Below are 230,686 nucleotides of genomic sequence, written 5' to 3'. Positions count from 1 at the left end.
AAAGATTCGTATTATCGTGTTCGTGAATTTTAGATATTAAGTTTTGACGCAAAGCTAAAATAGCTCTTCTTCCTAAATCAATCAATTTAACTTCTTCAGAAACTTCTTCACCAATTTCAAAATCCGCTTCAATCAATCTTGCTTCAGTCAAGGTAATTTCTTCGTTCTCAAAATCAAGATCTTCGTCAGCAACGATCACTCTTCTTCTCCATATCTCCATATCTCCTTTATCAGGATTTATAATAATGTCAAAGTTATCATCAGAACCGTATTTTTTCTTCAATGCATTTCTAAACACGTCCTCCAAAATTGCCATAAGCGTTACACGATCAATAAGTTTATTATCTTTAAACTCTGAGAATGAATCGATTAATGCTAAATTTTCCATGCGAATTCTTTAATTAAAATGTTACTGTAACAATTGCCTCTTTAATTTCTGTATAAGGTATTTGTTGCTCTTTTTGAACTGTTTCTTTTCCTTTTCCTACTTTTTTCGGTTCTCTTGCTTCCCAAGACAAAATTATAAAAACATCGTTAGCTTCTACCAATTCTGCTTCAATTTTTTCAGTATTTGTAGTAACAATCAACGTTCTACCAATATTTTTCTTGTATTGCCTTATCATTTTCAACGGCGAACCTACTCCAACCGAAGCAACTTCAAGCGAAAAATCCTGCTCTTCACGGTCAAGATTATTCTCAATAGCACGGCTAATATCAATACAATCCTGCAATGCCACACCATTATCTCCGTCTAAACCAACACTAATCTTATAAGAATCTGAAACCGCTAAATCAATCAGAAAGATCGATGGCTTTTCCAGAAGAGCTTCTTCAATTAATCCGTTTACTTTTTCTTTAAATGTCATAATTTTATAAAAAGAGGGGACACTTAGTCCCCTCATTATTTAGATTTTAATAAATAACGGTGCAAATATAGTGATTTTTTTATAAACCAAATAAATAGATTGCTCTAAAAATATTTCTTATCTTTATATAGCATTAAAATAATAGATTATTCAAATAATTTAACCCAAAAAATTATGAAACGAATTCTAGTACCTACTGACTTCTCAGAACACGCAGAAGACGCTCTAAAAGTTGCTGCGCAAATTGCTAAAAAAAATGATTCCGAAATTATCATTTTACACATGCTTGAACTTCCAAACCAAACAAACGATGCTATTTTGGGTGGCGCAAGCATTCCTGAAACAATGCTTTTCATGAAAAAAGCAAACGAAATGTTAGACCAAGTATCTTCAAAACCCTATTTAGACGGAATTTCAGTGACCGAAATTGTAAAAATGGACAAACCAATACACGGAATTACACAAGTAAGCACTGACTACGAGGTCGATTTAATCATTATGGGCTCACATGGCTCTTCAGGCATAGAAGAATTATTAATTGGCTCCAATACTGAAAAAGTAGTACGCAATTCTGAAATTCCCGTTTTAGTCATTAAAAAAGAAATCCCAAATTTTAATGCAGCCAATATTGTCTTCGCTTCTGATTTTTCAGAAGAAACGAAAAAACCATTTGAAAAACTATTAAACTTCACCCGTTTTTTTGATTCAAAAATCCATCTTGTCACTATTTGCACACCAAACAGTTTCAAACCAACACATGTTGCCGAAAAAGCGATGAAGAATTTCATAACGACATTCAACCTTACAAATTATACTACACAAATTTACAATGACACCAATATAGAAAAAGGAATTCTGAATTTCTCCAATAGTATAAATGCCGATACAATTGGAATGTGCACACACGGAAGAACTGGTTTCGCACACTTTTTTAACGGAAGCATCAGTGAAGGACTCGTAAATCACTCTATTAAACCTGTTATCACTTTCAAAATATAAGTAAAACCTCCGTATCTAATACCTGACTTAAATATGACGCATAAAAAAAAGCTCCTCAATTGAGGAGCTTTTATGTTGGTCTACTAGGACTCGAACCTAGAAAGACGGCACCAAAAACCGTAGTGTTACCATTACACCATAGACCAGCAGTGCGGTTAAGCGGGTGCAAAATTAGAACTTTATTTTATTTATCCAAATTTTAAATAAAACTTTTTTACATAAAAAAAAGCCTCTCATTTCTGAGAGGCTTTTTATGTTGGTCTACTAGGACTCGAACCTAGAAAGACGGCACCAAAAACCGTAGTGTTACCATTACACCATAGACCAGCAGTGCGATTAAGCGAGTGCAAATTTAAGGTTTTATTTAGTTTGCACAAACTTTTTAACTAAAAAAATATTTTTTTTTAGTTTTTTTTCACTTTAAAATCACCCACTACTTTGGAAGATTCTTATAACCAACACATTACTCCTTAAAGATAGTTTTATAGAATTTTTTGTTAATGCTCGTTTCTTTACGTAAAAAAACATTTTCTTTGTAGGGCATAAAAACATACAAAATTTTAACACCTAAATATGGCACAATTCAATTTCAATAAATGGAATACAATTATTGGTTGGTTTGCATTTGCAATCGCTTTAATTACCTACACACTAACAGTTGAACCTACAATGAGCTTTTGGGATTGTGGCGAGTATATTGCCACAGCAGCTAAACTAGAAGTTGGCCACCCACCAGGAGCACCTTTATTCCAAATGATGGGAGCCTTTTTTGCCATGTTTGCTATAGATGCGCAACATGTAGCCTTAATGGTTAATATGATGTCTGTTTTTTCAAGCGCATTTACAATCCTATTTATGTTCTGGTCTTCGTCGATGATCTTAAAAAAGATTGTTGCTCGTTTTGCTGAAATTGATCAAAACAATTCAATTGTTATTTTAGGAAGTTCTTTTGTTGGAGCTTTAGCCTATACTTTCTCAGATAGCTTTTGGTTTAATGCAGTTGAAGCAGAAGTTTATGCAATGGCTTCTTTATTAATTGCTTTGCTTTTTTGGCTTGGTCTTCGCTGGGAACAAGACATGGACAAACCAAAAGGCAACAAATGGCTATTGATTATTTCTTTGGTTATTGGACTTTCATTTGGAGTTCACTTTATGGCTTTATTAACGATTCCTTCAATAGGATTCCTTTACTATTTCAAACATTATGAAAAAGTAACCATCAAAAACTTCCTTATTGCAAATGTTGTAGTAATTGGTATTTTGTTATTTATCTTCAAATTACTTCTTCCTTTAACAATGGCTTTCTTTGGAAAAACTGAAATTTTCATGGTAAACAGCATGGGATTGCCATTTAATTCAGGAACTCTTTTTGTTGCATTAGTCTTTATTGCTTTCTTCTACTTCGGATTGAAATACACCAAACAAAAAGGTTTGATTTTTTACAATACTATTATATTATGTATTTTATTTATTCTAATTGGTTTCTCTACCTGGATGATGTTGCCAGTTCGTGCTAATGCTAATACAGTAATCAATGAAAATAAACCATCTGATGCTATTGAGGTTTTAGCGTATTACAACCGTGAACAATATGGTGTAAATCCTTTGTTTTACGGCCCTCAGTATACTGAAGTTTTCTCCGGACTTGATGAAAAAACACCATATTTAGACAAAAAACCAAACTACGAAAGAGATTATAAAACTGGTAAATACATTATTACCAACAACTATAAAAATGCAGAGCAAAATTCTGATGACAATCAAAAAACGATTTTGCCAAGAATGTGGAGTACTGAAACTGGTCATATTCAAAATTACATTAGTTTTACAAATCCTCCGAAATTCAGAATTAATCCGAATTACAACTATGAAGACGATTTGGCAAAATACGGAATTGATGCTAGTCAATTAAGTGAAGACGAATACAACAAAGCTACTGCACAATTAAGAAATGAGGTTGAAAAAACTGTTTCTGAATTCAGAAAAGCATATGCTCAAAAACAAATTGACAACGAAGGTTATATTAAATTCTTAAAAAGCTACGGAGAATATTTAATTATTGAAAAACCAACAACTACAGATAACTTCAGCTTTATGTTCGAATATCAATTTGGATACATGTACTGGAGATATTTAATGTGGAATTTTGTTGGACGCCAAAGTGATGTTCAAGGAAAATACGACAATTTAGATGGAAACTGGATCAGTGGTATCAAAGCGCTTGACTCGCTCCATTTAGGATCTCAGGACAAACTTCCATCTGATGTTTTAAACAACAAAGGTCGTAATGCTTATTTCTTTTTACCTTTTATTTTGGGTCTTATTGGAATAATGTATCATGCCAATAAAGATTTAAAAAGTTTTTATGTCCTTCTGGCTCTATTCCTATTTACCGGAATTGCATTAAAAATTTATTTGAATGAAAGACCATTCGAACCACGAGAAAGAGATTATGCACTTGTAGGATCCTTTTATGTATTTGCCATCTGGATCGGTTTTGGTGTTTATTCACTTTATGAAAGCATTCAAAAATATCTTGCACCAAAAATTGCCGGACCGGTTATCATTGGAGCAAGTTTATTAGCTGCCCCTATTTTAATGGCGTCTCAAAACTGGGATGATCACGACAGATCAAATAGATATACTGCAGTTGCAATGGCAAAAGCATACTTAAGCTCTTGTGATAAAAACGCTATTTTATTTACCATTGGCGATAATGACACATTCCCTCTATGGTATGCTCAGGAAATCGAACATTTTAGAACAGATGTAAAAATTGTAAACACTAGTTTATTTATGACAGACTGGTATATTGATCAAATGAAAGCCAAAGCTTATGAATCTGATCCTTTGCCAATATCATTTTCACACGAAGATTATGTAGGAGACAAACTGGATTATGTAGCATATATTCAGAAAGTTGATACTCGCTGGGATATAAAAGGTTTTATTGATTTTATCAAAAATCCTAAATCAACTGTTGGTTTGCAAAACGGACAAACGATTCATTATTACCCAACTAACAAAATCAGAATTACTGTTGACAAAAATACAATCATCAAAAACAAAGTTGTAAACCCGAAATATAACGACTCAATTGTTCCTTTTATGGACATTGACATCAAAGGAAGTGCAATTTACAAGAATCGCCTGATGATGCTTGATATATTAGCCAATAACAACTGGAAACGACCAATTTATTTTAGCGGTGGTGCTTTTGACGATGAAGACTATTTGTGGTTAAAAAACTATTTGCAATTAGATGGTATGGTCTACAAATTAGTTCCTGTAAGAAATGTCCCTTCAAAAGATGGCGGACCAATGGATATGGGGCAAATTGACGCAGACAAAACATATGATATTGTAATGAAGTGGGATTGGGGAAATAGCGAAAGCGATAAAATCTATCATGATCCTGAGACAAGAAGAAACAGCATCACGTACCGCACCAACTTATCTCGTTTAATGAATCAACTTATTGCTGAAGGTAAAATTGACAAGGCTAAAAACGTTATTAATTTAGCTATGACTAAAATGCCTGTGGATAAATTTGGTTATTATTCATTAGTTGAACCGTTTGCCGATGGCTACTACAAAGTTGGAGAAACTGCAAAAGCTCATGATTTACTTAACAAACTAGTAAAAAAATACAACGAAAATTTAAATTACTACGCAACGTTGCCTCCGGGAGATCAAACTGATTTAGCAATGGATATTATTACAGATATTGAGCGCTACAGAAGTTTATTGCAGGTTATGGACCATAATAACGACAAAGCTTTCTATGAACAACACAAGAAAACTTTCAATACGTATGTAAATGTTTTCGAACGTTTTGGACGCGAAAAAGAATAATATACGAAAAATATACTAATTAAAAAAATGCAGCGCTTTGAGATAAATAGCGCTGCATTTTTTATTTTTACATAACTCTTAAATCATTTCAAAATGAGCTTTTATTGGGTCAAAACAAATTCATTTATAAAAAGGGTATTTTCGAAGTACTGTTGGGATATTCCCAATAAGGAAAAGAAGATATACCTAACCTTTGATGATGGGCCAACTCCCGAAGTTACTGACTGGGTTTTATCTGAGCTGAAGAAATTTGATGCAAAGGCAACGTTCTTTTGTATTGGCAAAAATATAAATGCTAATTCTTCCTTATTTGAAAGATTGATTACCGAAGGACATGCCATTGGAAACCACACCATGAACCACATTAATGGTTGGAAGTGCCAGACAAATGATTATATAGAAAATGTGAAAAATTGCGCTTCGATTCTAGCCAATGAAAAAAAATTAAATGGTTTATTATTTCGCCCTCCATATGGCAAAATAAAAAAAGCACAATCTAAAGTTTTAAGAAGTCTTGGTTATAAAATTGTAATGTGGGATGTTTTGAGCGCCGATTTTGACCAGTCTATTTCTCCGGAAAAATGTCTTGAAAACGTTACTAAAAATGTAACATCAGGAAGTGTGATTGTTTTTCATGACAGTATAAAAGCATCGCAAAACTTAAAATTTGCGTTACCTAAAGCATTACATTTTTTAAAAGAAAATGGCTATGCCTTTGATGTTATTCACTAATTTTTAATTAGTAAAAGTAATTATTGATTGAATTGTTCCTGAACAATTCCTATAATGGTATTAGCATCAAGTTCGCCTGATTGCCTCCAGATCATCTGACCTTCTTTGTAAATCATAAGAGTTGGAAGCCCTTTAATACGAAGCGCTTCAGCCAATTCCTGATTTTTATCTACATCAATTTTGATTACTTTGGCTTTATCACCAAGCGCAGCTGCAACATCCTTAATTACTGGATGCATAGAAACTGAAGATTCATTCCAATCTGTGTAAAAGTCAATTAACACAGGGACTTGAGCATTTATTAGTTCTCCAAATTTTGACATAAAACCAAAAATTTAAATTTATTAATCTACTTAAAAGAGATAAATATTCTACAAATGTAGCATTTTTAACGAATTAAGCCACATTGTTGCCCTTTTTTAGTTCGATCACTGTTATTTCGGGCATAATACCAACTCTACCAGGATAAGCATGAAAACCAAATCCACGGTTAACATAAACGTATCTTCCGGCAGTTTCGTACAAACCAGCCCATTGTTTATAAATATATTGTGCAAGACTCCATTTAAAATAACCCGGAATTTCAATTCCAAACTGCATACCGTGAGTATGGCCTGCAAACGTTAAATGAAAATTTTTAGGATGATCTTTAATCTCTGCGTCCCAATGACTCGGATCGTGGCTCATTAGTATTTTAAAATCGTCTTGAGCTAAATTTTGAGAGGCTTTATTTAAATCTCCGGCTTTCTTAAAATTAACCCCCCAATTCTCTACTCCAACCAAAGCAATTTTATCTTCTCCTTTTTGAATATATCTATGTTCGTTCAATAATAGCTCAAAACCAATTTTACCATAAAGCTCCTTGATTTCTTTAAAATTCTCTTCTTTTTGTTGCTGCGAAGGCCATGTTACATACTCGCCATAATCATGATTTCCTAAAACCGAGAATTTACCATATTTATAATTTTTGATTCTGTTAAAAGTCTCCAGCCATGGATGCATTTCTTTCGCATGCGTATTTACAATATCACCTGTAAACAAGATTAAATCTGATTCCTGCTCATTGATTAAATCAATTGCATAATTTATCTTTTCCGGATTATCAAAACTACCGCTATGAACATCTGAGATCTGAGTAATTCTGAAACCATCAAAAGCATCTGGAAGATCTGGAAAAAAGACCGTTTGCTTGATTACTTTAAAGTTATATTTCCCTTCAAATATTCCATAAATTAAAGATAAAAAAGGTATTGCGGCCAAACCAAGAGCAATTTGACTTACGAACTTTCGCCTGTCGGGCATCATTTCTTTTCTTGGAGCATTGTAAATAAAATAATTCATAATGCTTGCTCCTATTCTAAAAATATCTTCTCCAAATAGAACGAGAGTCATTACAATTTTAGGAACATAAATAAGCAGCATCAAACCTGTTGTAAACATAAACTGCTTGGTTTGTCCAACTGATCGATCAACCTGAGAAAAAGAATATAAGATAAACGCTAAAAGCAAAAAACTGATAATCTGGTAACTTATTAAAACCCATCTTAACTTAACAAGAGTGCGAAAAGCTTGATAGGAATAAAATTCAAGAAGCAGAAAAAGGGCGCAAAGAATTATAAATTTAAGGATCATTAATTATAGTTTTAAGCAAAGTAACAAAGAATGAAAATTTTATTGCTTTTTATTATCAAAAATTTAACTCAAAATAAAGAACAAAAAGCTGGCAGATTTCTCTACCAGCTTTTCTCTACCAAATTTTTTAAAACCTTTTATAATCCACAACAAAGTTTGACCCAGCAAACTTAAAGTTGTATTATTTTTGAGCTTTTGCAGCTTCTGGCTTAGCTGCCTCCGCTTTTTTGGCTTTTTTATCTGCTTTTTTGTCTTTTTTTGGAGCTTTCGCTTCTTTCACCGGAGTGGTTTGAGCTGGAGTTGTTTGAGCGTTTACCATTGCCACTGTTCCTAGAACAGCTACTGCTAACATTATTACTTTTTTCATGATTTAATTTTTTTTTGCTGATTAATATTTCATTATTATACCTCAAAGATAGAATCACAAAATGAAGATTAAATGAAGTTTTAATGCATCTAAAAAAATTAACTTTTAATTATGTTTTGAGACTTCAGGAAGCAATAAAGTAAAGGTTGTTCCTTCATTAATTACAGAAACAACTTTGATTTCTATATGATGAAAAGAAGCAATACTTTCAGCAATAGCGAGGCCTAAACCTTGACCATCCTGATCCGAACTTATTCTGGCAAACCTTTTGAATATTTTTTCAAGATGCGCTTCACTCATTCCAAGACCAGAATCTGCAATTGAAACAAAATAACGACCTTTTTCAAAACCGTCTTCAACACTTATATTTCCTTTTGGGCGATTGTATTTGATTGCATTAGTTACCAAATTATAAACTAGAATATGAATCAGTGTTTTATTTCCGATAAAATCGTAATTATATTTCATGAGATTTTCAAAATGAATTTCTCGGTCTTCCATACGATCTTGAAAATCTGATTGTAGATCGTCTATAATTTCATAAAAATTTATTTGTTCATTAGCTTCATATTGGTTGTTTTCAATACGAGAAATCAGCAATAAATTATTTATGATTTTTTTCAGCATGTCAAGCGTCTTCAAAGAGCCTGCAATTTTATCTACAGCATTATCATCTAAAGATTCATTCTGCAATAAATTTTCAAACTTATTTTTCAGCAATGCAATAGGTGTCAGCAATTCGTGAGAAACATTCGAAATAAATTGTTTTTCTTTTTTAAAAAGTTCCGCAATGCGATCCATCATTTGGTTCAACACCAAATCCAACTCTCTAAAATCTCTTGATTTTGCGTTTATTGGCGTATGATCAAAAGCTTCGGGTTCATTCACACGCCTAATTTTTGTGTCGATAATTTTATAAAAGGGTTTCAGCAAGTATTCAATATAAACAGTATCTGCCAAAAAAGTGATAATTAAAATAACAACAAAGACCACGAGTATAAAGAAACGAATCACAAAAGTCAAATCATTAACTTCGCTCAAACTACTTCCAATTTCGAGCTGATAACCTTCGCCTTCATAAGAAAAATAATACCGTAAAATCCGATATTCATTTTCTTCACCTTCAATTTTTCGGTAATCGTTACTAAAAACGATATTCTTATGACGTTCTTTTATTGGTGAACGAGACAAAACTAAAAATTCGCTATGAAGAGTTGAAAATTCAGAAAATGTTTCCGTGGAGTCTCCGGGATTATCTAGAAAATCATTTATTTCTTTCTGATTTAAATGTTCAATAAATTTCTTCTTCTTTTCCAGAAGACTATTATTGATGTGATGATAAACCACATTTTCGACTAAAATAGGCAACATCAGCCATAAAATCAAAATCACCAACAAACGTGTCAGTGCATTAAAAATAGCTAATTGGTGTTTTATCTTCACAAGTTCCTTTTTTTATTCATTGATGCGATAACCCACATTTCGAACTGTTTCAAACCAATCTATGGATCTATGTTTATCTAACTTTTTGCGAAGATTTCGAACATGAACATCAATAAAATTGGAGTCAGAATTAACTTCAAGAATATCGCCCCAAATATGTTCTGTTAATTGAAGTCTTGTAATAACACGATTTTTATTCAAAACCAAATATTGAAAAATATCAAACTCTTTTTTAGTCAAACTTAGCGGCACATCTTTATAACTGACTTTATAGTCCTGAAGCTGTAGCAAAAAACCGTGAATACTCAAATTATTGAGTGTAAAGCCATGCATTCTGCGAATAACTGCAAATAATCTCGCGCTAAGTTCAGTGAGCGCAAAAGGCTTCGTCAAATAATCATCGGCGCCTAAATGAAGACCATTTATTCTGTCATCCAACTCGCCACGAGCTGTGAGAACAATTACAGCCATTTTGGATTTTGTTTTTCGAACCGCACTCAAAACCTCAAAACCATCTCCGTCAGGCAAACCCAAATCAAGCAGCATCGCATCATAATCATTACTGGCAACTTCTTCAAGAGCATCATTACAAGTATGCACAATTTTACAGATATAACCCGTATTGCACAAAAAGTCAAAAACTTCTGTGGCAAGCTCTTTATTATCTTCAACAATCAAAATATTCATAAATACAGCTATTAAGCGCAATTAAATTTAAGCAATTTTAAAAAATCCTGTTGCGCATTATTAAAAAATTAACGAATAAAAAAAAGCTGACAAATTTCTTCATCAGCCTTTTCCAACCGCATTCTCCATAAACCATTATTTCTGTTTTGTTTTCTTACAATGCATTGTAAACAAATCAAAAACAATCTTTATTTTTTCATAGTTGCATCTGCTTTTGGAGCTTCAGTTTTTGCTGATTTTTCTTTTTTATCAGACTTGTGATTATGATGTTTTGTTGCTTTCACCTCTTTTGCCGGTGCAGCCTGAGTTGGTGCAGTTTGCGCATTTACCATTACACTTGTTCCTAAAACCATTGCTGCTGCTAATAATAAATTTTTCATGATTTCTAATTTTTTAAATTAATATTTTTTATTCTCTTAAGTTCTTTTTCTTATTTTTTTACTTTTGTTGCTTCTGCTTTTGGAGCTTCCGTTTTTACTGATTTTGTTTTTTTATCAGCTTTATTTTTAGACTGTTTTGTTGCTTTAACTTCTTTGGCAGGAGTCGTTTTACCATCTTTTGCAGGAAACGCATGAACCATTGCACCTGTTCCTAAAACTGCCACTAATAACATCAATAAATTTCTCATGATTTCTAAGATTTTAAATTAATTACCTTTTATTTTACAGATCAAAATTACCCTCGCAAAATGAAGAGAAAATGAAGAAATCTTACAAACTAAATATTTTAACTAGACATTAACTTTTGCTGTTTTTTTCACCATATAAGTTATATAAGTTCATTTAAATTCCTGCATCATTAATATTCATCACAACGATTAGACGCACTGCAGTGCATCTCTACAGTGTGCCCCCTGGTAAAATCAACTTATATAACTTATATGGTGGAAAAAAAATCTTGAGAGTCTAATTTTTAAAATCCCAATTGTTTATTTTTACAGACTAATATTTTTTATATGTCAACTCAAAAACGCCTTTTTCTTCTAGATGCTTATGCATTAATTTTTCGTGGTTATTATGCCTTTATAAAAAACCCGAGAATCAACTCAAAAGGAATGGATACATCTGCAATTATGGGTTTTATGAACTCCCTTTTGGATGTCATTAAAAGAGAAAAACCGGATCATCTTGCAGTTGCTTTTGACAAAGGCGGAAGTCATTTGCGTAATGAAATGTTTCCGGAATATAAAGCAAATCGCGACGTTACGCCCGAAGCTATTAAAATTGCCGTACCTTATATATGCGAATTATTAAAAGCAATGCATATTCCGATTATTGAAGTTGAAGGCTTTGAAGCCGATGACTTAATTGGAACAATCGCAAAACAAGCCGAAAAAGAAAACTATAAAGTTTTTATGGTTACGCCTGATAAGGATTTTGCACAATTAGTTTCAGAAAACATCTTTATGTACAAACCGGCTCGTATGGGCAACGGAATTGAAATTTGGGGCGTTCCTGAAGTATTAGAAAAATTTGAAATTGACCGCCCAGAGCAAGTAATTGATTTTCTAGGAATGATGGGCGATGCAGCCGATAATATTCCGGGACTTCCTGGAGTTGGTGAAGTTACAGCCAAAAAACTTTTGAAAGAATTTGGCACAATGGAAAACCTTTTAGAAAATACAGATAAGCTAAAAGGAAAAATGAAAGAGAATATCGAGGCTAATAAAGAAAAAGGATTATTGTCTAAAAAACTGGCTACTATTTTATTAGACTGTCCTGTAACTTTTGATGAAAATGATTACGAATTAACACGCCCTGATATTGAAAAAACGGACGCTATTTTTCAGGAATTAGAGTTTAGAAGAATGGCCGAACAGTTTGATAATTTGTTTAAAACTGACGGAACTCAAACAACTGCTCCCGCAGAACCAGATGCCAAATTATACAAAAAACCACAGCCTAAAAACGAAGATCAATTTGATTTGTTTGGAAGCGCTTCCGCAGATGAAGATACTGAAACTGCAAGAACTTCATTTTATAATACTTTAGAAAACACACCTCACTCCTACCAAACCATTCAGGGTGATTTAGGAATAAAACTTCTTCTACAGAATTTGCAAAACCAGACTTCGGTTTGTTTTGATACTGAGACAACTGGAATTGATGCCTTGCACGCCGAACTTGTTGGAATGTCGTTTTCATACGAAAAAGGAAAAGCATTTTACGTTCCGTTTCCGGAAAGTCAGGAAGAAGCAAAAGCTTTAGTAGAAAAATTTGTTCCGTTTTTTGAAAATGAAAATATCGAAAAAATTGGACAGAATTTAAAATACGATTTAAAAATCCTTGCAAATTATGGCGTTACTGTAAAAGGAAAGCTTTTTGATACAATGATCGCGCATTATTTGATCAACCCGGATATGCGTCATAACATGGATATTTTAGCGGAAACGTATTTGAAATATTCTCCAAAATCAATTGAAACTTTAATTGGCAAAAAAGGAAAAAATCAAATTTCGATGCGCGATGTTCCTTTAGAAGATATTAAAGAATACGCTGCTGAAGATGCTGATGTTACTTTACAACTAAAAGAAATCTTTACAACTGAATTAGATAAAACAGAAACTAAAAAGTTGTTTGATGAAATCGAAATTCCGTTAGTAAGTGTTTTAGCGGCAATGGAAACCGAAGGAATTCGTCTTGATGTTGATTTCTTAAAAACAATGTCTAAAGAAATGGATGTCGAAATCAAATCTTTAGAACAGCAAATTTATGAAACCGCTGGAGAGAAATTCAATTTGGCTTCTCCAAAACAGTTGGGAGATATTTTATTTGACAAAATGAAGATTGGCGGTGCAAAACAAAAGAAAACCAAAACGGGTCAATATGCAACCGGCGAAGAAGTTTTAACTTATTTAGCCAATGACAATCCAATCGTTAAACAAATTTTGGATTGGCGTCAAATGGTGAAATTACAAAGCACTTATATTTTGGCTTTGCCAGAACAAGTTGATAAAAAAACACAACGTGTTCATACTGATTATATGCAAACCGTTGCTGCTACGGGGCGTTTGAGTTCGAATAATCCGAACTTACAGAACATTCCGATTCGCACGGAAAGAGGACGTCAAATTCGTAAAGCTTTTGTGGCACGCGATGAAAACCATACTTTAATCTCTGCCGATTACTCACAAATTGAATTGAGAATTATTGCCGCTTTGAGCGGAGAAGAAAATATGATTAAAGCGTTTCAGGATGGAGAAGACATTCATAAAGCAACGGCTGCAAAAGTCTTTAATGTTGCTTTAGAAGAAGTTTCGCGTGAACAAAGAAGCAACGCCAAAACAGTAAACTTCGGAATTATATACGGCGTTTCTGCTTTCGGATTAAGTAATCAGACTTCTTTATCAAGAAGCGAAAGTGCCGCTTTAATTGATGCTTATTACAAAACGTATCCGCGATTAAAATCTTTTATTCAGGAGCAAATTGAATTTGCAAGAGAAAAAGGTTACGTACAAACTATTTTAGGTCGCCGCCGTTATTTAAAAGATATCAATTCGGCAAATGCTGTGGTTAGAAGTGCTGCTGAACGAAATGCCGTAAATGCACCAATTCAAGGAAGCGCTGCCGATGTGATTAAAATTGCGATGATTAACATTCACAAAAAATTACAAGACGAAAACTGGAAATCTAAAATGTTGCTTCAGGTTCATGATGAGCTTGTGTTCGATGTTCATAATGACGAACTCGAAAAAATCCAGCCAATGATTAAACACGAAATGGAAAATGCTTTTAAAATGGCGGTTCCATTGGAAGTTGAACTTGGTTTGGGTAAAGATTGGTTAGAAGCACATTAATCTGAATTTTAGATTTTAGATTGCAGACTTTAGATTTCTGTGCAATCTTGTCATTTCGACGAAGGAGAAATCACACTAGAAACTCCGCAATCAAAATCGCCAATCTTTGTCGAATCCTGAGTGTGATTTCTCCTCCGTCGAAATGACAAAAAACATACAAAAAAAAAGGACCGTTCTTTCAAACGGTCCTTTTTTTATTACTTATACTTTTTTTATTTAACTTTTCTAGTCGATTCTCTTTCTTTCAAAACCGTCTTAATTACGATTGTTTCATAATCAGAAGTTTCTTCTTCGCTTTCTTCTAATCTTTTGATTAATCTTTTTGCGGCAACTTCACCAATTTCAATTCCGTGTTGGCTCACTGTTGTCAAACTTGGAGACAAACGTCTTGAAGCTAAAATTCCGTCAGCAAAACCAATGATTGAAATATCTTCTGGAACTCTGTATCCTTTTTTCAAACTCACTCTTAAAGCTGCAACCGAATCATTTTCATCCAAAGCAAAAATAGCATCCACTTTATTGTCAAAAATGGCATCAATCTTAGCTTTCATATCATCTTCAGAATCGGTACGAAGAATGATCTTTTCGTTTACCGGAATATTATTGTCTTTTAAAGCTTTTAAATAACCATCAGCTCTTAATTTCCCAACACTTAAATTATCTACAGAAGAAATAAGCGCGATATTTTTACATCCCAAATTAATTAAATGCTGTGTTGAGTTTAAAGCTGAATCGAAATCATCAACCACAACTTTATCGCAATCAACTTCATCTGCAATTCTATCAAACATTACAATCGGCGTTCCGTCGTTTATAATTTCAGAGAAATGATTGTAATCTTGTAGTTTTTGAGCTTCTTCAGAAACCGAAAGAATAAATCCGTCAATCGTTCCGTTGCTCAACATTTCTAATGTATGAATTTCTTTTTCTAAAGATTCGTTCGAAATACACGTAATTACATTATATCCCTTCTTGTCGGCTACTTTTTCTATACCGCTAAAAACTTTAGCAAAAAAAGAGTTTAATATATTAGGTATAATTACACCAATAGTTTTGGTTTTTCTGTTCTTTAAATTCAGACCAATAACATTTGGTTTATAATTTTTGAGTTTGGCATACTCCTTAATCTTCACCTTCGTTTGCTCACTAATTTCCGGGCTGTCATTCAATGCCTTAGACACTGTAGACACAGAAACACCTAGTTCTTTCGCAATTTGCTTTAGAGTTGCTTTAGCTTTCATCTAATTAAATTTTATGTAATTAATACAAATATAGTAGAATTACCTAAAATAAAACAAAAAAGCCCTACCACTATTTGAAATTATAAGACCTTTTTTTAATTAATCATAAAAAACGGCAATTTGTAAAACCGCACTGCATAAAATTTCGTTAATAACCTAATACATGTTATTAACCTTAATAAAAACCTTTGATTATGAAAAACGAAGTTAAAATCCATGAAGTAGACCCTTCACTGGATAGCAGAAGGAGCTTTCTTAAGCTCAGTGGACTAACATTAGTTACCGCAGGTTTGGTTTTAGCTGGTTGCAGCGACAATGATAATAATGACGAAATGCCCGATAATACTTTACCGGGAATAAAAAACGGAATATTTGATTTAGGTTCAGGAGATTTTGGCGTACTTACCTATGCTTACGCCTTAGAACAACTTGAAGCCGATTTTTATACGAAAGTTGTAAACGCCGCAAATTTCAACACTACATTTAATGATATCGAACGCCAGGTTTTGACCGATTTATATCACCATGAAGTAGTGCACAGAGATTTCTTCAAAGCAGCTTTGACGGGAGCACTCCCAGATCCGTCTTCACAATTACTTCCTTCTTTAGCTTTTAGCTATGGCTCTCTTAATTTTAATAGCCGAAACGAAGTTCTTGCAACCGCAAAGGCGCTGGAAGACACTGGAGTTGCAGCATATAATGGTGCAGGAAAACTAATTAAAAGTGCCGACTACCTATTATTAGCCGGAAAAATAGTTTCTGTAGAAGCCAGACACGCTTCCGCAATAAGAAGCTTGATTAATCCAAATTCTAAAGATTTTGCGGGTGACGATGTAGTTAGTGCTTCGACAGGTTTAGACGTTGCTCAGGATCCTTCTAAAATTTTACCAATTGCTGGAGGTTTTATTACAACAAAATTCACAGCCAAATATTTACCTTAATCTTAACCAGCTAAAACTTAGAAATTATGAACATTTTAAAATTTATAGAATCCTTCACTGATGATAACTTAATGAAAAGCACCAGCTCAAGAAGAGACAGTTTTTCACAATTTGGAAATATCGGTAAAAATTTAGCATTGGCATCAATCCCATTCGGATTATCCGCAATGGCAAACAAGGCAATGGCAAACGACATCACACCAACTCCTGCAACTCCAATAGGAGCTTTACAATTTGCACTGACCTTAGAGTATCTGGAAAACGAATTTTATGCTATGGCATTAGATTCCGGAGTAATCCCAGCATCAGAAAATGCAGGAAGAGACCTAAAAGTATTTCAGCAAATTGCCGATCATGAAGCTGATCACGTAAAATTTCTGATAGCAGGACTTGGAGGCACAATGAGCCCAAATTTTGTTCCAAAACCTACTTTTGACTTTACAGTTGGAGGTGCTTTTGATCCTTTTAATGATTATCCAACATTTCTAGCACTGGCGCAAGCCTTTGAAGATACAGGCGTAAGAGCTTACAAAGGTCAGGCAGCAAACTTGATTACAACACCAGATTTATTGACAGCGGCATTACAAATTCATTCTGTCGAAGCACGCCACGCATCTGAAGTACGACGCTTACGCGGATTAAAAGGATGGATTTCAAATGAAGAAAGAGGAGCCGGAATGCCAGCCGCAACTCAAGCAGTTTACGCTGGTGAAGGTGTTACCATGCAGGCAGGCTACAATACTGCCAGTTTATTTGGAGCAGCCGCAGGATCAGAAGCTTATGACGAGCCACTAACAACACAACAAGTTGTAGATATAGCAAATATCTTTATTGTTTAATACAAAAAAATCGAAATTTTGAACCATCTTCGCGTTATTGTGAGGGTGGTTTTTTTTTATTGTTTTAAAAGTAAAACTGACAGCCTGATTTTCAGGATATAAAATATTCTTTTCAGGTATTTGGTTTTAAAATAATTAATTGTACTTTTGCATCCCCTTTATTGGGGATGGAATGTTTAATTAAAATAATATTATGGACGCATTAAGCTACAAGACAATTTCAGCTAGCAAAGCCACTGTAACAAAAGAGTGGATTGTTGTTGATGCAGAAGGTCATAACTTAGGACGTCTTGCTTCAAAGGTTGCGATGATCTTAAGAGGTAAGTACAAGCCAAGTTACACACCGCACGTTGACTGTGGAGATAACGTAATTGTTATCAACTCAGAAAAAATTAACCTTACAGGTACAAAAATGAATGACAAAATTTACATGCGTCATACAGGTTACCCAGGAGGACAAAGAACTTTAACTGCTAAAGTATTGCAATCTAAAAACCCTGCATTATTAGTAGAAAAAGCTGTAAAAGGTATGTTACCTAAAAATAAATTAGGCGCTGAACTTTTTAGAAATCTAAATGTTGTTGTAGGATCTGAGCACACTCACGGAGCTCAAAAACCTAGAACTGTTAACCTAAATGATCTTAAGTAATGGGAGTTATTCACAAAATCGGTAGAAGAAAAACCGCTGTTGCACGTGTATACGTTTCTGAAGGAACAGGAACTATCACTGTAAACAAAAAAGAATTCGCAACTTACTTTCCAACTGCAACTTTACAATACAAAGTTTTACAACCATTGTCTATGACAGAAAATGTAAACAACTTTGATGTAAAAGTAAACGTTTACGGAGGTGGTACAACTGGTCAGGCAGAAGCTGTAAGAATGGCATTAGCTCGCGTAATGTGTGAAGTTAACGCTGAAAACAGAGGAATCCTTAAACCAGAAGGTTTATTAACAAGAGACCCAAGAATGGTTGAACGTAAGAAATTCGGTCAGAAGAAAGCTCGTAAGAGATTCCAGTTCTCTAAACGTTAATATTACCTGTCTTGTTCAGATGGGACAAGACATTATCAATTATTTATTGAAATTAAAAAACACAGTTATTGTTGCTCTCCTATCGAGGTAGGATATAGTTTAGCATCTAAATGTATAAAGCCAGAGAAATCGCCATTTATACATTGCTAATCAACAGAACGTAAACTAGTACAAAAATGGCAAACAAAATAGAAGTAAAAGAATTACTAGAAGCAGGTGTTCACTTCGGACACATGACTAGAAAATGGGATCCAAACATGGCTCCTTACATTTATATGGAGCGTAATGGTATTCACATTATCAATCTATATAAAACTGCAGCTAAAATTGAAGAAGCTAACGAAGCTTTGAAAAAAATCGCTGCATCAGGTAGAAAAATCTTATTCGTAGCTACCAAAAAACAAGCAAAAGACATCGTTGCTGATAAAGCAAAAGCTGCAAACATGCCTTACATCACTGAAAGATGGCCAGGTGGAATGTTGACTAACTTCGTAACTATCAGAAAGGCAGTTAAAAAAATGTCTTCTATCGATAAAATGAAGAAAGATGGTACTTTCAACACTTTATCTAAAAAAGAGCGTTTACAAGTTGATCGTCTACGTGCTAAATTAGAGAAAAACTTAGGTTCAATTGCTGATATGTCTAGACTGCCTGCAGCATTGTTCGTAGTAGATATCAAAGCTGAACACATCGCAATAAAAGAAGCTCAAAAATTAAACATTCCAGTTTTCGCAATGGTTGATACGAATTCTGACCCAAGAGAGGTTGATTACGTGATTCCTGCAAATGATGACGCTTCTAAATCAATTGACAAAATTTTATCTTTAGTGACTACTGCAGTAATCGAAGGTCTTTCTGACAGAGGTACTGAAAAAGAAGTTGAAGCTACTGAAGAAGCTGCTCCTGCTGTTGAAGCTGAAGCTGCTCCTGCAAGTGAAGAATAAATCAAACTTTAAATTCCAAATTTTAAATTCCAAATTCCAAATACAAAATTAAAAACGTTATGTTGATAATTTAATAAAATTGGAGTTTGGGATTTAGAAGATGGAATTTTTACTTTTAACATTAAAATTCAAAATATTATGGCAACAATTACTGCTGCAGACGTAAATAAATTAAGACAATCTACAGGTGCCGGAATGATGGACTGTAAAAAAGCTTTAGTTGAAGCTGAAGGAGATTTCGATAAAGCTATACAAATCCTTAGAGAAAAAGGACAAAAAGTTGCTGCTAACCGTTCTGACCGTGAGTCTTCTGAAGGAGCTGCTGTTTCTTTTATCAATGCTGACAACACTAAAGGAGCTATCCTTACTTTAAACTGCGAAACTGACTTCGTAGGTAAAAATGAGGCTTTTGTTACTTTAGCTAAAGATTTAGTAGAAAGAGCTATCAACTTCTCTTCTAAAGAAGAATTTTTAGCTTCTGATTTCAACGGAATTACAGTTGCTGAGAAATTAATCGAGCAAACTGGAGTTATCGGTGAGAAAATCGAAATCGGTGGTTTCGAAATTTTAGAAGGTGCTTTCGTTGGATCTTATGTTCACGTTAACAAAATTGCTGCTTTAACTGCAATTTCTGCTCCAATCGCTAATGCTGAGACTTTGACAAAAGACGTTTCTATGCAAGTTGCTTCTATGGGAGCTGACACATTATCTTACAAAGATTTTGATCCTGCTTTCGTTGAATCTGAACTTGCTGCTCGTATTGCTGTAATTGAAAAAGACAATGAAGAAGCTGCACGTTTAGGAAAAACTTTAAAAAATGTTCCTAAATACATCTCTTTCTCTCAATTAACTCCTGAAGTTATCAAACAAGCAGAAGAAGATGCTAAAGCGGAATTAAAAGCTGAAGGTAAACCAGAACAAATTTGGGATAAAATTCTTCCAGGAAAAGTACAACGTTTCATTTCTGACAACACTACTTTAGATCAAGAAAAAGCTTTGTTAGATCAAAACTTTATCAAAGACGATAGTAAAAAAGTTGGTGATTACGTTAAAGGATTCAACGTTGAAATCACAGGTTTCAAAAGAGTTACTTTAGGTTAATATATTATTTCAATATAAAAAGCCCGAATATTTATTTATTCGGGCTTTTTTGTTTTTACTAATTTATATTACTTTTCAACAGGAAAATTTCTTGCACGCATCAACGCGTCAGATTTTGGCGAATGACCTCTAAAATCTTCATACATTTCCTCATTATCTACGGTGTTTCCAACGCTTAAAACGATATCATAAAGACGTTTGGCAACTTTTTTATCATAAGGCCCATCTGCTTCTAAAAAAGCTTCATAAGCATCGGCGTTTATAACATCTGCCCATAAATAACTGTAATATCCTGCCGCATATCCATCACTTGAAAAGATATGTGCAAACTGCGGAATTCTATGACGCATTACAATTTCTGAAGGCATATTAATCTCTTTTAAAATTCTGCTTTCAAATTCATGAGGATTTATTGTTTCTGTAGTCAAATGCAATTTCATATCAACAAAAGAACTGGATATGGTTTCTACAGTAGCAAAACCTTCGTTGAAATTTGCTGCTAGTCCTATTCGTTCTACCAAAGACTGAGATAATGGCTGGTTTGTTTTGTAATGAAGAGCAAATTTATTCAACACTTCTGGAGTAGCTAACCAATGTTCCAGCAATTGTGAAGGAAACTCTACATAATCTCTCGCAACTGAAGTTCCCGATAAACTCGGATAAGTTACGTTAGAACATAATCCGTGAAGCGCATGTCCAAATTCATGAAATAAAGTTGTAGCATCATCCCATGAAATTAGCACCGGCTCATCACTATTCCCTTTAATAAAATTACAATTGTTCGACACAATTGGAAGTACATTTTCTTTTATTTTCTGCTGATCACGATGCGAATTCATCCACGCACCTGATCGTTTACCTACTCGCGCGTATGGATCAAAATACCACAAACCAATTGGATGTCCAGTGCTTTTATTATTTACTTCCCAAACACGAACATCTGCGTGATAAACCGGAATATCAAATAATTGCTTAAACCCAAGATCAAACAATTCGCCTGCAACCCAAAACATTCCTTCACGCAGGTTTTCTAATTGCAAATATTGCTTGATTTCATTCTGATCTAAATCATATTTTGCTTTTCGAACTTTTTCGGCATAAAAACGATAATCCCAAGGTTCTATTTTAAAATCTCCGCCTTCATTATCAACCATTTCCTGCATTGCAGCAACATCATTTTTTACTTTTTTTACAGCTGGCTTCCAAACAGACTCCATTAAATCTAAAGTTTTCTGAGGATCCTTAGCCATTTTATTTGACAAACTCCATTCTGCAAAGTTTTCAAAACCTAATATCTTTGCTTTCTTAGCTCGCAATTCTAAAACTGAAACAAGCGTCGAATTTGTATTATTTGAATTATCATTATCACCACGTTTAACAAAAATATCAAACGCTTTTTCTCTTAAATCTCTTTGATTGGAGAATGTTAAAAAAGGTTCTATTGAAGATCTTGTGTTACCAATACAACCCAAAACAGCTAAATTTCTTTCTTCAGCTTCGGCAATTGCGGCATTTTTAAATGCATCAGGCAAACCGTCAAAATCACTTTCAGATTTTAGTTCAACGAACTGATTATTTTCTTCTGCCAATAATTTTTGACTAAAGCTTGTAAAAAGCACAGCCAGTTCTTGATTAATCTTAGCTACTTCTGCTTTATCAGTTTCGTTTAACTCCGCTCCTTCACGAACAAAATTTGTATAATACAACCAAACTAGCCTTTGTTGTTCTTTGTTTAATTTTTTACTTTCTTCCGATTTGTAAACTGCTTCAATTCTTCTAAACAACTTCTCATTTTGATATAGCTTATCTTCAATCTCAGCCAACTTTGGAGACATCTCAGTATCAACTGCATTAAACTCGGGAGTACTTAAATTAGATCTATAAATTCCGTAAACAGAATGAATTTTGTCTAAAGTTTTACCTGAAAGTTCCAGCGCTACAATTGTATTATCAAATGAAGCTGCCTCGGGATTCTCCGCTATATGGTCAATTTCTTGCAATTTCTCCTGAATTGCATATTCAATTGCCGGTTTAAAATCTGATATTTTATATTCTGCGAAATTTGGAACTCCGCCATAAGGGCCGGTCCATTTTCTTAAGAAAGGGTTCTCCGCAATATTTCCAGTTTCACCCAAAAAAGTAGTATCCATAATAATTATTACCTAAAGTACCCTTTTCCAATTACTGGATTAAAAAGGCTTGTTATAACTTCAAAAATACCGAAAAATTAAACATAAAACCTTAATCAGTTTTCATCAAAAATCAAAAAATATATGCTCGATTTGCAATGTTAAAATCTCATAACATTCTTTAGGAAAATCCTTTATAATAAAACAAAGAAAGCTTACTTTAACAGAATAATTAAAAGGAATCTATTATATATTTGTTTATCAAATTCTTAAAACTTTAACATTGAAAAAACTGCTATATATCTCATTGTTATTAAGTACACTTATTCAGGCTCAAAACAAAAGTTTGTTTTGGGAAATTTCAGGCAATGGCTTAACTAAAAGTTCCTATTTGTACGGAACAATGCATGTTAACGAAAAAGTCTCTTTTCATTTGTCCGACTCTTTTTTTAAAAACCTTTTAGGATCTGATATTATTGCCAATGAAAGCAATCCTGAAACTTGGGGCGAACTTGATGATCTTATGAAAAATAACGACTATAATTTCTATACTAAGTTTTACAACGAATTTTATTTAATCCCGGCAAGCAAAGAAACAATCAAGACGATTTTTAATAACCACAATAGCAAATATTTCAAAAATATGTTGTCTGGCGCTGAAGGTGAGCAGGCCGACTTTCAGGAAAACACCGTTTTGGATATGTTCATTTTTCAGACAGGAAAAAAATACAAAAAAAGAATTGCCGGTCTGGAAAACGCAAAAGAATCAATGCTTTCTATTCTTCAGTCTATGGATGACAATGCTAAACCAAAAGATGAGAATAAAACTGCTTTGATGAAAATCCTTAAAAACAGAAACTTAACTGAGGTTCTAAAAGAATACTACAGAGAGAAAGATATCGTAATGCTGGATTCTATCTACAAGCTAATGTTCTCTAAAAAAACTCATGATGCACTTATTGTAAACCGCAATAAAATTATGACCAAAAGTATTGATTCTATAGCGAAAACCGGAAGCTTATTTTCTGCCGTTGGAGCGGCTCATCTTGGAGGAAACGAAGGCATTATCGAGTTATTAAGACAAAAAGGATATAATGTAAAACCTATTATTGACAACTTTACCGAAAAAGGGAAAAACCAAAAAAAATCAATCGAAGCCTATTTTCCAAATCCTAATTTTACCCCAAACAGCACAAAAGACAAAATGCTTCAGTTGCCTTTGTACAAAACAACAATTGAAGACAATGAAAGCTTAGGATCGCCAGATTTTACAAACGGAGGCGCTATTACAATTAAAAGGATTCCGTTAAATTATTTCTTAAAAAAGAACAATAAACCTTATGAAGCTAAGTCGCTGGATAGCTTATTTTTTGAAAAAATTGCCGGTGAAATCCTAGAAAAAAAATACTTCGAGCAAGCCAATTATTCTGGTTATGACATAAAAAACATCACGAAAACCGGAAACAGTCAACATTCAAAATTTTTCATTACACCACTCGAAATTATTTCTGTGACCATGACAGGGCCGGCAAATTATGTACGTCAATATGAAAATGAAGTTTTTGAAAACATAAAAATAAAATCATTTAAAAATGAATGGGAAAGAATTAAACCATTAAAAGGCGGTTTTGAAACAGAATTGCCATCGTTTAATTTTGTTTTTGGAAATAGTGCCGAAAAAGGAACTGATATAAATATTCAGGCGTATGATAATCAGGAAAAAAGCTATTATTTCTTACAGGAAAAAACATTAAATGATACTGAAATTCTGGAAGATTCAGAGTATGAACACAAGCAAATTCATTATCAATTTTATCTGCAACAGGATCAGGATTCAACTGCCGTTAATTACAACAAAACCGAAAATTCGCTTACTTCTTCTTCTATTATTGGTAATCGTAATATGAAGTTAAAAACAATTATTTCCGGCAACAAATACTATCTTTTAGGAACCGTAAATGCTTCAGAAGCCAATACAAATCGTTTTTTCAAATCTTTTATTATTAGTCCATTCCTGTACAAATCAAAAACTAAAGTGTATACGGACTCAATTGCAAATTATAAAATAGAAATTCCTGAAAAAGAAAATGAATCGTTGTTTTTAAAGTTAAATTCCAATCAATACCAATCAAAAAACACATTTGCGGCAACCAGCAGATTTCAGGTTTTCAATTCTGAGAATGCTCAAAAATTCAATTTACGATATTATAAATATTCAAAATACGAATACAATCACTCTATTGATTCTATTCAAAACAACCTAAACAAACAGTTTTTAAATCAACACGAGACAGATTTAGATGAAAGTTTTGAGGAAGGAGATGAAAATTTTGAAACCCCAACTTCGTTGCTTAATCCGGAATTGTTTACCAAAAAAGGCTTTTCTAAATCAAATTGGAACAAAATAATAACAACTAAAAAAGATGATTATGTGTTTTTAAGCAACACAACAACATTCAATAAAGAAAAAAACAACTATATCATAACTGCAGTAGTTTCAAGACCAAACGCGACGCAGGCAATTAAGTACAAGGCAATTTACAAAGACAACGCCTATTATATTCTCAATACTTTGGTAAACAAAAACTATCAAAATGAAGATCCGCTCATTGAGAAAACTTTTGGATCTTTTGACTTGGCAGAAAATACAAAACCCAAAGACAATGAAAATAAAGTCCTGTTGTTTATTGAAGATGCCAAAAACGAAAAAGATACTATTCGGTATTCTGCTTTGAATTCTGTACAAAATCTTGAAATCACAAAAAATGATCTTGATGTTGTAACCCAATTTTTAAATTCATTTCACTTTAAGGAAAATGAAACTGCTGCCCTTACTGCACTTTTGGAAAAAATTGGCCAAATAAACGATGAAAAGGTGGTGCCGTTTCTTGAAAATTATTATAAAAAAGAATCGGTTAAAACGGCCGTTCAGGTAAGTATTCTGAAAAGTCTCGCTTTTCAAAAATCAAAAGAAGGATACAAAAAAATTATTGAATTAATGGATTATGATTTGCCAATTCCGGACAATCAGTATGAAACTGAAAGTCTTTTTTATGCCTTTCAAAACGATTCGGAAAACAGTAAAGAATTGTTTCCTGAAATTTTTCAATATTACAGCATTAAAGAATACCACAATCCCATTATAGAATTCTCTAATTCACTTTTGGAGCAGAAATTAATTTCAGTCAAAAAAATAAAAGCTTTCAAAAAAATGATACTTACCAATACAAAATTGGAGTACAAAAGAGTGGCAAGCTGGAATCAAAAAAACAGAATAAAAAATGATCCGACAGAAAATATGGAGGAAATAGCTATTTTTACAGATACCTCATTAGCGTTGGATGACTTAATTAATTATACCACTTTAATTTATAATTATGCTGATGATAAAGCTGTAAAAGATATATTATCTAAAATAAAAAATCTTGATCTTCCCGAAGTAAATACGGAACTCGTTAGGCTGGGAATTACACATAACAATTTGACAACGACAGAGATTACTGGTTTTTTGAACGATCCTAAAACACGATTTGCAACTGTAAATTTGCTTTATAACCAAAACAAAAAAGATGCAGTTAAGCTTACTGATGACGAAATCTCACAAGCCGCCGCAATCAATTTTCAAAATCTGACTCAAAAAGACTCTATTTCTTTGCTTGAAAAGAAAATTATTAAAAAAGATGAGCACGATATTTCGATCTATTTTTATACAATCAAAAGAAAAAACAAGGAACTTGATTCGGATCAAAATCAATTGTATACGATCGCTTTTGTAAATAAAAATGAAAAAATAGATCCTCTTGCCTATAAAGTACTCAGCTTAAAAAGAATATCTGAAGAAGAAGATTTGGAGAAAAAATGCAACTTAATAGTTTCTGAATTCTTTAACAGCGAACATCTAAGAGCCACTTTTGGAAAAGAAAAAGAAGATGATGAAACAATTCTTGAAGAATATTAAATTCATTATTAGGTTAAAATAATTAACTTTGAATACACAGATTTTGTAATATGTTTAAAACCAAAAAAGAAATTGTCTTTGTAATTCTTGCAGGTATTTTTATAACCAATGCAGTTGTAGCCGAATTAATCGGAGGAAAACTAATTCAGATTGGGCCTTTTGTAATGAGTATTGGAATTTTACCATGGCCAGTTGTATTTTTAACAACCGATTTGATTAATGAATATTTCGGCGAAAAAGGAGTGAAAAAACTTTCCTTTATAACCGCTTGCCTGATTGCATATGCTTTTTTGATTTTATTTATGGCAATTGTAATTCCGGCAGCAAAAGGAATAAGTCCTGTAAACGACGAACAATTTCAGGCTGTTTTTGGCCAAAGTATGTGGATTATTGTTGGAAGTTTGATTGCTTTTATGGCATCGCAATTAATCGACGTCTGGATTTTCTGGTTTTTTAAAAGACGAACAGGAGAAAAAAAAATATGGCTCAGAACTACCGGATCAACGGTAATTTCGCAATTATTCGATTCTTTTATTGTTCTCGGAATTGCCTTTTGGTTACCAGGGAAAATTGATTTTGACACTTTTTTGTCATCTGCTTTAATTGGTTATACTTTTAAGTTATCTATAGCTATTTTATTAACACCTTTAATATACGCCGGACATCATTTAATCAAGAAATATTTAGACGAAGATTCTCATAAAGATTAAAAACTTTTGGGTCATGAAAAAAATTAATATACTTATTTTATTCTCGATTACCTGTTTCCTTTTTAGCTGTGGCGATGAAATCAAAAAGCAGCCTAAAAAAGCCATTCAGCCTGTTAACGCGCTGACGCCGGCTCCTGCCAAAATTAAATTTTCTAAGAAGAAAATAACTGCTTCTAAAGACGTTACATCAAACAAAATAACCGAAAAAGAGGATGCTTTTGTAGTCAAAAAGGAAATTGACATTGCATCGCAACTTTCAAATCCGGTGAAAAATTCAGAAAGTGCAGCTGTTGACATCAGAAAAGAAGTCAATGAAAAACTATTGAGTTTTGTTAATATCAGAAAAATTCTCGACAACTGTAAAATGGGTCAAACAATGACACAAGAACAGCTCACACAAAAATTTGAAATTCCTGAAGATGCCGTTAAACTAGTAAAAAGCGTTACTAAAACTGCTGAAAACGAATTATCAGTGAAATGGAAATCTACCTGGCTTGTCGAAAAAGTATCAGACGCCGAGCTTGAAGACGGCAAAATGAAAGTAAAATTCAGAGCAAATAAAATGTATATGTCCGGCAATGCTATCGGCATTAAATACAATAGAAAAATATACAACGACTTAATAATAATTGGCCGTTCGGCATATATTCCAACCGTGAAAGGATATAGCTGGCAAATTGGGAAATAAACCATGAACCTGATCATTCCCTCAAAATGAGAGTATTTTCTTTCTTAAAGACTTACTCTCTTCTCCATTAAAAAAAATAATAACCAGAAAATTTATTCTTCCAATTCTTTTACTCGTAAAAGAATTATTTTTACAAAAAAATAAACCAAAAAACGCCCCAAAAATACCTTAAATAATGAAAAAAATAAGCATTCTGTTCTTATCAGTTTTAGCCTTAAGTTTAGCCGTTGTTTCTTGCAACGATAATGATGATGAAATACAATCAATAGAGGGAAAATGGGTGCCAGTAAAACTCGGAAAAATTGTAGATGGAAAAGAAGTTCTTAGTGACTATCCTAATGAACATAACTGTGAAAGTGACGTTATGGAATTTACTAACGACTCGAAATTTACTGACCTTATGCATTTATTCGCTGATAACAATTGTATGGCAGTAACTGCTAAAGGAACTTGGTTATTAAACGAGAAGCATTTAACACTCACTTATGAAGATCAGCAAATAAACAATATAGAAATTCTGGAATTGACAAAATCGGTTTTAAAGATAAAATATACCGGAAAAAGTGACGAAGCACATATGTTTGTCATTACAATTTTTGAAAGAAAACAGTAATTTTAAAAAACATTTAAGCCTTGAACATAAAAGTTTGAGGCTTTTTTATACATTTAAAATAAAAAAATGGAACCGATAAGATGCAGTTGGTGCAATTCCAGCGATTTATATAAAAAATATCATGACGAAGAATGGGGCGTGCCGGTTTACGACGATCCAACGCTATTCGAATTTTTAATTCTGGAAACCTTTCAGGCGGGACTAAGCTGGATTACGATTTTAAATAAACGAGAAAATTTCAGAGCTGCTTTTGATCATTTCGATTATAAAAAAATAGCCCATTATTCTGAAGATAAAGTCGAAGAATTAATGCAGAATACCGGCATTATCCGGAACAAACTAAAAATTAAAGCTGCAGTTTCAAACGCTCAGGCTTTCATGAAAGTGCAGGAAGAATTCGGCAGTTTCTCTGATTATATCTGGAAATATACAGACGGAAAGCCTATTATAAACAATTTGAAAAATTCAAAAGATGCTCCAGCCACTACTCCTCTTTCTGATGAAATCAGCAAAGATCTAAAAAAAAGAGGTTTCAAATTTGTAGGTTCAACCGTTATCTACGCACACATGCAAGCCACCGGAATGGTCAATGATCATACGGAAGATTGCTTTATTCGCAGTGGAAAATAGTCGCAGTTTTCAGTCCCAGTCCCAGTCGTAGTCGCACTCTTAGTTTTCATATTTACAAAACTTGATAGCTTAAGTTAAAGACTGAAAACTGAGACCGAGACTGAAAACTAAAAAAAATTACATATATTTGCTTCACACTTTAGGGGTGTCTACAACATTGTAGGCTGAGATTTTACCCTCTGAACCTGATCTAGTTCATACTAGCGTAGGGAAAAGTAAGATGACTTCTGCACGCGTTTCTATGCGTAATTGTAGCCATTCCTATTGTGTAACTATACACTAAACTTAAAAGGAATGGAACTAAAAATCAATCAACAAACTAAACATTTCAATGCTGAATCGCTAAGCGTTCAATCATTGCTCGATCTCGAAATTCCGTACAAACAAAACGGAATCGCCGTTGCTATTAACAACACTGTTGTTCCAAAAACCAAATGGAACGAATTCCTCGTACAAGAAACTGACGAAATTCTCATTATTTCTGCTACGCAGGGAGGTTAAATTCCAATTTGCCAACCACACATAGACGCATTGAAATGCGTCTCTACAATTCACATTTTACATTTTACAATATGCAAGCTATGACAAACGAAGAACAAATATCCAGAACGCCATTTCCGAATTCTAAAAAAGTATATATCGACGGAGAAATTCATTCAATAAAAGTGGCCATGCGCGAGATTCATCTTAGCGACACTAAACTTTCAAATGGCGGAATTGAGAAAAACCCACCCGTTACAGTTTACGACACTTCTGGACCATACACCGATCCGAATGTTGAAATTGACATTAGAAAAGGGTTGCCACGCTTACGCGAAAGCTGGATTCTAAATCGAAATGATGTTGATATTCTAAGTGAAATAACTTCAGATTACGGTCAAAGCCGATTGAAAGATGAAAGCCTAAATCATCTTCGTTTTGAGTATTTACATCAGCCAAAACGTGCCAAAAAAGGTGCAAACGTAACACAATTATACTACGCCAAACAAGGAATTATAACTCCCGAAATGGAATACATTGCGATTCGCGAAAACCAAAGAATCGAACTTTTAAACGAGCAGACAAAAGCAATGCAATGTCAGCACGGCGGTCATAGTTTTGGAGCTAATACACCTAAAAGTAAAATTACTCCAGAATTTGTTCGTTCAGAAGTTGCTTGCGGAAGAGCCATTATTCCAAACAACATCAATCATCCTGAAAGCGAACCGATGATCGTAGGACGTAATTTCTTAGTAAAAATTAATGCCAATATCGGAAACAGTGCTGTGACTTCAAGCATTGAAGAAGAAGTCGAAAAAGCCGTTTGGGCCTGTCGCTGGGGCGCGGACACAATTATGGATTTATCTACAGGGAAAAACATTCACGAAACCAGAGAATGGATTATTCGAAATTCTCCTGTTCCAATTGGCACGGTTCCAATTTATCAGGCTTTAGAAAAAGTAAAAGGAATCGCCGAAGATTTAACTTGGGAAATTTTCCGCGATACGTTAATCGAACAGGCAGAACAAGGCGTTTCGTACTTTACAATTCATGCCGGAGTTTTGTTACGTTACATTCATTTAACCGCAAATCGTGTTACGGGAATTGTTTCCCGCGGTGGTTCAATTATGGCAAAATGGTGTTTATTTCATCATAAAGAAAACTTCTTGTACACTCATTTTGAAGAAATCTGCGAAATCATGAAACAATATGATGTTGCTTTTTCTCTTGGAGATGGCTTACGTCCGGGTTCGATTGCAGATGCCAATGATGCTGCACAATTTGCCGAATTAGAAACTTTGGGAGAATTGACAAAAATTGCCTGGAAACATGATGTTCAGGTTTTTATTGAAGGCCCAGGACACGTGCCAATGCACATGATTAAAGAAAATATGGACAAACAATTAGAACATTGTCATGAAGCTCCATTTTATACTTTAGGCCCTTTGACTACTGATATTGCGCCAGGATACGATCACATTACATCTGCCATTGGAGCAGCTATGATTGGGTGGTACGGATGTGCAATGTTATGTTATGTAACACCAAAAGAACATCTTGGTTTACCCAATAAAAAAGACGTAAAAGACGGTGTGATTACCTATAAAATTTCAGCTCACGCTGCCGACTTGGCAAAAGGTCATCCGGGAGCACAATATCGCGATAATGCGTTGAGTAAAGCGCGTTTTGAATTCCGTTGGGAAGATCAGTTTAATTTGGCTTTAGATCCAGATACAGCAAGAGAATTTCACGATGAAACACTTCCTGCTGATGGCGCAAAAGTGGCTCATTTCTGTTCGATGTGTGGACCAAAATTTTGCTCTATGAAAATATCTCAGGAAATCAGGGATGTCGCTGCAGCAGAAAAAGGAATGCAGGAGAAATCAGAAGAATTTATTGAGCAAGGAAAAGAGATCTATATTTAAGTGAAAAGATAAAAGAATCAAGAAGAAAGATATGATTTTGATTACGAATCCTTTTTATGTCGAAGATGAAATAAATATTCTTCATTCTTTATTTGAAGAAGGATTGTCTTTACTTCATATCAGAAAACCTGATTTTTCTGAATTGGAAATGGCACAGTTTATTCAGCAAATAAAACCTGAATATCGAAAGAAACTTGTCTTGCACAATCATCATTCCTTAGCAGAAGATTTCGTAATTACGAGAATTCATTTTTCTAAAAAAGAAAGAAAAACCGATCATAACTTTCCTGCAAGGTTTTCAAAACCTTGTAGGTATAAATACGAATCAATTTCAACATCAACCCATTCTATTGAAGACTTTAATTCTTTAGAAAATGATTTTGATTATGCCTTTCTAAGTCCTGTTTTTAAAAGTATTTCGAAAGAAAATTATCATCCGGAAATAGATCTTTTTGAAGAGATAAAAAAACGTTCAAATTATAAAACAAAACTAGTAGCCTTAGGCGGAATTGATTCTGAAAACATACAGGAAACGCTTAAAAAAGGTTTTGACGATATCGCGCTTTTAGGAAGTATCTGGAAAAATGAAAATCCATTAAAACAATTTAAACTATGTCAGCAGATCGCCCAATTGTTCTCTCTGTAGCCGGTCTTGATCCTTGTGGAGGCGCTGGTGTTTTAGCCGACATCAAAACCTTTGAACAGCATCAGGTAACCGGATTTGCAATTTCGACAGCCAATACTATTCAGACCGAAAACAAATTCTATGAAATCGAATGGACAAACCTGAGTTTTGTTATCCGATCGATCGAAACTATGTTTTTAAGCTATAAAATCAGTGTGGTGAAAATTGGGATTGTTCCTTCTGTGCATTATTTAAACCGAATTCTTTCGACCATAAAACTCTTATCTCCGTCAACAAAAGTGGTTTGGGATCCTGTTTTAAAATCGACTAGTGAATTTGAATTTATAAAAATTGAAGATTATCCGGTATTAGATAAAATCCTTTCAAAAATTGACTTAATTACGCCCAATTATAATGAAATAGAAATTTTGTTCCCTTGCTTTTTTATAAACAAACTTTGGCAACAAAATAAAATCCCAACATCCATTTTATTGAAAGGCGGGCATAATATTTCAGAGTCAGGCACCGATCGTCTGTTCCTGAAAAACGAAGTAATCGACTTATTGCCTTCTGAAAAAAATTGCTTCGAAAAACACGGTTCCGGTTGTGTTTTATCTTCGGCAATAGCCTCAAATCTTGCATTAGATCAAACTTTGCATGAAGCTTGTCTAAATGCAAAAACCTACATAGAAAAATACCTAAGTTCAACTTCAACCTTAATAGGATATCATTATGTACAATAAATTGCAATACATTTCTCAAGGAAATACAATCGAAAAACAATTGTATAATATTCAGCAAGCGCTCGATGCCGGATGTGATTGGATACAAATGCGATTTAAAAATCAGAGTGCTAAAGATACTTTTGCTTTAGCGGAAGCTGTAAAGTTTTTATGTGAAGAATATCTGGCGAATTTTATTGTAAATGATGATTTGCACCTCGCTGAATTGATTTCTGCAGACGGAGTTCATCTTGGTTTAACCGATATGAAAATCGAGGAAGCCAGAACCATTTTGGGCAATACTAAAATTATTGGAGGAACTGCAAATACTTTTGAAGACATTCAGAATCATATAAAAAATGGTGCTGATTACATTGGTTTAGGCCCTTTCAGATTTACTGACACGAAGGGAAAATTAAGTCCAATTCTAGGTTTATCAGGATATTTTGAGATTCTTCAAAAAATGAAAAAGAACAACATCACAATTCCGGTTTTTGCCATTGGCGGTATTACCGTAAAAGATGTAAATCCTTTAATGGAAACGGGAATTTATGGCATTGCTGTTTCCGGACTTATTACAGAAAGCGATGAAAAAGAAAAACTAATTCAGCAACTCAACGAAAAATTATATGCAAACATCATTGTTTAAAATAGGAAACAAAACCTTAACATCCCGTTTGTTTTTAGGAACAGGGAAATTTGGTTCGAACGAAGAAATGGAACAGGCGATTTTGGCTTCAGAAAGCGAATTGGTGACAGTTGCACTAAAACGCATCGATCTGGAAACCGATACTGATGCTATTTTATCCCATTTAAAACATCCAAATATTAATTTATTGCCAAATACTTCGGGTGCAAGAAATGCGAAGGAAGCCGTTTTTGCAGCGCAATTGGCACGTGAAGCTTTAGAAACCAATTGGGTAAAACTCGAAATACATCCAGATCCAAAATATTTAATGCCGGATCCTATTGAGACATTAAAAGCAACCGAAGAATTGGCTAAACTTGGTTTTATTGTACTTCCATACATTCACGCTGATCCTGTTTTGTGTAAACATTTGGAAAGTGCCGGAACTTCAGCCGTAATGCCTCTGGGCTCGCCAATTGGTAGCAATAAAGGTTTAAAAACGATCGGTTTTTTAGAAATCATAATTGAACAAAGTACTGTTCCGGTTATTGTCGACGCTGGAATTGGCGCTCCTTCTGATGCTGCAAAAGCAATGGAAATTGGTGCCGATGCTGTTTTGGTGAACACTGCAATTGCCGTTGCCGGAAATCCAAAATTAATGGCTGAGGCTTTTAAGGAAGCTGTAATTGCCGGAAGAAAAGCTTTTGAAGCTAAAGTTGGCAATCAACATAATTATGCTGTCGCTTCTAGCCCGCTGACATCATTTTTATATGAATAATTTTTAATCTCTCGCAGATTTTGCAGATTGAACAGATTTATTTGAATTAAAATACGCAAAAAAATTGTTCAATCTGCTAAATCCGCGAAACAATACTTTATAAAAAAGTAGGAATTTTCATTAAATTTGATTTAAAATTAAAATCAATATTATGTCAGAAAATGAAATTTCATATAAAGTTAGAGGAGCAATTTTTAAAGTTTATAATAATCTAGGTCCTGGATTATTAGAATCTGTCTATGAAAGTGCCCTATTTTATCAATTAAAAAAAGATGGATTAGCAGTAATTAAGCAAATTGATTTACCCGTGAGATACGATGACATTTATTTAGATATAACTTTCAGACTAGATATTTTAGTGGAAGACAAAGTAATTATTGAATTAAAATCAGTAGAAGAAATAAAATCTATTCACTTTAAACAATTAAATACTTATTTAAAATTGACTAATAAAAAACTTGGATTGTTGGTGAATTTCAACTGTTCTAATATTCTTGAAAATATCCATCGCGTAGTTAATAAAATTTAATCTGTATGATCTGCAAAATCTGCGGGAAACAAATAAAAAATGAACACATTCAAATCTGTTTTTGAGCAATATAATTGGGATGATATCCAGTCCAAAATATATCAAACAACTTCAAAAGATGTCGAACGAACTTTGGCTAAAGCCAAATACAATCTCGAAGATTTTCTGATTTTGATTTCTCCTGTTGCTCAAAATTATCTGGAAGAAATGGCGCAGAAATGCCATGAAATCACAAAAAAGCGTTTCGGGAAAACCATCCAAATGTATGCGCCACTTTATTTAAGCAACGAATGTCAAAATATCTGTACCTATTGCGGATTTAGTTTGGACAATAAAATCAAACGAAAAACCCTTTCTGATGCCGAAATAAAACTCGAAGTCGAAGCTTTAAAAAAAACAGGTTTTGACCACGTTTTACTGGTTACAGGTGAAGCCAATTACACTGTAAACATCAATTATTTTCTAAATGCAATCTCTTTAATACGGAAAGAATTTTCAATTATTTCTGTTGAAGTGCAACCACTTTCTACAGAAGATTATGAGCGTTTGCATGAAGCTGGAGTATATTCTGTTTTGGTTTATCAGGAAACTTATCATCAGGAAGTTTACAAAAAATACCATACGAAAGGCAAAAAATCAAATTTTGATTACAGATTAGAAACTCCGGACAGAATAGGAACAGCAGGAATTCACAAAATTGGTTTAGGTGTTTTATTAGGTTTGGAAGACTGGCGAACCGATAGTTTTTTCAATGCTTTGCATTTAGATTATCTTCAGAAAAAATACTGGCAAACCAAATATTCGGTTTCTTTTCCGCGCCTGCGCCCAGCTGAAGGCATTATCGAACCAAATTTTATTATGGATGATAAAGATTTGACACAATTAATTTGTGCTTATCGTTTATGGAATGAAGATTTGGAAATCTCGATTTCAACAAGAGAAAACGAAAAATTCAGAAACAATATCATCCCGATTGGCGTCACGAGTATGAGCGCAGGCTCAAAAACAAATCCGGGCGGTTATGTTGTCGATCCACAATCTTTGGAACAATTCGAAATCAGCGATGAACGCTCAGCAGAAGAAATTTCAAAAATTATAAAAAATGCAGGTTATGAACCTGTTTGGAAAGATTGGGATAAAAGTTTTATCTAAAAATTCCAATATTTAAAATACCAAATTCCAACAATCTAAAATCCAAAAATCAGCAATCTAAAATTTCAAAATGAGTATTATTCAAGAATTTCTGCGTTACAACAGACAAACCATTCTTCCTGAAATTGGTGATGAAGGTCAGGAAAAATTAAAAAAAGCACGCGTTTTAGTAATTGGCGCCGGTGGTTTAGGTTGCCCTATTTTACAATATATTGCAACGGCCGGTGTTGGTTTTATCGGAATTATGGATTTTGATACCATTGAGATTCACAATCTTCATCGACAGATTTTATATACCGAAAATGAAATTGGCGAGCAAAAAGCTATTGTTGCACAAAGAGTAGTTTCTAAGTTAAATCCGCTAATTGAAGCTATTGCGATTAATGAAAAATTAACCGCAGAAAATGCATCAAAAATTATAGAACAGTTTGATATTATTGTAGATGGCTCAGATAATTTTTCAACGCGCTATTTGGTAAATGATACTTGTGTTCTGCTAAAAAAGACTTTAGTTTATGGAAGCATTCTAAGATTTGAAGGGCAAATTGCAGTTTTCAATCATAAAGGAAGTAAAAATCTTCGTGATTTATTTCCGGAAATGCCCGATCCAAAAGAGGTTCCGAATTGTAATTTAAATGGTGTGTTAGGAACGTTGCCAGGAATTATAGGAAATATGATGGCACACGAAACGCTTAAACTGATTCTGGAATTGCCTGCTTTAAACAATGAATTGGTAATTTTTAATACTTTGAACTGGAATTTTACAAAACTGAATTTCTAAAAAACAACCTCATCGCCAACACTAATAATTCCTGAATTTAAACTCACTAAATTAGTCCCGAATAAAACAGAATTATCTACATTTCTGTATTTACTCAACGTTTTAAGAGGTTCTTTCTTTACAATTCCTCTCTGCGGATCATTATTAACCATAATACATCTTCCGCAGGGTTTTATATTTTTAAACTGAACTTCTCCAATTGTAAAGGTTTTGAAGTCGTCTTCTTCGTGAGCGTTTTTTGTACTTACAACAATATTTGGGCGAAATCTTTTAATCGTGATTTTTTCTTCTAATTTTCCATTCAAAAAATCAAGACTTTCTGTTCCAATTAACAAATACGGATAACCGTCAGCAAGACTGACATTGAAGGTTTCTTTCAATCTGGAACTTTCATGTTTTCTGTCACCATTTTTTAGAATTTTCACCAAAGTACATTCAAAACCTAATTTATCACTAAACCATTTTGATGTTGCTTTATTTACTTCAAAAACCTCGCTTTTGTCGTCCCATACTTGTGAATCTATAGCAATCTCGAGATGTTCGTTTATAAGGAATTCATGAACTTCATTTTCAAAAGTAATCTTAATTTTATCTCCGGAAATTTCAGGATAAAACTGACTCATAATTGGATATTCTCTTTGTGTAACATGAACCTTTTCAGTGTTAATCAACATCCAACGGCGGTCGTTTTCAAAGCCCATTTCTTCAGCATTGGCACTTTTTAAACTAATTCCAGCCAAGCTTTTTATCGGATAAATATAAATTTCTTTTACACTGTAAACTGCACTCATTTTTACTTACTTTTTAAAATGGACATAAACGCTTCACGCTCAATTTCACGACAACCTAAACTCTCCAAATGAGGATTATAAACCTGACAATCCAAAAGTTTATAATTTTCTTTTTGCAAATATAAAGCTAAAGCAATGAAAGCAACCTTTGAAGCATTTGAAACTTTAGAAAACATACTTTCTCCACAGAAAATATTTCCCATATCGATTCCGTACAAACCACCAACTAATTTTTCATCCTGCCAAACCTCAACAGATTTCGCAATTCCTTCTTCATTTAATTTACAATACGCATCAATCATTTCGTTAGAAATCCAGGTTCCACTTTGTCCATCGCGTTTTATCTGCTGGCAATTCGAAATTACTTCTTTGAAATTTTTATTGTAAGTCACCTTAAACATTTTGCGATTCAGGATATTTCGCATGCTTTTCGAAATAACTAATTCATCAAAAAAAAGCACCATTCTAGGATCCGGCGCCCACCACAGAATCGGTTCTCCTTCATTAAACCAAGGAAAAATTCCGCTTTTATAAGCCAATTGCAAACGTTCTGAACTTAAATCGCCTCCAATTGCCAAAACACCTTCTTCATCGGCTTCGGTAACTGGTGGAAAAAATAAATCTTCAAATAAATAATACATCTAGATTTCAATAATTAAATTTCAAATCTCAAATTCCAAATTTTCACAAACTTTTCATTTCAACGAAAGTAGAAAGCGACTCAAAAACAAAATTCCAAACCCCAAATTCAAGCGAATGAATTGGAATTTGGAATTTATTTTTTTTAGAATTTAACCTTTCTTAGAACGGTAAATCGTCTGGTTCGTCTTCGCTTACATTTGTTGCTGGAGCAAAAGTCTGTGCTGTTGGCATTGGTGGCGCTTGTGTTGGCGCTTCGTTACCTACTCTTTCGATTCTCCAACCTTGAATACTATTGAAATATCTAGTTTCTCCTTGTGGATTAACCCATTCTCTTCCTCTTAAATTGATAGAAACTTTCACCGGCTCTCCTTGCTTATAGCTGCTTAATAAATCGCATTTATCTTGTGTAAATTCGATTAAAATATGCTGTGGATACTGCTCATCTGTAGTTACAACCAATTCTCTTTTTTTGAATGAAGCACTAACTTGTTGCTCAGGATTTACCACTTTTACTTTTCCTATAACTTCCATCTTCGTCTATAATTAATTATTGTTTCTATTCTTTTTTATTTTTTCGCTAAAAGCACTTTCCAAGCCGATTCTGCATCGCCTTTATCCAAGTACTTTTTAGCTTCTAAGTGCACTTTTTGCTGGTCATCGGAGCTTAAAACTCCTTTTACAGAAAAATTTTCCTTCACAAATATACTAACTTCTTCTCTTGTGGGCAACACTTCCACATTACCTAATTTACCTAAATCATTTCCATCAAAAACAGCGCTTTCTTTTACAAAATCCGGAATCGCATCTACGCCTACTCCCAGTGTTGTCAAGGGTTTTGCCACTTCAAAAAGTCCCTGATTAGATCTTGAATACCAATTTGCACCAAGTCTTGAAACCAAATCTATTTTATGCTGATCGATTGCTCCATTTTCATCTAAAATTGATTCTTGAATATGAATCTTCACTACTTCGCACAAAATCAGATTACCTGCTCCGCCTTCAGTTCCTAACGGAATAATTTGCGTTATCTTGCATTCAAATTGTACCGGAGACTCCTTAACACGATAAGGTTTTACAATATCAGACGGAATCTGCGTTAAACCCGCTTTTATAAATTCATTTACACCATCTCCATATTCTGTACTTGCCAGAGAAGTTTGTTGTACCAAATCATAATTCACTACATTAATTACCACTTCACGCGTTGCCTCGGCATTTATTAAAGTGTGTTTTATCGTATTGTCGCGAACACGTCTTGAAGGTGAAAAAACTAAAATTGGAGGATTAGCGCTAAATACATTAAAAAAACTAAAAGGCGACAAATTCGGAATTCCTTTTTCACTAATTGTACTTGCAAAAGCAATTGGCCTTGGACCTACAGCACTTTGTAAATAACCTTGCAACTTTACTGTTGGTATCTCCTTTGGATCGATGCTAATCATAATTTTTTGTTTTAACCAAACCTCATTTTGGTGAATACAAAAGTATAGAAATGGTTTAATTCGAAAAAATACTTTAAGACATAAAAACAAAAATCTTTCAGGAATCGCAAAATATAAAATGCGTATATTTCGTTATATTTATACCTCAAAAATTAGTTTATGCACTTTTCTGAACGCAGAAATACAACTCGCTGGGTTATAATTAGTATTTCCTTTCTAATCATCACTTTGATTCTCTGGAATACTTATACTTTTTTCCAAATATTTAAAAATGAAGAACGTGTAAAAATGAATCTTGTGGCTCATGCGCAAAAAACACTCGTAAGTGCAGATGAAAATACTGATCTAGACATTCCGCTGGAGATCTTAAACAACAATCATTCTGTTCCCGTTATGCTTACTATGTATGGTGATAAGATTATCAGTTCTGTGAATGTTCCTGAAAAAATACTTGAAGACAAAGAAAAATCGCTTTCTTATTTAAATAATTTGAAGCGTGAAAATGATCCAATTGTGATTGAATATGCACCTGGAAAATTTCAGACGTTGTATTATGGAAATTCAGAATTACTCAACAAACTTAAATATTATCCAATTGCCTTAGTCTTAATTATCTTTTTGTTTAGTGCTTTGATTTACAATTTTTACAAGAGTACAAAAATGGCTACTCAAAATAAACTTTGGGCAGGAATGGCGAAAGAAACTGCGCATCAAATTGGAACTCCGCTTTCTTCTTTAATTGGTTGGGTTGAAATTTTAAAAACAGAAAACATAGACCCAACAATAAGTGAAGAAATACAGAAAGATATTGAAAGATTACAAACCATTACAGATCGTTTTTCGAAAATTGGTTCAGTTCCTATCTTAGAAACCCACGACATCATTTCTGAAACTTTAAGTGCTTTTGAGTATTTGCAATCGCGATTTTCTAAACAAGTAAGTTTTTCTTATAACACTCCAAAAGATCCTGTTTTGGTTCAATTAAATCCAACACTTTATAGCTGGACAATTGAAAATTTAGTAAAAAATGCAATCGATGCCATGAAAGGAAAAGGAACTTTGGAACTGCAAATTGAACAAGATTCACAGCATGTAAAAATAAACGTAAAAGATTCGGGTTCCGGTATACCTAAAAAACAATTCAAAACCGTTTTTGAAACCGGTTTCACCACCAAAAAAAGAGGCTGGGGATTAGGACTTTCTTTAACCAAAAGAATTGTCGAAGAATACCATAGCGGTAAAATCAAAGTTTTACATTCTGAAATTGGAAAAGGAACTACATTTCAAATTTTATTAAATAAAAAAATGCAGTAATTTTAGTTACTGCATTTTTTTATTCTTTTGTCAGGTTGAGCGGAGTCGAAACCTTTATTTTTGTAACGCTTTACAAATTCGCTTTAATACTTTCGGCTAAAGCTTCAAACTCTTCTTTAGAAAGTGTTACTTTATTATGAAAACGCATTTCATCCATATGATTTAGCGGAATCAAATGCACATGCGCATGAGGAACTTCTAAGCCCACAACTGCCATTCCCACTCTTTTGCAAGGAACTGTTTTTTCTAAAGCAATTGCTACTTTTTTAGAAAACTTCATTAAACCTAAATACAGTTCATCATCCATATCAAAAATCTTATCGATTTCTTGTTTCGGAATACAAAGTGTATGTCCTTTTGCATTTGGATTGACATCTAAAAAAGCTAAATAATTTTCATCTTCAGCAATTTTATATGCAGGAATTTCTCCGTTTACTATTTTCGTGAATATTGAGCTCATTTTTTCTGGTTAATCGTTTAACTGTTTATTCGTTTAACCGATTAAACAGTTAAACGATTAAACTAAAAATATTTAGTCTCTTGAAATTTCTAGAATTTCAAATTTCAAAACGCCATTTGGAACTGTAATTTCAGCTACTTCTCCAACAGACTTACCAAGCAAACCTTTTCCAATAGGAGAAGTTACCGAGATTTTTCCGGTTTTCAAATCTGCTTCACTTTCAGCAACAAGCGTATATTTCATTTCAATTCCGTTGCTTTGGTTTTTAATTTTCACATTAGAAAGCACCAAAACTTTAGAAACATCAAGTTGTGACTCATCGATTAATCTCGCATTCGAATACACTTCTTCCAGTTTAGCAATTCTCATTTCTAATAAACCTTGTGCTTCTTTTGCTGCATCGTATTCGGCGTTTTCAGATAAATCGCCTTTGTCTCTTGCTTCTGCTATATCTTGAGATGCCTTTGGACGCATTACACTCTTTAAATGCTCCAATTCATCTTTTAATTTTTTTAATCCTTCAGCTGTATAATAAGATACTTTACTCATAACTTCATCGTTTATATAAATACAAAAAATCCCATCGGGACGGGATTTTGTATTACAAATATACTATTATTTTTAATAGTACATAATTATATGTTAATCATATAAAAATCAAATCTAAATAAATTATTTTTGTTTCACTAATTCTTATTAAAATAATGAAAAAAATCTGGCTGTTAATCGTCTTAATATGTATACTTTCTGCTTGTAGCGAAAATGAACGCAGCAATAACAATCCTTATATTCCGAATTACACTGTGAATTTATCTGCAGATATGAATTTGCCAACTTATTCCAATCTGAAATTTCCAAGTAATGGAGTTATAGTTCCGAATTATGGCGCAAAAGGAGTTATAATTTTTAACGCCGGAGGCACCTATAAAGCCTACGACGCTGCGTGTCCAAATCAAGAACTTAGCTCATGTGTCGCTATGACAATTAATGGCATCAACTCCCTTTGTTCCTGCGATAAAACGGAGTATAGTTTATATACCGGACTTGGAGGAAAACAGTATCCGTTGAAAGAATATAAAGTAGAAGTTGTTGGTTCAATAATTCACGTTTATAATTAATATAAAAAAAGCCTGAAATTTAATTTCAGGCTTTTTTGTTTTTAGAATTTCAAAGTTAGTCCGGCTAAGAAGTTAATTCCTGCCTGCGGATAATAGTAAGGATAAATGTCCCACATATAACCGTTTGAAACATATTTTTTGTCTAAAATATTATTTACCATTCCGGTTATCATAATAGATTTGAATATCGATTTTGGTTTGATTTCGTAAGATACATTTAAATCATTTACAAAATAATCTGCCAATTTTGCTGAAGGCAATTCGATATTGTTCATGTATTGTTCTCCAACATATTTTTGCAATAATGAAATATGCAAACTCTTTATTGGAGTATATACTATAATATTTCCCGCAATGACTTCTGGTGAATACGCAATATCAGTAGTTCCGTAATATTGACCTTCAACAGCCAAATCAACATTTTTATTACTACTTAAAGTGAAATTTGGTCTCAAAATAAATTTATCAGAAAGGGCAATTGTCGCATCCAATTCAAATCCTAAACGGTAACTTTTTTCAGTATTTGCTCGAATTGGCGCTCCAACATCATCTAGTCTTCCAGTCAAAATCAGCTGATCTTTATAACCCATATAATAGAAATTAGAATTCAACTGGAATTTTTCTGAGTTGAATCTCCATCCTAATTCAAAATCATTTAGTTTTTCCGGTTTTACATTTCCGCCTTCATAATCGGTTCTGTTTGGTTCGCGATTTGCTCTTGCATAAGAAAAATAAAGCGTGCTTTTGTCGCTAAAAGCATAATTCAAACCTGCTTTCGGATTAAAGAAATTAAAATTATCATTAACTAAACCAGTTTCTGCACTATTGGCTTTATATTTTACATTTCTGTATTGCAAATCGCCATAGAAACTTAATTTTTCCGTGAATTGATAATTTGCTTTTGCGAAAATATTACCATCCGTTTTGGTCGAAAAATCATCATAGTAATGATCACCTAATTCTGTTGGCCCCATATTTCTTGCCCAAATTACTTTACCAAAATGATCGCCTTCGTATTTATTCCAACCTCCGCCAAAAATAACATCTAGTTTTTCTTCTTTATATTTTACAGAAAAAGTGGTTCCGTAGAAATCATTGTCCAACCATTTTTGACGAATCAAATCTGTTCCGGGAACTAATTCTCCCAAATCATTCTCGACCTCTTTTGTTGGCTGAATATCGCCATAACCGGCAATTGGTGTATCATATTTGTAATTTTCGTAATAACCACGTCCTTTTGTGTAGTGCAAAGCAAAATTAGTGCTCCATTTATCCGTAAATGATTCACTCCAATGTAATTGATAATGATCTTGTTTGTAATTATCGGTTTCGTTGTCATAAAAATGAACATTTCCCTGCTCATCTTTATATTTTCCAGCCGAATTATAAGTACGATTGCTTACCAGCGTTTCAGCATCTATACCATTCCATGCCTGATAGGTTTCTTCGGTTCCGCCAAAGACCAATGCTTTTATTAATGTTGTTTTTCCAACGTAAGTTCCCTGAAGAAAATACGATTTCAAATCAGAACTCGCGCGATCTATATAACCATCTGATTTTATTGTAGACAAACGTCCGGCTAACTCAAAATGATCATTTAATAATCCAGTGCTAAATTTTACAGTATTTTTATTTGAATTGTAACTTCCGAATGAACTCGAAATTTCACCATTCGCCTTAGAAGCATAATTATCCGTCAGCATATTTAAACTCGCACCGAAAGCTCCAGAACCATTTGTAGAAGTTCCGACACCGCGCTGTAACTGCAAGCTTTCTACAGAAGAAGCAAAATCGGGCATATTTACCCAAAAAGTTCCCTGGCTTTCAGCATCGTTGTATGGAATTCCGTTAATCGTAACATTTACACGAGTTGCGTCGCTTCCGCGGACTCTGATTCCGCTGTAACCAATTCCGTTTCCTGCATCAGAAGTTGTCACCACTGAAGGAAGGTAATTCATTAAAGTTGGAATATCCTGACCCAGATTTCTGTATTTAATTTCTTTTTTGTCCATATTACTAAAACTCACCGGAGTTTTTGAAGTAACACGAACCGCCGAAACCAATACATCGTCAAGCTGATTTACTTTGGTTGAATCTTGTTCTTGCGCAATAGAGAATAGTGTGAAGAAAAAAGAAGAAAGAAGAAAGAAATTGGATTTGTTGCTCAGCTTTGCAACTTTGTACCTTTGTACCTTTGTACCTTGAAAAGCACCTTGAAAAATAGTTTTCATTCGTAAAGAATTACGAATAAAAGGGGGAATTATTCTTTGTTAAATTAATAAAATTGTTTCACGACAAAATAAAGTGTGCACGCTCAATAGTGTCGTTTTTTCCCTTAGCAACATTACTCGCTCAGGTTCTTTGGGTATGATCTCAGCTCGTTATTTAGAGCACCCCTTTGAGACAATGCAAAGGTAATGTTAAAATATTTAAAACTCCAAAAAAGAAATTCCAAATTCCAAAACAGACTTATTTTGATTCTTTTGGAATTTGGAATTTTAAAACTTGAAATTTATTCTAAGTTTGGCTTTCTTCTCGATTGTTTTAAATCAGAAATATTCTTCTTGTCTTTAATTCTTTTCTTAATTACTGATTTAGGAATTTTTGTTGCCTTACGAACTTTCGGAACGTATAAACCTTTTTTAATAATTTCGAGAAAACGTTTTATAACAATATCTTTATTTTTAAGCTGACTTCTATCTTCATCACAATTTAAAATCAGAATGTTTTCGGTTGTTAAACGGTGTGCAATATTAGATTGTAAAAGTAATTTCTCATCATCAGATAAAGCCTGCGAAGCATTCAAATCAAAAGATAAAAAGATTTTTGATGAAACTTTGTTCACATTCTGTCCGCCTGCTCCACTGCTGCGAACCGCTTTAAAACTTAATTCTGATATGATTTTCTCTGTTTCCATTATTGTGGCTGATGCGCTGCTTTTAATAAGTCATTTACCGTTTTCACCGGATTAAAAGTTATCAGGGGCACAGCAACAAACACGGTAAGCCAGTTTGCCATCGAACCATTCCATAATCCCGGCAATTCGTAACTTCTCACTGTTTTACCTTCTATGCTTTTCTCTACAATAAATCCTGCCTTCTGATCTACAAATTGCAATAAATCAAAATTTTCTTTTTTGTAATTTTTGATTCCGCAAACTAAATCTACCGGATTAAAATGAGTGGCTTGCGCCAAAATTTCACCTTGCTTTTTATCAGTTAAATCAACTTGCGAAGTTTCTACAATTTGTAGCGATTTAATACCTTTATCATTTACTACCCAAAATGGTCCTCCGCCAGGTTCTCCTTCATTTTTTACCATTCCGCAAACACGAATAGGTCTGTTTAAAAGTTCTTTAACTTTATTAATCTTATTCTCAGTAGTAAATTTATTAAAATCACCATTGATAAAAACATTCAGTTTTTCTTCTAAAAAAACAACGATTTCTTCTAAATCAGTTTCCTTGATTTCGCAATTTTCAATAGCATTTAGGTAACCAAAAACTTTCTGTTGCACCTTAATTAAAACTCCCGCTAAAGCCTTTTTATAAAGCGTAATTTGCTCTATATGATTTTGAATTACGTTATCAATGTTTTTTATAAAAATAACATCAGCATCAAGATCATTCAAATTTTCAATTAAAGCTCCATGACCACCCGGTCTAAAAATCAAACGATCGTTTTTGTCTTTTACAAGTTTATTTTCGGAATCAACAGTAATAGAATCCGTACTTTTATTTTGATATGAATATCCAATATTGATTTTTACTCCTGAAGGCTTTTCAATCTTTTCTCTGTCCTGAGCAACGGCATTTTCAAACAGATCCTGATGAATTTCTGAAACTGTAAAATGCAAATTAGATTCATTTTTTGAGGTTGCATAATGCACACATTCATTCAAATGTTCCTCAATTGGATTTGCAATATGCTTTTCGTACTGATGAAATGGCAAAACTGCTTTAGGTTTATTTGCGAAATTAAAATCGTCTGAAGACAACAGTAATTTTATAAAATAGTAATTCTTATAGTCTCTTTCTAAACTCTCAAAATCAGGATAAATTTCTCTCAGTTTTTTATCAACCGATTTAAAAAATGGGAATTTTTCCATTCCAACAATAAAAATAGCAAGCTCTTTATCTTTCTTTCTATTTATATAGGCATTTATTGTTTCTTTTTGAATATCAAAATCATTTAGAAAAGCTATCAAAAACTTAAACATTCTTGTAGCCGCGCCAGAAGCAGGAACAAATTTTTTGATTTTCAGGTTTTCTTTTTGATTGTCAAAAAAAGAGGCTTTTTCTTCAAAATCACTTTCCGACAAACTTAATATACCATTGCTGATTGTTGCAGGACTTAAAAGATTACTCTTTGCAATACCGTTTTTAAAAATCTCCAATTGCTTTAAAATACTTTCAAAAGGAATTCCCTGATTATATATCTGGACAAAATCAGCAGATGACAAACCATTAGCTTTTGCAATAGTCAAATCGTTAATTATTTTAGTAGCTTTTGCTAATCGGCATTCCTTATTTCCTGAAATCGTTATGAAAGGTTTTTTGGTATCTATCAATGTTTGTTTAAAAACAGAGAAGACAGTTTCTCTTCCTTCGGGTGTATCTCGAATATCATCTTTTTCCCAAGGAACATCAATGTCAGTAAGGAAGAATAAATCATATTCATGTTTAAGTGCCGCTTCATTTAAAAGCGGATCACAGAAACCATAATACATTTCAGAAAAGACTTTGGTTACCATTAAATTGGTATCACAAAACAAATATTTTTTTGCTGTTGTTAACTTTTCATTTTCTAACAAAGTTTGCCCATAAGCAATTGGCATCATATCATCAGCAACACAAATGTGTTGATTCTCCTCCCACTTTTCCTGCAAATAATCACGTGCAAACTCCGGCACCCATTCGGTTTCGTAATAGTCTGCAAGCTGTTTTGCTAATGTGGTTTTCCCTGTACTTTCAGGACCAAATAAAGCAATTTTTATGATTGTTGTTTTTTGCTGTCTAAGATTTTTCTCCATTCTAAATAAGCTGAAATAGCCAAAATTGTAAAAATTAAATACTGTAATGACAACATCCCTAAGCCACGATAAGCATAAAGAGGCACTACAATAATGTCACCAATAATCCAAAGTGTCCAGTTTTCGATTTTTTTCCTGGCCATATACCACATTCCTGCAAAAAATATTCCTGACGAAATCATATCGATATAATTATCTTTATGTATTTCATAATCGAAATATTTATAAATCCCGAAAACTACAAAAACAGTAACAATAAACAGTACGATTCCGATTATTTTTTCATTAAAATTTGTACGAGTAATCGGCAAATTGTCTTCTACTGAACCGCCTTTTGCCCAAACATACCAACCATAAATACTCATAATTGAGAAATATCCGTTGATAATCATATCACCAATATAGCCCGCAATATATAAAAGATACACTGAAATCACCGTAGCAATTAAACCTGTAGGATACACCCAGATATTTTCTTTCTTAGCAAACCAAACGCTTAAAATTCCGCAAACAAAAACCAAAAACTCCAAGGCAATATGCCATAAAGGAGCATTTCTGTAACTTTCAAGAAAAAAATCTATCATTTTGTAAAGGTTATTTTGCTATCGATTTATGATTCAAAAAAATGGCTATCGTTCTCAAAAGCAGTACCAATAACCACCAAATCGGCACCGGCATTATATGCATTTTGAATTGCGTGCAAATCTACAATTCCTCCGCCAACAATAATAGGAATTTCTATATTTTGCGAAATTAACTGTATCATTTTCAACGGAACGGCATTTTTAGCTCCGCTTCCGGCTTCCAAATACATTAATTTATTACCTAACATCTCTCCGGCTTGCGCTGTTGCTAAAGCCAAATCAAAATTTTCACGATTAAGAGGTTTGGTTTTACTTACACGTGCCACAGCTGTTTCATTGCCACTTTCTATCAAAATATAACCTGTAGAAATAACCTCAATCTTCATTTTCTTTAAAACTGGCGCCGCCTGAACCTGATATTCTATTAGATAATCCGGATTTCGACCAGACAACAAAGACAAAAACAGAATCGCATCGGCCTGAGGAGAAATTTGCGAAGGATCACCAGGAAAAATAATAACGGGAAGATTTGTTTTTTGTTTTAATACTGAGATCAAATCCTCTAAAATAGTATTTTGAACAATACTCCCGCCAACAAAAATATGAGTTGCCGGTGATTCATTAATTTTAAGTATTAAATGATCTATATTTTCCAACACAATTTTGTCAGGATCTAAAAGTATGGCCAATAATTTTTGTCCATTTTTTTTAGCGTCTAAAATTTGTTGATGAATAGTGCGTAGTTTTTGCTCCATAATGGCTGTAAAAGTAAAAAGTTTTTAACGTAGAAGAACTATTTTAAATCAATTAAATTTGTATATTTCCTATCCACAAGCAAGTAAAAATGATCTCTTCCGAATTATTAGAAAAATATGGCGCCCTAAAAAAGTCCTTCCAAAAAAACGAACCAATTTTTGAAGAAGGCAATCTTCCTACACATTACTATCAGATTATTTCGGGCGAAATTAAAATGAGTAATTATAATGATGATGGTCGTGAATTTATACAAGGAATATTTTATAAAAATCAGTCTTTTGGTGAACCTCCTTTATTTCTAAATCAAAGGTATCCGGCCAATGCCATTGCCGTTGAAGAAAGCACAATTCTTGCTTTGAATAAACCAAGCTTTACGAAACTTCTGGAAGAGAATCCAGCTATTAGCATACAAATAATAGAAAATCTTGCACAACGTTTATATTACAAATCTATAATGTCAGCAGAAATCTCAACTCACGATCCTGAACATCGTGTCTTGAAATTAATCGATTACGGAATACTTTACTTCAATTTTCCAAAAGACAATAATGGTTATCTCATTCATTTTACGAGACAGCAAATTGGCGATTTGACCGGATTGCGTGTTGAAACTGTTATCAGAGCAATAAAAAACTTAGAAAAAAAAGGCGAATTGAAGATTATAAACCGAAAAGTATATAGATAAAAAAAGTTCTCGTTTTATGATTTAAGTCATAAAATGTAGTGGTATTGTGCATGTAACTTTGTTGATATAAAACAATATATCATGACACTATATCAATCAACATTCGACATTTTTAATAGAAATTATATGGGTTCTGCTGCAATGGCAGTAATTGCACAAAGCTGTTTAGGCGGTGCTGCAGCCATGTACGTTTTAGCAAACGGAACGTCTATCCCGCAAATGATTCAACTTGCCATTATTGTATTAGCTTGTGTATTTGCAAACACTTCAATATTGGCGCAAATGAAGCATAAAACGGTTTTTAACTTTATTATTTTAAGTGGAGTATTAAGTGTATTCTTTATACTTTTGAATAGTTTTATTCTATGAAAAAACAAATAGAAAACAGAGCTGACGTTTCTTTCTTAGTACATCAGTTTTATACTAAAATAAGAGCCGACAAAGAAATCGGCTTTTATTTTAATGAAATGATTACCGACTGGGATGCACATCTTGAAAAACTGACGGATTTTTGGGAAACTAATTTGTTTGGCGTTCGCAAATACAAAGGAAATCCGCATGCAGTTCACAATGAAGTTGATGCTCATTTCGACGAAAAAATCACACCAAATGAATTCGGAATCTGGCTGAATCACTGGTCTCAGACTTTAGACGAACATTTTGAGGGCGAAAATGTGGAAACCTTAAAAAGGCGTGCTCGAAAAATGAGTACTTTTTTGTATGTAAGTATGTTTCAGCATCGACAAAAAGAAAGCGAGGTTTAAAACTCTAAATTTTGGCATTTGGAATTTTCATATTGAAAAACTACTTCTCAAAAGCATAAACCAAAGTAAAACTCCCTTCAAATTTATTCGATTTCACTTCCTGATAATACACGTTAAAATCTTTTACCAAATCGTCAAAATGAAGGCTTGCCTGAGTTTTTTCTTTTTCTAAAGAGAAATCCTCAACCTGAATATGATCTTTAAAACTGATTCCTTTTTCATTTCTGATTTTAAAGATGGCTTCTTTGGCACCCCAGATTACCGTAAGTTTTTTAATGTATTCCTCTGTAAATTCCGGTTTTAAATAACCACATTCATAATCAGTAAACTTATCTGCAATTCGCTGAATTTTTTCGCGCTGTAATTCCATATCAATTCCAACAGTTTCGTGGCTGATAATAATTGCCGCAAAATGGTATGAATGTGTGATTGAAATATAATTATGGCAATCAAAATAGGGTTTCCCGAATTCGTCATAATGTAAATCTTTATCCGTAAAACCCATTTCCTGAATCAGCATTCGAACACTCAAAAAAGCACGCTGATGCAGTTGCGATTTCATTCCGTCCAATCTCTTTTGTGTTTTTTCTTTCAAAATAACTCGACTATACAATTCATCAAAAGATTCGGTTATCTCCCAAATTAAGATTTTAGTAGTTTCATTGAATTGTATGGTCTGAAATAGAGGCATTTTTTAATGATGAATTATGAGTTGTAAATTATGAGTTTTTAAACCATATAAGTCATTTAAGAAAACATAACTGTTGGCTTAAAAAAGCATTAGTAAATATAAGCAATTCACGACAAAGGTAATAGTTTCAGAATCTTTTTAAATGAACTTATATCACTTGCATGATTTCAAAAAGCATAATTAAGAATCCTTTTTTAAATGTACTTATACCACTTATATGGTTAAAATCGTTTTTCAAACTAATGTTCTAAAGATTAAGAATTTAAAGATTTCACAAATCTTAGAGAAAGTAGTAAAAATAAAAAGCTATTCCTTAAATTTGCAAAAATTTTACAATTATACAAATATAATATAAATGAGTACATCGACTACGCCTTATGTGGCTTTCAAAGTAAAAGACATTTCTCTAGCGGCTTGGGGAAGAAAAGAAATTGAACTAGCTGAAGCTGAAATGCCAGGTTTAATGGCGCTTCGTGCTGAATATAAAGACGAACAACCTCTTAAAGGTGCTCGTATCGCTGGATGTTTGCACATGACGATTCAAACTGCTGTTTTGATCGAGACTTTAATTGCTCTTGGTGCAGAAGTTACTTGGTCTTCTTGTAACATTTTCTCTACTCAGGATCAGGCTGCTGCTGCTATTGCTGCTGCTGGAATTTCAGTTTATGCTTGGAAAGGTCTTGACGAAGAATCATTTGACTGGTGTATTGAGCAGACTTTATTCTTTGGTGAAGACAGAAAACCATTGAACATGATTCTTGATGACGGTGGAGATTTGACTAACATGGTTATTGATCGTTACCCAGAATTAGTTGCTGGAATTAAAGGTCTTTCTGAAGAAACTACAACTGGTGTTCACAGACTTTACGAAAGAGTAAAAGCTGGAACTTTACCAATGCCTGCTATCAACATTAACGATTCTGTTACTAAATCTAAATTTGATAACAAATACGGATGTAAAGAATCTGCTGTAGATGCTGTACGTCGTGCAACTGACTTAATGTTAGCTGGAAAAAGAGTTGTTGTTTGCGGATACGGTGACGTTGGAAAAGGAACTGCTGCTTCTTTCAGAGGTGCTGGTTCCATTGTAACAGTTACTGAAATCGATCCAATTTGTGCTTTACAAGCTGCAATGGACGGTTACGAAGTTAAAAAATTAAACACTGTAATTGCTAATGCTGACATCATCATTACAACTACAGGAAATAAAGATATCGTTCTTGGAGAGCACTTCGAGCAAATGAAAGACAAAACTGTTGTTTGTAACATTGGTCACTTCGACAACGAAATCGACATGGCTTGGTTAAACAAAAACCACGGTGCTTCTAAAATCGAAATCAAACCTCAGGTTGACAAATATAACATCAACGGAAAAGACATCATCATCTTGGCTGAAGGTCGTTTAGTAAACCTTGGTTGTGCTACAGGTCACCCAAGTTTTGTAATGAGTAACTCATTTACAAACCAAACTTTGGCGCAAATCGAATTATGGAACAACAGTGCTGCTTACAACAATGACGTTTATATGTTACCAAAACATTTAGATGAAAAAGTTGCTGCTTTACACTTAGCAAAATTAGGCGTTGAACTTGAAGTTTTAAGAGAAGATCAAGCTGCTTATATTGGTGTTGAAGTTCAAGGTCCATTCAAACCAGAATACTACAGATACTAAATTGATTTTAGTCCCGATAGCTATCGGGATTAGATTTCTTTAATTACATATTTCAAACCCGGCAGGTTTTAAAAACCTGTCGGGTTTTCTATTTTTAGATAAGAAATAAAATGTCTTTTTCTATACAGAATAAAGATTTCTTTCAAAAAAACACATTTTTTAAGAATAACTGCTTAATTTTAAGAATTAAAATAAGTCACTATTTCTCAACTACATAAACATTGTACACTTGAAAAAAACATCTTATTTACTCGTCTTCTTTTTTTTATTGTGTATTCCGCACATTCTTTTTTCTCAGGAAAAAAAACCTAAAGTTGTTCTAGTTCTAAGCGGTGGTGGCGCAAAAGGAATTGCACATATTCCGCTTTTACAAAAACTGGATTCTTTACACATTGTTCCAGATCTTATTGTTGGAAACAGTATGGGAAGCATCATTGGCGGTTTATATGCTATGGGATATTCTGGCGACAGTATCGAAAAAATCACTAAAAATATTTATTGGGATAAACTTCTCGGCGGAGGCCAATCCTTACGATCTGTAAGTGCCGAAGAAAAAAGAGAATTTCAAAGATATTTGGTTGGAATTGGAGTAAAAGACGGAAAACTTAATAGTATTGGTTCTCTTTTAAATGATCAAAATCTAAGAGAATATCTTTCTGAATTAACCTTTCCTGTATATAATGTTAGAGATTTTGACAGTCTCCCAATACCTTTTAGAGCGATGGCTACAGACTTGGTTGAGGGAAAAGAAGTTATTCTAAGCAAAGGTAGTTTAGCTTATGCTATGCGAGCCAGTATGTCTTTACCAGCTATCTTCAAACCCATGCCTTATGAGAAATCGGTTTTAGTAGATGGCGGAGTTCTAAATAATTTCCCGACTGATGTTGCCCAACAAATGGGTGCCGATATTATTATTGGAAGTGACGTTGGTGGCGGATTGGAACCAATTGACAAACTGAACAATGTTATGACAATATTGATGCAAACCAGTATGTTTCCAAGTAATATTAAGAATCCTGCAAATCGTGATCGTTGTACAATATTAGTCGATCATTTACCCAACTTACGTTTCTCAACAGCCGATTTTGCGGATAGTGACGAAATCTACAAAGACGGTAAAATAGCCACAAATCAGAATCTTCCGGCTTTAATTGCTTTATCCGAAAAACTAAAAGGGTTTCCGCAACGAACTCACGCGCTGCCAGATATGCCAAAGGAATTTGTTCTTGACACCATCGTTTATAAAAAAATAAGTCCTGAGAATATGCCGTTAGTGGTTGGTAGAGCAAATCTAAAAACCCATGTAAAATATACTACCAAAGATTTAATAGCGGGTATTAACAGAGCAATGGGAACCAATCTTTTTGATGAAATTACATACAGCTATTTTGTTAAAGACGGAAACAAACTCGGAATTACATTATTTGGATTTGAACGTGCCAAAAACCAATTAAATACCTCCGTACATTATGACACTTACAGAGGTGTAGGAATAATTTTTAATTACACCGGAAGAAATGTCCTTGCCGATGCCTCTCGACTTCTGGTAACATTGGATATCGCTGAACAGCCAAAAGCCAGAATCAATTATCAGAAAAATTTTGGGCAACACAGAGAATGGTGGTGGTCATCTGAAGCTTATGGAGCTTTTCTTCGTCAAGAAATTTACATAAACGGAAAAGCATCAGACAATATACTTTATAATGCTTTTGAGTTGAACAATGAAGTAAACCGAAATTTAAATTCGCTCAAAAGCTATTTAGGTTTTGGCTTAAACTATCACTACACCAATCTAGAACCAAAATACGATCGGGAATACAATCCTAATGCAGTCAGTATCAACAACTATAGCTTTAACAATATCGAATTCAACATGCATTATTCTTATAATGATATGGATAAAGTTTTCTTTGCCACAAACGGAACAATTATGAAGGCAAATATTGCACGATCTTTCCTTACTGATCTCGATGCATCATTTTCTGATCCCGATTTAACAAGCATATCCGGCAAAACAAATGGTTACACAAAATTTGGTTTCACTTACGAAAAAAGAGCGCTCTTAAAAAAGAAAATCACAGGAATCATCGGGTTTGATTCTTATTTTATATTTCAGGACAAACTTAAAGAAGACCAAATTGACTTCTCAGGATTTGGTTATGCTTCAAAATATTTCCTAGGCGGCATTATTCCGAGTTCTGGTAGTAATCGTTTTTCATTTGCAGGTCTTCACGAAGACGAACTCAATGTTACACAATACATGGGATTAAGACTCGGCTCTCAAATAAACATCATTGGAAAAATTTATCTGACACCTCATTTCAATATTGCAACCGTAGGTTTTGATACTTTTGACGAATATATCGACCATGCATTTAATCCAAAAGGAAATTGGGATGACAATATTGATACCAGTCTAGTAATTTCAGGAGGAACTGCAATTTCTTATCAATCCATTTTAGGTCCAATTCATTTTGACGCATCGTGGATCAATAATATTGACAAAGTCCGATTATTTTTCAGTGTAGGATTATCGCTAAATCCATAATTGGTTTCAAAAACATTTTTTAATCTAAAATCAGAAATCTACAATTTAAAATTATCTGGGCGTGCCATTATTTAAAAAAAGGCCCAAATATGCTCTGCGCGCATTAGGCCTTTTCTTAAATAATGTCGGGCTATCCGCGCTACTTCGGTAGCCTGCTCCTATCCCTTACGCACACGTAGACCAAGAACTTTAAATATTCTATTTTTATTAATTACTCCTGAAATTTTAAGCTTAAATTTGAAATCTCACAACATCAAAAAATATTATCGAAAAAGTTTTATGTGAAACACATGGTTTAAAAGAAATGACTTTTAGTTGTATTCACATTGCTATGGCAACAGATTCAAAAGAAAAAGTAGGCTTTTACTATTCAGAGGCCGAAGAAGATCTTCCGCAAATTGCCTGGTGCGGAGAATGCGAACAATGGCTTCTTGATAATGGAGAAGAATGGACCAACGTTTTTCAAGCCAAAGCCGATTTTAAAATGCTATGCATCGATTGTTTTGATGAAGTAAAAAATAACGAAACAGAAATTCATCTACGATAATAAATCAACAAACTTAACAGGTTTTAAAAACAGATTTAACTTTGTAAAAAACGAAAATCATGAAGAATTTTTTATTTCTATTTATTGCCATTATCTTCGAAATCATTGCTACTTCAGCATTAAAAAAATCTGAAGAATTCACGAAACTTATTCCAAGTATCATTACCATTATTGGATATTGCGGTGCATTTTATTTTTTAAGTTTTGCCATTAGAACTATTCCTGTTGGTTTTGCTTATGCTATTTGGTCTGGTGTTGGAATTGTTTTAATTACGGCAATTGGTGCTATTTTTTTTAAAGAAATTCCAGATTTGCCAGCTATTATTGGTTTGAGTTTAATTGTAATTGGCGTTATTATAATTAATGTTTTTTCTAAAACTGTGGCGCATTAATTCAAAAAGAAAATGAACTTCAGAAAAGCTACAATCTCAGATCTTGCCGAAATGAAGGAATTGTTTGTTCAAACTATTCAATCTGTCTGCAAAAACGATTATAATCCTGATCAGATTAATGTATGGATTTCTGGAGCAGAAAACACACAACGCTGGATTGACGTTATCGAAAAGCAATTTGTTTTACTTGCAATAATCGAAAACAAAATTGTTGGTTTCGGAACTTTAAAAGACGGAAATTATATTGATTTCTTTTTCATTCACAAAGATTTTCAAAGACAAGGAATTGCCAACAAAATCTTTGTAGAATTAGAAATTGAAGCTCAAAAATATCATTCAAAAATTATAACTTCAGATGTAAGCATAACGGCAAAACCATTTTTTTTAAAGAAAGGATTTATTGTAAAAGCAGAGCAAAAAAACATATTAAAAGGCATCGAAATAATTAATTATAAGATGGAAAAAGAATTATAATATAATCTCGCAAAGATGCAGAGTCGCAAAGTTTTACTTTTTAAGTTCGCTAATCTTTGTAGAATTACTTTGCGGTCCTTCGACTTCGCTCAGGATGACAATATTAAAAAAATCTCTACGCCTTTGCGAGATTAAAAACTTTGCGATCTTTGCGTAAACCTTTGTGCACTTTGTGGTTAAAAAAAACTCAGCAAGTTTCAGATTTTATACCAGCAAAAACCAATCGATCTTTGCCTTATAAAATGGAAGAAAAATGAATACACAAGAAACCATTAATTATAATCGCATTGCCGAAGCAATCGATTATATAAAAGCAAATTTTAAAGATCAGCCCAATCTTGATGAGGTTGCGGAGAAAGTGCATTTAAGTCCGTTTCACTTTCAGAGACTTTTTAGCGATTGGGCAGGCACAAGTCCGAAGAAGTTTTTGCAGTATACAAGTTTGGAACACGCAAAGAAATTACTCAAAGAAAATCAGGCAACCATTTCTGAAACAGCTTTCGAAACAGGCCTTTCAGGAACGAGTCGACTTCATGATTTATTTGTAAATATCGAAGGAATGACTCCGGCAGAATACAAAAATGGCGGAAAAAATCTCGAAATAAATTACAGTTTTGCCGAAAGTCCGTTTGGGAATATTATTGTTGCATCAACCCAAAAAGGTGTTTGTTTTATGGCTTTCGCCGAAGAAGAAGAAACTGGATTTGATTATCTAAAAAACAAATTTCCGAATGCTCAATTCTCTAAAAAACTAGATTTGGCTCAGCAAAATGCTCTTTTTATTTTCCAAAATGACTGGAGCAAATTATCTGAAATAAAACTTCATTTAAAAGGAACTGATTTCCAATTAAAAGTCTGGGAAACCTTGCTTAAAATTCCGATGGGCCAACTTTCGACTTACGGAACTATTGCACATCAAATTCAAAAACCAAATGCTTCACGAGCGGTTGGAACAGCGATTGGAAGCAATCCTGTTGCGTTCCTAATTCCTTGTCATCGCGTAATTCAATCTTCCGGAATTTTCGGTGGTTATATGTGGGGAAATACTAGAAAAACCGCAATAATTGGTTGGGAAGGCGCGCAGATAAATCCTTAAAACAGTTTTAGTCATCAATTGATTATTGATTAAAATATTTCTACACAAATAAGGGTAGAGACGCAATTCATTGCGTCTAAAATACAATCAATTGCGTCTAAAATACAATCAATTGCGTCTAAACAAAATTGTCGACAAAGATTCTTTGCGGAAATACATGGTGTTAGACGCAATGAATTGCGTCTCTACGATGAAAACAAACCAGATAATAATTTAATTTTTATGCAAACTATACAATCTAAAATTGCTTCTCTAAATTGGGAAAGCATCAACGAATCTATGCACGAAAATGGATTTGCAATAATTCCAAATGTATTAAATAACGAACAATGCGAAGATTTAAAATTCGATTATGACAACCCAAATCTATATCGAAAAACAGTCGTAATGGAACGCTACCGATTTGGTTTGGGCGAATACAAATATTTCAATTATCCACTTCCAGATTTGATTCAAAACATACGTTCATCGATTTATCCAAAGCTGGCTCCAATTGCAAATGCATGGATGAAAGCGCTAAATATTAATACTTTTTTTCCTGAGAAACACGAAGAATTATTAAAACAATGTCACGACAATAATCAACTAAAAGCGACTGTTTTAATTCTTAAATACGGCAAAAGCGGATTCAATACTTTGCATCAGGATTTATATGGCGATGTTTATTTCCCAATTCAAATTGTACTTTTTCTTTCTGAGCCAGATGAAGATTTTACAGGCGGAGAATTTGTATTGACACAACAGACACCAAGAGCGCAATCAAAAGCAATTGTGTTGAAACCTAAAAAAGGAGATATTTTAGTTTTCACAACCAATTTCAGACCGGTGAAAGGTACAAAAGGATATTATCGTGTGAATATGAAACATGGCGTTAGCGAAGTTCATTCGGGTGAACGTTACACGCTGGGAATTATTTTTCATGATGCATTATCGTAAAAAAAATCAACGCACCGTATATCGTAGAGACGCAATTCATTGCGTCTACGCAAAGATTGTCGACAAAGACTCTTTGCGGAAATACATAATGTTAGACGCAATTCATTGCATCTAAACAAAATTGTCGACAAAGAATTAATTGCGTAAATACGTGATGTTAGACGCAATGAATTGCGTCCCTACGATAAAAAATATCCATAAAATAAAATGATAAAACATATTGAAATCTCGGATTCAAATCTCCGAAATAAAATTAAAAATGCGGAAATTTGTTTCGGTGGAAACCAAAAATTAAAAATCTACGGAACGCTAAAATGTTCTTCGGGAAAAAGAATGAAACGTGAAAATCGTGTTTTCTTTTTATCTGAAGATGAAGCTCAAAAAAACGGTTTCAGACCTTGCGGACATTGCATGAAAATCGAATATCTAAACTGGAAAAATGGACTTATTTAATCCTGAGACTAACGAAAATACGAATTTGCTTCCGAAAGACGGAACTGTAAATTATTACGGAAAATTGTTTTCGAGAGCAGAATCTGATTTCTATCGTGACATTCTTTTAAATACAATCGAATGGAAAAATGACGAAGCAATCATCTTTGGAAAATTAATTTTAACCAAACGAAAAGTAGCTTGGTACGGTGATCAGGAATTTGAATACACCTATTCGAATACCACAAAAAAAGCACTTCCGTGGACAAAAGAATTACTGGAATTAAAGACAATTATTGAAGAAAAAACAGGCGAAACTTTCAATTCTTGTCTTCTGAATTTATATCATACTGGCGAGGAAGGAATGGCTTGGCACAGCGATGCAGAGAAAGATTTAAAAAAGAACGGCGCGATTGGTTCAGTAAGTTTTGGTGCGGAACGCAAATTTGCTTTCAAACATAAAGACACCAAAGAAACGGTTTCTTTAATTTTAGAACATGGAAGTTTATTGGTTATGAAAGATGAAACTCAAACGAATTGGCTACATCGATTACCGCCAACTAAAACTACTCAAAAACCAAGAGTAAATTTGACTTTTAGAACTATTGTACGATAACTTATTTCTTCTTTTTTGAAACAACATTTTGATAGGAAAGCTTTAAAGCATCTTCAAACATTTCTGGTCTTACTTTAGAAAGTTCTACAATTGTCCAGCCTTGTTTTCCCCATTTATTTGGAATTGGGTAAAAAATCATTTCACTTGAAGCACAAAAAACAGATTGATCGATTTCGTTTAATTTTAAAACCGCGCGATTATTCTTCTCATCAAATGTGGCAAATATTTTTTTGTTAATTCTGAAAGAAGTTTTTTCGAAATGTGGTTCTTCCGTTGCATCGGGAAATGCTAAAGCTAAAGTTCGAAAAGTATCAATATGTATCATGACTTCTGCTTTTTAAATTAAAAACAATTTCTTTTTACCACCCCTGATTCAAACCATTTTTCAGCACTTCTTCATATTTGTCTTTATCGAAAGAATATAAATTTGGAGCTTTATGGGCAACATTATTTTTCTTTTCGTCGAGTTTCTTCAAAATCCCAATATTTGTAATTTTTCTAAGAAAATTTCTCCTATCCAGTTTTTTATCCAAAATCGTTTCATACAATTTTTGAAGTTCCGGAATAGTAAATTTCTCAGGCAATAAAGTATAACCAACCGGCATCAAATTCAATTCTGTTCGCAAACAGTCCAAAGCTTTTTCGAGAATTTCTTTATGATCCAAAATAAGTTCCGGCACTTCTTTATGATCAATCCATTCTACAATATCGTGCGTATTGGCAGAATCTGGAACAATCTGCAAAAAATCAACTAACGCATAATATCCTATAGTAACGAAACGCTGGTTAAACCATGTTCCCTTTTCTTCAGGAATATTTAGTTTTTCTAATGTCTCTTTATCGAAATGATTTTCGTTACGTTTTGTTTTTCCAAATGTCGCAAACTGACGTAAAAAAATGCCTTCAACTCCTGTTCTGTGGTTTAAAATAGTTGCAGCCGCAGTGTCAATATCCTGATCTACAGGAATAAATCCGCCCGGCAAAGACCACTTTTTACTATGCTTTACTTTGATTAATAAAACTTTTAACTGATTATCATGAAAACCAAAAATCACACAATCTATCGAAAGTCCAGGTTGGTATTTTTTATTATTTTCTATAATATCTTGCAACATTTAACTTCTATTAAAACAATTTTATTCCTGCAATTTAATTTAAATTTTACAAAACCAGCTTCTTTTAACAAAAGTAAACTGTCTTCAAAACCAAAACCAAATCATTAAGAAGTGTTTTAGACACAATTTAACTTAAATTTAAAATCAAATTTAAAAAAAATAATTACATTGCGTCAGAATAACACATATTAAAAAATATTGTTATAAAAGAAACAAAAAAGAATATTACTTCACTGATATTGTGTTTGTTTCTTCAGAAATCAGAAAGTCAATGCAAGCGTTATGAGTACTAATCCGTTTAAAAATATTAATCAAAAAATCAGAACTAAGATTTTGACCTCTTTCGGTTTTGTTTCGAAAACATACTTGCTGGAAGAATCAATAAAATACAGTGAACAACAGGAGAAAATTTTCAATGACATGATTGTTGAAACGGAGGCTAAAGATAAAAAAGCAAAACGCGAAGCTTTTGACAAAGCTTTGTATGCATCATATAAAGGAATTGGCGCTATGGATTTTATACATACGGTTTTGAAATAATTCAAAACCGTATAAATCCATAGCGCCAATTTCAGTTGAAACTCTATTTACTTCACTAATTCAAAGTCTGATTTTAGTTTAATATCTGCAGACGAAGCTCCAATCATTACTTCAAAATCTCCAGGTTCAGCATTCCATTCTAATTTATCATTGTAGAAAGACAATTTTTCTTTATCAATTGTAAATTCAATTGTTTTTGATTCTCCCGCGTTCAATTTCACTTTTTGAAAATCTTTTAATTCTAAAATTGGTCGTACAACAGAACCAAATTTATCTTTCAAATACAACTGAACTACTTCTTCACCAGTTACTTTTCCGCTATTTTTTAATTGAAAAGAAACTTTAATGGTTTCATTACTCTTTATTTTAGTTGAAGATAATTTCAAATCCGAGTAATCAAAAGTTGTATAACTCAATCCGTAACCAAAAGGAAATTTAGGTGAATTTTTCAAATCGATATAAGCCGAAACATAATTCTTAGAATCTTCATCTTTTGCAGGTCTTCCGGTACTGAAATGATTGTAGTAAATAGGAATTTGTCCTACTTCTCTAGGGAAAGTCATTGGCAGTTTTCCTGACGGATTATAATCTCCGAAAAGAACATTTGCAATGGCATTTCCAGCCTCAGTTCCCAACCACCATGTATAAACAATTGCTGGAACATTATCTGCTGTCCAATTGAAAATAAGCGGTCTTCCGGCATTTACCAAAACTACAACCGGTTTTCCTGTTGCTTGAATTGCTTTCACCAAATCTTCCTGAACACCTGGCAAATGAAGATCGCTTCGGCTTTTTGCTTCACCGCTCATGTCACGTCTTTCTCCAATGCTCAAAATAACAACATCGGCTTGTCTAGCAGTTTCTATTGCTTCGGCAAAACCATCTTTATTGTCGCCGTCTACTTCACAACCTTTAGCATAAAGCAATTTGGTGTTTTTACCCACTTTGTTCTGTAAACCATCCCATTGCGAAACTACCCATTTATTGTAATCTACTTCTGGAAGCTCTACAGACCAAAAACCCATATTTTCTTTATATTCTTTAACCATTGGTCCGATAAAAGCAATAGTTTTCAGGTTTTTAGAAAGTGGCAAAACTTGTTTTTCGTTCTTTAATAAAACAATACTTTTCTCTGCCATTTCGAGCGCTGCTTTTCTGTGCTCTGGATTATTCAAAGCTTTCTCAGCACGTTTTTCATCAGAATATTTATAAGGATCATCAAATAATCCTAATTCAAATTTCTTGCGAAGAATACGTCTCACAGCATCATCAACCAGATCAATTGAAACTCTTCCTTCTTTTACTAAAGCCGCGAGATTATATCGATATGCATTACTTTCCATATCCATATCACTTCCCGCAGTAATAGCAGAGTAAGCAGCCTCTTTAAGATCTTTTGAGTAACCGTGTGCTACCATTTCGCCAATTGAACCCCAATCAGAAACTACGAATCCCTGAAAGTTCCATTTGCCTTTTAAGATATCTCTTTGCAAATGTGCATTTCCAGTTGCCGGGATTCCGTTTATATCATTAAAAGAATTCATAAAAGTTGCGGCTCCGGCATCCAAAGCGGCTTTAAAAGGAGGTAAATACGTTTCGAATAGCATTCTTTCGCTCATATCCACAGAATTATAATCTCTTCCGCCAACACCTGCTCCATAAGCTGCAAAATGTTTTACACATGCCATAACAGAGTTTAAATCTCCCAATTTATTTCCCTGAAAACCTTTTACTCGCGCATAAGCAATTTTTGATCCCAGATAAGTATCTTCTCCTGCACCTTCCATTACACGTCCCCAACGAGGATCACGTCCAATATCAACCATTGGGGCAAATGTCCAGTGAATACCACTTGCAGATGCTTCTGTTGCAGCAACTCTTGCAGCTAATTCTATAGTAGCCAAATCCCAGCTCGCCGCCTCGGCTAACGGAATTGGAAATGTTGTTTTGTAACCGTGAATAACATCTTGACCAAACAACAACGGAATTTTTAAACGGGACTGCATGGCTAATTCCTGATATTGTCTGGTGTATTTTGTTCCGACAACGTTTAACATAGACCCTATTAAACCTTGTTTAATTTCGACTTGTTTGTTTGTATTTATTGTAATTGGACCCGTCGCCTGATTGTCGCCCGTATACTGATTAAGCTGACCTATTTTTTCCTCGATAGTCATTTTTTTCAATAAACTATTTACTTTCTGGTCAATGCTTTCCTGCTGAGCAACCGCAAAAAACGATACGCTCAACAAGGTTAATGTGGTTATTAATTTCATCTTTTTTAATTAATTTCTATTAAGACAGGTAAATGATCCGAAGGATATTTCAAATCTTTAGAATCACTTAAAACTGCATGTTTTTGCACTGTTAAGCCGCTATTTTTAGAAATAAAAATATAATCTATCTCTAAGTTTACTGGTTCGTTATGCTTAAACGCATTAAAAGTTCCCGATGGTCCAAAAGGTTTTTCTTTAGAAACCGTTTTGGTATCATCCATTTGTTTTTTTATTTCAATAATTTGTTTCGTGTCAGGCTCTGAGTTAAAATCTCCCATTAAAAAAACAGGATAATTTTTAACGTTGATTTCTTTAATTCTCGAAAGAACCAATTCTACACCTTTTACTCTTGCAACTTCTCCAATATGATCCAAATGAAGATTGAAAACCCAAAATACTTTTTTACTTTTTAAATCTTTAAATAGTCCATACGTACATACTCGGTTACAAGCTCCATCCCAGCCTTTTGAAACTAGATTTGGCGTTTCTGACAACCAAAAAGTATTGGATTGCTGTACTTTGAAACGGTCTTTTTTATAATAAATAGCAGAAGCTTCGCCCAAACCTCCTTCTTCTCTTCCAATTCCAAATTTGTCATACGCTGGCAAAGCATTCGAGATATCAATTACCTGATTAGGCAAAGCCTCCTGAACACCGAAAATATCCGGACTATAAAATTGTATTTGAGAAGTAAAATAATCTTTCCGCTTTGGCCAGGCATTTTCTCCATCTGAAGCTACATCCAAACGGATATTATAAGTCATTATTTTTAAATTCTGACCAAAAAACGAGGCGCTTACAAAAAGCAGACATACTACTAAAACAATTTTATTTATCTTTTTCATGTTTAAAAAATTTTGATTCGTAAAGCTAATGTTTCCAAAGTCTTCAGGAAAAAAAATATTTTAAAGATTATGTTAATTATACACTCTTACATAATCTACTTCATAAACTGCACTGGTGAAATTAGGATCAACAGCTCCTCCAAAATTTCCTCCCATCGCAAAATTCAAAATCACAAAAAACTTCGCATTAAAAGGAGTTGTTGGCGAATTTTTATACGTGTAAAACAAATTATCATCTACATAAAATTTAATATTTTCAGCATCCCATTCAGCTGCATAAATATGAAATTCTGTTGCTGTATTTGTTGCTTTTGTAGTTTTGGTATCAGGCGTATTTCCTGAACGACCAGGGGAATGCAATGAAGAATGAATAACATCCGGATTGTTTCCTACAGATTCTAAAATATCAATTTCGCCACAAGCTGGCCAGCCTACCGTATCAAGATTATCTCCTAATAACCAAAATGCCGGCCAAGTACCACCACCTACAGGTAATTTTGCACGAACTTCGGCTCTACCGTATTTAAAAGAGAATTTCCCTCTAGTAAGCATTCTTGTTGAAGTATAATGGCTTCCCATATACTCCTCTTTAATGGCTTTAATTCTCAAAGTTCCGTTTTGGATAATTACATTCTCCGGGCGAGTGGTATAATATTGCAATTCATTATTCCCCCAGCCGTCTCCGGTTCCTGTATTGTAATCCCATTTTGTAGTATCAGGCGCTCCATCAACATTAAATTCATCTGACCAGATTATTTTTCGCGCAACAAAAATATCAACATTAGAAGAAGTGTATGCATATTTTATTCCGTTAAACGCAGTAACTTCTATTTTATAATTTTTATTACCAGGCTGAGTAAATTCATAAGCAAGTTGTCCCGTTTTAAGTTCTATAACTTCATTATTGATTTTTACTGTATAAGATGTCGCATCTTTTGAGGTAATGGTCAGGTTTATTTTTCCGCTTCCGTCGCCATTTGGTTTTTCTGTAGTTTTTCCAACCACATCTACTTTTACTGTAAGATTTGAAGGAACAACGACTACGGGCGTATCATCGGCAGCATCATTACTGCTACTACACGATTGAAAAACAAACAATAATACAAGTGTTAAAAAACTTGATCTGTTTATTAATTTATTCATTTTCATTGTTATTAGTTATTAAATTAGTTAGTCAAAATAATTATTCTCTTTTTAGTTTTACTTTTTATCTTCACTGAAATCCAGATAATTCAAATTGAATCCGCCTTTCTCAAAGACCACTTTTATTTTATTTGTCCCGGCGTTTAATGTAATTCCTGATAATAAAATTGTTTTCCATTTGTCATTTCCTCCGGTTGCAGGAAGTACAATTTCTTCTGATTTTACGCCATTTTCTGTTTCCAGATAAAGTTTCCCTTCCGCATTTTCATTTGAATAACGAATTGCCACCTTGTATTTTTTTTGTTTAAGAACATTGGCCGTAAATTGAAGCCATTCTCCATCTTCAATAAAAGAAACCTGATAACCATTTGATCCGGCATCTTTGCAAGGTGAAATATCAACACCGTCATTTCGCATTGCATTTCCTCTGTTCCAATCTACAGGAATATTTGTATCTACTCTGTAATTAATGAAATCTTTATCTGAATAAGCAATTCCATTTGTTCCCAGATCATATTCTGTAGCTGCAATTTTTCCAGGAATTACATGCTTTTTGTATGGTTTTGTTTCATTTGTCTGTACTTGGCGGAACATGGCATCAATAACATCCGGTTTAACCGTTACATTTTCCATTTTGTAATTATCGGCTATTTTCATCAATGCTTTTTTCGCAAAATCGGGAGTTGGTTTATTACCTCCATCTTTCCAATATTTCAATAAAACATCATATTCCGGATTTTTAGTAACAGATGTAACGCCAGCAATGTTTTCAATCTTTTTCATTGGCCAAAAAGCCCAGCCAATATTATTGCTTTCTACCAAAGATAATGCTTCTTTAAACCAAACATTTGAATTTTCTCCACTTTCTCCAAGCCAAATCGGAACGTTATATTGTGTTCTGTAATCCATCATTTTCTGAATGGATTCTTTCGTGTTGAAATTCCAATATTTATGAAAACTTAACACCATATTTTCATCCCATAAAGGGAAAATTCCGTTGTAATTATTTCCCCAGCAATTTCCTTCAATTACAATGATGTGATTGGTGTCAACTTCTCTTATCGCTTTGGTAACTGCTACTAATAATTCTCTTAATGGACCATTTGAATTTTCGTCACAACCATTTTTATTAGTTCCTGTAAAATTCCAATTTGGTTCATTAATAATATCGTAAGCTCCAATCCAGGAATTATCTCTGTAACGTGCAGCGAGTTTTTTCCATAAAGCAATCATTTTTTTCTTATTGGCTTCGCTTTCCCAAAGTGATGGTTTAGTAGTATCGTAATCTGAAATTGCCGCATCATTTCCTTGTCCTCCCGGAGCCGCATGTAAATCTAGAATTAGGTACATTTTGTTTTCGGCACACCATTTCAGCAAATTATCTGTCATCGTGAAACCTTCCTCGATCCAACTAATTTCGCCATTTTTTTCTTCCTGAATTGATGACGTGTACAAATTATAATGCATTGGAAGACGAATTGAATTGAAGCCCCAAGCGGCCAGTGAATCTATATCACGTTTTGTAATTCCGTTTGCTTTGTAAGCGGCATAAAATTCTTTAGTTCCTTTTTCTCCAATCAAATCCTGAATCCTTTGTTTGATTTGATATTGCGGACTTGCAAAAGGCTGTGTTTGTATCATATAGCCTTCCTGAACCATCCATCCGCCAAGACCTAAGCCTCGCAGAATAACATTATTACCGTTGGCATCAACAATCTTTTGCCCTTCTCTGTGCAGAAATCCTTGTCCAAAAGCTGTAATCGAGAACAAAAACTGTATGACAATAACTATTTTTTTCATCATTTAATTATTTAAAAAATTAAATATCAAGACAACATCCTGAAATTTAGATGCACTTTACTTTAGTGAAAAATCTTTTTTAAGATTCCCTATTTGAATGGTAAAAGTTCCTGGTTCAGCAATCCATTTTAAGTCCTGATTTACAAATTGCAGGTCTTTTTGATTTAAAGTGAATTTTACTGTTTTTGTTTCGTTTGGCTCTAAACTGATTTTTTCGAATCTTTTCAACACTTTAAATTCCGGAGTAATACTGGCTACATTATCTGTTAAGTACAACAAAACGGCTTCTTTTCCTGCTTTAAATCCTGAATTTGAAACTTCAACAGAAACATTTACTTCCTCAGAAGTAGTAATTTCAGATTTGTTGATTTTTAAATTCGAATAAGTAAAAGTTGTATATGACAATCCTGTTCCAAACTCAAATTGAGGCGAATAACTTTTTTCATATTTTGCATCGTCATTCTGTTCTCCTTCAGAAATACTTTCCGTATATTTTCTGTTGTACTTTTCAAGAGAATTTGGATATTTTGGATAATTGTAAGGCAACCTTCCACTTGGATTTACATCACCGTATAAAATATCTACTAAAGCACGAGCACCTTCATTTCCTGGAAGGTAACACTGAACTACAGCATTCATTTTGTTTTCAAAATCACTTATCAGTCTTGGTCTTCCTTCGTTTAAAACTAAAACAATAGGTTTATTTAATTTGGCTAGAGCCAAAGCCAATTTGATTTGCGAACTGCTTAAATACAAATTACTGATGTCTCCCGGCGTTTCTGTATAATTTTTTTCGCCTAAACACAAAACAATTTTAGATGCGGTTTTTGCCAGTTCTACTGCTTTTTGAATTTCAGCTTCATCCTCTTTTTCAAGATCAGCTCCTTGTGCATATAACACATTTTCTTTCCCTAATTTATTCTGAAAAGCTTCTAGAATTGTAGATTTTTCAGCTGCATAAGTATCTGAATTTTCGCCTTGCCAGGTATAAGACCATCCTCCGTTAAGATACTTCATACTATTTGAAGTTGGTCCTGTAACCAATATTTTTTCCGTTTTACTTAAAGGCAAAACCGAAGCTTCGTTTTTCAATAAGGTTATTGATTCTGCAGCTGCGTTGTAAGCTTCCTGAATATGTTCGGCTGATCCAAATTTTGGATAGTCTTTTAAATTTGCTACCGAATTTTCGAATAAATTCAATTCAAATTTCATTCTCAAAATTCTTGTAACAGCATCATCAATTCTGGACATTGGAACTTCTCCTTTTTTAACCAAATCTACTAAGTCAGTATAAAAAGTAAAATCTTCCGGTACCATACTCATATCGATTCCTGCCATAATTGCAATACGAACGGCATCACGATTCGACTCGGCAACTTTATGTCTGGTGTACAAATAAATTATATCCTTCCAGTCTGTAACTACGACACCCTGAAAATTAAGTTCTTTTTTCAGAATATCAGTAATCAATTGTTTGCTGGCATGAACTGGTGTTCCGTTGATTTCACCAGAACTTACCATAACACTTTTGGCTCCGGCATTGATTGCTGCCTGATAAATCGTCAAATCATATTGTCTTAAAATACGCTCCGGAATAATACTTGGCGTTCTGTCTTTTCCTGTAGTTGTACTTCCATAGCCAATGTAATGCTTCATACAGGCTGCAACACTGTATTTTGAGCCTACATTATTTCCCTGATAACCACTAACTAATGCGACTCCCATTTGTGAGGACAAATAAGCATCTTCTCCAAAAGATTCCCACATTCTCGACCAGGCCGGATTTCTTGGAAAATCCAAATCTGGTGAAAAAACCCATGGAATAGATGAAGCTCTGGTTTCATAGGCTGAAATTTCGGCTCCACGTTTTACCAAAGAAGGATTAAACGTTGCTGCCAAACCAATTTGCTGCGGAAACAAAGTAGCTCCGGCTGTATAACTTGCGCCATGAATAGCATCTATACCATATAAAATCGGAATTTTAAGTCTGGTTTTATTTGCTTCAGTGGAAATTGCAGTTTGAGTTTCCTGCCATCTTTTTAATGTTGGAGCTCCCGGATTTGGAACATTTAAAATGGATCCGATATGATAATCCTGGATTCCCTGCTTTAATTTTGCAGCATCAAAATATCCCGGTTTTGCACGATCTTCAAATATCGTAACCGTTATTTGTGTCATCTGACCTACTTTTTCTTCAATGGTCATTTTAGACAACAATTCTGAAACCTTAGCGTCTATATTGACCGATTTGTTTTTAGAATCCTGACTCCATGTTACTCCAAAAATTAAAAAAGTGAAGATTAATAACTTTTTATTTTTCATTATATATTTTTTTTAGCATTTCTTCATCCAAATTCTAATACAAGAGTCTGAATGATAATCAATGTCATCTGTTTTTCTATCTTTTTATTTTATGAACATTAAAACCAATTCCGATTAAATTCAGAAAAAAGCCGCCGTACAAAATAACATTACGGTCGTAAAAGCTGGGGAGACTTTGCGAACTATAAAGCTAATTTCCCGCCGGCAATTTCAATGCTTTTATAACTTTTTAATACACTAAAGTCTGAATGGCGTGCGCTGGAATTTTAGCCACTGTTTTTTGAGTACCAACAATCAAATTATAAGTTATTTCATTGTCCGAATTATTCATTACTACAGTTGCCATTTTTCCATCTGCATTTAAAAATGAAGTACTTTGCAAATAACTTCTACTTACTGAAGTACTAACACGAACAGCATTCAGACGAATGAATTTTGAAAAGTGACCAATGTAATAAAACGACGGTGTATAGATTAATTCGCCTGTTGTCGTATCTGCATGAATTGGAGCAAAACAAAAATTGCCAACATGATTCGGTCCGCCAAATTGATCCAAAAGAATATTCCAGTCGGTCCAGGCAACGGTTCCGTTGTTAAAATCATTTATCATTGATGTTCCGTATCGTTCGGCATTTGCCCAAAATTGATATTTTGCAGCATCAAATTTTTCTACACATCCTTCAGTAAACATTAATTTCTTATCCGGATACGCTTCATGAACTCGTGCCACGTTTTCAAACATTGGTTGTCCTCCAGCCCAGGTTTCATACCAGTGAAAACCCATTCCCCAAACATATTTTGATGCTTCGGGATCAGAGAAAATAACATTAGCTCTCTGCACCATTAAATCACGATTGTGATCCCATGCTATAATTTTTATTCTGCCAAGACCCTCTTTTTTGAGCGTTGGCCCGAGATAATTTTTCAAATAATCTCTTTCTTCTTCTGCCGTGTACAAACAAGATTCCCATGTTTGTGTTGCCATTGGTTCATTTTGCACTGAAGTTCCCCAAATTGGAATACCTTCTTTTTCATAGGCTTTAATGAACTTTACATAAAAATTAGCCCATGGCCGATAAAACTCAGGTAACAATTTTCCTCCTTTAAGAACACTTTTATTACTTTTCATAAAAGCATTTGGAGACCAAGGTGTTGCATAAGTTAGTAATTTTCCGCCTGCTGTTTTGATGGCCTGCTTAATTAACGGAATACGATATTGCCTGTCGTGTTCAATCGAAAAAGTTTTTAGATCCTTATCACCTTCTTCTATATAAGAATAACTTCCACTGCTAAAATCAGAACTCTGAATAGTAGTTCTTAATAATGTGTAGCCAATTCCCTTTTGCTGATCGTAATATGCATCTAAAAATTCTGCTTGTTTTTCTTTAGAAAGGTTTGCAAAAATTTCGGCACTGGCATCTGTTATCGCTCCTCCAATTCCCATGAAAGTTTGGAATTTTTTTAATGGCTCAACAAAAACAGAAATTTCAGTTTCAACTGGCTGCTGCGAAGCTGTAAATGATAAATTATCTGTTGGAGTTAATCTTAATTTTGTATTATCAGCAGTCGTATAAACTGTGATTTGCTTATTATTTGTGGTAAATACTTTCGATTGTTTGGGGCTTTTCTGCTGCGAAAAAGCAGCCACAGAAAAACATAAACAAGTAATTATAAAGCCATTTTTTTTCATTGTATATGCTTTAAATCATTAAAACTTTTTAGCAATAATTGATTAAGAATAGCTCATAGTCCAATAGAAGATGAGCTATTCTGAAAACCAAACTTAACTTAAACTAAACATGAGTTGTATTCGTCTTTTTGTGTCCGAATACGAAATTTTCTTCTTTTACAGATTGTGAATTGATGGGTTTATTTAGCAAATTTCAATTTCCATTAAGGAATACTTTTTCCTAAAAAAAAGGAATGAAATCTTTTCTGGCTGGTAAAAAATAGCCCATAATAAATTATGGGCTATCCAGACAATATAAACTTAACTTAAACTAACCATAGTTTAAATCTTCTATACACTCCACCGTTTTTCTGATGTGGAGTGTAAAACACTTTCGATGTCGAAAAGAAAGTTTTAAATCTTGAATTTTCTAAAAAATTATTCTTATGGTTGCGGTTTGTAAACAAAAGTCCAACCTGTACCTTTATCTTTAAGACTACGAGGAGTATACAATACCATCTTATCTGCAGTTAACGAAACGATATCATAAGTTTGATCATTGTTACCAGCCTCAGCTCCAAGAATCTTAGAATCGAAAATGATTAATTTCTTATTCGCAAGATCCAATTTGTAAGTTCCTGACAATGCTTCACCTGCCGCCGTAGCATAATACTTATAATTACGGGCTCCGTCTAAATCAAAATGCATTTTTCCGGCTACATCTACCGGTGGACAACATTCACCTCCGGCATTCCACCAGGCTGTCAAGGCGCTATTGACATCATCTGGCGGAGACATAAACCACCATTTTCCGCCATCTCCTCCAACACCATCAAAAACCCAGGTTTTACCCGCCACAGCATCCGGGCCAAGTAAAGCACCCCATTCTGGTGGAGCTTCATGATCTAATGTCGTAATAGTCACCGGAACTGATTTTTCAAAAAATTCAGCACCTACTGTTCCTCTATATGTAAAATTAAATGTTCCTGTAACTGGCATTACAAACGTATGAGTATCCGTTAATGCCACATCCATAATATAATCCCAATAACCGGTAACACCAGGAGTCAACATTTCAAGCTTAATTTCATTACCGCCTGGAGTTGTATTTGTCGCTTTTAGCTCGACATTCTCAACAGAAGTACTGTTTGATAAATGCTGCTCATCTACAATTGGGTCACAAGCTGTCGTAACAAGCATAAGTGACGCCATTAGAAGATATATTATTTTATTAATTTTCATGTTTTTCAATTTAATAGTTATTACTTCTACCAACCTGGATTTTGTTTATACATATTATTAGATAATCTAATTTCTGTTTCAGGAATTGAAACCAATCCTTTAGTTTCCGGTCTGTATTTCGCAGTGTAATTTGCACTTGTTCCTGAATTATTAACCTGGAAAGTGTCATTGAATGATGCTTCAACATCTCCCCAACGAAGAATATCAAACCAGTGTAGTCCTTCGAATGCAAATTCGTGTAAACGCTCTTCTTTGATGTTCTCTAAAGAATATGCTTTTGGAGGCAAATTACCAGCTCTTCTTCTTACTTCATTCATTCCATCAGCTGTTTGAGTGATTTCTGAATGCATTAATAATACATCTGCATAACGCATATAAATAAAGTCTTGAGCGTGCATCAATTGCATATCCGGATTAGACCAATTGTATATTTGTACAAACATACCTACATTACTTCCTCCTTTATCATATTGTAGAGAAGTATATTTTTTGTCAAATAATCCAGTTTCATGATCTCCCTTACTTGCAGCATAACTTCCTGTACCTTGTTCAGGTTTACCAACCTCAAGTACAGAACCTCTTTTTCTTGTATCAGCATCATCCCAACCGCTAAACAATTTAGGATTTACTGTACACCAACCCCATCCTTCTCCAAATGGAGCTAATGAATTACCACGCAAACCATTAAATAAACAATATCTGTTTGTGTAAATATTTCCAGTACCATTACTCCAGTTCCAGTCACCAAAAGAAAATCTTTGAACAAACATTGTTTCGTAATTTCCTGTTCCAAAAGTTGGACTAACACCGTCCTGACCAACCCAAGATAATTTTTCAGTTTCTGCCCATGGTAATACTGTTTTTCCAGCTGCTATATTTACATAAGAATAAGGCCAAAGGTTTCTAAAATCAGTAGCTAATTTATGTCCACTTTTTGAAATACAGTCACTTAGATAAGCTCCCACTTGTGTTGCATTTAATTTACCTCCGTCAACTAATGGAAGTTCAGTTGTTGCTTGTTTCTCAATATTAGTCATATATCCTGTATAATATAAGAATACACGTCCCATATAAGCTTCAGCTACCCATTTATTAGCATGACCATATCTTGATGTTGGTATACTCGGGAATGGTGTTGCCGGCATTGTTTCGATAGCTAATTTTAAATCAGATGCGATTTGCGCATAAACTTCTGTAATAGTAGCTCTGTCAGCAGTTTTAGGATCATCTACTCTTACAATTAATGGAACTCCTCCAAAGAATTTGACCATTCTAAAGTAGAAAAATGCTCTCATAAACAATGCTTCTCCAATTGCCTGATTTTTATATTGAGTAGCTTCTTCAATAGTTTTAAAATAAGGTTTAAAATCAGCTAATGGCACTTTTTCAATAATTGCATTTGCTCTCGCAATTCCGTTATAAGACTGTACCCATAAGTCACGGAAAGTATCTTCATTTGGATCTTCAAAATTGTCAACCCATTTAGCACCTTTATCATCGGGACCACCACCACCAAGCATCATATTATCCATAAGGTTGGCAGAAATCTGTTCTTCGCTAAAAATACCATTTGTGTAAATTGCATTATAAACCCCGGCCATAGCCTCATCGATATCAGTCGGTGTTTTATAGTACGATTCCAAACTTTTTTCTCCTAAATTTTCTGTATCCAGAACATCAGAGCAACTTGAGACTGCAAAAATTGCGGAAATTGCTATAAGATATTTTATTTTTTTCATTGTGATTGTATTTATATTAAAAATCAGCACTTAATCCAAACATTACTGTTCTTGCCTGTGGATATAAACCTAAGTCTACTCCTGACGCCCATGCATAGTTAGTATTATCTCCTCCAAAGCGAACCTCAGGATCCATACCATCATACTTAGTAAATGTGTATAAGTTGTTTACTGCAACATACATTTTCAGGTTAGAGATAAATGTAAATTGTTTAAAGATCTCGTTAAAGTTATATCCTAGTGTTAAATTGTTGATTCTCAAATAATCTGCATTATGCATAAAAATATCTGAAATCTCACTTGTGTTTCTATTTGATACAGAACTTAATCTAGGCATTTTGTTTGAAGTGCCTTCTCCGTGCCAACGATCAAAAACATCAGAAGTATAATTTTGCATTGGGCTATCAGAGAAAGATCTGTAAGATTGCATAACCTGCATTCCGTATTTACCAGCCATTGTTGTATTCAAATACACATTTTTATATTCAAAATTCAATTGAATACCCAATTGGAAATCAGGATTTGGATCACCTAAGAATCCTTTATCTTTTTCATCAATGATACCATCGTTATTTTGATCTACAAAACGTACATCTCCAGGACGTGAATCTGAAAAATACGGCTGACCGCTTGGTCCAACGTATTCGTCAACTTCTTTTTGGTTTTGCAAAATACCAGCTGTTTTATAGCCATAAAAATATCCGATTGGCTGTCCTACCTGCGCTCTGTAAATTTCTCCAGTTCCTTGTGATAGTAAGTTTGATAATCCGTGGATTATTCCATCTCCATTATCAATTCTTGTAACTTTGTTTTTGTTTTTTGATCCACTAAGAGTAATACCGTATTTGAAATCTCCAATTTGATCTTTCCAGCTTACAGAAAGCTCAATACCACTATTCTCAATATCTCCACCATTAATGTATGGTGCTCCAGCTCCAAATGTTCCTAAAATTGCAGGTCTTACTAACCAGTCTTTAGTCATTTTTTTGTACCAGTCAAAAGTGATCGCCATTTTTGAATTAAACAAACTTGCATCAAATCCAAAATCTAACTGTTCTGAAGTTTCCCATTTAATGTCTGGATTAGTAACTCTCGCAGGATATGAAGTCTGACCAGAAACTGGTTTTGTATCTCCAAAAAAGTATCCAGGGAAAGCATAAAATATAGAAGATGAATACTGGAAATTAGGGATATCCTGATTACCATTTTGTCCCCAGCTACCTCTTAATTTTAAAGAGTTAAGTACATTAGAAGTACTAGCCATGAAATCTTCTTTTGTAATTACCCAACCTGCTGATACAGAAGGAAAATAACCCCATCTGTTATCTTTAGCAAAGTTTGAAGATCCATCCGCACGCATTGTAGCAGACAATAAATATTTCTCTTTATAATCATACTGTGCTCTAGCCATATAAGACATGATAGCGCCTCCACCAGCAGCATAATCAAAACCAGTTGCGTTAATATCAGCAATTGACTTTGGGCCAGCTGTATTGTTCAAATAAGCATAGTCAGGATTTCCCGGAAACAGTAATCCATTTCTTGATCCGTAAACATTTGTATTAAGTTGGTTTTGAATTAACTCCGTACCAATTAAAGCTGTTACATTATGATTACCAAAACTTTTATTGTAAGCAAGTGTATTAGTCCATGTCGTATTTGCTCCCTGATATTGGCTTTGAGAAGCGCCATCAATTGGATCATCGTAAAGTCTTCCTAATCTAACTATTGGATTCATAGATCTGTTATGTCCAAACCAAGAATCAACTCCAAATACAGATCTAAATTTTAAATTTAAAACTGGTTCAATTTCAACAAAAGCACTAGCATTTATCTTATTATCTTTTGGATAATTATAGTTACTTCTGTAAAACATAACCGCTAAAGGATTATTTTGATTTGCAGAAATACCATCTAAAGTTGGAGTATATCCAAATTGATTAATATTCATGTCTATCGCTGGCTGCCAATAAGCAGGCTGAAGTGGGTTTTGCGTTAGCGCATTATGCAAGTCATTTCCATAAATGTTACCATTTGATACTCCTCTATTCTCAGAATTTGTATAAGTAAAATTTTCTCCAACAGTAATGATGTTATGACGATCATTCTTTTTCAAAACCATTTGAGTGTTAATTCTTGCTGTCAATCTTTTATATCCGGCATCTATAATGTTTCCACCAATGATACCATCTTGGTCAAAATAAGAGAATCCCATAGAATAAATGATGTCTTCACTTCCACCTGTAATATTAATTGCATGACTTACAACAGGCGCATTCTTTTTGCTCATTTCATTTACCCAATTCGTTCCTTGGTCACCTTTTTGTAATTTATTCCAGATTTCAGTTCCTAATTGTGTTCCTGCTCCAGGAAAATTACGCTCTAGCCAATCATTACCATTTACAAGAATATTTTGCCAGTCATAAGGTGCTTTACCATCATTAATCATTCCTTCATCCATGATGTACATATATTCCTGAGCATTTAAAGGATCAAGGTTTTTATATGTATTCTGAACTCCAAAATAAGTATCATAGCTAATCTTTGCTGGTCTACCTTTACGTCCTTTTACTGTTGTTACCAAAACAACACCATTTGCAGCACGTGAACCGTAAATTGCAGCAGATGCAGCATCCTTTAGAACATCAATAGATTCAATATCTGATGGATTTAAATAATCAATATCTCCTACAGATATACCATCTACAATGTATAACGGATTTGAATTTCCAATTGTTCCTAAACCACGAATGGTAACTTTAGTACCAGCTCCCGGCGAACCGTTATTTCTTGTGATACTAATACCCGGAGCAATACCTTGAAGTGCTTCCATTGCAGATCCTGTATTCAACTCCTGAAGTGTTTCTCCTTTAAAGTTAGAAGCGGCTCCTGTAATCAAACCTTTCTTTTGAGTACCGTATCCAACAACTACAACTTCATTTAATGTCTGCGAAGCTGCTTTAAGTACAATGTTCAGTTTAGTTCTGCCGCTTACGGCTTCAGTAACTGTGTTAAATCCTACGAAACTAATGGTTAGTGTTCCATTGGATGGAACGTTGATCTGGAATTTCCCATCAAAATCAGAAGCAGTAGCTTTATTAGTTCCTTTTACTAAAACTGTTGCCCCTGGGACGGGTAATCCACTTTCATCATTAATGGTTCCGTTTACCGTAACGTCCTGTGCCATTGCGATAACAGAAAACAACAATGACGAAACACAAAAAATAAGTAATTTTGTCAATTTCATTTTTCTAAAAATTTTGGTTAATTAATTAGTAATTTGATGCAATTATAATGTTAAATTTTAATACACAGCAATAAAAATTCTTTACAAAAACACATCATATTAAAATTTCATACCAAACAAAAACACTACAAATAAATCATAACTAATTAAAAATCAAAATTTTACTATCGTTATTATTTTGTTATAATTATGTTAATTAAAAAAAACGTATATTACATTACTCTAACAAGCCAATTAAGGGCATAATTTAGAAATAATCCAATAAAAAGTTTTTTTATCAAACTATAAATCAATAATTAAAACAGATTATAAAATAATTTTAATAAAAATACATTTAAAATTTTATGAAATCCACAATATCACTTTTAAGCCTATTATTGCTAATTTTCATACAAAGTTTAGGGTACGCACAAGTAAAAAACATTGGAATTCCCGACATCAAAAACTATAAAAGATCGGAATATAAAGGAGGAACTCAAAACTGGAGTATTGATCAGGATAAAAACGGTTATATCTACTTCGCTAACAATAGTGGCCTCATTCAATTTGACGGTTTAAACTGGCACAAATATTCTCTTCCAAATAAATCTGAAATACGAAGTGTAAAAATCGATCAATCGGGAAGAATATATATCGGAGGGAATAATGAGTTTGGCTACTTTCAAACGAATGAAAAAGGAATCTTAGAGTATCACTCTTTATCTAATTCATTAAGCAAAAAAGACAAACAAAATATAAACCTGATATGGCGCATTCATATTTTTAATGATGAAGTTATTTTTCAGTCTTTTACCAAAGTATTTTTTCTAAAAAACAAAAAACTAACCACTTTAAATGCGCCACATAAATTTCAGTTTTCATTTCTAGTCAATAAACGTCTTTATTTTCAGGACAAAACACTAGGATTACTGGAATACAAACATCAAAAATTAACTGTACTAAAAGGAACAACCGTATTTAATGACAAAGAAATCTGGTCTGTTTTTCCGCTTCCAGGCAATAAATTACTCTATGCTACTTTAGAAAAAGGTCTTTTTATCTCCGAAAATGGAATAATAAAACCTTGGCAAACAGAAGCAAATGATTTCATTAGAAAAAACACCTCACTGGGAGGATCAATAATCAAAAACAAATTTATAGTACTAAATTCAGTACTTGATGGTGCCGTGATCTGCGATTTAAACGGAAAAATAATCCAGCATATGAACAGGCAAAAAGGCCTACAAAACAACACTATTTTATCTTCTTTTATTGACAATAAAAACAACATTTGGCTCGGACTTGATAATGGTATAACTTTTATAAACGAAAACTCTCCGTTTTCTTTCTTTGACTACAGTTATAACATAGGAACTGTATACGCTTCGCTTGCTTATAATGGCAATTTATATGTTGCGACAAATCAGGGGCTATTTTACCATCCGTGGACAAAACCATTTCAAGACAGTCCTTTTAAGAGAGTCGAAGGAACTATTTCGCAAGTATGGAATATTCAGGCATTAAATGGTGTTCTTATTTGTGCTAGTAATAGTGGAGCTTTGATCATTGAAAACAATAGAGTTTCAAAGATTCTGGATACGAAAGGATATTTCGGATTCAAAAAGATTCCAAATCGTGAAAATTATATTATTGGAGAAAGTTACAATGGCTTTTCTATCTTTAAAAAATCCAGTACGGGCTATGACTTTCTTCATCCAGTAAAAGGATTTGATGAAACAACCAATAACTTTTCTGTTGAAATAGATGATAATTATGTGTGGCTAACAAAAAATCCGCTTCTGTATCAGGCAAAATTATCAAGTGATTTGAAAAGCTTTGAATTCATAAAAAAACACAGTGTTATATCCAAAAAGTACAAAGGAATAAACAGTCTTCAAAGCATCAATAATAAAGTTTATTTTCAAACGCAAAATCATTTCTTCAGATATTCACCTGAACAGGAATCCTTTTTTGAAGACCAAAATATTACTAAATTATTTAAAGGAATTCCAACCATAAACACCTTGATTGAGGATTCATATGGAAATCTATGGTATTCCTTTAATGAATCGCTGGGTGTATTAAATAAAAACAAAAACGGAACTTTTACAAAAAAACAAGCTATATTTTCCAATCTGTCCGGCAACTTGGTAAACAATTATATCTCTGTGAATACTATAGACTCAGAAAATATTTTTATTGGTTTAACAGATCGTTTGACACATTATAATTCTGCCGCTTCAAACACTTTTATAACTAAACCAAAAGCTTTTATTGAAAGTTTCACTTTTCCGGGAGACACCATTTTGACAGGAAATATAGCCACTAATTCAAACTCCTATACGCTTCCGTACAAATCAAACCGCGTTAAATTCACATTTGCATCGCCTACATATGAAAATCAGGAAAACGTAATGTATTCATACAAATTGGAACCATTCGAAGAAAACTGGCGGGCCTGGTCAACAACAGCTGTAAAAGAATACACTAATTTAAGAGAAGGCAGCTATGTAATGAAAATTAAAGCCAAGAACAGTTACGGAATAGAATCTAACATAAGTCAGGTCGAATTTACCGTATCACCACCATGGTACAGACATATTCTTGCTTATTTGATTTACCTAGTTCTGATTTTTCTTGGAACCTATATAATCTCTGTACGAATTAAAATGAAAATTAGAAAAAACAGATATTACGAAACGATTGAGCAAAGAAGATTATATCTTGAAAAAGAGTCCAAAATTAGACATGAGCAACATGAACTGGAAAAAGAAATTGAAAAACTTAAAAGCGATAAGCTACAAATAAAAATCCTTGCAAAGGACAAAGAATTGGTAAATAACTCGCTCCAGGTTGTAAAGAAAAATAAAGTTCTGAATGGAATTATTAATAAACTTAAAGATATTGATACCAATATACTAGACGACTCTACGAAATCAGAATTTACCAAACTTCATAAAAGTATTGTTAAAGAGGTAAACACGGATAAGAGTTGGAAAGATCTGGAAAAACACATCAAGAATGTACATTTCGAGTTCTTAAAAAGATTAAAAAGCCAATACCCTACAATTTCACCACGAGAACTCGATTTATCGACTTATTTGTTAATGAATATGTCAACAAAAGAAATCGCTGAAATTATGAATATTTCAACTGGCGGTGTAGAATTGGCCAGATATCGATTAAGAAAAAAACTTGGCTTAAACAAAAAAGAAAACCTAACGGGCTTTTTAATGAGCATTTAAAAAAAATGGCATTTGAAAATTTCAAATGCCATTTTTTTATGAGATATATTCCAACGTTCGCTCTAAAGCCATTCCTCTGGAACCTTTTATCAGAATGGTATTATCTTGAAATTTTTTAGTTTTAAGATAAGAAGCAAAATCTTCAAATGTTTCAAAAAAGGCAATATTAGAATTAGAAACTTTATTTTCATAAAAATATTTTCCTATCAAATAACAAACCGATTCATTTTGATTCACTAAGGTATCAACTATAAGTTTATGCTCTTGTTTGCTTTCGTTTCCAAGTTCAAACATATCACCCAAAATCATAATTTTGTTTTCATTCTCTAGCTGAATGAAGTTTGCAATAGCAACTGCCATACTGCTTGGATTAGCATTGTACGCATCAAGAATAATTTGATTTGAACCTTTTTTCAACAATTGTGACCTGTTGTTTTCAGGTATATAATTTTCAATAGCCTCTTTTATAGCCTTTTCGTCAACATTAAAATACTTACCAATAGAAACAGCAGCATTTATATTGTTTGCATTATAAAGGCCTATTAAATGCGATTCTACATTAAAATTTATATAATCAATAACAACAAAAGGATTAGCACTGATGTTTTTAATTTCAAGGTCGGCATTGGCATTATTCAAGCCAAAAGTAAACTTTTTAATACCAGTTGACTTCTCAACCTGAATTGAATCTTCCAAATTAACAAACACTAGCTTATCATTCTTCGAAAGATATTGATACATCTCACTTTTACCTTCTATAACACCCTGAACTCCTCCAAAACCTTCTAAATGCGCTTTTCCGAAATTAGTAATATAACCATAATCAGGCTGGGCTATTTCGCATAGAAACTCAATTTCTTTTTTATGATTTGCCCCCATTTCTACAATTCCAATTTCAGTTTCCTTATTAAAAGATAACAATGTCAGAGGAACACCAATATGATTATTCAAATTTCCGATAGTCGCTTTTGTTTTATATTTCTTAGATAAAACAACATTTATTAACTCTTTGGTTGTTGTTTTTCCATTACTGCCAGTTAGCGCAACAATTGGCAATTTTAAATAATTGCGATGAAATTTTGCCAATTCTTGTAATGTTTCCAAACTATTTTCAACCAAAACAGTTCTCTCATCTATGAAGTAAGTTGGATTATCAATCACAACAAAAAATGCACCGAGTTTTAATGCCTCATCGGCAAAAGTGTTAGCATCAAAATTTTCACCTTTGATAGCAAAAAACATAGAATCTTTTTCAATTTTTCGGGTATCAATTGAAAGTGATTTACATTGTAAAAATAAATTATGAATGTCCTGAATATTCATTTATAAAGCTTTTTAATAGATCATAAAAGTAGAAAAAAAACAATAAAAAAATTCCAAATTCCTTACTGAATATTCAGCTTTAGAATTTGGAATTTTTATTATTAGAATTTCTAAATCTTAGTTTCTAGGTGATTTTCTTTTTTCAGATTTTGAACCTACACGAGACATCGCACATCTGAAACCAATATAATCAGTTGCCATATCCTGAGGAAAATATCTTCTTTGAGCTGGATCTAACCAATACGCTCTATCTCTCCAAGAACCTCCTTTGTAAACTCTAACTTTATCATTGATTAAAGTAGTACGTTTACTAGAGTTGTCATATTTTCTGATCATTTTTCCTAAACTGTCAGTTGTAACATTGTGTTTAGGAGAGTTGTACATTGCCTGATCTGCCTTAGGACCTGACTCTGAATCACCAAAATCAAAATATCTTGAAGATTGTTTATCACCATCTCTATAGTTGATATTGTCGCTAGTGCTGAAGTTTTGTCTCAAGTACGTTTCTTGTTCATCAACAGGAACCTGAGCGATTTCTCCAGGAAGGTTTCTTGCGATGATTTTACCATTACTTAAAGTATCGTATTTGATATTAGCAGTAGAAACGATTTCGATTTTACCATCTTTACCAATTTTATTCTTAGCATATTGATTTCCTCTATAGTAGTTGAAGTCATTCGCTTCGTTATCAATAATAGGTCTGTAAACATCGGCAACCCATTCTGCAACGTTACCAGCCATATCGTATAATCCGAAATCATTTGGTGCATAACTTTTCACAGAGTTTGTGATATCAGCTCCATCATCAGACCAACCTGCAATTCCACCGTAATCACCGTTTCCTTGTTTAAAGTTAGCCAATTGATCTCCTTTGTTTTTACGTTTTGATGAACGTGTATAATCTCCAGACCAAGGGTATTTCTTTTGACCTTTGTAAATGTTATATTCTCTTTGTCCAACATCTGCTGCAGCTGCATATTCCCATTCTGCTTCAGTTGGAAGTCTGTACTCAGGTAAAATTACACCTGAAGAACGTTGTGCATAAACATTTTTTTCGTCCGGAACTACACCGTCTTTTCCTGCTTTAGGTCTTCTTCCACTAGGATTTTTCTTTAATACTAATTCTTCATTTCCACCATAAGTTGAAGATGGAGAAGCCACATAAGTTTCAGTGTTAAATAAACTTTCTGCACTTACATCTTGTGTTTTAGCACCTTTTTTAAGATATCCATTCTTTTCTAAAACTGCTTCGTTTACACGGTCAGTTCTCCATTTACTAAACTCAACTGCTTGAATCCAGTTAACGCCAACTACTGGATAGTTAGCATAAGATGGGTGTCTTAAATAGTTATTGGTCATCGTTTCGTTGTATCCTAAACGATTTCTCCAAACAAGAGTATCTGGCGATGCTCCTTCGTAAATATTTTTATAATTCTCTTCTGTTGGAGGGAAAACTTTTTTCAACCACTCTAGGTATTCTAAGTACATACCATTCGTAACTTCGGTTTCATCCATGTAGAATGACTGAACGTGTTGTTGAGTTGGTGTGTTATTCCAATCGTGCATAACATCATCCTGTACTTTACCCATAGTAAACGTACCTCCTTCAACAAAAACCAAACCAGGACCTGCCTGTTGTTTTTTTCCTGCATTCCTGGCAGCAGTTCCATTCTGACTATCTACATCCCATCCTGTCGCTCGAGAAGCGTGAGAGGAACTCGATTTTTTGCTACAACTAGCCGTGCCCAACATCAATACCATTGACATCATTAATTGCAAGGCTACAATTTTGTTTACTTTCATACTCATTCTTAGGTGATAAATTTAGGTGTTGCAATATAATAATTAACATTTAATTAGCAACATCTGTTCTAATAATTTTATTTAGCTGTTTTTTACAGAAAAATAACCTATAGTTACGAACGCAAAAATATACTTTTTATTATTTACTATAACATGAAATACTATATTTTTACTTACTAAAATATTTTGTAAATAATTTCGTTTTCCTGATCTATGAAACAAAACTTAATCTTATATCTTTTTTTACTCCCAATCCTTTCGTTTTCACAGATAAACGGGAGCTTTACGATAGATTGGCATGCTAAAAAAGAAATGAGTTTTGGCGAATTCAAAACAACAATTCCGTACTTTTCAGGAAACAGTTTCCGATACGATATTACTAAAAAAAACATAACACTACTCCTTTTTCTAAACGAATCAGGTTATTCAAACAATACTTCAATTAAGATTTCCAATATCGTTTACGAATCCGTTTCAAGTAACGATCTAGGCGATTTAGCTGGAGAAAACATTGCAGAAAAACCAAATGAAACGTTAAAAATAGCTACATCAAGAGGCAAGAAAGAACTTTTTCTATCGCTTTCACCTATAATTAAGGAAGGAAATAGTTTTAAACGTATTCGATCATTTTCATATTCCTCAGCAGAAAACACAGCCAAAAACACCAACACTTTTTCTACTCAAAAAAATAATAGTATTTCCAATTCTGTACTGGCAACTGGTGACTGGTATCGTTTCTACGTAGAGAAATCAGGCGTTTATAAACTCTCAAAATCTTTTTTGCAAAGCTTAGGATTTGATACAAATATCGATCCCAGAAGAATTAAAATATATGGAAACGGAGGAAAAATGCTACCACTGAGCAATAGTACTTTTTATCCTGATGATTTAACTGAAAATGCAATTCAGATTATTGGCGAAAGCGATGGCGTTTTCAACAATGAAGATTACATTCTTTTTTATGCTGAAGGCGTCGAAAACTGGAACAACGAAAGCCTTACCAACATTAATATATTTAGCTCAAAATCATACTATTACATTACAATCGTAGGAAGCGACGGAAAACGTATTTCAAACATTGCACAACCTTCAGGAAACAGCACATTAGAACTAAACACGTTTGATGACTATCAGTATCATGAAATCGACCAGACGAATATCGCACATTTGGGACGTCAATGGTTTGGTGAATCTTTTGACGTTAATCAGGAACAGGAATTCGCATTTAATTTTCTAAATTTAGAAACAACTGTTCCCGTAAAAATAGAGCTTGTTGCCGCTTCAGCAGCTTTCACTCCAACCTCATTTGCAGTAAGTGCCAACGGACAAAATATTGGAAATATCAATTTCAGCGCATTAACTCCTAGCGCCGAAATTAAGTTTAATACTGGAAAATTGCCTGTAAACACAACGTTTAACGGTTCAGACAATATAACAATTAAACTAAATTACAACAACAACGGTGTACCAGGATCAAAAGGATATCTTGATTATATTAATATTACCGCCAAAAGGAAATTACTTGGCATCGGAAAGCAATTCAAGTTTCAATATGATTTAGCCGGAGCTACATCCGGAATTGCCAATTATACCATTAGCAACGCAGCTGGTATTTCCCAAATTTGGGATATCACAGACCTATATAATGTATCCAAAATTGACAATCCAAAACAGACAACATTTAGCTTTAAAGCCACATTAGGTGAAATCAGAAAATACATCGCTGTTGATGAGTCTGATTATCTCAGTCCACTAAAAGACAATCAATCAAAAGTAGCCAATCAAAATTTAAAAGGAACTCTTTTTAAAAATGCGCAGAATAATTTTCAGGATATTGATTATGTTATTATCACACCAAAATCATTATCCTCGCAAGCTGAAAAATTAGCCACTTTTCATCGTACTTATTCCAATCTGAATGTAAAAGTAATTGCTTTAGAAAATATCTATCAGGAATTTTCTTCCGGCAAACAAGATATTTCTGCCATCAGAAACTGCATTAAATATATTTACGAAAATGCCTCTTCAACTGACAAGAGATTAAAATACGTGAATTTATTTGGAGATGCTTCTTTTGACTACAAAGACAGAATCTCCAACAACACCAACATTGTACCTATATATCATTCTTTAGTAAGCAATACTATAGGCGAAGCTGCATTTGCTTCTGACGATTTTTACGGCTTAATGGACCCTGACGAAGGAAACATAACCAACTTTTTTGGAGGTATTGATATTGCTGTAGGCAGAATGCTAGTTTCAGACAATGCTCAAGCCAGTGAAATGGTAAACAAAGTAGTAGAATATCACGACACTAAATCCTACGGAAACTGGAGAAACAATCTTGTATTAATAAGCGATGATTCCGACCAAAGCTCGGATGCTTCGCTTCAGTCTCGACAAAATGCTTTAGCTGACTTAATAGCTACTCAAAAACCATTTTTCAATATTGATAAAATCATTTTAGACTCGTATATTCAGGAAGCTTCTGCCGGAGGATCCAGATACCCAAAAGCCAGAACAGACCTGTTTAATGCTTTCGAGAAAGGCGCTTTGGTTTTTAATTATCTGGGACATGGCGGCGAGGATGGATTGGCAAGCGAACGAATCTGGGAAAAATCAGATGGCCAGAATTTAAACAATCAGTACAAATACCCTTTATTTATTACCATTACCTGCGAATTCTCCAGATTTGACGATCCAACAAGACCCACTGCAGGTGAATATACATTTTGGAATCCAAAAGGCGGCGCTATTTCAATGTTAACGACAATTCGCGCTATCGGACAGTTTAATGCCGAAAATTTCAACGATAACCTTAGCAAAAATTTATTTTCATACAGCTCGAATCAATATACTTCTATAGCAGAGGCGCTTCGAATTTCAAAAAACGAAAACCCAAGCTCGTCCAGCAATGTCGTTTTTTACATTGGAGATCCCGCTTTGATGCTGGCAATTCCAAAACCACGAATCGTTTTAACAAAAGTAAACGACATTGATGTTTCTCAGCCAATTCCTGACTTAAAATCACTTTCAAAAATCAAAATATCAGGTGAGATTACCGATGAAAACAATACTCTTTTAAACAATTACAACGGAGAATTAGCTACTGCTATTTTCGATAAATTGATTACGTCTTCGACATTAAACAATGACGGATATAGCCCTGCAATGTCATTTAAAACCTTAGGAGAGACTATTTTCAGAGGAAATGCATCTGTTACAAATGGTCAATTCGAATTCAGCTTTGTTGTACCAAGAGATATTCGCGTTCCGGTTGACTACGGCCGCATTAGTTTTTATTCCAAAAAAAATAACACCCTAGAAAACCAATCCGGCTTTAATACTGCCATTAAAATAGGCGGCATAAATGAAAATGCACCACAGGACAATATTAGTCCAAAAGTGAAGTTATATATGAACGATGAAACGTTTGTTTCAGGCGGTATCACAAACGAATCACCATTTCTTTTAGCATTTCTGGAAGATGAAAACGGAATAAACACCGCTAGCGGAATTGGTCACGACATTATAGCGATTTTAGATGGAGATGTAAGCAATCCTTATATATTAAACGATTATTATCAAACCAAATTAGACGATTATACAAATGGAAATTTACGCTTTCCGCTTAGAGATTTAAAACCGGGATTACACACTATAAGCTTCACCGCATGGGACGTTTACAACAATCCCGTTACAAGTGAAATACAATTTATAGTTGTCGGCGACGAATCATTGACTTTGACACACGTTCTTAATTATCCTAATCCATTTTCAACTTACACGCAATTTTGGTTTTCACATAACAGACCCTACGAGCCGCTTGAAGTTCAAGTACAAGTGATGACCATTACAGGAAAAGTAGTTTGGACCAAAAACCAAATTATTACTACAGAAGGCTTTTTATCAAGAGAAATAACATGGGACGGCAGGGATGATTTTGGAGATCGGATAGGAAAAGGAGTTTACATTTATAAACTAACTGTCAAGTCGAATTTAACAAATAAAAAAGCAGAAAAATTCGAAAAGCTTGTCATTTTATAATAATATCTATATTTGCACCTTAAATACCATTATCCCCATAAATGAAAAAAATAGCACTTTTAGTAATTTGTCTTTTAGCAATTTCATACACAAACGCGCAAGATCGAATTATTAGCACTGGAGTACCTTTTTTATTAGTCGCTGCTGACGCAAGAGCTGCCGGTTTGGCAGATCAGGGTGTTGCAACTTCATCTGACGTTTTCTCTCAACAATGGAATCCGGCGAAATATGCGTTCGCTTTAGACAAACAAGGATTATCTATCAGTTACACTCCGTATTTAACAGACTTAGCAAATGATATTTCACTTGGTCAATTAACTTATTACAACCGAATCAATGAAAAAAGTGCTTTTGCCGGAAGTTTTCGTTATTTTGGTTTTGGAGATATTGAGCTAAGAAAAGACCCTAACGATACACCTAATATTGTATCTCCAAATGAATTTGCTTTGGACGGATCTTATTCTTTGAAATTAAGTGAAACCTTTTCTATGGCTGTAGCCGGAAGATACATTCGTTCTAATTTAAAAGTAGCTTCAGAAGAAGTTGATGCAACAGCAGCAAAATCATTTGCGGTTGATGTTGCCGGATTTTATCAATCCGAGGAAATTGCCTATAATGATTTTAACGGAAGATGGAGAGCAGGTTTTAATGTTCAGAATTTAGGACCAAAAATCAGTTATGACAATGACGATATCAGTTCAAACTTTTTACCAGCCAATTTACGAATTGGAGGTGGCTTTGACTTTATTTTAGACGATTATAACAAATTTGCCGTTAGTGTAGAATTTACAAAACTATTAGTACCAACTCCTCCGGGACCTGGAACACCGGTAGATGTAAACGGCGATGGCGATTTTACAGATCCGGAAGACATTACACAACAAGAAGCAAACACTATCAGCTACAACAAATACCATGATATAGGTTGGGTTGAAGGAATTGCCAAATCATTCACAGATGCGCCTGACGGATTTAGCGAAGAACTAAAAGAAGTGACTTATAGTATTGCAGGTGAATATATGTATCAGGATTCCTTCGCTTTTAGAGCAGGATATTATCATCAAAGCCCTGAAAAAGGTGCGGTTCAATTCTTCTCTCTAGGAGCTGGTTTCAAATACAATATCGTAAAAGTGGACGTTTCGTATCTGTTCTCAACTTCAAAAGTTAAAAATCCGTTAGAAAATACACTTCGTTTCTCTTTAACGTTTAACTTTGGAGACAAATACGAAGAATACTAAGCGATTCAAATAAAAACATAACAATCCAAATTTCTAAACTTAGGAATTTGGATTTTTTTTCCCATAAAAACAATGAAAGAAATCAATATTACAACTTCATTTTTAGTTTACAACAGCTTGGAAGAACTTTCAGAAGAAATTCAGGACTTAATGAATCAAGCTATCGAAATTAGAAAAAAAGCATACGCACCTTATTCGCAGTTTAAAGTTGGTGCTGCATTGCTACTTGATAATGGAAAAATAGTTTTAGGATCAAATCAGGAAAATGCGGCATATCCGTCAGGATTATGCGCTGAGCGCGTTGCAATTTTTCATGCTGGAAGTGTTTATCCAGATGCTAAAATCATAAAAATGGCCATTACAGCTGCTTCAGAGACCAACCAAACCACTGCTCCTATTCCTCCTTGTGGTTCGTGCCGTCAATCGATTGCAGAATACGAAATCAAACAAGACACCCCTATAGAAATCTATTTTATGGGCGAAATAGGCGAAGTTTACAAATCAGCATCCCTAAAAAATTTACTTCCTTTTATGTTTGACAAAAAGTTCTTGTAAAAAAAAGCCAAAAAGTACCTTTTAAATTTTACTTCTTAATAGGAATGTCTTATTTTTGCATCCCGACCTTTCGGGCGCAAATTTGTGGGAGGAAACTATTTTGCGTTATAGGCAACAATTGATAACACAAACAAACTTTAGCAAAAGAAAGAATTCAGATGAAAGAAGTTACAAAAGAAGTATATTTAAAGTGGTACGAAGACATGCTACTTTGGAGAAAGTTTGAAGACAAACTTGCAGCGTTATACATTCAACAAAAAGTTAGAGGTTTTTTACACCTATATAATGGTCAAGAAGCTGTATTAGCAGGTGCATTGCACGCTATGGACTTGACTAAAGACAAAATGATTACTGCTTACAGAAACCACGTACAGCCAATTGGTATGGGCGTTGATCCAAGAAACGTAATGGCTGAGCTTTTAGGAAAAGCAACAGGAACTTCTAAAGGTATGGGAGGTTCTATGCATATTTTCTCTAAAGAACACCGTTTTTACGGAGGACACGGAATCGTAGGAGGTCAAATTCCTGTGGGAGCTGGTTTAGCTTTCGCTGATAAATATTTCAACACTGGTGGTGTTACCATGACTTACTTTGGTGATGGTGCTGCTAGACAAGGTTCTTTACACGAAGCTTTTAACATGGCTATGTTATGGAAACTTCCAGTTGTATTTATCGTTGAAAACAACGGTTATGCAATGGGAACTTCTGTAGAAAGAACTGCAAACCACACTGATATCTGGAAATTAGGTTTAGGTTATGAAATGCCTTGTGGACCTGTTGACGGAATGAACCCCGTAAAAGTTGCTGAAGCAATGCACGAAGCGATCGAAAGAGCGCGTCGCGGAGACGGACCAACTTTCCTAGAAATGAAAACGTACCGTTACAGAGGACACTCTATGTCTGATGCACAATTATACCGTTCTAAAGAAGAGGTTGAAGAGTACAAAAAAATTGACCCAATTACACAAGTTCTTGATGTAATCTTGGATCAAAAATATGCTACAGAAGAAGAAATTGAAGTTATTGACCAAAGAGTTAAAGACTTAGTTGAAGAATGTCAAAAATTCGCTGAAGAATCTCCATATCCAGACTTACAGCAATTATACGATGTAGTATACGCACAAGAAGACTATCCATTTACACCTCATAAACTATAACATCATGGCGATTAAAGTAACAATGCCTCGTTTGAGCGATACTATGACGGAAGGAACGGTAGCGACTTGGTTAAAAAAAGTAGGCGACAAAGTTAGCGAAGGAGATATCTTAGCTGAAATTGAAACAGACAAAGCAACTATGGAGTTCGAATCTTTTAACGAAGGAACTCTTTTACATATCGGAATTCAAGCTGGAGAAACCGCTCCTGTTGATTCATTATTAGCCATCATTGGTAACGAAGGAGAAGACATTTCTGCTCTTTTAGCTGGTGGTGATGCTCCTGCTGCTGCTGAAGCTCCAAAATCGGATGCTCCTGCTGCTGAAGCAAAAACAGAAACTGCTGCTCCTGCAAAAGCTGCAGCTGAATTACCAAAAGGTGTTGTAGTAGTAACTATGCCACGTTTGAGTGATACAATGACTGAAGGTACAGTAGCAACTTGGTTGAAAAAAGTGGGTGATGCTGTAGCTGAAGGTGATATTTTAGCAGAAATTGAAACTGACAAAGCGACTATGGAGTTTGAGTCTTTCAATGCTGGAACATTATTATACATCGGAATTCAAGAAGGAAACACTGCTCCTGTTGACAGCTTATTAGCTATCATTGGGCCAGCTGGAACTGATATTTCTGGAATTGCCGACAATTATACTGCCGGAGGCGCTGCACCTGTAAGTGCTCCTGCTGCAGAAGAAACAAAAGCTGCTCCTGCCGCTGAAAAAGCAACTGAAACTGTTGCTGACAATTCAAACGGAGGAAGAATTTTAGCTTCCCCTTTAGCTAAGAAAATTGCTTCTGACAAAGGAATCCAATTAAACCAAGTTAAAGGATCAGGAGAAAACGGACGTATCGTGAAAAGCGATATTGAGAACTTTACTCCATCTGCACAAGCACAACCTGCTGCTTCTGCACCTGCTGCAAAACAAGAAGCTTCTGCTCCTGCTGCACCAAAAGTATTTGTTCCTGCTGGGGAAGTTTTCACAGAAGAGATCAAAAACTCTCAAATGCGTAAAATCATTGCAAAACGTCTTGCAGAATCATTATTCACTGCTCCTCACTACAACTTAGTGATTGAAGTAAGCATGGACGAAGCTATGCAGGCTAGAGCTGCTATCAATAGCGTTCCAGATACAAAAGTATCTTTCAACGATATGGTAATCAAAGCTTGTGCTTTAGCATTGAAAAAACACCCAAAAATCAACTCTACTTGGAAAGAAGATGCTATCATCATCAACCACCACGTAAACATTGGTGTTGCTGTAGCAGTTGAAGACGGATTAGTAGTTCCTGTATTGAAATTTACTGACGCTATGAGTTTATCTCAAATTGGTGGTTCAGTAAGAGATCTTGCCGGAAGAGCTAAAAACAAAAAATTAGGACCACAAGAAATGGAAGGAAGTACTTTTACAGTATCTAACCTTGGCATGTTTGGTATTACTGAATTCAATTCAATTATCAACCAACCAAACTCTGCTATCCTTTCTGTAGGTGCAATTGTTGAGAAACCAGTAGTTAAAAACGGTCAGATTGTAGTTGGAAACACAATGATGTTATCATTAGCTTGTGACCACAGAACAATTGATGGTGCAACTGGTGCTCAGTTCTTACAAACATTAAAACAATACATCGAAAGCCCAGTTACAATGTTGGCGTAATTAGTTGTTAATTTTATAATTAAATCCCGTTTTGTTTATTCAAAACGGGATTTTTTGTTTAATTTTCATCCTCTAATTCAATACCTCACAATATGAAGAAATTAATTCTTGCAGCTTTATTTCTGACAGCAATTGCCTGCCAGAAAAAAGAGCAAACCGAAAAACCAACAGCCATTGTAGATGAACATAGTTATTCAAAGCCAGAACTAGCTGTTGTAAAACATCTTGATCTTGATATCAAAGTCGATTTTGACACTCAAACCATTTCAGGAAAAGCATCTTGGACGATCGACAACGTTAGCAAAGGGAATGAAATTATCTTTGACGAAAACACTTTAAATATTACAAAAGTAACTTTAGGTGACGACGAAAAAGAAACCAAATTCGAGCTTGGTGCAGCCACCGAATTTCACGGAAAACCTATTCATATTACAATTGAACCAAATACGACTAAAGTAAACATTTATTACAACACAACTAAAGATGGTGTTGCACTACAATGGCTTAAACCAGAACAGACGGCAGACAAAAAGAAACCTTTTGTTTTCTCTCAAGGCGAAAGCGTTTGGTCACGTACATGGATTCCATGTCAGGATTCACCAGGAATTCGTTTTACTTACAATGCTAAAGTTACGGTTCCTAAAGATTTACTAGCTGTAATGAGTGCTGTGAATCCGCAGAAGAAAAATGATACTGGAGTTTACACTTTCAAACAAGACAAAGCAATTCCGTCTTATTTAATGGCAATTGCAGTTGGAGATATTGAATTTCAAGCAATCGATAATAGAACGGGAGTTTATGCAGAACCATCTGTTTTAAAAAGCGCAGCTTATGAATTTGCTGAACTTGGCAAAATGGTAAATGCTGCTGAAAAATTATATGGGCCTTACCGCTGGGGACGCTACGATGTTTTGGTTTTACCTCCAAGTTTCCCTTATGGTGGAATGGAAAATCCAAACTTAACTTTCTTAACTCCGGGCGTTATTGCAGGAGATCGTTCATTAACTAGCTTGCTTGCACACGAATTAGGACACAGCTGGAGCGGAAACTTAGTTACAAACGCAACTTGGGATGACATCTGGCTTAACGAAGGATTTACAACTTATGTAGAACACAGAATTGGAGAAGCAATCTTCGGAAAAAAAGAATTTGAAATGCAAAATGTTATCACTAACAAAGAATTAACCGATAACGTTGCAGAATATGGAGACACAAATCCAGATACAAGATTAAAAGTAAGTCTTACAGGAAGAAATCCCGACGATGGAATCAGCCAAATTCCTTATGTTAAAGGATATGCTTTTTTAAGAGTTATTGAAAACGCCGTTGGACGAGAGAAATTTGATCCGTTTATTAAGAATTATTTTGATTCTCATGCTTTTCAATCTATTACAACAGAAGATTTTGTAAAATATTTAAATGACAATTTAATCAAAGGCGACAAAGCTTTAGCAGATAAAATCAAATTAGAAGATTGGATTTATAAACCAGGAATTCCATCCAATATTCTTCCGGTAAGTTCAGCAGATTTTGATGCTATTGACAAAATTCAAAAAAGCTGGAGAGAAACTGGAGTCACAGGTTTAAGCAAAAAGATCACAACTACGGCAGAAAAACAGCACTTTATAGATCATCTTCCTGCTGATATTACTGCAAAAGAAATGGAAGCAATTGATAATGAATTCAACTTTACAAAAGGCGGGAATTTCATTATCAAGCGTCAATGGTTTGTTCAGGCATTAAAACATCAATACAAAACAGCATATCCAGCAATTGAGCAATTTTTAATTGGAATCAGCAGAACGGGTTCTGTAATGATGCTTTATAAAGAAATGGTTAAAACTCCTGAAGGAAAAGTTTGGGTAAAACAGGTTTTTGATAAAGCAAAATCTGGTTATCATGCTACAACAATTCAAGCTGTTGAAGGCATTTTAAAATAAATAACTACAAACATTTAGTTTATAATTTTATATCCCGTAGGGATTGCATATCGGTAGAAAAAAAATGCGAACGTTTCTATTGTCCCGTTAGGGACTAAACCAATTCTTTATAATGTGTAGTCCCTGAAGGGACAAATGACCATAATGCATAATATTCTTTTTCTACCGATATGCAATCCCTACGGGATATAAAATTGTAATCATTCAAATGCCCTATTACGATGTGCAATAGGGCATTTTTTTATCTAAAAACTACTCAGGGAAAATTATCCATCACATAGCGTCAATCCTCCATGTTCTAAAATCTGTAATCGCCGCAACTTTGTAATGTCAAAAGACAACAACAAATAACAACTTTAAAAATTAAATAAAATGGCACGATTAACAGCATTAAACCCAGAAGAAGTAACAGGAAAAACTAAAGATTTATTCAATGCAGTTCAGGCAAAATTAGGTGTTGTTCCAAACATGATGAGAACAATGGGAAATTCTCCAGCGGTTCTTGAAGGATATTTGAATTTAAGTGGCGCATTAAGCCATGGAAAATTAAGTGCAAAAACAGGTGAATTAATTGCATTGGCAGTTTCAGAAAGCAACTCTTGTGATTACTGTTTAGCAGCGCACACTTTTATTGGAGAAAAATTAGTAAAAGCAGATCCAGCAGTTTTACAGGCAGCAAGAAAAGGAAATTCTGATGACGTTAAAACAGAAGCTATTTTACAACTAGCTAAAACTTTAATCAGCAAAAATGGTTTAGTAAACGATGAAGATGTTAACAAAGCTAAAATTGCAGGAGTTTCTGATGCTGAAATTGCCGAAACTATTGCACACGTAGCTTTAAATGTTTTAACAAACTACTTTAACAACGTTGCTAATACTGAAATAGATTTCCCAGCGGTTTCTAGCTTAGAATTTCAAAATTAATACAACAAAAAACAAACTATAAAGATAGCTCTGAATTCATTTCGTAGCTATCTTTATAGTTTCAAAAACAGCCTATTATGAGCTCTCAAAATGTTTTCACTTTAATAAATCCGCAGAATGGTAATTTGGCTTTCAAAATTCTTTCGTTTGATGACAACAGCCATTTCGATCATTTACAGCGAAACAATTACTATTCTTTGATTTGGGTAACCAAAGGAAAAGGCAAAGTAAAAGCTGATTTTGCAGAACATCATTTTGAAGAAAATTCACTTCTTGCCTTCTCGCCTTATCAGCCTTTTATGCTTTGCGTAAACGAACCAATTGAAGGAATCGCGATTCACTTTCATCCTGATTTTTATTGTATTCACATGCATCAAAAAGAGGTTTCTTGTAATGGCGTTTTATTCAATAATATTTATCAGCCACCTTATGTTCAAGTTACAGAACAGGCTTCACAGACTTTTAAAATGGTGATTGACCAAATGAAAGCTGAAATTCAGAATGCAGAATTGGCACAATATGAATTACTTATTTCGTATTTAAAAATCTTCTTAATCACAGCTTCTAGATTAAAAACAGAACAATTAGAAGAAATGCAATCGGTTCCAGATTCAAAAGAACCTATTATTCTTCAAAATCTAAAAGATGCAATTGAACTGAATTTCAAAACCAAGCATTCTGCAGGAAATTATGCCGATTTGCTCAATATTTCTCCAAAAGCATTAGCCAAACTAGCTAAGAATTATTTCAACAAAACGTTAACCGATTTAATATCGGAAAGAATCATTATCGAAGCCAAAAGAGAATTATATATGACCAACAAAACGGTCAAAGAAATCGCGTATGAATTAGGTTATGACGACGAACATTATTTCAGCCGTTTCTTTAAAACAAATGCTGATGTTTCGCCACAAATTTATCGTGAGACAGTAGGCTTTGGAAAAATGGAAGCTTAGTTTAGAGTTTTCAGTTTTCAGTCGCAGTTTTCAGTAATTATAGGTCTGAAAACTGCGACTGAAAACTGCGACTATTTATTCTTCGCTTCAATCCATTTTGACATATACATTGTACTTTTAAAAGCGTGATGCTGCAACAAATTACCCATAAAATTATGAAGACGATGACTTTCGGAATCTATTAAAAGCGAATTTGTCAACGAAATCAATTTATTTGAATAATCCTTTTTTTGATAACATTTATTGATGATGTTGATACCGTTTTTCTGAGCTTGTTTCCAAAGATTTTCATCTTGATAAAGTTCGATTGCTTTTTTTGCAAAAACTTCAGGATTATCTTCAATAAAACCATTCCAAGGTAAATCAAAATGCATAGCTTCCGAACCAATTGAAGTTGTAACACTTGGTGTTCCGCATTGCATCGCTTCTAATAATTTTCCTTTTAAGCCTGCACCAAAACGGATCGGCGCCAAAACAATTCTTGATTTTTTTACAATTTCATTTGCATCTCCAGCTCTTCCCATTATAAAAAAACCATTTTTAGGCTGATGCAATTGCAAAACTTTCTGCGATGGATAAGCACCATAAACTTCCAAAATAGCTTCTGGAAAATCCTTTTTTATAAAAGGCCATATTGATTCTTTTAAATGCTGAACGGTATTCCAATTCGGTTCATGGAGAAAATTCCCAATGAAAACAAAGTTTTTTCTATTCTCAAAAGAAGGCAGTTTAAGCAACTCTTCTTCATTCATTTCTTCAACCAAAAACGGAAGATAAAAAACTAAATCACTACTTATTTTGAAAACATCTTTCAGAATATTCATTTCATATTCTGAAATAATCAAAGACAAATCGCATCGTAAAACACTGGCTATTTCTCGTTTTGCGACTTCTTCAGACAACAAATCCGAAAGCTCAAAAGTTCGTTTTTCTTTAAAAGCTTTTTGTCTTGCAGTTCTTAAACAATGCAAATCCTCAGTATCTAAAATCCGGATTGCTTTCGGGCATTTTTCGATTATTCTCCATCCAAATTGTTCTTCGATCATAAATCGGTCAAACAAAACTACATCGGGATTTAATTCGGCAGCAAAATCATCAAAACTGGAAGAATTAAGTTCTATGCTTTTTTTAGAAACTCCAAACTCAGCTAAATCAACCATAAAATCACTGTCCTGTGCGGCGCTGGCAAAGGTAATTTCGAATCCATTTTCTTTGAAAATAGAAATCAACTGCATCATTCTTCCACCTGCTGCAGAAGAATTCGGCTCAGGCCAAACAAACCCAATAATTAAAAGTTTTTTTATCTGATTCATAATATTTGTTTCATATTACAAAATAATGCTTTTTTCCGCGGATTTGCACCCAATTTCCTGAGATTCGGTTGTAAAAAAACACTAATTTTGTAGGAACATTTTTTTTAAAGAATTATGCTAGGATTAAAGTTAGCGACGGACCCTCGCTGGGTAAATATAGTCGAATCAAATATCGAAGAAATTTTAACGGATCACGCTTGGTGCGAACAAAAAGCAGCTTCAAATGCGATAAGCATTGTTACTTATAACTCTGAATTAGAGGAATTAGTGACTGAAATGCTGGTAATTGCCCGTGAAGAGCTGGAACATTTACAGATGGTTCATGATGTAATCAAAAAACGCGGACTTACTTTAGGGCGCGAACGCAAGGATCATTATGTAAATGAACTTTTTAAGTTTATGAAGAAAGACGGAAGTCGAAGAGACGCACTTTGTGATCGATTATTATTTTCTGCAATGATTGAAGCCAGAAGTTGTGAGCGTTTTAAAGTACTTTCAGAAAATATTAAAGATGAAGAATTGGCAAAATTCTATCGCGATTTAATGATTTCTGAAGCAGGACATTATACCACTTTTTTAGGTTTCGCCAGAAAATACCAAGACAATATCGATATTGATAAACGCTGGAAAGAATGGATTGAATACGAAGGTTCTATAATTACCAATTACGGAAAAAGCGAAACTGTACACGGGTAATTTTTTCTGAATATTTTCTAAAAACAAATACCATAATTTGATATGACTACAAGTAAAAAGAAATCCATAGTATTGAAAATCCTTAAATATCTTGGAATAACCTTTGTTGTTATTATAGGATTATTGTTTTTAACGCCAATTATTTTTGCGGACAAAATTAAAGAACAGATTAAGAAAACAGCAAATGAAAAGCTTAGCGCAGAATTGAATTATTCTGATGTTTCGGTTTCATTTTTTCACCACTTTCCTTCACTGACACTAACTTTAAGCGATTTAAACCTTAATGGATCTGCTCCTTATACTAAAGAAAAATTCATTACAGCAAAGGAAGTTTCTTTTGGAATAAATGTTGCCAGTCTGGTTTTTAGCAAAACGGTAAAAATTGATCAAATTTACTTGTCAAATTCTTTTATCAATGTAAAAATAAATGAGAAAGGAGAGGCAAATTATAACATTTACAAATCGTCAAAACCTTCAGATCCTCAAGACAGCACCGAAACCGCTTTAAAATTAGAACGAATTGAAATTTTAAATAGCAAAATAATTTACGACGACCAGTCGACTAAAGTCCATTTTGATGCTTTTGGTTTTAATTATTTAGGGAAAGGCGACTTAAACAAATCGGTTTTTGATTTGTATTCGAAAGCTAAAATCGAAAAATTAAATATTGTTTACGAAAATGAACCTTATTTAATGAACAAAAAGGTCGACGCCGATTTGATTACGAAAGTAAATGTCAATTCGTTATCTTTTTTCTTCCAGCAAAACAACTTAAAAATCAATCAGCTTTTAGTCGATTTTAAAGGGAAATTTGACTTTTTGAAAGATGGCTATAATATGGATTTTGTAATAAAATCAAATAATAGCAAGCTGTATGATGTTTTCACAGCTTTCCCTCCAAAATATATTACCTGGCTCTCTAAAGCCGAATTGAAAGGAAATACAAATCTTCTTCTGACTTTAAAAGGTGATTATATTGCTTCACAAAATATTGCTCCGGAACTCGATCTTGATGTAAAAATCGACAGCGGATTTGTGAATTACAACAAAAGTGCTTTTCCGGTTTCCAACCTAAATTTAGATGTTAAAACTAAAGTCCCAAATTTAAATCCGGACTTGGTAGATGTCGATGCTAAAAATCTATCATTAAACATTAATAAAGATTATTTAAAATCGAAATTCCACGTAACCGGAGTAACTACTCCAGTTGTTGATGCCGATTTAAAAGCTAAAATCGATCTTGGAAAATTGATGACCGCTCTTGGAATTTCAAATATTGTATTGAAAGGAAATCTTGACGGAGACGCTGTAGTTAATGGTAAATTCGATCAAAAAAATAGACTTTTCCCAAAAACGCAAGGAACAATTAATTTAGAAAACGGATATTTAAAAACACCATATTACCCAAATCCGATTACAAATATTACTATTAAATCCAGAATCGACAATCAAAAAGGAACCTATGACGATTTGAAAGTAAAACTAAAACCGGCACAATTTACTTTTGAAGGAAAACCTGTTTTTGTAGAAGCCGATTTAAGCAATTTTGATGATTTGACATATGACATTAAAGCAAAAGGAGAACTTGATGTTAACAAAATTTATAAAGTTTTCTCTCAAAAAGGTCTTGATTTAGACGGTTTTGTAAAAGCTGATGTAGTTTTGAAAGGAAAACAAAGCGATGCTGAAAAAGGCAATTACAGCAAACTAAACAATAAAGGAACACTTGAACTACGAAACATTGGAATTACATCAGAATATCTGCCTAAAAAATTCATTATAATAGAAGGAATTTTTAAAATCAATCAAGATAAAATGTATTTCAACAACTTCTTGGCTACATACGGAAAATCTGATTTTACAATGAATGGTTATTTACAGAATGTCTTTAACTATGCGACCTCGAATACAGGTGTTTTAAGAGGCTCATTTAAATCTTCATCAAGATATATTAATGTTGATGAATTTATGTCCGAAACTACTGCCGGAACTTCTGTTACAGAAAATTCAGCTCCAAAACCGGAAACAAAAACAGGAAATACGCAAAGTGGTGTTATTATAATTCCAACCAATCTGAATTTGAATTTTACAGCTAATGCTCAAAAAGTCAATTTTGACAAATTAAATCTTCAAAACGCAACAGGAAACCTAAGTATGAACAAAGGTAAACTGACGATGCAAAATACAGGTTTTGATTTAATTGGTTGCAAAGTGACTATGAATGCTAATTATCAGGCTATAACTCCACAAAAAGCAAATTTTGATTACGCTATCAAAGCAACTGATTTTGATATCAAAAGAGCGTACAACGAAATAGAAGTCTTTAGAAAAATGGCAAGTGCTGCAGAAAAAGCACAAGGAATTGTTTCATTAGATTATCAATTAAAAGGACGTTTGAACGGAAATATGGAACCTGTTTATCCTTCACTGACCGGTGGCGGAACACTTTCTGTAAAAGATGTAAAAGTTCGAGGATTAAAAATGTTTACTGCCGTGAGCAAGGAAACCAATTCGGAATCAATGAAAAATCCAGATCTTTCTAAAGTTGACATTAAAACGACGATCAAAAATAATATTATGACGGTAGAACGTTTTAAATTCAAATTTGCCGGCTTCCGCCCAAGAATCGAAGGAACAACAAGTTTAGACGGAAAACTGAATTTGAAAATGCGTTTAGGACTACCTCCATTAGGGATTTTCGGAATTCCGCTTACTGTTACCGGAACACAGGATAATCCTAAAATAAAAGTCGGCAGAAAATCTCAGGATCTGGAAGAAACTAAGGATACTGAAGAATAAAATCATAAAAACCTGTTCATTACGAACAGGTTTTTTATTTTATTGTAAATTATATTTATAGCTTTGATTTTCAAATCAAAAAAAGATCAGTAAGCGATTTAGTCATGAAACATTCAAAAAAAGGTGAATTTTACGGTCAGACCAACAAAACAATTTTGCTTGAAGGAATTACATTGACAGATACCGTTTATACACATCCTAAAGTAGATTGGCATTATCATGAGCATGCTTATTTTACATTTATCCTTCAGGGAAATGTTATTGAAGGCAATAAAAAAGAAGTCTATAATTGTTCTCCGGGCAGTTTATTGTTCCACAATTGGCAGGAAGCTCACTACAATATTAAACCAGATGGCTTTACAAGAGGTTTTCATCTTGAAATTGAAAAACAATGGTTTGATGATTTAACACTCAATAGCGATAACTTTCAAGGAAGTAACTCGATTTTAAATCCGGACATTAAACTTTTAATGTATAAAATTTTTAGGGCAACTAAGGTTGATGATATTCATTCTGATCTCGCTACACAAACATTGTTGATTGAGATATTATCAAAACTAAATGGTAATTCCCACTCGATTCTACATAAAAATCCCAAATGGGTTTTAATGATTGACGAAATTCTCCATGACCAATTCACAGAAACAATCACACTTGATTATTTGTCAAAAACACTAAACATACACCCTATTCATCTTTCAAGAGATTTTTCAAAATATTTTCACTGTAATTTGGGTGAATATATCCGAAAATTAAAAGTAGAAAAAGCTTTATCTTTAATTTCATTACCAAATAAATCTCTAACTGAAATTGCGTACGAATGTGGATTTTCTGATCAGAGCCACCTGACCAGGTCTTTCAGAGAAATAAACGGCTTAAACCCTTCGGAACATAAAAAATTACTTTTCAAAAAATAAGTCAGATGTTAATTCTATACAATTTTATGAAATCACCGTGCCGTAGTTTTGCATTTTAACTCTTATAAAAATCACATGATAAAACGAATCTTTTTAGTATTAATATTAGTTTTTAGCTGCATTGTTTCGGCACAAAGCAATGATCTGATTAAAACCGATGGAATCAAAACCGAGCTGCACAAAAATAATATCGGCAAGATTACTTTTATGAATGGAAACATTCCTTTAGATCAATACAAAGAATCTGATTTTCTAAAATCTTTCGAACTAAAACGCAAATCAGATTTGAATATCAGAGTTTTTATGGATAATTCTGTTACGAATTATTTACATAAACTAAACCCTGATTTGACTGCAGAAAAGCTTTTACAAACAGGAAACCTTCAATTTTCCTTTTATATTGACAACAATTTCATTTATAAAGAAAACATTAATTACGGATGCAATTTTGGATCAAGCGGAAACAAAAATACTTCAACAACATTTAGAGTTCCACTTACGAGCTCAAAAGGAGAAGATTGGTGGGCAATGTATATGTGGGACAGATTTAAACTTAATGGCGGTGAAAAAGTTTTGACCGAGGGCACACACAAACTAAAAATAGAAATTCGTCCTTATCTAAAAAATGACAATAATGACGTTACAACTGGAGAACTAATCGCAAAAGGCGAAATTCAGCTTATTATAAAAACTCCTAGATTAACTGCAAAACAAATCGAAATTCAGCCAATAGCAACAAACAGCGACTGGGAGCTCTCAAACTTTTCTTTTGACAAAAAGAAGATAGAAAAACTTAATAATGATATCGCAAATTATAGTTTGAAGGAAATAACAAGCGTTGTTGTTATTTACGATAAAAAACTATTGCTTGAGGAGTATTTCAATGACGCAAACAGAAACACTTTACATGACACCCGATCAGCAGGAAAGTCTTTTGCATCAACATTAATGGGAATTGCCATAAAAGATGGACATATTAAAAATGAAAATCAAACTCTGAACAATTTCTATAATTTAAAGGAATTTACAAATTATGAAGCAAAAAAGGACAGTGTAAAAATAAGAGATTTACTCACGATGAGCTCAGCATTCGACGGTTCTGACCAAGATGGTGATTCACCAGGAAACGAAGAAAACATGTATCCAACAGATAATTGGGTAAAATTCACTTTAGACTTACCCATGGATAATTCTAAAACTAATGGAGGCAAATGGGATTATTTTACAGCAGGCACAATTTTATTAGGCGATATTATAAATAAATCTGTTCCTGATGGATTAGAAAAATATGCTGATAAAATGCTTTTTAAACCCTTAAACATAACAAATTATCAATGGCAATATACGCCCCAAAAAGTAGCCAACACCGCGGGAAGCCTACAAATGACTTCACTTGATTATGCAAAATATGCTCAATTATATAAAAACAAAGGTATCTGGAAAGGCCAACAAATTATTCCGGCTGACTGGATTCAAAAAACTTTAACGCATCAAATTCAAATTCCTGAAAGAGAAAACCAATTCTACGGCTTTTTGTTTTGGAACAAGACTTTTACTTTCAACGACAAAAATTACGAATCCTATTATTGCGCTGGTAATGGAGGAAATGAGTTTATAATTTTCAATGACCTTCCTCTGGTAATCATTATCACTTCAAAAGCTTACAACAAACCATATGCACATGCACAGGCAGATAAAATTGTATTAGATTATATATTGCCTTCTATAATAAAGCAATAAATAATATCGTTTCTTTATATAGATAATCACATAAAATTTATAGAAAACAAAAAACCCGTTCATTTCTGAACGGGTTTTCTATAATAATTTATCTAATGATTATGCTTCGAATGGAAGGATAGATACATAAGATTTGTTATCTTTTTTCTTTTGGAACTTAACAACTCCAGCTACTCTTGCGTGTAGTGTGTGATCTTTACTGATGTAAACGTTTTCACCTGGATTATGTTTTGAACCTCTTTGTCTAACGATGATGTTACCAGCAATAGCAGCCTGACCACCAAAAATCTTAATACCTAAGCGTTTTGATTCTGATTCTCTACCATTCTTCGAACTACCGACACCTTTCTTGTGAGCCATGACGTATGAGTTTAAATATTGTTATTATTCTTTAGTAGCCTCTTTTTTTGCTTTTGGAGCTGCTTTTTTAGCTTTAGGAGCTTCTACTTCTTCAGTAGCTACTTCTTCTGCTACAACCGCTTTTTTAGCTGCTGCTTTTTTAGTTCCTCCTGCTGCAGTAATACCTTCAATTACAATTTGTGTAAGATATTGTCTGTGACCATTTCTTTTTTTGTATCCTTTTCTTCTTTTCTTTTTGAAAACGATAACTTTATCACCTTTTAAGTGTTGTAACACTTTAGCTTCTACTGAAGCACCTTCTATAGCTGGGGCGCCTAAAGTTACATTTCCGTTATCATCTAATAAAAGAACTTTGTCAAAAGAAACTTTTGAACCTTCTTCATTAGCCAAACGGTGAACATAAACCTTTAAGTCTTTGCTTACTTTGAATTGTTGCCCTGCTATCTCTACGATTGCATACATACCAAATTGATTTATTGATTTTTAAGGTTGCAAATATACAACTAATAATTTATTGTGCAATCCCAAATTATAAAAATATTAAATTCGCTTTAATATCTGTTTTTCAAGGGATTTTGCGTCTATAAAAGCCAGTTTTCAAAGTAAATGATTGTTAAAGTATCACCAAAATAACCCTCAAAACACAATTCATAACTAAAAAAACTTATTTTTGATGTAACTAAAATCAACCCTTGACTACCTATTTGGTTAGGTAAATGTAAATTATTAATCTCTATGAAAAATTCAATAATGATGTTAAGTGCTGCATTAATGCTCGGCGGAGTTGCTCATGCTCAAAAGGTAGCTTTTGAAGAATATAACCTAGACAATGGCATGCATGTCATTTTGCATAACGATCCTTCTGCGCCTGTAGTTATCACATCTGTGATGTACCATGTTGGCTCGAAAGACGAACGCCCTGACCGAACAGGATTTGCACACTTTTTCGAACATTTATTATTTGAAGGAACTCAGAACATCAAACGTGGTGAATGGATGAAAATCGTTACCGCAAACGGAGGAGTTAATAATGCTAATACTTCTGATGACAGAACGTATTATTACGAAGTTTTTCCATCAAACAGTCTTGAACTTGGTTTATGGATGGAATCAGAACGATTAATGCACCCTATTATTAATAAGATTGGAGTTGACACGCAAAATGAAGTTGTAAAAGAAGAAAAAAGAATGCGTTACGACAATCAGCCTTACGGAAATATTCTTCCGGAGGTTAAAAAGAACATGTTCAAAAACCATCCGTATCGCTGGACTACAATTGGTTCTATGAAAGATTTGGATGCCGCAACTTTGGAAGAATTTCAGGCTTTTAATAAAAAATTCTACACGCCAAATAATGCAGTTTTAGTAGTTGCGGGAGATTTTGACAAGGTTAAAACAAAAGAATGGATTCAGAAATATTTTGCTCCAATTCCAAGAGGAGAAGAAGTTAAGAAACAAACTTTTGTCGAAGAACCAATTACCCAAACTATAAAAGCAACTTATGAAGATCCTAACATTCAGATCCCAATGGTTGTTGCTTCATACAGAACGCCATCAATGAAAACGAGAGATGCAAGAGTCTTAGATTTAATATCTTCTTATTTAAGTGATGGAAAAAGTTCAAAATTATACAAAAAAATAGTTGACGATAAAAAAATGGCGCTTCAGATTGGCGCAGTTGGATTCAGCCAGGAAGATTACGGAATGTACATTTTATATGGTTTACCGATGGCACCAAACACAACGGCCGACATTTTAAAAGAAATGGACGAAGAAATCGTAAAAATTCAGACCGATTTGATTTCTGAAAAAGATTACGAAAAATTACAAAACAAATTCGACAATAATTTCGTGAACGCTAATGCAACTGTTGAAGGAATTGCCGAAAATCTGGCTTCTTATTATTTGCTTTACGGAGATGTCAATCTGATTAATACCGAGATCGATCTTTATCACTCTATAACAAGAGAAGAAATTAGAGAAGTCGCCAAAAAGTATTTAAACCCAAACCAGCGTTTAATTTTAGATTACGTCCCTTCAACTAAAGTTCAAAATTAAGAGCCCGAATCATGAAAAAAATACATACAGTTTTAATCCTTTTATTCCTCACTGGAATTATGCAAGCACAAGACAGACCACAACCAAAACCAGGAAATCCGCCTGTAGTCAATATCAAAAAACCTCAAACTTTTGTTTTGGCAAACGGGATGAAAGTTCTGATTGTTGAAAACCATAAACTTCCAAGAGTAAGCTTTAATCTAACATTAGATAATGCTCCATTTACAGAAGGAAACAAAAAAGGTGTTGACGAATTAACCAGTAGTTTAATCGGAAACGGAACCAAAAAAACAGCAAAAGAAGCTTTTAACGAAGAGATTGATTTTTATGGTGCAAATATCAATTTCTCCTCTCGCGGTGCTTATGCAAGTTCACTTTCAAAATATTCCGGCCGCGTTCTCGAACTTTTAGCTGAAGGTGCTTTACAACCTAATTTTACCCAAACAGAATTTGATAAAGAAAAAGCTAAATTACTGGAAGGATTAAAAGCAGATGAAAAAAGCGTTCCCGCAATTGCAAACCGCGTTGTAGACGTTTTAGCCTTTGGGAAAAACCATCCATCAGGAGAATATTTATCTGAAGAAACGGTAAAAAATGTGACTCTAGCAGATGTTCAGGCTAATTATGCCACTTATTTTGTTCCTGAAAATGCTTATTTGGTAATCATTGGTGATATCAAATTTAAAGAAACAAAAGCTGCTGTTGAAAAACTTTTTAGCGGATGGAAAAAACAATCAGCACCAAAAAACACTTATCCTGATCCGGAAAATGTTTCTAAACTTCAAATCGATTTTGTAGATGTTCCAAACGCAGTTCAGTCTGAAATTTCATTGATAAACACCGTGAATTTAAGAATGAATGATCCAGATTTTTTTCCTGCTGTAATTGCAAATCAAATTTTAGGAGGCGATTTCAACAGTTATTTGAACATGAATTTACGCGAACAGCACGCATGGACTTACGGCGCTAATTCAAGCATTGGAACCGGGAAATATGTAACAAAATTCAAGGCTTCCTCTGCCGTTAGAAATACAGTAACAGATAGCGCTGTTGTTCAATTTATAAAAGAAATTAGAAGAATCAGAACAGAAAGAGTTGATCCTGAAGTACTGAGAAATGTTAAAGCAGGATATATCGGAAGATTTGTTATGCAGGTTGAAAAACCGCAGTCTGTTGCGCGATACGCTTTAAATATTGAAACCGAAAAACTACCAGCAGATTTCTACGAAAAGTACATTCAAACCATCAACAATGTTACTGCAGATGATATTTACCGTGTAGCAAACAAATATTTCTTACTTGACAATATGAGAATTGTTATTGCAGGAAAAGGTTCTGATGTAATTTCCGGTCTTGAAAAACTTCAAATCCCGATTTATTATTTTGACAAATATGGTAGTCCTGTTGAAAAACCAGCAACTAAAAAAGAAGTTCCAGCAAGCGTTACAGCAAAAACTGTTTTCGAAAATTACATAAAAGCTATTGGTGGGGAAAAAGCAGTTTCGGCGGTAAAAACACTTTACATGAACGGAAGCACAACGGTTCCGCAAGCGCCATCTCCGCTAACTTTTACATCAAAACTGGATTCTAAAGGAAAAATGATGGTTTCTCTTTCGATGGGAACTATGAATTTAATGAAACAGGTTGTAAATGAAAAAGGCGCTTACATCGAACAACAAGGGCAACGAAAAAACCTGGAAGGCGACGATCTTAAAGAAATGAAAGCAAATGCCGCTCCGTTTGAAGAATTACAACTGATCAAAAGAACAGATTTAAAAGTTGAAAATATTGAGCCAATTAACGGTAGTGACGCCTACGCAATTAAAGACGGAAAAACCACTTATTATTATGATGTAAAATCAGGATTAAAAGTAGCCGAAGCTAAAGTTCGCGAACAAGGCGGAAAATCAGCAACGCAAATCACAAACTTTAATGATTATAAAGAAGTAAAAGGCGTTAAAGTCCCTTTTAATTTAATTCAGAATGTAGGTTTTGAATTGGATATCAAAATGTCTGACATCAAAATAAATGAAGGAGTTTCTGATGCAGATTTTCTTTAAAAGATGCTAAGGTTCTAAGTTGCTAAGACACTAAGATTTCTAGAGCTTTGTCAAAGTTTTAAACTTTGACAAAGCTTTTTTCATTTTTACGCTCTTTTTGTCAGGCTGAGCGTCCCGAGACTTCGGGAAAAGCCCGTTCCAATTGGTGCGCCCTTCTCCCGAAGCCTCGGGATCGCTCAGGGTGACATCCGCATAAAATCAAATTCACATCTAAACTTTTACAACAGACATTTCACACACCAAAAGTTACTTTTTAGCCGACAAATAAACTCCAATCAAAATAATAAACGCACCAAAAAACTGAATTGGCGTAAGCATTTCATTATCTAATAATCCCCAAAAGAAAGCAACAATCGGAATCAAATAAGTAACTGATGTCGCGAATACAGGAGAAGATATTTGTATTAATTTAAAGAATAAAATATTAGCAATTCCGGTTCCTAAAACACCCAGAATCATTACAAAAAATACAGAATGCTGCGTAATGTCAATATTTATTCTTTGAGAAATATCTGTTGTACTTAAAATGATTAATGCCGGTAAAAGCAAAACTGTAAAATTTCCGGTCGTAATACTTACCGAATTCAGATCATGCAAATACTTCTTAATTAAATTGACATTGATCGCATAACAAAGTGTCGCAATCACAACCAAAACAACATAATAATAATTTTGTCCCGGATGAGCTGATGCGCCACTTAAAACCAAAAGCAAACAACCAATCAAACCAACAAAAACGCCTAAAACTTGTCGCTTTTGGAATTGAATTCCGAAAATGAGAATTCCCAAAACCAAAGTATTTAAAGGCGTAAGCGAATTTAAAATAGCTACAATTGAACTATCAACTTCGGTTTCTGCAATAGCAAAAAGAAACGCAGGCATAAAAGTTCCGAAAAAGGAAGTTATAGCAACAAATTTCCATTGACGTGCCGAAATTTTCTTCAGACTCTTAAATCCAAAAATCAATAAAAACAGAGCAGCAAAAATAATTCGGAACGAACCTACCTGAATTGCAGTTAAACCTACAAGACCTCTTTTTATCAAAATAAAAGAACTTCCCCAGATTAGCGAAAGAACCAACAGATAAGCCCACTTTAATTGTTTTGCATCCATAAACAGCAATTTACTGCAAATTTGTATTATTTTTACGAACTGACCTCTTGAATTTTATTAATTTTGCAACAAACATATTGACAACTTAAATTTTTATATAATGAAATTCACAAAAATAATAGCATCGCTAGCCATTGCCAGTTTAGTATTCGTTAGCTGTAAAAAGGAAGAAGATAAAAATCTGGCTAACATAAAACCTTTAGAAACCACTGCTAAAGAGCACAAAGCAATCGCTGCTGAAAATGTACAAACAGCAAGTTTCGAAATCGAAGGAATGACTTGCGCAATGGGATGTGCAAAAACAATCGAAAAAGAATTATCAAATCTTGACGGCGTTGAAAAAGCAACGGTTGATTTTGATAAAAAAATTGCAACAGTAACTTTTGACAAAACAGTTCAAAATCCAGAATCTTTGACTAAAGTTGTTCAGGAAACTGGTGATGGAAAAACATATAAGGTTTCGAATTTTAAATCTTAAATTCTAAATTGAGTATTAAAAAAAAGGCGTTCAAATTTGAACGCCTTTTTTAATTTATATTTGTTTGAAAATATAAAATTCAAATTTATGCTTAAACGAGTTTTCATTCTTGGAATCATACTAACTCTAATTCAAACTTTGATTTATTTTATTTTTGTAGAATTACTGAAATTTGCAGAAGCAAAATTTGTTTCAGAAAATGAAAGACAAATAACAGATAAAATACTACCTTTTGTTATCCTTATTTTCTTTGAAGCAGTATTAATTCAAAATATTTTATCCTCGATAATCAATAAAAAATTGTTTACTTGGATTATGTTTTCGATATCAACTATATTTTTGTTAGCGCCATTTTTTAAGTCATTTTCTATATGGCCTTCTGTTCCGTTTAGCTTTATAATAACTTTACTTTTATTATCATACAATATTACCGCAAAGCACTATAATAAAACTATTCCATCTTTAGTCTCTCCCTTGACATAAGCGTCTTGCGAACCAAAATAAAGGAATGTATAATAAAAAAAGAATCCAAATTGGATTCTCTTTTTTTATTTCCACTTCAAAGTTTCCATAATCCGTTGCATATCATTTTTGATATAACTGGCAGCCGGCATAACCGAATCAAAGTTTGGTTTAGCATAAAAATAAACTGAACCCGTTATAAAGTGCTTTGTACTGTCTGTAACGTAAAATTGTGAGTTTGTAGCCGCGTTTCCGTTAACTTGATAAAACATTCCGTACACTTTTTTTTCAGGGTTTAAATATGGTTGTTCTAAAATATCGTCAGCTTTAATTACGTGTTCGTATGTCAATTTTTGAGCATCTTTTAGTAATTTCTCAATATCGCCGTGCACGGGTTTGTAAGTCAGATAAATTGTGGCTTTCATTTTTGGATATGTAATCGCAAATCCGCATTCTTTTTCGCCTTTAATTGTAGCATCTTCATTCATATCAAAAACAAATGGGCAGGTGTTTTCAAAATGAACGTATTTCGCTTCAGGATAATCTAAGCGTAAAAAACTTGCCGGTTTTGGCAATACCTCGTCCTTACAGCTCACCACAGTCAGTGTTAATAAAATTACTGCGATTGAAATTATCTTTTTTAACATTTTAATCTATTGTTACTTTTATTTGTTTTATACGCTTTTTGTCGACTGTTTCTATTGTAAAAACACAGTTTTCAAAAGCTACTTTTTGGTCTTTTTTCGGAAAATTACCCAAAATTTCCAGAATAAATCCGGCCAATGTTTCTGCTTCGCCTTTACGGGCGTCAAAAACATCTTCATCAACATCTACAATTCTGTAAAAGTCTTTGAGATTAATTTTTCCTTCAAAAAGAAAATTCTTTTCATCAATTTGCGAGAAATTTAGATTTTCGTCATCAAACTCATCACTGATATCCCCTACTATTTCCTCAATCACGTCTTCTAAAGAAACCAATCCAGAAGTTCCACCATATTCATCAACTACAATAGCCAAATGACTTTTAAGACTCTGAAAATCCTTCAATAAATTATCGAGTTTCTTATTCTCAGGAACAAAAAACGCGGGTCTCATTAAAGAAGTCCAATCAAATTCTTCTTTATCAATGTAAGGCAATAAGTCTTTCACAAACAAAACGCCTTCGATCTGATCAATATTGCCTTTGTAAACCGGTATTCTGGAAAATCCTTTTTCGATAATTTTAGGACAGATTGCAGCAAATGGCTCTGAAATTTCTAAAGCAAAAATATCAATCCTCGGACTCATAACTTGCTTCGTATCAGTATTTCCAAAAGAAACAATTCCTTCGAGAATTTTCTGCTCCTCTGTAGATGTTCCTTCAGAATCAGTTAGCTCTAAAGCCTGAGAAATTTGATTTATTGAAAAACTATTCTTCTGTTTTCCCAATTTACGCTGCAAATATAAGGTAACGCTACGCATCGGCAAACTTATAGGCGAAAGTAATTTATCCAAAAAAGCAATAGGATAAGCAATGCGTTTTGCGAATTTCAAATTGTTTCGGCTCGCATAAACCTTAGGTAAAACTTCTGCAAATAATAAAATCAGAAAAGTAACTAAAACTACTTCTAAAAAGAATTTTAAAGCAGGCGAACTTATATGAGAAAAAATATCCCGACCGATAAATGAGAACAAAATAACAACACCGATATTCAGAAAATTATTAGCAACCAAAAGCGTTGCCAGCAATTTTTTGGGTTTATCCAAAAGATTTGAGATAATTTTTCCTCTTGAGAGATTTTCCTGCAAAGCTTCATCTAAATCTTTTTGAGATAATGAAAAAAGAGCGACTTCGGCTCCTGAAACTATTGCTGATAAAAAAAGTAAAATAAATATTCCGACAAAACCAATGATTAAATTGGTGTCTAAAGTTGTAGATAAAAGTAAACTGGGCTCTGGGTCCAAATTAAAAGAGATTAGTTAAACAATCAAAAAGGCAAGTCATTTATGGGCAAGCCTTCATTAGATGCATCAAAGGTAGTATTTTTTGCTGATTCCTGATCCTGATTTGGTTTATGATTTCCGGTTTCTTTTTTGGTAGTCAGGAAAGTAAACTCGGTAACCTGAATTTCTGTTGTATATTTTGTTGTACCATCTTCTGCTTGCCACTGACGGGATTTTATACGTCCTTCAACATATATTTTATCTCCTTTGGACAAATATTTTTCACAGATTTCGGCAGCTTTATTACGTACAACCAAATTATGCCACTCCGTTGAAGTTATTTTTTCATTGGTAGTCTTATTAATATAAACTTCGTTTGTAGCAAGCTGAAAACGTCCTATGCAATTTCCACCATCAAAATAATGCATTTTTACATCGTCTCCCAAATGGCCTATTAGCATCACCTTATTTAATGTTCCGTTCATAGTTTTTTGTGGTATTTCTACCAAAGATACATTTTTTTAGCAATTTATTTCCTGCTTTTCAATAAAATTATAAATCACAATTGGAAAAGGAAAAGTTTTTAACTCACTGGTACTCACACCATTCTCTATTTTTTCACTAATTTTTACTTTCCAGAACTGTATATGAAGATGCTGATGCGAAAGTTTATGAATAACAGTGTTTTCTGCACATTCTTCTATACCTATAATAGTATAAGAAGAAAAAACACTGTTTTGAACTGCTTTCGAAATCACTTCAAAACCCACAATGTCATCCGTTTCCAAAAGTGGAAATTCATATAAATTATGCCAAATACCTTTGGCAGTTCTTTTTTGAATTAGAGTATTTCCTAAAACATCTTCTAAAACAAAATAATTAAAGAAACGATTTGTCACTTTTGTCTTTTTCAATTTTACCGGTAAATCAGCTACTTTCTTTTTTTGCAATGCAGCGCAGCTTCCATTAAAATCACAAACCATACAATTTGGACTTTTAGGCACACATTGCAAAGCGCCAAACTCCATAATTGCCTGATTGAATAGTGCCGGATTGTCTTTTGGCATCAATTCCGAAGCCAATTCCGCAAACTCTTTTTTAGTTGCCGGTAAAGCAATATCAGATTCAATATCAAAATAACGCGAAAGAACTCTGAATACATTTCCATCCACTACAGGAACCGCTTCATTATAGGAGAAAGAAGCAATTGCCGCCGCAGTGTATTCTCCAACTCCTTTTAATTTTAATAAGCTTTTATAATTTTCCGGAAAAACACCATTCAGCTCATTTGCCACATATTGAGCTGTTTTATGCAAATTTCGAGCACGAGAATAGTACCCTAAACCCTGCCAAAGTTTCAAAACTTGCTCTTCTGAGGCATTTGCCAAATCAAATACGGTAGGAAATTCCTTCGTAAAAGCAAAAAAATAAGGCATTCCCTGAGCGACACGAGTCTGCTGAAGCATAATTTCTGAGAGCCAAATTAGGTAAGGATCGGCCGTTTTTCGCCATGGCAAATCACGTTTGTTCTGTAAATACCAATTTATCAATATGTTATGAAAATCCATTTAAAAATACTTAGAAAACAAAAGTAAATGTTTATGTAATTAAAATTTAACGATTTAGCTTGATTAATTATTTTTTTAATTCCTATATTTGCAAACTCAAAAAAATAGTACATCATTTATAAAATAAAATAGGAAAGAAAATGACGAAAGCAGATATCGTAGCGAAAATTTCAGAGAAACTAGGTCTTGAAAAAGGAGATGTTCAAGCAACAGTAGAAACTTTTATGGAAGAAGTTAAAACTTCATTGGAAACTGGAGACAATGTTTACCTAAGAGGTTTTGGTAGTTTTATCGTTAAAACTAGAGCTGAAAAGACTGGAAGAAACATTTCTAAAAACACTACAATTAAAATTCCAGCACACAATATTCCTGCGTTTAAACCTGCAAAAGTTTTTGTAGAAGGAGTGAAAACTAACAACGAAGCAAAATAATATTAATTAATCATAAAATCGACACGATATGCCAAGTGGTAAAAAAAGAAAGAGACATAAGGTAGCTACTCACAAACGTAAAAAAAGAGCGAGAGCTAACCGCCACAAAAAGAAAAAGTAGTTTTAAACTACTTTTTTCTTTTTAAACGTTCATTGAAATTTGGGAAATTTCAAAAATTCCAAAAAAGAAAATCCAAAATCCAAAAATTAAGAAATCAACATCGATTTCAATTGGGATTTGGAATTTAAAAATTGAAATTTAACTTTTCCCTCCGGGTTAATACCTGTTAAAAATATTGTTTAATCCATCCTTGTAGAAGTTGATGGTTTTTGGTTTTTGGTTTTTGGTTTTATTTACCAGCAACTATCAACAGACAACCGACAACCAATTCACGGATAAAAATTTACAGTGTGAATAAAGAATTAATCATTAGATCTAGTTCTGAAGCAGTAGATTTTGCCTTATTAAAAGATGGAAAACTAATTGAATTACACAAAGAAGAAGAAAAAAGCAACTTTCAGGTTGGTGATATTTTTATTGCCAAAATCAGAAAACCGGTTGCTGGACTAAATGCTGCTTTTGTAAACGTAGGCTTCGAAAAAGATGCTTTTTTACATTATCATGATCTAGGTCCAAATCTAGCTTCTCAGCTGAAATTCATAAAACTTGTAAGCGCAGGTAAAATAAAAGATTTCTCCCTAAAAACCTTTCAGTTTGAAAAAGAGATTGACAAAGATGGCATCATTACTGATATTTTAAGTGCCAATCAATCTGTCTTAGTTCAGGTAGTTAAAGAACCTATATCAACCAAAGGCCCAAGAATAAGTGCTGAGCTTTCTCTTGCCGGAAGATTTATCGTTCTAGTTCCTTTTTCTGATCGTGTTTCTATTTCTCAAAAAATAGAAGACAAAAAAGAAAAGGATCGTCTAAAAAAACTTGTTCTATCGATCAAACCTAAAGGATTTGGTGTTATTGTTCGTACAGTAGCCGAAGGCAAAAACGTAGCCGAATTAGAAAAAGATTTGCAGAACCTGCTTGGCAGATGGTCTGCAATGTGTAAAAAATTACCAACTGCTCATCATCCATCAAAAGTATTAGGAGAGCTTAACAGAGCTTCTTCAATATTAAGAGATGTATTTAATGATACCTTCAGCGGTATTCAAATAGATGATGAAGAGTTGTACCATCAAACGAAGGAATATCTGCAAGAAATTGCACCTTCGAAACAATCGATTGTTAAGTTTTATCAATCAAATGACACTCCGATTTTTGAGAAATACAATATAGAGAGACAAATCAAAACTTCTTTTGGCAGAACTGTTTCCATGAGTAAAGGTGCTTATCTTATCATAGAACATACTGAAGCGCTGCACGTTATAGACGTAAACAGCGGAAACCGTTCTAACAAAGCAACCAACCAGGAAGATACCGCCATGGAAGTAAATATGATTGCTGCTGCTGAAATCGCCAGACAATTGCGTCTGCGAGATATGGGCGGAATTATAGTTGTTGATTTTATCGATATGTCTAATCCTGAAAACAGGAAAGTTTTGTTCGACTTCTTGCGAGAAGAAATGAGCGACGATAAAGCAAAGCATAAAATATTACCGCCGAGTAAATTTGGTTTGGTCCAAATTACCAGACAGCGCGTAAGACCAGAAGTTAACATTAAAACTAGAGAAGAAGATCCTAATAAAGTCAACGGTGAAATTGAAGCACCAATATTAATAATTGACAAGATCACCTCTGATTTAGAAAGACTTTTAAAAACCCACAATAAAGTTGTACTAAACACACATCCGTTTGTGGCTGCATACCTCAGTAAAGGTTTTCCATCATTACGTTCAAAATGGTTTTTTGAACATAAGAAATGGGTGAAAATCATACCTCGTGACGCTTACACGTACTTAGAATACCATTTCTATGATAAAAAAGGAAATGTTATTTCAGAATAAAAAACAAAACCGCCCCGATGCATCGGGGCGGTTTTTTTATGGCTTTTTTTTCGCCACGAATTACACAAATTTACACGAATTAATTTGTGTAAATTAATGTAATTCTTGATGAAATTATTCTCGAATTATTTCAATTTTACGCCTAATTTCATTCCCAGAAGCATCTACAACCGTAACATAATGCGTTCCTGTTGTTGGCGTAATTGGCAATTCATGAAAAGTTTTTGTTGTTGCTTTATAAACGTCATCAACATACCAAAACAATTCTTTATCTCTTTCAGAATAGGCCACTTTTAAAATTACAGGCTGCACTTTACTATTGAAATCTTTTGTCAAATAGATTTTACTGTTTGTTTTTGGATAAATAAAATCCATTGTAGTGACTTGAGTTCCTTCACAACCGTCTTTGAACGGTGGCAAAGGTAAATATTCAATATGCTGACTTTTGTAATACCAAGCCATAACGGGAGGTAGTACAAACCAGTTTTTCGTTACGATGTTTTCGATACTTTCGCAGCTGCTGTTCACTTGAAACAGTTCTGTTTTATCTAAATGAATCGTTCTGTGATAAGGACAAACTTTTGTTGATTTTCCTTTTTTAGAAACCCATTGTTTAATTTTTGGGCAATTGTCCTTTGCCAAATAACCGCTTAATCTACAAACCTCAACTTCGGCTAAATCTTTATAAGGTATATCAAACCATCTTTGTCTTGGCAATAAATTAAAAACGTCAAATAAAATTGGTGCGGCGCTGGTGACTCCGGTTAATGTTGGCCGTCCTTCTCCAGTGGCATTTCCAACCCAAATCCCAACAACATATCTTGAATTTGTTCCGATGGCCCACGCATCTCTATTTCCGAAACTGGTACCGGTTTTCCAAGCAATTTTCAACGAACTGTCATAAAACTTCCAAGCTTCATCTCCTTCAGGCCTATTAACCTCTTCCATTGCGTTGTACGTTAACCAAATTGATCCTGCACCCAAAATATTCTTCTGATTAGTTTCTGAGCCAAAATCAGGCTTAAAATCGGTTTTATAATTGAGTTCTGTAAATTCGTTGGTTCTGTATTTTCCTTTATTTTTAGTGAAATAATTAACTGTTGAAGAAAGATTGGCATACGTTCTGCATAAATCCCATAAATTACTTTCTGCTCCTCCTAGAATAAGCGATAAACCGTAATGATCCGGTGTTTTATTTATATTCTTCAATTTGAACTTTTGCAATTCTTCATAAAATTTATTTACTGTAAATTCCTGAAGCATTAAAACCGCAGGAATATTTAAAGAACGTGATAATGCACGATGTGCAGGAACTGCTCCATCAAAAGTTAAATTAAAGTTCTGAGGCGTATATCCTGAAATTTGCGTGGGAATATCAGCAACTAAGGTATTCGGCAACAATTCGCCATCATCGAGCATTGCGCTGTATAAAAGTGGTTTTAAAATACTTCCTGTACTTCTAGGCGCATCAATAATATCAACATCTTTTTGATGATCAACATCTGCAGGAGAATTCCCAACATAACTAATTACGTTTCTATTTTGAACATCAATTACCAGAATCGCGAGATTATGAACTTCATTTTGCTTGTATTGGTTGTAATAATATCTCGCAATTTGATTAACTCTATTCTGCAAGGCATAATTAATCGTGGTTTTCACTCTTGTTCCTTCTTCATTTTTGGCCACTCTCTGCAATAAATGCGGTGCGATTTGAGGCAGATCGTATGGTTTTTGGGGTAAAGGCTCTTCTATTGAAAGTTCATATGTCTGCTTATCAATTATTCCTTCCTGATGCAATTTCAATAGCAATCGGTTTCGTTTATTTAATAATTTAATTTGATTTTTTCCTGGATAAATTAAACTTGGTGCATTGGGCAAAACGGCCAAAACAGCATTTTCCGCCCAAGATAATTGATTGGATTGCACTCCAAAATAACGCCATGAAGCCATTTCTAACCCCACTACATTCCCTCCAAATGGGGCGTGCGCAGCGTACATTTCGAGAATTTCATCTTTGGAATAGCCTAATTCTAACCTTGTAGCTAGAATAATTTCTATAATTTTTTCAAAATAAGTTCGCTTTTTTCCTTTTCGTGATAATCGAATTACTTGTTGAGTTAATGTACTTCCGCCTCTCACTACTTTTCCTGCTTTTTTATTTTGTTTAAAAGCATTGATCATCGCTCCGGGATTGAAACCTGGATGTTTGTAGAAATATTCGTCTTCAAAATAAACGATGCACTTTTTGAATTTATCCGGAACGCTGTCCTGCGCAGGAAAACGCCATTGTCCGTCTCGGGCTATTTTAGCTCCAAGTAATTCTCCCTCTTTACTTTCTATAACTGTGGAGTAAGGCTCTTTGAATAAAGTTCGAGGTATTGAGAAATAGTAAATCAGCAAGAGCATAAATGCAATTGCTGATTTTATTTTGTTTCTTTTGATCCAGTTTATGATGCGTTGGAAAAACGCTTTTAATTTATTTTTCAACGTAGTAATTATTTAACCGCAAAGACGCTAAGTTATTCGCAAAGTTCGCTAAGTTTTTTTACTCGCAGATTCCGCAGATTGGCAGATTTTATTTTTATCTGCTTGATCTGCAAAATCTGCGGGAGACCTTTTTACAAAGCTTTTTTCAGCCACAGATTACACTGATTATCACAGATTTTTAAAAACCTTTTTAATCCATATGTCTGTGGCTAATAAATTTTATTTCACAACCTCAACCCAGAATCCTTTTGTTCTGGCTAAGAATGTATTATCATACATTGCTTCACATTGTAAACCAGGTAAATAATAATTTCCTAAATATGATGCGTTTAACAATATTCTAAAAACTTTAGTTTCTCTGGCTTTCATTCCGAAATAGAAATTCGTTCTGTCATCACGAATATCAATATAATCAGCAATGTTGTTTACTGCATCTCCGTAATCTGTGAAACGGGTATTTACAATTTCGAATCCAGAAGGAAGAATTTGCGATAACGCTACATTTTGAACACTTTCTCCTCTTTGATTTTTAATCGTAACTTCTGCAACAAACTCGGTTCCCTGATTAATTTTTGAAACATCGATTACACTTCCTTTTCTGTTTTTGAAAACAATTGAAGCCGTTACATCACTTTGAACTGCATTTTCTTGCCCTATTGGCAATATTCCCGTGTTCAATACACGAACATAAACCGTATTGTTTTTATTGTTTTTCAACGTAATACTGTTTGCGCCAGAAGCAACAGACAAACTACGATCTGCAACTGATTTTCCTGTATTTATCGTCTCGCTTTTTCCGTTTTTACTAAACTGAATGTTGATTCCTTTTGGACCGTTACTTACTGCAAATTTCGACATTGCATACAAGCAATATGCCGTTGTCTGCGTACTCATCCATTGGTTCGTCGACATTTCTTTAGCTAATTTAGTCGCCGTTGCAAATGCTTTTTGTTTCTGATCTAAAAGAAGCATTGTTTCTAAAGCCATTGCTCTATTTCTTTCGCTTGAACCATAATAGTAATAATTATATCCATCCGAATCACCGTCAATACTTGTTTTTAAAAACAAACTTTGTCCAGCCGATTTTTGTCCAGCCAAAACATATGCAGCAGCTAATCGAAGTTTACTTTCGTTAGAAATATTTTTCGTTTCACGTAATCTATTCATTGCTGATAAATCGGCATTTCCGGCTAAAGCTAAAGTATATAAACGATATGCCTGTGCCAAATCATTTCCATATTTCGGTTCAAAACGCCATTGTTTCGCTTCTTTCTGCTGGTACGACAGCCATTTCGATTTGAAGTTTATTGGCAATACATATCCTTTTTTCTCCGCTTCAATTAAGAAATGCCCGGCGTATGAAGTTCCCCAATCATCTGCAATCGCATTTCCTTGCCAATAAGGCATTCCACCATTTGATAACTGGAAGTTACCCAATCTGGCAATTCCGGCTGCAATGTTTTTCTGAATTAAATCTTTTCGTTTACTATCAATATCGGCCACATCGCCCAAATACAATTGTGGAAAAACAGATGAAGTCGTCTGCTCTACGCATCCATGAGGATACTGAATTAAGAATTGCAATCTTCCATTCAAATTCATTGACGGCATTGATGAAACTTCTAATCTTGCTTTATTACTTCCCGCAATTCCAAACGTTTTCCACGAAAGTGTCTTACTGCTATTCGGCGTTAAGACAACATCAGTAAATATACTTGTAACCGGATTTGGATTCGTCATATCAATTTCTACATCATAAACTGATTTCTCATTTCCTGATGTTGCAATTACCTGAACTTTTGCGATTCCAGTTGCAGCGCCTACAACCAAATTAAAGTAAGCCATTTTTTCATCTGGCTGTGCGAAACTTAGTTTTTGAACGGCACTTCCCATCACTTTCAATCCGTTGCTGGTTTTTACCTGAATCGAAACGTTTTTGATTTTACTTTCGGTCGCAAAAACAGTAACTGGAAGTGTTACTTTTTCAGAAGGCGAAATCTTTCTTGGCAACGATGCCAAAACCATCAACGGGCTCTTAACCGGAGTTGCTTTTTCAACACTTCCGTAAGCACTAGTATTTGCATCTCCCGCTACAACCATCGTTCGCACTGAACCAATGTATTTTGGCAATTTCAACTGATGTGATTTCGTTTCTCCTTTTCCTAATTTAAACGGACCATAGTATAATACAACAGGTTTAAAACGATTGGCTTTTTTAGCTTTTCCGCCGCCTAAATCCTGATCTCCACCAATACTGAAAATCTGATTTATTTTTCCACCATAAGCACCAATTACATCATCGTAAACGTCCCAGGTTTTTACGCCCAAAGCTTCACGAACATAGAAACTATCCCAGGCATTTGGCGTTTTGAAGCGAGTTAAATCCAACAATCCTTCATCTACAACTGCGATAGTATAGGTCATTTCTTTACCTGATTTTTCACCTACTTTTACTGTAAAAGCCTGTTCAGGTTTAAGAACATCCAGCATATTAAGAGTCGGCGTCAAAATGGTGTTTTTATCCACAACTTCAATTGGAACAATTCCGTACATACGAATTGGCGAATCGTTTTTAGTAGAAGCGTGAGGTTGTAATAACGTAATATTAAAATAGACATTTGGCGCCATTTCTCCAGTAATTGGAACCTCAACTTTTGTTTCTCCTTTTTTGGTTTCAGCCCAAATCGTTTTTACTACTCTGGATCCGTTTTCAATTGAAATTAAAGCTCGTCCACCTTCGCTTGACGGGAAAGAAATTTGCGCTTTTTCTCCAACAGCATAATTTTTTTTATCGGTAGAAAACACTAACATGTTTGCTGTAGAAGCGTCTCTGTTACGCGTTTTTCCCGACCAAATTGGCCAATCAATATTCACTGTTAAAGAAGTTGCGTGTCCTTCTTGTGGATCTTCAACACGAATCAGATAACGCCCCCATTCTTCATCAGTTAAAGCAAATTGGAAACTGCCTTTTCCGCTTGCATCTGTATTAATCATTAATGATTTATAAGACGTTGTTGCATTCGATGAATTATAATTTGACAGATTATCACTTGACGAATCCCACCACCATCTCCAGTCTACTTTGTAAATTCGTACTTCGAGATTTCTAACTGCTTTTGGCCTGCCATTTTCATCAACCGTAACTACTTCAAAACGATTATTTGCTCTCGTTTCAAGCATATTGTACTTGTTCAATTCAGGTGTTTTGAGTCCAACATATGTTTTATAAGGAGAATAAGTGGTCGACATAACATCTGTACTAAAATCTCCTCCTTCTTCATAGACTTTCGTAATGAATGAAGCGCGCAACATTCCAGGTGCCTGACCTTGCAATCTTGGCTGAATGTTTACTGAAGCTTTTCCGTTTTCATTCAATTTTCCAGAGAATACATTAATTTCTTCCGTACTAAATTGTCGTACCACATCATCAAAGGTAAATTTCTCATAACCTTTAAAAGTTGTAGTTTGCTGAGAAAATTTAGCCTGCATTTCTACATTCAAATTTTTAGCGATCGCACCGTGAAGCCATGTTACTTCCAAATTATCTGTGTTTGGATAAGATGACGAAAGTGTTTTTCTGCTAAATGTATTTTTGATTTTTAAACGATTAGGCTTAATTGTTTCAATCTTTATACTCTTATAAAATTTTGCACCTCCAACACTTACCATTGCTTCCCAGTTTCCTGTTGGAGCATCTGAATTGGTTGGCACTGTAAAAGCATAATGATTCAAATCATTAGTCTTTTGGACCGCTTGATAAACCGTTTTTCCATTCGGATCATTCAATCTGAATTTAATTGGATGTGATTTTGGCAATTTATTTGCCATATCATTCAAAATAAATGACAAATACAAATTATCTCCCGGACGCCAAACGCCTCTTTCTCCATAAATAAATCCTTTCAAACCTTTTTGCAAAGTTTCACCGGCAACATCAAAATTACTTACTGATAAAGACAGTCCGTCATCTAGTTTTACATATGTTGACTGATCTCCCAAAGTCACGATTGCAAAATAGGCAAACTTGTCTAATTGGAAAGAAGCAATTCCTTCACTACTTGTAGCTTGAGTAGCTAATTTCTGTTGTTGGAAATTATACAAATCTACTCTCGCATTCGAAACCGGTTCTGTTGTAACAATATTGTTTACCGCAAATAAATACGATTTATTTTCTCCTCTTTTGGCAATAACTCCTAAATCTGTGGCTAAAATATTGGTCGCAATTTTAGCATTATAATAATACGAACCTGAACAAGGATCCTGACTTTCTCTCCATTCATAATCATCGTAATAATAATCATCGTAAGAGTTTCCGCTGTAGTTTACATCATTTTCATCAACTTCTTCTTCTTCAGTTTCTTCGTCATTTCCATCTGACGTTTCACATTTATAAAGTGAATATTTCTTTTTATATTCAAATTCAACTCTGTAAATCGCTCCAGGTTCTGGTTTAATAATTTTAGATAAATCTAAAGCATACGTATTCCATTTTGTTGGATTTACAAGCGTACTTTCTTTCAAATTCAGTGTCGTTTTTGCAATTGGCTGTGCGACTTTCTTGAGATTCTGACCGCCGTTTAATTCATTATATTGAAGAAACTGCAGAATATTGTTTTTGTAAATTTTATAGACTTTTATATCTACTGCACTCAAGTTTACGGCTTCAAAATTTAATTTTAAATTATTTGAACTCGGTAAAATGGTTCCGTTTTTAATGAAACGAACATTTGGTTTTATTTGGTCAAAAGAGATTTTTTCTGAGTAATTTGATTCTAGTTTTTTACCATACTGACTTTCAATTCCCTGAAATATTTCTAATAATAATTCCCCGGTTATAACTTGTTCCGGTTCTTCATCAGGAACAACTTCTACTATGTTTTCTACGGAAGCCGTATCAACAGCAACAGCTGATGAATCGACCACAACTGCAGCCGTATCAACGACCATTGCAACAGGTTCTTCAACTACCGCTGGTGTTGATTCTCCTTTTTTAGCCGCATTTTGATTCGTAAAATATACTTTTAATAAATTCCCTTGAGTTGAAAATTTAAGATTATTAGTATTCTGAATTGAAACCAATCCGGCAAAATCCTGAGCTTTTTCTAAAGGTTCTGAAAAATTAATCAAAACCGATTGATTGTTTCCATCGGGAACTTCAACTTTTACAACTTTAAATTCGTTTATACTGGTAATCGGGAAATCGATTTGTCCTTTTTGTTCGATATCAAAATCGTTTCCATCATAAATAATTTCCAGATTTGTTGCTTCTGACTGACGCTGAATACTATCAATTATAAAATGAAATTCTTTGCCAGAAGCTGGATTTTTATCAAACTTAATCTTAAGATCATTTCCGTTGTGTTTCGCTTCAACTAATTTTTTAGCAGTTTCTATATCAATATTATCTGCCGTTTTTAGAACACAGTTTAAATATTGATATTCTTTACTGTACGATTGAATATCAGCCGTATTTATAGTAAAATCTTGTTTTACCGTTTTAACTGTAAAATTAAATTTAGAAAGCTCTGCTTCTTTCTCTTTCGGAATTGCTGTCAGTTTATCTAAGTTTAAAGTAACCTGATATTCTGTTCCCGGCTTTAATTTTTTCTCTGGAATAAAAGCCAAAGTATTTGTAGAAAGTGCCACGACTTTTCCGCTTACACTTGGCGAAATATCAAACAAATCGCTATCTAATTCCTGATTGGGCTTCCAATCATTTTTATCAAAGGCCAAAACCACGCGAATATCAGAATCCGAAGAAACAATTCCGCCAGTAAAACTGGTGATATAATCTTTAAATAATGAAAAATCTGAATTAAAATCGGCAGCCGATTTACGTCCGCAGGATTGAAAAATAAAAAACACACAAAATACGAGAACTAAACCTTTTACTTTCACTTTTATTTAGAGTTAATTGGTTAACAAATAAAAATAATATGATTTACTGCTAAAAGTTATAGCAACAAAACACAAATTAAATTACGATAAAAGTAAGGTATTTTTCGATTTATTTAAGAAGAAAATTCTTTGATTTTTTTATTTAACTTTTGTTGAAGTTTTGCAGAAAACAAATTGCTAAAATATTATATTCACATTTTTAAATTCAAGTAAGAATGCCAGCCAATTCAAACCAATATTCCTTCGAGAATGAATTTATTTTAAAAAACAAAAATGTAATTATATATCTTTTGAGCGCAATAGCATTTTTTGTTCTAATTGCTTTTGCAGATTATTATGCATTACCTGCTTCGAGAACGAATGATGTAATTACTCATTATGCAATTCGAACTTCAGGGAAATCCAAAGAGAAAGTTTCTTATCATTTTTTTACGCAAAAAGGATTTACTTTTTCTACAACAAAAGAATTCATTGACGAAAATACTATTGTAATTGAAACTTCTTTATTATTTAATTCTGTAAAAAACGTAAAATCTAAGACAAAAAATCATCGCTATACTCTTTCTAGTGGTTTAAGTATTGATGGAATTCAATTCTACATCTGTCTAATTCTACTTTTTTCACTGGGAATAAGTATAAAAATAATGCTTTCGAAAAAAGGCTTTTCTGAAAACACTTTCTATAATATTGTCTGTTTCAACTGCTTTATGCTTTTTATATGTGTTTACACAGGAGGGTATTTATTCTAACTATTTACGTCTTTCAAGAAAAAAACGTTTCATTAAATCTGCAGCTTCGTTTGCCATTACACCAGAAACAACTGTAGTTTTAGGATGTAATTTTGTTCCCATTGTGATAAAACCACGTTGTTCATCGCGTGCACCAAACACAATTTTTGAAATTTGACTCCAATAAAGCGCACCAGCACACATTTGACAAGGTTCAAGTGTTACATAAAGTGTACAATCCTTCAAATATTTTCCTCCTAGAAAGTTTGCTGCAGCGGTTATAGATTGCATTTCGGCATGAGCTGTAACATCATTAAGCAATTCCGTTAAGTTATGACTTCTTGCAATTACTTTATCGGCCACAACAATTATAGCACCAACAGGAATTTCGCCTTTTTCATAAGCCATTTCAGCTTCCTGCAAAGCTTTTTTCATGAAGTATTCGTCGGTGAAAGGATTTATCATAGTTGCAAAAATAAGGTTTTGAAATGATTTCCTTTTAAACATTAATAAAATTAATCGCCTCAAAAAAAGGTTTTATTTGAGGCGATTATCAAATATAATTGCTCCTTTTTTTTATTTAAAATCATCAAAAAACATTAAACCAAAATTTTAATACTCTTTGCCATTATATTTAAATTCTAAATTTTCAAAAAAACATCCATAAAATATAGCACGCCAATTGCAATAGAAAAGACATTCTTAAAATTTCTCTTTCCTTAATTTAAATTTAAAACCGTAAATTTGCTTTTTACCTTACAATGAAAAGCAATTTACTTTCAAACATATACAATCCTGCCGATTTACGTCTTTTAAAAGAAGAACAACTTACTGAGGTTTCACAGGAATTGCGTCAATTTATTATTGATGTTGTTTCTGTAAAAGAAGGACATTTGGGCGCCAGTTTAGGCGTTGTAGAACTTACAATTGCTTTGCATTACGTTTTCAACACACCTGAAGATTTATTAGTTTGGGATGTCGGCCATCAGGCTTATGGACACAAAATTTTAACTGAAAGAAGAGAAAGTTTCGACACAAACAGGCAGTTGCATGGTATTTCGGGTTTTCCAAAAAGAAGCGAAAGTATTTATGATACTTTTGGCGTCGGGCACTCTTCAACTTCTATTTCTGCAGCGTTGGGAATGGCAATTGCTTCAAATTTAAAAGGTGATTTTGAAAAACAACACATTGCAGTTATTGGCGACGCTTCAATCGCATCTGGAATGGCATTTGAAGGTTTAAATCATGCTGGAGTTACAGATGCCAATTTATTGGTTATTTTAAATGATAATTCAATTGGAATTGATCCGAGCGTTGGTGCACTCAAAAAATATCTTACCGCAGTAAAAGAAGGGAAAAATCCAAAGAAAAATAACATGATCAAATCTTTGAATTTTGATTATTCCGGACCAATTGACGGTAATGATCTCCCAACTTTGATAACCGAACTCAATCGTTTAAAAAAAATCAAAGGCCCAAAATTCCTTCATATTGTAACGACAAAAGGAAAAGGTTTACAGCAAGCTGAAGAAAATCAAGTCAAATATCATGCGCCTGGAAAATTTGACGCTTCGACCGGAGAGATTCATATAAAATCAGAAGAAAATCTTCCACCAAAATATCAGGATGTCTTTGGCTTGACCATTTTAGATTTGGCCAAAAAGAATGAAAAAGTTATTGGAATTACACCAGCGATGCCATCAGGAAGTTCTTTAAAATTTATGATGGACGAATTGCCGGAACGTGCTTTTGATGTTGGAATTGCAGAACAACATGCCGTAACACTTGCAGCCGGAATGGCGACTCAAGGCATGATTGTTTATTGCAATATTTATTCGACTTTTTTACAGCGTGCCTACGATCAGGTAATTCACGATGTCGCATTGCAAAATTTACCGGTTATTTTTTGCCTCGACCGAGCTGGTTTGGTTGGTGAAGACGGAGCCACTCATCATGGTGTTTTTGATATTGCTTATCTAAGAGCAATTCCGAATATGATTATCTATGCTCCTATTAATGAAATCGAACTTCAAAATATTTTATATACGGCACAATTAGGGCTAGATCATCCAATCGCTATACGATATCCACGTGGCAGAGGTGTTTTGCCAAATTGGGAAGTAGAAAATTTCAGACATTATGAAAAAATTGAAATTGGTCCGGCAAAATATCTAAAAGCTGGTACGAAAGTTGCTGTGCTTTCGACCGGAACAATTGGAAATAATATAATTGAAGCTTTAAAAGAATGCAGTAATTCTGGTGCTTTTGCACATTACAGCTTTAGTTTTATTAAGCCTTTAGATATCAATGCTTTACATAATATTTTTTCAACATTTGAAAACATTATTACAATCGAAGATGGAGTAAAAAACGGCGGTTTTGGAAGTGCCGTTTTAGAATATGCTGCTGCAAATAATTTTAAAAATAAGGTTGAAATTTTAGGCATTCCAGACGAATTTATTGAGCATGGAAGCGTATCTGAGCTACAACATTTATGTAAAATTGACGTTAAAAGTTTAATAAATCTTTTTTCTAACGGTTCAAAATAATTATTTTGCAACTCCAAAAAACTAAAATTGACCTAATGAAATTATTACGTTCTGCTTTTTTGCTTTTGTTTTTATTGTGTACATCTCATAATTTTGCGCAAATAATCCAAACGACCCTAAATCCAAATCAATTACCGGCACTTCCATCAAACTGGGCAAAAAAAAACCAGCTTGGATTTGATATCTCAGAAATTGCTTTTGTAAACTGGAGCGCGGGGGGAACAAGTTCTATTTCAGGATTGTTTAAAGGTGAGTTTAACAGAACCTATCAAAAAGGAAATCATAAATGGGTTAATGAACTTATTGTCAAATATGGTTTAAACAAGCAAGACGGAATTGAACTTCGTAAAACCGATGATGCGGTAATGCTAAACTCTACTTATGGTTTTAGAAAAGATACAGTTTCAAATTGGTACTATTCTGCAAAATATAATTTCAATACTCAGTTTACAAACGGTTACAATTACCCAAATAGAGACATTGCAATCTCCAAACCTTTTGCACCGGCATATATTTTCCTTGGAGCCGGAGCAGAGAACTCAAACAAAAACAGAAACAGAACATTTTACTTCTCTCCTATTACATTGAAAACTACGTTGGTTTTAGACCAAGATCTGGCAAATCAAGGTGCTTTTGGGGTTAAGAAAGCTGTCTATGTAACTGATCCTAACAATCCTGACGCTCAAATATTGGTTGAAGAAGGACAGAAAGTAAAAGCCGAATTTGGTATACTTTTTACAGCATACATGAAAAGTGAAATTTACAAAAATGTCTTCTACGAAAATCGTCTAAGTTTATATACAGATTACCTAAACAAATTTGGAAACGTCGATATTGATTACGATACGCGTCTTGATCTAGTTGTAAATGCTTATGTAAAAGCAAATATTGGAGTGCATTTAGTTTATGACGACGATATTAAAACCAAGAAAGATGTAGTTGATCCTACAACAGGAGCGACATCACAAGTAAACGACGGACCTAGAATGCAGTTGAGACAGGTTTTAGGAGTTGGACTTGTTTATGCTTTTCAATAAATAAAGTCGATTAATTGGTCTTTCGGCCGTTAATTGTGTCAAATAATTCCAATGCATTTCCATCCGTTAATAAGGAAACGTAGTGACAAATATGAAGCAAACGTTCGTATAAATTGGTTTTTTCTAAATGGTGTTTTTCAGGCAGCATTTTCAAAAGCAATTTATCATAATTAGAAGCTGTACCTTCATATTTGTTATTGAAAGCATTTATAAATTTATCCAATAAAGTCTGGATAATCTGATAACCTACAATTTCTTTCTCGATTACTTCGCGGCTCTGATAGATTTTCTCAACACTTAATTTGATAATATCATTCATTTGCGCTTTGTACTTGCTTTTATCTGTTAAAGCATACGGAAAATTTCCAGCAAGAATCGCTTCTTCGTTTTCAATAAAAACATCAACAGCATCATTTATCAAAGCACCAATTGCCAATGCTCTCAAATAACTGATTCTATCTTCTTTGGTCTCTAAAGTTTTATATTTTTCGACACCAATATTATCTTTTACCAATTTGATTAAATATTCTAAAGCATAATCTTCAGAAACCAAACCAAGATTTATTCCGTCTTCAAAATCGATAATCGTATAACAAATATCATCTGCAGCTTCAACTAAATAAGCCAAAGGATGTCTTTCAAAAGCAATATTATCGTCAGATTTAGAAATCATTCCCATATCTTTAGCTACTTCTTCAAAAAACAATTTATCTGTTTGGAAGAAACCATATTTTTTATCCGAAATAGCATTCGTTGGTTTTTTTGGAAGACTCTCTTTTGGATATTTCATGAAAGCGCCCAATGTAGCGTATGAAATTCTGAGTCCGCCTTCAATCCCGGGACGACTTGCTGTCAACACCGAAAATCCATTAGCATTTCCCTCAAAATCAATTAAATCCTGCCATTGTTTATCTGTTAATTGATTTCTAAATTTCTGTCCATTTCCGATAGAAAAATATTCGCCAATTGCTTTTTCTCCTGAATGTCCAAAAGGCGGATTTCCGATATCGTGCGCTAATGAAGCCGCAGCTACAATAGCACCGAAATCATTCATATGATAACCGTGAACTTCTTTTAAATAAGGATATTTTTCTATAATTTTTTTCCCAACCAAACGACCTAAAGAACGGCCAACAACCGAAACTTCTAAACTGTGCGTTAATCGCGTATGTACGAAATCGGTTTTAGAAAGCGGAATTACCTGTGTTTTATCCTGCAAAGAACGAAACGCCGCCGAAAAGATAATTCGATCATAATCGACCTCAAAACCCAAACGTGTATCATCTTGTTCTATACGTAACCTTTTGCTTGTGTCGCCTTGCTTTTTAAGAGATAAAAGTTGTTCCCAGTTCATTTTTGAATTTTAGATTTCAGATTGTTGATTTTAGATTTTAGATTGATGATCTAAATCTAGGTTTAAAACTTCAAAAATACATTTTATTTTAGGATTTTCTTTCGCTTTAAAACTTCATTAGGTTGACATTATTTTTTTTTGAGGAGCAGAAGATTTTTCTTTTCAAAAGAACTCTCGTCCTGCTATCCGCTGTATCTTTTATGGCGAATACCGCCACAAAAGGATGCCGCTTCTATCGGGGCTAAACGACAAGTTTTAGTTTTCAAAAAACATTTTAATTAAAAAAAGCATCCACTTTTGCGGATGCTTTTTAACTATATTCAATTTCTTAAATTAAAAATGCTTTGAAATACCTACTGAAAATGCTTTTCCAAAATTAAAATTAAAACTTTTCACAACATTTACTCCATCTTCATAATTATAATTGTTATAACTTAAACCTCCTATATTAAAGTTCAAACCAAATCCTTTATTAACATTAATAAAGATTGCGGGAGTAAGACCAACATAAAATCCATTGGCTGTATTATCTGATGAATTAACACTATTAACACTCGTGTTTTTCTGATTTGTAAAACCTGACCCTAAATCTACATAGGCGGAAAAAGTTTGATTTAAAGGTTTAGAATAACGCAAAAAACCTCCTAATGAATAAATATTTGATTTAGATTTAGAATATTCATTAGTAGTTAATTCCGTTTTTGATATTCCAATTCCTCCTTCAATACCCGCTGTCCAGTTTTCATGAAATTGGAATCCAACTTTTGGCGAAAAAATAAAAGAATTAGATTTAGTTTCTGAATTTACAGTCGATCCACTTTGAGAATTATATTCAATATTTCCCATAACTAAAACAGATCCTTTTTGGGCGTGTATTGCACTAAAAGCAGCTAACATCGCAATAAGTAGCATTTTTTTCATAATTATATGTATTTAAATTTTGTAAGTATTTAACAACAATAATGCCGTTATTTTTAACCATTCTAAACAAAGCCCAAAACAAACTGACTAACAGTTATTTAAAAAATAATTAAAACTGTTTTTAACATAATTCTTACTAAAAATAAAAAAGCATCCGCCGCGGCGGATGCTTTCTGAAATTGAATATATGAACTAAAGACTAGAAGTTTTTAGAAACTCCGATATTAAAAGTCTGACCGAAGTTAAAGTAGAATTTGCTCACATCCGGACCATTATTATCGTAGCTTAATGTTTCGTATCCTAAACCACCAATACTGAAGTTTAAACCAAAACCTTTTTTCATGTTAATAAAAAGCGCCGGAGTAATACCAACATACATACCGTCACCTTTGTATTTTATGTAACCGTTTCCGTTGTCATCATAAATCTTATTTTTTTCACTTTGGAAACCTGCTCCCATATCAGCAAAAACAGAAAAAGTCTGGTTTAATGGCACAGAATAACGAACAAATCCCCCAAATCTGAAGTTATTGTCTTTACGTTTAATATCGAAATTGTCAACATCTGATGAACTAACTGCGAATTCTCCTCCAACAGTCCAGTTGTTATTAAATTGGTAACCAACTTTTGGAGAAAAAGTAAAAGTATTTACTTTCTCTTCATCAAATCTATACTCTGATTTTTCAGAAGTATAACCGATGTTTCCACCTACTAAAATTGTACCTTTTTGTGCATTTGCAAAACTGCAGATAGCTAAAGCAGCCATCACTAAAATTTTTTTCATTTGGGATTTTTTTTAAATTTAAGTTTCCTTTAACAACAACAGTGCCGTGAATGGCGGGTTAACCGATTTTTTTATAATTACTTTTAGAAAACAATTTGTAGTAATCGAAACTATTTCTCGTTACTTTTGTACCAAATAAAAAGTCATGTCGATAGAAGTAAACAACATATCAAAAAGTTACGGAACGCAAAAAGCATTAAACTCAATTTCGTTCTCCATTCAGAAGGGAGAAATTGTTGGATTTTTAGGTCCAAACGGAGCAGGAAAATCTACTTTAATGAAAATTTTGACGACTTATTTATTAGCCGATGAAGGTTCAGCACTTGTAAATGGCCACGATGTCATGACAGCAACCAAAGCCGTTCAGCATTCGATTGGGTATTTGCCGGAGCACAATCCGTTGTATCTGGATTTATATGTTCGTGAGTATTTGGCTTTTAATGCCGATGTTTATAATGTTACCAAAACCAGAATTGAAGAAGTAATTCAACTGACAGGACTGACACCGGAAAGCCATAAAAAAATCGGGCAATTATCTAAAGGATATCGTCAGCGTGCAGGTCTTGCGAATGCCTTACTTCATAATCCGGATGTTTTAATTCTCGACGAACCTACTACCGGACTGGATCCAAACCAGTTAATGGAAATTCGTAATGTAATCAAGAATGTTGGAAAAGATAAAACGGTTTTTCTGTCCACACATATCATGCAGGAAGTTGAAGCAATTTGCGATCGTGTCATTATTATTGACAAAGGTCAAATTGTAGCAGACAATAAGCTGGGTCATTTGGTTTCTGCAAATAAAGAACAAGTAATCGAAGTTGAATTTGATTATCAGATTGAAGAACAACTCTTGGCAAAACTTGAAAACATTTCTTCGTATATCAACACACATGATATGACTTGGGAATTGACTTTTATTACCGAAAAAGATATGCGTCCGGCAATTTTTGATTTTGCAAATGAAAATGGTCTAAAAACATTACAACTGAATCAGAAAAATAAAAATCTGGAAGCTGTCTTCAGGGAAATTACCAAATAAAATTAAGACTCAGCCAAAACTTAGGCTACAATATATCTAAAACCAATTTATTCTTCTTGAGAATAAATTGGTTTTATTTTTTATCCTCTTACCCTATTTCTTCTAAGATAATTATCAATATGCATCAAAACTGAACTACTCGTTATCAAACGATTGGCATTTTCTTGGCAACTTTTAACTATTTTTATTTAGACTTGATATAAATAGTATTATATTTGTGCTCGAAACCTCAACAATTACGCGATAATGCAATTCATTTTTTTTCATAAAACAAAGTTTCTGAATGCCATTTTATGCGCCATTAAAAATTTCCGAAAGAAATTTTCAGATAAGATTGAGGATATTATTTTAAAATAATAAAATGCCTAAACACCAAAATAAAAGCCTAAAAAAGAACATGAAAAATATTATTACTTCTATGATGCTGGCCTTTTCAGTCTATTCTTATTCACAAACCGAAAAAGAAAGCGACAGCATTGTTGAAACTTCTATAAATGTCTTAGATGAAATTGTCATTACAAAAAAGAAAGTTTTATATACCCAAAAGTCGGACAGACTGGTTTTTAATGTAGAAAACAGTATTGTTTCTGAAGGAGGAACCGCTTTGGATGTTTTATCCAGAGCGCCCGGTGTTATTGTTTCGCAAGACGGAGATTTATCCATTCGCGGCCAGCAAGGTGTCGCAGTTATGATTAACGGTAAACTGACGCAACTTTCGCAAAAAGAACTTGCCAATTATCTAAAATCTACCACTTCTTCAAATATCAAACAAATAGAAGTTATTACAAATCCTTCTTCTAAATATGATGCCGCCGGAAAAGCCGGAATTATTAACATTATTCTAAAAAAACCGGGATCAGCTGGTTTAAAAGGAACCGTTTTTACTAGTTACGGAAGAGGCAGAAAAAACAGAACCAATTCTGGTGTCAATTTAAGTTATAATAAAGACAAATTTGGCGTTTACGGAAACTACAGTTACACTTTTAGAGGTGAAGAAGAACGCAAGGAATTTGATCAAATTCAGTACACAGATATTACACGTCAGCAGATTTCGACAAAAAATCATCAATATTCTATTACAGATGAACCACTTACTTCAAACAATTTTAAAGTAGGAACTACATATGAAGCTTCTTCTAAAACCAATTTAGAATTTTACGTTGACGCTAAACTCGGTCGTTACGAAAACATGGCAGATGGAAGAAACACTTTGCTAAATGCGTCAGATTCTGTACTATTCGACGCTTCAACTTATAATGACAGCAAGGAAAAATGGAACGATTATACGTATGCTTTTTCAGGTGTACATAAGTTTAATACTGAAGGAAAAAACATGTCTTTTGATTTCGAATATGAAACTTCAAAATTCAGATCAAATCAGTTTCAAAGTGCCAGAAATATAGATCCTTCAAACACTACTGAAGTTAACGACAGAAGAGGTTTTATTCCGTCACAATTAAGGGATTTTACAGGAAAAGTAGATTTTACAAATCCTTTGCAAGAAAAACAATCTATTGAATGGGGTTTTAAAGCCAGTTTGAAAAATAACGACAATCCTTCTGTTTATGAATATTATGATAATAACCAATGGGTTATAGATCCCAATTCTACGAATCATTTTGAATATAAAGAACAGATTTATGCTGCTTATGCCAACTACAAATACCGACTTGAAAAACTAACGTTACAAGGTGGTTTAAGATCGGAATATACAGCAATAAATATTCTGCAAAGAACATTAAATGAAGAGCATAAAGATGATTATCTAAAATGGTTTCCGAGTGTTTCCATGAAATATGAGTTGAACAACAATCATTCTGTTCATACTTCTTATAGTAAAAGAATTAACAGACCAAGCCAGTTCGACTTGAATCCTTTCCGTTTCTACGACGATTCTTTTAACTATTCGCAGGGTAACCCGAATTTAGTTCCGGAAATTACGCACGCAATAGAACTTGGATATTCCTGGAAAAGTGCTTTTATGGCTTCATTGTATTTCAATACAACGAAAGATGTTTTTACAGAAATTTATGATTACGATCCGGCAACTAATACAACAGTTACTTCGCAAATCAACATTTCAAAATCGTATAATTATGGTGCCAACATTACACATTCGGCTGAGCTTTTTAAGTATTGGTCTGTGAATACGCTTTTCAATGTTTTTAAAAACCAATTTATGGGCAACGTACTGAATTCAACAACAATTGATCCTATTTTGACTTTAAATTTAAATGTACAAAACTCATTTACTTTATCAGAAAGTTTAAAAGCTGAAATCAACGCACAATATCAGTCTAAATCAAATTTAGGAATTTATGAAAGAGATTCTTTCTTTGATTTCAGCATCGGAATTTCAAAACAAGTCCTTTCAAACAAAGGCAATATCAAGCTTAATATTACTGATATTTTCAATACAAATAATTTCAACATCAATTCAGTCATAGCGCAAACGAATATCAATAAAAGATATGATCTTGATAATCGAATTGCTACAATCGCTTTTACCTATCGAATATAAAATTTTGAATTCTTTAGTTTCGTTTCCTTGTTTTTGTTTTTTTTTTGATGGAAGAGAGTCTGTTTACCAACAGACTCTTTCTATTTTTACGAATAAATCATTTGCAATATTCCAAAGCTATACAGCACCTTTTATTTGTTTATTAAACATGAAAAAGTCTTTTGCAGGATACCCACAAAAGACTTTAAACAACTAACAAAAAAACCAAACAAAACTAAGTTGAACTTCTTATTTCTGCTTTTTCTTTCTTCCCCACCAAATATAAAAACCAGTAATTGGGAGACTCGCACAAATTAAACTAGCAGTGAAATAAATAATTTTTGTGGTTAATCCTCCGATCGCACCCACATGAAGACTGTAATTAGAACGGCTCATCCAATCATGAAACTTTTCGTCTCCAATATATTTTCTTGAACTTGGCAGAAGCTCCAATGTTTTCTGATCAAAATATAAATCTCTCCAGTTTCCGTTATGCATATCGGTACAGGCATAAAAATTATCTTTTGGTTCATCCGGAAAATGTATGATTACGGCTTCTTTATTTTGTTTTGCAATCTCTTTTCGGACTTTATTAAAGATAATATCTGCCGCGGTCAACTGATCGTATTTAGGTTTTGAGAGCGTATCCGGCTTAACTTCTGCAACAACTTCTTTCTTTTCTTTTTCATTGGTAAAACCTCCCGTAATCCAGTATGTACTTTCTCGCACCCAATGAAAACTCATAATTAATCCTGTTAATGCAATTAGAAATGTCAGCGTTAGCGAATAAAACCCCAGAACATTATGCAAATCATAATTAAGCCTTTTAAAACGAGCATTCCATTTGATTTTAAAACTGCTATTGATGGTTGTTTTATTCCATTTTTTAGGAATCCACAAAATAATTCCACTGATAAGCAGAAAAAAGAAAATCAAAGTTGCCCAAGATGTCACGGCTGTTCCTACTTCTCTGCCCAACCATATATAACGATGGCCTTCATCTATTTCATGAAAAAAATCTTCATGATCCACCATTCCGGTAATTTTTCCGTTATACGGATTTACATAAATCAAAGAATCTGATTCAATATCAACTTTTACTGACTTATCTAAACCATTATACCATAAACCATGAATTTCTTTATCGGGCAATGCCTTTTTGACGGCAGCATATATTTTAGAAGGTGGTAAAATCTTATCGGCATTTTGGGCTTCAACATTTAGCCAAGGCGATGTTAATTGTTTGATTTCATGTTCAAAAACCAGAATACAGCCTGTAATAGCCATTATAAATACAATAATTCCAGAGGCGAGTCCGAGCCATAAATGTAGCCAGGCATTGATTTTACTGAATCGCGATTTTCCTTTGTTTGGAGGTTTATTAGAACGATTTTTAAAAATATTCATGCAATTTAAATTTGAGAAAATGACATTATAAAAAACAAAAAAGTTTGAATACAAAATGGCCTGAGGACTACATTAATAGTACCTCAAGCCATTTTTCAATGTGTTTAATTAGTATGTAAGTTTACCAATTGAAGGCAAGTAAAGACCTTCTTTGATAAGTGCTCCGGCTTTTGCTGTACCAGTCGCAATATCGATTTGATACACACGTGCTTCATTTCCGGTTACAAAGCTTTTGTATGCTTTTCCGTTTTCTACGAACAAACTTGACAAACCAAAAAATTCATCTCCTCCGTGATCAGGCAGACCAGTTACCTCAACAATAGTTTTAGCTGATAAATCTAAAATAGCCGATTTGAAAATCGTTTTTGTATTTAAGAAACTGTAAACTGCGTTAACCGCATCAACATCAGTAGGAATATAAGAGATGAACACTTTTTCTCCTCCTAACGGATAAGCCGCTAGAACTTTTCCTTTTAATGAACTTTCCTCTAAATTGAAGAAATAACCCGGATCAAACTTAGCATCACCTTTTTTGATACGCAAAACTCCTGAAGCTGCTGCTGTAACTGGGTATCCACCTGCACGCGCATTTGAAGAAAATGTGTAAATATCTCCTGATTCTGTCTGAACAATTCCTGTATTTGTATAATACATTCCAATTGCAGTTGTTCTGGTATCTTTTATTGTTGTAACATAATCTAAAGATGGATATTTGTAAACTCTAATTGTAGCATCAGATGATAGCACTTTATTTGTTCCGTCAGAAACATCTTTAGTATAAACCGGAACAAAAAGCTTATCTCCAGATACAGCAACTCCTGTTGGCCAGTGTAAAACCTTTTTATTATCCGCACTTACGGCGAAATCGTTAAACTTACGTCCCTCGATAGAAACAGTTACAGGATTGTAAATCATAAGTTCATAATCAGATGAACTTCCGTCCCAAGTTGCACCAATATTGATCATTTTTTTATCGTCAGTATAACCAACAGCATAAGATGATTCAAAAGCAAGTTTTCCCGCCTGAACTAGTTTCCCTGTAGTGTTAAGATGAAACGAAGCAGCTCCTTCATCATCAGTACTTAAAGCAAAAAATGTATTGTCGATAGGAAAACAGCTTCCGGCTTGTTCGATTCCAACTCCTTTTGCGCTTATTTCGCCGGTCATTAACTGATCAATCGAACTAAAATCAAGAATATATTGTGTATAATCGTCAAGCCAATAAGAAGCAACATATTTAGCGCCATTTACAGTTGGTTCTACTGGTTCTGTTGAAGGTGAATCATTATCACTGCTACAAGAAAAAATAGAAAGTGACAGACAAGCCAATGCAAAGCATTTTGCGAATTTGTTTACAAACATGATTAAAATTATTAAGGGTTATTATTTAATTATTGAAGAAAATATCTGAATTTAACCGAAAAAGATCGACCCGGTTTTTGAACTTTAAAATAGTCATACACCTTTACATCCGTAATATTTCGGCACTCTAAAGCCAGATTGTATTTTCCGTTTAAGAAAGAATAGGCAATCATTGCATTTTGAGTAAATTGCTCCGGAATTGCTTTTTTAGTTTCAAGGCTTCCTAAAACGGGCCAAGTCAGATAAAAATCGTCGATGTAATTGGCACTTACGTTTAATGAAAGTCGGTCGTCCTTATATTTGATGTTTTTAAAATTAAAAGTCAAATCAGCATTTCCAAAAAAGATTGGAACGTTTGGCAATTGTGCATCATATAGTGCATCCGGGCTTGTTGTACCCGTTTTAAATTTGTTTTTGTTGAGACTCTTTTGATAAGTTCCATTTATTTCGAAAGTAAGCAGATCTTTAAATCCATATCTAAAAACTCCGTCAATACCCGTGATTTGCACATTTTGAAGGTTCTCAAAAACGGTTTTATCGCCGTCTTGTTTCTCTCTGATAAAATCTTTTGCCTGTCTGTATATTAAGCTTGTTTCGGCACTAAAATGATTTTTGCTTTGTTGTGTAAGAAATGCCAATCCAAAATTTGCATTATCGCTGCTTTCCGGTTTAAGTCCAATGTTACTGTTAACTGTTAATCCGTCACCCAACATTTCAATCGCTGATGGTAAACGATACGCGTGCTCATAAGAACCTTTTACCTGAAATTTATCTGATAAATGATACGCCGAAGTAGCACCATACCCATAATTGGTTGACGAAGCAGATTGAGTAATGGCATTTGAAATCATTTTGGTAGACAAGTCATACATTTTACCAAAAGCAGAAATTGCCAATCGATTATCAAAGCCACTAAAATTATAACCGAAACCTAAAATGTTTTTATCAATACTTGGTTCACCGAGTTCAACAACTTTTAAATACTCGTCGGTTTCTTTTCGTTTGTATCCTAAATAGGTATAATTTAAAGCGATAGAATGCTGCTCATTCAACTGATATTTTAAATTGGAAGTTAATTGTGCATTTGCCTCATCGTATACATAAATTGTTTTGTCGCCTAATTCTCCTTTATCTCCTGCACTGGCAAATTGTCTGTAAACATAATTTCCGGTCCAGTCATAAACTCTTGAAGAGGTATCAACAGAACGATTATTTACTAGAGCATATGTCGAATTAACATTCAGAGACAAACCTTTTGTAAAAAGATTATCCTTTTTATATTTTAAAGATGTTATAAAACTTTCACTGTCTGTAAAAGCCTGCCCAACGACTTTTTGCATGGTTCTTCCTTGCTGAATTTCCTTCTTATTTCCCGCAATTGCAAAACCAACAAGTAAATAATCAGCAAAACTTTTGTTCTTAAATCCCGCCTCAGCCATTATTGTTCCTGACTTATAAGCATCATGGAAGTGTTTGTATTTCTGTTCCGGCAAGAATTTAGAAGTAGTTTTATCTACCACACTTACATCAACTTTATAATCGTTATCTGAATAATTAGCGAATGCATTAATATTGGCAATAAAACCATCTCTACCAGAAAATCTCGTATTTACCGCCGCTCTGTGCGTATTAAAAGAACCATAACTATATGAAGCATCAATGTAACGGTTTACATTTTTGTTGGTTACAATATTTACCGCTCCTCCCAAAGCATCTGCACCTAATTCTATTGGGACAACACCTTTGTAAACATCAATTCGTTCTGCCATGTTTACGGGAATGTTATTCAGCGTAAGCGCAGATCCATAACTGTCCATAGGAACGCCGTCAAGGAAAAACTTAACCTGATTTCCAGAAAATCCATTTAAAGAAAAATTGAAAGCAGAACCCAATCCTCCGTATTCACGAATACGAACTCCGGTAGTTTTATTTAAAACCTGATTTAAATCTGCCGATGTATTGTAGGTCTTTTTTAAGTCAACTGCCGTAATATTATAAGCCTGTTCACGAACGCGCTGTACTTTAGATTTACCGGTTACGGCTACTTCATTTAAAGTCGCCATATCTTCCTCAATCGTAATATCGGCTACTTTTTTGCCACTTTCGTTTAAAATTATTGCGGTCTCTTTTGTTTTATAACCTGCGTACGCCACCATCAATATATAATTTCCTGGTGCTGCAATCAGCTTATACTCCCCTTTATCATTTGTAAGTGTCGCATAAGAGGTTCCTTTCAGCGAAACCGAAACACCTTCTTCTGGCTTTCCTGCTGTTAAAATGACTCCGTTTAAGCTTGCTTTGTTTTTTTGTGAATACCCTTGAAGTGCAGTTAAAAAAATTGTAATCAAGAGCAATAATCTACGTAGTTGCATTAGAATTTTTTGATTTTGAAAATTAAAGTGCAACAAAATTAAGGCCTCTTTCAAGTTTTTCCAAACTTATTTTTAATTATTCTAAATAAGAATAGTATTTAACTTTTAAACCAAGAAAACGATAAAAAATACGTACATTCTTAACAAATAATTAAAATTAGATTAATATTACCTTAAAAATTTTAATTCAAAAAGTTAAAATCTTCAGCATTCTTTTGGCTAAAAAAGCCATAAAAGCCATAAAAAAAGCCCGCTTCTCAAAAAGCGGGCTCATAAAATACTAAACTGAAATATTAGATTTCCATATCTAAAATTGTTTCTTTCAACTCTTCAATGATTATTTTAATATCATCTTCAGTTGTGCGCCAATTTACAAATGAAGCTCGAATTCCTTTACGATTTTGGTAAACAGTCGGTGTCATAAATACCTTTCCTTTATCATTTAAACACACCAAGAACTCGTTAACTTTTTCCTGATTGTGATTTCCTTTTAAAGTAAAACACACATTGTTCAAATTAATCGGTGCCAATAATTCAAAATTTTCTTCTTCGATTAAGGCATTTCCGAAGTGAAGTGCCAATGCAATACTCTTCTCAATAATATCTCGGTAACCTTCTTTACCATACGCTTTTAAAGAAAACCATGCTGGCAATGCTCGTAAACGTCTTGAATTTTCTGGCAATACATTTAAATAATTAAAATTCTCCAGCGGATTTCCTAAATAAGGGGCATTCGAATTCTGAAATGTTTCAATTTGAAGATTAATATGATCCTTTTTTATCAGATAAAAAGCACTTTCATACGGAACATTTAGCCATTTATGACAATCAATTGTAATACTATCTGCGTCTTCCCAACCTTCGACTAAATGTTTATATTTGTCCGAAACAGCTGCAAAACCACCGAAAGCACCGTCAATATGCCACCAAAAATTGTATTTTTCTCTTAGTTTAGAAATAGCCACAAAATCATCAAAATCGGCTGTATTTACTGTTCCCGCACTAGAAATTAAAACAAAAGGCTGACCGTTTAATTTTTTGATATTCTGTTCTAAATCATACATATCAATAGCTTCGCGATTACCTTCAATCGTTTTTACAGTGACATAATTCTGACTTCCAATTCCTAACATCGACAAACATTTTACCGAAGAAGAATGTGGCGTTGCGGTCAAAATATTGATGGTTTCCGAAATTCCGTTTTTAGCGAAATCTTTCCCAAACTGTTTTCCGAACCATTGTCTTGCTACTCCTAAACTGGTAAAATTTGACATAGTAGCGCCTGTTACAAATCCGCCCATAAAAGATTGTGGTAAATCAAGCAACTGCAGCAACAAATTAATGGTTTCCATTTCTATCAGAGCTGTAGCTCCACCTTGCGCTTTTATAGATTGTGCATTTTGATCATAAACTGACGCAAGCCAGTCACCAACAATAGAAGCTGGTGTAGAACCCCCAGTTACAAATCCCAAATATCTTGGGCCTGGAGATGCCACCATTACAGGTGCCAAACGCTCTTTAAATTCAGCTAACGCACCTAAAGATCCTAATCCATATTCGTTTAATTCTCCATCCGTTTGCATCGATTGCCTTGTCGAAGTTGGATGGTTTTCAAGATTGTTTAGGAATTCAATTCCTTGATTTTTTGTCTCATTTAAGATTCTATCGAAGTCCTTAAGATCTTCTCGTAATTTTGAATTCATTTTCAAGGTTGTATTAATAGTTAAGCGCAGATTGCGCAAATATCAAGAGATTCAAATATGTAATAATGAAAAAAAGAGAAAAACTACCATTTGGTTTTCTCCGAGAATCTGGAAACCATCATAGAGCAGATTACATCTCCGTTTGCATTTAATAAAGTTGCAATTGGATCTACTAAGGTTCCTAAAATCATGGCAACCGGAAGCGCTTGTTCCATCGGAAAACCATAAACAGTGATGGCTAAGATTTCGCCAATATAACCGCCGTTCGGGATTCCGCCTTCAACAATCGAAACTACAACTGTAATTCCAAGCGCCAAAAGAATCGTCATCGGATCTGTAAAATCTTTTCCAAACATGGCAAATAAAAAGGTTATTTTTAAGATGGATGACATACTAGAACCATCTTTATGCAAAGGCGCACCAAGCGGAATTACCAAATTTCGAACATGTGCCGGAATGCCCATTTTTTCAGCTGCTTCCAAATTGGCTGGAATGGTTGCAATACTGCTGCAAGTTCCTACGGCTGTTAATGAAGGCGTAATATTATTGCTCCAAAAAACTTTAAAAGCTCTTTTTCCGCCAGCGACAAGCGCATACAAACTAAAAAAGACAAAGAAATAAAAAACACAGGCTGCATAATATACGGCCATAGGTTTTGCGTAAACACCAAATAATTGCGGTCCGAAAATTCCAACCTGATAAGCAAAATAGGCACCTAACCCAATTGGCGCAAATTTCATTATGATGTTTAAAAGCTGTTTCATTACCTCGTTTCCAGAATCCAAAAAACTCTTGAAAGCATTTCCTTTTTCTCCCGATTGTAATGTGGCAAATCCAATTAGAAATGAAAAAATAATCAATGCCAGCATGCTTTTTCGTGACAATAATTCGAAGAAATCATTTGCCGTAAGGAGTTTCGCAATTTGATCTCCTGCCGATCCTGATTGAATTGCTTCAAATGGAACTTTGGCGATCGCAATATCTTCGTGAATTGGGAAAAGATAAACAGCGCAAATCATGACAATTGCCGAAATAAGAATTGTAGTTAGAAAAACCAATATCATAACAACAAAAAGTTTTCCTAATTTTTCGGTTCTCTCCAAATTAGCAATCGAAGAACTAATTGTAAAAAATATTAACGGAATAATCGCTGTAAAAAGTAGGTTTAAGAAAATGTCTCCAATTGGTTTTATTATCAAAACATCCTCTCCGAATATCAATCCAAAAATACTTCCGATTATGATTCCGCCAAGAAGCCATAATATACTGCTGTAACTCTGCAAAAAATTGATTTTCTTAACTTCCATAGTTGCTAGGATTATAATTCAGAAAGATTAATAATAAAGAATGAAAGTACTCCAAAAAAGATTGCGAAAATTATTTTTTAGCCACAGATTAAATGATTTAAAATGATTTTTAATCTGTGATAATCCCTTAATCTGTGGCTAAAATATTTTTACTTTTCCAAAACAATCGTAGTAAAAACCCTGTCGGCTAGTTCGCCTGTTTTGCTTTTTACTTGTTCTGTCTGACTTTCAGTATAAACAATTTTAAAAGCTGTTTTCTCAATCAGTTTTTGTGCTTTTTCAGTGCTGTAAAGCTCAAATTCAAATTGAGTAAAAGGCAATTGCTTCATGAAATCTTCCTGAGCAAATGTCAAACAGAAATTCCCATTTGGTTTTAAAACCCTATAGATTTCTGAAAGTAATTCTTCAGGTTTCTGCCAAAAATAAATAGTATTTACAGTAAATATTTTATCAAATAATTCATCTTCAAACGGAATCGTATTTCCGTCATAAAGTGAAAAGAAAGCTTGTTTTTGAGAAACAAAATTTCGATTGATTTGGCGCGCTTCTTGAAACATCAGCTCCGACATTTCCAGTCCGTAGTATTTTAGTTTTTCAGCTTGTTCAAACAAAAACTCAACGTGACCTGCGTTTCCGTGGCCTAGTTCTAGAATTCTGTTTTCGTTTGAAATATTTAGATTCTGAATCGAATGTTTGGTCATATTGATGTTCGTTTCGTTCATCATATTTCCCATTTCAATTCCTTTTTCTCCCGACGGATTTTTTAATTGAGAGGCTATGGCTTGTAGTTCTTCTTGTTTCATAATTATAAAATTAAATTCCAATTAAAAAATACCAAATTTCAAGCTTTTTGTCATTTCGACGAAGGAGAAATCACACTAAAAACTCCTCAAAGTATGGCGTCCAATCTTTGTAGACATACGAATGTGATTTCTCCTTCGTCGAAATGACAAGTTTGAGTAGAATGCCTTAAAAAACCTGACTCGCGATCTGGCGGATATTCTCCGATTTCCCCATTGAATAATAATGTAAAAAAGGAACTCCGGCTGCTTTTAATTCTAATGACTGCTGAATCGCCCATTCGATTCCGACTTGTTTGATTTCAGCATTATTTTTGCATTTATCAACCGCATCAATTAAATCTTCTGGTAAATCGATTCTGAAAATCTGTGGTAAAACTTGCAAGTGTCTTTGAACAGCGATTGGTTTAATTCCAGGAATAATCGGAATTGTGATACCCATTTCTCTTGCTTTTTCTACAAAGGCAAAATATTTTGAGTTGTCAAAAAACATTTGTGTTACCACATAATCTGCTCCTGCATCCACTTTTTCTTTTAATCTTTTTAAATCTGATTGTAAAGAAGGTGATTCTAAATGTTTTTCAGGATAACCCGCAACTCCAATACAGAAATCAGCTTTATTGTCAATATCCATTACTTCATGCAGATATTTTCCGCAGTTCAAATCTTTGATTTGACGAACCAAATCAACTGCGTAATGATTTCCTCCTGCTTTCGGTACAAAAGATTGTTCATCTTTCATGGCATCGCCGCGAAGCGCCATTACATTGTTGATTCCTAAATACTGACAATCAACCAGCATATATTCGGTTTCTTCTTGTGTAAATCCACCGCAAAGCAAATGCGGCACCGTATCGACATTATATTTATGTTTTATAGAAGCGCAAATTCCAAGCGTTCCCGGACGCATACGAGTCAATTTTTTATCCAAAAGTCCGTTACCTTTATCAATGTAAATATACTCCTCGCGAGAAGTCGTTACATCAATAAACGGCGGTTTAAACTCCATTAACGGATCGATATTATCGTATAATTCCTGAATGCTTTTCCCCTTTTGAGGCGGAATAATTTCAAATGAGAATAATGTTTTTCCTTTGGCGTTTTCTATATGTTCTGTTACTTTCATTTTTTGTTTTTTGTTTCAAGTTTCAGGTTCCATGTTTCAAGTTTCTCTACTGTAACTTGAAACTTGAAACCTGAAACAAAAATAACTTTTCGTTAATCTGCTATATTAGGGTTTAACCACTTCATTGCGTAATCCGTTGGCACATTGCGTCGTTTGGCGTAATCTACAACTTGGTCTTCTTTTATTTTTCCGAGTCCGAAATATCGGCTTTTTGGGTTTCCGAAATAATATCCTGAAACCGATGAAGCTGGCCACATCGCCATACTTTCTGTCAGCGTTACTCCTATTTCTTCAGCTACATTTAAAAGTTTCCAGATTGTTGGTTTTTCCAAGTGATCTGGACAAGCCGGATAACCTGGAGCAGGACGAATTCCTTTATAATTTTCCTTAATCAATTCTTCGTTAGTTAAAGATTCTTCTGAATCATAACCCCAGAAATCTTTACGCACTCGCTCGTGAAGATATTCGGCGAAAGCCTCAGCAAAACGATCGGCAAGTGCTTTAACCATAATCGAATTGTAATCGTCTAGATTCTTTTCGTATTCCGCTGCCCATTCGTCAACACCAAAACCGGTTGTTACACAGAAAGCTCCCATATAATCTTCTATTCCGCTGTCTTTTGGCAGAATAAAATCGGCCAAAGCGATGTTCGGAGCGCCTTTTGTTTTTTGTGACTGCTGACGAAGCGTTAAGAATTTCTCTAAAACTTTGCCGTTTTCATCGCGCAATTCGATATCGTCATCATTTACCTGATTCGCTGGGAAAATTCCGTAAATACCTTTTGCTTTTAGTTTTTTCTCTTCCAAAATTACTTTCAGCATTGCCTGAGCATCATTAAAAACAGATGTCGCTTGTTCTCCCACAACCTCATCCGTTAAAATTGCCGGATATTTTCCGTACAATTCCCAAGTCTGGAAAAATGGAGTCCAGTCGATATAAGGAACCAAAACATCTAGTTCGATTTCAATGGTTTGCGCACCAATTACTTTTGGTTTAGTTGGTGTATATTCCGACCAATCCAATGGCAATTTATTTTTACGGGCATCTTCAATCGTCAGGAAGTTTTTATCTCTTGAACGATTTAAGAATGTTTCTCTAAACGAATCGTATTCTGCACGAATATCTGCCGCATATATTTTTCTATTATGATCTAACAGATTTCCTGCAACCGTAACAGCTCTCGAAGCATCATTTACGTGAATTACAGTTTCTCTGTATTGAGGCGCAATTTTCACGGCCGTATGCGCACGCGAAGTCGTTGCCCCACCAATCATAATCGGGATTTTAATTCCTTGCTTGTCTAATTCTTTGGCCAAATACACCATTTCGTCAAGTGAAGGTGTAATCAATCCACTTAAACCGATAATGTCAACATTATGCTCAATCGCAGCCGAAATAATTTTTTCCGGAGGCACCATAACGCCAAGATCTACAATCTCGTAATTGTTACAAGCCAAAACCACCGAAACGATGTTTTTTCCAATATCATGAACGTCCCCTTTTACGGTTGCCATCAGGATTTTTCCGTTTCCTTGTTTGTCTCCGGCTTGTTTGCTCGCTTCGATAAACGGCAATAAATAAGCCACCGCTTTTTTCATTACACGAGCCGATTTCACCACCTGAGGCAGGAACATTTTTCCGCTTCCGAATAAATCTCCAACTACATTCATTCCCGTCATCAAATTGATTTCGATAACTTCAATTGGTTTTGTTGCTGCCAAACGTGCTTCTTCAACATCTTCTTCAATAAAAGCATCAATTCCTTTTACCAATGAATGCGTAATACGTTCCTGAACCGTTCCAAAACGCCATTCCTGAACTACTTTTTCATCGCTCTTTGCTTCGCCTTTTACATTTTCAGCAAAATCTAAAAGTCGTTCTGTCGCATCGTCGCGTCTATCTAAAATTACGTCTTCAACGTGTTCTAATAAATCTTTCGGAATATCATCGTAAATCGTTAACATCTCCGGATTTACGATTCCCATCGTCATTCCGTTTTTAATTGCGTGGTATAAAAACACCGAGTGCATCGCTTCACGAACCGTATCATTTCCTCTAAAAGAAAACGAAACGTTACTCACTCCACCACTGATATGCGCGTGCGGAAGGTTTTCGCGAACCCATTTTGTTCCTCTAAAAAAGTCCAAAGCGTTTAAGCGATGTTCTTCCATTCCCGTTGCAACTGGGAAAATATTCAAATCGAAAATAATATCCTGCGGAGGAAACCCTACTTTGTTCACCAAAATATCATACGAACGCTGACAAATCTCCACTCGACGATCGTAATTATCCGCCTGACCAACTTCGTCAAATGCCATGATAATCGCCGCCGCGCCGTAACGTTTAATTAATCTAGCATGGTGAATAAAAGCTTCTTCGCCTTCTTTTAACGAAATCGAGTTTACAACGCTTTTTCCTTGTACTACTTTCAGACCTGCTTCGATGATCTCCCATTTCGAGCTGTCGATCATAATTGGCACTCTCGAAATGTCTGGTTCTGCAGCAATTAAATTCAAAAATTTAGTCATCGCAGTAACACCGTCAAGCATTCCTTCATCCATATTAATATCGATGATCTGTGCTCCACCTTCTACCTGCTGTCTTGCAATATCAAGCGCCTCGTCATATTTCTCTTCCTTGATTAATCTCAAGAATTTTCTTGAACCTGTTACATTCGTACGCTCGCCAACATTCACGAAAACACTTTCCGGCGTAATAATCAACGGTTCTAATCCTGATAATACAAGGTCTCTTCTTTTTTCTGTCATTTCTTTTTAAAGTTACTGAGATTCTAAGATGCTTAGATTCTGAGTTTTTTTATTCTATTTTCTTTCCTGCGAGGTTTTTAAAACCTTGTAGGTATATTCGTTTTTAATATTTTAATTTGGGCGTGTCCTTCGGCCGGGCTATCCGTTACAAGTCCTCGACCAATTCCGTTTCACTGCATTGGTCTGCGGGCTTTTCACTTCTATCCCTCACGCAGATTCGGTTTCATAATAACCTTTATCTTTCTTTTGCTTTTCAATTATCTTTCTACTTTCCATGCATCATATAAAGAACCTTCCCGTTTTTTGCTGAGATTTTAATATCAAACACACCTCCAAAACCAATACTATTAAAAGTCCCTTTAATATGCCAAATAGAATCATTTTCTATTGTTACTGTATAAGGTCTTTGATCTTCTATTTGATCTTTACCATATGATTCAAATAAAATTGGTTCTGCTATTCCGACTGCCGTTTCTTCTTTTGTAACCAAACAATCGTCACATTTAATGCTTTTCTGAAAAACTGTATTAGTTGTGTAATTACAGCTTACAAACATCAAAACAATCGGAAACAAAATCTTCTTCATATTTATTGAAAAACTCATCATGAGTTATTCAAAAACCGGCGCCACTCTAGGCTTATAATCCTTCGCAACCTCAGCCATTAATCGAATATGATCTGGAGTTGTTCCGCAACAACCGCCAATGATATTGATTAAATTATCGTCTAAATATTCTTTAATGAAGGCTTGAGTTTGTTCTGGCGTTTCATCGTATTGTCCGAAAGCATTTGGCAATCCTGCGTTTGGATGTGCCGAAACATTAAAGCTTGTATTATGCGCTAATGTTTTTAAATAAGGTTTCAGCAAATCGGCTCCAAGGGCGCAATTGAATCCTACACTTAATAAAGGAATATGCGAAACGGATATCAAAAACGCTTCAACCGTTTGTCCAGAAAGTGTTCTTCCTGAAGCATCTGTAATTGTTCCTGAAACCATGATTGGAATATCAAGATTGCGTTCTTCTTTTACTTCTTCGATTGCAAAAAGCGCAGCTTTTGCGTTTAAAGTATCAAAAATTGTTTCTACTAAAAGCAAATCACAGCCACCGTCCATTAACGCTTCTGCTTGTTGTTTGTAGGCAATTCGTAAATCGTCAAAAGTTACGGCTCTGTAACCTGGATCGTTTACGTCTGGCGACATACTTGCTGTACGGTTTGTCGGTCCAATTGACCCCGCTACGAAACGAGGTTTTTCCGGATTTTTTGCAGTAAACTCATCGGCTACTTGTCTTGCGATTTTTGCCGATTCGTAGTTTAACTCGTAAACCAAATCTTCCATGTGATAATCGGCCATACCGATTGTCGTTCCTGAAAAAGTATTGGTTTCTACGATATCTGCACCAGCTTCATAATAAGCGGCATGAACATCGCGGATTGCCTGCGGTTGTGTTAGGGATAGTAAATCGTTGTTTCCTTTTAACGGATGCGGGAAATCTTTGAAACGCTCTCCTCTGAAATCTTCTTCTGAGAAATTATAGCGTTGCAACATTGTTCCCATTGCTCCGTCAAGGATTAGGATATTTTTTTTTATTGCTTCTTGAATTGTAATTGCCATATTCTTTTGCCGCTAAGGCGCTAAGGCACAAAGCTTTTTTAATTATAATTTTTGAAGGCTCTATTTAAACCCGATAGTCCCGAAGCCTCGGGATTGAAAACCTGTCGGGTTTAACCTTCGATATTTTTTATTCACATTAATTCCAAAAGTGCACTATTGCTGGCTCATTAGCCCCGATTGAAGTGGAAATTATTTTACTTTTTCCTTTAAAAAGCAAAATGATTGCAACAAAAAGCGGGAACTACTAACTGCAAAAATGCGCCAATGATTCGCTCCTGATACAGAATCTGTTTCAGTAAATTATATGTTATCGAGAAAAGTTTTGAGAAATACGAGTATGTATTTGTGTTATCTATCTTTAATACTGGAAAATGTCGTATAAAGTAGAATTTAGCACCTTCTTTATGATAAAGGGTTGCTAAGGTTTCATCGGGTCTATCCCTCCGCCTTTCGTGATAACTGACAATAATTTTAAGAACAGTGCAAAGGTATGAAATAGGGTTTCGATTTGCAAATGTTTTTTTTCTAAGGTTCTGAGGTTCTAAGATACTAAGGTTCTAAGGTTTTTATTTCTTCTTGCTTGCCTTGGCCAAAGGATTAAAATCTAAACAAAGTTGAAGCCAATACTCCATATCCTGATTTCTTGTCCAGCCAATTTCGGCAATAAAAACATAGTTTTTCATTGGCTTTTCTGCATTGGGCATTGGTAACACATCGTCTCTTTCTATGGCCTTTAAATAAGCCGAATCATCTATTCTGCATAGCAAAAGATTTTCTCCAACTTTTTTATCTAAACGAGTTCCACAGCATAATTTATTATCTACCATGAAAACAATACCACCAAACATTTTCTTTTCAAAAAAATCGGCACCTTTATGTTGGAGAAACGTTCTAATTCTCTTTGCATTATCTTCGTCGAAAGCCATATATTTAGATTCTAAGATACTGAGTTACTAAGATACTGAATTTAAAATTCTTCAATAAAAAAGCTCAAACTAAAAGTTTGAGCTTTTTATATAGATTCTATGCATTTACTATTAATGCTTAGGTTTTTGTTTTGTTCCTCTAAAATTGATAATTGTAATAATATCAAACTCTTTATCAATTCTGTAAACTAAATAATTGTTTTTGTCTACAATAGCCTTATACAGAGCGGTATTTCTTTCAGATTTTGGAAATTGTTCTGGATTTAAATTAATTTGATTTATTACTTGCTGTATTTTATTTTCTAAGTTTAAAATCTCTTTTGCTGTCCATTTTGCTTCAAGATAATCAACAACTTTATTAAAACCTTTTACTGCTTGTGAAGTCCAAATAAATTTTAATGCCATTTCGAAAATCTTTTCATAACATCTTCATGACCTATAACTTCTCCTTTTTCGGCTTGATCTAGTCCAATTTGAATTTCGTTTTTCTCTGATTCTGATAAATCATCAAACCAATCATTTTGATTTGCTTTCAAAATCAATTCCAGTTTTTCCAAAATGCTTTCGTCTTCCACCTTAACCAACTCCTGAATAAATTGATATTTTCTAGCCTCTAAATCCATGATTACCATAATTTATAATTACAAAGATACAAATAAAAAAGCCCAAACTAAAAGTTTGAGCTTTCTATATAAAAAACCTTAGTGTCTTAGTCCCTTAGAACCTCAGCACCTCAGATTAAACTATTGCTTTAACAACCGCTTTTGGAGCTTCTTTACGAGTTCCGTCGAAACCGTCTACTCCTGAAACTGTTGTATATTTTAATACGTATTTTTTTCCTGGATTGATGATTCCGTATGCAGCCTGGCACATTAAAGTTGCTTCGTGGAAACCGCAAAGGATTAACTTTAATTTTCCTGGGTATGTATTTACGTCTCCAATAGCGAAGATTCCCGGAATGTTTGTTTGGTAATCTAATGCATTGTTTACTTTAATGGCATTTTTCTCGATTTCTAATCCCCAGTCTCCAATTGGACCTAATTTTGGTGTTAATCCGAAAAGTGGGATGAAATAGTCACATTCGATTTTACGGTGTGCGCCGTTTTCTTCGATATCTAATGATTCAACGTGCTCAGCACCATTGATTCCGATAACTTCTGCCGGAGTGATTAATTTGATTTTTCCAGCTGATTTTAATTCCTGTACTTTTTCTACAGAATCTAAAGCTCCTCTGAATTCGTTTCTTCTGTGGATTAAAGTTACTTCTGAAGCTACGTTTGCCAAGAAAATTGACCAGTCTAATGCTGAATCTCCTCCTCCTGCAATTACAACTCTTTTGTCTCTGAATTTCTCAGGATTTTTGATGAAGTATTTTACTCCTTTATCTTCATAAAACTCGATATCTTCGATAAGTGGTTTACGAGGCTCAAAACTTCCTAAACCTCCTGCGATAGCAATAACTGGCGCGTGAAATTTAGTTCCTTTGTTTGAGGTTACAATGAAAGATCCGTCTTCTTGTTTGTCGATAGTTTCAGCTCGTTCTCCTAATGTAAATCCTGGCTCAAATTGTTTGATTTGCTCCATTAAACCATCAACTAAATCTCCGGCTAAAACTTCTGGAAAACCAGGAATATCATAAATAGGTTTCTTAGGATATAATTCTGAAAGCTGTCCTCCTGGCTGAGGCAAAGCATCTAAAATGTGGCATTTTAATTTTAATAATCCTGCCTCAAAAACGGCAAATAAACCTGTTGGGCCTGCTCCAATTATAAGTATATCTGTTTTAATCATTATGGTTGTTGTTTATAATCATTCTTAATAATACAAAGAAACGAATAATTTATTCTTTAATCAATGATTTTTATCATTATTCATTTCTCTGTTATGTTACTCTTTATTTTTGAGTGAAGATGTTATCTCATTCATTCTCTTCACTTTTTCTTCAAAATTACCTTTTAAGGTTTTTCTGTATTCATTCAGGTTTTCAACCATTTGGTTAATATCCTCCGGAATTACTTCTTCAAAAAACTCCCTAAGCCTTTTGGCTGTTGTTGGTGATTTTCCGTTGGTCGAAATGGCGATTTTTACATTTCCTTTTGTTACGATTCCGCCTAAATAATAATCACATAAATCGGGCGTGTCGGCGATATTGCAAATCAAATAACGTTTTCTCGACAATTCGTAAACCCTTTTATTCACTTTCAAATCGTCTGTACAGGCAATTACCATGTGACGTTTTTTGAGCATTTTCTTTTTGAACTTCGCTTCCGTCAATTTAATTGAAGGATGATTTTCGGCTAAAACTTTAATTTCTAAATGAAAATCCGGTGCTACAACCTCGACATTTGCATTCGGACTTGACTTGAGCAAGAAAGAAAGCTTTTCCAGACCTACATTTCCTCCACCTACAATTAGTACATTTAAATTGTGAAGCTTGAGAAATATTGGATATAATTCGTTTTGTTCCATTTTAATTTAATTTCATCTAAACAAAATTAGATGATTTTTATTTTATCTCAGAACATTCGTAGTAAATCGCACCTTCATCAAAATTAATTTTTGACAATTCTGGAGCTAATTCAAGTAATTTAAAAAATTGCTTTTTGTCAATTTCATAAACCAGATAAACACCAGGATCATCTTCAATATTTACATTTAAAATCTCAATTAATTTCTCAATAGATAAATCAATTTCAACACTATCAATAAATTTATCTCCTTCTTTTTGATAAGCTACAATCTCACGTACAATATTCATTTAAAAATTATTTAGAAACTGATAGAAATTCTTCGTAAAAGCCTTTTAATTTGTTGCTTTCGCGGACAACTTCTCCAAGAACAATAATCGCTGGAGAACCTAATTCTTTTTGTTTTACAACTTCTAAAATCGAATCTACTGTTCCAACGCCTACTTTTTCTTCTGCTGTTGTTCCGTTTTGGATGATTGCAACGGGTAAATTTCCTTTATCTTCTTTTTGAAACAAATCGATGATTTGAGGCAATTTGTGCATTCCCATCAAAATCACAACGGTTGCTGATGATTTCGCTGACAAGGCAATATCTGAAGACAATTTTTTATCAGAAGTTGTTCCCGTAATCGCCCAAAAGCTTTCTGAAACACCTCTTTTTGTAATTGAAATTCCTTGGCTCGCAGGAACAGCAACTACTGATGAAATTCCGGGAACTACAATGGTTTCTATTCCGAAACTTTCTGCAAAATCGATTTCTTCTCCACCTCTTCCGAAAATAAACGGATCTCCGCCTTTTAGTCTAACTACGTTTCCATAAGTTAAAGCATTATCCACAATCAATTGATTGATTTGATCTTGCGTGTAAGCATGATTTCCGATTCTTTTTCCAACAAAAATTCGAATGGCATTTTTTGGTGCGTAATCCAGAATTTCTTCGTTGGCCAAAACGTCGTATAAAACCACATTTGCTTCAGCCAATGCTTTTACAGCTTTGAGCGTAAGCAAATCGGGATCGCCCGGACCTGCACCGACTAAAGTTATTTTGGGTTTTATATTAAGCATTTTCTAATTCCTGAGCTCTGAAAGTTTCGATTTTATCAAAGAAAACGACTGCCTGAGCAATGTAATCTTTAGCGAAAGCTTCTGATGGTTCATTTTTATTGATTTGGTAAACCAAGTCTTTAAAAGTTGAGTTTAATTCGATTTTATTGTTTTCGATGAAAACAGTATCAAACAAGTCTACAATTCCTGCGTGGTGGTTTGTTTTTTGGTTTTCTGACAATAACAATGCTTTTGCTCCATTTACAAATCCTGCATAAGCATGATAAATCGCATCTGACCATTTTTTCTCGTCGAATGATTCCTGCGCCAAGATCAATTTCTCTTTAGCTTCAAACAATAATGTCGCTACTAAATCGATCACAACTCCGGCGCATTCTCCAACTCCTACTGCTTTTACGTAATTGTCTGCGTTACCCCAATCCACAAAATCAGCTTCTGTTAAATTGGTTACATCTGCGAAAGGTTTTAAGATTTCGTAGAAATATTTTTCTCCTTTTGTATCATAATAATCGAGGAATTTTTGTCCGCTTCCGTTAGCATCAAAATCATTTAAAATGGTACGCAACGCATCTGGACCTCTACGACTAGGCACTTTGATTACTTTATCAGCAAAACGTCCAGCGCCATTTCCTAATCTTCCTCCGCCAAGTAAAACCTGTAAAGCCGGAGCCACTAGTTTTCCTGAGTTGATAGACATTCCCTGGAATCCAATTGCAGACATATTGTGTTGTCCGCACGCATTCATACAGCCTGAAATTTTAATTTCGATTTCGCGGTTGTTTAAATACTGAGGATATTCTGCCCTTAAAACTCTTTCTAATTCTTCTGCAATACCGGTACTACTTGCAATCCCCAAGTTGCAAGTATCAGTACCCGGACATGCCGTAATATCTCCAACTGAATTATATCCTAATTGAACAAAGTCAAGTTTGGCTAATTCTTGATAAAAGAAAGGAAGATTCTCTTCTTTTATGTGACGTATTACAATATTTTGACGCAATGAAAAACGTAATTCATTTGCTCCGTAATTTTTAATTAAATCGGCTAATAATCTCGCTTTATCAGTATAAAAATCTCCTAATAAAACTTTGATTCCGATAGCATAATAACCGTCTTGTTTCTGTTTGATTACATTCGAATTTTTCCACGCTTCATATGCTTTTGTATCTTCGATTGTAACTTGCGGAACTTCTAATAACGGCTCTGTAATTGGGCCTTCAAAAGCAGTTGTATCAATTTCGTATGTTTCAAAAGCGATGGCTTTTTTCTCTTGTTCAACCAAATCAAGGAAAACATCTCTTCCCATTTCTTTGATTAAGAATTTCATACGAGCTTTCATTCTTTTTGCACGCTCTCCGTATCTGTCGAAAATACGGATGATTCCTTCTGCTGTTGGAATAATTTCGTTTACCGGAACGAATTCTGAAAGTAATTCAGCATGTGCTGGCTGAGATCCCAAACCTCCTCCAAACATGATTTTGAACCCTTTTTGTCCGTCTTTAATTTTCGGAATAAATCCTAAATCATGTAAATAACTCAAAGCAGTATCTTCGTCTGAAGAGGAGAACGAAATTTTGAATTTACGTCCCATTTCCTGACAGATTGGGTTTCTTAACAAATATTGAAAAAGTCCGTGTGCATAAGGCGAAACATCAAATGGTTCGTTTACGTCAACTCCAGCCAATTCGCTTCCTGTAATATTTCTTACTGTGTTTCCACAAGCTTCACGAAGTGTGATATCGTCTTTAGCCAAATCTGCCCAAAGTTCTGGTGTTCTGTCTAAACTCACGTAGTGAATCTGAATATCCTGACGCGTTGTAATGTGTAAACGTCCGGTAGAATATTCATCAGAAACTTGTGTGATACGCACTAATTGCTCGCTGGTAACTTTACCATAAGGCAATTTGATACGAATCATCTGAACGCCTTCCTGACGCTGACCGTAGATTCCACGCGCTAAACGAAGACTACGAAAACGCTCATCATCAATTTTTCCTCCACGGAATAAGTGAATCTTTTTTTCTAATTCGATAATCTCCTTCTGAACTACCGGATTTTCTATTTCTGTTCTAAAACTTTCCATTTCTCTTTTGAGTTTTTGGTTGTCGGTTGCTGGTTGTTGGTTGTTGGCTCTAAAAACCATCAACTATCAACTAAAAACAATCAACTATCTAATGAATCCTACTCCTGCTGTTGTGTTTGTTGCTGTATCAATTAAGATGAAAGCTCCGTTTGATTTGTTTTCATTGTATGAATCAAAGTATAACGGTTTGCTTAATTTGATCGTTACTTCTCCAATTTCGTTTATTGCTAATTGTGAAGCTTCTGTCGTTCCTGAGTAATCTGTCGCAATTGTATTTTTAATGCTTTCTACTTTTGCTAAAACTCTGTTGGTATTATGTTGTACCAAGTATTTAGTTCCCGGAACCAGTTTTTTACTGTCCATCCAGCAAACTGTCGTTGTAATGTCTTTTTCAATTTTTGGAAGCTCGCTTGATTTTACAATCATATCGCCTCTCGTTACATTGATATCATTCTCTAATTCGATAGTAATCGAAGAACCTGCAACGGCTTCGTCGAATGTTTTATCGAAAAAGTGAATTTTAGATACTTTTGATTCTGTTAAAGAAGGAAGAACCGTTACAGCATCTCCAACTTTGATTGAGTTCCCGTATAATTTTCCTGCGTAACCTCTAAAATCGTGGTATTCTTCTGTTTTTGGACGAATCACAGTCTGAACTGGGAAACGTGCTTTTCCTGCTTCAAAAACATCAGAAGCATGTAATCCTTCTAAATGCTCTAATACCGTTTGACCTGTATACCAAGGCATATTTTCTGATTGATCAACCACGTTTCCGCCGTTGATTGCGCTTAACGGAATGTAACTTACGTTTTGCTCTTTGAAAGTACTTTTTGCATTTAATGCTTGGAAATCGGCTTTGATTTTATTGAAAACTTCTTCTGAGTAATCAACCAAATCCATTTTATTAATCGCAACAATTACCTCTTTTACTCTCAATAAATTATTGATAAAAAAGTGACGGTATGTTTGTTCAATTACTCCTTTTCTCGCATCGATCAAAATGATAGAAACCTGAGAAGTCGAAGCTCCTGTAACCATGTTTCTTGTATATTCTACGTGGCCTGGAGTATCGGCAATAATGTAACTTTTCTTTGCAGTCGAAAAATAAATATGCGCAACATCAATCGTGATTCCTTGTTCTCTTTCTGCCACTAAACCGTCAGTTGCCAAAGAAAAATCAAGATAATCGTATCCTTTTTGTTTACTGCTTTTTTCGATTGCTTCTATTTTATCAGTCGTCAATGATTTTGTATCATACAATAATCTTCCGATCAAAGTACTTTTTCCGTCATCTACACTTCCTGCTGTTGCTATTTTTAAAACGTCCATTCTGTAATATTTTGTTTCAGGTTTAAAGTTTCAGGTTTTCTGTTGAAACTTATAATCCGTATGTTTTTGTTTTCTTGATTCTACTTTTTAATTGTCAATTAAATAATTATTAATTATCCATTAAAAATAACCTTGTTGTTTTCTCTTTTCCATTGCGGCTTCAGAACGTTTGTCATCGATTCTGGCTCCTCTTTCAGAAATTGTTGATTCTCTGATTTCGCCTACAACTTCTTCGATTGTGGCTGCGTACGATTCAACTGCAGCGGTACAACTCATATCTCCAACGGTTCTGAAGCGAACAATTCTTTCTTCGATTTGTTCGTCTTCTTCTTGGTACACAAAAGGAGAATGCGACCAGATTAAACCGTCTCTCAAAAAAACTTTTCTTTTATGTGAAAAATAGATTGATGGAATCTCGATATGTTCTTTTTCGATATAACTCCAAACATCTAATTCTGTCCAGTTTGAAATTGGGAAAACACGAACGTTTTGTCCATTTTCAATTTTTCCATTTAAAATATCAAACAACTCTGGTCTCTGATTTTTTTCGTCCCATTGTCCGAAATCATCACGAACTGAAAAAATACGTTCTTTCGCTCTTGCTTTTTCTTCATCACGACGCGCACCACCAATACAAGCATCAAACTTAAATTCTTCAATTGCATCTAAAAGTGTTGTTGTCTGCAGGCTGTTTCTACTAGAGTATTTCCCTGTTTCTTCAACTACTTTTCCTTCATCAATAGCATCCTGAACATTACGCACGATCAACTCTAAACCTAATTCTTCTACCAATTTATCTCTGAAAGCAATTGTCTCAGGGAAATTGTGTCCCGTATCAACGTGCAAAAGAGGAAACGGAATCTTAGCAGGGAAAAATGCTTTTTGCGCCAAACGCACTAATGTAATAGAATCTTTTCCTCCTGAGAAAAGTAAAACCGGTTTGTCAAACTGTGAAATTACTTCTCTGAAAATGTATATCGCTTCACTCTCTAAAGCGTTTGTTTTTAATACTGAACTCATTGTTTTTTTGTTTGATATTTTGTGAGTTTCAAGTTTTAGGTTTCAGGTTTCAAGTTCCCTGATCTAAAAAACTCCACTCTTTATTCTATAATCTATATTCTATACTCTAGCAGAAGTCTTGTCTCTTGCTTCTTTCTTCTACCTACTCTTTCTTAGCACTATGAAGTCCACACTCTTTATGGCTTGATTCCCACCACCATCTTCCGGCTCTGATATCTTCGCCTGGGAAAATTGCTCTGGTACAAGGTGCGCATCCAATACTTACGAAACCTTGTTTGTGCAATGCATTTTGAGGAACATTATTTTCTGACAAATACGTTTCAACTTCTTCTAAAGTCCATTTTAATAACGGATTGAATTTTATGATTTCGAAGTTTCCATCGTATTCAAACAGATGTAAATCCTGTCTGTTTTCTGATTGTTCGGCTCTTAATCCCGTAATCCAAACTGAGTTTCCTGCCAAAGCTTTTCGTAACGGAACCACTTTTCGAATAAAACAGCATTCTTTTCTGTTTTCAACTGAATCGTAAAAGCTGTTTGGCCCTTTTGTTTTTAGTAAATTTTCTACCGCCGTTGCTTCTGGAAAAAATACTTCGATTGGTCTTTTATATTTTTTTAATGTTTTATGAAAAACGTCATACGTTTCCTGAAATAATCTTCCCGTATCTAAAGTAAAAACGGTAATATCAGTATTACTTTTTGCAATAAAATCTGTAATTACCTGATCTTCCTGACCGAAAGAAGTCGAAAAAATTACTTTCTCCGGAAATTTTTCTGCTAAAAAAACCAAGGTTTCGTCAAGCGAAAAATCTTTTGTTTTATCTAATAATTCTTGTACAATAATCGCACTCATAATCTCTCTTCCTTTCTAAAATTATTTTATAATAATTTAGATAATGTTTTTAAACTCAATATTATAATTAGAATTCCAACCGCAACCATCATTGGTTTTCTTTTGATTTTATTTACCAAATAAGCCGCTAATGGCGCTGAAATTACTCCTCCTAAAATCAATCCGATGATAACTTGCCAGCCGTGGATTCCTCCAAAAAGCATGAACGTTATACCACTTGCAAATGAAATAGCAAACTCAGCTGCATTTACTGAACCAATCGTATATCTCGGGTTTCTTCCTCTTCCTAATAAAGTTGAAGTTACAATAGGTCCCCAGCCTCCGCCACCGACAGAATCCATAAATCCGCCGAAAACGGCTAAAGCGCCTAATTTTTTAGTTTTCTTTTTTACAATATTCTTTTTTAACGCTTTTCTGATAATGATAACCGCTAAAACAATCATGTAAACCGCAATAAATGGCTTAATAATATCGCCATTAATAACATCTGACAATAAATAAGCTCCTGTTATAGAACCTAAAACTCCTGGAATTAATAAATGTTTTACCAGTTTTTTATTGATGTTTCCAAATCTATGATGCGAAAGAGCCGACGCTCCCGTTGTAAACATTTCTGAAACGTGAACCGCCGTACTACTAACCACTGGCGGAACTCCATAAGCCAATAAAAATGATGTTGAAGTTGCTCCGTAGCCCATTCCTAATGTTCCGTCAACCAATTGAGCAAAAACACCGATAGCAAAAAACACTAAAAACTCTTCATTAAATCCATTCACAAATCCATCCCAAGAAAATTCGGCATGATGATTATAGATCAAAACTGTTAACAAACCTACTAGTAAAACAACCGGAATTCCGATCCAAAGCTTTTCCTTAAAAGAAATCGCATTATTTATTTTCAGTTCTTTTTCCATATTAACAAGTTATCGTTTTTCTATAAAAACTATTACCCTATCGGGTTACTAGATTACTTTGCAAAAATACTACTTATTTATAATAATCAAAACAATATTTTGATTTTTTTAAACCCTTTATTCAATATTAATTCCTTAATGAAGAGTTCTTTACAATTAAAACTGAATTATTTAACAAATAATAATGCATTACGCTTTAATTCAACAACATTTACAAAGGAAATGTTTGGTTGCTAAATAGTTTTCTTAATCTCTACCATATCTATAGGATAATTATAAAAATGTCGTATTTTAGCGCCAAACTTTTTTTATGGATTTTCAGATTGGTCTTGTAATTGCGGGGTTAGCAGTTGGTTTTATTGTAGGTTTAACAGGTGTTGGAGGTGGTTCTTTAATGACTCCTATTTTATTATTTTTTAATATTCCACCAACAACTGCAGTAGGTACAGATTTACTTTACGCTGCTTTTACAAAAGCTGGAGGCGTATTTGTTCACCACAAAAAAGGAAATATAAACTGGAAAATCACTGGATGGCTAACATTAGGAAGTGTTCCCGCTGCTTTATTGACTTTATGGATATTAAACAGCATCAAAACAGATATTGACACCATTAATCGCGTCATAAAAATTAGTTTAGGCTGGGCATTACTATTCACATCCATTGCTATTTTATTCAAAAACAGAATTTTAAAATTCTCTCAAAAACACGCTGGAGATAAATTCCACAGCGAAAGTCACACACAAAATATGCTGACCATAGCAATTGGTGTTTTACTTGGTGCAACTGTAACTGTAACATCTATTGGCGCAGGAGCACTCGGAACCGTAACTTTATTTTTTCTTTATCCGCTTCTGCCGTTACCTCGCCTGGTGGGAACTGAAATTGCTCATGCCGTTCCATTAACACTTGTTGCCGGAATCGGGCACGCTTCAATGGGGAATTTAGATTTAGGATTATTGGGTCAGCTGTTGATGGGATCGCTACCAGGAATATACATGGGAAGTATGCTGAGCGGAAAAGTTCCTGATCAATTTCTTAGAAATGCAATCGCAGTAATGCTATTCTTTACAGGATATAAATTGATTTTTTAAATATCATTTAAACCATATAAGTTATACAAGTTCATTTAATTAAGCTAGCTGCAAAATCTAAAATGAACTTACATAACTTATATGGTTTAAAATTAAAAAGCAATATCAGCCAATGAATTACTCTCTAATATTTTAAGTGTATTATCTCTTACTTCTGTCATTAAGCGTCGGGCAGCACAAGTTGCTTCATCGTCGCAATCATCACATTTTTCGTAAAAGTTATGACTGGCGCAAGGCAAAAGTGCAATTGGGCCTTCCAAAATTCTATAAACTTTAGCCATGCTGATATCTTTCGGATCTTTAATAAGGTAATATCCACCGCCTTTTCCTTTCTTAGCTCCAAGAAATCCAGAATTTCGAAGTAATAATAAAATACTTTCCAGAAATTTTATCGAAATATGCTCACTTTTAGCAATTTCAGCAATTTGCACAGGTTCGTTATTTTCTCTTCTGGCTAAATATGTAAGGGCTTTAATTCCGTATTTTGTCTTTTTTGAAAGCATTTTTAAGTTTTAGATTGTAGACTGTAGATTTTTAGATTACCTAAAATGACAATCACCATATTTTCTGCAACAAAAATAATCTTTTTAAATGAGAATATAACAGATTCAAACTTATATTCTACCAATTTAGTATAGTTTAATTAATTTGCCTCTTCTATTCCAATTAAATTGAATTCATGAAACGTTTTTATTTCTTCATCCAAAGCTTTTTTACTTACAACATAGGTTTCTGAAATAGAATCATGCCAACCTCTTGAACCTCCCAAAAAAGTTAGAGCATCAACAAGGAATACAACGACATAAGCTTCTTTTTACAATAGTCCCAAAATCTGGCTTCTGACCGTTTTCATCTACAACGATACAACCTGTAACAAATTTACCTACAGTTCTTCCAAATAAAGCTTCCATTGTGATGTAATAAACTAGCGAAACGACAATTGCAATTATATTCCATCCTAAATCGCCTAAACCATCCATCCATTCTGCTAATCCAGTAAGACCAAATAATGCTGAAAGAATGCCTATTGTTGCGCCAATTGCAATCAGGATGATAAAAAATACAAAAAGATCAATAATGTAATTTAGAAAACGTGCCCCAGCAGACACTAATAATTTGTCATCTAAAACGTAAGTAGAATTGCTCATGTGTAATTAATTGTTAGTTAAACTTTTGGTTATGATTTTAGTTGCAACAAAAATATAATTTTTAAGGAAAAAACTACAAAAAATTAGCACAAATTAGAAATGCATTTTCTTTTTCCATATACAATTGATGATTCTGATTTTCAAGAATCTCATTTGAAATTTTTAAATCCAGAAACCAGCTAAAATTTGGCGCATTTTTGTCTTTATCGCCATAATAAAGTTTGATATTGCAATCTGGCTTTTCTTTCTCATACCGCAATCTTGTCGAAGAAACAGCAACAAAAGTAGATACTTTCAAACCTTTCAAGCAAGCTTTCCAGGCAATTGTACCTCCTATACTAAAACCCAAAATGGCTACTATTTCCTTTTCTATATCCAATAAATTATCAACTGCTTTATCAATTCCTCCGTTTAAGAATTGAGTGTGAATTTCAGATCCCTTCTTATCATAAACCATTATTTCAGCAAGTTTAAGAACATCATAATATTGGATTTCAAATTTAGTTTCTAAAATTTCTACATAATATTGAATCCATTCTAAATTTTCTCCTCCAAATAAATCCGATAAAATCAATAATCTTGGTTTCATATTTTATTTTTAAAAATACTATTTCGCGAATTAAAAATTTCAATATACAAAAAAGGGCTATTTAAAAAATAGCCCTTCAATTTATTATATTTTGTAGTTAAGCAAGCGCCTGTTTCAAATCGGCAATTACATCTTCAACCGTTTCTAAACCTACAGAAACACGAACAAGACCTTGCGTGATTCCTACTGCTAGTTGATCTTCTTCAGATAATTTGCTGTGTGTTGTAGAAGCTGGATGCGTTACGATTGTTCTGGTATCTCCAATATTTGCAGATAAAGAACAAAGCTGAATTGAATTCAGGAATTTTCTTCCCGCTTCGATACCGCCTTTAATTTCAAAAGCAATAATATTTCCGCCCGCTTTCATTTGTTTTTTCGCAATTTCATATTGTGGATGCGATTTCAAAAACGGATATTTTACACTATTTACATTTGGATGGCTTTCTAAAAATTCAGCTACTTTCAAAGCATTTTCGCAATGTCTGTCAACACGAACTGCTAATGTTTCTAAACTTTTTGAAAGAACCCAAGCATTAAATGGTGATAAAGCCGGACCTGTATTTCTTGAAAACAAATAAATTTGTCTAACTAAATCTGCATTTCCAACTGTTACTCCACCTAAAACGCGTCCTTGTCCGTCGATTAATTTAGTTGCTGAATGAATAACCAAATGTGCTCCAAACTTAATTGGTTGCTGCAAATATGGCGTTGCAAAACAGTTGTCGATTATTAAAATCAGATTATGTTTTTTAGCAATATTCCCTAACAATTCTAAATCAATTACATCAACACCCGGATTTGTTGGCGATTCGGCATATAATATTTTAGTGTTTGGTTTAATAAAACTCTCGATTGTTTCCGGCTTATTGATTTCGAAATAAGAAGTTTCGATATTCCATTTTGGAAAATAAGTCATAAACAAAGCGTGAGTTGAACCAAAAACACTGCTCGCAGAAACAATATGATCTCCAGAATTTAATAATGCTGCAAAAGTAGAATAAACGGCTGCCATTCCTGTTGCAAAAGCATAACCAGATTCAGCACCTTCCATTTTGCAAATTTTATCTACAAATTCTGATGTGTTTGGATTACTGAAACGGCTGTAAATATTTCTTTCTTTTTCTTCTGTAAAAGAAGCTCGCATATCTTCGGCATCTTCAAAAACAAAGCTTGACGATAGGTACAAAGGCACCGAATGTTCTAAATATTGTGATCTTTCTAATTGTGTTCTGATGGCTTGTGTTTCAAAACCAAATTCTTCTTTATTCATTGTGTTGTTGTTTTTTGTTGTTTTTTGTTTCAGGTTTCAGGTTTCAAAAACTGAAATCTAAACCAAAACAAATCAATTATTTATGCCCGGTCTAAGCATTTTCTAATTGACTAATTATCTAATTTATAAAGCTTCGTTGTTCAAAACAACTTTGTATTTGATGGTTGCTGTTGGCTCAACAGTTTTGGCAACTGAACAATATTTCTCGAAAGAAAGCTGTGCAGCTTTTTTTGCTTTTTCCGGATTGATTTCTCCTTCTAAATAAAAAACCACATCAATTTCTTTAAAAGGTTTTGCTTCTTCGATCTGAACGCGAGTTCCTTCAACCTCAGCATTAAAAGAAGTAATTTCCTGACGCTGTTTCTTTAAAATCGAAATCATATCAATTGCACTGCATCCTGCAACGCCCATTAATACCAATTCCATTGGACTTGCGCCTAAATCGCTTCCGCCAAATTCGGCTCTGCTATCAACGTCAACTACATGTCCGCGTTCATTTTTTACTTTGAAATGAAATGCGTCGTTTACTCTGTTTAAGGTTACTTTCATTGTGTTGTTATTTTTTTTGTTTTTTTATTCTTATCAATTTTGTCATTTCGAGGAACGAGAAATCTTCGCAAGTAACTCCTCAATGAAAATCCAATCTTTGTCGAGCTTCTCGTGGAGATTTCTCGTTCCTCGAAATGACAAACTGGGCTTGTACTTATCCTTTATCCGACAATCTCAAAATATCACCGAAAACTCCTCTCGCTGTTACTGCAGAACCTGCACCGGCTCCCTGAATAACAATTGGACGATCTCCGTAAGATTCTGTATATATTTCGAAGAACGAATCAGAACCTTTTAATCCACCTAAAGCAGTATCTTTTGGTACTGATACTAGTTTTACTTCTAGATTTCCTTTGTCATTTTGCAAATCTCCAGACAATTCACCAATGTATCTTAATACATGATTTGGTTGTTGTTCTGCTTTTATTTTCTCGTAAATTGGGTCGAATTCTTTTAATTTAGTCAAGAAGTCTGCTGCGCTTCCTTCACGCAAGTGCTCCGGAATAAGGTTTTGAATTGAGATTTCTTCAAACTCATTCTGTAAATCTAATTCTCTTGCTAAAATCAATAATTTTCTTCCAACGTCATTTCCGCATAAATCTTCACGCGGATCTGGTTCTGTATATCCGTTGTCGATTGCTTCTTGTAGAATTTCACTAAATGGAGCATCTTTTGCAGAGAAATTATTGAATAAATAACTCAAAGTTCCAGAGAAAACACCTTTAATTTTTGTGATATTCTCACCTGAAAGGTGCAGTAATTTAATCGTATCGATTAATGGTAAACCGGCTCCAACATTGGTTTCGTACAAATAATTCTTTTGGTTTTCTGCCAAAGCTTTTCTCAGCTCTTTATAAAAACCATAACTTAAAGTATTCGCTACTTTATTCGAAGAAATCAAATCAAAACTGCTTTCTACAAGCGGAATATAGTTTTCTACAAATGATGCACTTGCAGTGTTATCAATCGCAATTAAATTCTCTAAATGATGCTCATTTGCGTAAGCGATAATATCGTTAATTGAATATTCTTCGCCTTTTGTCTGGATATCATTTTTCCAGCTTGAAGTTACGCCATTTCTGTTTAATAAAAGCTTTTTAGAATTTGCAATTGCAAAAACATTCAGCTTAACATCTTTACGTTTTTCGATTGCTGCAGCCGATTCTAAAATTTGATTGATTAAAGTTCCTCCAACTAATCCGTGACCGAAAATCGCAATGTTGATTTTTTTAGAAACTCCAAAAATCTCTCCGTGAATTACATTTAAGGCTTTGTTTAATTCTTCTTTCTTTACAACCAAACTCACGTTTTTACCTGTAACGGTGTTGTTGAATAAAATTGGAACTATTTTGTTTTTAATTAAAGCAGTATATGGTTTATGGAACGTACTTAAATCCTGCCCAATAATCGAAATTACTGATACATTATCCGTTACTGTGATCTGGTTTACATCTTTAGAATAAAAATCATTTTCGAATTCTTTTTCTAATTCCACCATTGCAAGTGTCGCTTTGTCTTTGGCTACAACCAATCCGATTCCTCTTTCTGAAGAACCTTGCGAAATGATACTTACACTGATATTATGATCACCCATTACTTTAAAAATTCGGGCATCAACTCCAGATTTTCCAAGTAATCCACGTCCTTCAAGATTTACTAAAGACACATTTTCTAAAACAGAAAGCGTTTTAATTCCTTCTTTTTGAGAATTTGAAGTAATTAAAGTTCCATGATTTTCATGGTTAAATGTGTTTAAAATTCGAAGCGGAATATTTTTTTCCAATAATGGAATAATCGTTTTTGCATGAAGAATAGTCGCACCAAAATTGGCCAATTCATTCGCTTCATTAAACGATAAAAATTCAATCTTTTTAGCATCAGCCACCAAATCCGGATTTGCAGTGTAAATTCCGTCTACGTGCGTGAAATTCTGAAGTTCTTCCGCATCAAGGTAATTAGCAATTAATGAAGCAGTATAATTACTTCCGTTTCTTCCTAAAGTAGTCGTGTCGTTATTGTTATTTGAACCAATGAAACCAGTAACAATATTTACCGTTTCACCATTATGCAGTTTGAAATAATTGATAACATTTTTCTTCGAAAGTTGTTCCAAAGGCTGAGCATCACCAAATTTTGAATCGGTTTTAAGCAATTCTCTTGTATCTACGAAATTAGCCGGAATGCCTTTTTCTAATAAAATAGCAGTCAATAATTTAGCCGAAAGCAATTCTCCTTTAGACAAAATCTGATCTTTAATTTTGTTACTGTAATCACCAATAAGACTAACTCCTTCAAATAATTTATCCAGAATATTGAATTCTTCAGACAAATCAACTTTTGGGTATTCTGAAGTTTGATACGCTTTAAAGCTTTCTAATAAAGGCTTATAATTTCCGTTTTTAGCGGCAATTCTTAAAATATCTTCTAATTCGTCTGTTGCGTTTCCTCGTGCAGAAACCACCACGGCAATTTGTTCGCCTTGACTTACTTTATCAGAAATGATTGAAACTACTTTACTAAGTCCTTCTCCGTTTGATAACGATTTACCTCCAAATTTTAATACTTTCATTTTATTTTGCTATTGTTTCTGCCTTAAAAATATCGGCAAGTAAATGATCTAATTGTTTGTACTCGATTAAAAAAGCATCATGGCCATGAACAGAATCTATTTCGCTATAGGAAACATTTTCTTTAAACTTTTTTAATTCATTATAAGTTTCCAGATTTTCTTGTGGTGTAAAAAACAAATCTGAATTGATTGCCACGATATGAATTGCGGCGTTTGATTTTGATAGTAACGTTTCGAAATCCTCACTATTTCTTGTTATATCTATGGTTTTCAGCAATTGGTTCATCAATTTATAAGATGATAACTGATAACGTTTCTGTAATTTATTTCCGTGATGCGCCAGCCAACTTTCAATATTAAAAATGGAAAGATCAGAATGAAGGGTACGCTTAAATTTTTCTTTGAATGATTCTGGAGATCTGTAACAAAGCATAGCGTGAATTCTGGCATCTTCTACCGGTCTTGAAGAATTGTTCAAAATTTGCTCTTGCAGATAGCAATTTGCGATCATCCAATCGGTCGATTTCCAATCAGTAGCAATCGGAATTAAATGTTCTGTGATATTTGGTTCTAATGCCAAAATTTCCCAGGCAATTCCGCCACCAACAGAACCACCAATAATTGCAAATACTTGCTCTATATTTAGCGCTTTCAGACCTTTTATAAAAATCCTTGCAATATCTCTGGCTGTAAAATCCTGATAATTTTCGATTACAAATGAATCAGCTCCATTTCCAGGAACATTAAATGTTAAAACGGTGTATTTGTTGGTATCAATTGTTTTGTCTTCACCAATTAAATCATTCCACCAGCCATTTTCACCCGTAACTTGTGCATTACCGGTCAAAGCATGATTTACCAAAACAATTGGTGCTGTATGCAAAGGCAAACCGGAAAGCGTAAAACTTAACGGTAATGATGAAAATATCGCACCACTTTCTGTGATGAAATCTTGAATTATTATGGGATTGGGTATATTTTCCAATTTCAAATCTTTTTATTTTTGATTTGTATGTGGAAATATTAGAAAGAAAGTCTAGAGTTGAAAACTAGAAAAATTCTTGTTGTTATCTTTCCACGTTTGGGCGTGGTAGAATGCAGCACCTTCTTCGATTTAACGAAGGGTTGCTAAGGATTCATCGGGTCTAATCCCTCGTCCTTTCTTTATAACATTTCAATACGTTTCTGAACTTAACGGTGCAAATTAACTACTAATTTCTTAAACAAACAAATTTTATCGAAACTGATTGTACAATTTCTTGAACATACTTTAAAAATAAGTCAATCCCGAAACCTCGGGATAAAGTCATAAAGTCAAAAGGATTGGCATTGAATAATACTACAATCACTTTGTCTCTTAAAACTATTATACGCAAAAAATTACCGAACAAATTGCCCAGTAAAATTAAGCAGGTTTTACCCTATTTTATGATACTTTTTAATTTAAATAAAAAGTGTTTCATTCTCTTTTGAATACATCAAGAATAATAAAGAATTTGGTTCTTTTTTCACCTCTTTTTTATCTGTCTCCGTAATTCCGAAACTTGGGTGTATCAATTCATTTGTTGGAGGCGGATTGTTTCTTTCATTTTTGATGTCTCTGTAAGTTGAAAGTTTTTTTCTTAAGTAGTTTAATGTGCTCATGATATTTAAGTTTAAGTTAGTTTGCGTTTTATAATCTTTACTATTTCTTTAATTTTTTGTTATCGTAACCAAAATGAATAAAAAAACCCTTTTGGATTTTTAATACCAAAAGGGTTTAAGTTTTTATGGAACTTATATATACTTTTAGTATCAACAGACGCATACACAAATACGTGCGACGTTAAACATCTTGTTCATCTGTAGGGATTTATTCATCTGTGATTTGACTTTTATTTTAAAAAACTCTTGCATTTAATTTTCTTTAATAAACTCTTAGATTTGATTATGATCTAAAAGGAAATAATCATCTGTTTTTAACATTTAAGCGCCTGATTTTAACAGACCTTACTTGTCTTACAAATTTGCAACTTTTTTTCTAATATTCCAAGTTATAAAAGCTTAATTTTTCTAAAAAAACGTTAAAAAACATCTTTTTATCGCCAAAAAACCTCTTACAAAATCAAGATTTAACAAAATTACAGCTTTATCTTACAAAAATAAACTAACTTTTTCTGTTTCAATCTTTCAAAGAACAATTTTTCTAATATTTAAAAAACCACTTAAAGCCAAACAGCTTCTTTATTTTTTATCTTTTCTGAAACTTTCAGTATATCCGTTATTATACCTCTTGAAATTGCCTGTCTGCATGGCGATGCTCCTTGTATAACAATTGGCACATCAGCGTAAGATTGCGTATAAATCTCAAAAATTGCATCGGAACCTTTTAGCTGACCAATTGCAGATGTTGTGGGTTCTGAAACCAATTTCACCTCCAAAGTATTTTTTTCCAAATCATATTCACCTACATATCGAAGCACGTGATTATCAGCTTGTGTAATTTTTGAAATTTTATACCATTTGTCAATTGCTTCTTTATTAAGTATTCCGTTTTTTTCTAAATGCTCCTCTTTTATAACCGAATTGATTTTGATATCTGACAATTCAAATTCTTTCCCAATTTCACGAGTTAGAATCAATAATTTTTTAGCAGTATCGTTTCCTGACAAATCTTCTTTAAAAGTAGAACGCATCAATCCGAGTAAACTGGCATCTTTGAGAATCTCAGAAAATGATTTTTCCTCTGCAGAAAAGCGATTAAATACATAACTCAAATGATCTGAAAAAACACCTCTGATTTTTGTGATTTTTTCTCCCGAATAATACAAATCCCTCAATGTCTGTAAAACCGGAAATCCAGTATCAACCGATGTTTCGTACAAAAACTCTTTATCATACTTTTTTAAATTCTCTCTTAGCTGTTTGTAGAGATCAATTGGAAGCGTGTTGGCCTTTTTATTCACCGCAACAATATTAAATCCATTTTCAATCAGCGTATTATAATGACCAATCAGCTCATCGCTGGCAGTGGCATCCACAGCAATTAAATTTTCGAATTCGTTTTCTTTCGCAAACTCAATAATATCTTCGACTCTAAAAGGAACCGCCAATTCTCTAAAATTGGTTTCCCAGGAATACCCAACTCCTTCTTTCTCAAAAAAAGCAACAGTAGAATTGGTTATTATTGGAAAATGAAAGTCGATGTTTTTGCTCTGCAGAAAAAACTCCTGACTTTCAATAATCTGATTAATCAGTGTGCTTCCGATATTCCCAATTCCAAAAAGAATAATATTAATTTTAAGCTTTGACATAATTTCTCACTTTTTAAATATTTAACCACATAAGTAATATAAGTTCATTTAATATCAAATGTTTACAATTTCGAAACCTCATGCTTCGAGTTTGACGCATTGCGGTGCGTCTCTACTAGATGAACTTATATTACTTATATGGTGAAAATTTTATTTTGAAATTTTTATTCATAAAAAATCACCCTTAGCAGCACCACACCACTAAAGGCAATTTTTCAAACAAAAAACAAAAAAACCTAATTTTTACTAATGTTATATTGCGAGTGTGTAACGCTTTCAAAAACCGCTTTCAGGTCTGCAATTAAATCTTCGATATCTTCAATTCCAACAGAAAGTCGAACCAGATCTTTTGAAACTCCGGTAGACAATTGATCTTCTTCAGACAATTGTTGGTGTGTAGTACTTGCAGGGTGTATAATTAATGATTTAGTATCACCGATATTCGCCAACAATGAAAACAATTTTGTCTCATCAACCACTTTTTTCGCTGCATCAAAACCACCTTTTAAACCAAAAGTGATAATTCCGCTTTGTCCTTCCGGAAGATATTCTTTGGCTAAATCATAATATTTATTCGATTTCAGTCCCGGATAATTTACCCAGACAACCTCATCTTGTTTTTCCAGCCATTCAGCCAGGGCCAAAGCATTTTCACTGTGCTTTTTAATTCGGATTGGCAAAGTTTCAAGTCCCTGAATAATCTGAAAAGCATTAAACGGACTCAAAGCCGCACCAAAATCACGCAATCCTTCAATTCTTGCTTTTGCGATAAAAGCAGCATTTCCTAAAGCTTCGTGATATACTAATCCATGATATCCAGCTGAAGGTTCTGTGAATTCAGGAAATTTTCCATTAGACCAGTCAAAAGTTCCGGCATCGATAATCGCGCCTCCTAATGAAGTTCCGTTTCCGGAAATATATTTAGTTAAGGAATGAATTACAATATCGGCACCATATTTAATTGGGTTCAATAAATAAGGTGTCGCAACTGTATTATCTACTATAAAAGGCACTTTGAATGCTTTGGCTTGCGCCGAAATTCCTTTTAAATCCAACACATCTAATTTTGGATTTCCCAAAGATTCTACAAAGAAAGCTCTGGTATTTTCTTTTGCTGCTTTAGTAAAATTCTCAGGATTTGAAGGATCTACAAAAGTGGTTGTGATTCCTAAACGAGGCAGTGTGACACTTAATAAATTATAAGTTCCGCCGTATAAACTGTTTGACGCAACAATATGATCACCCGCTTTTAATAAAGTCAATAATGTAGTAGAAATAGCCGATGCTCCTGATGCTGTTACAACCGCACCAATTCCACCTTCGAGCGCCGCCAGTCTTTGCTCTAAAACATCGTTTGTCGGGTTATTTAATCGTGTATAAATAAATCCAGCTTCGGCAAGACCAAATAAATTGGCCGCATGATCAGCATTATTAAATACGTATGATGAAGTCTGATAAATTGGCACTGCTCTCGTTCCTGCATTTTTAGTAACGTCGTGTCCTGCATGTAGTGCGTTTGTTGCAAATTTTTGTGTACTCATGATTTCTTAGTTTTTAGATGTTGTTAATACTATTATATATTGTATATGATTTTTGAAATTTTAATTGTAATTGATTTAAGCAAAAAAGTCTTCTCCTTCTTCTTCGAGTGCATACATTTGAAACAGTAATGATTTTTGACTTTTAATATCCTGTTCTACATTTATTCTTGTAACTTCTCTTGTAATCTCTTCTACTTTAGTATTGCTATTTTGAGCATCGCTTCTTAATAAATGTTCGAATGCTATTGTATTTAGTGTTTTCATGATTTTAATTTTAAATAAGTAAATAAAAAAAGCCCTTTCGGATGGCAACCAAAAGGGCTTATAGTTGAAACTATAACAAAGATTTTATCTTTTACTTTTGGCAACAGCAAGTTGGGATGCACATTTGCATCATACTACAACACATCATTTTTCTTCTTGCTATTGTTTTCATTTTAACTAAAATTATTTCTTTTCTTTTAAACTCGACTAATTCGATAGAGTAAATGTATAAACTATTTATTTAACCACCAAATTAAAATTTGAATTTTCTTTTATTTTTTCTTTTGAACAAAAAAAAACCTCTGCGATTCGGCAGAGGTTCTATATATGTGTTTGAAAAAAAATCACAATAGTATCTCTGCAGAAAACTCCGGCATCTTACAAGACATCATATTGCAAATTGTAAATTTCATTTTTCTTTTATTTTGATGTCGCAAAGTTGCGAACTATTTTTCAATCAACCAAACAAAAAGCAAAATATTTTCTATTACCCTATCAAACTAATATACTACTGTTAAATTTCTCTTTAAAAAAATAAAAAAAGTTGAACTTTAATTTGCAAATCAAAATGGTTTTATACCTTTGCACCCGAATACAGAGGAAAAATTTGAACTGATTGCAACCTCTTCATAATGAAATGGTTCGTTATGAGTGCCGAGAGATTACTTTCGGCAGTAAAAAATGCTAAAGCAGAAACTCTCCTTTAGCCCTTTTTAGCAATTATTTTCCTCGCTTAATTTTAATTTAATACATTATTATGGCTTATTTATTTACGTCAGAATCTGTTAGTGAAGGGCATCCAGACAAAGTTGCAGATCAAATTTCGGATGCATTAATTGACAACTTTTTGGCATTTGACGCTGATTCAAAAGTAGCTTGTGAAACATTAGTTACAACAGGTCAGGTTATTTTAGCAGGTGAAGTTAAATCGAATACTTATCTTGATGTACAGCAAATTGCACGTGAAGTAATCCGTAAAATTGGATATACTAAAAGTGAATATATGTTTGAAGCAAATTCTTGTGGAATTCTTTCAGCAATTCACGAGCAATCTGCAGATATTAACCAAGGTGTTGACAGAGCTAAGCCAGAAGAGCAAGGTGCAGGTGACCAGGGAATGATGTTTGGTTACGCTACAAACGAAACTGAAAACTACATGCCATTGGCATTAGATTTATCTCATAAATTATTACAAGAGTTAGCTATTTTAAGACGCGAAAACAAAGAAATCACGTATTTACGTCCGGATGCTAAATCTCAGGTAACTTTAGAATACAGTGACGATAACAAACCAACTCGTATTGATGCGATCGTTATCTCAACACAACACGATGATTTTGATGAAGAAGCTGCAATGTTGGCTAAAATCAAAAAAGATATTATCGAGATCTTGATCCCAAGAATTATCGCTAAAAACCCAACGCACGCACATTTATTTAACGATAAAATCAACTACCATATTAACCCAACAGGAAAATTCGTTATTGGAGGACCTCACGGAGATACTGGTTTAACTGGAAGAAAAATCATCGTTGATACTTACGGTGGAAAAGGTGCTCACGGTGGTGGTGCATTCTCTGGAAAAGATCCAAGTAAAGTAGATAGAAGTGCTGCTTATGCAACGCGTCATATCGCTAAAAATTTAGTTGCTGCTGGTGTTGCTGACGAAATCTTAGTTCAGGTTTCTTACGCAATTGGAGTTGCTGAACCAATGGGAATTTTCATTGAAACTTACGGAACTTCAAAAGTTAACTTGACTAACGGTGAAATTGCTAAAAAAGTAGAAGCTATCTTCGATATGCGTCCTTACTTTATCGAGCAACGTTTGAAATTAAGAAATCCTATTTATAGCGAAACTGCTGCTTACGGACACATGGGACGTAAACCAGAAACGGTTACTAAAACTTTCTCTGCTCCAGGCGGAAACGAAAAAACAGTTACTGTTGAGTTATTCACATGGGAAAAACTTGATTTTGTTGATCAGGTTAAAGCTGCATTTGGATTGTAATTTTAGACTACTTAGACTAACTTAGATTTTTAGACATTTTAGTCCAAACATAAAAAAGCCGATTTCTAACTTTAGAAATCGGCTTTTATTTTTCTTCTTTTTTAAAAATCAAACCTAAAAGATTTTTAAAACCTGTTAGGTTTAGTATAAAACTTAATAAGTTCCGTTTTGCATTTTGGCTAAAACTTCTTTTATATCTTGAGCAGTATCTTCATCTATAGTAGCATCTAAATATTTTACAGCCAAAGTTTGTGTTGAAATTGCTTTTTCTTTCTGTCCGTCCTTATAATACAACTGAGCTAATGTGTCTAAATAATAAGGATTGTTTTTTGTTACAATCAAACTGTATTCGGACCATTTTAGAGCTTCTTTCAAAAAGCTTGCATTTTCAGCTTTCAATACTACAGACCAAGCTGCCGAATTGCATAAGTTAGAATGATATTCTTTAAATAAATTCCATCCATCGTATGCATAATCCGACTTTGTATCCAAACCTGAATACATTTCATCCAACTTTTCTATCGGGCTTGCCGCAACCAAATTCGCATCAAAATAGGTGCTGAATTCTTTTAAGAAAGTACTATTGTATCCTTCTTGATCTTGCGATTTACCTAAATAAGCAAAATAATTTCGATACGCTTCAAAATTTCCCTTTCCAGTCGCAATTATCTTTTTATATATGGTATTCACTCTTTCTTTATTTGCTTCACCTGAAACTCCCTCTTGCGAAACATATAAATTTTGCTGAAGCGCCGCTGAGATTTCAGTAATAACATTTCCCATCGTATGTATTTCACCTTCTTTATTATTAAAGCCTGCACGTTGCTCCTCAATAGCCACAGAATGCTTTAATAAATAATCGATAGAAAGAAAATCGGTATCGTTTAAAACGCGTTCTTCATTAAAAAGCTGTTTTGTAAATCCCTGATTTTTTATTTCCTTCAAAATAGTCTCTACCAAATACAAATTTGGAACAGCATCTTTTTGATGTGCTTCTATCAATTTCTTCCAGCTTTGTGAAACTGATTTCTTATCCAAAACTGGTTTGTTCATTGTAAATTCTGTACTATTAAGATCAGTTAGACTATATTCTAAATCGTCATCATAATTAGGTTCTAAAACCGCAGCTTTATTAAAACCTCTTATCAAATCAGAATCGATTACTTTTTTGTTTTTGAAAATCTTTTCAATTGAAACAAAAGCATCTGTTCTCAAAAGTTTTCGGTATATATCACCATAATAACTAAATTGATATTGCTTATCACCTATTCCAGAATTTGAAATTGCCAATAAATCACCATTTCCATTTACAATTAAAGTACTTGGGTCTGTCTTAATATTATTGGCTTTTAACCATTTTTTATCATCTTTTCCAGCCTTATAAAAATTAAAAACATCGTATTGAGGATTATAAGCATCATACATATTATATCCAATCTGTGTTTCCTGATCTTTTATATAAGTATCAAAATCGGTAGTATTTTTAGTATCAACGGCAATTACCAAAAACTTATTTTTCGCTTCTTTCGTAACGTCAATTGCTTTTTTTAGATTGTTTTCGATCTTTAATTTAAAATCATATTTAACATAACTTGAATCAACCGGATATAAAGGTGTAGCGGTGCTATCTGCAGCAACTGCAGATCCCCAACCTTCTGTTTCTAAACCTGTCTCTTTTCCCGGATACGTCCAGTTTTGAACAATCTGACTTTCTAAAGCTGCAACTTTTGATTTATTCTCTGGCTGCGGATTCTTCTCATTGGTAAAAACTAAAGGATTTTTCCCTGATTGTTCTGAAATTGTTAATTGGTTTGTCTTTTTATCAAAAAAACCCGAAATTTTTAAACTCCCCATAACAGCAGGCTCAAACTCAATTTTTACCTCTGAAATGTCTTTTGGAAGAGCATATTTACAAACGGTGGTTTCTCCTGTATACTCTTCATAAACCAAATACAAATAATCTGTTTTTTCGATTTCAAATTCCACATCAGTTTTTGCATAATCTGGATCTACCTTGGTTTTTATATCTGAAAGTCTTTGATACTGTACTTCTTCTTTTCCTTTTTGAGTACCTATATAAAGTAAATAATAAGAAGGATCTTTAAAATTAATTTTGATGTTTTTTGCCTTTTTATTAGTTGTAAATACAAGATCAAAATTATTCTCGGATTTTTCCTTCTCTGCAAATAATAAGGAATCGCCTTTTATTTCATATTCTCCCGAATAAAAAACCAACTCATACTTATTATTATCTAATAAGTTTAACTTGATTTTTTCTCCTTTATTGGTTGATAAATAAGTTCCTTTTTCTATGTTTTTTGACTGGGAAAAAGAAATAAATATCCCTGAAAACACAAGTAGTAGACTCCAAATACATTTACGCATGACTAAAATTTTGGTTGTTTAATAATTTGAGCTCAAAGATATTTTATTCTAGCGAAAGAAGACGTCAAAACAATAAATATTTGTAACTAAAATACTATAAATTATATTTCATCGAAAAGATGATATAACGTGGTTGTACAGTGTATTGTGACACTCGTGTAGAGAACTGAGAAAAGCTGTCATCGTTAAGATAAGTCGTATTCAGCAAATTGGTTGCCGAGATTTTATATTCCCATTTACTGTTCTTTTTTTGATAAATTAAACTGGCGCTTAAAAAATCATATTCGTTATCAACCGATTTATCTCCGTTATAATAATGGTAAAATTCATATTCGGAAACAAAAGAAAAACTATCCAGAAAATAATAGTCTAATCTTGCAAATGGCTTATCTGTATAAAAAGTTGAACCACTGTATTTGTTGACCAAAAGATTATAACCAAACTCGATATTAGGAATATTTTTATAATTTGTGGAAGCCCGAACAGTGTAACTTTGCACAAAACTTTCAGTAGTTGCCAAAACATTATTCTGAATATTATTGAATTTTGACCAGTTTAGACTTGCAACCGCAGATGCCTTATAATTCTTTAAAAAAGAACGTCCATAACTTCCCATTCCGCTCAAAGTTTCATCGGCTAAATTTGAATTGTAAGGAACTGAAGATTGATTAATTCCATCAAAATCTGCTTTTGTTTTTATGGCGTCTACTTTTTTTGTGTATGAAGCATTAGCAAAAATATTTTCAAAATTAAACATGTTATACTTGAAATAACGGAGCGTATGAACCTGCGAAGTTGCATTTTCCAAAAAGCGGTTTCCTCTAAATAAACTGCTGTAATCCGACAAAACATAACCAGAAGCCAACTGATTTATATCGGTAAAATCATTCGTTAAAGAAAAATTATACGTCAGTGTTTCTGATTTTTTAATTTGATATAATGCAAAAAAATCCGGCAATATCTTCATAAAGTTTTGAGAATAATCTGTGCCCAACTGTATATTCGTCATATTATACGAATGCAGACTTACACCCGGAGTTAAAGTAAATTTACCAGTCAGAATTTTATAATGAAACCCCAAAAAAGCATCATTAAAATTGTAGTTTACAGCATTATTGTTCTCCGGATCCTTCAGATCATTTCTGTTTCCATTATCAAGTATTTGAAAAATATGCGAATTAAAATCCTGATATGAATACGTATTTCCTAATGTAATATTGAAGTTGCTTTTTGGCGTTACCATATAATAATAATCCAATTTGGCATCGAGTTTATTGGTTTTCACAAAACGATTCTGATTTAAGTCGTTACGGTTTTGACCGGAAATATATCCAGATAGATCAAAAGGCTGTGTTCTTAAATTAGCATTGTAAAAAGGATTTTCATCCTGATACAAATGTTGCATTTCAAAAGCAAAAATGTTTTTAGCACTTTGCGTATAATACAAACTCAAATTCTGATTAATAGAAGTTGGATTCTGCTTCTTTTCTGTTAAAATAGTTTCAACAGCTGAAACATTGCTTACAATCGATTCACGCAACAAATCCGTATCTTCATCTTGCTTTGTTAGTTTGGTTAAAATATCATAATCAAACTGAAATTTATCGCTGGGCTTATAAGTCGAACTCAATTTAAAAAGTCCTAAATTATTTTTCTGATGCGTGTTTTCATCGCGTTTCTGCTGATCTCCCGAATCTAAAATAGTAGTTTGGGATTTAGTTTCTAAATCCGTTTTTGAAGTCGAAAGAATTCCGAAACCACTTAAATTCCAAGCTTTATTGATTGAATAAGAGAAATTTGTTGCACCAAATTTGGTTTCAATTTCTTTCGCGCGATTATTTCTCAGCAATGAAATTCCTAAATCATTTGATGAAATATTAAAATTGCTTCCTCCTTTTTTCATCATATTTTTGAATCCGCCAGTAAATTTGAAGTAATCCTGCGCAGTCAAAGGCAATTCGCCAATATTATTAAAATTGGTAATTACATTGATGCTGTATTTCGGACTGTAATAAAATAATTTTGGATTAATGATATAACGATTATCCAGCTCAGCAACGCCAATTCCGGCAGTAACATCTCCAAACCAAAAGTTCTTTTTACCTTCTTTCAGTTTGATATTCATGGCCAAATTATCTTGATCGTTTTCTAATCCTTTTAACTGACTTACTTCATTGTAATTTCTAAGAACCTGAACTTTGTCAATTGCATCTGCAGGAATATTTTTAACGCCAAGTTTAGTGTCTCCGTCAAAAAAATCTTTTCCTTCGACCATTAATTTACTGACTTTTTTTCCTTCAACTTCTATTTCTCCATCGGCATTTACCTCAACTCCGGGCAATTTCTTCAAAACATCTTCGAGTTTCTTTTCTGTTCCCGATTTAAACGAATCTGCATTATATACAATAGTATCGCCTTTAATTGAAACAGGCATTTCACGAACAATCTCAACGCCTTCAAGTTCTATTCCCGTCCCATCCATCACAACATTTTGTGTAATGTTTTCTGTTTGAGTAGAAATCGTAATTTCTTTAGATTTCATTCCGAGATAACTTACTTTTATAGTATAAGCTGAATTTGGCTTTAAAGTCAATTGAAATTTCCCTTTATCATTCGTAATTCCATAAGAATCCATTGCTTTTGTATTGTTGTTAATCGCCATAATATTGGCCATTTCCAACGGATTCTTCTGCTCATCCTGAATAAAACCATCGAAACGAACACTTTGCGAAAAGCATATAGAAGTAAAAAGTAAGGCGAAAATAAAAAGTGTTTTATTCATTATCAGAATATTGGAATTTGAACCTGAACGATACCGAACAGGCAAAGTAATTTAGGAGTTGGAAGTTTACAAATTTATCTTCCCATTGGCGGCGGTGGCCCACCAGCGCGGCCGCGGTTCATTTCTCTAAACTCTTCCATTTTTTTAATTACTGTTTCGTCGTAATCTTTCTGAGAAATTACTTTTCCTTTTTTCGAAGGCTTTATTTCTACTTTATCCTTGGCATTCAAAACTACTTTTGAACATAAAATTGTGGTTCTTCCATCATTGATTTCCAAAATTAATCCAGGCAATCCCCAGTAATTTTCTGGACCTTGGTTTACCGGGATTTCAGGCGTATACCATGCCGTAATCAAAATTTCTTTTGGCATTTCAAAATTGTCCTCAAAATTCGTTTTGGTCTCTCCCGATGTCTTTTTAACTTCATCCTTTTTATCGTCGTTGCTTTTTGGTCTGAAATTCCTAAAATCGGTTTTACTGGCCTCTTTAATTACTGTAGCTTTATAACAATTGTAACCTCCAATTTGCTTTGTTTCAGATTCTAATTTCCAATTCAATTTCGGTAGTGAATCAATTACAAGAAATTCTTTTCCCATAAATTCTTTATCAACTGTGTACGATTTGCTTTTTACATCTTTATAAAAAGTTCCGCCTCCCCCCATAAAAGAATTCATCATAATACGCATGCCTCCGCCTTGCTGCCCTGGAGCGTCCAGTTTTTCTTCCTCTTTATAAATAGATGCCGATTTATCAAAATTTAAAATGAAGGTTTTCTCCAGCATTTTTTTCATACGTTCTTCCATTGTCTTTTGCATTTCCGGCGTTATATCTCGGTTTCCCGGTCTCATTCCGTCAAATTTGGGAGCTTGTGTTTTAGACTCATAAACAGCCATTCCCTGAAAATCTTTCTGAGCCTGAACCTCACAAAAAGCAAGTAATACTAGTAAATAATATATTTTTTTCATTTTTGTACAGTTTGTTTTAGAAACAAGTTTATAAAAACTTATTCTCAAAATTATTATTAATTTTAAAATCCTGAAAGTTAAATATATCAATCCCAAAATGGTATCGACAAAATGCTCGCTTTGTAAGACTATTAGTTCTAACGAAGATTTAAGTCTAAAAATTGGCTAAAACTGTAATTTAATCGATTCTTTAAAAGTGTTTTCGTAATTTGGCTTTTCGAAATAAGAACCAAATGATAAAAACGGTGCGCCAAATTTTACTATTGTTTTTTGTAATTTGCCCTTTTTCCAATTTTTTTGGTCAAAGCCAAAAAATAAATGCTACCGTTATTTCTAATAATACCATAGATTCAGATGAGTTCATCGGATTCGATTCCTTTGGATATGCCTATCAGATAAAAAATAATGTTTTTAGTAAAACAAAAGGAAGTGAGATCTTCGAATACAAAAATGTTTCGTTGGGCAAAATTTCCAAAGTAGACATCCAAAACCCGCTTAAAATGGTTTTGTTTTATGAGGATTTCAATAGTGTCGTTTTACTCGACAATCAGCTCAATAAAATTACCGAAATTAATTTTTCTCAAAACGATATTCCAATCGTAGTAAGTGGTATCGGAATGTCAACGCAAAATCAATTATGGATTTATAACACTTTAAATCAACAGATTGGATTTTTTGATTATTTGAAAAATGAATACAAAACGATTTCTGTTCCTTTAACTGAAAGCTTTAAATATTATCAAACCGATTTTAATACTTTCTATTGGATTGATAAAAAAAACAACTGGTTTTCCTGTGATATTTTCGGCAAAATCAGAAGTTTAGGAACTGTCTCTGAATTTGATAAAATCGAAATAATCGATGCTCAAAAATATATTTTCAGCAAAGCTAATTCATTGTACATTAGCAACATTAACAAAACAAATAATACGGTAACTTCAGAAATAGAAATTTTAAAAAAATCGTTTGACAATTTTTATTACAAAGACCAAATTTTATCTATTTTTACAACTAAAGAAATCACAAATTATAAAATCGTAACACCGTAATGCACATAGCAATAGCAGGAAATATAGGCGCAGGAAAAACTACATTAACTAAATTATTAGCCAAACATTTTAAATGGGAGCCTCATTATGAAGATGTAGTTGATAATCCGTACTTAGACGATTTTTACCACCAAATGGAACGCTGGTCGTTCAATTTACAAATCTATTTCCTGAATAGCCGTTTCCGTCAAGTACAGCAAATTCGCGAAAGCGGTAAAAAAATCATTCAGGATCGAACGATTTATGAAGATGCTTATATTTTTGCTCCCAATTTATATTCGATGGGATTAATGACAAGCCGCGATTTTGAAAATTATACTTCACTTTTTGAATTGATGGAATCATTGGTAAAAGCGCCGGATTTATTGATTTATTTAAGAAGTTCAATCCCTAATTTAGTTGGACAAATTCACAAACGCGGACGCGAATATGAAAACTCAATTTCTATTGATTATTTGAGCCGTTTGAACGAAAGATACGAAGCCTGGATTCAGACTTATACTAAAGGAAAACTATTAATTATTGACGTTGACAATATTAATTTTGTTGATAATCCGGAAGATTTAGGAAATATCATCAATAGAATTGATGCCGAATTAAACGGATTATTTTAGAATACGAATTACACAAATTTACACGAAATAAAAATGCCTCTAAATATTTTAGAGGCATTTTCCTTTTATGAAACTTTGTCAAGTTATTTTATTTTGTAGTTGCTGCGCTAATTTTTGCTTCAACTTCTTCTTCAGTTCCTTCGTAAACTTCAGTAGTCGTTTTACCTTTTTCGGTTTTGGTAACTGTTCCTATCGTTTTTCCATTTTCATTTCTCAATTCAATACGAACGGAACTTTTCTCATACTTAGAAGTATCGAAACAATCTGTTTTTTGATATTTTCCAGTTTTATCAAAGTGCGCTAAACATTTTGCTGTTTCTTCTTCAGAACAACCTTTTTCTTTACACATTTTAATACATTCTTCTTTCGTCATTCCCGACATATCTCCACATTTAGAGACTCCGGCATGCATTTCAGTTTTTGCACAACAAGAAGCTTTTCCAGCAATATCTGATGAAGAATGACCTTCTCCTAAAATTGGCGCAATAACCAATCCAATCAAACATGTTAATTTGATTAAGATATTCATTGAAGGCCCAGAAGTATCTTTAAACGGATCTCCAACAGTATCTCCTGTTACTGCAGCTTTGTGTGCATCAGAACCTTTGTACGTCATTTCTCCGTTGATCATAACTCCGGCTTCAAAAGATTTTTTAGCATTGTCCCAGGCACCTCCGGCATTGTTTTGAAAAACTGCCCAAAGAACTCCAGAAACTGTAACTCCAGCCATATATCCGCCTAACATTTCAGCGATCAACTGATTGTTATCTGCATAAACTAATTTCCCAATTAAAACAATTGCAATAGGAAAACCAATTGTCAAAATTCCAGGAAGCATCATTTCGCGTAAAGCAGCTTTTGTAGAAATCTCAACACATTTTCCGTATTCCGGTTTTCCCGTTCCTTCCATAATTCCTGGAATTTCCTTGAATTGACGACGTACTTCATAAACCATATCCATCGCTGCTTTTCCAACTGAATTCATAGCTAAAGCTGAGAAAACAACCGGAATCATTCCACCAACAAACAACATCGCTAAAACTGGTGCCTTGAAGATATTAATTCCGTCAATACCTGTAAAAGTTACATACGCTGCAAATAAAGCTAATGAAGTTAAGGCAGCAGAAGCAATTGCAAATCCTTTTCCGGTTGCTGCAGTTGTGTTTCCAACTGAGTCTAAAATATCGGTTCTTGTACGAACTTCTTTAGGTAATTCGCTCATTTCGGCGATTCCTCCTGCATTATCAGAAATTGGTCCGAAAGCGTCAATTGCTAATTGCATCGCAGTTGTCGCCATCATTGCTGAAGCAGCCAAAGCAACACCATAAAATCCTGCCAAAGCATACGAAATCCAAATTGCTACTGCGAACAATAATACAGTTGGAAAAGTAGAAATCATTCCCGTTGCCAAACCTGCAATAACGTTTGTTCCTGCTCCTGTTGAAGATTTTTGAACAATTGCCAAAACTGGTTTTGTTCCTAATCCCGTATAATATTCTGTTACTGATGAAATAGCGCCGCCAACAACTAAACCAACTAATGTAGCATAGAAAACACGCATTGAAGAAATTTGCTGCGAACCTTCTCCAAAAAATTCCATTGTCATAACTTCCGGTAACATATGTTGTACTAAAAAATAGCAAGCAATTGCAGTTAATCCAATAGAAACCCAGTTTCCTATATTTAATGCTTTTTGAACTTGAGCTTCTTTAGCATTATCATCTGAAATTTTTACAAGCATTGTTCCGATAATCGAAAACAAAATTCCGAAACCTGCAATTGCCATTGGAAGTAAGATTGGACCAATTCCGCCAAAAGCGTCATTGATACTTCCACCCATATCTTTAATCACATAGTTTCCAAGAACCATTGCAGCTAAAACTGTTGCAACATAAGAACCAAATAAATCCGCTCCCATTCCGGCAACATCTCCGACGTTATCTCCAACGTTATCAGCAATTGTTGCTGGATTTCTCGGATCATCTTCTGGAATTCCTGCTTCAACTTTACCAACTAAATCCGCTCCAACGTCAGCAGCTTTTGTGTAAATTCCACCTCCAACTCTGGCAAATAATGCGATTGATTCTGCTCCTAAAGAAAACCCAGCTAAAGTTTCTAAAACAACAGTCATTGTCTCAGTATCTTTCCAAACTCCTCCAGATAATAAATGAAAGAAAATTATAAAAAAAGCGGTTAAGCCTAAAACTGCTAATCCTGCAACACCAAGCCCCATTACAGTTCCTCCTCCAAAAGAAACTTTTAAGGCTTGAGGCAAACTTGTACGCGCTGCCTGTGTTGTTCTAACGTTTGTTTTGGTTGCGATTTTCATTCCCATGTTTCCCGCCAAAGCCGAAAAGAATGCACCAAAAATAAATGCAATTACTATAAATAAATGTGTTTTTACTCCTGGAATAAATGTAATCCCTGCTAAAGCTAAACTTGCTATGATTACAAAGATGGTTAATAATTTGTATTCGGCTTTTAGAAAGGCTAAGGCTCCTTCGTAGATGTAATCTGAAATCTCTTTCATCTTACCGTCTCCAGCATCTTGTTTTAACACCCAAGTCCTTTTTATTCCCATGAAAAGTAATCCTAAAACTGCCATAACAATTGGCAGGTAAATCATAAATGCATTCATAATATATTAATGGTTTTGGTTAATAGTCAATAAACTAACTAAAACGAATTTAAACAAAAAAGCAATACTCCTAACGGAGTATTGCTTTTTTTATAATAGAATAAGGTAAAAATTATTTAATGCTAAATAATCCCTCTGGTTTATTTTCAATGTCATCAAAACGTTTCGTGCACTCAGCAATAATTGCATAAGCTTCGTTTACGTCTCCCCATCCTTCTACATCAACTTTTTTGTTTTCAAGATCTTTGTAAACCTGGAAGAAATGCTCAATTTCTTTCACTAAGTGAGGATTAATATCTGATAAATCTGTTAATGAATTCCAGATTGGATCTGAAACTGGTACACAAATAATTTTTTCGTCTGGTCCTTTATCATCTGCCATGTGGAAAACACCAATTGGCTTAACTTCCATTACACATCCAGGGAAAGTTGGTTCGTTTACTAAAACCAATACATCAAGAGGATCACCGTCTAAAGCTAAAGTTTCAGGAATAAATCCATAATCAGCCGGGTACATCATTGAAGAGAATAACATTCTGTCGAAACGCATTCTTTTGATTTCAAAATCGTACTCATATTTATTTCTGCTTCCTCTTGGTATTTCGATTAATACATCGAAAGTTGTTAGTTTGTCTGCGGTCATTTTCGTTTTTTATTATATCTTATAATTTCGGTTGCAAAAGTAACCAAACATTCTATTTTTACAATAAAAAAACAGGTTAAATTATCTGCATTATCTATTAAAAAACAAGCATTTAATAGGTAATTGTTCTATTTCTCTTTTTTAAGTAATAATGCCAAAGCAAATAAGTAGCATAAGATCGATACGGGCTCCATTGTTCCGCATGAATTTCCATTTCTTGTTTGTCATGAATATCAAGCAATTCTTTGATTGTATTAATAACCGCAATATCACCAAGTGGAATCAAATCGGGTTCCTGAAGACAAAACATTAAATAAATATCAATCGTCCAGTTTCCTATTCCTTTTAGCTTAATAAGTTCTTCTCTGACTTGCTTTGCCGATTTTGAAGGCAAGCTCTCAATATCTAATTCTTTATTCAAAACGGCTTCCGCCAAAATTTTAATGTATTTTGTTTTCTGACGACTTACACCAAGAGATCTAAATTCTTCGTCTGATAGAACAGCCATATTTTCAGGATTGCAAGTTTTATAAGCTTTGATTTTTAAAAATGTGGCTTTCGCCGAATCTATAGAAACTTGCTGTTCCAATATCAGCAATACTAAAGTCTCAAAACCCTGAGGACGTTTCGGAATTGGAGGCAATCCGTACTTTTCGATTATTTCCTGAAATATCGGATTTTTAATGATTAGAAAATCAATAGCTTCTTGCATAAGTATTTAAGTCTTTGCCAAAATTAAATAAAAAAAGAATCTCGCAAAGACGCTAAGCCGCAAAGTTTTTGTTCCCGCAGATTTTGGAGATAAAGCTGATAAAATTTAAATCTCCACGATCTGCAAAATCTGCGAGAGAAAAAAATTACGCAACAAAAAAGCCGCAAAGAATATAAACCTTTGCGACTTTGTAACTTTGAACCTTTGCAACTTTAAAAATAGAATCCGAAAGATCCTTTTACTGCAAATTTATTAGCATCAGGCATATTCAAATAATTCCCTCTCCAAGAGAAATCAATTCGGAACACTTTAAAAATATTTCCGATTCCGGCATTATACTCCCAATAAACATTTTCCGGCGCATTATATGGCTGACCAGAAGCATTAATTGCTCTGTTGGCATCCGAAATAGTCCCGTGAACCGCTTTAATTCCTACAAATTCTCTCCAGTTTAGTTTTCTCATAAACGGAACTCTTGCAAATAATCTTCCTTGAAAATTATGTTGCCATTGCAAAGTGGTATATTGATCAGTAACAAATTCGTAGAAATTTAAATTACTAAAGGTATTTTCAATAGTCCAATATGTTTGGTTTCCTGGAACAACACTCATCAAGCCTAACGGAATTGTACCAAATGTTTTACCTGTTTCAACAATAATATCTGTTCTACCCAAAGGCCCAATAATTATAGGCTGTTTGTAATAAATCTGAATTTTTTCGTAAGCAAAATCACTTTCAAAAACTCCTTTTAATCCATAACTGAAATTCACAAAGAAATGGCTAAACGGACTATCAACTAAATCTCTTTCAACTCCGTAACCAATAGTCTTGCGATTTGGCATATATTCAAACTGAATATTGGCTTCTGATTGTCGCACTTTACTTTGTATAACTCCGGCAGGATTTTCTGGACTTGGCAAAGTAGAATAATAATCCAAACTAAAAGTAGGTGAAGCCGATTCCAAAGTTCGATATGAAAAACCCGTCTGAATTATAAAATTCTTCTTGGCTTCAATTTCAAAAGAAACATTGCTCAAATTAATATTAGTCAATTTTCCATTACTGCTCGTTGTAAATAAAGCAGAAGATGCAAAACTTCGTCCTAAAATATCATTCGTCGTGGTTAAACTGGCTCCAATTTGTTCAATATCACGCCTGTTTCCTCCAGAAATAATGATTCGGTTTTTCTTATCAACCATCCATTTTCCAGAAACTCCGTATTTGAATTTGTTGTCATTAAAACCATACGCCGTATAAGCTTGAACGCGCCACGGATCATTTGGCCCAAAATAAGTTCGGCCACCGGCACGTATTCTCAAACCTTCGACTTCATTATAACCAAATGTAGAGAATATCGGACCAAAATCGAAGTTTTTAAACTCGACATAACCGCTTCCTAAAATGGAGACGAGACTATACAATTGTTTGAATCGCTTGACCGTCTGCAGTGTATCCAGCATTTTGTAAATACCAGCTTCATCTTTATTTAGTTTCTCAAAACGATTTTCTTCCCAAAATTCAGGAGGTCTGTCGTAAACCGCATTGTCTATAAAATTGACTTCTTCCTTATAAAACTTCTCCGGCTTCTGAATATTGAATTTATGATTTCGATATAAAGTCGTTCGTTTTCCATAAACTCCTTTTGATTTTTCTTTTTTATTCAAAGCAAAATCAGACATCATATAATCACGCGTTAAAAGGAAAACTGAATCGTTTTCGACTTCAAACTCCTGTTCAATATAAATATCTTTTACCCAGTTAATATTGGCACTTTTCGTTACGCCCATATTAATTTTCTTAATTGCAAAAGTGGAATCGTTTACCCAAAAATCACCTTTAAAAGTCAATTCATTTTTTCTTCTCGGATAAAAAACAATATTATAACACCATTTTTTATCGATGTAAGCACTGTCTTTCAGGACATAATTATAGACATCAATTCCGGTTCTTGAAAGCGGACTTGTAAAACTTTTGTCAAAAAATTTAAGGTGATTATCGTAGATGTTATAATCAGAATAAAGGTCTTTTACAAAAGATAAAATCTGCTGATTTCCGTTGAAACCAGACATTTTATTTCCTGTAAGATTTTCTTTTACTTTCTTTAATTTGTTATCACCGTAAACATCATAAACCGATTCGTTGATGAAAATTGGTAGATACGTTTTCCCCGTAACATCAGAAGTATCAACATGATCAAATACAAACTCCATTCCTTTGAAAAGTTTGTTTTTCATCAAAGCACTGTCAATCGTGTTCATGTCGAACTCAACCTTCTCGTACTTCTGCATTTGATATTGATTGAACTGGTAAAGTCCATTTTTACGTTTTCTTTCCCAGATTTTCCTCAAAATATCTAGTGCCGGATTGTTTTTCTTAGATGTTTTTCCGGTATAAATTACAACTTCGTTTAGTACTTGCTCTTCAAATAAAACAATTTTGAAATTATAATTGACTGCTTTTTCCAGAGGTACTTCCTTATCTGAAAATCCTGCTGATGTAACTAACAGTGCTGTATAAGTATTTGGCGATTCAAGATAGAATCGACCATCTTCGTTAGAAACGATTCCAGTATTAGAACCCTTGAAAACAATATTTGCAAAAGGCACCGGCTGATTTGATTTGTCCAAAACAATTCCACTCACTTTTGTTTGTGCAGTTCCAAGATTCACAAAGGCGAATACAAAAAATAGGCTGAGTAAAATTATTCTTTTTATCATTTGGCAAAAAAAAACTTCATCAATGAATATGACTGATGAAGTTTTATAAGTATTGTTGATTTTTTTATTTGTACATTACTTTCTTTACTGCTTTTACTACATCACCAGCATTTGGCAACCAGTCTTTTAGCAATACAGGAGAGTAAGGCGCAGGAGTATCAGCAGTTGTGATACGCTGAATTGGAGCATCAAGAAAATCAAATGCTTGTTCCTGAACGATATACGTAATTTCAGAAGAAATACTTGCGAATGGCCAAGCTTCTTCAAGGATTACTAAACGGTTTGTCTTTTTAACAGATGTAAGAATTGCATCTTTATCCATAGGACGAACTGTTCTTAAATCGATAATCTCACAAGAAATACCTTCTTTAGCTAATTCATCAGCAGCAATAAAAGCTTCTTTGATGATTTTTCCGAAAGAAACAATAGTTACGTCTTTTCCTTCACGCTTAACATCAGCAACTCCCAATGGAATTGTATATTCTCCGTCTGGCACTTCCCCTTTATCACCATACATTTGCTCAGATTCCATGAAAATTACTGGATCGTTATCACGAATCGCAGATTTCAAAAGTCCTTTTGCATCATAAGGAGTTGAAGGCACAACAACTTTAAGACCTGGAGTATTTGCAAACCAGTTTTCTAAAGCTTGAGAGTGAGTTGCTCCTAATTGACCTGCAGAAGCAGTTGGTCCGCGGAAAACGATTGGCACATTAAATTGTCCACCTGTCATTTGGCGCATTTTAGCAGCATTATTTATAATTTGATCAATACCAACTAAACAGAAGTTGAAAGTCATATATTCTACAATCGGTCTGTTACCATTCATTGCAGAACCTACTGCAATTCCTGTAAAACCAAGCTCAGCAATTGGAGTATCGATTACTCTTTTTTCGCCAAATTCAGCAAGCATTCCTTTTGAAGCTTTATATGCTCCGTTGTATTCTGCAACTTCTTCGCCCATTAAATATATGGATTCATCGTGACGCATTTCTTCGCTCATCGCTTCGCAAATGGCCTCTCTAAATTGTATTGTTCTCATATTTATATTGTATGTTGAATTTTCTGAAGAGCAAAAATAAATATTTTAAATCACTTAAAAGCATAAATTAAGTTTAAAATCGCAGGAACTTTCTCCTCTTCTATCCCTTTTGACTTTTTAAAACCTATCGCGATGTTAACGAAATCGATATAATTACAACAATTACATTCTAAAAAACACTTTTTATACAAATACTGGACTTTTTGTGTAATTCTGATTTTCAATTTGGCTTCTTTAAAACGGAACAAATCAAAATCTAGTATAAATCTTAACCAATTTTAACAGTCCTGCAAGCTAGTCAGATTACGAAATTCCTAAGAATCAGATAAAATAGCTGAATTTTTATTTCTGCAATATACTAAAAAGAGCTTCAAATTTCATAATCTTCGAAAACGTAATAGTTTTTAAAAAATATTATGCATGCATAGTATATTATTCCAATTTTAATTTCTAAATTTGTCAAAGCATATTACAAATTCAAAATATATACTTATGAAAATATTGGTTTGCATCAGCCATGTGCCTGATACTACTTCAAAAATTAACTTCTCCAATGGTGATTCAGAATTTGATACCAATGGTGTTCAATATGTAATAAATCCAAATGACGAATTTGGTTTAACACGTGCAATTTGGTTTCAAGAACAACAAGCGGCAACTGTAACTGTTGTTAACGTTGGAGGTCCTGATACTGAACCAACTTTGCGTAAAGCACTAGCAATTGGCGCAAACGAAGCAATTCGTGTAAACGCTAACCCAACTGACGGATTTTTTGTTGCAAAACAATTAGCTGAAGTAATTAAAAACGGTGGTTACGATCTTGTAATTGCAGGAAAAGAATCTTTAGACTACAACGGAGGAATGGTTCCAGGAATGATTGCAGGAATTTTAGGTTCTAACTTCTTAAACTCTTGTACAGCTTTAACAGTTGACGGAAATAATGTAAAAGCAGTTCGTGAAATCGACGGCGGAAAAGAAACGGTAAGCACTACTCTTCCTTTAATTATTGGCGGTCAAAAAGGTCTTGTTGAAGAAAAAGATTTACGTATTCCAAACATGAGAGGAATCATGACGGCAAGAACTAAAGCTTTGACTATTCTTGAGCCAGTTGATGCTCCTGTAAATACTAAAGCGGTGAAATTTGAAAAACCAGCTCCAAAATCAGCAGTAAAATTAGTTTCTCCTGATAATTTAGATGAGTTAATCAATTTATTACACAACGAAGCGAAAGTAATCTAGTAATCAGTATTCAGTCGCAGTTTTCAGTTTGCAAAACTTGAAACCTGAAACTTTAAACTTTTAAACAAAAAATTATGTCAATATTAATATATGCAGAATCTGCAGAAGGAAAATTTAAAAAAGTTGCTTTCGAATTAGCTTCTTACGCTAAAAAAGTAGCTGAATCATTAGGAACAACTGTTACAGCTTTGACTGTAAACATCAGCGACGTAAGCGAATTAGGCAAATACGGAGTTGATAAAGTTTTAAAAGTAAACAACGATAAATTAGCTGGTTTTACTGCTAAGGCTTACGCCGATGTAATCAAACAAGCTGCTGAAAAAGAAGGAACAAAAGTAGTTTTACTTTCTTCTACAACAGATAGTATTTATCTTTCATCATTAGTTGCCGTAGCTTTAAATGCTGGTTTTGCATCAAATGTTGTAGGATTACCAGTTAGCACTTCTCCTTTCCAAGTAAAAAGAAATGCTTTCTCAAACAAAGCTTTCAACATTACACAAATCGATACCGATGTAAAAGTTCTTGGTTTAGCTAAAAACTCTTACGGAATTTTTGAAAGCGCAGGAGCTGCTGCCGCAGAAGATTTTAATCCATCAATTGGAGATAATGATTTTGGTGTAAAAGTAGAATCTGTTGAAAAAGTAACTGGAAAAGTTTCTATCGCTGATGCTGATATCGTAGTTTCTGGCGGACGCGGATTGAAAGGTCCGGAAAACTGGGGATTAGTTGAAAATTTAGCCGAAGTTTTAGGCGCTGCAACAGCATGTTCTAAACCAGTTTCTGACTTAGGATGGAGACCTCACAGCGAGCACGTTGGACAAACAGGAAAACCAGTTGCAACAAACCTTTACATTGCAATAGGAATTTCTGGAGCAATCCAGCACATTGCCGGAATCAACTCTTCAAAAGTAAAAGTAGTAATTAACAACGACCCAGAAGCTCCTTTCTTTAAAGTGGCTGACTACGGAATTGTTGGTGATGCATTCGAAATTGTACCTCAATTAACTGAGAAATTAAAAGCTTTTAAAGCACAACATTCTTAATCTAAGAATTCTTAATATTATAGCTGCCTAAAAACAAGATAATCGTATCTTTGTTTTAAGGCAGCTTTTTTGTTCCATATTTTTTGATTAAAATTGCACCTTTATTTTCCAATCAAAAATAGTATTAAAATGTGGCACAAAGTGCCCTTTTTACAATCATATATGAGTCTAGTAAAATTATCTATAAAAGGAATTTCATACAGCCAAACTCAAAATGGCGCATATGCATTGATTTTGAATGAAGTTGATGGTGAAAGAAAATTGCCTATCGTAATTGGCGCATTTGAAGCCCAATCGATTGCTATTGCCTTAGAAAAAGAAATCAAACCTCCTCGCCCGTTAACACATGATTTATTCAAAAATTTCGCAGAAAGATTTGATATTGTTGTAAAGCAAGTAATCATTCACAAACTTGTTGATGGTGTTTTTTACTCTAGCCTGATTTGCGAAAGAGACAAAATAGAAGAAATAATTGATGCAAGAACTTCAGATGCAATTGCACTGGCATTACGTTTCAACGCACCAATCTTTACCTACAAAAACATCCTTGACAAAGCCGGAATTTATTTAAAATCAAATACTGCCGACACTGATCAGGGCGCTCAGGAAATTGATGATGTACTTTCGAATCCTGAAACTTTTGGACGTGAAGAAGAAAGCAATCAGTCTGGCGATGTTTACGCAAAACATACCTTACAAGAACTGAATGAACTTCTTGATCAAGCTGTTGCACAAGAAGATTATGAAAAAGCAGCTAAAATTAGAGACGAAATCTCTAGAAGATAAATTTATGTTTAATCGTTAAACTGTTTATTCGTTAAATCGATTAAACAAATTCACAATTAAACAAATCCACGATTAAACGATTAAACAAAAATGAAGCAATACTTAGATTTAGTAAAACACGTTTTAGAAAACGGCAATCAAAAAGGAGACAGAACCGGAACCGGTACTAAAAGCGTTTTTGGCTATCAGATGCGTTTTGATTTAAGTGAAGGCTTTCCAATGGTTACAACCAAAAAACTACATTTAAAATCAATCATTTACGAATTGCTTTGGTTTTTAAAAGGAGATACAAATATTAAATACCTTCAGGAAAACGGAGTGAAAATCTGGGATGAATGGGCTGATTCTAATGGTGATTTGGGGCCTGTTTACGGACATCAGTGGAGAAACTGGAACAGCGAAGAAATTGACCAGATTTCAGAATTGATTACTGAATTAAAAACAAATCCTAACAGCAGAAGAATGCTGGTTTCTGCATGGAATCCATCTGTTCTGCCAGACACAAAAAAATCTTTTGAAGAAAATGTAGCTAACAACAAGGCTGCTTTACCTCCTTGTCATGCCTTTTTCCAATTTTATGTAGCTGCTCCAGATTTAGAAAAAGGAGAAACTAAAGGAAAATTATCTTGTCAATTATACCAAAGAAGTGCTGATATCTTTTTGGGTGTTCCTTTTAATATTGCTTCTTATGCATTGTTAACTATGATGATTGCTCAGGTTTGCGATCTTGAAGCAGGAGATTTTATTCACACTTTTGGAGATGCACACATTTACAACAATCATTTTGATCAATTGGAACTACAGCTTTCAAGAGAACCAAAACCATTACCAAAAATGATTTTAAATCCAGCGATTAAAAACATTTTTGATTTTAATTTCAATGATTTTACCCTTGTCGACTACGAGCCACATCCAGGAATAAAAGGAAGTGTTGCTGTATAAATAGAATAAAAGTTATAAAAAATCCGCTTAGAATTTAAGCGGATTTTTTTATACTGCTAAAACACTGTTTTCGCTTCCTGCAAAATCATTCCATTTATATGAATCAGCTTCAGGCTCATTAACATATACTCCATCAATTAAATACTTAAACTCGTAAATAGCGTCTTTTACTAAGTCGTAAGTCGCTTTAAAAGTTCCATTTTTTAATTTACTCAAAGTTCCTTCTTCTGGATTCCAATTATTGAAATCTCCAACTACAGCAGCTGTACTTGCATCTTTCGCATCAATAGAAAAAGTAACTTTTACTACCGGTTTTGTTTTGATAAATTGTTTCTTTAAAGACATAACTGTTTAGTTTTTAGATTTATACAACTAAATTAAACAAAACCAATAAACATTCAATATCTACATGCTCGATTTACGACTATGACAAAAACCTAATATTTTTTTTATTATCCCCATAAAATAATCCTTGAAAAATTCTGAATTTCAAACTCTTAACTCATTACAACCCAAATATTCTACATTCAAAAGACTATGATTTCAAAATAAATTTTAACTTTATAACCTCATTCATTTATTATCTTATGGAAAAAGAAGTACACGAGCAATATGAATACGCCAGAAAACGAATTAGGCAAAAGAAAATTTTATACTTTCATTTTGTACTTTTTCTTTTAGGAAGCCTTTTTTTATTTATAGCTAATAGATTTTTTGGATTTGGAGCAAATTCAACTCACAATTGGTGCATTTGGGGTATTACCATATGGTTCTTCCTTTTCATATTACACTTTATAAAAGTCTATATTACGGATCGCTTTATGAATAAAAAATGGGAACGAGAGCAAATTGACAGACTTGTCGCATTACAACAAAAAAGAATCAGTCAATTAGAGTCTAAAATAAATGATGATTCCGAAAATAAAATTTAGTTTTAGAATACCATGATTATAATGATAGCGGCTGTTGCCGAAAACAATGCACTTGGAAAAAACAACGAATTAGTTTGGCATCTGCCAAATGACTTCAAGCGATTCAAATCATTAACAACGAATCATCATATTATAATGGGAAGAAAAACTTTCGAAAGTTTCCCTAAACCTTTACCAAACAGAACTCATATTGTAATTACTCGCCAGAGTGATTATAAACCAGAAGGTTGTATTGTTGTCGATAGTATCGAAAAAGCAATCGCTTTATGTCCGGAAAATGAAGACTCTTACATTATTGGCGGAGGCGAAATCTACAACCTTGGATTGCCATTTACGGATATTATCGAAATAACCAAAGTACATCATACATTTGATGCTGATACATTTTTTCCAAAAATCAAAGAAAATGAATGGCAGCTTGTAGAAACAGAAGAAAATTTTAAAGATGAAAAACATCTTTACGATTACACTTACGAAACTTACATCCGAAAATAAAAAAACATCCTCTTTTGGAGGATGTTTTTTAAAAGACTGATTAAACAACACTTACTCAGGCAATAGTTTTTGTAAAAAAAATGACAAATAATAAAACATCTGTCAAAACTGAATAACATTTTATTTGAGAACAACTCTCAAAAAGAGCCTTTAATAACAAATACCACTAAGATATTAAAGGCAAGAAAATTAAAATTTCCAAAAACAAATTTAATCCTAAGAACGTATTTTGCGTTTTAAAAAAAAGTACCATTTAAAAATTAGTACTGTAAAAACTACTTACAAGAACAAATGAATTTGCTAACGCAAAACAAAGCACTCATTTGATTTAAGTTATTGTATTATTATCAATCCTTAAAATTTTAATCGTTTATCTTTAGCAAATGTGACTATAAATTCTACACTTCACAATACCCGATTTTAGTGATTTTTTAAAAATACCTACTTTTAGTGAGGCTGATCCAGACACCAAAATCAGATAAAAAAGACAATCAGATTTACTTCTTTTTAAACATTTATTTTACAAATCGAAAAAGCCAATAACAGTTAAGTCAGATTGTATTATATTTGCCTAAATAAAAAAAATGTCTGAAAAAATAACTCCATATAAAGACTCTTCTTTAGGCAAAAAAGAGCAGGTTGCCCAAATGTTTGATAACATCTCGGGAAACTATGATAATTTGAATCGTGTCATTTCTTTTGGAATTGACGTAAAATGGCGCAAAAAAGTATTAAAAATAGTCTCAGATACCAAACCAAAAATCATTCTTGACATTGCAACAGGAACTGGTGATCTTGCTATTTTAATGGCACAAACCAAAGCCGATAAAATAATTGGTCTGGACATTTCTGCAGGAATGCTTGAGGTTGGAAAAAAGAAAGTAGAAGAAAAAAAGCTTTCAAATGTAATTGACCTTGTTTTAGGAGATTCAGAAAACATTCCTTTTGAGGAAAATTATTTTGACGCTATAACTGTTGGCTTTGGGGTTCGAAATTTCGAAAACCTGGAAAAAGGTTTTGCTGAAATCCTTAGAGTTTTAAAACCAAACGGTGTATTTGTTATTTTGGAAACTTCTGTTCCGGACAAAACACCTTATAAACAAGGCTATAAATTTTACAGCAAAAACATACTCCCAATAATTGGAAAATTATTTTCGAAAGATAATTCGGCTTACGGTTATCTATCCGAATCGGCAGCTGTTTTTCCTTACGGAGAAGCTTTAAACAATATTTTAAGAAAAATTGGGTTTATAGATGTTGTGGCTATGCCTCAAACTTTTGGAGTTGCAACCATTTATTCTGCTTCTAAAAAATAGTATGAAAAAAACAGTAATCGTAATTTTATTAGTCTTATCGACAAATGGATATTCTCAATTTGCTAAAAGTATGTTTAGCAAAGATCCGATTATCAATCTTGAAAACTGGCAAAAACAACGTGTCTATTTTGGATACTATTTGGGCTTTAACAGTTTTGACTTTAAATTCGATTATAAAACTCCTCCACAAGCTGACATTCAGGTAAAAAAAACTACTGGATTTAATGTTGGTGTTGTTGCAGACCTGAGATTGCAGGAATACATCAATCTACGATTCGAACCAGGTTTGTATTACACCAAACGTGATTTGTACTTTCCTGGTGTTGGCGATTTAGAAAAAGATTATTTAAGAGAAGTAAACAGTACCTACATTCACTTTCCTTTGTTACTGAAATTTTCAGCATTACGTACCGGAAATATCCGACCTTATTTAGTTGGAGGAATGTCAACAACTTTGAATTTATCCAGTAATTCAAAATCTCAGGATGATAACAGTGAAGGAAAATTTAGAGTAAAATCCTGGACAGCTGCATATGAAATGGGCGTTGGAATTGATATTTTTACTGAATATTTCATCTTTTCTCCTTCAGTTAGAGGTCTTTTTGGCATCACTGATGAACTTATCAGAGATAATCCGCCGTTACCAAGTGGCTACACAGATAACATTGATTCAATGAAATCCAGAGCTATTTTAATAAATTTTACTTTTCATTAAAACAAATACCTAACTATTTCGTTTAAATTCACTGAGAATAATTGCTGTTGCGGTAGCTACATTTAAACTTTCGGTTTTTTGAAGTTCACCAAATCTTGGAATTGTCAGTCGGCTGGTTACCATTTTTTCAATTTCTGCTGAAATACCATTGGCTTCATTACCCATAATAATGATACCATTTTGAGGCAGGTTTGATTTATAAATGTTTTCTCCGTCCATAAATGTCCCAAAAACAGGCAATAATGTTTGATCGACAAAGGATTTCAAATCAACATAATTTACATTTACTCTGGCAATAGATCCCATTGTAGCCTGAACGACTTTTGGGTTAAAAATATCTACGGTCTCTTTAGAGCAAATAATTTGTTTGATGCCAAACCAGTCACAAAGACGCAAAATAGTGCCTAAGTTTCCCGGATCACGAATGTCGTCTAATGCCAAAATTAATCCTGAATCGATAATTTTATTTTCGGCAGGAATTTTGAAGACTGCTAAACAGGAATTTGGAGTCGACAACGCACTTATTTTCTTAAGCTCCTGTTCGTTAATAAGCGTTCTTTTTGAAGAATGAACAGCAGCAAAATCATTTTGCGTGGTGTATAAATGCTCTAATTCAAAATTGGATTGCAACAATTCCTGAATTACTTTTACTCCTTCGGCAAAAAATAATTGATTGGCGAAACGCTGCTTTTTTTGATGTAAACCCGAGATAAGTTTTATTTGGTTTTTACTAACCATAAAATAATGTACTTTTGAATTAAATATTTAAGACCACTTGAAAAAGAATTCTACAAAAATAATAGCATTTATTCTAATAGCAATACTTATTTGCGCTTGTAATGCCGTAAAAAGAGTTCCAGATGGAAAAAATCTTCTTTTAAAAAATAATATCCTTGTAAATGGAAAGAATACAAATGATGAAATTGCAACCAATCAAATGTATCAAAAACCGAATGGGAAATTACTTGGCTATAAATTGCGTTTGAATTTATACAATTTAGCCAATTTAAATCCGGATTCTACGTATAAGGCGAGATTTACGAATCATCCTGGCAGATATGAAAATTGGTCAAAAGTTTTATCTGCAAAGCAAGTAGATCGTCTCGGGCAGTCTTTTTTATACAAAGGTATTCATGATTTCTTAAAAAATACTGGTGAAGCTCCTGTAATTATTGACACATCAAAAACTAAAAAAACTTTATTAAGATTAAAATATTATTATTTCAATAATGGCTATTTTAATGTAAAAACAGATTATGATATTGACAGTGTTGGATTTAAAAAAGCAAAAATAAACTACAATATTACAACCGGACCTGCTTACAAATTAGATTCTATTCGCACCACTATCGCAACTCCAGCGTTAGACTCACTTTATAAAGCAAGTAAAGAACCTTCCGTTTTAAAATCAGGAAACCAATATAAGACATCTGATTTTGAAGAAGAAAAAAACCGTATTACGACTTATTTCAGAAATAATGGGGCTTACTATTTCCAGCCGACCTATGTAACTTTTGATATTGATACAATTGGCAAAAAAAACCAAGCCGACGTAAATCTAATCATCAACAACAATACAATTCAGGAAAGAGATTCCAGCCGAACAGAACCTTTTAAATTATACAAGATAAGCGATGTAAATATTTACACCGATTATTCTCCGGCGAATGCAAAAACCAAAATCAACGATAGCGTAACGTACAATAACTTTAATTTGTACAGTTATAAAAAACTGAGATACAAACCACGCGCTATTACAGATGCTGTTTTTATTACTAAAGGAAGTACATTCTCTGACACCAGAACTACACTTTCTTCACGTTACTTAAACAACCTGAAAATTTTCAACTATCCTTCAATACAATATGAAGTTGACAAAAGAGATTCTACAGCGCAATCCTTAATTGCCAATGTTTACCTTACGCCAAGAAAAAAATACAGTCTTGGAGCAACTTTAGATTTAACGCATTCTAATATTCAGGATTTTGGTATTGGAGCCAGTCTTTCTGAAACAATTCGAAATGTATTTAATCGTGCCGAAACTCTTGAAATTTCGACCCGAATGAATATCGGTTCATCCAAGGATATGGCAAATCCTAATAATACTTTCTTTAATGTTTCTGAATACGGAGTAGATGTAAAACTGAACTTTCCGAGAATATTACTCCCTTTTGGAACTGAAAAAATAATTCCGAAAAGGATGATCCCTTCTACTTCAATCTCAAGCGGTTTTTCTAAACAACGAAATATCGGTCTGGACAAAGAAAACTTTACCGGTGGAATCTCCTATAACTGGTCTCCAAAACGACACAATACAGCAAAACTTGAATTACTTAATGCACAATATGTACGTAATTTAAATCCGGGTAATTATTTTAATGTTTACACTTCTTCTTATGATGAATTGAATGGGATTGGTCGGGATTACAATACTGACCCTCTTAACTGGGGAGACACCCCAGAAGAACAAATACATAAGAACTTAACAATACCGGAAGGAACCACAGGTTTTACAAACGATGTTTTTAATAATAAAACAACCCTTAGACCAGGCGATCCACAGTATCAAGACGTAGAAAGCATCGAAGAACGAAGAGTGCGTTTGACCGAAAACGACTTCATTTTGGCAACAAGTTATACTTTTACCAAAACGACTAAAAAAGATCTTGCAGACAACAATTTCTATCAGTTTAAAACCAAAATAGAATCGGCTGGTACCTTATTATCAGCGGTTTCAAATATTGCAAGTTTACCTAAAAATGTTAATGGCAATTATGAGATATTCAACCTTGAATACTCAGAATATATCAAGACCGAATTTGATTATATCAAACACTGGGACTTTGGAAAAGAAAAAGTACTGGCCGTAAGAAGCTTTTTTGGAATTGCAATTCCTTTTGGAAACTCCAATTACATTCCGTTTTCACGAAGTTATTATTCTGGAGGTTCAAATGATAATCGTGCGTGGCAACCTTATTCATTAGGACCGGGAAGCACAGATGCATTAGACGATTTTAATGAGGCCAATATGAAGATTGCATTAAGTGCTGAATTTCGTTTCAGGATTCTTGGCGATGTCAAAGGAGCAATCTTTGCAGATGCCGGAAATATCTGGAATGTGCTCGATAATGTCATCGATGAGAAGGCAAAATTTGACAACGTAAACGATTTAGCTGAAATTGCTTTAGGCTCCGGATTTGGATTACGATACGATTTAAGCTTTTTTGTTGTCCGATTAGATTTGGGCTTCAAGACCTATAATCCGGCGCATGAGAAGGGAGACAGATGGTTTAAAGAATACAATTTTGGTCATTCGGTTTTAAATTTTGGAATAAATTATCCGTTCTAATGCTAATTAATTCTTATTTTTGCAACCTAAAAACTAAAAACAACTATAAAAAAAATTACAATGGCACACAATATTAAACCAGGAGTAGCTACAGGAGATCAAGTTCAGGAGATTTTTAATTATGCAAAAGAAAAAGGTTTTGCTTTACCAGCAGTAAACGTTACTGGATCTAGCACAATCAATGGAGTTCTTGAAACTGCAGCAAAACTAAATGCGCCAGTTATTATTCAATTTTCAAACGGAGGAGCACAATTTAACGCTGGAAAAGGTTTATCTAACGCAGGTGAAAAAGCAGCAATCGCTGGTGGAATCGCCGGAGCAAAACATATACACACTTTAGCAGAAGCTTACGGAGCAACTGTAATTTTGCATACTGACCACTGTGCAAAAAAATTATTGCCTTGGATCGACGGTTTATTAGATGCTTCTGAAAAACATTTCGCAGAAACAGGAAAACCATTATTCAGTTCTCATATGATCGATTTGTCTGAAGAGCCAATCGAAGAAAATATCGAAATCTGTAAAGAATACTTAGCTAGAATGAGCAAAATGGGTATGACATTAGAAATCGAACTTGGTATTACAGGTGGTGAAGAAGATGGTGTTGACAACTCTGATGTTGATAGCTCAAAATTATATACTCAACCAGAAGAAGTAGCTTACGCTTACGAAGAATTATCTAAAGTAAGTCCTAAATTTACAATCGCTGCTGCTTTCGGAAACGTTCACGGTGTTTACAAACCAGGAAACGTAAAATTAACTCCAAAAATCTTAAAAAACTCTCAGGATTTCGTACAAAACAAATTCAATACTGGACATAACCCAGTTGATTTCGTTTTCCACGGAGGTTCAGGTTCTACACTTGAAGAAATCAGAGAAGGAATTAGCTACGGAGTTATCAAAATGAACATCGATACTGATTTACAATTTGCATACACTGAAGGAATCCGTGATTATATGGTTAAAAATCTTGACTATTTGAAATCACAAATTGGTAACCCAGAAGGTGCTGATGCTCCAAACAAAAAATATTACGATCCAAGAAGATGGGTTCGTGAAAGCGAAGTAACATTCAACGCAAGACTTGAACAAGCTTTTGCTGACTTGAATAACGTAAACACGTTATAAAAAAGTATTCAGTTTACAGTTTTAAGTGTTCAGTATCTGAGCACTTAAAACTAAATACCACTGAACACTGAAATTTTTATTACTGAACACTGAATACTAGAAAAATGGCTTGGTTTAAAAGACAAGAAAAAGGGATTACGACCGCTACAGAAGATAAGATGGACGTTCCGAAAGGATTGTGGTACAAATCTCCTACTGGAAAAATTATTGATGCAGACGAATTAGCGAGAAACTTATTCGTAAGCCCTGAAGATGATTTTCACGTTCGAATTGGAAGCGCAACCTATTTTGAAATTTTATTCGACAACAACGAATTTGTTGAGTTAGATAAAAACATGACTTCTAAAGATCCTCTGCATTTTGTGGATACAAAAAAATACGCAGAAAGATTAAAAGATGTTATGGAAAAAACTCATCTTAAAGACGCTGTACGTACGGGAGTAGGGAAATCTAAAGGAAAAGAACTTGTAATTTGCTGTATGGATTTCGCTTTTATCGGTGGATCTATGGGAGCTGTTGTAGGTGAAAAAATTGCAAGAGGTATTGATCACGCAATCAAAAACAAACTTCCTTTTGTAATGATTTCTAAATCTGGTGGAGCTCGTATGATGGAAGCTGCTTATTCGTTAATGCAATTAGCAAAAACGTCTGTAAAACTAGCTCAATTAGCTGAAGCTAAATTGCCATACATTTCGCTTTGTACAGATCCAACAACTGGAGGAACAACTGCATCTTACGCTATGCTAGGAGACATTAACATCTCTGAGCCAGGCGCTTTGATTGGTTTTGCTGGTCCGCGTGTTGTACGTGACACTACAGGAAAAGATTTACCTGAAGGTTTCCAAACTGCTGAGTTCTTATTAGAGCACGGTTTCTTAGACTTTATCACGCCTAGAAAAGAATTGAAAGATAAGATCAACTTATATATCGATTTGATTCAAAATAATGATATTCGATAGTTTTAAAACTATTCAAAATAGAAAATCCCAAGAATTGCTTCTTGGGATTTTTTTATATCTTTATTTTAAATCTTATTTTTTATGAATAGAATTTTTATTGGTCTTGTGATTTGTTTTCTTTTTTGGAATTGTGAGAAGAAAAAAAACACTCCTTATTTAATTTCAGTTGAAAAAATCAAATTATTAAATGAATTAAAAAAGAAAAACATTCCACCGCCACCTTCAGGATTTTATTCATACAACAATCTCATCATAGATCAAAAAGGCAATTTTTATTTTTATCAGAAAGATTATACTCCTTGGCATTGTATTCCATCAGAAAAAGACACAATTCCAGATTTCTTCGACATCAAACCAATTGAAATTACAAAAATCCCAAATAATAGTATTACTGATTTCATTAAACAAAATGTCTCAAATAAAAATGAGATGAAACGCATTTTAATCATAGCTTCTCAAAATGACACAATAAAGGACAACACTTTAATTTCTTATTTAAACGAAAATGAATTACGAGCTTTCTCTATAAGAAGAACAACCCAAGAAGAAGATACAGTTTTGAAATACAAGAAAAATGACGAATACTACAGTTATAAGAATATTAAATGGGACCAAAACAGAATTATACTTCCTTTTTACAAAACTGAAAACAAATAAATGTATCGTTCCTACGGAACTTCTTAATTCTTGCTTCATCTTTTCAACGGAATGAATTCCGTTGCTACCAATATTTTATTCCTATGGAATTTTTTTATGTTTTCTTATTTAGATGGCAATCTTAAATTAGCTCGCTTTTTTCAAATCCTTTTTCAGTTCTTTCTCAGCGATTTTAAAAACTAATTTTTCACGCCAGATCGCATAACGCTCCCTAAAAACAACTTTTATTGCGCTATCAACTGCACCGTGCATAAATAAACTCCAAACACTTGCCATTTTTCGAGAAATTGATGAATCCCATGCACGAAGCGTTAGAGAAAAAGAACCATCTATATATCGCATCCAATGCCACATTCCTGTTGGCATAAATAAAGTATCACCATGCTCCAGAAAAACTTCATAACCTTCTACTCCTTTTAACGCAGGAAATTTTTCAAAATCGGGATTAGCAACATCATAATCTTCTAAAGCATACGTGGTGTTGGGAAGACAATACAATCTTTTTTTCCATTTATTATCGAATAATATAATGTGTTTTCTTCCTCCAAAATGGGTATGAAAAAGATGTGGTAAATCAATATCATAATGCAAAAAAGTAATCGCTTTTGAACCTCCAAAAAACATGGCTGGCATACTTTCGATAAAACCGCCCATTAATTCTTTTGGGATTTTTACATCGTCAATTAATTCAGGCCTGTGTTTAAAAAGATTGAAGAAAAAAATACGTAATTGTGTTGGTTCACGTTTTATCAAATCGAGATATTCACCAAATTTCATACTCGCTATCGAAGCATTGATTACTTTTTTTGGATCCGCTTTTGAATTATCGACAAGTTTAACCTCTATATCTCCAGCAATTTGCTTAAAATATTCTGTTGACCACTTTTCTCTTGCTGGCCAATCTTTTGTTAGTCCTTTAATGATTAAAGGCTTTCTTTTATCCAAATAATTCTTTTTAAAATCTTCTTTGGAAATCGACTCAACAGTATCAACAGATCTAAGATTAAAGCTCATTTGTTTTGCGGATTAAGTTGTCAGTAGTCTACCAAAAATATCTAATTATTTCGAGGCATCAAAATTTACAGTAAAATAACACAAAAACAATATTACATTCCTGTTCGAATAGCTTCTACAGGATCTAAATTTGCAGCCGAAATAGCAGGTAAAATCCCTGAAATTAATCCTATAAGAGCTGCCAAACCTGTACCTAAAACAATATTTCCAAAACTTAAAACAAATTCAAAATCCAATACTTTTGTGAGAAGAAGTGCAATTCCCCAAACCATTAACAACCCTATAATTCCTCCAATTACGGAAAGTATAATGGCTTCAAACAAAAACTGAAATAAAATAAATCTGTTTTTTGCTCCCAATGATTTTTGAATTCCAATTAAATTGGTGCGTTCTTTTACCGAAACAAACATAATATTGGCAATTCCGAAACCACCTACCAAAAGAGAAAAACCACTTATAATCCAGCCTACAACATTCATCTGACCTAAAATACCGTCGATAAAATCAGTAAAACCAGAAAGTACATTAACAAAGAAATTATCCATTTCACCAGCTTTCATTCCACGAATTCCACGTAATTTCTGGGCTACTTCTGCTTTATAAGCATCCATATCAACACCTTTAACAGGTTTCAAAACAATTACCGGTGTCATTGCATCGCTATCACCATACATTCTTCGTAAAAAATTTGCCGGCAAATACACCGAAGTATCGTTACTGTCTCCAAAAAATCCAGCTCCCTGTTTTGCGATTACACCAATTACTGTAAAACGCTGCCCGTATAAACGAATATTTTTTCCAAGCGGATCACTTGTTCCAAAAAGACCTTCCGCAATATCATAACCCAAAACGATAACGGCTGTTCCTGAATTTGATTCAGATTCATTATAAAATCTTCCGCGATCAAAACTTAAACCATCTATATCAACCATTTCATTAGATGCCGGAATTATATTGACATCGCTAACTGTTTTTGAATCGTATTTCAAACTTTCATGATTTACAAATAGTTGATACGCTACTTGATCTGTATTATTTAGAGAATTCTTTAGAGCAATATATTCGTCGTATTTCACATTCGGAAACTGTTCCCTCTTCCATTGTGGAATTTCAGAAGGACCAAAACAATATTTCATTAAATAAATTGTATTTTTATCTAAACTGCTCAAATCTTTAGAAATTTTTCTGTCTAAAGAATCAACAGCAGCCAAGACTGCGATAATCGAAAAAATACCAATCGTAACACCCAACAGCGATAATAAAGTTCGTAATTTATTATTTCGCAAAGCATTTATGGCAAAACTGAGACTTTCTTTTAATAATCGTAAGTAAAGAAGCATATAATAGTATTTTTCAATAAAGTAAAATTCAATATTTTAAAATCAAAAACCTAATAAAAGTTAACTTACTCATCAGTAGATTTTTTTAGCATAATGTTACATTAATTTTCTTTAAAATAATATATAAAAAAACTACTTTTGCAGTCTGAAAATCATAACTACACAATGAGCACAACTAAAAAAATACAATCAGCGCTAATATCAGTTTTTTCTAAAGACGGATTAGAGCCAATCGTTAGAAAATTACACGAGCAAAATGTAACACTTTACTCAACAGGAGGAACTGAAGATTTCATTAAAAACCTTGGAATTCCTGTAGTTCCTGTTGAAGATATTACTTCATTCCCGGAAATTCTTGGAGGAAGAGTAAAAACATTGCACCCGAAAATTTTTGGAGGAATCTTAAACCGTCAAGATAACGAGAGTGATGTACAGCAAATGAAAGAATTTGACATTCCTCAAATTGATTTAGTAATTGTTGATTTGTATCCTTTTGAAAAAACCGTTGCTTCAGGTGCAAGCGAACAAGATATCATCGAAAAAATTGATATTGGTGGAATTTCATTAATCCGCGCAGGCGCAAAAAATTTCAAAGACACTGTAATTGTTGCTTCGGTTAACGAATACAGCCTTCTTTTAGATTTGATTACAGAACAAAATGGTTCTACAACTCTTGAAAACAGAAGATTGTTAGCTACAAAAGCATTCCACGTTTCTTCTCACTACGACGGAGCTATTTTTAATTATTTCAACACAGACGAGACTATTTACAAAGAAAGCATTGCAAACGGTCAAGTTTTAAGATATGGTGAAAACCCTCACCAAAAAGGTTTCTTCTTTGGAGATTTTGACGCTATGTTCAAAAAAGTTCACGGAAAAGAATTATCATACAACAATTTATTAGATGTTGATGCTGCAGTAAACTTAATTGCTGAATTTAAAACTGACGGACCAACTTTTGCGATTTTAAAACACAATAACGCTTGCGGATTAGCTTCTAGAAAAACAATCAGCGAAGCTTATTTAGCAGCTTTAGCATGTGATCCGACTTCTGCTTTTGGCGGAGTGTTAATTTCTAACACAAAAATTGATTTAGAAACAGCTCAGGAAATCAACAAATTATTCTGCGAAGTTGTAATCGCCCCAGCTTATGATGATGAAGCAGTTACAGTTTTACAAGAGAAGAAAAACAGAATTATTTTAGTTCAAAATGAAGTTGAATTACCATCTCGTCAAGTAAGAACTTGTCTTAATGGTTTGTTAATTCAGGACAGAAATAATATTACGGATAATAAAGAGCATTTAAAAACCGTTACAATTACAGAACCTACTGCTCAGGAGATCGAAGATTTGATCTTTGCTTCTAAAATTTGCAAGAATACAAAATCAAACACTATTGTATTTGCAAAGAACGGAACATTAATTTCATCAGGTACAGGTCAGACATCAAGAGTCGATGCATTAATGCAGGCTGTAGACAAAGCGAAAGCATTTGGATTTGATTTAACTGGAGCTTCAATGGCAAGTGATGCATTTTTCCCATTTCCGGACTGTGTAGAATTAGCTAAAAAAGCGGGAATTACTGCTGTAATTCAGCCAGGAGGTTCGATAAAAGACGAATTAAGCATAAATTATTGCAACGAAAATAATCTTGCAATGGTATTTACAGGAACGCGTCATTTTAAACATTAATTTGTTTAACTTTGTTCAAAATAATTTATAACATTTTAAACCCCTAAAAAACTTATGGGATTTTTTGATTTCATGACTGAGGATATTGCAATAGACCTTGGTACCGCAAACACTTTAATCATTCATAATGATAAAGTTGTTATTGACAGCCCCTCTATCGTAGCACGCGACAGAGTTTCAGGCAAAATCATCGCCGTTGGTAAAGAAGCCAACATGATGCAAGGTAAAACGCATGAAAACATCAAGACCATAAGGCCATTGAAAGATGGGGTAATTGCCGATTTTGATGCTTCTGAAAAAATGATCAATATGTTCATTAAAAGTATTCCTGCATTGAAAAAAAGAATGTTTACACCAGCTTTAAGAATGGTTGTGTGTATTCCGTCTGGAATTACTGAGGTTGAAATGCGTGCAGTAAAAGAATCTTGTGAAAGAGTAAACGGAAAAGAAGTTTATTTGATTCATGAGCCAATGGCAGCAGCAATTGGTATTGGTATTGATATCATGCAGCCAAAAGGAAACATGATTGTTGATATCGGAGGTGGTACAACAGAAATCGCTGTTATCGCATTGGGTGGTATTGTTTGCGATAAATCTGTAAAAATTGCAGGTGACGTTTTCACTAATGATATTGTTTACTATATGCGTACACAACACAACCTTTTTGTTGGAGAAAGTACTGCTGAGAAAATTAAAATACAAATTGGAGCCGCTATTGAAGACTTAGACGGCCCACCAGAAGAAATGTCTGTTCAGGGTAGAGATTTACTTACCGGAAAACCAAAACAGGTTGATGTTTCTTACCGTGAAATTGCTAAAGCATTGGATAAATCAATTCAACGTATTGAAGATGCTGTTATGGAAACCTTATCTCAAACTCCTCCTGAATTAGCTGCCGATATTTACAATACTGGTATTTATTTAGCTGGTGGAGGATCAATGTTGAGAGGTCTTGACAAACGTATTTCTCAAAAAACAGACTTACCGGTTTACATTGCCGAAGATCCATTAAGAGCGGTTGTTCGCGGTACAGGAATGGCACTTAAAAACATTGCAAAATTCAAAAGCATCTTAATTAAATAAGATTCAAAAACAAATCAATATTTTTTTATTAGAGTTAAATACATTTTATTTAACTCTAATAAAATTTGAAACCATAAGCATATCCTGAAACAAAATAACCAGACAAGAAATGCAGCAAATTTTTAATTTCATTATAAGAAACAGTAATCGATTGCTGTTTTTGCTGCTTTTAGGTATCTCATTGACCCTTACAATTCAATCGCATTCCTACCATAGAAGCAAAGTAATCAATTCTGCGAACTTTTTAAGCGGAGGTGTTTATGAAAGGATTAACCACATTAATGAATATCTAAATTTAAGAGCTGAAAACGACGAACTTGTTCAAGAAAATGCAAGATTAAAAAGTCTCTTATTCAATAAAGAAGACACTACAAAAGCACCTCTACCAGATAGTATAAAAGGTGTAAAACCTGCTGACATTATTGTTTCAAAAGTGATTCATAACTCTTACAGTACACATGAAAACTATATCACACTTAATTCCGGATCAAAAGATGGAGTTAAACAAGATATGGGTGTAATTAACAGCTTAGGAATTGTAGGCGTTGTCGACAATACTTCTCCTAATTATTCAACTGTTGTGAGCATCTTAAACATGAAATCACAGATTAATGCAAAAATTAAAAAATCAAATCATTTTGGTTCTTTAACCTGGAACGGAAAAAGCACAGGATTTGTACAACTTGAAGATGTACCTAGACTAGCCTCCATTAGAAAAGGAGACACAATTGTTACTGGTGGACAATCTGTAATTTTCCCAGAAGGAATAAATATTGGTACCGTTGATAAAATATATATTAAAAAAGGAACAAGTTATTATGTCATCGATGTTAAACTATTTAACGATATGACAAATCTTGGACACGTTTATATTATCAAAAGTAAAGACAGAGAAGAACTTATTAATTTAGAAAAAAAGGAAAAAGATGAATAGCGCATTGTTAGTCAATATTTTTCGATTCATTATGTTACTGGCAATTCAGATTGTTATTTTCAACAATATGAATTTTTTAGGATACATAAGCCCTTTTCCTTATATTCTCTATATTATTCTCTATCCTGTAAACAGTAATAGATCAGGACTGATTGTCTCAAGTTTTTTACTTGGAATAGTAATGGATATGTTTTGTAACTCAGGAGGAATTCACGCAACTGCGTGTGTTATTCTGGCGTATTATAGACCATATATCTTTAAATTTTCATTTGGATTAAGTTATGAATATCAAACCATCAAACTAAACGAATCGCTAACACCCGAACGTTTTTCATTTATACTGGTCTCGGTCTTGTTGCACCATATTGTGCTATTCATTCTTGAAGCCTTCCAGTTTAAATTTATCTGGGATATTTTACTTAGAACACTGTTTAGTTCGATATTTACAATAATCATTTCAATCATAATAATCTACCTTATTAAGCCAAATAAACGATGAGAAAAATTCTGCTGCCCGCTTTAATTATCATTGCAGGATCTTTGCTGGTGATCAGGGTGTTTTATTTGCAAATTATTGATGATTCTTTCAAATTAAAATCAGAAAATAATGCAATAAAAAAGCAGTATGATTATCCTGAAAGAGGCTATATCTATGATCGAAACGGCAAACTTTTAGTTGCCAATCAGGCTTCTTATGATATCATGGTAATTCCAAGAGATATTAAAGAAGATTTGAATGTAGATGAATTTTGTACATTATTAAACATCACAAAAGAAGATTACGAAAAGAGAATTGCAAAGGCAAAAGTATACAGCCCGAGACTACCTTCTGTATTTTTAGCGCAATTAAACAAAAGTGAATTTGCTGCTTTTCAGGAAAAAATTAGAAAATTTGAAGGCTTTTATTTCCAAAAAAGATCGCTTCGTGATTACGAAGTCGATTATGGCGCCAATATTTTTGGATTCATAACTCAGGTTACTGAAAAATTAATTGCTAAAAACCCTTACTATAATAGCGGAGATCTAATTGGACAACAAGGTGTTGAACAAAGTTACGAAGAAGTTTTACGCGGTATAAAAGGTGTAAAATACATTCAGAAAGACAAATACAATAGAGAAATTGGCTCCTATAAAGACGGAAAATATGATACAATTGCTGTTGCAGGAGAAGATATCAATTTAACCATCGATGGTGAACTTCAAAAGTATGGCCAAGAGTTAATGATCAATAAAAGAGGAGGAATTGTTGCTATTGAACCTAAAACCGGTGAAATTTTAGCACTTGTTACCGCTCCATCTTTCGATCCTGGAATTTTAGTTGGAAGACAAAGATCTAAAAATTATACACTTTTATATCACGATTCGATTGCAAAACCTTTATATGACAGAGGGCTGCTTGCAGAATATCCTCCCGGATCACCTTTTAAATTGCTGACTGGTTTAGTAGCGCTTCAAGAAGGCGTAATCGATGAAAACAATTTCACGGTTACCTGTCATCACGGTTTTAGCTATGCTCGAGGCCGTTTTATGAGATGCCACTGTAGTGGAGGACAATTGCAGTTACACAGAGGTATTTATCAATCCTGCAATACTTACTTTGCAACTGCCTACATGAGAACCATAAACAAATATACAAATCCGAGTGCTTCAGTTGATGTTTGGAGCTCTCATCTTAAAAGTTTTGGACTAGGTGAGTTTATGGGCTATGATCTCCCAACTGGAAAAAGAGGAAAAATTCCGACTTCAAAAACCTATAAGCGTATGTATCCTAATGGAGGATGGAGAAGTACTGCGATTGTTTCTAACGCAATTGGTCAGGGGGAAGTTGTAATGACTCCTATTCAGCTTGCTAATATGATGGCGACAATAGCAAATCAAGGTTATTATTACACGCCTCATATCATCAAAAAAATTGAAGGCAAAACTATTGATAAAAAATTCACAACTAAGCATACTACAACTATAGACCAAAAATATTTCCCTCCAATTATCAGCGGGTTATTTGATGTGTACAATATGGGTACAGCCAGCAGATTAAGGGTAGATGGAATTGATATTTGTGGTAAAACGGGAACTGCAGAAAACTTTGCCAAAATTGGAGGAAAAAGAGTCCAATTGGAAGACCACTCTATTTTCGTTGCTTTTGCTCCAAAAGACAATCCAAAAATTGCTATTGCGATCATGATTGAAAATGGAGGTTTTGGTGCTAGTGTAGCAGGGCCGATTGCAAGTTTAATGATTGAAAAGTATCTGAGAAGAAAAATCACAAGAACTGATTTAGAAACAAGAGTATTAAATAAAAGTTTAGCTTCAGAATATGCTAAACTGGGAGGAATGAGTGAAGCCAGCAAAATTGAATCTGTTCCGAAAGATTCTGTTTTACAAGCCAAAATTGCAAAACCTAAAGTACCGGCTGCAACAAACACAAAAACTGAAGTTAAAAAAACAGCGGTAGATACCACTAAGAAAAACTAACAAAGATTATTTCAGATGAAAAATCAAAGCGTAAAAAATAATATTGACTGGATAAGCGTTTTTATCTACATCGCGTTAGTAATATTAGGGTGGCTAAATATCTATTCTTCTTCGTTATTATCTACGGAAGGCACTTATCAAAAACAATTAATTTTTATTGGATGTACTATTCCTCTAATTTTTGTTGTGCTTTTTGTTGATGGAAAATTTTATGAAAAGTATGCAAGTATAATTTTTGGAGTGTCATTATTATCTCTTGCCGGCTTGTTTCTTTTCGGAAAAACAATTGCAGGTCAAAGATGTTGGTATGCCATTGGAAGTTTTACATTGCAACCTTCAGAGTTTGCTAAGGCTGCTACATCATTAGCTTTAGCCAAATATTTAAGTGATACGCAAATCAATCTCAAGGAAGTAAACAGGCAAATTCAGGCATTGGCAATTGTATTTTTACCGGTCATCCTTATTTTGCCGCAACCCGACCCGGGAAGTGCCTTAATTTATAGCATTTTCATTATCGTTTTATATCGTGAAGGTTTGCCATCATGGTATGTATGGACTGGATTTATAACAATTCTGTTATTTGTACTAACATTAGTTTTAGAACCCTATGTAGTAATATTACTCGCTGCACTAGTATTAGCAATCATTCATTTCAAAGGCCGTGTTGTTGACCGAAATTTATTGATGAGCGGTATTTTTCTAGTCATTATTTCAGCATTTGTTTTCTCTGTAGATTATGTATTTGATAACGTTTTCAAACAACACCACAGGGACCGATTTAATATTTTACTTGGAAAAACGGTTGACATGAAAGGGATTGGTTATAACACTAACCAATCTGAAATTGCAATTGGTTCTGGCGGATGGCTTGGAAAAGGTTTCTTGCAAGGTACCCAAACTAAAGGAGGATTCGTACCGGAACAGCATACCGATTACATTTTTACAACTGTTGGCGAAGAATGGGGATTTGCTGGTTCGCTTGTCGTTATTGCGCTTTTTGTCGGATTGTTTTTAAGAGTAATTTATTTAGCAGAAAGGCAAAAAACAAAATTCAGCAGGGTGTATGGTTATTGCGTCGCCGGAATTTTATTCATCCACTTTTTCGTAAATATTGCAATGGTTATTGGTATTTTTCCAACAATTGGAGTTCCTCTGCCCTTCTTTTCATATGGAGGTTCCGGACTTTGGGGATTTACGATCTTGTTGTTCATTTTCCTAAAAATGGACGCTAACAAGGTTAATGAATGGTAATTTTGATAATTGTTTATTGTTAATTGATAGTTGTTAATTCTTAATTGTTTTAAAAATTGCTTTTGTATCAAAAACAAATTATTTAAAAGGTTTTCGTAATTTTCTATAAACAGCCATCTGTAATACTTGATATTACATCTCAATTGTTGAAATCTTGCTTTAATTTAAAACAAGATAAAAGTTCAAGTCTTTCATTTATTTAAACAGAACTACACTTAATTATTGATATAAAAAAAGTCCGAAGTTTTAGCTTCGGACTTTTTTTGTATGATTTATTTATCTTAAATATGTTCGCTTGGTCTTTTCTTTAAAAGTTTAAGTAAAACCGGGAATGTTGAGATAATGATAATGATAATGATGATGTATTCTATATGATGCTTTAAGTCTATTCCTTGTTTCAGGAAAACTCCGTAAAGATAATGTCCTGCAAAGATTAATATAAAAGACCACAAAAATGAGCTTAGAACGTTGTAGAACATGAATTTCTTCTTGTCCATTGAAACAATTCCGGCAATAATTGGAGCAAAAGTCCTGAAGATTGGAAGAAAACGTGCGTAAATAATCGCTTTTCCGCCATACTTTTCAAAGAAATCTTTTGATTGTAAAAGGTATTTTTTCTTAAACCAAAATGTATCTTCTTTTTTAAATAAGTAATAACCACTTTTCGCTCCAAACCAATAGCCGGTCATATTTCCGAAAACTCCCATAATAGCCACCGCTGTCGAAAGCAAAAAAACATTAATAAAATCACCTGGAATATAAACAACATTCTGAATTAAATCGCGGCTGTAAATACCAGCTAAAAATAGCAAACTATCTCCTGGTAGAAAAAAACCTGCGAAAAGTCCTGTCTCAGCAAAAACTATAAACAGAACAATAAATAGGCCAATCTCAAAACCTCCGATACTTAAAGTTATATAGAATTCAGGGTTTATTAACTGGGTCCAATCAAAATTACTCATAAAATGAATTTGGTTATACTTATAAGTTTGTGAAATTAACAATAATTTGCTTCAACCACAATAAAACGCAGTATTTTAAAGATAAATTAACTATTAAAAAAGCCTCAGGAAATTAAACCTGAGGCCTCGTTATTATAATTCTCGATCATACTTGCAGCAGCTATGTAAATTATCATAATCTGTCTGAGTTGCTTTTATCTCTTTAGTATCATGACCGGCTTTCGCAATAGCGGCATTCAAATCTTTTGGCGAAGTTTTTTCTTCATTCAAAATTACAGTCAACTGGTGCGAACTAATATCCCAATTTGCTGTTTTTATTCCAGGAACTGCATATGCCGCTTTTTCAATGCGCTTTTTACACTGTTCGCAATTACCATTTACTTCCGTAGTATATTTTAGGTTTTTATTCTTTTTTTGAGCCTGAGCGGTAAATCCTAAAACACTCATTATTGCAATTAAAATTAGATTTCTCATTTTTCTATTTATTTATTGTTGTTAATTATTTTATTTTAAACCTTAATCCTGCATAATACATTTGTCCAAAAATTGGTGCATACGCTATAGAAGCATCAAAATTAGGTCCAAATGGATCTTCGGCGCCTAAAATAGCTTTTTTCTGTTTGTAATTCCCAATATTTTCTCCTCCAACATACACTTCAAAAACCGGAGAAAAAACCCTTGTTACCTGCGCATTCATTACAGCGTAAGACGGCGAAAAATCAGGAAACTGATCTTCAGTAGGATTAGTAGCTGTATAAGGCAATTGCTGCTTTCCTGACCAATTTAGTGTATAGTCAAATTTCCATTGTTTCCCATTATTTAATTGGGTTTCATATTCCAGATTTCCTAAAAAACGATGTTTAGCCTGCAGTGGTCTTTGGAAAGTTCCTCTCAAATAATCGGTTTGAATGTCATAATATTTGTAAGCCGTTCTCAAATTAAGATTATGAATCAGCTCGTAATTAAACTCGAACTGAAAACTGTTTGCAAACGAACTTCCTTTTAAATTATAAAACAAAACATCCTGCGCACTTTGCATTAAATCGACAACCGCCTGATTTTGAAAATCAGTTCGGTAAAAATCAAATCCTGCCTCGGCATTTTTATTGAAAATTCTAAATTTCTGCGAAAAGCTTACACCGTAATTCCAGGCAATTTCAGGATTTAATCCGTAGATTTTTCCATTAGTATCCAAAATTGAAAAGGTTCTTGAACTTGCAAAAAGCTGCTGATTTTCGGCAAAAATATTAGCCGAACGTTTTCCTCTTCCGGCAGAAAAACGAACAACACCATTTTTCCAGGGATTATATCTCATATGCAGACGAGGTGTAACGAAGAATCCAAGTCGGTTATGATTATCGACTCTTCCTCCTAAAATCAAACTGAAATTATCTGTATTATCATAAGTGTACTCAAAAAAAGCACCAACAGAATTATCGATTCGGCTGTAATCATTCACATTTACAAATTCCTGATACTGATCATATGTAAAATTCAAACCAGTAGTGAATTTATGCATGGTATTATTAATAATGGAATTGAAAATTAGATTAGAATAAAAACTATTCTGTTTAATATCATATAAATTCAAACCATAATAGGACTCCTGTTTGTGGCTGTTAAATGCATTTTGAAAACCAATACTTTGATAAGGCATATCAGGGAAAACATAGCCTATTTTAGTCGAAACATCGAAACGCTCTGTATTAATTTCCGAGCCCCAATGATTTGTAGTTCCGCGATCCACATCTTTATCAAAAGCAACTTCACCAGTTTGTTTTTTATCATTCATATATCTGAAATTGATAAAACTAACCAAACCACTTTCAGGATTATAATACTGATATCGATTTAAAACATTGATTTGCTTCCCTAACGGATTATCTAAAAATCCATCATCATTCATATCGTTTTTTGCTACACGAGCATTTCCGTGCACAAAAAGACTTGTCGCCCATTTATCAGAAAGTTTTTTATTGAATTGCGTATTTAATTCAAAACGCGCATCGGTAGAACCATAAGCATTCAGAAAAAACGGCACATCATTTAAAGGCTTTAAAAGCTCTGTATTTATCTGACCAGAAATACTTTCATATCCATTTATGACGCTTCCGGCGCCTTTTGTTATCTGGACACTTTCGATCCAGGTTCCGGGCGTAAAGGATAATCCATAAGCTTGTGAAGCACCACGAACAGACGGAATATTCTCTTCGGTAATCATTAAATAAGGACTAGTAAGTCCAAGCATTTTGATTTGTTTTGTGCCGGTCAAAGCATCAGAAAAATTGACATCAATAGATGGATTTGTCTCGAAACTCTCTGCAAGATTACAGCAAGCTGCTTTTAAAAGCTCTTTACTGGTTATTACAGAGGTATTGGCGGTAAGTGTATAGGATTTTTTAATTCCTTTTTGCTTTTTGGTGATTTTTACTTCGTCTAAATCTTCCTGAGAAAAAACAGAAAACGAAAGTAAAATCATGCCCAAAAGCATAATATTTCTTTGCATAAAAAATTGATTTTAATGTTAATTTGAAGACTATTCTGTTACTAATTCTTATACTAAAAATTAGAACAACAGCATATCCAAGCTTAAAAGTTAAGCTTGATCAAACATTAAAATCAGGAGTAGAAAATGTATTGCTTGTATAATTTGAATAATGGCGGCGCATTGGCATCAGAATAATAAGTCGTAATCTGATTTGTTTTGAAATTAGGAACAGCCAAAAAGGTAATTGGTCTGAATTCCTGAATTACAGCCGGGAAATCAAGTTGAAAAAAGAAAATCTTGAACGTTGCGTGATCTGATTTTTTCTCAAAATGAACCACTTTGTCTTTACAACAAGATGATTTTTTTTCCTTTTCACCGCAACATTTTTTTTCCGGAGCAGCTTTCGCCGTTGTATTTAAAGAAACCGAAGCGATCTCGCCTCCGCAATAGTGCACATCAAAAGCAAATCCAATGTTGGAAACCAACAATAGAAAAGCTAAAAACAATCCGGTGCACTTCTTTAAATTCATATTGCAAAATTATCTAAAAGTCCGGAATAAAAATCTAATGAAATGTTATTTTTTAAAATATTGCTGCTGATAATAAAAAGCCGGAATGAAAATCAAAACAAATATAGGCTGAATAATAAATCGTCTGACATAGAATAAAAGCCAGCTTCCGTCAGGGAAATATTCAAAAATGATAAAAAACAATCCGAAAAGCAGTACTAGAAAAAATACAAAAAGAAAAGACGTAAACTTTAAAATCTCGACATCCCTAAACAATGTATAAATAAGCGCTAAAGACAAAATAGAATTCAATATGTACCGAAAAAACAATCCACAAAAAAGCCTAAAAGTGTTTACTTCCGGGTATGGCAGCGAATTAAAATCGGCTTTGAAATAGTTCAAAAAAGGATCATAAAACAGACTATTTTCGAAAGCCCTAATAAATCCCAAGCCTAAGATAATTAAAATCGAAAATAGAATTCGGTACCGATATTGAATCCATTTACTTCGCATATTTCGAATATTTAGTAACCCAAACAATCCAAAGAAGAAAGATTAATCCATAAATAATCAGAGGAAAAAGAACTCCATGTAGAAAATGTGTGTATTCCGGAAATCTATAAAGTAAAACAATTAAGAAAATAATTCTGATTACATTTAAAACATAAATAAAAATTGTTCCAAACAAAATAAAAAGCAAAGTCGTTTTAAACTTTCCCGAGAAAGCCATTATAAAAGAAATAAATAAAATTATGATACTTACTGCATTGCATCCTTCTATTATCCTGACAATCGAACTTTTTCGATAATAAACTACTATGCTGGAATAATTTGGATTTTCAACAACCCTAACATCAGCATTAAAAAGACGCATCAAATATTCTACTGCATCAGCAACATTCTTGGTAATTCCGTCAACTTTATTAGAACTGTAGCTATTCAAATAAAATTTATAAACTAAAGTAAGTACAATATAAGCCAGAAAAAAAGTGCCTATAAAAAGAAGGAACGGTTTAAATTGTATTAAATATTTTTTCAACGGAATTTTTTTTCAAATTTATATATTTTTTGAGTTCAGCTTTAAATACTTTTGTATAAAATTTATTTATTATGACTTTTCAGGAATTACAACCAAAAATAAGCGCAATTGTTGCTAACTCAAGCAATAGCAGAGACGAAAAATTATTGGCAATTTGTCAATTATTGAATGAAAATGTAGAATATTACAACTGGGTTGGTTTTTATTTTGCTAATCATGAAGCTAAAACACTTCATTTAGGACCATATGTTGGCGCAGAAACAGACCATACTGTTATTCCGTTTGGAAAAGGAATTTGTGGACAAGTAGCAGAAAGCAATGCAAATTTTGTTGTTCCGGATGTTGCAGCACAAGACAATTATATTGCTTGCAGCTTTACTGTAAAATCTGAAATCGTTGTGCCTCTTTTTGTTAATGGAGTAAACATTGGCCAAATCGATATCGACAGCCACGTGATTGATCCTTTTACAGAAGCTGACGAACGTTTTTTAGAATTTGTGAATCAGGAAGTTGCTAAATTATTCTAGAAGCCCTATTTTTAGTATAAAAAATAGACCAGAATGAAAAAAAGTATTTTTATAATATTTCTTGTTATAATTTCAACTGGTCTATCTGCACAGATTAACATGGTCTCGAAGAAAATTTTTCTTGACTCGTTAAACCTTGAAACCACCTCTCCCAACTTCAGCTACACGCGAGTAATCACAAATTATTCTCAAAAAAGTGCGAGATATGTTGTTACTGACTTTTACAAAAATGGCAGAAAGAAAATGACTGGCGCCACTTTAGACAGAGATATCTTGAAAAAAGATGGAGAGTTTATTTATTACTACAAAAACGGAGCAAAAGAATCGGTTATAGATTATTCTGATGATCATAAATCCGGCAAAGAAATTAGCTGGTACGAAAACCAAAGCAAGAAATTAGAGAAACAAAATTCTTGGGATTCAAAAACCAAGAAATCACAAACTTTAATTCTTAATTCCTGGAACGAAGACAAAACACAAACTGTAACTGATGGGAATGGAGAATATCAAGAAACAGAAGGATTTGTAACTCAAAAAGGAGAAATAAAAAATGGCTTAAAACAAGGTGTTTGGCGGGGAAATGACTTTTCTAAAAACATTTCGTTTACCGACAATTATGACAAAGGCATTTTAATTTCAGGAGTAAGTATTGACGGAAACAATATTAAAACTTCTTATTCTTCTTTGCTTGAAAAACAATCAGGAAAAAAGGTTGTCAAATCAAAATAACTTATTTAAAGCCAACACTGTAAAAAATTTCTTAATTTGATAATATACAAATCTTCCCTATTTGTATTAAAAATATTACTTTGGCGTAGTCTTATTTCCAACATCTTTATGAAACAAATCTTACGTCTTTTATTTTTTATTTTAATTTCAGCAAAAACATTTTCACAAAACGCTACTGAGGTCAATAAAATAATCTATTTAGACTCTATGTGGTCTCCAACAACTGCGGAAAACTATAAATATACCAGACTTATCGAAGAATACTACTCTGATAAAAAATCTTATGTTTACAAAGACTTCTATAAATCGGGGAAATTAAAATTCATAGCCATCACATTAAACAAAGATGTTATTATAAATGACGGACAAGCAATCTCTTATTATGAGAATGGAAATAAAAAATACACTGTTAATTATGTAAAGGAAAAAAAATCAGGAAAAGAATTCAGCTGGTATGAAAATGGAGACATAAAATCTGAAATTACGTATTCTGAAAACAAAAAAGGCTCCCAAGAAGGTAAAATTAATAACTTTTGGAATACTAAAAAAGAACGTATCGTTGCAGACGGAAATGGATATTATTCAGATAAAAGTGAAAACAATGAGCAATCAGGCCAAATAAAAAATGGCGTACCAGATGGCACTTGGACAGGAAAAGATTTTAAGAAAAAATCAAGTTTTATAGAAATGTATAAGAATGGAGAATTAATTTCAGGTATCACTACCGATTCTTTAAATGTAAAACATTCTTACAGCAAAAAACACCTTCGACCAAGTCCTAAAAACGGAATAAATTCATTTAACAGTTATATTGGGAAATCAATGCGAATTCCTCTTGAAGCCAGAAAAGTTTCCGGAAAAATATACATGAGCTTTATAGTAGATGAAGAAGGAAATCTAGTGGAGCCAAAAGTATTAAAAGGTGTTGGTTATGGCATAGATGAAAATGCAATACAACTAATTAAAGAAGCCCAAAAATGGAATCCCGGAAAGATTAGAGGAATTCCACTTCGTGCCCTTTATAAATTACCAATAACAATAATAGGAAAATAAAACGCAATAAAATTTATTTTTCAAAAAAAAAGTTCTAATTTTGCACCCGTCTTACAAAAGTTGTATGACATACATAAAAATCATTAAATAATATTGGAATGTATTTAACTAAAGAAAAGAAAGAAGAGATTTTCGCACAACACGGTGGTGCAACAAACACTGGAAGCGCAGAAGGTCAAATTGCATTGTTCACTTACAGAATTTCACACTTAACTGAACACTTGAAAAAAAATCGTCACGATTACAACACTGAGCGTTCTCTTGTACTATTAGTAGGTAAAAGAAGAGCTTTGTTAGATTACTTGAAAAAGAAAGAAATTAACAGATATCGTGAGATTATCAAAGTATTGAATATCAGAAAATAATCAATATAGAAAAGAGGTGCGAAAGTGCCTCTTTTTGTTTTTACATTGCATGCATAATACAAGAAAAAAAGTTTGGTTTTTCATTGGGTTTTAGATAACAACAACTACACACAACAACAACTACAACACAACTAAAACCCATTGTATAATCAATAAGGAAAAAATTTATGATTCCACAATTATTTGTAGAAAAGATCGATTTAGGTGATGGCAGAAGCATCACAATCGAGACAGGACGTTTAGCTAAACAAGCTGATGGTTCTGTAGTAGTAAGAATGGGCGACACTATGATTCTTGCAACAGCAGTTTCAGCTCGCACATCAAACCCAGGCGTTGATTTTTTACCATTAACGGTAGATTACCGCGAAAAATTCGCAGCAGCAGGTCGTTTTCCTGGAGGTTTCTTTAAAAGAGAAGCACGCCCGAGCGACAGCGAAGTATTGACAATGAGATTAGTTGACCGTGTTTTACGTCCGCTTTTCCCAGACGATTACCATGCTGAAACACAAGTTATGATTCAGTTAATGTCTCACGACGAAGAAGTTATGCCAGATGCTTTAGCTGGTTTAGCAGCTTCTGCAGCATTAGCAGTTTCAGATATTCCATTTTACAACTTGATTTCTGAAGTACGTGTTGCACGTATCGACGGAAAATTAGTGATCAACCCAAGCAGAGAAGAATTAGAAAAATCAGACATCGATATGATGATTGGAGCTTCTATGGATTCTGTAGCAATGGTTGAAGGTGAGATGAAAGAAATTTCAGAAGCAGAAATGATCGAAGCTATTAAATTCGCTCACGAAGCTATCAAAGTTCAAATTCAGGCTCAATACCGTTTACAAGAAGCTTTTGGTAAAAAAGAAATTCGTACTTACGAAGGTGAGAAAGAGAACGAAGAAATTTACAAAAAAGTAAAAGCTGCAGCATACGATAAAATTTATGCTATTGCAAAAGTTGGTTCAGCTAAACACGAAAGAGGCGCTGCATTTGCTGAAGTAAAAGAAGAAGTTAAAGCTTTATTTACTGAAGAAGAATTAGCTGCTGATGGTGATTTAGTTTCTAAATATTTCTACAAAACAAACAAAGAAGCTGTTCGTAATGTAGTATTAGAATTAGGTGTTCGTTTAGATGGTAGAAAAACTACAGATATCAGACCAATCTGGTGTGAAACTGATTATTTACCAAGAGTTCACGGTTCATCTTTATTTACACGTGGAGAAACTCAAGCTTTGGCAACTGTAACTTTAGGAACTTCTAGAGAAGCAAACCAAATCGATTCTCCATCTGAACAAGGTGAAGAGAAATTCTACTTACACTATAACTTCCCTCCTTTCTCAACTGGTGAAGCAAAACCATTAAGAGGAACTTCAAGAAGAGAAGTTGGTCACGGTAACTTAGCTCAAAGAGCTTTAAAAAATATGATTCCTGCTGATTGTCCTTACACAATTCGTATTGTTTCTGAGGTTTTAGAATCTAACGGTTCTTCTTCTATGGCAACAGTTTGTGCTGGAACAATGGCTTTGATGGATGCTGGAGTTCAAATGGTAAAACCAGTTTCTGGAATTGCTATGGGATTAATTACTGACGGAGAGAAATTTGCTGTATTGTCTGATATTTTAGGTGATGAAGATCACTTAGGAGATATGGACTTTAAAGTAACTGGAACTGCTGACGGTATCACAGCTTGTCAAATGGACATCAAAATTGATGGTTTACGTTATGACATTATGGAGCAAGCTTTAGCTCAGGCTCGTGATGGACGTTTACACATCTTAGGAAAATTAACTGAAACTATCGCTGCACCAAGAGCTGACGTAAAAGCTCATGCACCAAAAATCATTACTAGAACTATTCCTGGAAACTTTATTGGAGCATTAATTGGACCTGGTGGAAAAGTAATTCAAGAATTACAAAAAGCTACCGGAACAACTATCGTGATCAACGAAGTTGACGAACAAGGTGTTATCGAAATCTTAGGTACAGATCCTGCTGGAATTGAAGCGGTATTAGCAAAAATTGCTTCTATCACTTTCAAACCACAAATGGGAGAAGCTTATGAAGTTAAAGTAATTAAAATGTTAGATTTTGGAGCTGTAGTTGAGTATACTGCTGCGCCAGGAAATGAAGTTTTATTACACGTATCTGAATTAGCTTGGGAACGTACTGAAAACGTTGCTGATGTAGTTAAAATGGGAGATGTTTTCCAAGTGAAATACTTAGGAGTTGACCCTAAAACTAAAAAAGAAAAAGTGTCTAAAAAAGCACTTGTTCCAAGACCTCCACGTGAGGAGAAAAAAGAGTAATCAGATCTTAGTTTACTAAAGGTTTATTCATAGAAAACCCCAACTCATGTATTTGAGTTGGGGTTTTTCGTTTTGTTTAGGTTTTGAAAAAAATCTTAGAACGAAAATATCTTCTACTCTTGAGTAAAAATAATAGTTCAACAAACTAAAAAACAGCACCATTATAGCATTTATTGTCAGAAAAAAAATATCTTTAGACTACCAAAAATAAAGTATTAACCCTTAAAAACCATTCCTATGGCTTATACCGTTTTACAAAACACCAAAATCAATACTGGTGATTTTATTTTTTCTCATCCTGAAACTGTTACGTATCCCGTACCACCATTAGTATCAGCAAAGTTTTATACACCTGAAAATGGAGTATTAACTTTAAAAATCCGCGCAACTTTATACATCAACTCAGAAGATCCAAAGAACCCAACTGTTGAAGAGCCAACGCAAGATGGTAATACACTAACCGTATTTTTCGATTATGATTTCTCTGAGGAAACTCCTGAAAGCTGTGACGTTTGGTATGTTGAACTAGATTATACTTCTGAAAACGTTGGCGACATTACCGAAATCATTTCTTATTTAAAAGATATAGATCCTGAAACATCAAGAGGTACTAAAACAAATGTTCCTTAATAATGAATTTAAAAATCAACAAAATCCTTTTTTGTTTTTTATTTATTTTACCATTTTTCCTGTACTCACAGTCCAAAGAGATTAATTTATTTGAAAAAAAAATACTTCAAGAAAAAGCAGTTCAGTTTAATGGTGAAAATAATTTTGTAAAAGCCCAGTCTTTCTATCTAAAAAAGGACTGGGATTCTACATTGGTATACTCCATGAAACAATTGAGTGTTTCAGAAAACAAAAATCTATCTGATTATTGCCACTATTTTCGTGGTCAGTGTTTTTTCAATAAAAAGTTTTACAAAGAAGCCCAAAACGAACTTTCATTAATTTCGGAGAAATTTGAGCTCTCTCATATGAAAAATTTTGTTTTAGGAGTAACTCATTTAGAAACAAAAAAATTAAATAAAGCTTTAGAATATTTTCAATTAGCCGAAAAACAATCAATTACTGTAAAAGATTTAAAATACCTGTCTAATATTTACAGCGGACTTGGAACTACTTATATTTTTCTAAAACAATATTCATTGGCCGAAAAATACTTGCTCAAGAATATAAGTTTATGCGAAAAATATCAGAACAATGATAAGACATCAAACGCGTACACTAATCTGGCCGCTTTATATTATGAATTGTATAAAGATGACCTAGCAATATTTTACTATACAAAGTCATACAATCTCTCTCAGAAAAGCAAAGATTTTAAACTGAAAAATCTAACCTCTTTTAACATGTCCATTGTAGAGGAAAACAGAGGAAATTTAAAAAAAGCATTAGAATATAGAAAAGAAGCTGATCAATGGAAGGATTCAGCAAACAACCAAAACAAAATCTGGGCAATAGCTGAACTTGAAAAAAAATTCGCAGTTGCGCAAAAACAAAAGCAAATTAAAGTTCTTAAAGTAGAAAATCAGTTAAAAAACAATCAGCGAAACGGATTATTTGTATCAGCAATTGTCTTATTATTATTGTTGACTTCAGGAGTTTATTTTTATGCTCAAAAAGTAAAAAATGCAAAAACAATTTTAATTCAACGAAACAAACTCGATCAGCTCAACAATCATAAAGACCAACTTTTTTCAATCGTAAGTCACGATTTGCGCTCCTCGGTAAACGCCTTAAAAACAAGTAATTCAAAATTATCAGATTCATTACAAACCAAAAATTACGAGCAATTAAACCAATTAATTACGCAAAATAGCAGTATTGCAAATGACACGTATAGCTTATTAGACAATTTGCTTCACTGGGCAATGTTACAAACCAAGCAACTGTACTTTCATAAAGAATCTGTTCATTTATATTCGATAGTACAACAGATTGAATATAATTATAAGTCTTTGCTACAGGAAAAGGAAATTCGATTTGAAAATTTGGTTCCAAAAAATATATTTTTGTTTGTAGATCTTGATTCGCTAAAAATTATATTCAGAAATTTATTAGACAACGCGATAAAATTTTCAAAACAAAATGGCGAAATTCGTTTTTATACCGCCGAAGTCAATTCCGAATTTCTTCAAATCATTATTGAGGATTCCGGTATTGGAATGTCTGAAAATACAATTTCAGAATTACTTCAGGACAGCGAAACTTTAGTAAAGAAAAATAATTCTGAAATTATAGGAACTGGCTTAGGCTTGCAATTATGCAAACAAATGACAGCGAAAAACGGCGGAACGTTTTCAATTGAAAGCGAAATAAACAAAGGAACCAAAATAATACTTACATTACCCAAAATAAAATAATATGGACAATATTAATGTCTTAATCATTGAGGATACTCCGGCACAAAGTGACGCACTTATAAAAGTTCTGCTCGAGAATAATTATACGGTTGCAGGAGTTGCACGCGATTTTACATCGGCATTAAAGCTTTTTTATGAATGCAGTGTCGATGTTATTATTATTGATGTTTTTCTGGATGGCAAACCAGACGGAATCACTTTTGCAGAATCGATTAATATTATCCCGAATGCATCTAAACCTTTCGTGTTTTTAACTAGTTCGCAGGATCGTCAAATCTTTGAAAGAGCCAAACTTACCAAACCTTTCAGCTTTTTGATGAAACCCTTTAATGAATTGGAAATTTTATATGCCATAGAAATGGCGGTCGAAAAGTTTTACGAGCAGACTAATGTTTTTTTGAGCGAAGAACAAAACACAGTGGTCAGCAATGACTTTTTGTTTATAAAGAAGAAAAATGCGCTCAAGAAAGTCGCATTAAATGATATTCTATACATTGAAGTTGAAGAACGTTATTGTAATATAGTGACCGAAAAAGAGAAATTTGTAATCTTAATATCACTTACTAAAATCAGTGAATTATTGGACAAAGCCAAATTCCTTCGAATACATCGTAATACTATAGTCAATTCGGATAAAATTGAAGAAATCATTCTCGCCGACAATTTGATTATTCTAAAAGGAAATCATAAAATAAATCTCGGCGATACCTATAAAGACTTTATTAAAAAGATGAATATTTTATCTTAGCAATATCTCGAAAAAACTCTTCATTGTGAGAGTTTTTTTATTTATAGCAATGAATATAAAACATCCGAAGATTTCATGACATCAAATATGGCTTTCATGACATTTTTATATCTGGGCACGTAGAACAAAAGTACTTTTACATCAAGAAACTAATCAAAAAGCTAAATGAGAATTGTATTAAACCCAGCGTCCCCAATGAAACTTCTAGCACTTTTAAAACAAATTAAAAATAATCCCTGGATTGGCGTAATAGTGTCACTGGTATTTATAATTCCAAGTTTATACAAAATTTTGGACGACATTACTGTTTTTAGAAAAGAGTACATAATTCTGGCCGTTTCTTTCCCATTATATCTAAGATCATTAAAAAAAATATTTGACGAAACCCTTGATTCCTTTGACGATTTCAAGGATTAAGAACAACTTTTGCTCCACGTTTCGCTAAAAAACATCTCAGCTTTCATTATGAGGCTCGAGGTGTTTTTTTTATAAAAAGCAAAACTTTTATTACAATTTAACAATTGTCTACTGTTTTTGTTAGATTTTTTTGATAAATTTGAAAACCACCAAAACAAATCACTAAAACCGTAGAATCCTTTGAAAAATTACCAAAAAAGCCTAGTTTTCCTCATATTATTTGGATTATTCTTAAACATTCACACAAGTCATAGTCAAACAAATACCGAAGTAAATACTTATAAATGGTTTGACAAAACTGTCGGTCAGGACAATCTTGACTTAAACAATGGCACACCCTTTACTAATACTTTTCGAACCCAAGATGGAAGCCATTTGTTTCTAACTGATAGTTTTGAATTGGGGAAAGTCACTTATGAAAACCAAAATTATTATGATGTAAAGTTGAAATATGATACTTACAGAGACATATTAGTCCTAAATCCTTTTGGACAATCTGAAAATATCGGCATCAGCCTTATTCAAAATAAGATTTCTTCTTTTTCTATTAAAGATCTAAACTTTGTCAAAATAGACAGAAAAATAGAAACTGTACCAGAATTTACAACTGGCTACTATGAAGAAATCAAATTTGCAGCCGATTTTGTATTTTATATCAAACATCGAAAAATCCAGCTAAAAACACTTTCTGAAACAGGAGTATATTACAATTTCAAAGAAGACAATACTTTTTTTGTTGACCTGAAAGGTACCGTTTATCAAATAAAAGGGAAAAACGATATTCTTAAATTATTTCCGGAACAAAAAAAACAAATCAACGGGTTTTATTTAATGAATCGAGAGCAAAGAAAATCGGACTTGAATCTATTCATGAAAAATTTGATGAAATATATTTCTAACTCTCTTTCTATTCAAACAAAATAAGACAAATGAAAAAAATTTTACTCGCCTTAATACTTTTATTCTCATTTCAATTATCTGTTGCCCAAAACCAGAATGAGAAATTATCTGTAACTTTTACAAACGAAACACTTGAAAACGTAATCAAAAAAATTGAATCTGCGTCTTCTTATAAGTTTTACTTTGATCCAACCTGGATTAATTCAAATAAAGACTTGATTTCAGGAACTTATACTGATGTAAAAATCGAAGATCTGTTAAACAAAATCTTAAGTAAAACCGATTTGAATTTTATCGTTTTACAAAAGAAAGTAATCTTGACACTTAACAGCACAATACATGACGATTTACCATCTAATTATTTTGTCGATGCTCCTATAGAAACACCTAGTAACAATCTAAATCAGACTGAAAATCCTGTATTTTATCAGCAATATGACTCTTTAAATAGTTATAGTGTTACAAAAAAAGCTTCTGTAATTTTCATTGGAAAAGAAAATAAAGATTCGGCTAAAAGAAATTTCGCGGTTTCAGGTACCATTAAAAATGAAGAAACAGGTAAACCTGAAGCGAATATCTTTATCAAAGTTAGAGGTAAAAACATTAGTACGTCAAGTGATCCTGACGGAAAATATACTTTACAGCTTCCGAGAGGAATAAATGTTATTGAAATTAAATCTTTGAGCCACAAAGAAGTTGTAAGAACTTTAATGGTTTATGATGATGGAACATTTAATGTCGATATTAACGAGAAATCGAATCAACTAGACGAAGTTGTAGTTAAAAAGAAAGGTCAAAAAACTACTGAAACAGCAATTTCAGGCTTAGTTTCTATTGATATTGAAGGAATTAAAAATGTTCCTCTGATTCTTGGAGAAAGAGACATCTTGAAAGTAGCAACAACTTTTCCGGGTATCAAAACAACTGGAGAAGGTTCTGCCGGATTTAGTGTTCGAGGAGGAAAAGAAGATCAGAACTTAATTCTTTTGGACAACGCGGTACTTTACAATCCGCAACACTTCTTAGGCTTTTTCTCTGCTATTAACCCTTACACGGCAAAAAAAGCAGATATTTATAAAGGAAGTATTCCTGCCGATTTTGGAGGAAGATTATCTTCTGTTTTTGATATTACAACAAAAAATGGAAATCCGGAAAAGTTTTCTGGAGAAGGTGCCATCGGACCAATTACTTCGAATCTTACGCTTAGTATGCCAATCGAAAAAAACAAATCTAGTATTATCGTAGGTGGTCGTGCAACATATTCAGACTGGATTTTAAAAGCATTGGATAATGAAGATTTAAAAAACAGTCAGGCAAGTTTCTATGACGGAATCATTAAATACAACAATGCTATTAACAGCAACAACAATTTAGAAGCAACAGCTTATTATAGCCATGACAAATTCAGTCTTGGTACCGATTCTATTTACAAGTACAGCAACAGACTTGCGTCATTAAAATGGGATCATACATTTAACAAAAAAAGCAAATCGGCTTTGATTTTCACGAATAGTGAATACAAATTCAATATCGATTATGATTCAGTTGATCCAAATGCATTTGAATTTGGATACAAAGTAAATGAATCTCAATTGCAGTATAAATTAAGTTATCAGCTTACGCCAAAGCATACTTTATCATACGGTCTGGCAAGTAAACTTTATAATATTTCACCAGGATATCAACATCCTACAAAACCAGAAGCAACCTTAATTTCGACTGATATTGAAAAAGAGAGAGCATTAGAATCGGCCCTTTATTTGGCAGACAGTTATAAGCTGAATGACAAATGGCTCATCGATTTAGGTTTACGATATTCTTTCTATGCTTCTTTAGGCGAAGCAAATGTAAACAGTTATATGCCAGGCGTACCTTTAAGCGATGAAACTGTAACCGGAACAACGCATTACAAAAAGAACGAAGTGGTAAAAACATACGGCGGACTAGAGCCTCGTTTTGCAGCTAGGTATTTTATTACTGAAGATTTTTCGGTAAAAGCGGGTTATGATATGACACGTCAATACATTCACCTTTTGTCAAGTAATGTGACACAATCGCCAACAGATACATGGAAATTATCTGATTCGAATGTTGCGCCGCAAAGTGCTCAGCAAGTTTCCTTAGGGCTTTTCAAAAACCTGAAAGATGAGGAATATGAAATTAGCTTGGAAGGATATTATAAAAAAATGAA

General features: G+C 33.7%; 196 protein-coding genes, 2 tRNA genes and 3 riboswitches (2 of these 201 only partly in view). Of the genes, 95 read left to right on the top strand and 103 right to left on the bottom strand.

What is annotated here, in order from left to right; translation table 11 throughout:
* Nucleotides 1-388, bottom strand: partial view of a transcription termination factor NusA gene (gene nusA, locus BD847_RS11080; RefSeq protein WP_115888305.1) — the beginning only. The gene continues 866 nt to the left of window position 1, outside the view; the window shows 388 of its 1,254 coding nt (coding positions 1-388); the start codon lies at nucleotides 386-388; its stop codon lies beyond the left edge, outside the window.
* A gap of 13 nt (nucleotides 389-401) precedes the next feature.
* A complete protein-coding gene (gene rimP, locus BD847_RS11075) occupies nucleotides 402-866 on the bottom strand; it encodes a ribosome assembly cofactor RimP (protein ID WP_167443848.1) in 465 nt (154 codons plus the stop codon).
* A 174-nt stretch (nucleotides 867-1,040) separates the two neighbouring features.
* Here rimP and BD847_RS11070 point away from each other — a divergent pair, with 174 nt between their 5' ends.
* Nucleotides 1,041-1,865, top strand: coding sequence for a universal stress protein (locus tag BD847_RS11070; RefSeq protein ID WP_115888303.1), 825 nt, complete (start codon nucleotides 1,041-1,043; stop codon nucleotides 1,863-1,865).
* A 75-nt stretch (nucleotides 1,866-1,940) separates the two neighbouring features.
* Here BD847_RS11070 and BD847_RS11065 read toward each other — a convergent pair.
* Together BD847_RS11065 and BD847_RS11060 are read right to left on the bottom strand one after the other, a co-directional pair.
* Nucleotides 1,941-2,011: transfer RNA gene (locus BD847_RS11065), tRNA-Gln, on the bottom strand.
* Between the two features lie 110 nt (nucleotides 2,012-2,121).
* A tRNA-Gln gene (locus BD847_RS11060) sits at nucleotides 2,122-2,192 on the bottom strand.
* 246 nt (nucleotides 2,193-2,438) lie between these two features.
* On the opposite strand from BD847_RS11060, the gene BD847_RS11055 reads away from it, so the two are divergent.
* Both BD847_RS11055 and BD847_RS11050 read left to right on the top strand, forming a co-directional pair.
* Nucleotides 2,439-5,720 carry a glycosyltransferase family 117 protein gene (locus BD847_RS11055; protein WP_115888302.1) on the top strand — a complete coding sequence of 1,094 codons (3,282 nt, stop codon included), beginning with the start codon at nucleotides 2,439-2,441 and terminating at the stop codon, nucleotides 5,718-5,720.
* Nucleotides 5,721-5,813: 93 nt separating this feature from the next.
* The gene (locus tag BD847_RS11050) at nucleotides 5,814-6,452 is read left to right on the top strand and encodes a polysaccharide deacetylase family protein (RefSeq protein ID WP_115888301.1); all 639 of its coding nucleotides are present in this window, start codon (nucleotides 5,814-5,816) and stop codon (nucleotides 6,450-6,452) included.
* A 20-nt stretch (nucleotides 6,453-6,472) separates the two neighbouring features.
* On the opposite strand, the gene BD847_RS11045 is transcribed toward BD847_RS11050, so the two are convergent.
* The 7 genes from BD847_RS11045 to BD847_RS11015 all read right to left on the bottom strand — a co-directional run bounded on the left by BD847_RS11045 (nucleotide 6,473) and on the right by BD847_RS11015 (nucleotide 11,209).
* Nucleotides 6,473-6,775 carry a thioredoxin family protein gene (locus tag BD847_RS11045; RefSeq protein ID WP_026728605.1) on the bottom strand — a complete coding sequence of 101 codons (303 nt, stop codon included), beginning with the start codon at nucleotides 6,773-6,775 and terminating at the stop codon, nucleotides 6,473-6,475.
* 73 nt (nucleotides 6,776-6,848) lie between these two features.
* Nucleotides 6,849-8,084: a metallophosphoesterase gene (locus BD847_RS11040; RefSeq protein WP_115888300.1), complete on the bottom strand. Its 1,236-nt coding sequence runs from the start codon at nucleotides 8,082-8,084 to the stop codon at nucleotides 6,849-6,851.
* 181 nt (nucleotides 8,085-8,265) lie between these two features.
* On the bottom strand, nucleotides 8,266-8,451 hold the full coding sequence (locus tag BD847_RS11035; RefSeq protein WP_115888299.1) for a hypothetical protein: 186 nt from the start codon (nucleotides 8,449-8,451) through the stop codon (nucleotides 8,266-8,268).
* A 105-nt stretch (nucleotides 8,452-8,556) separates the two neighbouring features.
* Complete coding sequence (locus BD847_RS11030) at nucleotides 8,557-9,894, bottom strand: sensor histidine kinase (RefSeq protein ID WP_244201585.1); 1,338 nt, start codon at nucleotides 9,892-9,894, stop codon at nucleotides 8,557-8,559.
* A gap of 12 nt (nucleotides 9,895-9,906) precedes the next feature.
* Nucleotides 9,907-10,581, bottom strand: coding sequence for a response regulator transcription factor (locus tag BD847_RS11025; RefSeq protein WP_115888297.1), 675 nt, complete (start codon nucleotides 10,579-10,581; stop codon nucleotides 9,907-9,909).
* A gap of 188 nt (nucleotides 10,582-10,769) precedes the next feature.
* Complete coding sequence (locus tag BD847_RS11020) at nucleotides 10,770-10,961, bottom strand: hypothetical protein (RefSeq protein ID WP_115888296.1); 192 nt, start codon at nucleotides 10,959-10,961, stop codon at nucleotides 10,770-10,772.
* Between the two features lie 50 nt (nucleotides 10,962-11,011).
* Complete coding sequence (locus BD847_RS11015; RefSeq protein WP_115888295.1) at nucleotides 11,012-11,209, bottom strand: hypothetical protein; 198 nt, start codon at nucleotides 11,207-11,209, stop codon at nucleotides 11,012-11,014.
* Between the two features lie 327 nt (nucleotides 11,210-11,536).
* Between BD847_RS11015 and polA the strand changes: the two genes are divergently transcribed.
* The gene (gene polA, locus BD847_RS11010; protein WP_115888294.1) at nucleotides 11,537-14,377 is read left to right on the top strand and encodes a DNA polymerase I; all 2,841 of its coding nucleotides are present in this window, start codon (nucleotides 11,537-11,539) and stop codon (nucleotides 14,375-14,377) included.
* 212 nt (nucleotides 14,378-14,589) lie between these two features.
* Here polA and BD847_RS11005 read toward each other — a convergent pair whose 3' ends face one another.
* Nucleotides 14,590-15,618, bottom strand: a complete 1,029-nt coding sequence (locus BD847_RS11005; RefSeq protein ID WP_115888293.1) for a LacI family DNA-binding transcriptional regulator — start codon at nucleotides 15,616-15,618, stop codon at nucleotides 14,590-14,592.
* Between the two features lie 194 nt (nucleotides 15,619-15,812).
* Between BD847_RS11005 and BD847_RS11000 the strand changes: the two genes are divergently transcribed.
* From BD847_RS11000 to tsf, 6 genes are all read left to right on the top strand, one after another.
* A complete protein-coding gene (locus BD847_RS11000; RefSeq protein WP_115888292.1) occupies nucleotides 15,813-16,559 on the top strand; it encodes a ferritin-like domain-containing protein in 747 nt (248 codons plus the stop codon).
* Between the two features lie 26 nt (nucleotides 16,560-16,585).
* Nucleotides 16,586-17,398 (top strand): ferritin-like domain-containing protein, encoded by an 813-nt coding sequence (locus BD847_RS10995; protein WP_115888291.1) that lies wholly within the window; start codon nucleotides 16,586-16,588, stop codon nucleotides 17,396-17,398.
* Between the two features lie 193 nt (nucleotides 17,399-17,591).
* The gene (gene rplM / locus BD847_RS10990; protein ID WP_068844978.1) at nucleotides 17,592-18,047 is read left to right on the top strand and encodes a 50S ribosomal protein L13; all 456 of its coding nucleotides are present in this window, start codon (nucleotides 17,592-17,594) and stop codon (nucleotides 18,045-18,047) included.
* Nucleotides 18,047-18,433 (top strand): 30S ribosomal protein S9, encoded by a 387-nt coding sequence (gene rpsI / locus BD847_RS10985; RefSeq protein ID WP_071636269.1) that lies wholly within the window; start codon nucleotides 18,047-18,049, stop codon nucleotides 18,431-18,433. Before rplM ends, rpsI begins: the two co-directional genes overlap by 1 nt.
* Before the next feature lie 176 nt (nucleotides 18,434-18,609).
* Nucleotides 18,610-19,377 (top strand): 30S ribosomal protein S2, encoded by a 768-nt coding sequence (gene rpsB, locus BD847_RS10980; protein ID WP_115888290.1) that lies wholly within the window; start codon nucleotides 18,610-18,612, stop codon nucleotides 19,375-19,377.
* Nucleotides 19,378-19,515: 138 nt separating this feature from the next.
* Entirely contained in the window at nucleotides 19,516-20,478 is a 963-nt protein-coding gene (gene tsf, locus BD847_RS10975; protein ID WP_109191768.1) for a translation elongation factor Ts, read from the top strand.
* Between the two features lie 68 nt (nucleotides 20,479-20,546).
* Here the strand turns inward: tsf and BD847_RS10970 are convergent, their stop codons facing one another.
* On the bottom strand, nucleotides 20,547-22,628 hold the full coding sequence (locus BD847_RS10970) for a M3 family metallopeptidase (RefSeq protein ID WP_115888289.1): 2,082 nt from the start codon (nucleotides 22,626-22,628) through the stop codon (nucleotides 20,547-20,549).
* A gap of 262 nt (nucleotides 22,629-22,890) precedes the next feature.
* Here BD847_RS10970 and BD847_RS10965 point away from each other — a divergent pair, with 262 nt between their 5' ends.
* From BD847_RS10965 to BD847_RS10900, 14 genes are all read left to right on the top strand, one after another.
* Nucleotides 22,891-26,565, top strand: a complete 3,675-nt coding sequence (locus BD847_RS10965; RefSeq protein WP_167443847.1) for a TraB/GumN family protein — start codon at nucleotides 22,891-22,893, stop codon at nucleotides 26,563-26,565.
* 50 nt (nucleotides 26,566-26,615) lie between these two features.
* On the top strand, nucleotides 26,616-27,275 hold the full coding sequence (locus BD847_RS10960) for a queuosine precursor transporter (protein ID WP_115888287.1): 660 nt from the start codon (nucleotides 26,616-26,618) through the stop codon (nucleotides 27,273-27,275).
* A 13-nt stretch (nucleotides 27,276-27,288) separates the two neighbouring features.
* On the top strand, nucleotides 27,289-27,963 hold the full coding sequence (locus BD847_RS10955) for a hypothetical protein (protein WP_115888286.1): 675 nt from the start codon (nucleotides 27,289-27,291) through the stop codon (nucleotides 27,961-27,963).
* A 175-nt stretch (nucleotides 27,964-28,138) separates the two neighbouring features.
* Nucleotides 28,139-28,576, top strand: coding sequence for a lipocalin-like domain-containing protein (locus BD847_RS10950; protein ID WP_115888285.1), 438 nt, complete (start codon nucleotides 28,139-28,141; stop codon nucleotides 28,574-28,576).
* 66 nt (nucleotides 28,577-28,642) lie between these two features.
* Nucleotides 28,643-29,206, top strand: coding sequence for a DNA-3-methyladenine glycosylase I (locus tag BD847_RS10945; RefSeq protein WP_115888284.1), 564 nt, complete (start codon nucleotides 28,643-28,645; stop codon nucleotides 29,204-29,206).
* A gap of 131 nt (nucleotides 29,207-29,337) precedes the next feature.
* A riboswitch (TPP riboswitch) is annotated at nucleotides 29,338-29,435 on the top strand.
* Between the two features lie 65 nt (nucleotides 29,436-29,500).
* Nucleotides 29,501-29,707 (top strand): sulfur carrier protein ThiS, encoded by a 207-nt coding sequence (gene thiS / locus BD847_RS10940; RefSeq protein ID WP_115888283.1) that lies wholly within the window; start codon nucleotides 29,501-29,503, stop codon nucleotides 29,705-29,707.
* An 80-nt stretch (nucleotides 29,708-29,787) separates the two neighbouring features.
* Nucleotides 29,788-31,611 (top strand): phosphomethylpyrimidine synthase ThiC, encoded by a 1,824-nt coding sequence (gene thiC / locus BD847_RS10935; protein ID WP_115888365.1) that lies wholly within the window; start codon nucleotides 29,788-29,790, stop codon nucleotides 31,609-31,611.
* Nucleotides 31,612-31,642: 31 nt separating this feature from the next.
* The gene (locus BD847_RS10930; RefSeq protein WP_115888282.1) at nucleotides 31,643-32,257 is read left to right on the top strand and encodes a thiamine phosphate synthase; all 615 of its coding nucleotides are present in this window, start codon (nucleotides 31,643-31,645) and stop codon (nucleotides 32,255-32,257) included.
* Nucleotides 32,224-32,979, top strand: coding sequence for a hydroxymethylpyrimidine/phosphomethylpyrimidine kinase (locus tag BD847_RS10925; RefSeq protein WP_115888281.1), 756 nt, complete (start codon nucleotides 32,224-32,226; stop codon nucleotides 32,977-32,979). Before BD847_RS10930 ends, BD847_RS10925 begins: the two co-directional genes overlap by 34 nt.
* Nucleotides 32,969-33,607, top strand: coding sequence for a thiamine phosphate synthase (locus BD847_RS10920; RefSeq protein WP_115888280.1), 639 nt, complete (start codon nucleotides 32,969-32,971; stop codon nucleotides 33,605-33,607). The genes BD847_RS10925 and BD847_RS10920 overlap by 11 nt, the downstream gene beginning before the upstream one ends.
* A complete protein-coding gene (locus tag BD847_RS10915; protein WP_115888279.1) occupies nucleotides 33,588-34,364 on the top strand; it encodes a thiazole synthase in 777 nt (258 codons plus the stop codon). The genes BD847_RS10920 and BD847_RS10915 overlap by 20 nt, the downstream gene beginning before the upstream one ends.
* 151 nt (nucleotides 34,365-34,515) lie before the next feature.
* Complete coding sequence (locus BD847_RS10910) at nucleotides 34,516-34,893, top strand: GxxExxY protein (protein ID WP_115888278.1); 378 nt, start codon at nucleotides 34,516-34,518, stop codon at nucleotides 34,891-34,893.
* A gap of 39 nt (nucleotides 34,894-34,932) precedes the next feature.
* Nucleotides 34,933-36,045, top strand: a complete 1,113-nt coding sequence (thiH, locus tag BD847_RS10905) for a 2-iminoacetate synthase ThiH (RefSeq protein WP_115888277.1) — start codon at nucleotides 34,933-34,935, stop codon at nucleotides 36,043-36,045.
* Between the two features lie 70 nt (nucleotides 36,046-36,115).
* Nucleotides 36,116-36,826 (top strand): HesA/MoeB/ThiF family protein, encoded by a 711-nt coding sequence (locus tag BD847_RS10900; RefSeq protein WP_115888276.1) that lies wholly within the window; start codon nucleotides 36,116-36,118, stop codon nucleotides 36,824-36,826.
* Here BD847_RS10900 and BD847_RS10895 read toward each other — a convergent pair.
* The 4 genes from BD847_RS10895 to BD847_RS10880 all read right to left on the bottom strand — a co-directional run bounded on the left by BD847_RS10895 (nucleotide 36,823) and on the right by BD847_RS10880 (nucleotide 39,701).
* On the bottom strand, nucleotides 36,823-37,617 hold the full coding sequence (locus BD847_RS10895) for an MOSC domain-containing protein (protein WP_115888275.1): 795 nt from the start codon (nucleotides 37,615-37,617) through the stop codon (nucleotides 36,823-36,825). The two genes, BD847_RS10900 and BD847_RS10895, sit on opposite strands and share 4 nt — an antisense overlap.
* A gap of 2 nt (nucleotides 37,618-37,619) precedes the next feature.
* A complete protein-coding gene (gene aat, locus BD847_RS10890) occupies nucleotides 37,620-38,258 on the bottom strand; it encodes a leucyl/phenylalanyl-tRNA--protein transferase (protein WP_115888274.1) in 639 nt (212 codons plus the stop codon).
* Between the two features lie 160 nt (nucleotides 38,259-38,418).
* Nucleotides 38,419-38,790, bottom strand: coding sequence for a DUF3127 domain-containing protein (locus BD847_RS10885; protein WP_115888273.1), 372 nt, complete (start codon nucleotides 38,788-38,790; stop codon nucleotides 38,419-38,421).
* 35 nt (nucleotides 38,791-38,825) lie between these two features.
* The gene (locus BD847_RS10880; RefSeq protein ID WP_115888272.1) at nucleotides 38,826-39,701 is read right to left on the bottom strand and encodes a flavin reductase family protein; all 876 of its coding nucleotides are present in this window, start codon (nucleotides 39,699-39,701) and stop codon (nucleotides 38,826-38,828) included.
* Nucleotides 39,702-39,860: 159 nt separating this feature from the next.
* On the opposite strand from BD847_RS10880, the gene BD847_RS10875 reads away from it, so the two are divergent.
* Nucleotides 39,861-41,015, top strand: coding sequence for a sensor histidine kinase (locus BD847_RS10875; RefSeq protein ID WP_115888271.1), 1,155 nt, complete (start codon nucleotides 39,861-39,863; stop codon nucleotides 41,013-41,015).
* Nucleotides 41,016-41,085: 70 nt separating this feature from the next.
* On the opposite strand, the gene BD847_RS10870 is transcribed toward BD847_RS10875, so the two are convergent.
* Both BD847_RS10870 and greA read right to left on the bottom strand, forming a co-directional pair.
* Complete coding sequence (locus BD847_RS10870) at nucleotides 41,086-41,475, bottom strand: HIT family protein (protein WP_115888270.1); 390 nt, start codon at nucleotides 41,473-41,475, stop codon at nucleotides 41,086-41,088.
* A 72-nt stretch (nucleotides 41,476-41,547) separates the two neighbouring features.
* Nucleotides 41,548-42,024, bottom strand: coding sequence for a transcription elongation factor GreA (gene greA / locus BD847_RS10865; protein WP_115888269.1), 477 nt, complete (start codon nucleotides 42,022-42,024; stop codon nucleotides 41,548-41,550).
* A 155-nt stretch (nucleotides 42,025-42,179) separates the two neighbouring features.
* Between greA and BD847_RS10860 the strand changes: the two genes are divergently transcribed.
* On the top strand, nucleotides 42,180-42,593 hold the full coding sequence (locus BD847_RS10860) for a Rieske (2Fe-2S) protein (RefSeq protein WP_115888268.1): 414 nt from the start codon (nucleotides 42,180-42,182) through the stop codon (nucleotides 42,591-42,593).
* Nucleotides 42,594-42,634: 41 nt separating this feature from the next.
* Here BD847_RS10860 and BD847_RS10855 read toward each other — a convergent pair whose 3' ends face one another.
* The 5 genes from BD847_RS10855 to BD847_RS10835 all read right to left on the bottom strand — a co-directional run bounded on the left by BD847_RS10855 (nucleotide 42,635) and on the right by BD847_RS10835 (nucleotide 48,963).
* On the bottom strand, nucleotides 42,635-44,824 hold the full coding sequence (locus tag BD847_RS10855; RefSeq protein ID WP_115888267.1) for a TonB-dependent receptor: 2,190 nt from the start codon (nucleotides 44,822-44,824) through the stop codon (nucleotides 42,635-42,637).
* A 281-nt stretch (nucleotides 44,825-45,105) separates the two neighbouring features.
* Nucleotides 45,106-45,510, bottom strand: coding sequence for an alternative ribosome rescue aminoacyl-tRNA hydrolase ArfB (arfB, locus tag BD847_RS10850; RefSeq protein WP_115888266.1), 405 nt, complete (start codon nucleotides 45,508-45,510; stop codon nucleotides 45,106-45,108).
* Nucleotides 45,510-47,624, bottom strand: coding sequence for a DUF4301 family protein (locus BD847_RS10845; protein ID WP_115888265.1), 2,115 nt, complete (start codon nucleotides 47,622-47,624; stop codon nucleotides 45,510-45,512). Before BD847_RS10845 ends, arfB begins: the two co-directional genes overlap by 1 nt.
* Nucleotides 47,585-48,208 (bottom strand): nicotinamide riboside transporter PnuC, encoded by a 624-nt coding sequence (gene pnuC, locus BD847_RS10840; protein ID WP_115888264.1) that lies wholly within the window; start codon nucleotides 48,206-48,208, stop codon nucleotides 47,585-47,587. Before pnuC ends, BD847_RS10845 begins: the two co-directional genes overlap by 40 nt.
* 26 nt (nucleotides 48,209-48,234) lie before the next feature.
* Nucleotides 48,235-48,963 (bottom strand): geranylgeranylglyceryl/heptaprenylglyceryl phosphate synthase, encoded by a 729-nt coding sequence (locus BD847_RS10835; RefSeq protein ID WP_115888263.1) that lies wholly within the window; start codon nucleotides 48,961-48,963, stop codon nucleotides 48,235-48,237.
* An 89-nt stretch (nucleotides 48,964-49,052) separates the two neighbouring features.
* Here BD847_RS10835 and BD847_RS10830 point away from each other — a divergent pair, with 89 nt between their 5' ends.
* The 3 genes from BD847_RS10830 (at nucleotide 49,053) to BD847_RS10820 (ending at nucleotide 50,413) form a co-directional block, all read left to right on the top strand.
* Nucleotides 49,053-49,649 (top strand): Crp/Fnr family transcriptional regulator, encoded by a 597-nt coding sequence (locus tag BD847_RS10830; protein WP_115888262.1) that lies wholly within the window; start codon nucleotides 49,053-49,055, stop codon nucleotides 49,647-49,649.
* An 81-nt stretch (nucleotides 49,650-49,730) separates the two neighbouring features.
* A complete protein-coding gene (locus tag BD847_RS10825) occupies nucleotides 49,731-50,018 on the top strand; it encodes a hypothetical protein (RefSeq protein ID WP_115888261.1) in 288 nt (95 codons plus the stop codon).
* Nucleotides 50,015-50,413 carry a group III truncated hemoglobin gene (locus tag BD847_RS10820; RefSeq protein ID WP_115888260.1) on the top strand — a complete coding sequence of 133 codons (399 nt, stop codon included), beginning with the start codon at nucleotides 50,015-50,017 and terminating at the stop codon, nucleotides 50,411-50,413. Before BD847_RS10825 ends, BD847_RS10820 begins: the two co-directional genes overlap by 4 nt.
* A 40-nt stretch (nucleotides 50,414-50,453) precedes the next feature.
* Here the strand turns inward: BD847_RS10820 and BD847_RS10815 are convergent, their stop codons facing one another.
* A complete protein-coding gene (locus tag BD847_RS10815) occupies nucleotides 50,454-51,104 on the bottom strand; it encodes a 4'-phosphopantetheinyl transferase family protein (RefSeq protein ID WP_115888259.1) in 651 nt (216 codons plus the stop codon).
* 355 nt (nucleotides 51,105-51,459) lie between these two features.
* Between BD847_RS10815 and ahcY the strand changes: the two genes are divergently transcribed.
* The 9 genes from ahcY (at nucleotide 51,460) to BD847_RS10770 (ending at nucleotide 59,817) form a co-directional block, all read left to right on the top strand.
* A complete protein-coding gene (gene ahcY / locus BD847_RS10810; protein ID WP_115888258.1) occupies nucleotides 51,460-52,776 on the top strand; it encodes an adenosylhomocysteinase in 1,317 nt (438 codons plus the stop codon).
* Between the two features lie 229 nt (nucleotides 52,777-53,005).
* Complete coding sequence (locus BD847_RS10805; protein WP_115888257.1) at nucleotides 53,006-55,324, top strand: patatin-like phospholipase family protein; 2,319 nt, start codon at nucleotides 53,006-53,008, stop codon at nucleotides 55,322-55,324.
* Between the two features lie 304 nt (nucleotides 55,325-55,628).
* Nucleotides 55,629-55,871: a hypothetical protein gene (locus BD847_RS10800; RefSeq protein ID WP_244201584.1), complete on the top strand. Its 243-nt coding sequence runs from the start codon at nucleotides 55,629-55,631 to the stop codon at nucleotides 55,869-55,871.
* 59 nt (nucleotides 55,872-55,930) lie between these two features.
* Complete coding sequence (locus tag BD847_RS10795; protein WP_115888255.1) at nucleotides 55,931-56,263, top strand: DMT family transporter; 333 nt, start codon at nucleotides 55,931-55,933, stop codon at nucleotides 56,261-56,263.
* 12 nt (nucleotides 56,264-56,275) lie between these two features.
* A complete protein-coding gene (locus BD847_RS10790) occupies nucleotides 56,276-56,737 on the top strand; it encodes a GNAT family N-acetyltransferase (protein ID WP_115888254.1) in 462 nt (153 codons plus the stop codon).
* 253 nt (nucleotides 56,738-56,990) lie between these two features.
* Nucleotides 56,991-57,833: a bifunctional helix-turn-helix domain-containing protein/methylated-DNA--[protein]-cysteine S-methyltransferase gene (locus BD847_RS10785; RefSeq protein ID WP_115888253.1), complete on the top strand. Its 843-nt coding sequence runs from the start codon at nucleotides 56,991-56,993 to the stop codon at nucleotides 57,831-57,833.
* 222 nt (nucleotides 57,834-58,055) lie between these two features.
* Complete coding sequence (locus BD847_RS10780; RefSeq protein ID WP_115888364.1) at nucleotides 58,056-58,769, top strand: 2OG-Fe(II) oxygenase; 714 nt, start codon at nucleotides 58,056-58,058, stop codon at nucleotides 58,767-58,769.
* 207 nt (nucleotides 58,770-58,976) lie between these two features.
* A complete protein-coding gene (locus BD847_RS10775; RefSeq protein WP_115888252.1) occupies nucleotides 58,977-59,222 on the top strand; it encodes an Ada metal-binding domain-containing protein in 246 nt (81 codons plus the stop codon).
* A complete protein-coding gene (locus tag BD847_RS10770) occupies nucleotides 59,209-59,817 on the top strand; it encodes an alpha-ketoglutarate-dependent dioxygenase AlkB family protein (RefSeq protein ID WP_115888251.1) in 609 nt (202 codons plus the stop codon). The genes BD847_RS10775 and BD847_RS10770 overlap by 14 nt, the downstream gene beginning before the upstream one ends.
* Nucleotide 59,818: 1 nt before the next feature.
* Here BD847_RS10770 and BD847_RS10765 read toward each other — a convergent pair whose 3' ends face one another.
* Nucleotides 59,819-60,142: an MmcQ/YjbR family DNA-binding protein gene (locus tag BD847_RS10765; protein ID WP_115888250.1), complete on the bottom strand. Its 324-nt coding sequence runs from the start codon at nucleotides 60,140-60,142 to the stop codon at nucleotides 59,819-59,821.
* A gap of 34 nt (nucleotides 60,143-60,176) precedes the next feature.
* Entirely contained in the window at nucleotides 60,177-60,932 is a 756-nt protein-coding gene (locus BD847_RS10760; protein WP_115888249.1) for an NUDIX hydrolase, read from the bottom strand.
* 282 nt (nucleotides 60,933-61,214) lie between these two features.
* Here BD847_RS10760 and BD847_RS10755 point away from each other — a divergent pair, with 282 nt between their 5' ends.
* Nucleotides 61,215-61,472: a hypothetical protein gene (locus tag BD847_RS10755; RefSeq protein WP_115888248.1), complete on the top strand. Its 258-nt coding sequence runs from the start codon at nucleotides 61,215-61,217 to the stop codon at nucleotides 61,470-61,472.
* Between the two features lie 47 nt (nucleotides 61,473-61,519).
* Here BD847_RS10755 and BD847_RS10750 read toward each other — a convergent pair whose 3' ends face one another.
* From BD847_RS10750 to BD847_RS10710, 9 genes are all read right to left on the bottom strand, one after another.
* Nucleotides 61,520-63,748, bottom strand: coding sequence for a glycoside hydrolase family 3 N-terminal domain-containing protein (locus tag BD847_RS10750; protein ID WP_115888247.1), 2,229 nt, complete (start codon nucleotides 63,746-63,748; stop codon nucleotides 61,520-61,522).
* A gap of 5 nt (nucleotides 63,749-63,753) precedes the next feature.
* Entirely contained in the window at nucleotides 63,754-64,593 is an 840-nt protein-coding gene (locus BD847_RS10745) for an endonuclease/exonuclease/phosphatase family protein (RefSeq protein WP_115888246.1), read from the bottom strand.
* 72 nt (nucleotides 64,594-64,665) lie between these two features.
* Entirely contained in the window at nucleotides 64,666-65,736 is a 1,071-nt protein-coding gene (locus BD847_RS10740) for a glycoside hydrolase family 16 protein (protein ID WP_244201583.1), read from the bottom strand.
* A 57-nt stretch (nucleotides 65,737-65,793) separates the two neighbouring features.
* A complete protein-coding gene (locus BD847_RS10735) occupies nucleotides 65,794-67,539 on the bottom strand; it encodes a cellulase family glycosylhydrolase (RefSeq protein WP_317125302.1) in 1,746 nt (581 codons plus the stop codon).
* A 54-nt stretch (nucleotides 67,540-67,593) separates the two neighbouring features.
* On the bottom strand, nucleotides 67,594-69,858 hold the full coding sequence (locus tag BD847_RS10730; protein ID WP_115888243.1) for a glycoside hydrolase family 3 N-terminal domain-containing protein: 2,265 nt from the start codon (nucleotides 69,856-69,858) through the stop codon (nucleotides 67,594-67,596).
* Nucleotides 69,859-70,087: 229 nt separating this feature from the next.
* Nucleotides 70,088-71,548 carry a glycoside hydrolase family 30 protein gene (locus tag BD847_RS10725; RefSeq protein ID WP_115888242.1) on the bottom strand — a complete coding sequence of 487 codons (1,461 nt, stop codon included), beginning with the start codon at nucleotides 71,546-71,548 and terminating at the stop codon, nucleotides 70,088-70,090.
* A 423-nt stretch (nucleotides 71,549-71,971) separates the two neighbouring features.
* Nucleotides 71,972-72,769 (bottom strand): hypothetical protein, encoded by a 798-nt coding sequence (locus tag BD847_RS10720; protein ID WP_115888241.1) that lies wholly within the window; start codon nucleotides 72,767-72,769, stop codon nucleotides 71,972-71,974.
* A gap of 26 nt (nucleotides 72,770-72,795) precedes the next feature.
* Nucleotides 72,796-74,508 (bottom strand): RagB/SusD family nutrient uptake outer membrane protein, encoded by a 1,713-nt coding sequence (locus BD847_RS10715; RefSeq protein ID WP_115888240.1) that lies wholly within the window; start codon nucleotides 74,506-74,508, stop codon nucleotides 72,796-72,798.
* 16 nt (nucleotides 74,509-74,524) lie between these two features.
* Entirely contained in the window at nucleotides 74,525-77,755 is a 3,231-nt protein-coding gene (locus BD847_RS10710) for a SusC/RagA family TonB-linked outer membrane protein (RefSeq protein WP_115888239.1), read from the bottom strand.
* Nucleotides 77,756-78,099: 344 nt separating this feature from the next.
* On the opposite strand from BD847_RS10710, the gene BD847_RS10705 reads away from it, so the two are divergent.
* Nucleotides 78,100-80,979 carry a helix-turn-helix and ligand-binding sensor domain-containing protein gene (locus BD847_RS10705; RefSeq protein ID WP_115888238.1) on the top strand — a complete coding sequence of 960 codons (2,880 nt, stop codon included), beginning with the start codon at nucleotides 78,100-78,102 and terminating at the stop codon, nucleotides 80,977-80,979.
* A 36-nt stretch (nucleotides 80,980-81,015) separates the two neighbouring features.
* On the opposite strand, the gene BD847_RS10700 is transcribed toward BD847_RS10705, so the two are convergent.
* Both BD847_RS10700 and gldJ read right to left on the bottom strand, forming a co-directional pair.
* Nucleotides 81,016-82,302: a UDP-N-acetylmuramoyl-tripeptide--D-alanyl-D-alanine ligase gene (locus BD847_RS10700; RefSeq protein WP_115888237.1), complete on the bottom strand. Its 1,287-nt coding sequence runs from the start codon at nucleotides 82,300-82,302 to the stop codon at nucleotides 81,016-81,018.
* A 117-nt stretch (nucleotides 82,303-82,419) separates the two neighbouring features.
* Nucleotides 82,420-84,105, bottom strand: a complete 1,686-nt coding sequence (gene gldJ / locus BD847_RS10695; RefSeq protein ID WP_115888236.1) for a gliding motility lipoprotein GldJ — start codon at nucleotides 84,103-84,105, stop codon at nucleotides 82,420-82,422.
* Between the two features lie 213 nt (nucleotides 84,106-84,318).
* Here gldJ and porU point away from each other — a divergent pair, with 213 nt between their 5' ends.
* From porU to BD847_RS10655, 8 genes are all read left to right on the top strand, one after another.
* On the top strand, nucleotides 84,319-88,152 hold the full coding sequence (porU, locus tag BD847_RS10690; RefSeq protein WP_115888235.1) for a type IX secretion system sortase PorU: 3,834 nt from the start codon (nucleotides 84,319-84,321) through the stop codon (nucleotides 88,150-88,152).
* Nucleotides 88,153-88,193: 41 nt separating this feature from the next.
* Nucleotides 88,194-89,390, top strand: a complete 1,197-nt coding sequence (gene porV, locus BD847_RS10685) for a type IX secretion system outer membrane channel protein PorV (protein ID WP_115888234.1) — start codon at nucleotides 88,194-88,196, stop codon at nucleotides 89,388-89,390.
* 72 nt (nucleotides 89,391-89,462) lie between these two features.
* Complete coding sequence (cdd, locus tag BD847_RS10680; protein WP_115888233.1) at nucleotides 89,463-89,945, top strand: cytidine deaminase; 483 nt, start codon at nucleotides 89,463-89,465, stop codon at nucleotides 89,943-89,945.
* 158 nt (nucleotides 89,946-90,103) lie between these two features.
* Nucleotides 90,104-91,102 (top strand): pyruvate dehydrogenase (acetyl-transferring) E1 component subunit alpha, encoded by a 999-nt coding sequence (pdhA, locus tag BD847_RS10675; protein WP_035645485.1) that lies wholly within the window; start codon nucleotides 90,104-90,106, stop codon nucleotides 91,100-91,102.
* A gap of 4 nt (nucleotides 91,103-91,106) precedes the next feature.
* Entirely contained in the window at nucleotides 91,107-92,753 is a 1,647-nt protein-coding gene (locus tag BD847_RS10670) for a pyruvate dehydrogenase complex dihydrolipoamide acetyltransferase (protein WP_115888232.1), read from the top strand.
* A gap of 92 nt (nucleotides 92,754-92,845) precedes the next feature.
* Nucleotides 92,846-94,693: a hydrolase/aminopeptidase gene (locus tag BD847_RS10665; protein WP_115888231.1), complete on the top strand. Its 1,848-nt coding sequence runs from the start codon at nucleotides 92,846-92,848 to the stop codon at nucleotides 94,691-94,693.
* 372 nt (nucleotides 94,694-95,065) lie between these two features.
* Nucleotides 95,066-95,617, top strand: coding sequence for a carboxymuconolactone decarboxylase family protein (locus tag BD847_RS10660; RefSeq protein ID WP_115888230.1), 552 nt, complete (start codon nucleotides 95,066-95,068; stop codon nucleotides 95,615-95,617).
* Between the two features lie 77 nt (nucleotides 95,618-95,694).
* On the top strand, nucleotides 95,695-96,573 hold the full coding sequence (locus BD847_RS10655) for a helix-turn-helix domain-containing protein (RefSeq protein ID WP_115888229.1): 879 nt from the start codon (nucleotides 95,695-95,697) through the stop codon (nucleotides 96,571-96,573).
* A gap of 71 nt (nucleotides 96,574-96,644) precedes the next feature.
* On the opposite strand, the gene BD847_RS10650 is transcribed toward BD847_RS10655, so the two are convergent.
* Complete coding sequence (locus BD847_RS10650) at nucleotides 96,645-97,886, bottom strand: glycosyltransferase family 4 protein (RefSeq protein WP_115888228.1); 1,242 nt, start codon at nucleotides 97,884-97,886, stop codon at nucleotides 96,645-96,647.
* Nucleotides 97,887-98,000: 114 nt separating this feature from the next.
* On the opposite strand from BD847_RS10650, the gene miaE reads away from it, so the two are divergent.
* From miaE to BD847_RS10630, 4 genes are all read left to right on the top strand, one after another.
* Complete coding sequence (gene miaE, locus BD847_RS10645; RefSeq protein WP_053472563.1) at nucleotides 98,001-98,582, top strand: tRNA-(ms[2]io[6]A)-hydroxylase; 582 nt, start codon at nucleotides 98,001-98,003, stop codon at nucleotides 98,580-98,582.
* 42 nt (nucleotides 98,583-98,624) lie between these two features.
* On the top strand, nucleotides 98,625-101,381 hold the full coding sequence (locus tag BD847_RS10640; protein ID WP_115888227.1) for an AsmA-like C-terminal region-containing protein: 2,757 nt from the start codon (nucleotides 98,625-98,627) through the stop codon (nucleotides 101,379-101,381).
* A 104-nt stretch (nucleotides 101,382-101,485) separates the two neighbouring features.
* Nucleotides 101,486-102,298, top strand: a complete 813-nt coding sequence (locus BD847_RS10635; RefSeq protein ID WP_115888226.1) for a helix-turn-helix domain-containing protein — start codon at nucleotides 101,486-101,488, stop codon at nucleotides 102,296-102,298.
* A 75-nt stretch (nucleotides 102,299-102,373) separates the two neighbouring features.
* A complete protein-coding gene (locus BD847_RS10630) occupies nucleotides 102,374-104,038 on the top strand; it encodes a serine hydrolase domain-containing protein (RefSeq protein WP_115888225.1) in 1,665 nt (554 codons plus the stop codon).
* A 99-nt stretch (nucleotides 104,039-104,137) separates the two neighbouring features.
* Here BD847_RS10630 and rpmA read toward each other — a convergent pair whose 3' ends face one another.
* Both rpmA and rplU read right to left on the bottom strand, forming a co-directional pair.
* A complete protein-coding gene (rpmA, locus tag BD847_RS10625) occupies nucleotides 104,138-104,398 on the bottom strand; it encodes a 50S ribosomal protein L27 (RefSeq protein WP_068844918.1) in 261 nt (86 codons plus the stop codon).
* Between the two features lie 24 nt (nucleotides 104,399-104,422).
* Nucleotides 104,423-104,860 (bottom strand): 50S ribosomal protein L21, encoded by a 438-nt coding sequence (gene rplU, locus BD847_RS10620; protein ID WP_115888224.1) that lies wholly within the window; start codon nucleotides 104,858-104,860, stop codon nucleotides 104,423-104,425.
* A gap of 273 nt (nucleotides 104,861-105,133) precedes the next feature.
* Between rplU and BD847_RS10615 the strand changes: the two genes are divergently transcribed.
* Both BD847_RS10615 and BD847_RS10610 read left to right on the top strand, forming a co-directional pair.
* A complete protein-coding gene (locus tag BD847_RS10615) occupies nucleotides 105,134-106,456 on the top strand; it encodes a M16 family metallopeptidase (RefSeq protein WP_115888223.1) in 1,323 nt (440 codons plus the stop codon).
* A gap of 11 nt (nucleotides 106,457-106,467) precedes the next feature.
* Entirely contained in the window at nucleotides 106,468-108,516 is a 2,049-nt protein-coding gene (locus BD847_RS10610) for an insulinase family protein (RefSeq protein ID WP_208641794.1), read from the top strand.
* A gap of 246 nt (nucleotides 108,517-108,762) precedes the next feature.
* Here the strand turns inward: BD847_RS10610 and BD847_RS10605 are convergent, their stop codons facing one another.
* A complete protein-coding gene (locus BD847_RS10605; RefSeq protein WP_115888221.1) occupies nucleotides 108,763-109,629 on the bottom strand; it encodes a DMT family transporter in 867 nt (288 codons plus the stop codon).
* A 100-nt stretch (nucleotides 109,630-109,729) separates the two neighbouring features.
* Here BD847_RS10605 and BD847_RS10600 point away from each other — a divergent pair, with 100 nt between their 5' ends.
* Entirely contained in the window at nucleotides 109,730-110,107 is a 378-nt protein-coding gene (locus tag BD847_RS10600; RefSeq protein ID WP_115888220.1) for a heavy-metal-associated domain-containing protein, read from the top strand.
* 548 nt (nucleotides 110,108-110,655) lie between these two features.
* On the opposite strand, the gene gldD is transcribed toward BD847_RS10600, so the two are convergent.
* The 4 genes from gldD to mutY are packed head-to-tail and all read right to left on the bottom strand — an operon-like array spanning nucleotide 110,656 to nucleotide 114,060.
* Nucleotides 110,656-111,216 carry a gliding motility lipoprotein GldD gene (gene gldD / locus BD847_RS10590; RefSeq protein WP_115888218.1) on the bottom strand — a complete coding sequence of 187 codons (561 nt, stop codon included), beginning with the start codon at nucleotides 111,214-111,216 and terminating at the stop codon, nucleotides 110,656-110,658.
* Nucleotide 111,217: 1 nt separating this feature from the next.
* Complete coding sequence (locus BD847_RS10585; RefSeq protein ID WP_115888217.1) at nucleotides 111,218-112,513, bottom strand: gliding motility-associated protein GldE; 1,296 nt, start codon at nucleotides 112,511-112,513, stop codon at nucleotides 111,218-111,220.
* A 23-nt stretch (nucleotides 112,514-112,536) separates the two neighbouring features.
* Nucleotides 112,537-112,977, bottom strand: coding sequence for a single-stranded DNA-binding protein (locus BD847_RS10580; RefSeq protein WP_115888216.1), 441 nt, complete (start codon nucleotides 112,975-112,977; stop codon nucleotides 112,537-112,539).
* Nucleotides 112,978-113,013: 36 nt separating this feature from the next.
* Nucleotides 113,014-114,060, bottom strand: a complete 1,047-nt coding sequence (gene mutY, locus BD847_RS10575) for an A/G-specific adenine glycosylase (RefSeq protein ID WP_115888215.1) — start codon at nucleotides 114,058-114,060, stop codon at nucleotides 113,014-113,016.
* A gap of 140 nt (nucleotides 114,061-114,200) precedes the next feature.
* Between mutY and BD847_RS10570 the strand changes: the two genes are divergently transcribed.
* Nucleotides 114,201-114,491 carry an HU family DNA-binding protein gene (locus BD847_RS10570; RefSeq protein WP_007805026.1) on the top strand — a complete coding sequence of 97 codons (291 nt, stop codon included), beginning with the start codon at nucleotides 114,201-114,203 and terminating at the stop codon, nucleotides 114,489-114,491.
* Between the two features lie 411 nt (nucleotides 114,492-114,902).
* Entirely contained in the window at nucleotides 114,903-116,447 is a 1,545-nt protein-coding gene (locus BD847_RS10565; RefSeq protein ID WP_035645529.1) for an Rne/Rng family ribonuclease, read from the top strand.
* 114 nt (nucleotides 116,448-116,561) lie between these two features.
* On the opposite strand, the gene pbpC is transcribed toward BD847_RS10565, so the two are convergent.
* Both pbpC and BD847_RS10555 read right to left on the bottom strand, forming a co-directional pair.
* The gene (gene pbpC / locus BD847_RS10560) at nucleotides 116,562-118,937 is read right to left on the bottom strand and encodes a penicillin-binding protein 1C (protein WP_115888214.1); all 2,376 of its coding nucleotides are present in this window, start codon (nucleotides 118,935-118,937) and stop codon (nucleotides 116,562-116,564) included.
* Nucleotides 118,938-119,156: 219 nt separating this feature from the next.
* The gene (locus BD847_RS10555) at nucleotides 119,157-124,835 is read right to left on the bottom strand and encodes an alpha-2-macroglobulin family protein (protein ID WP_115888213.1); all 5,679 of its coding nucleotides are present in this window, start codon (nucleotides 124,833-124,835) and stop codon (nucleotides 119,157-119,159) included.
* A gap of 215 nt (nucleotides 124,836-125,050) precedes the next feature.
* On the opposite strand from BD847_RS10555, the gene BD847_RS10550 reads away from it, so the two are divergent.
* Complete coding sequence (locus tag BD847_RS10550; protein ID WP_115888212.1) at nucleotides 125,051-125,584, top strand: hypothetical protein; 534 nt, start codon at nucleotides 125,051-125,053, stop codon at nucleotides 125,582-125,584.
* Here the strand turns inward: BD847_RS10550 and BD847_RS10545 are convergent, their stop codons facing one another.
* A complete protein-coding gene (locus BD847_RS10545) occupies nucleotides 125,585-126,028 on the bottom strand; it encodes a nucleoside deaminase (protein ID WP_115888363.1) in 444 nt (147 codons plus the stop codon).
* A gap of 296 nt (nucleotides 126,029-126,324) precedes the next feature.
* Here BD847_RS10545 and BD847_RS10540 point away from each other — a divergent pair, with 296 nt between their 5' ends.
* Both BD847_RS10540 and BD847_RS10535 read left to right on the top strand, forming a co-directional pair.
* Nucleotides 126,325-128,112 (top strand): 1-deoxy-D-xylulose-5-phosphate synthase, encoded by a 1,788-nt coding sequence (locus tag BD847_RS10540; protein WP_115888211.1) that lies wholly within the window; start codon nucleotides 126,325-126,327, stop codon nucleotides 128,110-128,112.
* Between the two features lie 35 nt (nucleotides 128,113-128,147).
* Nucleotides 128,148-129,149, top strand: coding sequence for a DUF3078 domain-containing protein (locus BD847_RS10535; protein ID WP_115888210.1), 1,002 nt, complete (start codon nucleotides 128,148-128,150; stop codon nucleotides 129,147-129,149).
* A gap of 10 nt (nucleotides 129,150-129,159) precedes the next feature.
* Here BD847_RS10535 and BD847_RS10530 read toward each other — a convergent pair whose 3' ends face one another.
* From BD847_RS10530 to BD847_RS10520, 3 genes are all read right to left on the bottom strand, one after another.
* Entirely contained in the window at nucleotides 129,160-130,503 is a 1,344-nt protein-coding gene (locus BD847_RS10530; protein ID WP_115888209.1) for a deoxyguanosinetriphosphate triphosphohydrolase, read from the bottom strand.
* 333 nt (nucleotides 130,504-130,836) lie between these two features.
* Nucleotides 130,837-131,424, bottom strand: a complete 588-nt coding sequence (locus BD847_RS10525) for an outer membrane beta-barrel protein (protein WP_167443846.1) — start codon at nucleotides 131,422-131,424, stop codon at nucleotides 130,837-130,839.
* 199 nt (nucleotides 131,425-131,623) lie between these two features.
* A complete protein-coding gene (locus tag BD847_RS10520) occupies nucleotides 131,624-132,208 on the bottom strand; it encodes an outer membrane beta-barrel protein (protein ID WP_115888208.1) in 585 nt (194 codons plus the stop codon).
* Between the two features lie 145 nt (nucleotides 132,209-132,353).
* Here BD847_RS10520 and gldA point away from each other — a divergent pair, with 145 nt between their 5' ends.
* Both gldA and BD847_RS10510 read left to right on the top strand, forming a co-directional pair.
* Nucleotides 132,354-133,250, top strand: a complete 897-nt coding sequence (gldA, locus tag BD847_RS10515) for a gliding motility-associated ABC transporter ATP-binding subunit GldA (RefSeq protein WP_115888207.1) — start codon at nucleotides 132,354-132,356, stop codon at nucleotides 133,248-133,250.
* A gap of 397 nt (nucleotides 133,251-133,647) precedes the next feature.
* A complete protein-coding gene (locus BD847_RS10510; protein WP_115888361.1) occupies nucleotides 133,648-135,771 on the top strand; it encodes an outer membrane beta-barrel family protein in 2,124 nt (707 codons plus the stop codon).
* 228 nt (nucleotides 135,772-135,999) lie between these two features.
* Here BD847_RS10510 and BD847_RS10505 read toward each other — a convergent pair whose 3' ends face one another.
* From BD847_RS10505 to BD847_RS10400, 22 genes are all read right to left on the bottom strand, one after another.
* Entirely contained in the window at nucleotides 136,000-137,157 is a 1,158-nt protein-coding gene (locus tag BD847_RS10505) for a PepSY-associated TM helix domain-containing protein (protein WP_115888206.1), read from the bottom strand.
* 108 nt (nucleotides 137,158-137,265) lie between these two features.
* Complete coding sequence (locus tag BD847_RS10500) at nucleotides 137,266-138,519, bottom strand: DUF4374 domain-containing protein (RefSeq protein ID WP_115888205.1); 1,254 nt, start codon at nucleotides 138,517-138,519, stop codon at nucleotides 137,266-137,268.
* 29 nt (nucleotides 138,520-138,548) lie between these two features.
* Nucleotides 138,549-140,891, bottom strand: coding sequence for a TonB-dependent receptor (locus BD847_RS10495; protein WP_244201582.1), 2,343 nt, complete (start codon nucleotides 140,889-140,891; stop codon nucleotides 138,549-138,551).
* Between the two features lie 293 nt (nucleotides 140,892-141,184).
* Entirely contained in the window at nucleotides 141,185-142,594 is a 1,410-nt protein-coding gene (locus tag BD847_RS10490; RefSeq protein ID WP_115888204.1) for a pyridoxal phosphate-dependent decarboxylase family protein, read from the bottom strand.
* Between the two features lie 83 nt (nucleotides 142,595-142,677).
* Nucleotides 142,678-143,901 (bottom strand): dicarboxylate/amino acid:cation symporter, encoded by a 1,224-nt coding sequence (locus BD847_RS10485; protein ID WP_115888203.1) that lies wholly within the window; start codon nucleotides 143,899-143,901, stop codon nucleotides 142,678-142,680.
* A 149-nt stretch (nucleotides 143,902-144,050) separates the two neighbouring features.
* A complete protein-coding gene (locus BD847_RS10480) occupies nucleotides 144,051-144,704 on the bottom strand; it encodes a class I SAM-dependent methyltransferase (protein ID WP_115888202.1) in 654 nt (217 codons plus the stop codon).
* 166 nt (nucleotides 144,705-144,870) lie between these two features.
* On the bottom strand, nucleotides 144,871-145,827 hold the full coding sequence (metF, locus tag BD847_RS10475) for a methylenetetrahydrofolate reductase [NAD(P)H] (protein ID WP_095928056.1): 957 nt from the start codon (nucleotides 145,825-145,827) through the stop codon (nucleotides 144,871-144,873).
* A gap of 92 nt (nucleotides 145,828-145,919) precedes the next feature.
* The gene (gene metH, locus BD847_RS10470; protein ID WP_115888201.1) at nucleotides 145,920-148,595 is read right to left on the bottom strand and encodes a methionine synthase; all 2,676 of its coding nucleotides are present in this window, start codon (nucleotides 148,593-148,595) and stop codon (nucleotides 145,920-145,922) included.
* Nucleotides 148,596-148,860: 265 nt separating this feature from the next.
* Nucleotides 148,861-149,181, bottom strand: a complete 321-nt coding sequence (locus BD847_RS10465; protein ID WP_167443845.1) for an NTF2 fold immunity protein — start codon at nucleotides 149,179-149,181, stop codon at nucleotides 148,861-148,863.
* A 24-nt stretch (nucleotides 149,182-149,205) separates the two neighbouring features.
* A complete protein-coding gene (locus BD847_RS10460) occupies nucleotides 149,206-150,210 on the bottom strand; it encodes a homocysteine S-methyltransferase family protein (protein WP_115888199.1) in 1,005 nt (334 codons plus the stop codon).
* Nucleotides 150,211-150,555: 345 nt separating this feature from the next.
* Nucleotides 150,556-150,672: riboswitch (SAM riboswitch) on the bottom strand.
* 104 nt (nucleotides 150,673-150,776) lie between these two features.
* Nucleotides 150,777-151,136: a TfoX/Sxy family protein gene (locus tag BD847_RS10455; protein WP_115888198.1), complete on the bottom strand. Its 360-nt coding sequence runs from the start codon at nucleotides 151,134-151,136 to the stop codon at nucleotides 150,777-150,779.
* A 111-nt stretch (nucleotides 151,137-151,247) separates the two neighbouring features.
* Nucleotides 151,248-151,541 (bottom strand): type II toxin-antitoxin system RelE/ParE family toxin, encoded by a 294-nt coding sequence (locus BD847_RS10450; protein ID WP_115888197.1) that lies wholly within the window; start codon nucleotides 151,539-151,541, stop codon nucleotides 151,248-151,250.
* Nucleotides 151,532-151,759 carry a hypothetical protein gene (locus tag BD847_RS10445; protein ID WP_115888359.1) on the bottom strand — a complete coding sequence of 76 codons (228 nt, stop codon included), beginning with the start codon at nucleotides 151,757-151,759 and terminating at the stop codon, nucleotides 151,532-151,534. The genes BD847_RS10450 and BD847_RS10445 overlap by 10 nt, the downstream gene beginning before the upstream one ends.
* Nucleotides 151,760-151,874: 115 nt before the next feature.
* Entirely contained in the window at nucleotides 151,875-152,927 is a 1,053-nt protein-coding gene (locus tag BD847_RS10440; RefSeq protein WP_073407989.1) for an NAD(P)/FAD-dependent oxidoreductase, read from the bottom strand.
* Between the two features lie 96 nt (nucleotides 152,928-153,023).
* Entirely contained in the window at nucleotides 153,024-153,605 is a 582-nt protein-coding gene (locus BD847_RS10435; RefSeq protein ID WP_115888196.1) for a precorrin-2 dehydrogenase/sirohydrochlorin ferrochelatase family protein, read from the bottom strand.
* Between the two features lie 37 nt (nucleotides 153,606-153,642).
* Nucleotides 153,643-153,894, bottom strand: coding sequence for a DUF7683 domain-containing protein (locus tag BD847_RS10430; RefSeq protein ID WP_115888195.1), 252 nt, complete (start codon nucleotides 153,892-153,894; stop codon nucleotides 153,643-153,645).
* A 7-nt stretch (nucleotides 153,895-153,901) separates the two neighbouring features.
* A complete protein-coding gene (gene cobA / locus BD847_RS10425; RefSeq protein WP_115888194.1) occupies nucleotides 153,902-154,669 on the bottom strand; it encodes a uroporphyrinogen-III C-methyltransferase in 768 nt (255 codons plus the stop codon).
* The gene (locus tag BD847_RS10420; RefSeq protein WP_115888358.1) at nucleotides 154,662-156,752 is read right to left on the bottom strand and encodes a HEPN domain-containing protein; all 2,091 of its coding nucleotides are present in this window, start codon (nucleotides 156,750-156,752) and stop codon (nucleotides 154,662-154,664) included. Before BD847_RS10420 ends, cobA begins: the two co-directional genes overlap by 8 nt.
* A gap of 84 nt (nucleotides 156,753-156,836) precedes the next feature.
* The gene (locus BD847_RS10415) at nucleotides 156,837-158,081 is read right to left on the bottom strand and encodes a sulfate adenylyltransferase subunit 1 (RefSeq protein ID WP_115888193.1); all 1,245 of its coding nucleotides are present in this window, start codon (nucleotides 158,079-158,081) and stop codon (nucleotides 156,837-156,839) included.
* Nucleotides 158,082-158,201: 120 nt separating this feature from the next.
* Complete coding sequence (gene cysD, locus BD847_RS10410; protein WP_035645595.1) at nucleotides 158,202-159,101, bottom strand: sulfate adenylyltransferase subunit CysD; 900 nt, start codon at nucleotides 159,099-159,101, stop codon at nucleotides 158,202-158,204.
* Between the two features lie 142 nt (nucleotides 159,102-159,243).
* Nucleotides 159,244-159,954, bottom strand: coding sequence for a phosphoadenylyl-sulfate reductase (locus BD847_RS10405; protein WP_115888192.1), 711 nt, complete (start codon nucleotides 159,952-159,954; stop codon nucleotides 159,244-159,246).
* Between the two features lie 26 nt (nucleotides 159,955-159,980).
* Nucleotides 159,981-160,868: a sulfite exporter TauE/SafE family protein gene (locus BD847_RS10400; protein ID WP_115888191.1), complete on the bottom strand. Its 888-nt coding sequence runs from the start codon at nucleotides 160,866-160,868 to the stop codon at nucleotides 159,981-159,983.
* A 310-nt stretch (nucleotides 160,869-161,178) separates the two neighbouring features.
* On the opposite strand from BD847_RS10400, the gene BD847_RS10395 reads away from it, so the two are divergent.
* Nucleotides 161,179-161,961, top strand: coding sequence for a sulfite exporter TauE/SafE family protein (locus tag BD847_RS10395; protein ID WP_115888190.1), 783 nt, complete (start codon nucleotides 161,179-161,181; stop codon nucleotides 161,959-161,961).
* A 92-nt stretch (nucleotides 161,962-162,053) separates the two neighbouring features.
* On the opposite strand, the gene BD847_RS10390 is transcribed toward BD847_RS10395, so the two are convergent.
* From BD847_RS10390 to BD847_RS10340, 11 genes are all read right to left on the bottom strand, one after another.
* The gene (locus tag BD847_RS10390; RefSeq protein ID WP_115888189.1) at nucleotides 162,054-162,464 is read right to left on the bottom strand and encodes an RrF2 family transcriptional regulator; all 411 of its coding nucleotides are present in this window, start codon (nucleotides 162,462-162,464) and stop codon (nucleotides 162,054-162,056) included.
* A 279-nt stretch (nucleotides 162,465-162,743) separates the two neighbouring features.
* A complete protein-coding gene (locus BD847_RS10385) occupies nucleotides 162,744-163,109 on the bottom strand; it encodes an RDD family protein (RefSeq protein ID WP_244201581.1) in 366 nt (121 codons plus the stop codon).
* Nucleotides 163,110-163,182: 73 nt separating this feature from the next.
* Nucleotides 163,183-163,698 (bottom strand): alpha/beta hydrolase, encoded by a 516-nt coding sequence (locus tag BD847_RS10380; RefSeq protein ID WP_115888188.1) that lies wholly within the window; start codon nucleotides 163,696-163,698, stop codon nucleotides 163,183-163,185.
* Nucleotides 163,699-163,795: 97 nt separating this feature from the next.
* Nucleotides 163,796-164,968 (bottom strand): trans-sulfuration enzyme family protein, encoded by a 1,173-nt coding sequence (locus BD847_RS10375; protein WP_115888187.1) that lies wholly within the window; start codon nucleotides 164,966-164,968, stop codon nucleotides 163,796-163,798.
* A 123-nt stretch (nucleotides 164,969-165,091) separates the two neighbouring features.
* Nucleotides 165,092-165,517: an OsmC family protein gene (locus tag BD847_RS10370; RefSeq protein ID WP_026728534.1), complete on the bottom strand. Its 426-nt coding sequence runs from the start codon at nucleotides 165,515-165,517 to the stop codon at nucleotides 165,092-165,094.
* A 154-nt stretch (nucleotides 165,518-165,671) separates the two neighbouring features.
* On the bottom strand, nucleotides 165,672-168,086 hold the full coding sequence (gene thrA / locus BD847_RS10365) for a bifunctional aspartate kinase/homoserine dehydrogenase I (protein WP_115888186.1): 2,415 nt from the start codon (nucleotides 168,084-168,086) through the stop codon (nucleotides 165,672-165,674).
* A 1-nt stretch (nucleotide 168,087) separates the two neighbouring features.
* Nucleotides 168,088-169,071 (bottom strand): alpha/beta fold hydrolase, encoded by a 984-nt coding sequence (locus BD847_RS10360; protein WP_244201580.1) that lies wholly within the window; start codon nucleotides 169,069-169,071, stop codon nucleotides 168,088-168,090.
* 79 nt (nucleotides 169,072-169,150) lie between these two features.
* Nucleotides 169,151-169,259, bottom strand: a riboswitch (SAM riboswitch).
* Nucleotides 169,260-169,529: 270 nt separating this feature from the next.
* The gene (locus BD847_RS10355; protein WP_115888184.1) at nucleotides 169,530-169,730 is read right to left on the bottom strand and encodes a hypothetical protein; all 201 of its coding nucleotides are present in this window, start codon (nucleotides 169,728-169,730) and stop codon (nucleotides 169,530-169,532) included.
* Nucleotides 169,731-170,290: 560 nt separating this feature from the next.
* Nucleotides 170,291-171,379 carry a homoserine dehydrogenase family protein gene (locus BD847_RS10350; protein WP_115888183.1) on the bottom strand — a complete coding sequence of 363 codons (1,089 nt, stop codon included), beginning with the start codon at nucleotides 171,377-171,379 and terminating at the stop codon, nucleotides 170,291-170,293.
* Nucleotides 171,380-171,615: 236 nt separating this feature from the next.
* Nucleotides 171,616-172,920 (bottom strand): O-acetylhomoserine aminocarboxypropyltransferase/cysteine synthase family protein, encoded by a 1,305-nt coding sequence (locus BD847_RS10345; RefSeq protein WP_115888182.1) that lies wholly within the window; start codon nucleotides 172,918-172,920, stop codon nucleotides 171,616-171,618.
* Between the two features lie 75 nt (nucleotides 172,921-172,995).
* A complete protein-coding gene (locus tag BD847_RS10340; RefSeq protein ID WP_115888181.1) occupies nucleotides 172,996-173,184 on the bottom strand; it encodes a hypothetical protein in 189 nt (62 codons plus the stop codon).
* Nucleotides 173,185-173,941: 757 nt separating this feature from the next.
* On the opposite strand from BD847_RS10340, the gene metK reads away from it, so the two are divergent.
* On the top strand, nucleotides 173,942-175,192 hold the full coding sequence (gene metK / locus BD847_RS10335; RefSeq protein WP_115888180.1) for a methionine adenosyltransferase: 1,251 nt from the start codon (nucleotides 173,942-173,944) through the stop codon (nucleotides 175,190-175,192).
* A gap of 153 nt (nucleotides 175,193-175,345) precedes the next feature.
* Here metK and BD847_RS10330 read toward each other — a convergent pair whose 3' ends face one another.
* The 3 genes from BD847_RS10330 to BD847_RS10320 form a co-directional block, all read right to left on the bottom strand.
* Entirely contained in the window at nucleotides 175,346-177,577 is a 2,232-nt protein-coding gene (locus BD847_RS10330; RefSeq protein WP_115888179.1) for a hypothetical protein, read from the bottom strand.
* Between the two features lie 94 nt (nucleotides 177,578-177,671).
* Complete coding sequence (locus tag BD847_RS10325) at nucleotides 177,672-180,359, bottom strand: carboxypeptidase-like regulatory domain-containing protein (protein WP_115888178.1); 2,688 nt, start codon at nucleotides 180,357-180,359, stop codon at nucleotides 177,672-177,674.
* 74 nt (nucleotides 180,360-180,433) lie between these two features.
* Nucleotides 180,434-181,324 (bottom strand): GLPGLI family protein, encoded by an 891-nt coding sequence (locus BD847_RS10320; protein ID WP_115888177.1) that lies wholly within the window; start codon nucleotides 181,322-181,324, stop codon nucleotides 180,434-180,436.
* Nucleotides 181,325-181,557: 233 nt separating this feature from the next.
* Here BD847_RS10320 and BD847_RS10315 point away from each other — a divergent pair, with 233 nt between their 5' ends.
* A complete protein-coding gene (locus tag BD847_RS10315; protein ID WP_115888176.1) occupies nucleotides 181,558-182,373 on the top strand; it encodes a hypothetical protein in 816 nt (271 codons plus the stop codon).
* On the top strand, nucleotides 182,373-182,987 hold the full coding sequence (locus tag BD847_RS10310; RefSeq protein WP_089052568.1) for a deoxynucleoside kinase: 615 nt from the start codon (nucleotides 182,373-182,375) through the stop codon (nucleotides 182,985-182,987). Before BD847_RS10315 ends, BD847_RS10310 begins: the two co-directional genes overlap by 1 nt.
* An 88-nt stretch (nucleotides 182,988-183,075) precedes the next feature.
* Here the strand turns inward: BD847_RS10310 and BD847_RS10305 are convergent, their stop codons facing one another.
* The 5 genes from BD847_RS10305 to BD847_RS10285 all read right to left on the bottom strand — a co-directional run bounded on the left by BD847_RS10305 (nucleotide 183,076) and on the right by BD847_RS10285 (nucleotide 190,739).
* Nucleotides 183,076-185,625, bottom strand: a complete 2,550-nt coding sequence (locus tag BD847_RS10305) for a sodium-translocating pyrophosphatase (RefSeq protein ID WP_115888175.1) — start codon at nucleotides 185,623-185,625, stop codon at nucleotides 183,076-183,078.
* A 112-nt stretch (nucleotides 185,626-185,737) separates the two neighbouring features.
* The gene (locus BD847_RS10300) at nucleotides 185,738-186,268 is read right to left on the bottom strand and encodes an inorganic diphosphatase (RefSeq protein ID WP_089052566.1); all 531 of its coding nucleotides are present in this window, start codon (nucleotides 186,266-186,268) and stop codon (nucleotides 185,738-185,740) included.
* 112 nt (nucleotides 186,269-186,380) lie between these two features.
* Entirely contained in the window at nucleotides 186,381-186,980 is a 600-nt protein-coding gene (locus tag BD847_RS10295) for a DNA-3-methyladenine glycosylase family protein (protein WP_115888174.1), read from the bottom strand.
* Between the two features lie 212 nt (nucleotides 186,981-187,192).
* Nucleotides 187,193-189,697, bottom strand: a complete 2,505-nt coding sequence (locus tag BD847_RS10290) for a DUF5686 family protein (protein WP_394336444.1) — start codon at nucleotides 189,695-189,697, stop codon at nucleotides 187,193-187,195.
* Nucleotides 189,698-189,761: 64 nt separating this feature from the next.
* Nucleotides 189,762-190,739: a pyruvate dehydrogenase complex E1 component subunit beta gene (locus BD847_RS10285; RefSeq protein ID WP_115888173.1), complete on the bottom strand. Its 978-nt coding sequence runs from the start codon at nucleotides 190,737-190,739 to the stop codon at nucleotides 189,762-189,764.
* Nucleotides 190,740-191,231: 492 nt separating this feature from the next.
* Here BD847_RS10285 and BD847_RS10280 point away from each other — a divergent pair, with 492 nt between their 5' ends.
* The 4 genes from BD847_RS10280 to BD847_RS10265 all read left to right on the top strand — a co-directional run bounded on the left by BD847_RS10280 (nucleotide 191,232) and on the right by BD847_RS10265 (nucleotide 194,749).
* Complete coding sequence (locus BD847_RS10280) at nucleotides 191,232-191,978, top strand: electron transfer flavoprotein subunit beta/FixA family protein (protein WP_115888172.1); 747 nt, start codon at nucleotides 191,232-191,234, stop codon at nucleotides 191,976-191,978.
* 74 nt (nucleotides 191,979-192,052) lie between these two features.
* Nucleotides 192,053-193,021 (top strand): electron transfer flavoprotein subunit alpha/FixB family protein, encoded by a 969-nt coding sequence (locus BD847_RS10275; RefSeq protein ID WP_115888171.1) that lies wholly within the window; start codon nucleotides 192,053-192,055, stop codon nucleotides 193,019-193,021.
* A 162-nt stretch (nucleotides 193,022-193,183) separates the two neighbouring features.
* Nucleotides 193,184-193,807: a bifunctional nuclease family protein gene (locus BD847_RS10270; RefSeq protein ID WP_115888170.1), complete on the top strand. Its 624-nt coding sequence runs from the start codon at nucleotides 193,184-193,186 to the stop codon at nucleotides 193,805-193,807.
* 90 nt (nucleotides 193,808-193,897) lie between these two features.
* Complete coding sequence (locus BD847_RS10265; protein ID WP_115888169.1) at nucleotides 193,898-194,749, top strand: thymidylate synthase; 852 nt, start codon at nucleotides 193,898-193,900, stop codon at nucleotides 194,747-194,749.
* A gap of 48 nt (nucleotides 194,750-194,797) precedes the next feature.
* On the opposite strand, the gene BD847_RS10260 is transcribed toward BD847_RS10265, so the two are convergent.
* Complete coding sequence (locus tag BD847_RS10260; protein ID WP_115888168.1) at nucleotides 194,798-195,094, bottom strand: isoamylase early set domain-containing protein; 297 nt, start codon at nucleotides 195,092-195,094, stop codon at nucleotides 194,798-194,800.
* A gap of 242 nt (nucleotides 195,095-195,336) precedes the next feature.
* Between BD847_RS10260 and BD847_RS10255 the strand changes: the two genes are divergently transcribed.
* The 4 genes from BD847_RS10255 to porT all read left to right on the top strand — a co-directional run bounded on the left by BD847_RS10255 (nucleotide 195,337) and on the right by porT (nucleotide 198,207).
* A complete protein-coding gene (locus tag BD847_RS10255; RefSeq protein ID WP_115888167.1) occupies nucleotides 195,337-195,681 on the top strand; it encodes a 2TM domain-containing protein in 345 nt (114 codons plus the stop codon).
* Nucleotides 195,682-195,693: 12 nt separating this feature from the next.
* Nucleotides 195,694-196,176, top strand: a complete 483-nt coding sequence (locus BD847_RS10250) for a dihydrofolate reductase (RefSeq protein WP_115888166.1) — start codon at nucleotides 195,694-195,696, stop codon at nucleotides 196,174-196,176.
* Between the two features lie 584 nt (nucleotides 196,177-196,760).
* Nucleotides 196,761-197,492: a bifunctional demethylmenaquinone methyltransferase/2-methoxy-6-polyprenyl-1,4-benzoquinol methylase UbiE gene (gene ubiE, locus BD847_RS10245; protein WP_115888165.1), complete on the top strand. Its 732-nt coding sequence runs from the start codon at nucleotides 196,761-196,763 to the stop codon at nucleotides 197,490-197,492.
* 1 nt (nucleotide 197,493) lies between these two features.
* Nucleotides 197,494-198,207 (top strand): type IX secretion/gliding motility protein PorT/SprT, encoded by a 714-nt coding sequence (gene porT / locus BD847_RS10240; RefSeq protein ID WP_115888164.1) that lies wholly within the window; start codon nucleotides 197,494-197,496, stop codon nucleotides 198,205-198,207.
* 9 nt (nucleotides 198,208-198,216) lie between these two features.
* Here porT and BD847_RS10235 read toward each other — a convergent pair whose 3' ends face one another.
* Nucleotides 198,217-198,945: a TrmH family RNA methyltransferase gene (locus BD847_RS10235; protein ID WP_115888163.1), complete on the bottom strand. Its 729-nt coding sequence runs from the start codon at nucleotides 198,943-198,945 to the stop codon at nucleotides 198,217-198,219.
* A 37-nt stretch (nucleotides 198,946-198,982) separates the two neighbouring features.
* On the opposite strand from BD847_RS10235, the gene tamL reads away from it, so the two are divergent.
* The 4 genes from tamL (at nucleotide 198,983) to BD847_RS10215 (ending at nucleotide 204,300) form a co-directional block, all read left to right on the top strand.
* Nucleotides 198,983-201,556: a translocation and assembly module lipoprotein TamL gene (gene tamL, locus BD847_RS10230; protein WP_115888162.1), complete on the top strand. Its 2,574-nt coding sequence runs from the start codon at nucleotides 198,983-198,985 to the stop codon at nucleotides 201,554-201,556.
* Between the two features lie 60 nt (nucleotides 201,557-201,616).
* Entirely contained in the window at nucleotides 201,617-202,684 is a 1,068-nt protein-coding gene (gene fbaA / locus BD847_RS10225) for a class II fructose-bisphosphate aldolase (protein WP_035645669.1), read from the top strand.
* A gap of 104 nt (nucleotides 202,685-202,788) precedes the next feature.
* Complete coding sequence (accD, locus tag BD847_RS10220) at nucleotides 202,789-203,643, top strand: acetyl-CoA carboxylase, carboxyltransferase subunit beta (RefSeq protein WP_017498373.1); 855 nt, start codon at nucleotides 202,789-202,791, stop codon at nucleotides 203,641-203,643.
* Between the two features lie 81 nt (nucleotides 203,644-203,724).
* Nucleotides 203,725-204,300: a hypothetical protein gene (locus tag BD847_RS10215; RefSeq protein WP_115888161.1), complete on the top strand. Its 576-nt coding sequence runs from the start codon at nucleotides 203,725-203,727 to the stop codon at nucleotides 204,298-204,300.
* A gap of 126 nt (nucleotides 204,301-204,426) precedes the next feature.
* Here BD847_RS10215 and BD847_RS10210 read toward each other — a convergent pair whose 3' ends face one another.
* Together BD847_RS10210 and BD847_RS10205 are read right to left on the bottom strand one after the other, a co-directional pair.
* Nucleotides 204,427-205,314 carry a cupin-like domain-containing protein gene (locus BD847_RS10210; protein ID WP_115888160.1) on the bottom strand — a complete coding sequence of 296 codons (888 nt, stop codon included), beginning with the start codon at nucleotides 205,312-205,314 and terminating at the stop codon, nucleotides 204,427-204,429.
* Between the two features lie 92 nt (nucleotides 205,315-205,406).
* The gene (locus BD847_RS10205; protein WP_115888159.1) at nucleotides 205,407-206,654 is read right to left on the bottom strand and encodes an ABC transporter permease; all 1,248 of its coding nucleotides are present in this window, start codon (nucleotides 206,652-206,654) and stop codon (nucleotides 205,407-205,409) included.
* A gap of 165 nt (nucleotides 206,655-206,819) precedes the next feature.
* Here BD847_RS10205 and purH point away from each other — a divergent pair, with 165 nt between their 5' ends.
* The 6 genes from purH to rodA all read left to right on the top strand — a co-directional run bounded on the left by purH (nucleotide 206,820) and on the right by rodA (nucleotide 214,089).
* The gene (gene purH / locus BD847_RS10200; protein ID WP_115888158.1) at nucleotides 206,820-208,346 is read left to right on the top strand and encodes a bifunctional phosphoribosylaminoimidazolecarboxamide formyltransferase/IMP cyclohydrolase; all 1,527 of its coding nucleotides are present in this window, start codon (nucleotides 206,820-206,822) and stop codon (nucleotides 208,344-208,346) included.
* A gap of 54 nt (nucleotides 208,347-208,400) precedes the next feature.
* Nucleotides 208,401-209,429 carry a rod shape-determining protein gene (locus BD847_RS10195; RefSeq protein ID WP_115888157.1) on the top strand — a complete coding sequence of 343 codons (1,029 nt, stop codon included), beginning with the start codon at nucleotides 208,401-208,403 and terminating at the stop codon, nucleotides 209,427-209,429.
* Between the two features lie 109 nt (nucleotides 209,430-209,538).
* On the top strand, nucleotides 209,539-210,363 hold the full coding sequence (mreC, locus tag BD847_RS10190) for a rod shape-determining protein MreC (protein ID WP_115888156.1): 825 nt from the start codon (nucleotides 209,539-209,541) through the stop codon (nucleotides 210,361-210,363).
* On the top strand, nucleotides 210,356-210,862 hold the full coding sequence (locus BD847_RS20965; protein WP_115888155.1) for a rod shape-determining protein MreD: 507 nt from the start codon (nucleotides 210,356-210,358) through the stop codon (nucleotides 210,860-210,862). Before mreC ends, BD847_RS20965 begins: the two co-directional genes overlap by 8 nt.
* Nucleotides 210,859-212,838: a penicillin-binding protein 2 gene (gene mrdA, locus BD847_RS10180; RefSeq protein ID WP_115888154.1), complete on the top strand. Its 1,980-nt coding sequence runs from the start codon at nucleotides 210,859-210,861 to the stop codon at nucleotides 212,836-212,838. The genes BD847_RS20965 and mrdA overlap by 4 nt, the downstream gene beginning before the upstream one ends.
* A 15-nt stretch (nucleotides 212,839-212,853) precedes the next feature.
* Entirely contained in the window at nucleotides 212,854-214,089 is a 1,236-nt protein-coding gene (rodA, locus tag BD847_RS10175) for a rod shape-determining protein RodA (RefSeq protein WP_115888153.1), read from the top strand.
* Between the two features lie 281 nt (nucleotides 214,090-214,370).
* Here the strand turns inward: rodA and BD847_RS10170 are convergent, their stop codons facing one another.
* From BD847_RS10170 to xrtF, 6 genes are all read right to left on the bottom strand, one after another.
* Nucleotides 214,371-215,051, bottom strand: coding sequence for a DedA family protein (locus BD847_RS10170; RefSeq protein WP_115888152.1), 681 nt, complete (start codon nucleotides 215,049-215,051; stop codon nucleotides 214,371-214,373).
* Nucleotides 215,052-215,183: 132 nt separating this feature from the next.
* Nucleotides 215,184-215,525 carry a heavy-metal-associated domain-containing protein gene (locus BD847_RS10165; RefSeq protein ID WP_115888151.1) on the bottom strand — a complete coding sequence of 114 codons (342 nt, stop codon included), beginning with the start codon at nucleotides 215,523-215,525 and terminating at the stop codon, nucleotides 215,184-215,186.
* Nucleotides 215,526-215,550: 25 nt separating this feature from the next.
* Nucleotides 215,551-217,557 carry a TonB-dependent receptor plug domain-containing protein gene (locus BD847_RS10160; RefSeq protein WP_115888150.1) on the bottom strand — a complete coding sequence of 669 codons (2,007 nt, stop codon included), beginning with the start codon at nucleotides 217,555-217,557 and terminating at the stop codon, nucleotides 215,551-215,553.
* A gap of 113 nt (nucleotides 217,558-217,670) precedes the next feature.
* Nucleotides 217,671-218,069, bottom strand: coding sequence for an HYC_CC_PP family protein (locus BD847_RS10155; protein WP_115888149.1), 399 nt, complete (start codon nucleotides 218,067-218,069; stop codon nucleotides 217,671-217,673).
* 45 nt (nucleotides 218,070-218,114) lie between these two features.
* A complete protein-coding gene (locus BD847_RS10150; RefSeq protein WP_115888148.1) occupies nucleotides 218,115-218,561 on the bottom strand; it encodes an exosortase F system-associated membrane protein in 447 nt (148 codons plus the stop codon).
* Complete coding sequence (xrtF, locus tag BD847_RS10145) at nucleotides 218,551-219,087, bottom strand: exosortase family protein XrtF (protein WP_115888147.1); 537 nt, start codon at nucleotides 219,085-219,087, stop codon at nucleotides 218,551-218,553. The genes BD847_RS10150 and xrtF overlap by 11 nt, the downstream gene beginning before the upstream one ends.
* Nucleotides 219,088-219,158: 71 nt before the next feature.
* On the opposite strand from xrtF, the gene BD847_RS10140 reads away from it, so the two are divergent.
* From BD847_RS10140 to BD847_RS10090, 11 genes are all read left to right on the top strand, one after another.
* Nucleotides 219,159-219,614, top strand: a complete 456-nt coding sequence (locus tag BD847_RS10140; RefSeq protein ID WP_115888146.1) for a GAF domain-containing protein — start codon at nucleotides 219,159-219,161, stop codon at nucleotides 219,612-219,614.
* Between the two features lie 33 nt (nucleotides 219,615-219,647).
* Nucleotides 219,648-220,343, top strand: a complete 696-nt coding sequence (locus tag BD847_RS10135; RefSeq protein ID WP_115888145.1) for a toxin-antitoxin system YwqK family antitoxin — start codon at nucleotides 219,648-219,650, stop codon at nucleotides 220,341-220,343.
* Between the two features lie 108 nt (nucleotides 220,344-220,451).
* A complete protein-coding gene (locus tag BD847_RS10130; RefSeq protein WP_115888144.1) occupies nucleotides 220,452-221,396 on the top strand; it encodes an energy transducer TonB in 945 nt (314 codons plus the stop codon).
* Nucleotides 221,397-221,494: 98 nt separating this feature from the next.
* Nucleotides 221,495-221,761 carry a 30S ribosomal protein S15 gene (gene rpsO / locus BD847_RS10125; RefSeq protein WP_007804772.1) on the top strand — a complete coding sequence of 89 codons (267 nt, stop codon included), beginning with the start codon at nucleotides 221,495-221,497 and terminating at the stop codon, nucleotides 221,759-221,761.
* A 167-nt stretch (nucleotides 221,762-221,928) separates the two neighbouring features.
* The gene (locus tag BD847_RS10120) at nucleotides 221,929-224,064 is read left to right on the top strand and encodes a polyribonucleotide nucleotidyltransferase (RefSeq protein WP_115888143.1); all 2,136 of its coding nucleotides are present in this window, start codon (nucleotides 221,929-221,931) and stop codon (nucleotides 224,062-224,064) included.
* A 237-nt stretch (nucleotides 224,065-224,301) separates the two neighbouring features.
* Nucleotides 224,302-224,694, top strand: a complete 393-nt coding sequence (locus tag BD847_RS10115) for a hypothetical protein (protein WP_115888142.1) — start codon at nucleotides 224,302-224,304, stop codon at nucleotides 224,692-224,694.
* Nucleotides 224,695-225,041: 347 nt separating this feature from the next.
* On the top strand, nucleotides 225,042-226,430 hold the full coding sequence (locus tag BD847_RS10110; RefSeq protein ID WP_244201579.1) for a tetratricopeptide repeat-containing sensor histidine kinase: 1,389 nt from the start codon (nucleotides 225,042-225,044) through the stop codon (nucleotides 226,428-226,430).
* 1 nt (nucleotide 226,431) lies between these two features.
* Entirely contained in the window at nucleotides 226,432-227,178 is a 747-nt protein-coding gene (locus tag BD847_RS10105) for a LytR/AlgR family response regulator transcription factor (protein WP_115888141.1), read from the top strand.
* 165 nt (nucleotides 227,179-227,343) lie between these two features.
* Nucleotides 227,344-227,595: a hypothetical protein gene (locus tag BD847_RS10100; RefSeq protein ID WP_115888140.1), complete on the top strand. Its 252-nt coding sequence runs from the start codon at nucleotides 227,344-227,346 to the stop codon at nucleotides 227,593-227,595.
* Nucleotides 227,596-227,775: 180 nt separating this feature from the next.
* Complete coding sequence (locus BD847_RS10095) at nucleotides 227,776-228,519, top strand: hypothetical protein (protein ID WP_115888139.1); 744 nt, start codon at nucleotides 227,776-227,778, stop codon at nucleotides 228,517-228,519.
* 5 nt (nucleotides 228,520-228,524) lie between these two features.
* On the top strand, nucleotides 228,525-230,686 hold the 5' portion of the coding sequence (locus BD847_RS10090) for a TonB-dependent receptor (protein ID WP_115888138.1). The gene runs 622 nt beyond the window's last position; 2,162 of the gene's 2,784 nt are visible here — the first part of the coding sequence; its start codon is at nucleotides 228,525-228,527; its stop codon lies off the right edge, out of view.

The sequence above is a fragment of the Flavobacterium cutihirudinis genome, from assembly GCF_003385895.1.
Lineage (GTDB): Bacteria > Bacteroidota > Bacteroidia > Flavobacteriales > Flavobacteriaceae > Flavobacterium > Flavobacterium cutihirudinis.
Note: the sequence above shows the minus strand (reverse complement) of the source record. Positions and strands in the feature narration are given on the sequence as shown.

Coding starts and splice junctions, on each gene's coding strand:
- BD847_RS10350 (WP_115888183.1), bottom strand. CDS start 171,379: ATGTCAAAGCTTAAAATTAATATTATTCTTTTTGGAATTGGGAATATC.
- BD847_RS10500 (WP_115888205.1), bottom strand. CDS start 138,519: ATGTTTGTAAACAAATTCGCAAAATGCTTTGCATTGGCTTGTCTGTCA.
- rplU (WP_115888224.1), bottom strand. CDS start 104,860: ATGTATGCAATCGTAGAGATAGCAGGGCAACAATTCAAAGTAAGCAAA.
- BD847_RS11015 (WP_115888295.1), bottom strand. CDS start 11,209: ATGAGAAATTTATTGATGTTATTAGTGGCAGTTTTAGGAACAGGTGCA.
- BD847_RS10580 (WP_115888216.1), bottom strand. CDS start 112,977: ATGAACGGAACATTAAATAAGGTGATGCTAATAGGCCATTTGGGAGAC.
- BD847_RS10780 (WP_115888364.1), top strand. CDS start 58,056: ATGCAAACTATACAATCTAAAATTGCTTCTCTAAATTGGGAAAGCATC.
- BD847_RS10505 (WP_115888206.1), bottom strand. CDS start 137,157: ATGAATATTTTTAAAAATCGTTCTAATAAACCTCCAAACAAAGGAAAA.
- BD847_RS10510 (WP_115888361.1), top strand. CDS start 133,648: ATGAAAAATATTATTACTTCTATGATGCTGGCCTTTTCAGTCTATTCT.
- BD847_RS10495 (WP_244201582.1), bottom strand. CDS start 140,891: ATGCAACTACGTAGATTATTGCTCTTGATTACAATTTTTTTAACTGCA.
- BD847_RS10630 (WP_115888225.1), top strand. CDS start 102,374: ATGATAAAACGAATCTTTTTAGTATTAATATTAGTTTTTAGCTGCATT.
- BD847_RS10605 (WP_115888221.1), bottom strand. CDS start 109,629: ATGGATGCAAAACAATTAAAGTGGGCTTATCTGTTGGTTCTTTCGCTA.
- BD847_RS10785 (WP_115888253.1), top strand. CDS start 56,991: ATGAATACACAAGAAACCATTAATTATAATCGCATTGCCGAAGCAATC.
- rpsB (WP_115888290.1), top strand. CDS start 18,610: ATGGCAAACAAAATAGAAGTAAAAGAATTACTAGAAGCAGGTGTTCAC.
- greA (WP_115888269.1), bottom strand. CDS start 42,024: ATGAGTAAAGTATCTTATTATACAGCTGAAGGATTAAAAAAATTAAAA.
- BD847_RS10490 (WP_115888204.1), bottom strand. CDS start 142,594: ATGAATTCAAAATTACGAGAAGATCTTAAGGACTTCGATAGAATCTTA.
- aat (WP_115888274.1), bottom strand. CDS start 38,258: ATGTATTATTTATTTGAAGATTTATTTTTTCCACCAGTTACCGAAGCC.
- BD847_RS10525 (WP_167443846.1), bottom strand. CDS start 131,424: ATGAAAAAAATGCTACTTATTGCGATGTTAGCTGCTTTTAGTGCAATA.
- BD847_RS10375 (WP_115888187.1), bottom strand. CDS start 164,968: ATGAATAAAGAAGAATTTGGTTTTGAAACACAAGCCATCAGAACACAA.
- BD847_RS11045 (WP_026728605.1), bottom strand. CDS start 6,775: ATGTCAAAATTTGGAGAACTAATAAATGCTCAAGTCCCTGTGTTAATT.
- ubiE (WP_115888165.1), top strand. CDS start 196,761: ATGTCTGAAAAAATAACTCCATATAAAGACTCTTCTTTAGGCAAAAAA.
- BD847_RS10730 (WP_115888243.1), bottom strand. CDS start 69,858: ATGAAAAATAAAAAGTTATTAATCTTCACTTTTTTAATTTTTGGAGTA.
- BD847_RS10480 (WP_115888202.1), bottom strand. CDS start 144,704: ATGAAACAAGAAGAACTACAAGCCATAGCCTCTCAATTAAAAAATCCG.
- BD847_RS10390 (WP_115888189.1), bottom strand. CDS start 162,464: ATGCTTTCAAAAAAGACAAAATACGGAATTAAAGCCCTTACATATTTA.
- BD847_RS10725 (WP_115888242.1), bottom strand. CDS start 71,548: ATGAAAAAAAATGGCTTTATAATTACTTGTTTATGTTTTTCTGTGGCT.
- BD847_RS10205 (WP_115888159.1), bottom strand. CDS start 206,654: ATGCTTCTTTACTTACGATTATTAAAAGAAAGTCTCAGTTTTGCCATA.
- BD847_RS11000 (WP_115888292.1), top strand. CDS start 15,813: ATGAAAAACGAAGTTAAAATCCATGAAGTAGACCCTTCACTGGATAGC.
- metK (WP_115888180.1), top strand. CDS start 173,942: ATGGCTTATTTATTTACGTCAGAATCTGTTAGTGAAGGGCATCCAGAC.
- BD847_RS10290 (WP_394336444.1), bottom strand. CDS start 189,697: ATGATAAAAAGAATAATTTTACTCAGCCTATTTTTTGTATTCGCCTTT.
- BD847_RS10710 (WP_115888239.1), bottom strand. CDS start 77,755: ATGAAATTGACAAAATTACTTATTTTTTGTGTTTCGTCATTGTTGTTT.
- cobA (WP_115888194.1), bottom strand. CDS start 154,669: ATGCTTAATATAAAACCCAAAATAACTTTAGTCGGTGCAGGTCCGGGC.
- thrA (WP_115888186.1), bottom strand. CDS start 168,086: ATGAAAGTATTAAAATTTGGAGGTAAATCGTTATCAAACGGAGAAGGA.
- porU (WP_115888235.1), top strand. CDS start 84,319: ATGAAACAAAACTTAATCTTATATCTTTTTTTACTCCCAATCCTTTCG.
- BD847_RS10380 (WP_115888188.1), bottom strand. CDS start 163,698: ATGAAACCAAGATTATTGATTTTATCGGATTTATTTGGAGGAGAAAAT.
- BD847_RS10640 (WP_115888227.1), top strand. CDS start 98,625: ATGACTACAAGTAAAAAGAAATCCATAGTATTGAAAATCCTTAAATAT.
- BD847_RS10255 (WP_115888167.1), top strand. CDS start 195,337: ATGGAAAAAGAAGTACACGAGCAATATGAATACGCCAGAAAACGAATT.
- accD (WP_017498373.1), top strand. CDS start 202,789: ATGGCTTGGTTTAAAAGACAAGAAAAAGGGATTACGACCGCTACAGAA.
- rplM (WP_068844978.1), top strand. CDS start 17,592: ATGGACGCATTAAGCTACAAGACAATTTCAGCTAGCAAAGCCACTGTA.
- cysD (WP_035645595.1), bottom strand. CDS start 159,101: ATGAGTTCAGTATTAAAAACAAACGCTTTAGAGAGTGAAGCGATATAC.
- mrdA (WP_115888154.1), top strand. CDS start 210,859: ATGAGAAAAATTCTGCTGCCCGCTTTAATTATCATTGCAGGATCTTTG.
- BD847_RS10170 (WP_115888152.1), bottom strand. CDS start 215,051: ATGAGTAATTTTGATTGGACCCAGTTAATAAACCCTGAATTCTATATA.
- BD847_RS10705 (WP_115888238.1), top strand. CDS start 78,100: ATGAAATCCACAATATCACTTTTAAGCCTATTATTGCTAATTTTCATA.
- thiH (WP_115888277.1), top strand. CDS start 34,933: ATGAACACATTCAAATCTGTTTTTGAGCAATATAATTGGGATGATATC.
- BD847_RS10945 (WP_115888284.1), top strand. CDS start 28,643: ATGGAACCGATAAGATGCAGTTGGTGCAATTCCAGCGATTTATATAAA.
- BD847_RS11020 (WP_115888296.1), bottom strand. CDS start 10,961: ATGAAAAATTTATTATTAGCAGCAGCAATGGTTTTAGGAACAAGTGTA.
- BD847_RS10320 (WP_115888177.1), bottom strand. CDS start 181,324: ATGAAAAAAATATATTATTTACTAGTATTACTTGCTTTTTGTGAGGTT.
- BD847_RS10895 (WP_115888275.1), bottom strand. CDS start 37,617: ATGAGTGCAGTTTACAGTGTAAAAGAAATTTATATTTATCCGATAAAA.
- BD847_RS10930 (WP_115888282.1), top strand. CDS start 31,643: ATGATTTTGATTACGAATCCTTTTTATGTCGAAGATGAAATAAATATT.
- BD847_RS10615 (WP_115888223.1), top strand. CDS start 105,134: ATGAAAAATTCAATAATGATGTTAAGTGCTGCATTAATGCTCGGCGGA.
- BD847_RS10545 (WP_115888363.1), bottom strand. CDS start 126,028: ATGATAAATCCTTTCACCGACGAATACTTCATGAAAAAAGCTTTGCAG.
- purH (WP_115888158.1), top strand. CDS start 206,820: ATGAGCACAACTAAAAAAATACAATCAGCGCTAATATCAGTTTTTTCT.
- BD847_RS10790 (WP_115888254.1), top strand. CDS start 56,276: ATGAACTTCAGAAAAGCTACAATCTCAGATCTTGCCGAAATGAAGGAA.
- BD847_RS11025 (WP_115888297.1), bottom strand. CDS start 10,581: ATGAATATTTTGATTGTTGAAGATAATAAAGAGCTTGCCACAGAAGTT.
- BD847_RS10830 (WP_115888262.1), top strand. CDS start 49,053: ATGATCTCTTCCGAATTATTAGAAAAATATGGCGCCCTAAAAAAGTCC.
- BD847_RS10550 (WP_115888212.1), top strand. CDS start 125,051: ATGCCAGCCAATTCAAACCAATATTCCTTCGAGAATGAATTTATTTTA.
- BD847_RS10295 (WP_115888174.1), bottom strand. CDS start 186,980: ATGCAAGAAGCTATTGATTTTCTAATCATTAAAAATCCGATATTTCAG.
- BD847_RS10715 (WP_115888240.1), bottom strand. CDS start 74,508: ATGAAAAAAATAAAATATCTTATAGCAATTTCCGCAATTTTTGCAGTC.
- BD847_RS10880 (WP_115888272.1), bottom strand. CDS start 39,701: ATGATTAGCATCGATCCAAAGGAGATACCAACAGTAAAGTTGCAAGGT.
- BD847_RS10165 (WP_115888151.1), bottom strand. CDS start 215,525: ATGAGAAATCTAATTTTAATTGCAATAATGAGTGTTTTAGGATTTACC.
- BD847_RS11055 (WP_115888302.1), top strand. CDS start 2,439: ATGGCACAATTCAATTTCAATAAATGGAATACAATTATTGGTTGGTTT.
- mutY (WP_115888215.1), bottom strand. CDS start 114,060: ATGGATTTTCATAACATATTGATAAATTGGTATTTACAGAACAAACGT.
- BD847_RS10285 (WP_115888173.1), bottom strand. CDS start 190,739: ATGAGAACAATACAATTTAGAGAGGCCATTTGCGAAGCGATGAGCGAA.
- BD847_RS11035 (WP_115888299.1), bottom strand. CDS start 8,451: ATGAAAAAAGTAATAATGTTAGCAGTAGCTGTTCTAGGAACAGTGGCA.
- BD847_RS10635 (WP_115888226.1), top strand. CDS start 101,486: ATGAAACATTCAAAAAAAGGTGAATTTTACGGTCAGACCAACAAAACA.
- BD847_RS10915 (WP_115888279.1), top strand. CDS start 33,588: ATGCAAACATCATTGTTTAAAATAGGAAACAAAACCTTAACATCCCGT.
- BD847_RS10345 (WP_115888182.1), bottom strand. CDS start 172,920: ATGAGTACACAAAAATTTGCAACAAACGCACTACATGCAGGACACGAC.
- metF (WP_095928056.1), bottom strand. CDS start 145,827: ATGAAAGTAACAGAACATATAGAAAACGCCAAAGGAAAAACATTATTC.
- BD847_RS10330 (WP_115888179.1), bottom strand. CDS start 177,577: ATGCGTAAATGTATTTGGAGTCTACTACTTGTGTTTTCAGGGATATTT.
- BD847_RS10870 (WP_115888270.1), bottom strand. CDS start 41,475: ATGAGCTCAATATTCACGAAAATAGTAAACGGAGAAATTCCTGCATAT.
- BD847_RS10760 (WP_115888249.1), bottom strand. CDS start 60,932: ATGTTGCAAGATATTATAGAAAATAATAAAAAATACCAACCTGGACTT.
- porV (WP_115888234.1), top strand. CDS start 88,194: ATGAAAAAAATAGCACTTTTAGTAATTTGTCTTTTAGCAATTTCATAC.
- BD847_RS10485 (WP_115888203.1), bottom strand. CDS start 143,901: ATGGAAGTTAAGAAAATCAATTTTTTGCAGAGTTACAGCAGTATATTA.
- BD847_RS10405 (WP_115888192.1), bottom strand. CDS start 159,954: ATGAGTGCGATTATTGTACAAGAATTATTAGATAAAACAAAAGATTTT.
- polA (WP_115888294.1), top strand. CDS start 11,537: ATGTCAACTCAAAAACGCCTTTTTCTTCTAGATGCTTATGCATTAATT.
- BD847_RS10465 (WP_167443845.1), bottom strand. CDS start 149,181: ATGAAGAAGATTTTGTTTCCGATTGTTTTGATGTTTGTAAGCTGTAAT.
- BD847_RS10215 (WP_115888161.1), top strand. CDS start 203,725: ATGAATAGAATTTTTATTGGTCTTGTGATTTGTTTTCTTTTTTGGAAT.
- BD847_RS10855 (WP_115888267.1), bottom strand. CDS start 44,824: ATGAAAACTATTTTTCAAGGTGCTTTTCAAGGTACAAAGGTACAAAGG.
- BD847_RS10540 (WP_115888211.1), top strand. CDS start 126,325: ATGAAAAGCAATTTACTTTCAAACATATACAATCCTGCCGATTTACGT.
- BD847_RS10520 (WP_115888208.1), bottom strand. CDS start 132,208: ATGAAAAAAATTTTAGTGATGGCTGCTTTAGCTATCTGCAGTTTTGCA.
- BD847_RS11005 (WP_115888293.1), bottom strand. CDS start 15,618: ATGAAAGCTAAAGCAACTCTAAAGCAAATTGCGAAAGAACTAGGTGTT.
- BD847_RS20965 (WP_115888155.1), top strand. CDS start 210,356: ATGAATAGCGCATTGTTAGTCAATATTTTTCGATTCATTATGTTACTG.
- mreC (WP_115888156.1), top strand. CDS start 209,539: ATGCAGCAAATTTTTAATTTCATTATAAGAAACAGTAATCGATTGCTG.
- BD847_RS10355 (WP_115888184.1), bottom strand. CDS start 169,730: ATGAGCACATTAAACTACTTAAGAAAAAAACTTTCAACTTACAGAGAC.
- BD847_RS10275 (WP_115888171.1), top strand. CDS start 192,053: ATGTCAATATTAATATATGCAGAATCTGCAGAAGGAAAATTTAAAAAA.
- BD847_RS10825 (WP_115888261.1), top strand. CDS start 49,731: ATGACACTATATCAATCAACATTCGACATTTTTAATAGAAATTATATG.
- BD847_RS10530 (WP_115888209.1), bottom strand. CDS start 130,503: ATGAACTGGGAACAACTTTTATCTCTTAAAAAGCAAGGCGACACAAGC.
- BD847_RS10845 (WP_115888265.1), bottom strand. CDS start 47,624: ATGGAGAAAAATCTTAGACAGCAAAAAACAACAATCATAAAAATTGCT.
- BD847_RS10795 (WP_115888255.1), top strand. CDS start 55,931: ATGAAGAATTTTTTATTTCTATTTATTGCCATTATCTTCGAAATCATT.
- rimP (WP_167443848.1), bottom strand. CDS start 866: ATGACATTTAAAGAAAAAGTAAACGGATTAATTGAAGAAGCTCTTCTG.
- BD847_RS11040 (WP_115888300.1), bottom strand. CDS start 8,084: ATGATCCTTAAATTTATAATTCTTTGCGCCCTTTTTCTGCTTCTTGAA.
- BD847_RS10910 (WP_115888278.1), top strand. CDS start 34,516: ATGTCAGAAAATGAAATTTCATATAAAGTTAGAGGAGCAATTTTTAAA.
- rodA (WP_115888153.1), top strand. CDS start 212,854: ATGAAAAATCAAAGCGTAAAAAATAATATTGACTGGATAAGCGTTTTT.
- ahcY (WP_115888258.1), top strand. CDS start 51,460: ATGAGTACATCGACTACGCCTTATGTGGCTTTCAAAGTAAAAGACATT.
- BD847_RS10250 (WP_115888166.1), top strand. CDS start 195,694: ATGATTATAATGATAGCGGCTGTTGCCGAAAACAATGCACTTGGAAAA.
- BD847_RS10925 (WP_115888281.1), top strand. CDS start 32,224: ATGTCAGCAGATCGCCCAATTGTTCTCTCTGTAGCCGGTCTTGATCCT.
- BD847_RS10860 (WP_115888268.1), top strand. CDS start 42,180: ATGAAAAAAATCTGGCTGTTAATCGTCTTAATATGTATACTTTCTGCT.
- BD847_RS10660 (WP_115888230.1), top strand. CDS start 95,066: ATGGCACGATTAACAGCATTAAACCCAGAAGAAGTAACAGGAAAAACT.
- BD847_RS10160 (WP_115888150.1), bottom strand. CDS start 217,557: ATGCAAAGAAATATTATGCTTTTGGGCATGATTTTACTTTCGTTTTCT.
- BD847_RS10395 (WP_115888190.1), top strand. CDS start 161,179: ATGGATTTTCAGATTGGTCTTGTAATTGCGGGGTTAGCAGTTGGTTTT.
- thiS (WP_115888283.1), top strand. CDS start 29,501: ATGGAACTAAAAATCAATCAACAAACTAAACATTTCAATGCTGAATCG.
- BD847_RS10385 (WP_244201581.1), bottom strand. CDS start 163,109: ATGAGCAATTCTACTTACGTTTTAGATGACAAATTATTAGTGTCTGCT.
- BD847_RS10260 (WP_115888168.1), bottom strand. CDS start 195,094: ATGTCTTTAAAGAAACAATTTATCAAAACAAAACCGGTAGTAAAAGTT.
- BD847_RS10950 (WP_115888285.1), top strand. CDS start 28,139: ATGAAAAAAATAAGCATTCTGTTCTTATCAGTTTTAGCCTTAAGTTTA.
- BD847_RS10460 (WP_115888199.1), bottom strand. CDS start 150,210: ATGGCAATTACAATTCAAGAAGCAATAAAAAAAAATATCCTAATCCTT.
- BD847_RS10600 (WP_115888220.1), top strand. CDS start 109,730: ATGAAATTCACAAAAATAATAGCATCGCTAGCCATTGCCAGTTTAGTA.
- BD847_RS10210 (WP_115888160.1), bottom strand. CDS start 205,314: ATGAGCTTTAATCTTAGATCTGTTGATACTGTTGAGTCGATTTCCAAA.
- fbaA (WP_035645669.1), top strand. CDS start 201,617: ATGGCACACAATATTAAACCAGGAGTAGCTACAGGAGATCAAGTTCAG.
- BD847_RS10370 (WP_026728534.1), bottom strand. CDS start 165,517: ATGAAAGTAACCTTAAACAGAGTAAACGACGCATTTCATTTCAAAGTA.
- thiC (WP_115888365.1), top strand. CDS start 29,788: ATGACAAACGAAGAACAAATATCCAGAACGCCATTTCCGAATTCTAAA.
- gldA (WP_115888207.1), top strand. CDS start 132,354: ATGTCGATAGAAGTAAACAACATATCAAAAAGTTACGGAACGCAAAAA.
- BD847_RS10115 (WP_115888142.1), top strand. CDS start 224,302: ATGGCTTATACCGTTTTACAAAACACCAAAATCAATACTGGTGATTTT.
- BD847_RS10120 (WP_115888143.1), top strand. CDS start 221,929: ATGATTCCACAATTATTTGTAGAAAAGATCGATTTAGGTGATGGCAGA.
- rpsI (WP_071636269.1), top strand. CDS start 18,047: ATGGGAGTTATTCACAAAATCGGTAGAAGAAAAACCGCTGTTGCACGT.
- BD847_RS10430 (WP_115888195.1), bottom strand. CDS start 153,894: ATGAATATTGTACGTGAGATTGTAGCTTATCAAAAAGAAGGAGATAAA.
- BD847_RS10755 (WP_115888248.1), top strand. CDS start 61,215: ATGAGTACTAATCCGTTTAAAAATATTAATCAAAAAATCAGAACTAAG.
- BD847_RS10195 (WP_115888157.1), top strand. CDS start 208,401: ATGGGATTTTTTGATTTCATGACTGAGGATATTGCAATAGACCTTGGT.
- metH (WP_115888201.1), bottom strand. CDS start 148,595: ATGACAGAAAAAAGAAGAGACCTTGTATTATCAGGATTAGAACCGTTG.
- BD847_RS10835 (WP_115888263.1), bottom strand. CDS start 48,963: ATGGAGCAAAAACTACGCACTATTCATCAACAAATTTTAGACGCTAAA.
- BD847_RS10100 (WP_115888140.1), top strand. CDS start 227,344: ATGAGAATTGTATTAAACCCAGCGTCCCCAATGAAACTTCTAGCACTT.
- arfB (WP_115888266.1), bottom strand. CDS start 45,510: ATGGAAACAGAGAAAATCATATCAGAATTAAGTTTTAAAGCGGTTCGC.
- BD847_RS10900 (WP_115888276.1), top strand. CDS start 36,116: ATGAGTATTATTCAAGAATTTCTGCGTTACAACAGACAAACCATTCTT.
- BD847_RS10770 (WP_115888251.1), top strand. CDS start 59,209: ATGGACTTATTTAATCCTGAGACTAACGAAAATACGAATTTGCTTCCG.
- BD847_RS10535 (WP_115888210.1), top strand. CDS start 128,148: ATGAAATTATTACGTTCTGCTTTTTTGCTTTTGTTTTTATTGTGTACA.
- BD847_RS10300 (WP_089052566.1), bottom strand. CDS start 186,268: ATGACCGCAGACAAACTAACAACTTTCGATGTATTAATCGAAATACCA.
- BD847_RS10135 (WP_115888145.1), top strand. CDS start 219,648: ATGAAAAAAAGTATTTTTATAATATTTCTTGTTATAATTTCAACTGGT.
- rpsO (WP_007804772.1), top strand. CDS start 221,495: ATGTATTTAACTAAAGAAAAGAAAGAAGAGATTTTCGCACAACACGGT.
- BD847_RS11050 (WP_115888301.1), top strand. CDS start 5,814: ATGAGCTTTTATTGGGTCAAAACAAATTCATTTATAAAAAGGGTATTT.
- BD847_RS10960 (WP_115888287.1), top strand. CDS start 26,616: ATGTTTAAAACCAAAAAAGAAATTGTCTTTGTAATTCTTGCAGGTATT.
- BD847_RS10610 (WP_208641794.1), top strand. CDS start 106,468: ATGAAAAAAATACATACAGTTTTAATCCTTTTATTCCTCACTGGAATT.
- pdhA (WP_035645485.1), top strand. CDS start 90,104: ATGAAAGAAGTTACAAAAGAAGTATATTTAAAGTGGTACGAAGACATG.
- BD847_RS10775 (WP_115888252.1), top strand. CDS start 58,977: ATGATAAAACATATTGAAATCTCGGATTCAAATCTCCGAAATAAAATT.
- BD847_RS10740 (WP_244201583.1), bottom strand. CDS start 65,736: ATGAATAAATTAATAAACAGATCAAGTTTTTTAACACTTGTATTATTG.
- pnuC (WP_115888264.1), bottom strand. CDS start 48,208: ATGATAGATTTTTTTCTTGAAAGTTACAGAAATGCTCCTTTATGGCAT.
- cdd (WP_115888233.1), top strand. CDS start 89,463: ATGAAAGAAATCAATATTACAACTTCATTTTTAGTTTACAACAGCTTG.
- BD847_RS10570 (WP_007805026.1), top strand. CDS start 114,201: ATGACGAAAGCAGATATCGTAGCGAAAATTTCAGAGAAACTAGGTCTT.
- BD847_RS10700 (WP_115888237.1), bottom strand. CDS start 82,302: ATGAATATTCAGGACATTCATAATTTATTTTTACAATGTAAATCACTT.
- BD847_RS10995 (WP_115888291.1), top strand. CDS start 16,586: ATGAACATTTTAAAATTTATAGAATCCTTCACTGATGATAACTTAATG.
- BD847_RS10815 (WP_115888259.1), bottom strand. CDS start 51,104: ATGCCTCTATTTCAGACCATACAATTCAATGAAACTACTAAAATCTTA.
- BD847_RS10955 (WP_115888286.1), top strand. CDS start 27,289: ATGAAAAAAATTAATATACTTATTTTATTCTCGATTACCTGTTTCCTT.
- BD847_RS10435 (WP_115888196.1), bottom strand. CDS start 153,605: ATGGAACAAAACGAATTATATCCAATATTTCTCAAGCTTCACAATTTA.
- BD847_RS10315 (WP_115888176.1), top strand. CDS start 181,558: ATGATAAAAACGGTGCGCCAAATTTTACTATTGTTTTTTGTAATTTGC.
- BD847_RS10670 (WP_115888232.1), top strand. CDS start 91,107: ATGGCGATTAAAGTAACAATGCCTCGTTTGAGCGATACTATGACGGAA.
- BD847_RS10970 (WP_115888289.1), bottom strand. CDS start 22,628: ATGGATACTACTTTTTTGGGTGAAACTGGAAATATTGCGGAGAACCCT.
- BD847_RS10270 (WP_115888170.1), top strand. CDS start 193,184: ATGAGTCTAGTAAAATTATCTATAAAAGGAATTTCATACAGCCAAACT.
- BD847_RS10440 (WP_073407989.1), bottom strand. CDS start 152,927: ATGATTAAAACAGATATACTTATAATTGGAGCAGGCCCAACAGGTTTA.
- BD847_RS10110 (WP_244201579.1), top strand. CDS start 225,042: ATGAAAAATTTTGTTTTAGGAGTAACTCATTTAGAAACAAAAAAATTA.
- BD847_RS10415 (WP_115888193.1), bottom strand. CDS start 158,081: ATGGACGTTTTAAAAATAGCAACAGCAGGAAGTGTAGATGACGGAAAA.
- rpmA (WP_068844918.1), bottom strand. CDS start 104,398: ATGGCTCACAAGAAAGGTGTCGGTAGTTCGAAGAATGGTAGAGAATCA.
- tsf (WP_109191768.1), top strand. CDS start 19,516: ATGGCAACAATTACTGCTGCAGACGTAAATAAATTAAGACAATCTACA.
- BD847_RS10650 (WP_115888228.1), bottom strand. CDS start 97,886: ATGAATCAGATAAAAAAACTTTTAATTATTGGGTTTGTTTGGCCTGAG.
- BD847_RS10340 (WP_115888181.1), bottom strand. CDS start 173,184: ATGAAAACACTAAATACAATAGCATTCGAACATTTATTAAGAAGCGAT.
- BD847_RS10875 (WP_115888271.1), top strand. CDS start 39,861: ATGCACTTTTCTGAACGCAGAAATACAACTCGCTGGGTTATAATTAGT.
- gldJ (WP_115888236.1), bottom strand. CDS start 84,105: ATGAAAGTAAACAAAATTGTAGCCTTGCAATTAATGATGTCAATGGTA.
- BD847_RS10280 (WP_115888172.1), top strand. CDS start 191,232: ATGAAAATATTGGTTTGCATCAGCCATGTGCCTGATACTACTTCAAAA.
- miaE (WP_053472563.1), top strand. CDS start 98,001: ATGCTAGGATTAAAGTTAGCGACGGACCCTCGCTGGGTAAATATAGTC.
- BD847_RS10140 (WP_115888146.1), top strand. CDS start 219,159: ATGACTTTTCAGGAATTACAACCAAAAATAAGCGCAATTGTTGCTAAC.
- BD847_RS10235 (WP_115888163.1), bottom strand. CDS start 198,945: ATGGTTAGTAAAAACCAAATAAAACTTATCTCGGGTTTACATCAAAAA.
- BD847_RS10325 (WP_115888178.1), bottom strand. CDS start 180,359: ATGAATAAAACACTTTTTATTTTCGCCTTACTTTTTACTTCTATATGC.
- BD847_RS10655 (WP_115888229.1), top strand. CDS start 95,695: ATGAGCTCTCAAAATGTTTTCACTTTAATAAATCCGCAGAATGGTAAT.
- BD847_RS10885 (WP_115888273.1), bottom strand. CDS start 38,790: ATGGAAGTTATAGGAAAAGTAAAAGTGGTAAATCCTGAGCAACAAGTT.
- BD847_RS10720 (WP_115888241.1), bottom strand. CDS start 72,769: ATGAAAATTAATAAAATAATATATCTTCTAATGGCGTCACTTATGCTT.
- BD847_RS10800 (WP_244201584.1), top strand. CDS start 55,629: ATGACTTTTAGTTGTATTCACATTGCTATGGCAACAGATTCAAAAGAA.
- BD847_RS10155 (WP_115888149.1), bottom strand. CDS start 218,069: ATGAATTTAAAGAAGTGCACCGGATTGTTTTTAGCTTTTCTATTGTTG.
- BD847_RS10105 (WP_115888141.1), top strand. CDS start 226,432: ATGGACAATATTAATGTCTTAATCATTGAGGATACTCCGGCACAAAGT.
- BD847_RS10750 (WP_115888247.1), bottom strand. CDS start 63,748: ATGAAATTAATAACCACATTAACCTTGTTGAGCGTATCGTTTTTTGCG.
- gldD (WP_115888218.1), bottom strand. CDS start 111,216: ATGTTAAAAAAGATAATTTCAATCGCAGTAATTTTATTAACACTGACT.
- BD847_RS10265 (WP_115888169.1), top strand. CDS start 193,898: ATGAAGCAATACTTAGATTTAGTAAAACACGTTTTAGAAAACGGCAAT.
- BD847_RS10310 (WP_089052568.1), top strand. CDS start 182,373: ATGCACATAGCAATAGCAGGAAATATAGGCGCAGGAAAAACTACATTA.
- BD847_RS10420 (WP_115888358.1), bottom strand. CDS start 156,752: ATGGAAAGTTTTAGAACAGAAATAGAAAATCCGGTAGTTCAGAAGGAG.
- BD847_RS10305 (WP_115888175.1), bottom strand. CDS start 185,625: ATGAATGCATTTATGATTTACCTGCCAATTGTTATGGCAGTTTTAGGA.
- BD847_RS10820 (WP_115888260.1), top strand. CDS start 50,015: ATGAAAAAACAAATAGAAAACAGAGCTGACGTTTCTTTCTTAGTACAT.
- BD847_RS10665 (WP_115888231.1), top strand. CDS start 92,846: ATGAAGAAATTAATTCTTGCAGCTTTATTTCTGACAGCAATTGCCTGC.
- BD847_RS10150 (WP_115888148.1), bottom strand. CDS start 218,561: ATGCGAAGTAAATGGATTCAATATCGGTACCGAATTCTATTTTCGATT.
- BD847_RS10920 (WP_115888280.1), top strand. CDS start 32,969: ATGTACAATAAATTGCAATACATTTCTCAAGGAAATACAATCGAAAAA.
- BD847_RS10130 (WP_115888144.1), top strand. CDS start 220,452: ATGAAACAAATCTTACGTCTTTTATTTTTTATTTTAATTTCAGCAAAA.
- BD847_RS10765 (WP_115888250.1), bottom strand. CDS start 60,142: ATGATACATATTGATACTTTTCGAACTTTAGCTTTAGCATTTCCCGAT.
- BD847_RS10400 (WP_115888191.1), bottom strand. CDS start 160,868: ATGGAAAAAGAACTGAAAATAAATAATGCGATTTCTTTTAAGGAAAAG.
- BD847_RS11070 (WP_115888303.1), top strand. CDS start 1,041: ATGAAACGAATTCTAGTACCTACTGACTTCTCAGAACACGCAGAAGAC.
- BD847_RS10745 (WP_115888246.1), bottom strand. CDS start 64,593: ATGAAAAAGATAAATAAAATTGTTTTAGTAGTATGTCTGCTTTTTGTA.
- BD847_RS10455 (WP_115888198.1), bottom strand. CDS start 151,136: ATGGCTTTCGACGAAGATAATGCAAAGAGAATTAGAACGTTTCTCCAA.
- BD847_RS10450 (WP_115888197.1), bottom strand. CDS start 151,541: ATGGCATTAAAATTTATTTGGACTTCACAAGCAGTAAAAGGTTTTAAT.
- BD847_RS10445 (WP_115888359.1), bottom strand. CDS start 151,759: ATGGATTTAGAGGCTAGAAAATATCAATTTATTCAGGAGTTGGTTAAG.
- BD847_RS10735 (WP_317125302.1), bottom strand. CDS start 67,539: ATGATGAAAAAAATAGTTATTGTCATACAGTTTTTGTTCTCGATTACA.
- porT (WP_115888164.1), top strand. CDS start 197,494: ATGAAAAAAACAGTAATCGTAATTTTATTAGTCTTATCGACAAATGGA.